Source organism: Bradyrhizobium sp. 76 (assembly GCF_023073025.1).
In the GTDB taxonomy this organism is placed as follows: domain Bacteria; phylum Pseudomonadota; class Alphaproteobacteria; order Rhizobiales; family Xanthobacteraceae; genus Bradyrhizobium.
This window is the reverse complement of record NZ_JADPIS010000149.1, coordinates 171,596-402,281: the sequence shown is the minus strand read 5'-3', so window position 1 is coordinate 402,281 and position 230,686 is coordinate 171,596. Positions and strand designations below refer to the sequence as shown.

Genomic DNA, 230,686 nt, shown 5'->3' with positions numbered 1-230,686 from the left:
GGCGCTGCTCGGCCGGCAGGCCGGCTGCGGCAAGGCCGATGACGACGGCATTGTCGCCGGCGAGCACGAGGTCGATCAGGACGACCTGAAGCAGCGCGGTCAGCGCTTCGGTGGTGATGAATTCAGTCATGATTGGTCATTTTTCGGTGCGGCAGGATCGAGCCATTGTGGCTTCTTCCGCTCGACCCAATCCAAAACCTTGCCGCGCGAGGATCGCAGTGCGGGAACGTCTTCTGCGAGCAAAGCGAGGCCGAGCGGGAGCATCCAGATTCCGAGCACCGGCAGGAACGAGAGCACGCCGCCGACAATAAGCAGCGCGCCCGAGGGGATTCTCACCCAGCGGCTGGACGGCTTGAGCAGATAGGTGACGGTGTCACCCATGCGTGGCGGGAGGCGACGGACGAGCTTGTCGAGGCGCGGGTCGCCGCCGGCCATCTGGCCGGTAGCACCCGCAGTCCCTGTCTTATCTTCGTCCGAAACTACGCTCATGCTTACTCCTCGGCGGCGATGCGTTGTTCGGCCCGCACTGCACCCGGCGCCACCTGCTTTGCGCGCGGCAGCACCAGCGTCAGCAGGCGCAACAGCTTGATCGCCTGCACTTCGTGGGGATGCACGTCCTCGTCGGCGGCCGCGACGCGCTCCGACAGTTCCATCAAATGAGCCGACAGCGGCAGGTCCGAAACCGGACGCAAATTCTCGATCACCACATTGGCGAAATCCGGCTCCTCGAGTCGTTCGGCAAGCTCGTCGAACATGGCGTAGAGCCGGTCCTCCGATATGTGCGGCGCCAGCTTGCGATCCCGGATGAAACGGACGACCTCGTCGCGTTCGACCGGCGAAACTTGGCGGTCGGCAACCGCAACCAGCGCGCCGACGATCACCAGCGCCACCGCAGCCTGCTCGTTCAGGCTGGACGGCTCGGTGATCTCGATTTCGATCGGATTGGAATGCTTGGCGTCGGACATCGTTGCTCCCTTATCTTGCGAAATGACCGCACGGAGCTGCGATGGGGACGATTGGGTCGGAGAGACTCTCAAGAAGGCCCGACGATCGGCCGATCCATCGCATTCGCGCGGGACAGGTCATCCGACATCACGAGGTTTGCCGACAGCGTCGGCGTCCTCGCCAGAGGGGCCCGGATTCTTGTTCCTTCCACACATAAAGATGGGACTGTCGGAATCAAGGCGACGCGACTGCGACCAGCCGCCGCATCGGGTTCCGTGTGTTACTCCACCCGCTCGACAAGATGCGCCCGCGAGGGCGAGGGCTCGAACCTGTCGCCGAAATACTGCGTCTCGTGCGCCACCAGGCCGTCGCGGAATTCCATGATGCTCACCACGTAAGACGGCACCCCGTCATAGGTCAGCACGAATTCGCTCACCCAGAGATCGTTACCGCCGACGATTCGCCGAACCGTGAAGCGCTTCTTGTTCGGTTGCACGAACCGGCTCTGCTGGATGTTGCTGCGACCGCGGATGCGCTCGCCGGATTGCGGATAGTCGAGCACCGCGTCCCCGCGATAGATGTCGTGCTCGGCCTCGAAATCGTTCGCATCCGAAGCGTCCCAATGCCGCTGGAGCGCGGCCAGCTTGCCCTGATCATCCATCGTGGCCTCCCGTTGTCCCGATTGCGTTGGCGTTACGGCATCTCAGATTGGCCTCAGGGCCGCCGGTGGCAAGGCTTGCTCGCAACCTCTAACAACGACTAACGAGCCAAAAACGCCCTCTTGCTGCAAGGATGACGGCAGAACCGCGCAGCCAGATCGGGAACAATGGCACGTCTGCTTTCAATCAATGTCGGCCTGCCGCGCGACGTCGCCTGGCAGGGTCGGACCGTCCACACCGGCATCTGGAAGGCGCAGGTCACAGGCCCGCGCAGGGTGCGCCGGCTCAACATCGATGGCGACGGCCAGGGCGATACGGCCGGTCATGGCGGCGAACATCGTGCCGTATTCGTCTATCAGGACGAATCCTATCGGCACTGGCAGGAGCATCTCGGTCGATCGAACCTCGTTCATGGCCAGTTCGGCGAGAACTTTACGGTCGAGGGCCTCGCCGACACCAACGTGTGCATCGGAGACCGCTACAGGATCGGCTCTGCCCTGTTCGAAGTGACGCAGCCGCGCGTCACCTGCTACCGGCTCGGCATTCGGATGGACGAGCCGGACATGGCCGCGCTGCTGGTCAGGCACGGGCGGCCCGGATTCTATTTCCGTGTGCTCGAGGAAGGCGACGTCGAAGCCGGTGACGAGATCAAACAGATCGCTGTGGGACCCGAGCGCATGAGCGTGTTCGAGGTCAATGCGCTGCTTTACCTGCCGCCTCATCCGCGCGAACGCCTGGAGCGCGCGCTGCAGATTCCCGCGCTGAGCCGCGGGTGGCAGCGTTCATTCGCGGCGCTGCTCGAGCAGCAGAAGGACAACAAGATCGCGGGAAACGCCGGACTTGGGCCGGCGGCGAGCCCTCCTCCGGCCTGGCGCGGATTCCGCTCATTTCGCGTGGCGCGCAAGATCGCCGAAAGCGGCAACGTGACGTCGCTGATCCTCGAACCCGCCGACGGACATCCCGTGGCGGCCGCCCTGCCCGGTCAATTCGTCGTCATCAGGCTCGAACCTTCCGCTGCGCAGGCGATGACGCGCAGCTATTCGCTGTCGAGCGGCGCCGATGCCGCGTCCTATCGCATCAGCGTCAAGCGCGAAGCGCACGGCGCCGCCAGCCGCTACATCGCCGACGAGCTGGTGGACGGCGCTGCCGTGCAGCTCGGTGCGCCACGCGGCAGTTTCACGCTCCGGCAAGATGCGCGTCCCGTCGTCCTGCTGAGCGCCGGCATCGGCGTCACTCCGGTACTCGCAATGCTCCACGCCCTCGCCGCCGAAGGGACGACGCGGGACGTGTGGTGGCTGCACGGCACCCGCAACGGCCGCGAACATGCATTCGCCGCCGAGGCGCGCGAGTTGCTAGGTGGGCTCTCTCGTCACCATAGCCACGTCTGCTACAGCGCGCCTGACCCGGACGATCGTCTCAATGTGGCGTTCGATACAGCCGGACATCTCGACGGACGCCTGCTCCAGACCCTGAGCGTGCCGCGTGACGGCGATTTCTATCTGTGCGGACCGGCAGCTTTCATGAGCGATCTGAAAGCTGGCCTCGCAACGCTGGGCATCGCACCGGATCGCATCCACACCGAATTGTTCGGCGCCGGACCATCCTTGACGCCCGGCATAGCGTCCTCCCCGCAGAAGCGAGCGCACTCGCCGGTTGGCGCTCCTGGCCCCGGCCCGATGGTTTCGTTCGCCCGCAGCGGCCTCAACGTGTGCTGGGGACCGGCCTACGCCAGTCTGCTGGAATTGGCCGAAGCTTGCGACGTCCCCGTGCGCTGGTCGTGCCGGACCGGCGTCTGCCATAATTGCGAGAGCGGATTGATCGCGGGGACGGTCGACTATGCGCCGGATCCGCTCGATCCGCCGGCGGACGGCAATGTCCTGATCTGCTGCTCACGGCCCCGAAACGACGTCGTGATTGATCTGTAAAACTGGGAGAGCGTAATGCGACCTGACATGATACCGGGAGTAACTTTCCCTGATTACGAGCTCAGCGACCACACCGGCAAACATCGAAAGCTCTCCGAGCTGCAGGCGGGCGATCCGATGGTGCTCGTGCTCGGCCGCGGTGGATTTTGTCCCAAGGATCGCCGCCAGGCCGAAGGCTTGCTGCAACTCCATCGCGAAATGGAGGTGGGCTATTGCCGGATGGTCACGATCACGACCGACAATATCACCCAGACCAGTGAATATCGCAGCGGCGTCGGAGCGCACTGGCCCTTCCTCTCGGATTCGCGGCGCCTCGTTCAGAAAGATCTCGACATCGCCGAATACACCGACCCCGTCCATAATCCGATGATTCCGCACGTGGTCGTGCTCGAGCCCGGCCTTGTCATTCACAAGATCTATAACGGCTACTGGTTCTTCGGCCGTCCAACCGTCGAAGAACTCCGCCAGGACCTCAGGGCAGTCGGCATGAAGTGCCGGCCGGATTGGGACATCGCGGCGCCCGGCCTCAGGGCACTGTGGGACCAGGGCCGCAAGGAGCATTTTCATCCCTACGGCAAGGCTTACGTCGAAACTCTCGGCGAACGGGACTAGAACCACATTCCGACATCGTCCGCTCGGGCGAATGCCGGCTTGGAATGTGGATGATCCAGATGAAGACCAATCCTGCTCTCCGTGCCGACCGCATGGGCGCGCGCCAGATCTACGAGGCCTTGAGAGATCAGATCCTGGCGCGGGTGTACGGGATCGACGGGTTGCTGCCGTCCTCGCGCGCGCTGGCCGGCGAAATGGGCGTGGCACGCTCGACCGTCACGATCGCCTACGAACAGCTCGCCGCCGAGGGCTTCATCGAGACACGCCATGGCGCGCGGCCGCGGGTGGCCCGCGCCGTAGTCGAGCGGGGACACGCGCGCATCGTGTCGCGAGCGGCGGCGCGGAAGGTGCGGCTGTCGGCCTTCGGGGACCGATTGCTTCAAGACCCGCCGCGCTGGACCGAGCCGCCGCGCGGGCTTGTCGCGAACTTCCGCTATGGCGAGCTCGCGCCGTCGGATTTCCCGGTAGTGGCCTGGAAGAAGGCCGTGACTGCCGCGATGGCGCGCAAGCCCGAGCGGCTGGCCTATGACGATCCCTGCGGCGCGCTGCGGCTGCGGACCGCACTCCAAGGCTATCTCTGGCGGTCGCGCAGCGTCCGCTGCGAGGTCGATCAGATCGTCGTCGTCAACGGCTCGCAGCAGGGCCTCGACATCTGCGCGCGCCTGCTGCTCGACGCCGGCGAGCGCTTCGTGATGGAGGATCCCGGCTACCAGATGGCGCGGCACACCTTTGCGGCGACGGGCGCCGAGACGATCCCGATCCCGGTCGACGCGGATGGACTGGAGACCACGCGGCTCGACGGCGTCGAAGCCCGCCTCGCCTATGTCACGCCGTCGCACCAATATCCGCTCGGCGGCGTCATGCCGATCGGACGCCGGCACCAATTGCTCGCCTGGGCCAGGGCAAACGACGCCTACGTGATCGAGGACGATTACGACAGCGAGTATCGCTACGACACCAAGCCGATCCCGCCCCTGCACGCGCTGGCAGGCGGCGGCAATGTGATCTATCTCGGCACCGTCTCCAAGACGCTCTCGCCGACCTTGCGGATCGGCTATCTTGTTGTGCCCGCCGCCCTGCGATCCCTGTTCGCCGCGGCCAAGCAGATCATGGACAGGCACACGCCGCTGATCGAGCAGGACGCTCTCGCGTCGATGCTCGAAAGCGGCGCCTATGACAGCCACATCAGGCGCGTGCGCCGGCGCAACGCCGAACGCCAGCGAGCGCTGCTCGACGCGCTTCGCCGCCGGTTCGGGGATCGCGTCCGGATCGAGGGCACTGCCGCCGGCCTGCACATCGTGGCGTGGTTCGACGACCTGCCGCAGAAGCGAGAGGACGCGTTGATCAAGGAGGCCCATTCCAAGGGCGTCGGCATCTATCCCGTCTCGGCACTGTTCGTCGGACCTCGCCGACCGCGCAAGACAGTCGGCCTCGTCATGGGCTATTCGGCACTGGAGGTCGCACAAATCGAGCGCGGCTGCAGGCTTCTTGCACAGGCCGTCGCCGAACTGGACTGATCAAATAGACGATAACTGGCAGTTTCTTACAGGCCAGATTCCGGCTATCTCCAGACCAACATCGGAGATAGACCATGTACATCCCTCCCGCCTTCAAGGACGACATCGAGAGCATCCGGGCGACCATTCACGGCGCCCGCCTCGCCAGCCTGGTCACGGCCACCAGCGAAGGCCCCGTCGCCACGCCGCTGCCGCTCTTTCTCGACGAGGGCGAAGGCGAGCATGGCGTGCTGTACGGACATGTGGCGAAAGCCAATTCGCAATGGAAACTGCCGCCGATCGGAGAGGCGCTGGCGATCTTTGGCGGTCCCGACGCCTATGTGACGCCGTCCTGGTATGCGACCAAGCAGGAAACCGAAAAGGTCGTGCCGACCTGGAACTACGTCGCCGTGCATGCCTACGGCCCAGTCGAATTCTTTCAAGACCCCGAGCGCCTGCTCGACGTCGTGACGCGGCTCACGAACAGGCATGAAGGATCGCGTGCCAAGCCTTGGGCCGTTACGGATGCCCCTGCCGATTTTATCGCCGCGCAGTTGCGCGGAATCGTCGGCGTGCGCATTCCCGTCGTGCGGTTCGAAGGCAAGCGCAAGATGAGCCAGAACCGTCCCGAGGCCGATCGCGTCGGCGTCGCACAAGGTCTCGCAGCGAGCGAGAACGCGGATGATCGCGAAGTTGCGCCATTGATTCCGGTTCCGGTGTAGTGGCCACTTGGTTCCCGACACTCGCTGTCGGGAACCATCGTCCTGTCAGGTTCGTTGATACATTTCAGCAAGCATCTCCTGACAGGATTCCCATGTGTCGCTGGATCGCATACCGGGGCGAGACCACGTCTTTCGAACCCTACGTCACCGAGCCCGAGCATTCGCTGATCGCGCAAAGCATCCGCTCGCTCCAGTCGACCGCCGGCTCGAATGGCGACGGCTTTGGTCTCGGCTGGTACGGCGAGCATCCGGAGCCTGGTCTTTATCGTGAAACACGCCCGGCCTGGTCGGACGAGAATCTCCGCTACCTCTGCCGCCATTTGCGCTCGCATCTGTTCTTCGCTCATGTGCGCGCCGCCACCGGCACGGCAGTGACGCGGCAGAACTGCCATCCCTTTGCCTGCGGCCAGTGGATGTTCATGCACAACGGCTTCGTCGGCAGCTGGAATCGCCTGCGGCGCAAGGTCGAGGCGCTGATCCCCGATGCCTACTACCCCTCGCGGACAGGCACGACCGATTCAGAAGCCGTGTTTCTCGCCATGATGGGCGCGGGACTCGATGCCGATCCGCTCGGCGCAACGCATCGCGTGCTGCGAGCCCTCGTCGGCCTCGTCAACGAAGGCGAGCTTCGTGAGCGGCTCCGCTTCACCAGCGCCATCGCCAACGGCCGGGATCTCTATGCCTTCCGGGTCGCCGTCAACGATGCCGCCAACACGCTGTATTTCCGCGAGGCCGGCGGCCAGGTCATCGTGGTGTCCGAGCCGTTCGACAAGGAAACGGATTGGACGGAAGTGCCCCCGAATCACGCGCTGGTCGCACGTGCGTCCGAAAGCGCGAAAATTGTTCCGTTCGACCTTGCAATTTCCGGTGGGGCCGACGCGGAACCCGCCCCTGTCAGAAGGATTATCGCCCGCAGGTAAATACCTTGGCCGGGTGGCACAATGACATTTGCATCAGACGTTTTGAAACTGCTGCGGCTCGATTCCTCGGAAGACAAGCAGCACCTCGTCATTCGCTCCGCCGGCGGACGCGGCAAGGCCGCGGAATATTCGTTCGGCATCGAGGAGGAATACTTCCTCGCCGATCGGCGCAGCCTTGAGGTCGCGATCCAGACCCCGAATGAGCTTTTCGAATCTGCGAACTGGTCCACCGGCGGCCAGGCGATGCGGGAGATGTTGCAGTCGCAGCTCGAGGTCGCCACCAACGTTCATGTCGACGTCGCCGACGCGCGCGAAGAGCTTCGCTTCCTGCGTCGCGAAGTCGCAAACGTCGCGGCACAATACGGTTTCGTGACCATGGCCTGCGGCACGCATCCGACCGCGGTCTGGCGCATGTCGCAGCCGAGCCCGAAGCCGCGCTACGAGGAGATGATCGAGGATCTGCGCAGCATCGGCCACCGCAACCTGATGTGCGGCATGCATGTGCACGTCCAGTTGCCAGATCCCGAGAAGCGCATGGCAGTGATGCGAGCGATGCTGCCGCATCTGCCGTTGTTCATCGCCCTGTCGGCCTCCTCGCCGTTCTGGAATTCACACAAGACCGGGCTGAAGGGCTATCGGCTCGCCGCCTATTCCGAGCTGCCGCGCACCGGCCTGCCAGAATTGTTCGAGAGCAGGCAGGATTACGACGAATATATCGGCGCGTTGCAGCGCTCCGGCGTGATCCCCGATGAAAGCCACATCTGGTGGGCCATGCGCCCCTCCATGAAGCACCCGACCCTCGAACTGCGTGCGCCCGATACCTGCACCTTCGTCGACGACGCCGTTGCCATTGCCTCGCTCTATCGCTGCCTGACCCGCTATCTCTACCTGCGGCCTCACCTCTCGAAGGAGGTCACCGCGGTCGAACGCGCGATCGCGGTGGAGAACAAATGGCGCGCCCAGCGTTACGGCACCGATTGCATCTTTGCCTCCAAGGACGGGCCGGTCGAGATCTCCGAGCTGCTCTCCCGGGTGATCGAGGACATCGCCGAAGACGCCGCCGCGCTGAACTGCGCCGCCGAGGTCGAACACTGTCGTACCATCGTCGAACGTGGCAGCTCGGCTGAATTCCAGCTTCGCGCCTTCCGCGACAATGCGGAGGACATCGCCGCGGTGTCGCGCTGGATCGCAGACGCGACGACCTCGGGAACGAGCACCCCGGCCGCCGGCGTTCCCGCGCCCTCATAGCGCCCGCGCAAGCTTCGGGAGCAACGATGTCGCTTCTGAATCCGGAAGGTCGCGGAGAGAACCATGAATCGCGTCAAATGTTGCGCCAGCTGTGGCCATGGCCTCATTCCGATGCTCTCGGCCAAAGGTCGCGCGGAGCTCAGCTGCCTGTGGTGCGAGCTCATCGAGGCGCGTGCAGTGGACATGGCGAAATGGGCTGACAGCCCGTACGGCAAGCCCGAGCGGACCCTCCGTCGATCTTTCGAATGAACGGCTTCAGACATCCGGCCGCCGACTTCTCCTGATCGGCGCGGCTGCACGTCCGCGCCAGAATGCCGACAAATTAGACAAGACACGTCTCGTCGCGAGGTTTGCAGACCGGGCGAACATGGCTATGCAGGCGGGTCCAGCGTGTCATCTAACCTCAGGTGCAACCTCGATTTTTCTTCGGGTGGCGGCGAGGCACAAAGCCTCCGTGCCGCGCGGCGCCTCGACTGGCCCAAAATTCGCAAGGCAGCATCAGGCCTGATCCCTGCTCTCGCGTTGGAGCAGCAAGAAGCGTGCGCCGAGAGACAGGGTGAGCGGTCTAGAATCGGAGAATGCCATGAACGTGCATGCCGCCGGCGATCTCAAAATCACCGGCCTCACCCGCCCGGACGGTGCCCCCCTTCGCCTCAACGCTCAGGAGTTTGTGGCGATCGACCGCGACCGGAATGCAAAGTTCGAGGCGACGTACCGGCCCCAAGCCCTCTACAATCGCGCCAACGAGGGCTTTCACACCAACAACGAAACTTTCCTGCTGCACGAAGTCGCGACCAATCTGCCGATCTATCTGCCCGACACCGGTCCCACAGATTTCCACCTTCATCTGCCGCCGGGCGGCTTTCAGCTCGTGCTGGTCACCTCGGGCGCGTTCACCTTCGATTACGACGGGCGCTTCTACAATGTCGGCCCCGGCGCGGTGATGCTGCAAAGCGCGATCGTGCACCGCCAGCTGTTCTACACCTGGTCGGGACTGTCGACCGAAGAGAATTTGAAGACGCCACAAACGGTGGTGCCGGATCCAATTTCCATGGGCTATTCCGGCAAATTCCTCGAAGCCTTCATCACCGATCCGACGACCTTTCCAAACCCGACCATTGTCGGCCCGGATCAGATCAACGAAGACGAGACGCCGCGTGTGGCCTGGAGCCACTCTCTCCATGATCGCCCTGCGGACGCAGGTTTTTGGCTCCAGGACCCGCTGGCGCTGGATGCCCTGTTCAAACCGCTCACCGACAGCGCGGTCAAATCATCCATGCCGGTCTATGTGCGCGATATCGGGATCGAAGTCCCGAGCGGACATCTCGTCACCGGCCACATCATCGCAACCGATCCGCGCGGCCAATCGCTCTTGCCCAAGAGCGCGTCGGCAGCAGCCAACACTACATGTTTCGCCAAGGGCGAGGTCGTGATCTACCGCGTCATCCGCGGCACGGCCGAATTCAAGAACAAGACTGGTGAGACCTTTGAGCTCACGGCCGGCGATGTGGTGACAGCGGGCAAGAACGCCACAAGTCTCGTCGGCGTGGGTGAGAACACGCAGGTCCTTCGGCTCGGCCTCCTCAAAGGCATGAACGACCTCCGCAGCTGGACGCCGACGCAACGCGACGAGATCGACGGCCTCGCCGGTCAGATCATCACACAGAAGGACATCCGTCCCCTGCGCACCGAGGGCAAGCCAGTCGGTTACCTCTATGGCTGAGCGGAGTTACTCCGCCGCCTGGCGGACGTGGCGTGCGGTCGGTGTGCGCATGGTGACGAGCTCTTCGGCCGCGCTCGGATGCAGCGCGATCGTCGTATCGAAATCGGCCTTGGTCGCCTTCATCTTCACCGCAATCGCGACCGCCTGCGTGATTTCGGCCGCGGCATCGCCGACGATGTGACAGCCGAGCACGCGATCGGAGGCGCCGTCGACGACGAGCTTCATCAGCACGCGGGTATCGCGGCCTGACATCGTCGCCTTGATGGGGCGGAACGTGGTCTTGTAAATGTCGACATGGCTGAATTGCGCGCGCGCCTCGGTCTCGGTGAGGCCGACGGTGCCGACCTCCGGCTGCGAGAACACGGCGGTCGGGATGTTGGCGTGATCCACCTGCACCTCGCGCTTGCCGAACACGGTGTCGGCGAACGCGTGGCCCTCGCGGATCGCGACCGGCGTCAGGTTGAAGCGATGAGTGACGTCGCCGATCGCATAGATGCTGTCGACCGAGCTCTTCGAGAAATGGTCGACCGCGATGCCGCCGTTCCGCGGGTTGATGGCGACGCCGGCCTTCTCCAGGCCGAGATTGGCGACGGCGGGATGGCGGCCGATCGCGAACATCACCTGGTCGGAGGCGAGGCTCGATCCGTTAGACAGATGCGTGGTGAATTCCTCGCCATGGCGATCGACCTTCGCCACCGTGCAGCCGGTGAGGATGGTGATGCCCTGCTTCTCCATCTCGGCGCGGACGTGGCCGCGAACGTCCTCATCGAAGCCGCGAAGAATGTTGTCGCCGCGATAGATGACTGTGACGTCGGAGCCGAAGCCGGCGAAGATGCCGGCGAATTCCAGCGCAATGTAGCCGCCGCCCTGGATCACGATCCGCTTCGGCAGCTTGGTCAGGTGAAACGCCTCGTTGGAGGAGATCACGTGCTCGATGCCGGGAATCGGAGCGCCGTGATTGGGCGCGCCGCCGGTGGCGATCAAAATGTATTTTGCGGTGATCTTCTTGTCGTTCTCGAGCAGGCGGACAGTGTGCTTGTCCTCGATCACCGCGCGGCTCTTGACGATTTGCGCGCCCGACTTCTCGACATTGGCGGTATAAGCCGCCTCCAGACGCGCGATCTCCTTGTCCTTGTTGGCGATCAGCGTAGGCCAGTCGAAGGTCGCAGGCGGAACGGTCCAGCCAAAACCGGCGGCGTCCTCGATCTCATGGCGGAAATGCGAGCCAATGACGAACAGCTTCTTCGGCACGCAGCCGCGGATCACGCAGGTCCCGCCCATGCGGTACTCTTCCGCGATCATCACGCGGGCGCCGTAACCAGCCGCGATGCGGGCGGCACGCACGCCGCCCGAACCGCCACCGATGACAAAGAGGTCGACGTCGAATTCAGCCATTGTCCACTCCGACCTCTTCAGAACATGATCCGGATTCTGATCAGATAGGGACTGTCAGATTTCCTTGCCACGCTTGCGCATCTCGGCGCGGAAGTTGCCCATCACGGTCTCGGAGAAGTTCTGGGCCCAGGAGTTCATGAAGGCCATGCTCAGCCCGATGGCGCGCGGCTCGGCCTCGATCAGCTTCTTGCCCAGCGGCGACTTGTAGAAAGTGACGAGATCCTTCAGCTCCTGCTCGGTGAACTCGCTGGCATAGACCTGCGCCATGCCATCGCCGATTTCGCTTTCGCGGCCCTTGAGCTGCTGGGCTACGATCTGGGCGACCTCGGTGAGGTCCTTCTGGTAGTTGAGGTTCTGCTGGATCAGCGCGATCTTGGTCTTATCGACCAGGCCGGGCACGGCGTTGGCGTACATCGCACTGGCGTTCTTGATCGTCAGGATCTCCTTGGCCGCCGCCACGGCGGCCGGCGACGATTTCGGCGCCGCTGCCTGCTGGGCCCCGGCCGGGGCGACCGAGAGGGCCAGTCCCACAGCGAGGGTCACGACCGGCAACAATTTCAAAACGCTCTTCATTCCTAGTCTCCTTTCGGCTTTCGCCGTTCAATCACGCGAATTCCCTCGCCACCGGCCAAAACAGCCGAACTGGCCAAGCCAATGAACAAACCATGCTCGACGACGCCGGGGATCGCGCTCAACGCCGTGGCGAGGCGGGCGGGATCCTCAATCTTTTCGAGCTGGGCATCGACGATCCAGTGGCCGCCATCGGTGACGAAAACGTGGCCGTCCTTGCCCTTGCGGACCGCCATCTGCCCGGAAACGCCGCATTCCGCAAACGCCTTCTCGATCGCGCGTCGCGTTGCGCCGAGCCCGAACGGAATGACTTCGATCGGTAGCGGAAAGCGGCCGAGTGTCGGCACCCATTTGGTGTCGTCGGCAATCACGATCATGCGATCCGAGGCGGCCGCCACGATCTTCTCGCGCAACAGCGCGCCGCCGCCGCCCTTGATCAGATTGAGTTCTGTGTCGATCTCGTCGGCGCCGTCGACGGTGATGTCGAGATGGTCGATCTCGTCCAGCGTGGTCAGCGGCACGCCGCAGCGAATTGCATCGAGGCGCGTCGCCTCGGAGGTCGGCACGCCGATCACTTTCAGTCCGGTGCGGACCCGCTCGCCGAGCAGTTCGACGAAATGTTTTGCGGTCGAGCCGGTGCCGAGCCCGAGCTGCATGCCGTCTCGGACGTCCTCGAGGGCGCGCGCCGCAGCCTGCCGCTTCAACTGGTCCATGTTCACGTTTGCGCCGTCCCTGAATTACGAGAGTGCTGCCCGATAGGCTTGCGGCGGCCTGTGTAGCCTCGTTTTCCCTCGGAGAACAGGGTCTGGGGGAACAGGCCTCCGGGCCCACCTTATAAGGTGATCTTATGGCTTCGGCCCTTGCGCGGGCGGGGCCGGGCCGGTAGCGCTGGGCCATGATCCCCTCCCACACCATCGTCTTCGATCTCGACGGCACGCTTGTGGATACGGCGCCCGACCTGATCACCGCGCTCAATTACGTGCTCGACCGCGAAGGGCTGCCGCCCGTGCCGATGGCCTCGGCCCGCAACATGATCGGCGCCGGCGCCCGCAAGCTGATCGAGCGGGGGCTGGAAGCCGAGGGCCGCAGCGTCACGGTTGCCGACATGGACCGGATGACGGCCGATTTCATCGCCTATTACGCCGACAATATCGCCGTCGAATCCCGGCCCTTCGAGGGGCTGGAGGCCGCGCTCGACCATTTTGCGGCCCAGGGCCATCGCCTCGCCGTCTGCACCAACAAGCTGGAATGGCTGTCGAAGCGCCTGCTGGACCAGCTCGACCTGAGCCGGCGCTTCGCGGCGATCTGCGGCGCTGACACTTTTGGCGTGCAGAAGCCCGATCCGACCATTTTCCGGGAAACGGTGGCGCGGGCCGGCGGGGAGGTCAAAGCAAGCATCATGGTCGGCGATGCCGGACCCGATGTCGGCGTGGCCCGGCGCGCCGGAGTTCCCGTGATCGGGGTCAGCTTCGGCTATACGGACGTGCCGATCGCCGAGCTGAAGCCGGACCGGCTGATCCATCACATGCGCGACCTTCCGGCCGCCGCCAGCAGCCTGATGACTGCGCAGGAAGCTCTCAAGTAGCTGAGATATCTTGATTATTTCGCAGAATCCCGCGTTAACCATCTACTAACTATGCGCGGCCGGCCGGTTGCTTGGTTCGAACGACGCTCCTAACTTCGCCCGGGGATGTGGCGGTTCGTCGCACTAGGTGGATGTCATGCGTCGTGTCATCTCGTTTGCGTTAGCTGGAGTAAGCGTCATCGGGGCAACAAGTCTTGCCGGCTGCTCCTCAATGTCTTCGACTTCCTGGGACATGTTCAAATCGGCCCCGCCGACCGTTCAGGTCCGGCTCGAATCCAATCCCCCGGGCGCTGACGCCACGACCTCACTGGGTGCAGGCTGCAAGACCCCCTGCTCCGTCTCGGTTCCCGCCCCCGAGGTCCCCTTCACGGTCGCTTTCGCGCTGCCGAAATACCAGCCGGTGAGCGTGCCGGTGAATGTCATCAGGAATCCCGGCGACTTCACCACCCCAGCCTCGGTCACCACCGACCCCAACCCGATTTTCGCGGAGCTCCAGCCGGCCGTTCCGCCGAAACCGGTCCGCAAGCCGCACCGGCCGAAGAGGCCGAAACCGGTGGCGCCCGCCGCTGCCCCGGCTGCTGCCGCACCGGCCGCGGGCTCGCCGTTCCCCGATCCGAACACCGGCAATCGCTGACCTCCGTCATCCCCCCAATTGTCTCTGACGCGTTCGATGCTTAGATTGCTTCCAGGACGCCGCTGAAGCAAAACTGCTCGCGTTGCCGCAAGTGACAAGGCATTTGGTATGAACGGACTTTCCGCGAGCCCCCGCGCCGCGCTGTCGAGCGCGATGACCGATCCGTTCGGACGGACCATCTCGTATTTGCGCGTCTCCGTCACCGACCGCTGCGACCTGCGCTGCTTCTACTGCATGTCGGAAGACATGACGTTCCTGCCCAAGGCGGACCTGCTGACGCTGGAGGAACTCGACCGGCTCTGCTCGGCCTTCATCGCCAAGGGCGTGAAGAAGCTGCGGCTCACCGGCGGCGAACCGCTGGTCCGCCGCAACGTGATGACGCTGGTGCGCTCGCTGTCGCGGCATCTCAAGAGCGGCGCGCTGAGCGAGCTGACGCTGACCACCAACGGCACCCAGCTTGCGAAATACGCCAGCGAGCTCGCCGATTGCGGCGTCCGCCGCATCAACGTCTCGCTCGACACGCTCGACCCGCAGAAGTTTCGCGAGATCACCCGGTGGGGCGAGATCGACAAGGTGCTGGAGGGCATCGAGGCGGCGCGCGCTGCGGGCCTCGCGGTCAAGATCAACGCCGTTGCGCTGAAGAACCTCAACGAGGACGAACTTCCCGACCTGATGCGCTGGGCCCACGGCAAGAGCATGGGGCTGACGCTGATCGAGGTCATGCCGATGGGCGAGATCGGATCGGGACGGATCGACCAATACCTGCCGCTGTCGCTGGTGCGCGCGCGCCTCGCCCAGCAGTTCACGCTGACGGATCTGGCCGAGAGCACCGGCGGGCCGGCGCGCTATGTCAGCGTCGCCGAGACCGGCGGCAAGCTCGGCTTCATCACCCCGATGACTCATAATTTCTGCGAATCCTGCAATCGCGTGCGCGTCACCTGCACGGGAACGTTGCACACCTGCCTCGGCCACGAGGATGCCTCCGATTTGCGCAAACCTTTGCGTGCATCGGACGACGATTCGCTGCTTGCGGATGCGATCGACCGCGCCATTGGGCTCAAGCCCAAGGGCCACGACTTCATCATCGACCGCCGCCACGACCGCCCCAGCGTCAGCAGGCACATGAGCGTCACCGGCGGCTAGCATCGGCTGGCCGGCCGCGGCTTATTCCCCTTAACTATCAACAAACTTCCGATTGACTGGCGGCAAACTCGCTGGTTTGGTGCGGCTGCCTCATGCCTGCGCGGCGAGACAAGCCAACGCGCCACTCGGCGCAGTCAAGACGGCCGGGGCAAATCGGGGAGGACCAATCTTGCAAGCGCTCCTGAAGCTGAGCAATGGAATTGACGCGTTCACACGTTGGACCGGCAAGCGTTTGGCTTGGCTGATCCTGCTCGCAGTGATCATCTCGGCGCTGAACGCGATCATTCGGAAGACGTTGGACACGTCCTCCAACTCGTGGCTCGAGCTGCAATGGGTGCTTTTCAGCATCGTGTTCCTGCTGTGCGCGTCCTGGACGCTGCTCGACAACGAGCACATCCGGATCGACATCTTCAACAGCATGATGCCGAAGCGGGTTCGCAACATCATCGACATCATCGGGCACATCTTCTTCCTAATACCGCTGACCGTTGTCATGATCGTCACCGGGGTACCGTTCTTCCTGCGCTCACTCCAGATCAACGAGCAATCCGGCAATGCGGGCGGCCTGCCGCAATGGCCGGCCAAGTCGCTGATCATGGTCGGCTTCGCCCTCCTGCTCGTTCAAGGCATCTCCGAGCTGATCAAGCGAATCGCGATCATGCGCGGCATGATCCCGGACCCACACGAGTCGCAGGTGTCCGCACTGGAGGCCGAGGTCGAGCACCTCGTCGAAGCGATCGAAAAGAAGTAGCCGTTGGCGACGGTTTAGGGGGAAGTCATGACCGCGTTTATTATCGCCAATCTGGCGCCCATCATGTTCGCGACGCTCGTCGTCGTGCTGCTGCTCGGCTATCCGGCGGCATTTTCGCTCGGCGCCGTCGGCCTGTTCTTCGCCATCATCGGCGTCGAGCTCGGACAATTCCACCCGGACTTTCTCCAGGCCCTGCCGGAGCGCGTCTACGGCGTGATGAACAACGACACGCTGCTCGCCATTCCCTTCTTCACCTTCATGGGACTGGTGCTCGAGCGCTCCGGCATGGCGGAGGATCTGCTCGACACCATCGGTCAGTTGTTCGGCACCATCCGCGGCGGCCTCGCCTACGCGGTGGTGTTCGTCGGTGCCCTGCTCGCGGCGACGACCGGCGTCGTGGCGGCTTCGGTGATCTCGATGGGCCTGATCTCACTGCCGATCATGCTGCGGTACGGCTATGACCGCCGCGTGGCGACCGGCATCATCGCGGCCTCCGGCACGCTGGCGCAGATCATCCCACCCTCGCTCGTTCTGATCGTGATGGCCGACCAGCTCGGCAAGTCGGTCGGCGACATGTACGAGGGCGCGTTTATTCCGGGCTTGGTGCTCGCGGCCCTCTACGCGGGGTACGCGTTCCTCGTGACCTTGATTTTCCCGAACGCCGCTCCGGGCCTGCCGAAGGAAGCCATCGGCTTCCGCGAGGAAAGCGGTGACCGCGGCCTGAGGTCGCTGGGCGTGCTGTTCCTGGCGAGCTGCGTGTTTGGCTGGTTCATGATGCGGAATTCGGAGACTCACGGCGCCGACTTCGTCGTGCTCAGCATGTTCTTCGGCATCCTCTTCGCCTTCTTCGTCGCGATCGCGAACTGGGCCATCGACAAGCTCACGGGCTTCCGTTTCCTCTCGAAGATGGCGCAACAGACCACCTTCGTGATGGTGCCGCCGCTGTTCCTGATCTTCCTGGTGCTGGGCACGATCTTCATCGGTGTCGCGACGCCCACCGAAGGCGGTGCGATGGGCGCAGCCGGCGCCCTCATTCTCGGTGCCATGAAACGTCGGCTAACCTGGGACCTCGTTCGTCAGGCGGTCGAATCGACGGCAAAGCTCTCCGCCTTCGTCGTCTTCATCCTGGTCGGGGCACGCGTATTCTCGCTCACCTTCTACGGCGTCAGTGGCCACGTCTGGGTCGAGCACCTGCTGACCTCCCTACCCGGCGGCCAGGTTGGCTTCCTGATCTTCGTCAACGCGTTCGTGTTCGTGCTGGCGTTCTTCCTCGACTTCTTCGAGCTCGCCTTCATCGTGATCCCGCTGCTCGGGCCCGCGGCGGAGCATCTCGGTATCGACCTGATCTGGTTCGGCGTCATTCTCGGCGTCAACATGCAGACGTCGTTCATGCACCCGCCGTTCGGATTTGCGCTGTTCTATTTGCGCTCGGTCGCGCCAAAGGAACGTTATACCGATCGCGTCACCGGCAAACGCATGGAGCCGGTCACGACAGGACAGATCTATTGGGGCGCGGTTCCGTTCGTCGTCATCCAGCTCATCATGGTGCTGCTGGTGATCACGTTCCCGTCGATGGTGATGCACTACAAGGGCGTGCAGTCCACAGTCGATCCCAACAGCATCAAGATCGACATTCCCCAGATCGATCTGCCGCCGCTCGACTTCGGCCAGCCGAAGCAATAGCGCCCGGCCCGCCGCAAAAAAGAAAACCCGGAGCTTTCGCTCCGGGTTTTTTTCGTTTAGGCGGATCGCTCCCGGCGATCAGCTCTGCGAATTGCGCGCCATGAAGTTGTCATAGCCGACTTCGGCGACCTGGAACCACTGATATCCGTTGTTCGAGAACGCGGTCAGCGATTCGTAGACCTTCTTGAAGTCCGGGTTGGTGGCCGAGACTTCGGTGTGCAGTTCCTTTGATGCCTTGAAGCAGGCCTGCATGACCTCGGGCGAGAACGGATGCAGCTTGGCGCCGGCCGCGAGCAGGCGCCGCAGCGCCGGCGGATTGGCCTGGTCATACTTCGCCATCATCCAGTTGTTGGCGTAGTGCCCTGCCTGCTCGAGGATGCTCTGATAGTGCTTCGGCAGCGCATTCCACTTGTCCTGGTTGACAAAGGCCAGAAGCATGGGCCCGCCTTCCCACCAGCCCGGGAAGTAATAATGCGGCGCGACTTTCACGAAGCCGAGCTTCTCGTCGTCATACGGTCCGACCCATTCCGCGGCGTCGATGGTGCCCTTCTCCAGCGCCGGATAAATGTCGCCTCCGGCGATCTGCTGCGGCACCGCGCCGAGTTTGGCCATCACTTTTCCGGCGAAGCCGCCGATGCGGAATTTCAACCCGCTGAAGTCCTGGGGCGTCTTGACCTCCTTGCGGAACCAGCCACCCATCTGACAGCCGGTGTTGCCGGCAAGCAGCGAGACGACGTTGTACTTCTTGTAGAACTCGTTGAGGATCTCCCTGCCGCCGCCCAGTGTGTACCAGGCCTGGTTGATGCGCATGTTCGGTCCGAACGGCACCGACGATCCGAAGGTGAAGGTCGGGTCCTTGCCAAAATAATAGTAGGACGCGGTGTGGCCGATTTCGCAGGTGCCGTTCTGCACGGCATCGAGCACCTGGAGGCCCGGCACGATCTCGCCGCCGGCAAATGTCTGAATCTGGAATTTGTTGTCGGTCGCTTCCGCGACCATCTTGGCCATCATCTCGGCACCGCCATAGAGCGTATCGAGTGATTTCGGCCAGCTCGTCGGCATGCGCCATTTGATCTCGGGCGTCGTCTGCGCGATCGCTGGAGCGGCGAGCGTCGCGACACCCGCCGCACCAAGCCCGGTGACCTTGATGAAATCTCGTCTTTTCATGATTTCCTACCCTGATGGATTGTGACGGTGAGCCTTCTTGCCGAGGCTTGGAGGCCAGCATGGAACATGTGTCGTCCGATTTCCATCCCTCACGATGTGAGGGACGAAAATGCTAGCTCCCGCACCCTCCGATTCTACGACTTTAGGCTTAGGCGGCGAGCGGCCCTGCCTCTCGACATCATGTCCGCCTCGGCCCGGCATGACGGCTGCGCCGGGCGCGTGACAAGCGCCGGAAACACGGGCATACCGCGCCATCCCCCAACCCAAGGCCGCCACGCATGCCTCGATCGCACCCTGCTCCATCGCTCGTTGGTCCCTTGATCGCGTCGCTCTGGCTGGCCTGTGCTGCAATGCCGGCCCATGCCGAGCCCGGCGCGAATGTCATGGCCGACGTCCATGCGCTGGCGCAAAAGGAGCAGCAGCCGCTGCTCGACACGCTGCGCGATCTCGTCAGCATCGAATCCGGCAGCAAGGATGTCGAAGGCCTGAACCAGATCGCCGAGCGCGTTGCCGGCCAGCTCGAGCAGCTCGGCGGCACGGTGCAAATCCTGCAACCCACAGACGTCTATCGCCTCGACGACACACCCGAGAAGATCGGCCCGGCCGTACACGCCGTATTCAAGGGCACAGGCAGCAAGAAGATCATGCTGATCGCCCACATGGACACCGTGTACCTGAAGGGCATGCTGAAGGATCAACCGTTCCGCATCGACGGCGACAAGGCCTACGGCCTCGGCATTGCCGACGACAAGCAGGGCGTCGCGCTCATTCTCCACACCGTTGCGTTGCTGCAGAAGCTGAGCTTCCGGGATTACGGCACGCTCACGGTGCTCACCAACGGCGACGAGGAGATCTCCTCACCGGGCTGGCGCAGCACCATCACCAGGTTCGCCTCGGATCAGGACGTGGTGTTCTCGTTTGAAGGCGGCGGCACCGACGGCACGCTGCGGCTGGCCACCAGCGGCATCGGCTCGGCCTATCTCACGGTGCAGGGCAAGTCCTCGCATGCGGGCTCACGGCCCGAGGGCGGCGTCAACGCGCTGTACGAACTCTCGCACCAGCTGCTGCAGATGAAGGACCTGTCCAAACCAGAGCAGGGCCTGAAACTGAACTGGACGGTCTCCAAGGCCGGCACCAACCGCAACGTCATCCCGGCGGAGGCCACGGCCCAGGCCGACGCACGTGCACTCAAGGTCGCCGATTTCGACGACCTCGAGAAGACACTTCAGCAGAAGATCAAAAATCACCTGCTGCCCGATTCCAAGGTCGCGCTGAAATTCGAGGTGCGCCGTCCGCCGCTTGAGGCCAACGACGCCTCACGTCGCGTCGCGGCCCACGGCAAGACGATCTATGGGGAGCTCGGACTGCCCCTCAAGGTCGACGAGAAGGCGACCGGCGGCGGCACCGACGCGGCGTTTGCCGCACTCAAGACCAGCGCAGCCGTCGTGGAGGGCATGGGTCTGTCGGGCTTCGGCGCGCATTCCAACGATGCCGAATATGTGCAGCTCAACAGCATCGTGCCGCGTCTTTATCTGACCACGCGCATGATCATGGATTTGTCCACCCGCAAGCTGAAATAGCCGTCGCTTTCGCCTTCTCCCCTCATGTCCGCCGAAGCCTTGGCGAAGGCGCGGATGCGGGAGAAGGTGGCGCGTCAGTGCCGCACCGCGTTCAAATCAACGTCGCCGACTTCTCCGCCAGCCTGAACCGCAGCGTGAACTGCGCGCCGCCCCCCGGAAGATTCTCCACCGCAACCGTCGCCGCGTGATCATCCGCTACGGCGCGCACGATCGAGAGCCCGAGGCCGGCGCCGTCGCTGCGCTGGCGGTCGGCGCGCCAGAAGCGAAGGAAGATCAATTCGCGCTCGGCTTCCGCAATTCCCGGTCCGCAATCGCGCACGCGCACCGCACCATCCTCGCTTACATCGACATCGACCGACGTGTCCTTTGCCGTGAACTTGATGGCGTTTTCGGCGAGATTGAAGATCGCGCGCTGGAGCATCACGGAATTGCCGTGGATCAGCACCGGCGCCTCGGTGCCCCTCAGCGCGATGTCCTTGTGCTGCGCGATCGCGAGCGGCGCGATCGAACCGACCACCTCGGCGCAGACCGCGCGCAAATCCGCGGTCTCGCCGGGATCGAGCACCAGCGTGTCGAGCTCGGCGATCTCCAGCAGCTGCGCGACGATGCGGCTCATGCCCTCGATGTCGGCATGCAGCGCCTGCCGTGCAGCGCCGTCGCCGAGCGTCTCGATTCGCGTACGCAGGATCGCGAGCGGCGTGCGCAATTGATGCGCGGCGTCGGCGGTGAACTGCCGTTGCACCCGAAAGCCGTCCTCGAGGCGGTCGAGCGCCTGGTTGACGGCGGTGACGAGCGGCATGATCTCGCGCGGGATCTGCTCCGTCGGCAGGCGGATGTCGGTGCGCGCCGGACCGATATTGCTTGCCTCCTCGGAGGCCTTCCACAGCGGCGCGACAGCGCGGCGAAAGATGATGATGTCGATGGCGAGCAGGACCAGCAGGATCGGAATGGTGATCCACCCGACCCGCCGGAAGAAGTTCGACACGATGTCGTCGATGATGACGTCGCGGTGCGCGAGGTCCTCCGCGACGCGAATGCGTATCACCTTGCCGTCTATGGTGCGGGTGACGCCAGCGCCGGAAATCGTCTCGGAGAGCGGCGGTGGCGCGACCGTGGCAGTGCCGGTCTTGCGACGCGACGAGAACAGCAGATGTCCCTCGGCATCGCGAATGTCGTACTGGTAGCGGCCATAGGCTTCCGAATATAGGCCCTTGAGACTGTCCGGCAGGTTGAACGTCAGCAGCCCGTCGGGCTGGACGACGATGCGCTCGGCCAACACCTCGGCCTGGGCGCGCATGGCGTCGCGGTGCAGCTGGTCGATCTCGGAGTTGAGCAGCCAGAACAGCACCAGCGGCAGGAAGATCGCGACCACCGCGACCGCCACGATGTGCAGGAACACGATGCGCCAGATCAGCGATTTGAATGTGGGCGACCTCGCATGGATCCCGGCGCGGAATCCGGCCTGAGATCCGATCCGGGCCACGCTATTTCTCCTCGGCCATGAGATAGCCGACGCCACGGATGGTGTGGATCACGACCTTGGCGCCGTGCTCGGCGAGCTGCTTGCGCAGCCGCGAGACGTAGACCTCGACCGCGTTGGAGGCGACCTCGCCGTCGAGGCCGAAGATGTGGTCCTCGACGTTCTTCTTCGGCACCACCCGCCCCTGCCGGCGCAGCAGGATCTCGAGCACCGAGGTCTCGCGCGCGGAGATGATGCGCGGCTGGTCGTCGACGAAGATCTGGCGGCTTTCGGTGTCATAGACAAGGTTGGCGAGGCGCAGCGAGCGGCCGAGCAACTGGCCCGGACGGCGCAGGATCGCCTCCAGCCGCGCCACCAGCTCCTCCATCGCGAAAGGTTTTGCGAGATAGTCGTCGGCGCCGCTGCGCAGGCCGCTGACGCGGTCCTGCAAGCCGCCGCGCGCGGTCAGCACCAGCACCGGCAACGGCTCCATCTGCCGGCGCAGCTCGCGCAGCACCGACAGGCCATCGCCGTCGGGCAGTCCGAGGTCCAGGATCATCGCGGCATAGCTGACGCTGCTGACCGCCTCGCGCGCTTCGGCGACGCTGCCGACGATGTCGCTCTCATAGCCGGCCGCCGACAGCCCGCCGGCAACGAGCCGCGACAGCTCGGCATTGTCTTCGACGATCAGAAGGCGCATCGCATTTTCCCGCGGGATGTTCCGGTGCAAGCACGGCTCGCGCCGCATCTACGACCTCTTCCACCATCCGCACGATTTCGGCCAGAACACAAGCGAGCCCGGTTTCGCTTTTAACTTTGTCAGGTTGGTGTAAGCTAGTCGGGCCGGTGCCCATATGGCCGCGCATGTCGGCTGCTGGGCTGCAGGCAAGGAATCCGCGGCTCGATCAAACGTTACCGCTTCTGGCCCATTCTGACATCAAGCGGCCCACGGCTATTCGCCGGAACGCGAACCCTTTCATGCTTCCGATCCGCCGGTCGCCCTAGGCTTTTTGGATAACGATGAGGCTGTTCTCAAAGAGGAGGAAGCTGCAATGCGTGAACCAGACCTTGAAAAGCTGAACGCGCTGGTGGGAAAGCTGGTCGGCGACCTCGGCATCGCGCTTGGCGGCGCCAGCATACTGCTCGGCGATCGCCTCGGACTCTACAAGGCGATGGCGGATGGTGCCATGATCACTCCGTCCGAGCTTGCGAAGAAGACCGGACTGCATGAGCGTTACGTGCGCGAATGGCTGTCCGGACAGGCCGCCTCCGGATACATCGACTACCATCCGGAAAAAAATGCGTTCTCACTCTCGGCGGAGCAAGCCATGGCGTTCGCCGAAGAGGGGTCGCCAGCCTTCTTTGCAGGCGCATTCGATGTCGTGCAATCCACCTATCTCGACGAACCCAAAGTCGCCGAAGCGTTTCGAACCGGGAAAGGCGTTGGTTGGCACGAGCATTCGAAGTGTCTTTTCTCCGGCACCGAACGCTTCTTCAGGCCGGGCTATAACGCCAATCTGGCTTCGAACTGGATTCCGACGCTCGAAGGCGTCGAAGCGAAACTGAAAGCCGGCGCCAGGGTAGCCGACGTCGGATGCGGCCACGGCGCCTCTACGATTGTGATGGCGCAGGCCTACCCCAATTCAGAGTTCTTCGGGTTCGATTACCATAAGCCTTCGATTGAACGCGCCAAGGTCCTGGCACAAGAAGCGGGCGTTGGAGACCGCATCACGTTCGCGCAGGCCAGTGCCAAGGATTTTCCAGCCAAAGACTATGATCTGGTGGCGTTCTTCGATTGCCTGCATGACATGGGCGATCCCGTGGGTGCAGGCAAGCATGTCAAGGAAACGCTAGCCAAGGATGGGGCTTGGATGATCGTCGAGCCGTTTGCTCATGACAATCTCAAGGACAATCTCAACCCGGTCGGATGCGTCTACTATCACGCCTCGACATTCATTTGTACGCCGGCATCACTGTCTCAGGAAGTGGGCTTGGGGCTCGGCGCACAGGCCGGTGAAAGCAGATTGCGTCAAGTGGCGACTGAAGCGGGCTTCAAGCGCTTCCGCCGCGCCACCGAGACGCCGTTCAACATGATCTTCGAAGTGCGTCCTTGACCGATCCGGCCGTTGCCTCGGTCCTGCAAGCCGCCGCGCGCTAATGGACAGATGCCCCGGCGTCGCCGCGCGCGCTAGCAACTTCTAAGTCGGTATCGCATTGGTCCGTGCCCTGACGAACTGAGGAGCTTGCCGGTGATAACGATTCCAGAACTGACGTCCCAGGCGCTCGGTGCGTTCCTGATCTCGGAGACAAGAGGCCGCTTCGGCTCGTCGCATGCCAACTTACCGGAATTGCTCCCCTACGCGGCAAAGCTTGCCCTGGAATGTATCGGCAACAGCGATGCATTATACCACAATGTCGAGCACACGTTGTTGGTCACGCTGGTCGGGCACGACATTCTGATCGGCCGCTCCCTCCTGAGGCCGACGACGGCGACCGACTATGCTCACTTCATCCTGGCCTGTCTGATTCACGACATCGGCTACGTTCGGGGAATAATCCATGGAGACCAAGAGGGAGCCTATGTCGTTGATGGTACCGGCCGAACGGTGGAGTTGCCGATCGGCTCCTCCGATGCAGCGCTTGCACCCTATCACGTGGACCGCTCGAAATTGTTCGCCGCGGAGCGTCTCGACGCCGTCGACCAGATCGACGCCGCTCGCGTTGCCAGGGCCATCGAGTATACCCGTTTTCCCTATACGGACGAACCAACGAGCGAACTCAAGGATGACTTGGACGAGGAGGAAGGTTTGCTGCTCCGCGCCGCTGATCTGATTGGTCAGCTCGGCGATCCGAACTACATGAAAAAGTCAAATGCGCTCTTCTATGAATTTGAGGAGATCGGGCTCAACAAATCGCTCGGATACGCCACGCCCGCGGATGTGGTGTACAAATACCCTCAATTCTACTGGACCAAGGTTGCACCCCAAATCCAGGCTGCCATCCGCTGCTTGAATGTAACCTCGAGCGGACGGCAATGGATCAGCAGCCTGTATGGCAATGTCCTACGCGCTGAGCGAGAAGTCAGACTGTCTGGTCCACAGCTATAGATCGGCGTTCTAAACCGTGGTTTTCGGCAAAGAGGCCGGCGCGGCCTGAGGGGGCGCCGTTATCGGCTACTCGCGCCCCGTATTGCACGCGCGAGTCTGCACCAACGCCAGAGGCCGTTCGCCGGAACCTCGCGCCGGCTCGGACGTCTGCTTTTCATCGAGGAACCAAACACCCCGCATCCCCGTTTGCCTCGGCTGCAACATTTCTCACTTGCATGAGGCGTCGTGCAGACCACCGAAGGTAATGCACATGCGGGTTGCACGACGAACACGTTCCCCCTCGCTTCTGTCCGACTGCCTGGCCGCCCTCACGCGACATCCGGGCGCCACCGCATTTGCTGCCGCAGGTACTCTCATCGCGGCTACCGCAATCATAAACCGGCGGCTCGCGAACAAAGCGCAACGCGATAATCCTCCGCAGGGGCGGTTCATCGACGTCGAGGGGGTCCGCCTGCACTATTTGGAACGCGGCAGGGGCAAGCCGCTGGTCTTGTTTCACGGCAATGGCAGCATGGTCCAGGATTTCGACGCGAGTGGATTGATCGATCTCGCGGCCGAGAACTACAGGGTCATGGTGTTCGATCGTCCCGGTTTTGGGCATAGCTCGCGGCCGAGGCACGTCGTCTGGACCCCGGATGCCCAAGCGGACCTGTTCAAGAAGGCGCTCGATCAGTTGGGGGTCTCTCAAGCGATTGTCCTTGGCCATTCGTGGGGAGCGTCGGTTGCGGTTGCGCTGGCGACAAGACATCCCTCGTTCGTGCAGGCTCTCGTGCTGGCCTCGGGCTATTATTTCCCGACTCCCCGCGCGGACAGCGCCGCGTCGGTGCTGTCCGCCCTACCAGTGGTCGGGGACGTCATCAGCTCCACGATTTCGCCGCTAGCCGGTCGGATGATGTGGCCCGCGATGTTGCGCAAGCTGTTTGGCCCCCGGCCGGTCCCGAACAAGTTCGCGGGCTTTCCGAAAGAAATGGCGCTCCGCCCATCACAGATGCGGGCCACAGCGGCTGAAGCGACGATGTTGATCCCCGCCGCATTCTCAGGTTCGAAGACTTATGCAGAGCTCAAGATGCCGACGATCATTATCGCAGGCCAGGACGATCGTCTGATCGATATCAAGCAGTCGGTCAGGCTGCACGGCGAGGTCAAGCAGAGCAAATTGCGCCGGATCGACGGAGCGGGACACATGATTCATTATTCCGCAACCGCTGACGTGATGGCAGCCATCGACGAAGCTGCTGCCGAGGCCGTGTTGATCCATGGAAAAGAGGGTCCGGGCGTACAACAGCCCCGAGAGACTACCGGCGCCTGACGGGCAGATTGTTGGCGAGAAAGCGGCGGCACGGAATTTCCGAATAAGATGCCGAGCGCCCCGAAGGACGTGATGACCCGGCATAGCGCCAACGGTTCGTGGCGATGCCCATCGGTTCGTAGATGTGTTCAATCGGCACCAGCTCAAATTGCTGAATGAAGGTTCGCGAAGCAATGCGTAGTCGCAGACGAACAGCGCCACTTATGGCCGTCGGCGAGCCTCATGGCTCGTTTGAGGATCGCTTCTGAGCCAACTCGGGCACGGGACCACACTTCAACCTGCCCTCCCGGTCGAACCGAGACCTTTTCTACGGGGTATGGTATCTGTCGATCGCCCGTCGGCAGAGATGCCGATCTGGTCGGATCAGCAGGAAAGCAAAGCGCGATGTTTCCTAGCCAGGTGACGATGCCGTTGTGGCACGAAAAGCACCTTCGGGCTGCCACTCGCGCGGCCGGTGTCGCTCTATGGTCCTGGAACGTTGATACCGACGCCATCACCATGGATGAACCCGCGTACGACCTCTGGGAGGTGTCCAAGGACGAGCAGAACATTACGTTCGAAATACTCTCCAAGAGTATCCACCCGGCCGATCTTGAGAGGGTCAGATCAGCATTTGCGGCTACTCGCGCAGTCGTGGGCTCTTACGAGATCGATTTTCGTATTCTAACCGGAAGCGATATTCGTTGGATTTCCGCTCGGGGCCAAGGCGACGACGCCGACATAGCGGATCGAACTATGTTCGGTATTTTCCTGGATGTCACCCAACGGAAGCAAGCTGAGGAAGCCAACGAGCTACTGGCGGGCGAGATGAGCCACCGGCTGAAAAACCTTCTCACCGTCGCAACGGCGCTGACTCAAATCAGCTCACGCTCGGCAGCATCAAAAGAAGATATGGCCCAGGAGCTGACCAGCCGCCTGATCGCTCTTGGACGTGCTCAGGACCTCGTTCGCCCGGTACCAGGACAAAACAGAGGGGGGACGCTGCTTGGAGACCTCATCTCCGTTCTGCTTGCGCCGTACGACGAGGAGGGAGCCAGTGTTCGTATTCGCGTCTCGGTCCCCAAGATGAACGTGGGAGAGGCTTCCAGCACAGCACTCGCCTTGGTGATGCACGAACTGGCAACCAACTCTGCGAAATACGGTGCGCTGTCGCTTTCGAGTGGCACCTTGGACGTATCGTGCAACGCCCACGAGGACGAGGTGTTGGTCAAGTGGACGGAGCGGGGTGGTCCCCCTGTTGTCGCTCCAACAAAGCTCGAAGGCTTCGGAAGCCAGTTGGTGCACCGAAGTATGGCCGCCCAGCTTGGCGGGGCTATAAGTTTTGACTGGTCGGAAGAGGGTGTGGTGATCATCCTGCGCATGAGCAAAGACCGCCTTGCGAATTGATGCTCAGCTGATTTCCCGCGCCCACTCCTGTCACCCGTCTGCGATTGATGCGATTGTAAAAATGGTCGCCGGCCGGAAGCGGCGTCTTCAGCAAGTCGCCGCCGAAGAGCTCGTGAATCAATAGCGAAGTGACGTTGCATTGTCCTGCCGCCGGATGCTCGCCGTCCATTGTCTGGCGGTTGCCAACGACCAGCCCTTGCGCAGCGCGCTTTGAACCTCATCGGGATCGAAGCTCATCGTCACCCAGGCTGACCACCGAGGCGCCAATTTCGGATTATACGATAATGCCTTTCTGCCACTGTTTTGCCCGACGAGTCAAACGGTCTCGCTGAAGCAGTCGCTTCGTACGCCTGACCCACCCCGCTTTTGGCTCCCAAAATGCCAAGTTGCCATCGACCGCGCGATGCCCGGGCCTGCCTGCCATTAACTCCATCGCATCAAGCTGTTGGCTGCACTCGCAGCGCCTTGTCCTCTCGCCCCTCGTCTACTGTGCATGGGGTTGTTTTTCAGATTTTTTGCTGGACGCCCCGCCCCTACCGCGGCGACAACGCCGCTCCGCGGTGTCGTCCCAAAGAAAAAGCCCGGCCTCGCGAACGAGACCGGGCGTGTCGTCTTGCGACTTGCTCGAAGATCAGCCGCGGGTGCGCGAGCGGATCATGAAGCTGTCGTAGGTGTATTCGGCGACCTGCCACCACAGATATTCGTCGGAGCGGTAGGCCTGCATGGCGTCGATCGACTTCTTGAAGTCGGGATTCTTGGCCGAGATCTCGCCCCACAATTCGTTGGTCGCCTTGAGACAGGCTTCCAGAACCTCATTGGTGAACGGGCGAAGCTGCGTTCCGCCGGCGACCAGACGCTTCAGGGCGCCGGGGTTCACCATGTCGTAACGCGCGGCCATCCAAGTGTTGGTGTTGACGGTCGCGTTGGTGAGGATCGCCTGGTAGTTCTTCGGCAGTTCGTTCCACTTGTCGATGTTGGCGAAGGCGTGAACGGTCGGACCGCCTTCCCAGAAGCCCGGGTAGTAGTAGTACTTGGCGACCTTGGCGAAGCCGAGCTTCTCGTCATCGTAGGGGCCGACCCATTCGGCCGCGTCGATGGTGCCCTTCTCCAGCGACGGATAGATGTCGCCGCCGGCGAGCTGCTGCGGCACCACGCCGACCTTCTGCAGCACCTGGCCGGCAATGCCGCCGATGCGCATCTTGAGGCCCGAGAGGTCGGCAACGGTCTTGATCTCCTTGCGGAACCAGCCGCCCATCTGGGTGCCGGTGTTGCCGCAGGGGAAGCCCATCACGTTCGACTTCTTGAAGAACTCGTTGGCGAGCTCGTTGCCGCCGCCCTGGTAGAGCCAGGAATTCTGCTGGCGTGCGTTCAGGCCGAAAGGCACCGACGCGAAGATCGCGAAGGTCGGGTCTTTGCCGACGTAGTAATACGACACCGTGTGGCACATCTCGACGGTGCCTTTCTGGGTCGCATCCAGCGCCTGCAGGCCCGGGACGATTTCACCCGCCTGGAAGACTTGGATCTGAAACTTGTTGTCGGTCATCTCGGCGACATACTTCGCCATCTGCTCGGCACCGCCATAGATGGTGTCGAGCGACTTCGGGAAGCTCGACGTCAGGCGCCACTTGATCTCGGGCGAGGACTGCGCGATCGCCGGCGAGGCCACCGCTGCGGTCGCCGCCGCACCGGCTGCCGACACTTTCAGGAAATCACGACGCTTCATCTTCAGTCTCTCCTTGTTGGGGCGTTTCCCCTAACTTCCTCTTTGCTGCCGCTCATTCCGGCGACGCGTTCTTTGGCCGCGTCGAACCGAAGGGGCTTGACTGCCGTGGGCCTTTAACACGGAAGCCCCGCTTTCGAAACGCGACATTGGCATGACAGGGCTCTACGAAAGTCGCATGTCCCCGGGTATTGGTTTGAAGGGATTGCTTGGATCCGCTCAGGCCGCGGCGATGACGCCCTTGAGCTGGTCCCGCACCTGTCCCGCGATGGCGCGGTAGATCGCCGCATGGGGACCGTCCGGCTCGCTGTCCACGACGGGCGTGCCGGCGTCCGAGGTGGCGCGAATCGCCATGTGCAGGGGAATCTCGCCCAGGAACGGTACCCCGAGCTTCTCGGCCTCGTGGCGCGCGCCGCCATGGCCGAAAATGTCGGATTTCGTGCCGCATTGCGGGCACTGGAAATAGCTCATGTTTTCGACGATGCCGAGCACGGGCACGTTGACCTTCTTGAACATCGCAAGCCCCCGTCTTGCGTCGATCAGGGACAGGTCCTGCGGGGTCGAGACGATCACGGCGCCCTTCAAGGGGACGTTCTGCGCCAGGGTGAGCTGGGCATCACCGGTGCCTGGCGGCATGTCGACGACGAGGACGTCGAGCTGGCCCCATGCGACGTCGCGCAGCATCTGCGTCACCGCCGACATCACCATCGGCCCGCGCCAGATCATCGCGGTCTCTTCCTCAACCAGGAAGCCGATCGACATGATCGCCAGGCCAAAGCGCTTGAGCGGAATCATCTTGCGCTCGCCATCCAGCTCCGGCTTCTCATGCAGGCCCGTCAGCCGCGGCACCGAGGGGCCGTAGATGTCGGCATCGAGCAGCCCGACCTTGAGGCCGAGATCGCGCAGGCCCAACGCAAGATTGAGCGCGGTGGTGGACTTGCCGACGCCGCCCTTGCCCGAGGCGACCGCGATGACGGCCGCGACGCCCGGAATCTCGGACTGCCGCGCCATCGGCGATTGGGCGCCGCCCTGCGGCGGCGGCTTGTGGGCGTGGACCGGCTGCACGCCCGGCGTGCCGCGACTGGGCGTTGGCGGCGGCGGTGGTGCCGCGCCCGCCTTCCGCTCCGCCGTGAGCGCCACCATGACGGTGGTGACGCCGGGAATGGCGCGCACAGCGGCCTCGGCCTCGGCCCGGACGGATTCCCAGGCGCGCGCCTCGGCGGCATCGACATTGATCGAGAAGAACACCTTGCCATCGGCCGCGCTGATCGCGCTCAGCACGTTGGCATTGGTGAGGGCGACCCCGCGGGGCGACTTGATCCTGGCGAGGCTGTCGAGAACCTGTTGCTGCGTCACGCTCAAAGCGCATCTCCTAGAATTCAAGATGCCCCATTAGAGCGGAAACGCCCAAAAGGCTACTGCCTGCCGATATCGTCAGCCATCTCGGCGGGCGCCGCGCCCTGCTCCAAGGCAGCCTCGTAATTCAGCTCGATCATGACCCCGTTGGGGTCATGGACGAAGATCTGCCAGAGTTCGCCGCCGGGCACTTGGCGGGAGTCGAACTTCATCCCCTTTGAGGCCAGCCGCTGCTTCATGCCGTCAAACCCGCGGCTGGCGAAGGCGACGTGGTGGACAACGCCGGAATCCGGCTTTTGTGGCTCGGCAGTCGGAGAAATATCGACGAGGTGCACCACCGGCTTACCCTCGCTGTACATCCAGGCGCCGGGAAAGGCGAAATTCGGCCGGGCGCCCTTTTCCAGGCCCAGCACGTCCTCGTAGAAGCGGACGGTCTCGGCCAGATTCCGGGTCCGGATATTGAAATGATCGAGCACGCCCACGCTTACGCCGCCCATGCCTTCGCTCCCTTTTTTTGAAGTCCTTAGGTCCGCCATCCTAGCACAAGCGGGGGCCAAACGAACCCGTTGCCCTCCGGCCTCAAGGGTTTATGGTGCGGCCGATCTGCCGCAATGGCGGAACCGGGCGGCCCTCGCCCGGCAAGAACCGTAAAACCCAAACTACGGACAAGGTACCACAGATGGCTAAAGTCGCTTTCCTCGGTCTCGGCGTGATGGGCTTCCCCATGGCCGGACACCTCGTGAAAAAAGGGGGCCATGAGGTCACCGTCTACAACCGCACCGCGGCCAAGGCGAAGGAGTGGGCGGACAAGTTCGGCGGCAAGACCGCCGCGACCCCGAAGGCTGCAGCCGAGGACCAGGACTTCGTGATGTGCTGCGTCGGCAACGACAACGATCTGCGCGCAGTCACGATCGGTGCCGACGGCGCGTTTGCCGGCATGAAGAAGGGTGCGACCTTCGTCGACCACACCACGGCGTCCGCCGAGGTCGCGCGTGAGCTCGATGCTGCCGCCACCAAGGCCGGCTTCAAATTCATCGACGCACCCGTGTCCGGCGGGCAGGCCGGCGCCGAGAACGGCGTGCTGACGGTGATGTGCGGCGGCGCGCAGGACGCCTATGCGGGTGCCGAGCCGATCATCACAGGCGCCTATGCGCGGATGTGCAAATTGCTGGGGCCGGCCGGCTCCGGCCAGCTGACCAAAATGGTCAACCAGATCTGCATCGCCGGCCTCGTCCAGGGCCTCTCCGAGGGTGTTCACTTCGCCAAGAAGAGTGGCCTCGACGTCGCCGCCGTGATCGAAACCATCTCCAAGGGGGCCGCGCAGTCCTGGCAGATGGAGAACCGCTACAAGACCATGAACGAGGACAAATACGATTTCGGCTTCGCGGTCGAATGGATGCGCAAGGATCTCTCGATCTCGCTGGCCGAAGCCCGCCGCAATGGCGCCAATTTGCCGGTGACCGCGCTGGTCGACCAGTTCTACGCGGAGGTCGAGAAGATGGGCGGCAAGCGCTGGGATACGTCGAGCCTGCTCGCGCGCCTTAATCGCTGACCTCTGACGAAGTGATCCTGCCTTGCTGATCGCACTCGCCGCAATCTTCGTCCTCGCCTATGCGGCGATCGCGCTTGAGCATCCGATCGGGGTGAACAAGAGTGCGTCTGCGCTACTCGGCGCCGGCGTGCTCTGGACAATCTATGCGCTCGCGACCGGTGACCACACGCTGGTCGGCCGTCAGCTTGATGAGTCCGTCGCCGCCACCGCGCAGATCGTGTTCTTCCTGGTTGGCGCGATGACGATCGTCGAAGTGATCGACGCCCATGACGGATTCGAGGTCATCACCTCCCGCATCAGCACGACCAGCCAGGTCCGTCTGATATGGCTGATTGGCTTCGTGACCTTCTTCCTCAGCGCAATCCTCGACAATCTGACCACCACCATCGTCATGGTCTCGCTGATCCAGCGGTTGATCGCCAAGCGCGACGACCGGCTGCTGTTCGCCTCCCTCATCGTCATCGCCGCAAATGCCGGTGGTGCATGGACCGTGATCGGCGACGTCACCACGACCATGCTGTGGATCGGCGGACAAATTTCGCCCCTGAAAATCATGGGCGCGGTGTTCCTGCCCTCCCTGCTGAACCTGCTGGTGCCGCTCGCATTCATCAGCTTTTCGCTCAAGGGCAAGACCATCGCACCGCCGCCGAAAGAGGACGGATTGCAGGGCGTCGATCCGTTCGAGCGCAACGTGATGTTCTATCTCGGACTCGGCGTACTGATCGCGGTGCCTGCCTTCAAGACGGTCACGCACCTGCCGCCCTTCATGGGCGTCCTGCTCGGGCTTGGCGTCGTGTGGCTGGTGGGCGAGATCGTTCATCGCGACAAGGATGAGCATGTCCGTGGTCCGCTCACGCTGGCGAATGCGCTGACGCGGATCGACATGGGCTCGATCGTGTTCTTCCTCGGCATCTTGCTCGCGGTCGCCTGCCTCGAACATGCCGGCTTGCTCTCCATGCTGGCCAAATGGCTGGACACCGCGATCGGCCGACAGGACATCATCGTGATCGTGCTCGGGCTGCTTAGCGCCGTCATCGACAACGTGCCGCTGGTCGCCGCGACCATGGGCATGTACGACCTGGCGCATTATCCACCCGACAGCTTCCTCTGGGAGTTCATCGCCTATTGCGCCGGCACCGGCGGTTCGATCCTGATCATCGGCTCGGCCGCGGGCGTCGCCGCCATGGGGCTCGAGCGCATCGAGTTCCTCTGGTACGCCCGTCGCATCGCCCTCCCGGCGCTCGCCGGCTATCTGGCGGGAGCCGTGGTGTACATCGCGCAGCACGCGGCGCTGCATTGAGCGGCTCACGTCGGATCCAAAATTAACGCCGGGTTAACGTAATTCTTTAGCTCCTTAAGTCACCTCTTAAGGATTTCTTGCCAGAGATAGACAATGCAGAAGGCCCGTCCCGCGCGGGCAGGAATTGTTGTTGTGCGATGAGTAAACCCGCTGAAAAGCCCGAGGTTGTGCAGCTTCCGGCCGAGCCGGTGAGCGTGCCGTCGGCGAGCCATCGCCGGGCTGCGGCACAGCGGGTGCGCGAGGCGCGCGACAAGTTAACGTCGACCAGTGGAACCCGGCCGGCTTTCGACGCAGAGATGCTGCGCCATTACGCCCAGACCCGGCTGTCGGCCTCCTATGTCGTGATGCTGCTTGTGGTCGCGACGGGCGTGTTGTTTGGGCTGTGGATGCAGCCGATCCCGGCGGCGGCCTGGACCGCCGGCATGCTGTGCATCCATGCTGCGATGATCCGCAGCTGCCACCGCTTCCTGGCCGAACCCGCCTCGCCCGCAGCAACGCGCGCATGGCAGACGCGTTTCGTCGTGCTCGACCTGCTCTATGGCCTTTGCTGGATGGCGATCCTAATCCATCCCGTGCTCGACATGATCACGGAATCGCTGATGATGTTCCTGATGCTGCTGGTGATCGCAGTATCGAGCATGCTGGCCGCCAATCTGCCGATCGCCGCCCTCGCCGCCACTGCACCGGTCGCGGTCGCGATGGCGCTGAGCTTCGTGATGACGGGCTCGCTGGACAATTACATCCTGGCCGCGCTCGCCCTCGCCGCCGAAGGCTATTTCGTGCTGCTGGCCCACCGCCTGCACTCTTCGACCTTCGCCACGCTCGAGGCGCGCGCCGAGAAGGACGCGCTGATCGGTGAGCTCGAACAGGCCAAGGCGATCTCGGACGAGGCGCGCCACCGCGCCGAATCCGCCAACGTCGCCAAGTCGCGCTTTCTCGCTCAGATGAGCCACGAATTGCGGACGCCACTCAATGCGATCCTCGGCTTTTCCGAGGTGATGAAGAGCGAGATTTTCGGCGCGCATGCCGTGCCGGTCTACAAGGAGTACTCGGCGGACATCCATAATTCCGGCGTCCACCTGCTCAACCTCATCAACGAGATCCTCGATCTGTCGCGGATCGAGGCCGGCCGCTACGAGCTCAACGAGGAAGCGGTCTCGCTGGTCGGCATTGTCGCCGACTGCCATCATCTGATGAAGCTGCGCGCCTCGAGCCGTGGTATCACCATCCACGAGGTGTTCGAGCAGGCGATGCCGCGACTGTGGGCCGACGAGCGCGCGATCCGCCAGGTCGTGCTCAATCTGCTCTCCAACTCGATCAAGTTCACTCCGCAGGGCGGCGAGATCTGGCTCAAGGCCGGCTGGACGGCCTCAGGCGGACAATATCTCTCGGTGAAGGATACCGGCTCCGGAATCCCCGAGGACGAGATCCCGGTCGTGCTGGCCTCGTTCGGCCAAGGCTCTAACTCGATCAAGTCGGCCGAACAGGGCGCCGGTCTCGGCCTGCCGATCGCCAAGAATCTGGTCGACCTGCATGGCGGTACGTTCACGCTGAAATCGAAGCTGCGCATCGGCACCGAAGTGATCGTCACCTTCCCGCCCGAGCGCGTGATGAGCGCGCTGGCGCCGATGTCGGATGATTCTCCGCCGCTCCAGCCCGAGAGTTCCGCGGTAGCGGACGAGAAGCGCCGGCCCCGTCGCAAGCCGATCATGAGCGCAGGTACGGGCTCGTAACGAGATGCTTGCAGACATGCCCGACCATCCGCCACTATGTCCGAATGAGCAAAGAAACGCCGTGCGTGGCCGTCTGCATGATCGATCCCAAGACCAGGCTGTGCTTCGGCTGCGGACGCACGTTGCCGGAGATCGCGCGCTGGCACGCCATGGAGAGCGCGGAACGGCTCGCGGTCATGGCGCTGTTGCCGGCGCGCATGAATCAGGCTGGACTTGCGCCCATCGCGGGATCGCCGGAACGCACCTGACCGGCCTGAGCGCATCGGGAGGTGCGCAATGATCCGATTCCTGCTCGTTCTCACCATGCTCGCCTGCACGGCAGGTGCCGTCGTCGCCTATGGCGATTCCGACCAGATCGCGCGCGCGAGCAGCAAGGTCTCGCATATCTTTCGCGCGCAGACCGCAGCGCCCGCCCCCGCCGTGCAGATCCCGCGCGGCCAGGGCGGCGAATTCGCGCTGCGCGCGAAGATCAACGGCGTGGCCGCACCGATGGTCATCGACACCGGCGCGACTTCGGTAGTGCTTACCTGGGAAACCGCGAAAGCGATCGGGCTGCCGCTCGAGATGCTCGAATACGACGTCGATCTCGAAACCGCGGGCGGTCACACCAAGGCGGCCCGCCTCACGATCGACCGCCTCTCCGTCGGTCACCTCGTCGAGAAATCGGTGCCGGCCCTCGTCGTGCAGCGCGGGCAGATGAAGACCAACCTGCTCGGCATGAGCTTCCTGGACCGCCTGGAGAGCTGGGGCGTGCGCGCCGACAAGCTGATGCTCACCGGTTATCCGGAGCTCCAGACCAGTCAACGCCGCTCGCGCCTGGCAGTCGACTAGACTTTTGCAATCCGGCTCGCCATGTGCCTCGGCTAGGCTGCCGCCTCCGCCGGCGCGCGGGCACCGACACGCGCAATCGCATCGCGCAGCACCTCGAGGCCGGCGCCCGGCTTCACCCCCTGCTCGGCAAGATGGCGGCGGAAGGCGCGCGCGCCGGGCACGGCATGGAATGCGCCGACGAAATGCCTCGTCATGGAGTGCAGCCGCGTGCCGCGCGCGAGCTGTCGTTCGATGTAGGGCATCATCGCTTCGAGCGCATCCTGCATCGAGGCATGCGGCGCCGCCTCGCCGAAAATGTCGGTATCGATCGAGAGCAGCCGCCACGGCTCCTGATAGGCGGCTCGTCCAAGCATCGCGCCGTCAACGTGATCGAGATGTGCTCTTGCCTCGTCGATGCCGGGGATGCCGCCGTTGATGATGACAGGCATATCGGCCATCGCTCGCTTGAGGCGATAGACGCGATCATAGTCGAGCGGCGGGATGTCGCGATTTTCCTTCGGTGACAAACCGCTGAGCCATGCTTTCCGGGCATGCACGATCAACGCATCGCAGCCGGAGGCAACGACCGCGCGCGCAAGGTTGTCGAGCGCGACTTCCGGATCCTGGTCGTCGATACCGATGCGGCACTTCACGGTGACGGGCACGGCAACCGCACCCTTCATCGCCTCGACACACCTCGCCACGAGATCGGGCTCTGCCATGAGGCAAGCGCCGAAACGGCCGTCCTTCACGCGGTCGGATGGACAGCCGACATTGAGGTTGATCTCGTCATAACCGAACTCCTCGCCGATCCGCGCCGCCAGCGCCAGCTCGCGCGGATCCGACCCGCCGAGCTGAAGCGCGACCGGGTGCTCCACCAGGTCGAACCCAAGCAACCGCTCCCGGTCACCATGAATGATGGCACCAGTGGTCAGCATCTCCGTATAGAGCAGCGCCCGCCGCGTCAGGTGACGGTGGAACACCCGGCAATGCCGGTCGGTCCAGTCCATCATGGGCGCCACAGAAAAGCGATAGCCTTGATATTCCAAGTAGTTATCCTATCCTTCCAACGGACTGGAGCAGGAACATTTGCACACGTGTGCACTCCAAATTAGCCCAAATTGCACACGTTTGTACCGCGTTTGATCTCCCGGTGCACACGTCGCGCACACGAAATCGGGGTGGAGTGCACACGCAATGCCGACCTTTACGAAGCTCACAGGTCGGCAGCTGGCGCGTTCAAGTCAGGAGGAAGAACGAGTACGTCGCAAACACCTTCGTCCGGCGGCGTGATGCGGAAGAGTGGGTACTGGATGTCGCGAGCGTTCAATCGACCGCGGCACCCCGATCCGACGCTCCCGGCCTTTTGAGCAGCCTCGAATATTTCCGATTTGATCGCGCTGCACCTCGACGATCTTGCGCAGGCCATGCGCCAAGCCGAGATCTGCCGGATCGAATGGTCCGATGTCGATATGACGAAGCGAACTGTCACCATTCGCGACCGCAACGATCCCAGGTGCAAGGACGGAAACCATCAAATCGTCCCTCTCCTAAATTCGACAGGCTATGATGCGTGGCAGATCATGCTGGAGCAACGCATTCTGACGCGCGGTCTGGGGCGCGTATTTCCTTACCACTCGAAGTCCGTCGGGGCCGCCTTCCGCAGATCTTGCAACGCGATCGATATCGAGGATTTTTGCTTTCACAATTTGCGTCACAGCAGTCGCTATGGTGACGGGCCGTAAGGATTGGCGAATGTTGCGACGCTATGCAAACCTCAAGCCCGAGGATCTGCACAAGATGCAGAAAGCCGCTCAGCCGTCGCTGGAGCAGTTCCTGGTAACGCTGACAGCAAGCTAGGGTGACTACCCCCTGCTCGCTCGCGGGGCCCGACTATCTGTCTTCGCCGCTCCGCCGACGGAAGGGATCGGCGACATCGTCGTGGCCGCTGCTGCTGCTGCTGAAGAACATCAGGGCCATCAGCCCGCAGCCGATAACCAGCGAGAAGAAAGCTCCGAGCCCAAGCGCGCTCCAGCCATGCTTGCCCATTTCGACCCCACTGCTGGCTCCCCAGATCGAGACAGCCCAAACGCCGGTCAGGATCAACATGGCTCCGAGAGCAACCAACAGCGCGATCTGGCCGGCACTGATGTTCTTCATGGCTGTTTCCGCTGTGTGTGTAACGATGGTCAACGGCGAAGAGCGAGGAGGCGTTCCTGAACAATGCCAACCCTGAGTGGCTCTTCTGAGTTCGGTGCCGGAACGCGCCGGGCGCTGATTCGCGAAGCTTACCGCGAGTGACTTGCTTCACGGCAGCAACCTCCGTCGGAGGCAATCCGGTCCATGGAATCCAATCAAAAAACACGCCACATCCGGGCGCGACGCCTCGGACGGCGCGCCCACATCGCAGAGGCGGCGATGTTCGATCTGACTTAACGCGACGGCTTATTCGGACACAGCGAGAACGGTCAGGCCCCTGGTGCGCCTGTGGGGCGTCTCGAAGTCGATCCGCTGCCCCGGCGATAGGCCGATCAAGGCCGCTCCAACAGGCGTCAGGACCGAGATCCGATTGAGCTCGATGTTTGCCTCATGCGGATAGACCAGCACGACCTCTCGGCTCGCACCCGTCTCGTCGTCGCGATAAGTCACTTTCGACCCCATCCTGATCACGCCTCGCAAGTTGTTCTCGTCCGTCACCGTGGCACGTTCCATCTCTCGAGCCAGAAAATGGGCCACTCGCGGAAACAGATCCATGCTCGAATTGGCCAAGGAACTGAGGCGCCGTGATTCGTCCTCAGTGATCTTGATCGGTGGCAACGCCGGCTGTTCTCGCCGGCTCTCAGCTTCGAAATTGCGCATTGGTCGCTCCTATGCTGCAGTAGGTCCGGGGTCGTCATCGAACGGGTTGCCTGACCGCCTCGTCCCTCTCCGGAAGAGTGGGACGACCTTTGAATCCGATGGGGTCAGGCTTTGGACCCTGACGACATTCAGGCGTCCGGCGATGAAGTACGGCATCTGGTCGCCGACCTGCAGTCCGATCAAAGCTGTACCCAGCGGGGTCAACACCGAAATGCAGGCGGGATCCGACCAGCACTCCTCGGGCCAGACCAGTTGCACGGTGCGACGCGGAACGCCCCAATTCGTGCAATGGGTGACCCATGATCCGATCGTCACGAAAGGACGGACGTTGTCCGCTTCGTCCGGGACGATATCGGCGCGGTTGATTTCGCCCATGAGGAATATCCCGTCCAAATCTCCTTTTTGGACGGCGAGGCGGGCGAGCTGTTCGAGCCGCGGATAATCTGATGAGGTCAGTGCGATTTTTGGAAGAGGCAGCACGGCGCACTCCTTCTGCTTCAAGACGACCTATCGAGTGGAGGTCACGAAAGCTGGAAAAGAGCCCGGACGGCGCGAACACCGTCCGGCTAACCGCCTGCTTGGAGGCGGCCGGCGTGAAGAGCAAAACGCGCGGTGCGCGCATCAATGTCGATGACATAAGCCATGATGCTCTTACTATAGTAGTTCATGACCCTGGAAACATTGCGACGAAACCGCACAGCACCTGTGCACACGAAGTATCGAGAGGGGACAAAGGAGCGCCATTGAAGTGAGAGAGTCGAACAATCACGCGGGTCTACCAGCTGCGCAAGAACGTGCGTCGATGATCACATCGCGTGAGATGCCCAGGCTGACGTTGCTGCAGGCGATCGCTCTTGTCGCACCGGTAGGCCCGGGTGGCGGTTTGACGTGAATGTGAGCCGTAGTTCTACAGAACCATTGTTATAGTCTGCGTCGATCGCTTGCACCTGCGATGGAACACCGAACGGGCGCCATGACATACGATACTGCTCCGAGGTCAGCCCAGCTGAGGACACCGAGCCGGTCGAGATGAGTGGCTGGCGGGTGATCGCGTTCTGCGGATTCTAGGCGTTGCTCGGCGCTCTCGCGACCGTCGTTGCCGCCGCGACTGGCACCCTTCCACACTGGATCTGAACAGCTCAATTGCGGAGCCAGTGTCCGCCAGAATGGCGGTTTCCGGGCCAAACCATCACAATGGCGCCAAATCTAGCAGTGGAGATATCGATCCGCCTCGGCTAAGCAATTGGGGATCAGCGAAAGCATCTCTCCACCTCGCAGCCTGGGGCAATGAACGCAAATGTTCCTGCTTGCCGTTCTCGTCCTTCCTTTCGCAGGAAGCTTTATTGCGGCACTCTTGCGGGTCAACGCACGCAACGCTGAGGCATGGCTCGCTGGAGCGGTTGCACTTACAGCTTTTTGCCTCATCGGCGCGGCTTATCCGAACGTGACGAATGGCGGCGTTGTCGGGTGGCGAACGGACTGGGTCGCTGAACTTGGACTCGCGTTTGTGCTGAGGCTTGACGGGTTCGCATGGGCCTTTGCCATGCTGATCACCGGCATCGGCTTTCTGGTGGTGCTGTATGCCCGCTACTACATGTCACCCAGTGATCCCGTTCCGCGGTTCTTCTCCCTGCTGCTCGCCTTCATGGGAGCAATGCTGGGAATCGTGCTCTCCGGCAACCTGCTCCAACTGGTTTTTTTCTGGGAGCTGACCAGTCTCTTTTCATTCCTGCTGATCAGTTACTGGCACCACAACGCGGCGGCGAGAGACGGCGCGCGGATGGCGCTGGTGATCACGTCGACGGGTGGGCTTTGCCTCTTCGCCGGCGTGCTGCTGATCGGGCACATCGTCGGCAGCTATGACCTGGAGCAGGTGCTGGCTTCCGGAAACGCGATCCGTTCGCACGCGCTTTATGTCCCCGCACTCGTTCTGATCCTTCTCGGCGCTCTCACAAAAAGCGCCCAATTCCCGTTTCATTTCTGGCTGCCGCACGCGATGGCCGCTCCAACTCCCGTTTCCGCTTATCTCCATTCGGCAACAATGGTGAAGGCCGGAGTGTTCCTTCTGGTGCGGCTCTGGCCGGCAATGGGTGGAACGAATGAATGGCTGTGGCTGGTCGGCTCGATCGGCCTGATCACGTTTTTTCTCGGCGCGTTTCTCGCCGTGTTCCAGCAGGATCTGAAAGGGCTATTGGCCTATTCGACGATCAGCCATCTCGGACTGATCACCCTTTTGACCGGACTCGATACCCCATTCGGGCAGATCGCGGCGATTTTCCATATCATGAACCACGCGACCTTTAAGGCATCGCTGTTCATGGCGGCCGGCATCATCGATCACGAAGCCGGCACGCGCGACATCCGCCGCCTTAGCGGGCTATGGGCCTTCATGCCGATTACGGCGACGCTGGCCATGGTGGCTGCCGCGGCAATGGCGGGAGTGCCGTTGCTGAACGGTTTTCTGTCGAAGGAAATGTTTTTTGCCGAGACGATCGAGGTCCATGACAATTCCCTCGTCGATCAGGCGCTGCCGTACATCGTCACTCTCGCCAGCACGTTCACGGTTGCCTATTCGCTGCGCTTCATTCGCGACGTGTTCTTCGGCCCGGCTCCAACCGGCTTGCCACGCGTTCCACATGAGCCGCCGCTGTTGATGCGACTTCCGGCCGAACTGCTCGTGCTGGCATGCCTCATCGTCGGCGTCGCGCCGGCTCTCACTGTGGCGCCGATCCTCGATACGGCTGCCCGGGCTGTTCTCGGCTCCGCGATGCCGGAGTACAGCCTTCGTCTCTGGCACGGAATTACGCCTGAACTTCTGATGAGCATCGTAGCGATGGCCGGCGGTTTGGGCGTCTACGTCATGCTGCGGTCCTACCTGCTCTCGCATGAGGGACCGCCCTTGCTCGGTCGCATCAATGGCAAGCGGATATTTGACTGGGTGTTGGTGACATTGTCCTGGCGGCTTGCACGATGGCTCGCCACAAATCTCGGCACGAGGCGTCTCCAACCACAATTGAGACTGTTGGCTGGCGTGGCGTTCGTCGCTGCCCTGCTGCCCCTCTACGCCCGCGGCCTCTCGCTGACGGGACCGTCAGAGAGGGAATTCGACCTCGTCTTTGGATTACTCTGGGTGGTCGGCGTTGGTTGCGCGGTGGGGACCGCGGTCCAGGCCAAATTTCATCGGGTGGTGGCGCTGATACTGCTCGGGACCGCGGGTCTCGTCACCTGCGTCAGCTTCGTCTGGTTGTCCGCTCCCGACGTCGCGCTGACGCAGATCGTCGTTGAGACGGTTACGACGGTTCTCCTGTTGCTCGGCTTGCGGTGGCTGCCGAAACGCGTTGCGCGACCAGGCCCGGCCGAGGCGCCCGACAGCATTCGGTGGCACCGCGTTCGCGACTTCTCCATCGCGCTCCTCGCCGGGCTCGGTTTGGCCACCCTTGCGCTGGCAGCCATGCAGCTCCCGGACAATCACAGCATTTCGCGATACTTCGTGGAAAACGCATACACGAAGGGGGGCGGAACTAACGTGGTCAACGTCATCCTGGTGGATTTTCGCGGGTTCGATACGCTCGGCGAGATCACGGTGCTTGCGGTCGTCGCGCTGACCGTCTTTGCGCTTTTGCGCCGTTTCCGCCCGGCCCCCGAAAGCATTCCCGTTCCCGAACAGCAGCATGTCCAGAATGCCCACGACGAGGCTCATCCCGATCGACAGAAGGGCGACACTGCCAAGGACACGCTGGCTACTGCGGCATTGATGATGGGCTTGCTGTTTCCCGTGATCGGCGTCGTGGCCATCTTCCTTCTCTTGCGCGGGCACGACCTTCCAGGCGGCGGCTTCGTCGCCGGCATCGCAATGGCAACGGCGTTCATCCTGCAGTATATGGCCCGCGGCACGGTGTGGGTGGAAGCTCGTCTTCACGTCATGCCGGTGCGTTGGATGGGTTTCGGCCTCTTGCTGGCAGGATTTGCGGGAGCTGCCGCCTGCGTTTTCGGACACCCCTTCCTGACCTCGTACTTTGCATATGCCGAACTGCCTCTGCTCGGTCGCGTCCCCACGGCCAGCGCTCTTCTTTTCGATATCGGTGTGTTCTCGCTCGTCGTCGGCGCCACGGTCTTGATGCTCATCGCAATCGCGCATCAATCGCTGCGTCGCTATGGCGTGCCGCTCCAGGCGGGGCAACGCGCGCCCGATGAGCGAGCGAAAGAGGAGTTGGTGTAATGGAGCTTAGCCTGGCCATCGGCATAGGTGCGCTTACGGCGTCCGGAGTGTGGCTGATCCTCAGGCCGCGCACGTTTCAAGTCATCATCGGGCTTTCGTTGCTCTCTTACGCCGTCAATCTCTTCATCGTGGCCATGGGACGGGTGCGAACGGGAGCGCCGGTGCTGATCGCAAAGGAGATCGGGGATCCAACGAAACATGCTGACCCGCTACCACAGGCGCTCGTACTGACTGCAATCGTCATCAGTTTTGCGACGACCGCGTTGTTCCTTGTCGTTCTCCTCGCGTCGCGCGGCCTGGCTCGCACCGATCACGTCGACGGTCAGGAGCCCGAGGCGTGAGCGGAATTGCAAATCTGGTCGTTGCGCCCATCGTCCTGCCCCTGCTTGCCGGCGCAGGCATGCTGCTCTTGAATGGAGAGCGGCACCGCAACATCGTGGCTGCGGTCAACGTCGCCGCAACGGTTGCACTCGTTTGTGTCGCGGTGATCTTGCTCGGAATGTCTAATTCGGGTCACCCCGAAATCAGGGAAGTCTATCGCCTGGGCGATTGGCCTGCTCCGTTCGGAATTGTCCTCGTTCTCGATCGGCTCTCCGCGCTCATGCTGCTCCTGACCAGCATCCTGGCGCTGGCGTCAGTTGTGTTCTCTCTTGCCCGTTGGCACCGGACAGGCGCGCATTTCCATCCGCTCTTTCAGTTTCTGTTGATGGGCCTCAACGGTGCCTTCCTGACCGGCGATCTCTTCAACCTGTTTGTCTTCTTCGAGTTGTTGCTGGCCGCTTCGTACGGACTTCTGCTGCATGGTTCCGGTCTCGCACGGGTGAAGGCTGGGTTGCACTACATCGTCGTGAATCTGGTCGCGTCGCTATTGTTCCTGATCGGGGTTAGCCTGATCTATGGCGTCACCGGGACGCTCAATATGGCGGACCTCTCGGCGCGGATACCTGCAATCGCCGCGGAGAGCCGCGGTTTGCTCGAAGCAGGCGCCGGCATGCTGGCGGTGGCCTTCCTGCTCAAGGCCGGCATGTGGCCCCTGTGTTTCTGGCTGCCGACGGCCTACGCAGCCGCGAGTCCACCGGTGGCGTCGATCTTTGCGATCATGACCAAGGTCGGCGTATATATCATCCTGCGTCTATCGCTGTTGCTTTTCGGTGGGGGCAGCGGCGCGTCAGCGGGCTTCGGCAGTGACTGGCTGTTATGGGGTGGGTTGGCGACGATCGCCTTCGGAGCAATCGGCACATTGGCATCCCAGGACACCGCCCGTCTCGGCGGCTTTTCGGTGCTCGTATCCTCCGGAACCGTGCTGGCGGCCACGGGGACCGGGCAAGTCAGTGTCACCGGTGGAGCGCTGTTTTACCTGGTCAGCTCGACCCTCGGCATCAGCGCGTTCTTCCTTCTGGCCGAACTCATCGAGCGCGGCCGCGAACCCGGAGCTGACGTGATCGCCGTCACGCGAGAAGCTTACGGAGAAGACGACGATGCGGACCATACCGAAGAGGAAGTCGGCACGGCCATTGTGGCCACGATGGGGTTGCTCGGCGTCGCCTTCATCGGGTGCGCACTGGTCATCGCCGGGCTTCCGCCGCTGTCGGGTTTCATAGCCAAATTCGCACTGCTGACGGCGGCGCTTCATCCTTCAGGCATGCATCCGGGCGGTGCCGTTCCTGGCAGTGGGTGGGCGCTCTTGTTGACGCTCCTCGTGTCCAGTTTTGCGGCGTTGGTCGCGCTGACCCGAGCAGGTATACGCTCCTTGTGGGCGTCGCCAGATCGCACCGTGCCGCGTGTGCGCTTGATCGAGATGGCGCCCATCATGTTCCTGTTGATCATTTGCGCGGCCCAGACAGTGCTCGCCGGTCCGGTGATGCGCTTCATGCAGGCAACGGCGCAATCGCTGCACGCGCCGGCGGGCTACATCAGCGACGTCCTGGAGATCAGCGCCCAAGGCAGCCGAAAGGCGGGCGGCAAATGACGCGATTCCTGCCCTTTCCGCGGATGAGCTTCTGTCTGCTCGCATTGTGGCTACTGCTCAATCAGGCAGTCACCGTCGGACATGTCCTCCTCGGTTGTGTGATCGCGCTCGTCGGCGGGCGGTTTCTCACCGTGCTGGAGTTACCAAGCACGCGCGTCAGGCGACCCGGCGTCCTCCTACGCCTGTTGGGATTGGTGGCGATCGATATCATCCGCTCCAACTTGGCGGTTGGCCGGATCATTCTCGGTTTTGGACGTCGACAGCGAAAATCCGCGTTCGTGAACATTCCGCTCGATATGCGCAATCCCTACGGACTGGCCATGTTGGCTTGCATCATCACCTCGACGCCCGGAACGCTGTGGGTGAATTTCGATGCAGAGAAGGGTCTGCTAATGATCCATGTTCTGGATCTGGTCGACGAAGCCGAGTGGATCCGGACGATCAAGCAGCGCTACGAACGCCATTTGATGGAGATATTCGAATGAGCCAGCTCGTCCCGATCTACGCGCTTTCCGCCGCGCAGGTACTCCTGGTGTTGGCTATCGGATGTGGCGCGGTTCGCATCCTTCGCGGGCCGCGAGCACAGGATCGCGTTTTGGGCTTCGACACGTCGTCCGTGAACGCGATGTTGTTGCTTCTGACGTTCGGGATTCGATCCGGCGCAACGCTCTATTTCGAGGCGGCTCTGGCCATGGCCCTCTTCGGATTCGTGGGTACGGTCGCGCTGGCGAAGTTTCTGCTGCGCGGCGAGGTGATCGAATGAACGGCATCGAACACCTGCCGCCCTGGGCTGCTGCTCTCACGGCACTTCTCGTTTTTGCTGGCGCCGTCGTCACACTGGTCGGTTCGCTCGGCCTTTTGCGGTTCGGCACATTCTATGAGCGGGTCCACGCGCCGACGCTCGGGACAACGCTGGGCACTGTATTCATTGCAGCTGCTTCAATCGTTTGCTTTTCGGTACTTCAGAGCCGGCCCGTGCTGCACGAAATCCTGATCATCGGGCTGGGCCTCGTAACCACGCCTATTGCATTGACCGTATTGGTCGGTGCAGCGCGATTTCGCGATACCGCCGAACAGAGTGCGCAGGTTCGCGAACCAGAGGGCAATTAGTGCGAGACGCGCGATTTCTTGCGGCAGGTTCCTTGACCAGCGAGTCGGTCAATCCAGGCTAAATGTCGCATTGGATTCCTGCATCGCATGCCCACCTCTAAGTACATGATGCGTGATGCTGAGTAGTAGGCGAGTTCGCCGAAGTCTTTGCATGTTGGCCGCCTGATCATAGGCAATCAGCCCCGAACTCAGTCCATGCCGCGTTCGCGACGGCTGGAAGCTCGGTGCCCGGCAGAGCAATGCACATGCCGCACGCAAGCGAGCCGCACCGCAAACAGAGGCAGTGATGACTACAACGCTACGACGCCGGATTTATAGGACTCAGCTGCAGATCCGCCGGTAACCCGGACGATTCACATCGTCCGGGACGGTACCTTATTAGTTCTGCAACCAAAGCCAGGAGCTTCTTATGTCGGTGTTCTTCGCGCTGCTCGTCCTGACCTCATGGGTCATGTTCATCTGGATTTCAGATCCCGATGGCTTCCGCGAGGCATTCGCTCGCCGCCGAGTGCCAATTCCTCACGATCCTAAAAGGTGACCTTGGGAGGTTCACCTCCCGTCACCGCATACAATAGTTGCGTATGAGGGAGAAAGATATTGTACTCCGCAGCTCGCGGTGCGCGATGTCTGTTCCTTGTCGGCTCCAGATCGCCGGTCCAGGCCAAATTGCTGGATCAGACGACTGGAGCCGCCCGCAGCAGCATCAAAGGCCCTTCGCAACAGAACCCAGTTGCCGCGCTGGTCGACTTGGCAAGCCATCGTTCTCGCGGCCGTTCGCAATCATAAGGAGTCTGACATGAACATCGTCGCCGCGACAGATTTCTCGACGCGGTCCAATCGCGCTCTGCGGCAGGCCGGCCTCCTGGTGCGCTCCCCTGATGCAAAACTGCACGTTGTTCATGTCGTCGACGAGGATCAGCCAACGGAATTGGTCCGCATCGAAGAGCGTGAGGCGCAGCGGACGCTGGTTGAGCAGATCGCGGCCATGCCGGAGTTGCAAAACATTCATTGCTATCCGATCGTGGTCAAGGGCCAGCCCTTTGATGGCATACTGCGAACGGCTGCAGCGGTCGACGCGGATCTGGTTGTAATGGGAGCCCATCGTAAGCAGTTTCTGCGCGATATCTTCACAGGCACCACAATCGAGCGTGTAATTCGTGGAGGCAAGTATCCGGTCTTGATGGTGAACAACGAGGCCCAGCGGCAGTACGAGCGCGTTTTAGTCCCGACGGATCTGTCAAATACATCGGCTGATGCGATCCGAATCGGCCTGTCCGCCGGATTTATTAGAGACGACCGGACATCGCTGCTTCACGCCTTCTCGGCAATGGGAAAAGCACGCCTGAAGACCACTGGTGCGGACCCCTCCATCGTCAGCGGATACGTGGAGAACGAGCGCGAACGAGCAATGGAGGAGCTGAGTAAGTTTCTGGTTGCGAATGGCTTTGACACTCGACCCTGGTCGCTGCGGGTCACCGAGGGTGTGCCGACGCAAGTTATCGCTCGCGCTGTTGCAGAGGAGCAGCCAGACTTGCTCTTGATGGGTACGCACGGCCGGACGGGACTGTTTCGAACATTCATCGGCAGCGTAACGGAGGAAACTCTGCGGTCCGTCGATGTGGACGTTCTGGCTGTGCCTCCTTTGAGCCATTAGGTTCAGATATCCGAATCGGCGAGCTCCTCCCTGTAAAGCCGGCGAAGGCGGATGCGCGCAGTGACGCTTGTGGTCGTGGGGCCGGCTTGATAGCGGCGGAGCCGATCAACATCAAACGAACGCTGCGTCTAAAGAAGGGGTCTCTATTCTAGGATTGATTTGACAAGCGAGGAAGCAGGTCTTGCAGGCGCTGCGCTACCCTATTTCTTGGACCTTGCAGGTACGTTCGTCTTCGCCTTGAGCGGAGCAATCGCTGGCGTCAAGCGCAAGCTGGACCTGTTCGGTGTGCTTGTGCTGTCGTTCGTGGCAGCGAACACGGGCGGGATCACTCGCGATATCCTGATTGGGGCGGTTCCGCCGGGCGCAATTGGCGACTGGCGTTACCTCGCCGTATCGCCGACCGCCGGCGGGATCACGTTCTTCTTTCCCTCCGCAGTGGTGCGCCGTTCCAGCGCTGTACTAGTATTCGACGCCGGGGGGTTGCAATTCGTTCGCGTGATCCGACGACGTAGGCAGCGGCTGAGCACAGGGCTCGGCGCACAAGGTCAACCTGACGGCGCGCGTACCGGTCCTGGCGAGTAAGAGTTTCGACATCATCGTGAGTACAGCCAGGTTGGAATTAACACCGTTAATGGTGCGGTTCGGCATAAAGCGCTCACCGTTAAGTGGGGTCGTTGCCGCTCAGAAACTGCGTCACGACCTCGATCTGGTCGTCAGCGATCAGGGCCGGCGCATGGCCGCAATCCGCAATGGTGTGGACGCGGACGTTGCGATTGCGCCGCACCATGTCCTTGAGGACCCCTTCGGAAAGCAAATCCGATTGCTGCCCGCGCATCACAAGAATGGGACGTCGATCGCGTCCCAGTATTTCCAGAGATCGACGCTGTAGTGCCAAGGATTTCGAAAGGCATGGGCGATATTCGGATCGCACAGCGGCCTGAAGCAGCGCCCCTCCGCGCTCCAGATCACACTATGCGTCGTCAGATGCCGCCAGTGCGCATCCTCCAATCGCCCGAAAGGCGCCAGAACCCGCCGGTAGTAGCCTTCGGCCTGTTCGATCGTCTCAAAGGATCTTGGCGCATCGTTGAGATTGGCGCCGAGGCGAAGCAATCCAGTCCAGGGCAGATAGGGTCCGATATCGTTGATGACGATGCGACGGACCGGACTGCCCGGAAGGGCGGCCAGCACCATCCCGATCAGGCCACCGAGCGACGTGCCGACCCAGTCGATCTCCGTTGCACCGAGGCCCGCCATCAGCACTGTCATATCGCTGCAATATTGCGGCAACGCGTAGTCGCTGCTCTCCTCCAGCCGCTCGCTTTGTCCCCGGCCCGGCAAATCCGGGCAAATGACACGCCGGCCTGCGCTGGCGAGAACTGCAGCGAGATGATCGAAGTCCCGGCCGTTTCTCGTCAACCCGTGGACACAGAGCACCGGCCGCACCGCGGACGCCGGCCCCCAATCGGTGAATGCGATGCGATGAAAGCTGCGCCGGGTCAGCCCCCGCACCGATCCGGTGCGGTCGGGCGCCATCTGCCGTCCTTCAGGCCAATCCGCGGGGCGCACCTCGGTGGATTTCAGCCGCATCGGTCTATTCGACAAACCGGTGGGCGTCGGCCGAGGTTTCGAAGATATGCGGCGCGACGTCGCGGCGGGCCAGCGCGTCGCCGAGCTTCAGGCGCATGAATGCGCTGGTCGTGTAGCGCGAGGCATGATCGTAGCAGGTCCGCTCGACCTCGGCGGCCATTGAAAACCATTTCTCCGCCATGTCGGGAGCGATGTAAGACGAATCGTAATTGACGACTGCGGAAAACCGGCGTCCGACACGATGGAAGAGCTCGAGGATCGACGCCCGGATTACCTCGACGTCGGCATCTCTATGGACCCGATAGCCGTCGAGCCCGAGGAATAGTGTGTTGCGATCAGCATCGTACGACAGCCGCTCCGCCAGAGGCCTGTTGAGCAGCCGGTCGTCGAGCTGCATCAGCGCTTCGCTGAACAGCGAAACATCCATGGATTTTGGCGCTTGGATGATGGGGCGAAAGCCCATCAGCGCGAGAATGTCGCGCTCCATGTCGACACCCGGCGCGATCTCCGTTAGTTCGAGACCTTCCTGGGTAAGCTTGAACACGCATCGCTCGGTCACATAGAGAACCGGCTGCCTGTTGGTTGCGGCAAGCTTGCCCGAAAACGTGATCTGATCGACCTTGTCGATGAATTTCGATGATTTTCCTTCGCTGAGGATCTTGAGCTCGCGATCGACGACCGATGTCTTGAGGCCGCCAGTGGTGAAGGTGCCTGCGAAGATCAGCCGGCGCGCGTTCTGGGATATGTTGATGAAGCCGCCGGCGCCGGCCAGGCGGCCATTGAACAGGCTGACGTTGACGTCGCCGCGGCCATTGACCTGAGCCATGCCGAGACAGGCCAGATCGAGCCCGCCGCCGTCGTAGAAATCGAACATCTGGTTCTGGTCGATGATCGATTCTGCATTGATCGAAGCACCGAAATCGAGGCCGCCTTGCGGAATACCGCCGATGATGCCGGGCTCGGCAGTCAGCGTCACAAAGTCGAATAGCTTTTCTTCAGCAGCAACTGACGCAACGCCCTCGGGCATGCCAATGCCGAGATTGACCACGCCGCCCATCGGCAATTCCAGGGCGCAGCGGCGCGCAATGATCTTGCGGTTATCCAGCGCCATCGGAACATTGCGGTCGGCCGGCGCACGCAATTCACCCGAGAATGCTCCGTTGTAGCCGGTGGCATAGGTCTGGACATGGTTTTCGGGCTGCGCAACGACGACGCAGTCGATCAAGACGCTCGGAATTTTGACGTGACGCGGATTGAGCGAACCGGACGCGGCGATGCGCTCCACCTGCGCGATGACGAACCCCTTGCAATTCTTGGCGGCCGTTGCCAGCGCCAGATTGTCGAGGGTCAACGCCTCTTTCTCCATCGAGATGTTGCCGTTGTGGTCGGCGGTGGTACCTCTGATGATCGCAACGTTGATCGGAAATGCCTTGTAGAAGAGCCATTGTTCGCCGTCGATTTCGATCAGCCGCACCAGCTCTTCGGTGGTCCGCGCATTCAGCTTTCCGCCGCCATTGGCCGGATCGACGAAAGTGCCGAGCCCGACCTTGGAGAGAAGCCCGGCCTTGCGCCCCGCAATTTCGCGAAACAGATGCGATACGCATCCGAGCGGCAAATTATAGGCCTCGACGTGATTGTCGACCGCCATCTGGGCGAGCTTCGGAACCAGGCCGAAATGTCCACCAACCAGGCGTTTGATCAGCCCGGGATGCGCCAGGCGGTTGAGGCCGCGATCTGCGCCGTCCCCCGGCGCCGCCGCGAACACCAGCGAAAGGTCCCGCGGCCCTCCGGTCTGCACGAAGCGCCGTTCCAGCGCCTTGATGATCTCGTCGGGCGTTCCCACGCCGACGAAGCCGGACGAGGCGACGGTATCACCGGAACGGATGATGGCCACCGCCTCGGCGGCGTCGACAATCTTGTTGCGCATCAGGCTTCACTTCCCGAATTGGCGTCGCGGGCGACCAGCCAGTCGGCAATGCTCTGGCTCAGCTTGCCCTGCGACTTGCTGGAGACGAACAGGCTGACATGGCCGCCGGGCAGCGGAATTTCAGTGTAATCCGTGCTGCCGATCTTCGCTCCGAGCGCGCGCGAGCAGTCCGGCGGAATGATATGGTCATCCAGCGCAAAAACATTCAACACGGGAGCCGTGATCGACTTCAGATCGACCCGACGGCCGGACAGTTCAAAGCTGCCATCGACCAGGCGGTTCTCCTGGTAGAGATCCTTCAGCCACTGCTTCGCCGCTTCGCCAGGATGATGCGGACGGTCCGCGAGCCACTTTTCCATACGGAGGAAATTCATGAACTTCGCCTCGTCATCGACGACGTCGATGAGATCGACATTGTACTTCGTCAGTGAACGCATCGGCGTCATCATCGAGAATACCGAGCTCATGAACTCGCCCGGCAGCACGCCATAGGTATCGACCAGCTGGTCGATGTCATCAGGATCGAGGCTGCGGGTCCAGAGGTTGAGGAAGCCGTGGTGCGCGGCCTTGTCCTTGACGTCGGCATGGAAGTCGATCGGGGTGATGGTGATGACGAGATTTTTCACCTTTTCCGGATGCAGAGCAGCGTAACACGTCGTAAAGACGCCGCCTTCGCAGATGCCGAGTAGCGTGATCTTGTCATGGCCGGTTTCCTGCGCGATGCGGTCGACTGCGGCATCGATGTAGTCATCGACGTAATCATCGATTTTCAGCCATCGCTCGGTTCGGCCCGGCTGGCCCCAGTCGATCAGCCAGAGATCGAGCCCTTTCGAGAGCAGGCTGCGCACCAGCGAACGATCGGGCTGTAAATCAGCCATGGTATACCGCCCGATCAGTCCGTAGGCCAACAGGACGGGCGTCTTCGCGGTCGCGTCCGCCATCGGCTCATAATGGAACAGCTCGACCTTGTCGCGGCGCATGACCAGATGCTTCGGCGTCGTGCCGATGGCGACGTCTTCATCCCGCGTATTGGCGATCAGCTGTGTCGCCTTGAACATTTTCTCGGCGTTGGCCGCCATGTCGCGGGCGAAGCGCGAGGTCTGATTCTCCTGGTCGCTCATCGTGCGCCTTCGCTCTTCTGGTCGTGCATCTGGCGGGTGAGCGTACGGACTTCACGGCGGAGCTCGGTCAATTGCCGCGTCACATCGTCGAAATCCTTGCGAGTCGGCAGGCCCAACATGGCTGACGCCGCTTCAGCCACGTCATCCTGCCGGCTCCGCAATTTGAGTCCCGCCTGGAGTAGCTCCTTCTGAGCTTGCAAAAAGCCGTCGGTGCGCTGGTTACGGATCAGTTCCTCGTTGGAGATTTCGCTCCATTTGGCGAACGCCTCGCGCCACTCCGGATGCGGGGAGCCACCGCTAGCCGTTGCCGACATCGTCTCGTAGAACCGCTTCGACGCTTCAGGCCACGGAGCGGCAGCGACCGCATTGTAGCTCGCAAGCCGCTGACGCATCTCGATCCAGGCGCCAAAGGCCAACGCCATTTTCCGGTCGATGTCCCAGACGTCGGCTAGCCTCGGGCCCTGCGCCATTCGCTCGATCGCTGCCGACAATTCGTTGCCGTCGCCAAAACCACCCGGCTTTTCCGACAAACGCGCCAGCATGAACGGTGCCATCGACCCCGACCACGCCTCGACCATGCGGTTCGAGGATTCGGCCATCGTCTGCCAAAGCTTCGCCCATTCCAGGCCCGGATCGGACTCAGCGGAAGCCGATTTGTCGTTCTCGCTCATGCTGCTCACTCTTTGTGCCCTTCAGGCCGCCGCGCGATTGCCGAACGCCTCGGTGTAGATCGCCAGCGCATCGTCGAAGCTCAATTCCCTGGGATTGTTGACGAGAAGCCGCGTCTGCTTCATCGCGTCCTCGGCGAGCTTCTTCAGGTCGCCCCTCGCAATGCCGACATCGGCCAGCGAGGCCGGCACGTTGCAATCCCGGCAGATCGCCGCAATCGCATCGACGAACAGCCGTGCCCGCTGGCTGACGTTCATCCCCTGCGATTTCGGATCGACGATCGGCGCCAGTTCGGCATAGAGCCCTTCGGCCTCCGGCAAATTGAACCGCAGCACCTGGGTCAGCACCAAAGCGTTTGACAAGCCATGCGGCACATGGAACAGCGCGCCGATCGGATAGGCCAGCGCGTGCACGGCGGCGACGGGCGAATTGGCAAAGGCCATGCCGGCCAGCATCGAACCCAGCAGCATTTGCGACCGCGCTTCGAGATTAGATCCGTCCGCACAGACCGTCCGGACATTCGCCGACAGCAGGGCGAGAGCCTGCCGCGCCAACTGGTCCGACATCGGATTCTTCCGGTGCTTGCTGGTATAGGCTTCGATCGCATGGACCATGGCGTCGATGCCGGTCGCCGCGGTGACATGCGCGGGCAGGCCGAGCGTCAGCTCCGGATCGAGGATCGCCCAGTCAGGGAGCAGGCGGGGCGCAACGACGCCCTTTTTCTCGGTCGTCGGCGTGGTGACGATCGCGATCGGGGTCACCTCCGAGCCCGTTCCGGCCGTTGTCGGCACCAGCAGCAGCGGAAGGCGTTCGCCCTTCGCAAGGCCGACGCCGTAGATATCTTCGAGGCGATCAGGCGTCTTGGCCAGATAGGCCACCAACTTCGCGGTATCGAGCGCGCTGCCGCCGCCGATCGAGGCAACCAGCTCGATGTCCTTGTCACGGCAAAGTGCGACCGCCCGCTCGATGATATGCGACGGCGGATCCGCCTCCACATCTTCGAATATTGTCAGTTCGCAGCCGCCGGCAATCAGGCCAGCCTCGGCGTTTTTGGTGAGGCCGGCATTGCGTACACCCTTGTCGGTCACCAGCAGGACACGTTTTGCCGCGTATCCCGCAACCAACTCCGCCAGCTTTTTCGATGCGCCTGCCTCGAACAGGATGTTGGGCGGCGCCTGGAAGGTAAACGCTTTCATCTGACATCACTCCTGATCTGATCGGACGTTACTGCCGCAAGCGCCGCGGCGAGCTGTTCGGTTACAGCGTCAATCGGTTGCAAACCATCGACGATGTTCAGCAATCCCTGCGACCGGTAGTATTCCGTGACCGGCGCGGTTTGCTCGCGATAAACGTCGAGCCGGGTCTTGAAGACCTCGGGATTATCGTCGCGGCGCACCGGCTCGCCGCGGCTTGCCGCCTCGTCGGCGCGCCCCTTGATGCGCTCGAGCAGTGCATCTTCGTCGACCTCGAGCTCAAGTACCGCGTCGAGCTTGATGCTCCGGGTGGCGAGTTCCCGATCGAGCGCCTCGGCCTGCGCGACCGTGCGCGGGAAACCGTCAAGGATAAAGCCGTTTGCCGCGTCGGAATGATCGATACGATTGGCGATCACCGATACCACGACATCGTCGGGCACAAGTTCACCTCGATCCATGATGTGCTTGACGCGTAATCCCGCAGCCGTGCCTTCCGCGACCGCCTGACGCAGCATGTCGCCGGTCGACAATTGCGGGATCGCAAATCGAGTGACGATCCTCGTCGCCTGCGTGCCCTTGCCTGCGCCTGGCGGCCCCAACAGAACCAGTCTCATATCGTTGCCCATATCTCGGTTTTAGCTCTTTGCCCGCGCGATTGCATCGACGATCAGCCGGCGCGCTTCGGCACTGTCGCCCCATCCGATCACCTTCACCCGCTTCCCCGGCTTCAGATCCTTGTAGTGCTCAAAGAAGTGCTGAATCTGCTCGATCGTGATTTGCGGCATGTCGGCGATCCCGCGGACATGATCGTAGCGCATCGTCAGTTTCGGCATCGGCACGGCGATGATCTTCTCATCCCCGCCGCCATCGTCATCCATCCTGAGCACGCCGATCGGCCGGACATTGATCACAGCGCCAGGAGCGATCGGCCGCGAGTTGGCCACAAGCACGTCGATCGGATCTCCATCGTCTGAAAGCGTGTGCGGCACGAAGCCATAATTTCCGGGATAGCGCATCGGCGTATACAGGAAGCGATCGACGAACAGCGCGCCGGCCGCCTTGTTCATTTCGTATTTGATCGGTTCACCGCCGATCGGAACCTCGATGATGACATTGATGTCTTCCGGGGGATTGTCGCCAATCGAAATCGCGTCGATATTCATTTCGGCGCCGCCTTTTGGCTATGGCGGTTTTTGATCAGATCATCGACCACGGCGGGATCGGCCAGGGTCGAGGTGTCGCCGAGCGCGCCGACTTCGTCCTCGGCGATCTTGCGCAAAATCCGACGCATGATCTTGCCAGAGCGGGTCTTGGGCAGACCCGGCGCAAACTGAATGACGTCAGGTGCGGCGATCGGGCCGATCTCCTTGCGGACCCAGGCCACCAGTTCCTTGCGCAACTGCCCGGATGGCTCCGCGTCGGCCATCAAGGTGACGTAAGCGTAGATGCCCTGCCCCTTGATGTCGTGCGGAAAACCGACAACAGCGGCTTCGGAAACTTTCTGATGGGCCACCAGCGCGCTTTCGACTTCGGCCGTCCCCATGCGATGGCCGGATACGTTGATGACGTCGTCGACGCGGCCGGTGATCCAGTAGTACCCGTCGGCATCGCGGCGGCAGCCGTCGCCAGTGAAATACTTGCCCGGATAGGTCGCGAAGTAGGTCTGCATGAAGCGCTCGTGGTCGCCATAGACCGTGCGCATCTGTCCCGGCCAGGAATCGGCAATGACGAGATTGCCTTCGCACGCACCCGTCAGCACCGCACCATTTGCGTCCACGACCTCCGGCCTCACCCCGAAAAACGGCAGGGTCGCTGAGCCCGGTTTCAAGGCTGTCGCGCCGGGAAGCGGCGAGATCAGGATGCCACCGGTCTCGGTCTGCCACCAGGTGTCGACGATCGGGCAGCGCTGATCTCCGACAACGCGGTAATACCATTCCCAGGCTTCCGGATTGATCGGCTCGCCGACCGAGCCGAGCAACCGCAGCGATGCGCGGCTGGTCTGTTTGACCGGCTCTTCGCCAGCACCCATCAACGAACGGATCGCGGTCGGCGCGGTGTAGAAGATGTTGACCTTGTGTTTGTCGACGACCTGCCAAAAGCGCGATGTCGAGGGATAGTTCGGTATCCCCTCGAACATCAGCGTGGTCGCGCCGTTGGCCAGCGGGCCGTAGACGATGTAGCTGTGGCCGGTGACCCAGCCGACATCGGCTGTGCACCAGTAGATGTCGCCGTCGTGGTAGTCGAACACATATTGGTGCGTCATCGACGCAAAAACGAGATAGCCACCCGTGCTGTGAACGACACCCTTGGGAGCACCGGTTGAACCCGACGTGTAAAGAAGGAATAGCGGGTCCTCCGCGTTCATTTCGACCGGCGTGCAATCGGCCGAGGCCTTTGCCACCTCGTCCGCGTACCAGACGTCGCGGCCGTCGACCCAGTCGATTGCACCGCCGGTGCGCTTGACCACGATCATCGTCTTCACGATGCCGGCCACCTTCTTCACCGCATCGTCGGCATTGACCTTCAGCGGTACTTTGCGGCCGCCACGCAACCCCTCATCGGCGGTGATCACGACTTTGGACTGACAGCCTTCGATACGCCCGGCCAGGGCATCCGGCGAGAACCCGCCGAACACGATGGAATGGACCGCCCCGATCCGCGCGCAGGCGAGCATGGCGTAGGCGGCTTCCGGAATCATGGGCAGGTAGATCGTGACGGTGTCGCCTTTCTTCACACCGTGACTTTTCAGGACATTCGCGAAGCGGCAGACTTGATCGTGCAACTGCGCGTAGGTGATGTGCCTGGATTCGGCGGGATGGTCGCCCTCCCAGATGATCGCGACCTGACCGGCACGCCGGGCAAGATGCCGGTCGATGCAGTTCATCGCCACATTCGTGGTGCCGTCCTCGAACCACTTGATCGAGACCTTGCCGGGCGCGAAGGACGTGTTCTTCACCTTCGTGAACGGCTTGATCCAGTCGATCCGCTTGCCGTGCTCCGCCCAGAAAGCGGCCGGTGTCGATACCGACTGGGCATACATGCTGCCGTACTTCGCAGCGTCGGCATGGGCGCGCCGTGCCCAGCCGGCCGGTACGTCATGGATCAACGTATCTGACTTTTCCGTGCCCACCCTGGAGCCTCCCCGACGCACCGGATGCAATTGCCTTGAGAGGATGTTGCATCGTCCGCGCTCGGACTGCGTCCAGGCAACATCCCGTGATCAAGCGATTTTATTTCGCTTTGAGGCGACTGACCCTACTTTTTCAGGTCGACGGTCGACGGCTGGCTCATCGCACTCGCAAGCTCGCGAAACTGTGCGTTCATTTTTTCCATCTGCTCCTTGAGATGGCTTTGATAAACCGCACCCATTTCCTGCGGGTCCTTGGCATGCAACAGCCGTTGCGCCAGCTCGAAGCCCGAAGCCACATTTTCCTCGGCGAACGCGACCGCCCTTTCGTTCATCTCCTTGGCCGCCGAATAGGTTGAGCGAACGCTGGAATCGGCCTTCTCTCTCAACTTCTGGGATTCGGTTATGTATTTCGACACAGCCTCTTTCGCCTTGTCGAGCGTGGTCTGCGCCATTTCCCGCATCTTCTCGGCCTGCTCGTTGATCTGCTCACTCATTGCACTCTCCATTGCCGGCGTTTGCGATCACGCCAATTTCAGCTCAGCTCATCAATTGACCCTTGCCGACGGCTCACACGATCGGCTCAACGACCTGTTTAAGCTTCTCGCGAAGTTCATCCACCAGCACGCGCGTATTCTCGCTGTAGTCGATCGGCACCACGACGAGGTGCACACCGCCGCCCTTGAACGCGTTTTCGAGTGTCGGAATCAATGAGTCCGTGCTTTCGACGCGCGAGCCTTTCGCGCCGTAACTCTCGGCATATTTGACGAAATCCGGATTGCCGAACGTAAGGCCAAAATCCGGGAAACTATCGACCGCCTGCTTCCAGCGGATCATGCCGTAAGCAGAGTCTTCCAGGATAAGCACGACGAGATTCAATTTAAGGCGAACCGCGGTTTCCATTTCCTGCGAATTCATCATGAAGCCGCCGTCGCCGCAGACCGCGAGCACGCGACGTTCCGGATGCAGCATCGCCGCCATCATGGCGGATGGCAGCCCGGCGCCCATTGTCGCCAGCGCATTGTCCAGCAGCAGCGTGTTCGCCACATAGGTGCGGTAGTTGCGGGCGAACCAGATTTTGTACATTCCGTTGTCGAGCGCGACGATGCCGTCCTCAGGAATGACCTTTCGCACATCATGCACAATGCGTTGCGGGGTCGGCGGCCAGCGATCCTCGGTATTGCGGTCGGTGATCCGCTTCAAAATGCCTTCGCGAAGCCCAAGCAACGCGCCGGCGTTGTGCAGACGACCCTCCACGCGATCCGCTAGCAGTTCCAGGCTGGGCCCTACATCGCCAACCACCTCGCATTGCGGAAAGTAAACCCGCTCCACGTTGGCGGGCGTATAGCTGACGTGGATCACCTGGGGACCCTTCGGCCCCATGATGAACGGCGGCTTCTCGATCGTATCGTGGCCGATCGCGATGATGAGGTCGGCACGATCAACGGCCTCGTGGACGTAGTCACGTTCACTGAGCGCCGCCGTCCCCATATAGAGATTGCCGCCCCCGGGTACGGTCCCCTTACCCATTTGCGTCGTGAAGAACGGAATCTGAGTGCGGCGGACAAAGCCGCCGATGCCCGCCGTGCTCCGCGGCCGGGATGCCGCGGCACCGAGCATGATCAATGGCCGCTTGGCCTTGAGGATCATGTCGGCGGCGCGGTCTAGCGAGGCACGATGGGCGACCGGGATCTCGATCGGATGCTGCGCCACCATCGCGACATCCTCGGATTCTTCGCCGGCGATGTCCTCCGGCAATTCGAGCAGCACCGGACCCGGGCGTTCTTCCATGGCGATCCGGAAGGCATCGCGAACGATCGTCGGAATGCTGGTCGTGCTGACAATCTGGAGCGACAGCTTGGTCAACGGCTTGAAAGCGCTAACCACATCGACAATCTGGAATTTGGCCTGCCGGCTGCTCATGATGCCCTTCTGACCCGTGAGCATGATCATGGGCATGGCGCCGAGCAGCGCGTAGGCGGCGCCAGTCGTCAGGTTCAATGCGCCAGGGCCCAGCGTGGTGATGCACACGCCGGGCTTGCCGGTCAGCCGTCCATAAGTCGCGGCCATGAAGGCCGCACCCTGCTCGTGGCGTGTCAAGATCAGCTTGATCGACGAATTGCGCAGGCTTTCCACGACATCGAGATTCTCTTCACCGGGAACGCCGAAAATTCGGTCGACGCCCTCGTTCTCGAGTGCGGCAACCAATAGATCTGACCCCTTCGGCATTAGCGCGTCTCCTTTTTCAATTCACTTCTCAGCAGACACCGTCACACGCATGGACGAAGCCCGTGCTGTTCGACTCAGATCCGGCCATCGCCTTCGAGATAGCCTCGCGTCCTCGTATCTGGCATCCAGAGCGAGGCAATGAAGGCGACGAAAGCCATCGCCGCGACGTACCAGAAGAATACCGTTTCGTATCCGGACGATTTCAGTGACAACGCAACGTATTCGGCGGTTCCGCCAAACATCGCATTTGCGATGGCGTAAGGAAGCCCGACCCCAAGCGCGCGCACCTCGGGCGGAAACAGCTCGGCCTTCACAACGCCGCTAATCGAGGTGTAGAAACACGCAATCATGAGGCCTACCATGATCAGGCCGAAGACGGCGTAGACGTTGGTCGTGCCGGACAACATCGTCAGCAGCGGCACCGCGGCGAGCGTCGCGCATCCGCTAAACAGAAGCATGTTGTTGCGGCGACCAATCCGGTCCGAGAGTGCACCGAACACCGGTTGCAGCAGCATGAAGGCGATCAGGGCGGCGGTCATGATCGAGCTGACCGTCTTGGCATCCAGCTTGACGCTGTTGACCAGGAACTTCTGCATGTAGGTCGTAAACGTATAGAAAAACAGCGATCCGCCGATCGTGAATGCTAGAACGATCAGGAGAGCGCGCTTGTGACGCCAAAGGCCGGATAGAGAGCCAGCCTCCTTGCGATGCATGGTCTCGGCCGACGCCGTCTCTTGCAAGGAGCGGCGAAGATACAAGGCCACAACGGCTGCGACGGCTCCGAACAGGAACGGAACTCGCCAGCCCCATTCCTTCAATTCGTCGAGCGACAATGTCTGTTGCAGAACCACGACGACGAGGAGCGCGAGAAGTTGCCCGCCGATGAGCGTGACATACTGGAAGGACGAATAGAACCCGCGGTTGCCCTTGCCGGCAATCTCGCTCATATAAGTTGCCGCCGTTCCATATTCTCCGCCGACCGACAGGCCTTGTGCCATGCGCGCAAACAGGAGCAGCGCAGGCGCCGCGGCGCCGATTGTTTGGTAGGTGGGCAGCATCCCGATCATTAGCGATCCGGCGCACATCAGGAGCACAGACAGCACCATCGAATTCTTGCGCCCATGCGCGTCGGCGATCCAGCCGAACAGCCAGCCACCGAGCGGCCGCATGAAGAACCCTACGGCGAAAATGCCGGCCGTCGCCAGCAACTGGCTGGTCTGGTCGCCCGACGGGAAGAACGCGGCCGCGAAGTAGATCGAGGTAAACGCGTAGGCATAGAAGTCATACCACTCGACCAGGTTTCCCGACGAGGCAGCCACGATCGCCTTGATACGTGACAGCTTTTGCGCCGTGCTATCAGCGGGGATTGCCGGGTGCGATGCAGCAATGGCGGTCATTTGCTTACCCTCCCAATCGACGGACGATGCTTTGCGTGAAGTCGCCAGTGGACGCCTTGCCGCCCAGATCGGGCGTGCGAACGCCGTCCTTGCGCAAGACCTGATCAATTGCCGCTCTAAGACGGTTTGCGAGATCAGGCTGATCAATGTGCTCCAGCATCAGCCCGACCGCCAGCAGCAAAGCGAGCGGATTGGCGATTCCCTTGCCGGCGATATCCGGCGCCGAGCCGTGCACAGCCTCGAAGATCGCCGCATCCGGTCCGATGTTGGCACCGGGAGCCATGCCGAGACCGCCGACCAATCCGGCGAGCTGATCGGACAAGATGTCGCCGAACAAATTGGTGGTGACGATGACGTCGAACTGCCAGGGATTCATGACGAGCTGCATTGCCGTGGCATCGACGATGCGATCGTCCATTTTGACCCTGCCCTCGTACTTCTTCGCAACCTCGTGACCGACCTCGAGAAAGATGCCGGTCAGCGCCTTCAGGACGTTGGCCTTGTGAACGACGGTCACCTTCTTGCGACCATTCTTGAGCGCGTAGTCGAAGGCGAATTCGATGATCTTGCGCGATCCTTCGCGGGTGTTGACCCCGGTTGAAATGGCGACCGCGTGCGGATCGTCCCCGATCGGGATGTAGTGTTCGAAAGCGACATAGAGGCCGCCGAGATTCTCTCGCACCAGCACGATATCGATTTCGTCGAATCGTCCTCCGGGAACCATGCTTCGAACCGGCCTCAAATTGGCGTAGAGGCCGAATTCTTCGCGCAGACGAACATTGATCGAGCGGAATCCTCCCCCCACCGGCGTTGTTAGCGGGCCCTTCAGGGCGAGCCGCGTACGTCGGATGCTGTCCAGCGTCGCCTGCGGCAGCGGATCACGGCTTGCCTCGATCGCTGCCAGGCCACCCTGCTGGATGTCCCATTCGAATGGAGAGCCGAGCGCTTCGAGAATGTCGACGGCCGATTTCACGATCTCGGGGCCGATGCCATCGCCTGGAATGAGCGTGGCGGGCCGCTTCGTTTTGGATTGAGCAGGCATTACGATGTCCTCGAAGATGAGAGCCGCGGGGTTTTGTGAATGTCAGACATGCTGCCTTGCACTCAATGTACGGGGCTTGCGGCGGAGGCGGCGGGTAGCGTTTCCTGCTTGCTGATCCAAAGCACCGCGATGATCCCGGCGATTTGAAGCAAAGCCAGCGGTATCAAGGCCACGGGGAAGCTACCCGTCGCCTCCTTGATGACGCCGAGCAGCCACACCGCGCCAGAAGTGCCGATGTGCGACAGGGTATTGATGCCGGCAATTCCGGCCGCAGCAGTTGCCGGAGAGAGTGTCCCAGTCGCCAGGGCCCAGAATGGTCCCTTGATCGAATAATTACCGATCAAGACCACGCTCAGAATAGCAAGCGTCACGGGTAATGAGCTCGTGAGCATGGTCGCAAGCAGCGCCGTTGCGCATAACGCAAGTGGTATTGCGGTGTTTTGGGCATGGGCGTTCGACCTGTCCGAATATCTTCCCCAGAAGATCATCGCGACGGAGGCGATGCCAAATGGGATGGCATTCAGGAAGCCGGTCTCCATGTTGGACATCCCGAACGATTTCACGATCTGAGGCTGCCACAACGACAACGCGTTGCTCGTGGCCGAGCTTCCCGCATAGATCAGACCTAGGATGAGCACATATTTGTTGGTCAGAATTTGCCACAGCGACATGTGGCCGACCTGCTTCGCCATCGATCGCTCGGACTGCAGGCGAGCGTCGAGCCAATTGCGCGCCTCCGGCTCGAGCCACTTTGCATCAGCGGGTTTGTTCGGAAGCCCGAAGAACGAGACCAGGCCGAGCAGGACGGCCGGAATGGCTTCAACGATGAAAAGCCACTGCCAACCACGCAGACCCAGCAAGCCATCCATCGCCAACAACGCGCCGGATATCGGCGACCCCAGAAAGCTCGATAGCGGTATAGCCACCATGAAAACCGCAACGATCCGTGCGCGATAAGCCGCCGGAAACCAGAAGGTCAGATACAGGATCACACCAGGAAAGAACCCGGCCTCCGCTGCACCCAACAAAAAGCGGCTCAGATAAAAAGTAATCGGCCCTACCGCAAAAGCGGAGAGAATACCGACCATCCCCCATGTGATCATAATGCGCGCGATCCAGATCCGCGCGCCGACTTTCTGCATCGCCAGATTGCTGGGGACCTCGAAAATAATGTAGGCGATATAGAACAGCGCCCCGCCCGCCCCGAAGGCAGCCTGCGTCAGGCCCAGATCCTTGTTCATTTGCAGGGCCGCAAACCCGGCATTGACGCGGTCGACGTATGAAATGAAATAGCAAAGCATGAAAAACGGAAGCAGGCGCCATGTAATGCGGCGCATGGTTTCCGCTTCGATCCTCGGTAGCGGCGCGGAAGTCCTTGGCATGGCGTCCTCGTTTCGGGTTGACGATCAGGCAGCCAGTTGGCGTAGGACGTATTGAAGAATTCCGCCGTTGCGGAAATATTCGAGCTCGTCGAGCGTATCGATACGGCAGGTCAAAGGAACGACCATCTTGCTCACGCCATCGGACCCGCGGATCTCGATCGCAAGCTTCTGGCGCGGCACTAGGCCGCTCTCGATTCCGCGCAGGGTCACGATCTCGTCGCCTTTCAATCCGAGCGACCGCCAGGACGTCCCCTCCTCGAACACCAGCGGCATCACGCCCATGCCAACGAGGTTGGACCGGTGAATGCGCTCAAAACTTTCGGCAATAACGGCGCGAATACCAAGAAGGTTGGTGCCCTTGGCCGCCCAATCGCGCGACGAACCGGTGCCGTATTCCTTGCCGGCGAACATCACCAGCGGCACCTTGTCGGCTTGGTAACGCATGGCGGCGTCGTAGATCGACATCCGCTGGCCACTCGGCTGGTGAATGGCATAGCCGCCCTCGACCACCTTGCCGGCTTCGTCCTTCACCATCTGGTTCTTGATGCGGATGTCGGCGAACGTGCCCCGGATCATCGCTTCATGGTTGCCGCGGCGGGTGCCGTACTGATTGAAGTCGACGACGCGGATCTGGTGATCGCGCAGATAGCGCCCGGCAGGGCTGCTCTCCTTGATCGAACCCGCCGGCGAGATGTGATCGGTGGTGATCGAATCCAGGAACAGGCCGAGGATGCGGGCATCGACGATATCCTTCGGCGGCGTCGGCTCTTTGCTCATCCCGACGAAGTAAGGCGGGTTCTGAACGTAAGTCGAAATCGAGTCCCACTCGTAGGTTTGCCCCTCGGTGACGCCGATATTCTTCCAGTTGGTATCGCCGCTGAAGACGTCCGAATAGCGCGCCTTGAACATCTCGCTGCCTATCGTGCGATCGATGCAATCCTGCACATCCTTGCTCGAAGGCCAGATATCCCGCAGATATACCGGCTTTCCGTCGCTGCCCAAGCCGAGCGGCGCCTTCACCAGATCCAATGCCATCGATCCGGCAAGCGCATAGGCGACGACCAGCGGCGGCGACGCCAGATAGTTCGCCCGGACGTCCGGATTGACCCGCCCCTCGAAGTTGCGATTGCCGGACAGAACCGCGACCGCCACGAGGTTGTTGCCCGAGATGGTGTCGGAGATTTCTTGCTGGAGCGGGCCGGAATTGCCGATGCAGGTCGTGCAGCCGAAACCGACCAGATTGAAGCCGAGCCTGTCGAGATCGGCTTGAAGACCCGATTTCCTGAAGTACTCTTCGACGATCTGCGAACCCGGCGCGAGCGAGGTCTTGACCCACGGCTTTGTCTTCAGCCCTTTGGCGACGGCATTGCGCGCCAGCAATCCTGCCGCGAGCATGACGCTGGGGTTCGAGGTGTTCGTGCATGACGTGATGGCGGCGATCACCACGTCGCCGTTACCGAGATCGAAGTTTTCGCCTTCGACACGATGCCGATTGCCGGTCTGCGCGATTTGCCGGAACTCCTGATCCATGGCGCCGAGGAAGGCACTTTTCGCGGCATCGAGCGTCACGCGATCCTGTGGCCGCTTTGGTCCGGCGATCGACGGCACGACATCGGTCATGTCGAGTTGCAGGGTGTCCGTGAACACCGGATCCGGGGTATCGGCGGAGCGCCACATGCCCTGGGCTTCGGCATAGGCCTTGACCAGCGCGACGCGCGCGGGATCACGGCCGGTGGTGGTCAGATAATCGATTGTTCGCTGATCGATCGGGAAGAAGCCGCAGGTCGCGCCATATTCCGGCGCCATATTCGCGATGGTCGCACGGTTCGCCACCGTCATGTCGTCGAGCCCCGGGCCGTAGAACTCGACGAATTTTCCGACCACACCGCGCTTGCGCAGCATCTGCGTCACCGTCAACACGAGATCGGTCGCCGTGACGCCCTCCTTGAGCCGGCCGGTGAGCTTGAAACCGACGACTTGCGGCAGCAGCATCGAAATTTGCTGGCCGAGCATAACAGCCTCGGCCTCGATTCCGCCGACGCCCCATCCGAGCACGGCCAGGCCGTTGACCATCGTGGTGTGGGAATCCGTGCCGACGAGCGTATCGGGATAGGCCAGGTCATTCCCGCCGTCTTCAGCCCGGCCGATCCAGATCGTCTGAGCCAAGTATTCCAGATTGACCTGATGGCAGATACCGGCCCCCGGAGGGACCACCCGGAAATTCGAAAATGCGCCCTGTCCCCATTTCAGAAAGCGATATCGCTCACCGTTGCGCTGGTATTCGAGCTCGACGTTCCTGGCCAGTGCCTGACCATTGCCGAAAGCATCGACGATGACGGAGTGATCGATGACGAGATCCACAGGTACCAGCGGATTGATCTTTTGTGGATCGCCGCCGAGGGATTTCATAGCGTCCCGCATCGCGGCAAGATCGACCACGGCCGGAACGCCGGTGAAATCCTGCATCAGCACCCGGGCCGGCCTGAAGGCGATTTCCTTCTCGGCCGAGCCCTTGTCTTGGCTCCACAGCGCGGCATGCTCGATATCAGCCTTGCTCGTGCTGCGGCCGTCTTCGTTGCGCAGCATGTTCTCGATGATGACTTTCAGGGAGAATGGCAGTCTCGAGACGCTGGGAAGGCCATTCTTTTCCGCCGCGGCAAGCGAATAGTAGGCGTAGGTCTTTGCACCGACGACAAGTGTCTGGCGTGCGCCGAAGCTGTTGAGATACTGCTTCACAATCGAGTCCCCCTTCGCTGGAATCGTCCGCCTCCCGCAGATCTGAAGCCGGTCTATTTCTCCGATGCTGCAAAGGGATCGAGACCCGCTTTTTTCAGGGCCGGAGCGGCTGCAGCTGAAGCGAGGAAGGCAATGAGAGCCCGTCCGGCTTCCGGCTGACTGGCACTGGAGGTTATGCCTGCAGAAAAGATCGTGATTTTCTGGACGTCTGGCGGGAGCGGCCCGACAAGGTCGGCTCCAGCGATCGGCAGAAGTTCACTGATCTGCTGAAAGCCGAGTTCGGCGTCACCGCGTGCAACAACACTCGCGACCGGCTCCGCGGGAATCATTTTGGCTTTGTCCTTCATCTCGGCGGCAATCCCGAGACGCTTGAACAGCTCGGTGCCTACATAGACGCCGCTGGCGCTATCGGAGTATGCAACTGACTTCGCGTTCAACAGTGCCTGCTTCAATGCGTCAGGCGTACCGATATCAGGCTTTGGAGTCCCGGCGCGTACAGCGATCCCGATCGGCGAGCGTACTAGGTCGACGCGGCTGGTTCTGAGCGCCCTGCCCTGCTCGATCATCTCGCCAAGCGCATCGCCGACCATGATGAGCACGTCCGCCGCCTCGCCGCGCGCCAGTCGCACGGGGATGGCGTTCTCCGTCGTTCCCATCGAAGGGCCATAGGCCGTGACAACCGTGTTACCCGTCGCGCGTTCGAATTGCGGTACGAGTTCCTTGTAAGGTGTCGCCAAGCCTCCCGAGATCATGACCCTGACCTCAGACGCCCCGGCTAGTCCCGCCGCGGCCGTCAAAACAATCAGCAAGCTCAGCGCAACTAGCCTGCGCACGACGATAGTCACGCTCATCGGCAATTTCCTTCGATGCAATTATTCGGGGACTGTGCTTGCTCGATGATGGTCGACGTCATCGAGCACTTTGGTGGTCACGTCCCTATCACCGTCTCGGCCGAACTGGCCCCGGATAGCGCGCGTCGTTCCTGCGGCTTGTAAACGAGGTACGTCCCGGCCAGACCACAGAGTGCTGCCGCGCTCATCCAATATCCCGGCGACGCATTGTCACCAGTGGCAGCGATCAGCCAGGTGCAGATCGCTGCCGTAAACCCGCCGAACGTCGTTGCCAGACTATATGCGAGGGAGAATCCCGACGTTCGTACACCCACCGGCATGACTTCGGTCAATGCGACGATCATCGCGCCGTTGTAGCTGGCGTAGATGAAAGACAACCAAAGCAGGACCGTCAACATTTTCGGGAACGTCGGGCCTGCGGCCAACCAGGAAAGCGCGGGATACGCAGTCAGAAATGCCAAAGTCGAAAAGGCGATGAGGATCGGCCGACGACCAATCCGATCGGACAACGAGCCCATGATGGGAAGCCAGATGAAGTTCGATATTCCCACGCAAATCGTCACGATTAGGCCATCGGCCGCGGTCAGCTTGAGGACCGATTTGCCGAATGTCGGCGTGTAGACGGTAATGAGGTAGAAAGACACCGTGGTCATGATCACCATCATCATCCCGGCAAGAACAATTCTCCAATTTGCGAGGATGGAGCGATAGATCTCGCGGGGTGTTGGATGATGCTTCCGCGCCAGGAATTCATCGGTTTCCTGAAGCGAGCGTCGAATGAAGAATACGAAAGGAACGATCAGGCAGCCGATGAAGAACGGAATGCGCCAACCCCAATCGTCAAGTTGCGCCGGTGCAAGCCATGCATTCAGAGCGAAACCCAGCGAGGCCGAGACGATGATCGCGACCTGTTGACTCGCCGATTGCCAGCTGGCGTAAAAACCCTTCTTTCCCGGCGTGGCCATTTCCGAGAGATAGACGGAAACACCACCAAGCTCGACGCCAGCCGAGAAGCCCTGCAGCAGGCGCCCAATCAAGACGAGAATCGGGGCCAAGATGCCAATGGTTGCGTAACTTGGCACGAACGCGATGAGCACCGTCCCGGCAGCCATGATGGACAATGTAACGATCAGGCCTTGGCGCCGGCCGATCCGATCCACGTAAGCTCCGAGGATGATGGCGCCGAGCGGACGCATCAGAAAGCCTGCGCCAAACGCGACAAAGGTCAGCAGCAGTGACGCGTATTCATTTTCGAGCGGGAAGAATGCCTTGGCGATGTACGATGCGTAGACGCCCGACAGAAAGAAATCGAACATCTCAAGAAAGTTGCCACTGGTGACGCGGAGCACCATGCCAAGCTTCGACTGTCCGGTGGTAGCCGTCATGCCGTCCTCCCTTTTATCGTTTGTGATTCTTTGTCTTGTTCACCCGTCAGGCAGGTGTTGCAAACTTGATCGCGGCTGGATCGACCGATACGCGAGGCGCTATCGTTCAAACTAGGCTGTCTCACCGTATATCAGCTGCCTGTCATCAACCTGTCGCTGATGCACCCTGCAGGAAAATCTGATCGAGGTCGGAGTGAAGACGGTGCGCTTGGCGAGCCGGGAGATATGGGGGGTCTCTCGGATGTTATTCCGTTTGAATTCCAAATCCGTGGATTTCTATCGATCCTGCAACGCGCGGCGCCACTCTTTGAGAAAGCTCGCTCGTTTCGACTGATCGAGATAGGTGAGCAATTCTGCACCAATATGGATTGGTTTGACCGCGTTGCTGCGATCCGCAGGTATGACACCTTCTGCACCGAGGCCGAGGCGCACAGGACCGACCGACCGGGCCAGGAGAAACTTCTGACCGCGTTCCGAAAGCAAGTAATCGAGGAACAGTTTCGCGGATTCTGGGTGCGGCGCGGTGACCGGTATGAAGGCTATGCGCGACATCAACGTGATGTAGTCGGCAGGAAACACTATTCCGATTGAGGCATCTTCCTTGGCCCGTTCGATCGCGTAAGACCCTATCATATTGTAGGCAATCAAATGTTCGCCGGATGAAATTCGATCAAGCACCGTTCCGGTGGTCGAGTAGAGCTTGATACCGGCGCCGCCGAAGGCACGGACCAAATCCCACGTTGTCCTCGTGATTCCGGCATCGCGCGTGATGAACAGGAATCCGGTCCCGCTCTGCTCCGGGTCATAGGTTGCGATCTTGCGCCGATAGGTGTCAGGCTTTCGGCTTAGAAGGCTCTTCAGATCAGCGCGGGATCGGGGAACATCAGACTCCGCAACGAGGTTCTTGTTATAAACAATGACAATCGGTTCCGCCGTGATGGCGTAGGCTTCGTCTTTCCAGATTGCCCAATCCGGGATATGCGCAATTTCCTTCGACACATAGGGTTGGGCATAGCCGTCATTGACGAGCTTGATCTGCAGATCCATCGCGGAGCTCCAGACAATGTCTCCGGGTGCTGCGCTGGAGGTCGAGGGATCCACGACTTGATTGTAGATCTCGTTGGAATTGATCTTTGTATGGACGATCTCGATGTCCGGATGACTTGCCCGGAAATCGGCAAGCAAGTCGGCGACGTCCGCGTCCTGGGTCGTCGATACGATGTTGAGTTGCTCTCGAGCTCCGGCGAGAGCGGATGCTTGCCCCTTGAGAGGGCCGAGCTGCGCCTGCTCCGACTTGGCAGGCCATGCGAGCAAGACTCCAATGCACAAGGCCAAGGCTTTGGCAGCCCCCATCGGGACGTTTCCTCATCGATAATCCGCTTTGCGGACTTCAGTTTGTTCGGGACTGCAGCCACTTCTACAGCAGCGCACAATCCGGCCTCAACTTGAGCTTTCACCATCACGCTTGGCAAGAGGAAAGCTCACGGAAACCCGCAGGCCCCGGCCTTCCGGGCCAGGTGCGAGCACGATTTGAGCCCCGAGACGGTCCGACAACGCTTTCACGATTGCCAGTCCAAGGCCGCTTCCCTCAGGGCCGTTCGCCATCGGAATCCGATAAAAGCGTTCGAAGACACGGGCCAGATGGGCCTCCGGAATTCCCGGACCGGTATCCTCGACTTCAATTCGCGCGGTCGTGGCGTCAACAACCGCGCGAACCAGGACCAACCCGCCGGGTCGGTTGTAGCGGATGGCATTGTCGATCAGGTTTGCCAGCAACTCGCCAATCAGGACGGTATTGCCGGCGATAATCGCGGGACCGTCAAATCGATCGAACTGGACGTCGATATCGCGCGCGAAAGCCTGTGGGGCACGCTCCGACAGGACATTGAAGGCGACCTCGTTCAGGTCAACGTTCTCCGCGGCCGGTTGCGCAATGTTCTGCTCGTCGACCCGAGCCAGTGTCACAAGTTGCCCGAGCAGCCGTTCAAGGCGGTTGATGGCGTTATCGACCTCGTTGAGGGCAGATTGGCCCGCCGGCGTCTCCGACCCCAGGCGTCGCACCAGATCGAGATGCGTCCGCAATATCGCCAATGGCGTTCGCATCTGATGCGAGGCATCGGCGGTGAACCGGCGCACCAGTCCAATGGCCAGATCCAGCCGCTGTAGCAGGGAATTTACCGCGAGCGCCGGTGCTAAAGCTTCCTGCGGCACCCGGGAAAGGTCGAGCGGACTGAGATTTGGACCGCCCTGAATACCGCGCGCATCGATTTCTTGCTTGAGTTCGCCAAGCGGCCTCAGGCCTCGATCGACTGCGTACCAGCCCAGGCAAGCGATGAGGCTAATCAACCCGGCCTCGAGCATCGCCAGTCCGATCAGCATTTCACGTTCGACGACGCGGCGCGCCTGCACCGTTTCGGCCACTGCGACGAGGACCAGCCCTGGCCTGCCGTAGACCTGCCGCGCCTGCGCGCCGATACGAACCGTCTTGCCGCGATACGCACCATCGCGATGGCCGGTTTCGCCAGCCTTCAATCGATCGAAGCCGGCCAATGGAAGATCCTTGTACCCGGTGATCAATTCGCCGAGGTAAGTCACGCTGTAGTAAATGCTATCGTGCGACTGGCTTTCCAGCATGCCGAGCGCAACCTGCGGCAAGTCGACGGTCAGTTCGCCATCTTCCACGCCGACACGTTCGGCGATGGCGAGAACCGACCCATCGAGCAACCGGTCATGGACCGTCTGGACAACGCGCTGGATCAGCAACATACCGCCGATTCCAAGCACGATCGCCAATACAATGGCGGGCGCCACCAGATTGGTGAGGAGCGTTCGCCTCAACGACGGCCGCCAGGTGGCGATCACTATACCTCCAGCAGATACCCTAGCCCACGGACGGTGCGGATCCGCGGCCCGTCGGGACCGAGTTTCTGGCGAACGCGACCAACATAGAGTTCCGCCGCGTTCGGCGCTACCGCCTCGTCGAAGCCAAATACCTCCGCGATCAGACGCTCCTTGGACACGACTTTGCCGGCGCGGGTCATCAGCACTTCCAACACGGCAAACTCGCGCCGTCGCAACTCAAGCGGCCGGCCGCTCAGCGTAATCGTGCCCGCGGCACGGTCGTACGCGAGCGGGCCACAGATCAAGGTCGGATTGGGCAGCCCCTGCCCCCTTCTCACGAGCGCACGGACGCGGGCATCAAACTCGGCGATATCAAACGGCTTGGAGAGGTAATCGTCGGCGCCGAGATCGAGCCCGCTGACCTTGTCGCCGACCGTATAACGGGCAGTCAGAATCATGACCGGAACGGTTGACCCCGCCTGCCGTATCTTGTGCAGGACTCCGAAACCCGACACGTTCGGCAAGTTGATGTCCAGGATGATGAGGCTGTAGGGTTCCAGCAACGCGGTCTGCGCCGCCGAAGCCCCGTCAGACTCGATATCGACGGCGAACCCAGACAGCTTGAGCCGCTCGGCAAGGCCCCGCGCCATGGCGGCATCGTCCTCGACAATCAGAATCCTCACTGAACAAGCCCTTGCGTTCGCACCACCCGTGCCAGGGAGACGTCACCGTGAGGCTAGAAGGACAGTATCGAAAGATCAAATCGGAGCTTCCTCGCGGATACTAGGTCTTGGCGCAGACAGAAATCACTCGCGCGCGGCCTGTATTGCTCCTGACCAGCGATGTCGACACAGTCTTGGCTCCGAACACAAACACATCGAGCGCAAATTCCGCCCTGCTCCCTTTCGAGAGCCCTTTGCGCGATTCAGATCGAGGTCGCTCAAATGGCGTTCGGACTTTCCAGGATTTTTTCAGTCCACGCATCGTGCACACGTCGCTCTCTAACCAATTGGAAAAATTAAACTCTCGCTCCAATCCATGCTGGCCCCTACAGCAACCGAGGCCCAACCAGATCCAATCAGAGACGGTCTCTCCAACTAAGGACAGCAACTGCGATTCGAGGATCACGTCAAGGACGTCGCCTTATGGCGGGCGGCCGGCCAACCTTGTCCGAATTGAGCGGTTAGTTTTGCCGCATGCGAAGGCTGGATACGAACATGTGACCGGTATGATCTTCGGACTTGAGACGGCCATCGCCCCCGCGCACGAGCGGCACAGTTGAGCAGCAACGTGTTGAGCCCGATCAGATCAGGCTCGACCTGCCGCGGCTGAGAATGTCGCCTGCGCCTTTGTCGCCGACGATCCTGCCGTGCTCGTACACCACCCGGCCACGGGCGATCGTCGTTACCGGCCATCCCGTGACGTCGAACCCTTCCCATGGCGTGTAGTCCGAGCCGTGATGCAGATCGGCCTGCCGAATAGGTTTCTTCAATTTGGGGTCCCACAGCACGATATCCGCATCGAAGCCGACACCGATCGAGCCCTTGCGCGGATAGAGGCCGTAGATGCGTGCATGGTTGGTCGCGGTCAGCTCGACGAATTTCTGCAGGCTGATCCGTCCCTTCGACACGCCTTCGGAGAACAGAATCGGCAGCCGGGTCTCGACACCGGGAATGCCGTTCGGCACCCAGCGGAACGAGGTGCGGCCGTTCGGCGTCAGCTTGCCCCTGGGATCGTCGTAACGGAACGGGCAGTGATCGGACGAGAAAATCTGGAACACGCCTGACGTGATGCCTTCCCAGATCGCCTGCTGGCTTTCGGTATCGCGCGGCGGCGGCGAGCAGACGTATTTCGCGCCCGTGATGTCCATGTTCAGGCCCTTCATGTCGTCGGCCGTCAGCGTAATGTATTGCGGGCAGGTCTCGGCATGAACAGGCAATCCGCGCTGCTGGGCCCAGCGCACCTGCTCCATCGCCTCGCGCCCGGAGACATGCACGATCATGATGGGAACGCCGATCACCTCGGCATGACTGATGGCGCGATGCGTGGCTTCGCGCTCGACCGCCTGTGGCCGCGACACGCCGTGATAATACGGCGCGATATGGCCCTCGCGTTCCAGCCTGTTGGTCAGGAAGCGGATGGCGTCGTAGCCTTCGCAATGAACCATCACCAGCGCATCCTCGCGGCGCGCGACCTCGAAGACCTCCAGCAGTTGCCTGTCGCTGAGCACGAGGTCGTCATAGGTCATGAATACCTTGAACGAGGTGTAGCCGTCCTTGACCAAGGCCGGTAGTTCCTGCCCGAGCACGACCGCGGTCGGATCCGAGATGATGAGATGGAACGCCGTGTCGACATAGCACTCGCCTTCGGCAAGCTTGCGGTAGTTCTCGACGCAGGTCCGCAGCGACGTGCCCTTCTCCTGCAGCGCGAACGGGAGGACCATGGTGTTGCCGCCGGCGGCTGCCGAACGGGTCGCTGAGGCGAAGTCGTCGGCCATCACCACGTCGGGACCGGAGGCCTGCGAGATGTGGACATGGCTGTCGATCCCGCCGGGCAGCGCCAGCAGACCTGTTGCGTCGATCTCGCGGGCAGCACCCTCGAGATGATCAGCAATACTGACGATGCGGCCGTCGCGAATGCCGATATCGGCGCGAAACTCGTCGCTAGCCGTCACGATGGTGCCGCCGCGAATGGCGAGATCGAACTGCGTCACAGGAGTCTCCATCACTTGATGACCGCCGATGTCTGGAAGATCCGGCCCCAATCGACAAGAGCCCCGATGTCGCCACCCGCGAGCTCCAGGGTTCGCCATAGCGTAACCGCTACCGAATCGAGCACCGCGACTTTCAATTCCCGTTCGAGCGAGTCCGCCAGCGCGGCGCCGCCGAGGTTGGTGCAGAGGATGACGACAGCATCGGCGCCGTCAGCCGCCACAGCGCGGATCATGCCAGCAAGCGTCGCAGGCGCGACCTCGCCGAACGAGAAATTGTCGCGCAGGCCGAGGTGCCGCTCCGTGTGCGGGGCGATCCCCTCCTCGGCCCAGACGTCACCGATCCGCCGCTGCACGTCATCGGTATAGGGCGATACGAGACCGACGCGCTTGGCGCCGAGCGCACGGGCGGCATCGATGCAGGCAAGCGTCGACGTCGTCGCGGGCACGCCGGTGCGCGCCGTGATTGCCTCGCAAAGGCTCCGGTCTCGGCCGATGCCGAGCCAGCTTGCGGACGTTCCGTTCCAGGCGATGGCATCGACCTTCGCATCGGCCAGCAGGTCCGCCGCCGGAAGCATCACCGAGGCGTCGAACTGGCTCAGCGCCGCAGCATCGAGCGCGATCTCGGTGACCCGGAAGCGTGAAAAATGGGCGGTGACGCCATCAACATCGGCGAGCATCGCCGCGGTAACGGGCTCGAGCACTGAGTTGGAGGACGGCGTGATCATGCCGAGGCGCTTGCGCAGAACTAACATCGATCGCGTCCGCTCCATTTTCGGCGAAGCGCGGTTGCGCTCCTCGGCAGGATCATCCGCATCCCGCGTACCCGCGCAACCCGCAATCTGCATACTGCATGCAATTTGTTCGAAATGCTTTTATTTTGAGCTACATACGTCTTCTATTTGAGCACGGAGTTTGACAGCGATTGACTAGGATTGCGCGCAAGCAGCGAGGCTTGCGTGCAGCAAAAATTCGAGCCGACCCCGGGACGAAAATCGCCCAAACTCAAGCGGATGGGCCTGCATGAGCGCGCCGCCGCACGGATGCGAACGATGATCATTCGCGGCGAGCTGCCGCCGGGATCGCAGACCCAGGAGACCAGGTTGTCGAAGGAGCTGGGCGTATCGCGCACGCCCTTGCGCGAGGCGATGAAGGTGCTGGCGGCCGAGGGATTGATCGAACTGCGCCCCAACCGCAGCCCGCGCATCGCCGACATCGCCGTCGACGGCATCTCGGAATTGTTCGAGGCACTGGCTGGCGTCGAGCGGCTGGCCGCGGAGCTCGCCGCGGAGCGCGCCACGGAGCGCGATCTCGCCCGCCTGCGCACGCTCCAGACCCGCATGGAAGGTCATCATCGCAACGGCAAGCTCGACGAGTACTTCGCCATCAACGGCGAGATCCACAACACCATCGTCCGCATGGCGCGCAACACGCCGCTGCGCGAGGCGCACGAGACGCTGATCTCCCGCGCCGAACGCGCGCGTTATCTCGCGCTCGGCGCCGACCGCCGCTGGAGCAATTCGGTCGACGAGCACGCCGGCATCCTTGCCGCGCTCGAGGCGCGCGATAGCGAAACCGCAGGACGCCTGCTTGGCGCTCATGTCCGGCGCACCGGCACCGCTCTGCTCGAAGTGATCGGCACCTCTCAAGCCAAGCAGACGGCGACGTAATCATGAAGCTGCTGCTGCTCAACCCGAACACCAGCACCGCTGTCACCCAGTTGATGACGGATGTCGGGCAGCGCGCGGCTTCGGCCGGGACCGAGTTGATCCCCTGCACCGCGACCCGCGGCGTCCCCTACATCTCGACGCGCACCGAGGCGCAGATCGGCGGCGCTATCGCATTGGAAATGCTGGCCGAGCAGCACCGCAAGGTCGACGCAGCGATCATCGCCGCCTTCGGCGATCCCGGCCTGTTCGCCGCGCGCGAAACCTTCGACATTCCCGTGGTCGGCATGGCGGAAGCGGCAATGCTGACCGCTTGCATGGCCGGCCGCCGCTTCGCCATCGTCACCTTCGCCCAGGCGCTCGGCCCTTGGTACGAGGAATGCGTCCGCGCCCACGGGCTGTGGGAGCGTTGTGCCGGCATCCGCATGCTCGATACGCCATTCCAGGCGATCTCGGAGGTCGGCACCGAGAAGGAGGATGTGCTGGTAGATCTCGCCCGGCGCGCGATCGTGGAAGACGACGCGGACGTGTTGATTTTTGCGGGTGCGCCGCTCTCGGGCCTCGCCGAGCGCGTCGCCGACCGGATCTCCGTCCCCGTGGTCGATCAAGTCATAGCCTCGGTGAAGCAGGCCGAGGCGCTGGTAGCGCTGCGCCTGCGCAAGGCAACTGCAGGCACGTACCGCCGCCCCGCCGCCAAACCCACCCTTGGCCTTGCCGATGCGCTCGCCGCCCGGCTCGAGCATCGCGACAGCTAGGGGAGCTTCGGCCAGCGATGGGAAAAACCGAGTTCGTTCTCGATGGCACGGCCGAAGGCAAACAGGCGGGATTCGCATCCCGGTGGGGCAATGATCTGGATGCCGAACGGCAGCTCGTTCTCCCCTCGCGGCGCCGGCAGGGTCAGGACCGGGAAACCGACCAGCGACACGATGAAGGTGATGGCGAGATAGTCGATCGGCGTCTCCAGCGCCGCGCCATCGATCGCGGTGACATCGCTGATTTCGTTCGGCCAGGGCAAGACGGACGCCGCCGGCGCCACCAGGAAATCGGCGCGGGTGAACAGCTCGCGAAAGCTGCGGTAGATCGCGGTGCGGCGACGCTCGGCGTTGAGATAATCCTCCGCGGAGAGCTTTGCGCCCGCCTCGATGTTCCAGATCACGGTGGGCGTGAGCTCGACGCGGCGCGTTTTCAACAGCTCGCCATAGCTGTTGGCGATGTGCGCGGCGCGCAGCGTCCGGAATGTCTCGATCGCACCGCCGCAATCGGGCGCGGACGGCACCACATCGGCAGCGGCCGCGAGCGCCTCGCAGGCCGCGGCGAACCGCGCACGGACTTCGCGCGCCACGGGCGCGACACCGAAATCGGGCGTCACTGCGATGCGGGGACGTGCTGCAACCGGCCGGTTGTCATTGACGACGCCCATCGAGAGCGGGTCGTGCACATCGCCTCCCGCACAGATCGACAGCGCAAGTTCGAGATCGTCGACGCCGCGGGCCAGAAAACCGTGGGAGGCCAGCATGTCCCAGCCGAGCGGGCGGCGCGGCGATGGAATGCGGCCGGGCGTCGGCCGGATCGAGGCGACATCGCAGAAGCTCGCAGGTGTGCGCACCGAGCCCCCGAAATCGGTGCCATGGGCCAGCGGCACCATGCCAGCCGCGACCGCGACGGCGGAGCCGCCGGACGATCCACCCGAGGTCAGCGCGGGATCGAAGGGATTGCGGGTCGGTCCGCACAATTTGTTGGTGCAGACCGCACCGAAGCCGAATTCCGGCGTGTTGGTCTTGCCCAAGATGATCGCGCCGGCACGCCGCAGCCGCGCGACCACGAGATCGTCTTCGGCCGGGACGTGATCACGAAACAGAACCGACCCATAGGTGGTCGCGAGCCCGGCCGTGTCCGTGAGGTCCTTGATCCCTACGGGCACGCCGTGCAGTGGGCCGATCGGCGCGGGCGCGGCATCGCAGATTTGCGCGGCACGGCGGGCGCCCTCCGCTCCGACAGTCACAAATGCCGCCAATTGCACGTCTTGGTGCGCAATCCGTTCGAGATGCGCCTCGACAACCTCGCGCGACGACAGCTCGCCCTTCGCAATGGCGCGCGCAAGGGTTGTGGCAGTGAGGTCGCAAACCGATCGATCCGATGTCATCGCCCCACCATGCCAAACCTCGCATCGAAAGGCGAGCGCGGCGGGCACGAGACTTGCTTTCTGCTTTGGGGCAACGGGAGGCAACATCATGGCTGAAGTGCAAGGCGGCCGATCGCTCGTCGTCGACGCCGTCACCCACCGCTATCCGAGCGGCGCGCTCGCCGTCGAGAACATCAATCTCGACATCAAGGGCGGCGAGATCATCGCGCTGCTTGGGCCCTCCGGTTGCGGCAAGACCACCCTGCTGCGGATCATCGCTGGCTTCATCGCACAGACGCAGGGGCGGATTATCGTCGGCGACGACATCGTCGACCCGCTGCCGCCGAACCGTCGCGCGGTCGGCATCGTGTTCCAGAACTACGCACTATTCCCCCATCTCAGCATCGGCGAGAACGTCGCTTATGGGCTTGCCGCGCGCGGCATCGACAAGACGACCCGCCAGCGCGAAGCGCAGCGCCTGCTGGATCTGGTGCAACTGCCGACCATGTCGGAACGGTTGCCACGGCAGCTCTCCGGCGGCCAGCAGCAGCGCGTGGCGCTCGCTCGCGCACTGGCGATCAAGCCGTCGATCCTGCTGCTTGACGAGCCCTTTGCCGCGCTCGACAAGAATTTGCGGCTCGACATGCAGATCGAGGTCAAGCGGCTCCAGCGCGTCTCCGGCATCACCACGGTGATCGTGACCCATGACCAGGAAGAAGCGCTGTCGATGGCCGACCGCGTCGCGGTGCTGAGCCACGGCAAGCTCGAGCAGTTCGGATCGCCATCCGACGTCTATGACCGACCGCAGACGCTGTTCGTGAACACTTTTGTCGGCGCCAGCAACCGCATGCCCGGCGTGGTTGTCTCGGCGGATCGGACGGCAGCAAAAGTCCGTCTCGATGCCGGCGCGGAAATCATCGCGCGTCCCGTCGGCGGCGCTCTCACTGAAGGCGGCCGCGTCACCGTCTGTATCCGCCCCGAGCATCTGCAATTCGTCGGCGACGAGACCGGCTTTGCCGGCGTGGTCGGCATGTCGCTGCCCCTCGGGGCCACGGTCGTGCACGAGGTCACCACCGCCGACGGCTCCGGCGTCAAGGTCTCACAGGCGCGCATCGGCGAGACGCGCACGCTCGAGAGCGGCGTCGCGGTGCGCCTCGCGCCGCTCGCCCCATCGCTCGCCAACGCTTTTCCTGCAACGCTTTAAATTCAGCATTTGTCCAAAGGGAGTTCGACCATGATCATGAACCGCCGAAGCCTGATGACAACCGCACTCACACTCGGTGCCATGAAGGCGTTTCCCGGATTGAGCTATGCCCAGGCCCGCCCGCTAGTGTTTGCGACCTTCACCGGAAGCTGGGAGGAGGCGCACAAGGCCGTGCTGGTGCCGGCGTTCCGCAAGGCCAACGCGGACGCCGCAATGGTGCTCGACCCCATGCTCTCGGTCGACCAGATCGCCAAGGTGAACGCCGCCAAGGCCAATCCGCCGATCGACGTCATGCTGCACGATCCCGGCCCCGCCCTGGTCGCGATCGGCCAGGACCTTGTTGAGCCCTATCCGGTCGAGAAGAGCGCCTATTACAAGGACCTCATCGCCGAGGCACAGGAGCCGATGGGCCCCGCCCCGTTCTTCCAGGTCGTCGGCCTCACCTACAATCCGGAGGCGGTCAAGACGCCGCCGACCTCATGGGCCGATCTGTGGAAGTCCGAGTTCAAGGGCCGCGTCGGCATCACCAATCTTAACTCGACGCTCGGGACCGGCTGGCTGGTCGAGATCGCCAAGATGCGCGGCGGCTCGGAAGCCAATGTCGATCCCGGCTTCAAGGCGATCGAGGAGCTGAAGCCCAATCTCGCCGCGGTCGCGGCCAATCCCGGCGCGCTCGCCACCCTGTTCCAGCAGGGCCAGATCGATATCTCGCCCGGCAATTTCAACGCCATTCAGATCCTGAAAGCGCGCGGCGTGCCGGTCGAGTTCGTGGCCCCGAAGGAGGGCGCCATCGCCTTCAAGACCACGATCCACATCGTCAAGAACTCGCCCAACCGCGAACTCGCTTTCAAGCTGATCGAGGCGTCGTTAACGCCCGAGGTGCAGACCACGCTGATGAACCCGCCCTATCTGATCGTGCCGACCAATTCCAAGGTGACGATGGGCGGCGAGATTGCGCGCGTGCTCGCCAAGGACACCGCCGAGCTGAAGCAGAAATTCGTGTTCCAGGACTGGAAGAAGATCAACGAGCAGCGCTCGGCCTGGATCGAGCGTTTCAACCGCGAGATCAAGATCTAAGAGCTTTAGGGACCCGACGATGGGCGCAGCACCGGCACCACGGGACGTGACCTCCCACGGGATGGGATTGGCAGTGCCGCTGGCGCTGTTCTTCCTGGTCTTCTTCGTGGCGCCGCTGCTGCAACTGCTTTGGCTCTCGCTCCACAACGACGCGGCCGCGCTCCATTGGGGGCTCGGCCAATATTTGCACTTCCTCACCGACCCCTTCAGCCTCAGCGTGCTCGGCTCGACGCTGCTGCTCGGGGCGGAGGTGACAGCCGTCTGCCTCGTGCTCGGCTTTCCCATCGCCTGGCTCTACCAGCGGGTCGGGCCGCGGCTTCAGACCATCATTATCCTGATCGTGCTACTACCGCTCCTGACCAGCGTCGTGGTGCGCACCTTCGCCTGGATCGTCATTCTGGGCCGCCAAGGCATTATCAACGCGACGCTGCAATCGCTTGGCATCATCAATTCGCCCTTGAAGCTGCTCTACACCCAGTTCGGCGTGGTGATCGCGCTGGCGCAAGTGCAGATGCCGCTGATGACGTTGCCGCTGATCACCGCGCTCGGCCGGATCGATTCCAATCTCGACGATGCCTCCTGCTCGCTCGGCGCCGGAAGCTGGCGCACCTTCTTCAAGATCGTGCTGCCGCTGTCGCTGCCCGGCGTGATCGCTGGTTGCACACTGACCTACGCCGCGGCAATCACGGCCTTTATAACCCAGTCGCTGATCGGCGGCGGCCAGATGCTGTTCATGCCGATGTATCTCTATCAGCAGGCCTCGACGCTGCAGAACTGGCCGTTTGCCTCCGCAATCTCGATCATCTTTTTGCTGGCCGTGCTCGCGGTCGTTTCCGTCTTCACCACACTCGGCCGCCTGTCGCGCGGCTATGGAGGTGCGTGATGAGCGGGCGCAAGCGTACTCTGGAGGCGTTCAGTTTCGAGCTGGTCATGAGCCTGATCGCCGTGATCGCGCTGATCATCATCATCGCGCCGTCGCTGGTGGTGTTGATCGTCTCCTTTACCAGCGGCTTCTCGCTGCGTTTTCCGCCGCCGGGCTATTCGCTGCGCTGGTACGCCGAATTGTGGAACGCCTGGCAGCTGCACTTCGCAGCCAAGAACAGCTTCATCGTGGCGCTGTGGGCAACCGGCCTGTCCGTGGTGCTCGGCGTCGCCGCCGCGCTCGCGATTTCGCGCTCGCCGACGCTGTCGGCCCGGCTGCTCGATTCCCTCTTCATGTCGCCGCTGGTGCTGCCGGCGCTGGCCTTCGGCCTTGCCGCGTTGATGCTGTTCTCGCTGGTCGGATTGCCAGTGTCGCCGCTGACATTGGTGATTGGCCACACCGTCGTCTGCGTCCCCTATGTGGTGCGCAACACGATTGCGGCGCTTGCCCAGCTGGAGCCGACCCTGCTGGAGAGCTCGGCCGTGCTGGGCGCTAGCCGCATCTACACGTTCCGGCGCATCGTGCTGCCGCTGATCCGGCCGGGCATCATCGCGGGGGCCTTCATCGCTTTCATGTCGTCGTTCGACAACGTGCCGGTGTCGCTGTTCCTGCGCGATGCCGCCACTGACATGCTGCCGATCCGGATGTGGCAGGACCTCGAGGGCAAGCTCGACGTCACCATCGCCGCGCTGTCGGGCGTGCTGATCATCGCAACCGTAGCGCTGGTCGCGATCATGGAGCGTGTCACGGGACTGTCGCGGCGGCTAACCAACTGATCAAGCGCCGCGGAACAGCGAATAGCCCCAGCGCGTGAATTTCAGCGGTAGATGAAAATGCTCGTCGACATCCTTGATGCGAAAGCGGAACGGCGTCACCGTAAGGAACTCCTCGCGCTCGCCAAAGAACTCGCCGAGATGAAACAGGACCTCGTACTCGCCTGCCGTCACGCCCGCGCCCTGCGCAACGGGATGATCGAGCACGCCGTTGGCACCAAGCCGACCGTCGGCGACGCGCAACGAGTCCGGATCGATCCGCCAGATCTCGACACGCAGACCCTGCGCCGGACGTCCGCTCGCCACATCGACCGCGTGAATGGAAATACCGCCTGCCACAATGTTCCTCCCGTGAGCGCAGCACCATGGTAGACGCAAACACGGCCGTTCGACCAGCGCCGGCATTGCTGCCGGCGCTTGGCGCCATGACCTCACTGCAGGCGCTGGTGGCGCTGGCTCTGTTCGCGCCGGGCGTGGTGGCACCGCGCGCCCAGATCGAAGTCTGGCAGCTCTCGATGTTCTCCTGCGCCGTGTTCGCGGTCGGCATTCCCGCCTCGTTCTGGGGCGGCGGGTTCATCGCCCGCTTGGGCTCGCTGCGGATCGCGAGCCTCTGCGCGGCGGCGATCATCGCCAGCATGGCGCTGGCTTCGCTCGGCTCGACGGCGGCCCTGCTCGCAGCCGGCCTCTGTCTTGGCCTCGCCTTCGGACCGGAGACGCCCGCAAGCGCGGCGCTGCTGGCGCGGCTCGTGACGACCGAGCGGCGCGCGTTCGTGTTCTCGGTTCGCCAGACCGGAAACCAGATCGGCGCCGTCTGCGGCTCGCTGGTTCTGCCCGCGATCGCAATCTCGCTCGGGCCCGCCTGGTGCTATGCCGCCGTGGGCGCCTGTGCGCTGCTGGCGATAGCGTGGTTCGAGCGCTTGCGGCCGGCTTACGCCGCCAAGGTCATTCCACAGCCACAGCTTAGCCTTCGCATGCGGCTGGCATTGGTGACCGCGGATCGACGCATCGGAATGCTGGCGCTGGCCTCGATGCCGTTCAGCGCAATGCAGGTGTCCCTCAATACGGTCTTCGTCACGCTCGGCACCCGCGAACTCGGCCTCAGCCATGTTGAGGCCGGTATGGCGCTCGCCTGCGCCCAGGCCGGCGGGCTGGTCGGCCGGCTCGGCTGGGGCCTCGTCGCAATGCGCCTCAACGCCTCACGCGGAGTTCTCGTCGTCATCGGCCTCGGCATGACTTTCTGCGCCGCGCTGCTGGGTCTCGATGGCGCATCGCTCGGACGGACGGGCCAGTTTGCGATTGCAACTCTGTTCGGCCTGACGGCCTCGGGCTGGAACGGTGTCTTCGTGGCCGAGATCGCCCGCCTCGCGCCGCAGGACAGGATCGGCGAAACCACCGGCGCGGTGCTGACAGCATCCTACGCCGGCCTCTTGGCAGCACCGGCACTGGTGTCGCTCCTGGACGGCGCAGCCAGTCTCGGTGCCGCCTTCTTCGCCTTGGCGTCCCTCGCCCTCTGCGGCACATTGGCACTGATCTGGGGAGGCCATGACAACCCGAAAAAGTAGCGCGTGCGAGATTGCGGCCGACGTCTCCGCCGGACGAACGAGTGCGGTCGAGACCGCCAAGGCCGCGCTTACGCGCATCGAGGCCGCCAAGGCGCTGAACGCGGTGGTGACGACCGCTCCCGCGCGTACGCTTGCCGACGCCACAGCGGTCGATGATCGCTTGCGTGCCGGCGAGGCGATGCCGCTCGCCGGTGTCCCCGTCATCGTCAAAGACAACATCTGGGTCGGCGGCTGGCGCGTGACACAGGGCTCGCGCCTGTTCGCTGAATTCGTCGCGCCGCAGGATGCGCTTGCGATCGAGCGGCTGCGCAAGGCCGGCGCCGTCGTCGTCGGCATCGGCGCAACGTCGGAATTCGCGTGCAAGGGCGTGACCACCTCGCCGCTGTATGGGCCAACGCGGCATCCGCTCGATCCCACGTTGACGCCCGGTGGCTCGTCGGGCGGCCCTGCCGCCGCGGTTGCGGCCGGCCTCGTGCCGCTAGCGATCGGCACCGATGCGGGCGGCTCGAGCCGCAGGCCGCCGGCCCACGTCGGCGTCGCCGGGTTCAAGCCGTCTTATGGCGCGATCCCCTATGGGCCCGGCTTCACCGAACCGTTTTTCGGCCTCTCCGTCATCGCACCGATCGCCGCTGACATTGCCGATATCGCGCTGGCGTTCGAGGCCATGGTCGGCGTCGATCCACGCGACCCGGATTCAGCCCCCATCGCTCAAGAGGCCAAAAACATCGCTGGCCTGCGCATCGCGTTCTCGCCACGCCTTGGGCTCGACGTCGCCGTCGATGACGTTGTCGCTGAAGGGCTCGCTTTCGCCATCGCGCGTCTCTCCGCCGCGGGCCTCGGCATCGCGCAGCGCGATCCCGTCTGGCCGCCGGGCGCGACGGAAGAAGCCATCATGCCGCTTCAGCACGCCGGCCTTGCCGCACTCTATCGTGACGCCTTCCGCGAGGATCCGACCGTCTTCGATCCTGACATCGCCAGGCAGATCGAGCGAGGGATGTCGTGGTCGGGCGCCGACGTTGCCGGTGCGTTGCTGGCAAGTGCCGGGATCGCCAATGCTTTCGCGGCGTTCTTCGCCGAGGTCGATCTGCTGCTGGCGCCCACCGTCCCCTGTGTCGCGTGGCCATTCACCCAGTCCGGACCCGACAGGATCGGTGGCCGCGCGGCGAGCCCGCGCGCGCATGCGGCGTTAACGCCCTTCGTCAATCATGCCCGGCTGCCTGCGATCTCGATACCGTGCGGAACGGACCGGTCCGGACTTCCATTCGGCCTTCAGGTCATCGCCGCGCGCGGACAAGACCGCACGCTGCTTGAAGCAGCGCAAGAGATCGAGGCGATGTTGCGAACATAAGTCCGGCCGTCAGATGTCTCTTCCGAACACGCCGATCCCCCTTATGGGCTTTCAACGGGCGCGGGGACGAGTAAGATGCTGTCTCGTGGTGCCGGAGGCGGAATGAGCCAGCGCAAGTTCATGGGACTTGGCGGCGGTGCGACAGCATCAGGGCCGGGCATTGCGCGAGCGAGCCAGCGATCGGCCAATGCAGCCGCCGAGCCCCCCTACGATGATGAGCAAGAATTCCCATTGATCATCGCGAACATGCCCGCAACCCCTCGCCAAAAGGCCTGGGCGGTGGGTATCGCCGTCTTGCTCATCGTCCTTGCAGCGGCCATCGCGCCGTTCGCCCGGATCCAATTGGGCCAGATCAATGGTTTCGTTCCAGTATTGCAGACCGCGTTGGCCCTGGCCGAATTCATCACGGCAGCCCTGCTGTTTGCTCAATTTTCCATCCAGCCTCAGCGGGCACTTCTCGCACTCGCGAGCGGATACGTTTTCAGCGGATCGTTCGCATTCCTGCAAACGCTCGCCTTTCCGAACGGATACGCTACCGCAGGTGTCATTGGAAATGGACTGGATAGCCCCGCTTGGCTTTACGTGCTTTGGCACACGGCTTTTCCCGCGGCTATCCTGGTGTACGGATTCACAAAGGATCACTCCGCCGCCGGCCGACCAGGCAGACCTGCAATAGCCGCGATCGCACTAGCTTTCGGCTGCATCGCTGCCACCGTGGCAGCACTGACGTGGATGGTGACCGCGAAAGCCGAATTTCTCCCTAGCTTCTACGTGAACGACGTCAGGCATCAGACCCCTCTCGGCAATCAGGTCAACCTGATACTTTTGTTATGGAATCTGACTGCTCTCACTGTTTTGTTTGCGCGCATGCGCACCATTCTTGACCTTTGGCTGATGGTGACTTTGCTCGCCTACTTGCCGAACTTTCTGGTGGCGATCATCGGCAGCTCGGTTCGGTTCACCATCGGTTGGTACGCAGCACGCGGTTTCGTTCTGGTCGGCAGTTGCATGTTGCTGACCGTATTGCTCATCGAAACGATGTTTATCTATTCGCGCCTTGCCAGCGTCATTGCCCTGCAGCGACGCGAACGAGCGAACCGGCTTCTCAGCATCGACGCGGTCACTGGCGCGATCGCCCATGAGCTGAGATCGCCATTGGGGGCCATCTCGCTCAATGCTGCGACAGGGTTGAGTCACTTGCGAGCTGCCTCCCCTGAACTCGACGAACTCGAGAACATCCTCTGTGACATCGAAGCCGACGGCGGTCGGGCCGCTGACATCATATCGAGCATTCGCGAGATGACAATCAAAACGGCGCGCGGCGGCGCTTCGGCAAACGTCGAGGACATCGCGGAGCTTACGCTGAGACTGTTGAAGCACGATCTCCTGGCCAACGGCGTATCAGTGACGACGGAGCTTCAGGGCAACATACCTCCAGTCGCACTGGACGGCACTGAGCTTCAGCAGATTGTCCTGAACCTCTGCAAAAACGCGATTGACGCAATGAGCTCTGTCCCCGCCGACCAACGAGAGCTCCGTCTGAAAACCGCCCTCGATGGTGGCGCAACGGTCCATTTGTCCGTCGAGGACTCCGGCACCGGCATCACACCGCGTCATCAAGAGCGCATCTTCGACCCTTTCTTCACGACGAAGCAAGGCGGTATGGGGTTGGGACTGGCCATCTCCTCCAACTTGGTCGCAAGGTGCGGAGGAAGGTTGAGGCTGGTCAAATCGGACGTCAGGGGCTCCGTTTTCGAGTTGGAGATGCCAATCTCCGCTCCCACTTCGTCGCAATGACACTACGAAACCGTCACATCGTTCCGCCTTTCGCTCACTTCGTAGAGATCATGATCGTGCTGAGGTTGGCGACCGATACGAGGGTGCCAGACGCACTATCTGCGTGCGTCGCTCAGGGTTTTGCACCATCGACCTTCTTCCAGGTCTGGTCCGGATCGAATGCAGTCATGCGGGGAACGAGAACCTCGGTCCGAGGCCCGAGATCCTTCTGGTAGACAATGCCCGCATGGTTGACCAGGAAGGTCATGACGCCGGAATTGCCGTACTCGGCAGGCCAGGCGACCAGCGCAAAACCTCCGATCATCTTCCCCTTAACCACATAGTTGAGCGCGCCGCCTGGCGCGTTCGATCCCTGCCCCTTCAGGATGCGGAAATAGTAGCCATGATAGGGCGCTGCGCCCTCCTCGGCCTTGTAGCCCTCGGCTGAAGCCTGCGCTGCCAGTTCGCCGAGCGGACTCGGATCACTGTCATCGCGCCAGAACAACCCGTCCTTCTTGCCGGCGCTGCTGACGATGCGCTGTGCGTACACACCGGCTCCCTCGCCGCGATCCTTGTCGGCGTATTCGTTCTCGGCATCGACAAAGGCGAGGCTGGTCTGGATGGCGTCGAGCTCATTGCGGCCGATACGCCGATAGAGCACTTCGATGCGGCCTTCGGCGGTATCGAATTCCCAGCCGGTCTTCGTGTTGACGAGCGGGATCGGGAACGGGAAGTCGTCCGGCCCCAACATCAGCATCGCCTTCCTGTTACCCTCCGCCTTGATCGAGTGCTTGGCATCATACATGGAGGTGAAGCGTTTCCGAATGTCGACATCTGCGACCTCGTCACCGGACGAGACAATGTCCTCGGCGGCGTTGCCGAGCACCTTCAGGATGGCCCGGTCCGGCCCGCTTTTGACGGCGGCAGCGAGCGCCGCTGCCGCATCCTCCGGTGTCGGATAGGACTGCTGCGCAAGCGATGGCGAACTCAGGAACGCCAGTGCCAGGATGGCCGGCAAGACCGCACGACGAAACTTCAAACCCATCATGGCATCACCTCAGCAGGAATCCGACCGCCGCTCTCGAGCCAATCGCGATAGGTCCGGAATTTCAGGCCGAGCTTTTCGTAATAGACCCGGAGATAGCCGTCGGCTCCGCGGGTGACGGCTTTCGGCTTCACGTCCTCGACTTCCTGCGCAATGACGCCGACATAGGCCTTGTCGCTGCCGATATAGCTGAAGCGGTAGTAACCAAGCCCGCTTGCGAGATGGCCGAGCAGAACGACGTCGTGCTTCAGCGCGATATCGGAACGCCGATGCTGCCGCCGCCGAGCGGCCCGACGACACGTTCAGCGCGCCGCCGCCGCGTGAGCCGCCACCGCCGCGGTTCGCGGCCTTGGGGCTCCCGCCCTTGGCACCGCCCGCTTTAGGGCCCGCATTCTTTGCGCCGGCCTTCTTGGCACCACTACCCTTGGCCGCGCCATCGCCAGCTTTGGCGCGATCGCCTCCCGCCTTGGCACGATCCCCTGCGCCTTGTCGGTCACCACCTCGATCGCCTGCCCGGTCGCCGGCACGGTCGCCGGCGCGATCTCCTGCGCGATCTCCAGCAGCTGGCCGATCCTGACCCGACTTCAAGACCTGCTGTCCGTCACGACCGCGGAAATCCATCCGATCCGCCGCGCCGGCCTTGAGGTTGCTGTTGCCGAAGCGCTGCTGAACATTTGAATTGTTGTAGCGAACGCCCTGGCGATGCGACGGATTGTGTTGCCAGCCATTTCCGACGTTGGTGGTCCGGTGATTGATATAGACGTTGCGGTTGCCCCAGTTACAGCCGCCGCCCCAATAATTGCCCCAGCGCCCAATGGCCCAGGCGGTGCCGAATGCAAGACCAGCTGCGACCATACCCGCGCCGATATAGGAGGGATAGCCAAAGTAATACGGCGGATATTCGGTGTAAGGCCACGCGCCGTAAACCGTCGCGGGCTCGTAATACGGAACGTACATCGTATCCGGCGCCGCCGGCTCGATCACGATCACCTGCCTGCTTTCCTCGGTCTTGACGCTCACCTTCTGCTGCTTGGTGGTCACCAATTTCTTGTTGTCGAAGGCCTTGGTCCGCAGCCGCTGGACCGCATCCATCACGTCAGGCTGTTGCGCCAGCACGGCGTCGCCCAGCGCCTTGGTCCAGTCGAGCTTGTCGCTCATCATGGTCAAGACCTCGGCGGTCGAGGCCAGCGCCTTGATGCTGTCATCCCACGGCTGCTTCTCGACTTCTGTCTTCAGGGCATCACCCTTCAGAGTCTTGCGTTCTTTCAGCCACCGATCGGCCTGAACGACCTCCAGAGGATAGGTAGATGCCGCCAGCACATTGGCGAGCAGTTCGTCGGGATAGAGCGCGATCGGCGCGACCAGAGCTTCGAGCTGCTCGGGTTTGAGCAATTCGGCAACCGCTGGCGGCTGGCTCGCCGTTTGGGCTTGGCTACCCGAGGCCGCCGAAGTGTCCGCGGTTTGGGCTGCCGCGGCCACGGGCATCGCCAAGAGCAGCGCCATCGCGATCAGAGTCCTACCGCAACGAAGCATCGCGTCCTCCCTTGAACCCTCGTTTGGCCAAGCATCTTGGACGATCAGTGACCTTTATTGATCAAGATCAAGGAACATGGACCTCTCTCGAAGTCCGCGCTATTCATTCTACGGCCGGCCGGACGTTCGATCCGGTCGAGATCCGATGGCGCCGCTCAGGCGCTGGAGCCCGGGAGCGCGGACAGCAAAACCCGGCGATCATGAATCAGGCTCTGAAGGCGATGCGCAGCGACATTCAGGGTCGTGACATCGAGCGCATTCTCGTCCCCTGCCGCAGCTTTGGCGCGCTGAGCGTGGAGCACCCGGTCGATCTCGACCTCGATATCGGACAGTTCGGCCTCCGCATCGGTCCTGCGTATCCGCGCGCCCAGCGCATACAGCGAGTCCAGGCCTCGTTCGTCTTTAGAGGGATCACGCACCTGAAGGAATTTCCAGGCCGCTGCCAATACGGAGATGAGGCCGCCGAAGATCATGGGAGCGAGGAAGATGATGTTCCCCCATTCGTCCAGGAAACTCTGCTGCGTGCCGTTGTAGAACGCCGCAGCGCCGGGATGAACCGGGAGAAACGCGTCCGTATCCGTGCTCGGCGCGGTCATTTGAGAGAGGATCGGCAATTCGCCGAGCAGGTCCCTGCGTGCCTTCATCAGTGCGTCCGCCAGGCTGCCGGCCACCTCAGCGCTGAGCTGCTTTCGCGCGACCACATAAAAGGACACCCGCAATGTGGTCAGATCGTCGCTCGGGACGGGAGGCGAGCCACGCAACGTCCCCTTTGGGACGTCAAAACTTTCGTAGGCGCGCTGCTTTTCCGCAATGGCACCGGCCGCCTCGATGGGCAGGAGGACCGGCGCGGTCTTCGGCGTCTGCAGAAAGAGGCCGCGCAACAGGGCCAGATATTTCTCGGCAAGAGGAACGACGATCAGAATCGCGCGCACCTCCTTGGCGTCGAGGGCCCGCCGCGCGTCTGCCGGTTGGAGATTGCGGAAGGTCACGTTGGCACGCTCCAGGCCATATTCGTCGTTCAGCACTTTGACGATGTTGCGATTTATCTCCCCACCGATCACGCCGACGCTGGCGCGTTTCAACCCGGCGATGTCGGTAATTGCGGAGCCCGGCGGCGCAACCAAGAACACGACGGCATGAGCGAGGACCACGATGGCCTGCGCCTGCGCAAGGTCGCCGACGTCACCGCGGACGACAGCGAGCTCGACCTTTTCCGCCGCAAACTGCTCGGCAGCATCAACCGCGTTGGTCGTTTCCACCAGCTTGAGACGGACTGGGGCGTTCACGGCGGCAAGCCGGCTTGCCAACGCCGACACCAGCCGTGTGGCCTCCCCGTCCAAGGACCCGACCGCGATGGTCAATGTCGTGGGGCTGGAATACCAGCGGTATCCGACCAGGCCGGCCCCAAAAACCAGCACGACGGCGCTGGTGACAATGAGGGAACGAAGCCAGATCGGCATTTTCACTGAGACCATGCGGCTCTCGCAGAGCAGATGACGTTCGCAGACCAGGCGAGCCTATCTCGCTCCGCCCGAAGCAACTTCGCTGCTCGATCAGCAGCGCGGCGAGTCCCGCTCAGTGCCCGCTCAGCACCAGCGTCTTGATCGGCAGCAGCAGCGCCTGGATGCGAAGCAGCATCGCATGCACCAATCCGACGCCGTCGATGACGTGCAGCCCGATCGCCCGGGCGGTGCTGGTCTCCTTCGCGGAGATCTCCTCGTGGTTGCTGGTGTAGGCGTTGACGATGCAGCTGCTGCCCGGCGTGACACCTTCGAGGCCGCCTTTGTAAAGCGGCTCGACATAAGCCAGGATCGTGCCCGGACGCCCGACATTCTGTGCCTCGATCAATTGCTCTCCGCTTCGGAACTGTCCGGCTGCGATGTAATCCTGCACGCTGGTGATCACCATTGGAATGATGACCCACGGCTTCGAGATGCAGGTCGCCTCCGCGACCATGCCGACTTGCAAGACCTGAGCTTCGATCTGGCCAAAGCCGGCCTGCAAGGCGCGCCGGCCGGCGCCGTCCGGAACCAGCACGCCGGCCGGCCGCATCAGCTGATTGACGACATCACCGGTGCGGACCAGGAATTGCTCCACGCGCCCGTCAACACCGGCGCGAACAAAGGTCTTGTCCAGGTCGACCTGGGCTTCCGCCAAGGCCGCCTGGCTGCTCGCCTTTTCAGCGGGCAACAACGTTGAAAGCCGCAACGTCGCTGACGTCTTGGACGCGGTGGCCGCGTCCACACCGGCCTGTCGCTGATTGACCACGACCTGTAGTTTCTCGATATCGCGCTGCGGGACGATACCGGGGTTGCGGCGCTGCAACTCCGTCTTGACGTCCAGCTCGTCCTTGGCCTGCTGAAGGCTGGCCTTGGCTTCCTGGATCTGCGCCTCGGCCTTGACTACATCGTTTTCGGCGCTTGTCATCGCGGCATCGACCTCGGCGATCTTGCGCGTGGCCGTCTCCAAAGCTGCCTTCTGCTTCGCACCGTCGAGCCTGAAAAGTACGTCACCCTTCTTCACTGCCTCGCTGTAGCCGACATTGACTTCCGCGACGCGGCCGGAGCCTTCTGGCAGGATCGGGACCGTCCGAAAATAGAGCGTCGCCGAAGTGGTGGACGGATGAAAGTAGAAGATCATGGTGATCAGCGACACCGTGAGCATCAAGCAGCCGGTGATGCCCCATCGCAACTCGTACCAGATGGAAAAGAAGGTGATTTCCTTGCCGAACCGTTTGCCCTGGGCATAACGGCGGTAGAGGTAGTCCGGCAGGATGGTCAGGAGGGAGCAGAACATGAGCTCAAACATGGCTGTGCTCCTTCCCCTTGACGGTCGGCTTCTCAACCGGCGGCAAGCTGGGGAGTTCGGGCTCCCGACCCTCACCTGGCGCAGCGTCGGCGATCCTCTCAACCGAGCCCGCGATACTCCGCAACGGCGTGCCAAAATCCGGCAGGTCGATCATCGCGAGCAGGAGGCCGGCCACCCAGAAAATGTGCATGTGCGTGAACAGCGAGATGATACCCAGCACCGCCACGATCTCGAATTGCAGCTTCTGCGACTTGTGCGCCATCCTTTCGGGGAGGCTGTGCAGCTTCCAATAGAGCGTACCGACCCAAAGCACGGTTCCGACCAGGAAGATTCCCATCACCACCATCAACACGTCCGTCCCGCTTCCCGGCGCGAGATAGAACGGCAGATGATGCGGGGCCATCGGATGAAGTTGCTCGCTCAATGGTCGCCTCCACAGAAGGGATCAGGGCAGCTTGCGCGCCGCTTAGCTATCGTGGCGGCGCAAGAGAGAAAATTGCTTGATATGAATCAAAGGTCCGGACAGCGCGAAACATAGCCTAGCCCTGACTCCGCCCCAACAGCAAGCCAGGAGCCCTCAGTCATGGCCGGCCTCGATCACCTGATCCCCGACGCGACGCAAATCCGCAAGGAAGCGGCCCTCAAGGAAGCCGAGAAGGCCGAGCAATATGTTCGCCTCGCCGCCGCGGCCGAAGCCGAGAAACGCGCTTTGATCGAACGGCTGAGCAAACCGTCCGGCAAATCCGAGGAGGAGAAAATCAAGCTCGCCTCCACCATCATCCAGCGCGCGGTTCGCAACGGCCTGACCGAAGTGCAGGTCTATCGCTTCCCGAATACGCTGTGCACCGACAAGGGCCGCGCCATCAACCAGATGGAGGCGGGCTGGGAGAAAACGCTGACGGGAATCCCCAAGGAAATATTTGAACTCTGGACCGAATACCTCAAGCCCCGCGGCTATCGCATCGGCTATCAGATCATCGACTTTCCTGGCGGCGTGCCCGGCGACATCGGCGTCATCATTTCCTGGGGCGATTGATCGCGTTTCGGCCAAAATCGAACCAATGGAACGCGAAGCATGGCAAAAGCCGAGACTGCAGAACGGATGAAGCGCAAGGATTACGAGAAGGAGCTCGAAAAACTCCAGGTCGAGCTTTGCCATCTCCAGGACTGGGTGAGAGCCGAGAAGCTGAAGGTGATCGTCATCTTCGAGGGCCGCGACGCCGCCGGCAAGGGCGGCACCATCAAGGCGCTGACTGAAAAAGTCAGCCCGCGCGTGTTCCGGGTCTGCGCCCTGCCCGCCCCCTCCGATCGGCAAAAATCCCAGCTGTTCCTGCAGCGCTATATCGAGCAATTCCCCGCCGGCGGCGAAATCGTGATCTTCGACCGCAGCTGGTACAACCGCGCCGGCGTCGAATATGTCATGGGCTTCTGCTCGCCGACCGAGCACAAGCGCTTCCTGGAGCTGTGTCCTTTGGTCGAGAAATTCGCCGTTGATGCCGGCATCATCCTGATCAAGCTTTGGCTGGAGGTCGGGATGGAGGAGCAGGAACTCCGCTTCAAGGCCCGGATCGAGGATCCGCTGCGGCAGTGGAAGCTGAGCCCGATGGACACCGAATCTTTCGGGCGCTGGTACGATTACTCGCGGGCGCGGGACATGATGCTCGAGGCGACCGACACGAAACATGCGCCATGGCGGCTGATCCGCTCCGACGACAAGCGGCGTGCACGGCTCAACGTCATCTCGCACATCCTGCGGACGATCCCTTACAAGAAGGTCGCCCGGGCGAAGGTCAAGCTGCCGAAGCGCTCCCACAAGGGGCGCTACAACGATCAGACGAGCCTGCGCGGGATGAAATTCGTCGAGGAACGATATTGAGGAAAATCAGGCCGCACTGGAGCGCGGCCTGATCGTTTCACCTTCACTTCAACCGTATAGTGACCCCGCCGACGGCAGCCGACACCTCAGCGCCAATCTTGGGACCGCTGAGTTGCAGGATCACACCATTGCCGTTCTGTAGCTGAACGGCGCCTGCCCCCGCGGCAACAGCGCCGCCTGCTCCGCCCGCAGCGTAAGAACCTTCAATGGATTGCGGCCCCCTCAGATTCAGGGCGCGGCCGACAAACTTGGTGGTCGACGCCCCGATCGTGAAGCCGACGCTCATGCCCGAGACGGTGAAGGGATATTTGTGGCCCCGGAGCAGCAGAACGCCCTCGCCGCCACCGACACCAACGATGAAACCGCCCTTGGTGAAGACAACGGCCACCTGACCGGTCTCTGCCCGCGAGGGCGTGCTGAAGCCGGCGACGCCTGCCAGCGAGGCGACCAGGGCGGCATAGATAGCGACTTTTCTCATGAGTTTTATTTCCTCTGGTTGTGACGCCGAGCTATTGAGCCAGGATCATCGCGAAGTAGCCGAACACGGTGAGCAGAATGCCGGACACCGCGTAGCCGACCGGGAATCCGATCCAGGGCACGGAGCTCTGGATTTCCACCGCGGCTTCACGGCACGGACCGGAGTGCGACCGCGCACCGGCAACGCCGCCCATCAACACGGCCGGATTAATTTTGAACACGTGATAGCCGATTGCCCAGACGATGAACGGCGGGATCGTGCAGGCAATGAAGCCGGCGACGAAGATCTTCAAGGCAACCGCGCCCGTGAGTTGCGCCAACAGTCCGGCGCCGGCATTGATACCGACGATGGCGACGAAGACCACGAGGCCGAGATCCTCCAGCACGTTGCGCGCCGCGTTCGGCGTATTGCCGAAGAAGCGGAGCCGCGAGACCAGCGACGAGACGATCACGCCGGACAGCAACAATCCACCGGCATTGCCGAGGCCGATCTTGGCGCCGAAGGCTGGAAATTCGATCATCCCGATCAGAAAGCCGATGATCATGCCTGAGGCAAGCGTCAACAGGTCGGTCGAGGTGTTGGTCCGCGCAATACGTCCCCACATCTCACCGAGCTCGCTGACTGCCGACTTGATGCCGACCACCGAGACAATGTCCATCCGCTGCAACTCAGTCTTGAGACCCGCAGGGATCTGTACGCCGCCACGTTCCACCTTGGTGACCTGCAGCTGGCCCGCGATGGCCGTATCGCGGAAGGATTCAAAGGTCCGTCCGGCCATCTCCTTGTTGGTGACGAGGATGTCCGCCTGATCCATGGGAATGCCGAGCGCCTTGGCGTCGGCAACCTCGGGACCGATCAGGCCCATCTTGTCGGTCAGATGTTCGGTCGAGCCGCCGAGCGCGACGACGTCGCCCTTTTGCAGGACGAATTCGGGATCGGCGCCCTGCGGCTCTCCGCCGCGCGCCACGTTGACGATGCGGTATTCGGGATTCATCACACGGAATTTGGCGATGCTCATGCCGACCTGGGCCGGGTTTTCGAGCCGGTAGGCGCGCAGGCCGAACTGCCGGTAACCCGTCAGGCCGCCGCCTTCGAGATCCTTGACGCCGAACTCCTGCTCGTACTGCCTGGCAGCCGCCTTGGCGTCGACGCCCCACCAGCGCGGCAGATACTTGCAGATCAAGATGATGCCGACCGTGCCCCAGATGTAGGTGATGCCGTAGGACAGCGCGATCATGCCCGACGCGTCCTCGGCCTTCATGCCGTCAGGAAGCTTCACGACACCGGAGGTGATGGCTTGCTCGGCCGAACCGATCGCGGCCGACATGGTCTGCGACCCCGCCAGCATGCCGCCGGCAGCCCCGATCGGCAGCGCGAAGAGTTTTGAGCAGATGACGACAAGCGCCAGACCAAGGACGCTCGACACCAGGGCAAGGATACAGAATTTCAGCCCATCGCCCTTCAGGCTGTTGATGAAGGACGGCCCCACGCGCAGGCCGACGCCATACATGAACAGATAGTAGAAGAGGCTCTTGGCAAAGGTGTTGAGCTCAAGCTTCACGCCGTAGGTCGAGGCCCAGACCGAAAGGGCTGCGCCCACTACGATGGCGCCGGCAACCATGCCGAGGCCGTACCCCTTGATGCTGGCCCGGCCGATCCAGACGGCGAGCCCGACGACGAAGAACAGCAACAGAAACGGGTTCTGCTGCAAGAACGTGAAAAACCCTTGCATGTCCGTCCCCTTTATTATGATGCGGCCTTCAGCTTCGGCGCGGCGCCGGGCTTGGGCCGACCGATCTTTGCCAGGGCTTCGGCGCGTACGAGCTTCAGCCCTTCCTTGGCGTCGTAGCCGTGGATTTCCTTCACATCGAGCTTGCGCATGAAGTCGATGGTTTCCTGGGTGATGACCTGCCCCGGCACCATGATCGGGAAGCCAGGCGGATACGGGATCACGAAACTCGCGGAGACGAGGTCCGGCCCGGCCTTGAGGCGACGGTCGATCTCGGAATCGCCGAGCCGGATATATTCGCATCCCGCTGCGTCATAGGCCGAGTAGAAGCCGCTGCGGATGTCGCCCTCGTTGGTCTTGGTGCCGGCATCGCCACGGAAACTGTCGTGAAACTGCGAGAAGTTCGGCAGGTCGGGCACATCGGTCATCAGACTCTTGACCCGCGCCTCGAAGGTCTTCTTCGCATTGGCACCGCCCTGAACCAGCCCGCGGTCGACCTCGCCCGCGATCTCGGCCAGCACCCTCACCAGATGCGCAACATCGCTACGGGTGTTGTTGATGTTGGACTGGAATAGCACCGAATTGCGCGACGTCTTGTTGATCTGGATATTGTAATCATTGGCAAGGATGCCCTTGAACTGCGTGCCGTCGTAGCCGGCGGTGCCGCACACCAAGGTCATGCGGGTCGGATCGAGGCAGAACTCGTCGTCGTCCAGGCTCTTCAGGATGCTCGCCCAATTCATGCCTGTTGCGAGATAGTCGGTGAAGCCGCTCTGGCGATATTGCGCCGGCACCATCGCGTCCGCGCCGAGAATCCGGAAGTATTTCGAGATCAGCGGATTGCCGTTGACCGCCCTGCGGATCGCGAACGCGATTTCGATCGCGTTGGCCACCAGGCCGTAGCCCTCGAGCTCCATCTGGCGACGCGAGACGTCGAGGCTGGCGATGAGCTGCTGGTTCGGGCTGGTCGACGCGTGCGTGAACACCGCCTCCTTGAATTGCTGCTCGACGGTGTGGAATTCGACGTCCTTGACCGACAGCATCGAGCCCTGCCGGATCGCCGACATCGACTTATGGGTCGAGTTGGTCTGGTAGACGCGCAAGCGGATCTGCCGCGGATCGGGAACCAGTCGGGTCTTGAGCAGTACCTCGTCCGACGGAGTCTTGCCGAGCTCGGCCTGCTGCTTCTCGTAAGCCGCGACCGATTTCGGGTCGTGCATCCAGGCCTCGATCTCGTTGGCGGCGCCCATCGCGGTCCGTCGCCGCAGGAACGGCGAGAAGCGCGCGAAGCCGAACCAGGCTTCGTCCCACAGGAAGATCAAATCCGGCTTGATCGCGAGACATTCCTCCATCACCCGGCGGGTGTTGTAGATGTGGCCGTCGAAGGTGCAGTTGGTCAGGTCGAGCATCTTGACGCGGTCCAGCCGGCCATCGGCCCTCGCGTTCAACAGCGCCTGCTTGATGGTCTTCAGCGGCACCGCGCCGTACATCGAATACTCCGTCATCGGGAACGCTTCGACATAGATCGGCTGGGCGCCGGCCAGCACCATGCCGTAGTGGTGCGACTTGTGACAGTTGCGATCGACGATCGCGATGTCGCCCGGCCCAAGCAGCGCCTGCACTGCCATCTTGTTTGAAGTCGAGGTGCCGTTGGTCACGAAGAACACGCGATCGGCGCCGAGCGCTCGCGCCGCCTTGTCCTGTGCTTTCTTGATGGTGCCGGTCGGCTCCAGCAGGCTGTCGAGGCCGCCGGTGGTCGCGCTGCTTTCGGCCAGGAACAGGTTCAAGCCGTAGAACTCGCCCATATCGCGGATCCAGTCCGACCTGAAGACAGACTTGCCGCGAGCGATCGGCAGCGCGTGGAACGTGCCGATCGGGCGTTGCGCGTATTTCTTGAGATTGTCGAAGAATGGCGTATCGAAGCGGTCCTGGATCCCTTCGAGGATAGAGAGATGGAGTTCGAGGAGCTCTTCGATGGAGTAGAATATCCGCCGGACCACATTGGCTTCGGGGTTCCCCGCCATTGCCTCCACGTCGCGATTCGACATCAGATAGATGTCGAGCTCGGGACGGACCCGCTTGATGACGTGCGCGAGCCGGAGCGCGGACGCGTCCGCCTCGTCATTGATGCCGGCGGCGGCGGACATGGTGCGGAGTATCGGCGCGTCGTGACGCGAGCGCAGGCCGAAACCTTCGTTGATGACGACGGCGGCGATATTGGGGTTGAGCATTGTCGCGCAGAAGGCGTCTTCGAGGCTGCCGACGATCACCGGCTCATAGACGAAAGAATCGACCGGACGGCGCAACTTGCGCCATTCGGCAGCGAGAGCCGGCCACTTCTCGGAGGAGATGCCGGTGACGACCAGCGTTTCGAAATAGGGTCGCCGAGCTGCATGTGAGCCGAAAGTCGAGGACACAAGCTCGGGTGCGTCGCCACTGCCGTCGTCCTTGGGATCCCAATCGCCGGCATGTTGGCGGAAGGATCTTGTCATCAGGGCCTGCGTAATCCGCGTCGCAAGACCAAGTGAACCCGCCGCATCCCCGGCCGAGGCCGCTTCGCGCAAAGCGGCCATCAGTTGTAGCCCGGGATACCCGTGAAACTCTTCAATGACGGAGAGATCGGCCAGTGCCGCATCGTACCTGGCGCGATCGCCGGCGCGCGCCCATGCTTTGGCTGCTTCGACCAGATCGCGCCAGTCGTCCGCCCGGCCGCCGGGCCCGGAAATGAACTGATCGATGCGCTTTTCTGCAGCCTTGGCGTCCTTGGACATGTCTCTCTCCGGATCTTTGCGATGTCACGGCTAGGATCGTGGTGCCCGCTCACCTCGGTCTATTGATCCAAGTCAAGGGTCGAGCATCTTGAAGAGGCCTGGAGTAATTTCCGGTGCGACATCGTCCAAAGCGCTGCCGCATGACGGATCGAGGACGATGGTGAGATCGCATCAGAGCCGACCGGCCAATAAGTCGGGCGGATCCTATGGATTGGGATCAGATGATTGTCCGGTCATGCTTTCCCCGAGCACGCTGTCGACCGAACGAAGCCACGCCCCGCTGTCGGTCTTTTCCGCCAGCCCCTCAGCCCGCAGCAGATCGCGCAATTGCGCGTGCGCGCCGACGATGCGGAAGGTGATATTTCGGGAGGCGAGTTCGTCATAGAGATCATGCAACATGCGCGCGCCGGCCAGATCGATGTAGGGTGACGCCGACAGATCGCAGACAACCAGCCTGACGCCGACCGATAGCGGCAAGGTGCCTAACACTGTTTCCAGGATCGTTTCAGCATTGATGTAAAGCAGCGAGGCTTCGGGTCGAAACGCGATGATGCCGACCAATGGCTCGACGCCATCGTGCCTCGCATTGTCGGAGTAACGGCCAGTACCGGGGAGCCGGCCGAGGAACGCGACATTCGGACGCGAGGCCCGCGCCAGCAGCAGAACGATCGACGCAATAGCCGCCAGCAGGACGCCTTGCAATATCCCCAGGAGCAACACGGCCAGCAGCGCAATCGCCGCGGCATGAAAGTCGATGCGGCTGACTTGCCACATTCGCAACAGCGCGCGGATGTCCACCAGCCTGTAGACGGCGGCAAAGACGATCGCCGCAAGCACTGCCTTGGGCAGGTTCGTCAACAACCCCGTGAAGAACAGCAGGCATAGCGCAAGCGTCACCGAGCAGATCACCAGGGCCAGCGGCGTGCGCGCTCCGGCATTGTCGTTGACCGCGGATTGCGACAGCCCGCCGGCCACGGGATAGCCGTGGCCGAAGGCCGTAACGAGGTTCGCCGCGCCCAGCCCCAAAAACTCCTGCCGGACATCGAGCGCATAGCCGTGTTTGGCAGCAAAGCTGCGGGCGGCGGAGACGCCTTCGATATAGGCCAGCAGCACGCATCCCGCAGCCAGCGGGAAGAGCTCGTCGGGCTCCAACAGGCCAAAACTCGGCAACCCGATAGCCGGCAATCCCTCTGGGATTTTCCCGGTGACCGGCACGCCAAGGGACGGAAGGCCAAGCAATGTCGCCACGACAATCGAACCCGCCATGATCGTGAGCCCGACCGGCCTTCCGGGCAGCCGCCGTTCTCCCACCAACAGAAACAAGAGCGCGAGGGCTCCGATCGCCAGAACCAGCCAATTGATGCCGCCGAGCTGACCGGCGAGCTTGATGGCGCGATCGAAAAAATTGTGACCGCCTCCGGCGACGCCGAACAGGCTCGGCAACTGGCTCATCATGATGGTAAGTCCCGCGCCGGCCTTGAAGCCGACCAGGATACTGTCGCTCACCAGGCGGACAAGAACGCTGAGCTTGAACAACCATGCGATCAGGCACAGCAGCGCCACCGCGCATGCGGCCAGGCTTGCGATCTCGGCGTATTTCGCCGCGTCTCCGCCGGACAATGTCCCAACCGTCGCCGCAATCATCAGCGAGATCGCCGAGGTCGGACCGACCGCAAGCTGGCGCGACGACCCGAGCAGCGCATAGCCGATGCCGCCGAGCATGTAGCCGTAGATTCCGATCTGGGGCGGCAGGCCCGCCAGCGTGGCATAGGCAAGTGACACGGGGATCGCATAAGCCGCGAGGGTGATTCCGGCGATCGCGTCCGAACGCAGCCAGGCACTGTGATACCCCGCCAGCCAAGCCGCGGGCGGAAACAGGAAGGGCCGGCGCGATCTACGGTCCGATGAGGTCATGGGCTGGCCTCGTCGTCCGGACTTTCGCAACGCAACAGCACAACCAGGAGCGCGATCACGGGGACACCGAGCGCCAGGTCCGGGATCTGCTTGGTCGCGAAGGCGCCAAGAGCGGCGCCAAGGCCGAACGTGATGCACAAGACAGCAAAAATACCTGGCGGCCGTAGCGAGCCATTCCGGGAGGCCACAGCGAACATGCCTTCAATCGCTTGCCGCATGTTGCCCGTGATCATGACGGAGCTGTAGAGCACGCCCTCAACCCTCGTGAAAACGGCGCTCTGTACGGCGGCGACGAACGAAATCCCAAGCGTTCCCGCGAGATCCGGCAAGCGATTGTGCAGGACTGCGATGATGACGAGCAGCAGAATCTCGAGCAGCGTGCTGATGGCACTGGCGCGCTCGCGCGCCGCCCGACGCAGCCATGACGCGGCGACAATACCGACCGCGAACGCAAGGATCGGTGGGACGAAGTGGAGCGCCTTCGTCCAGTCGCCGACCGAGCCATAAACCCACAGCAGGACGAGATTGGCCGTCTGGGCGTTAGCCATGACGCCGTGGATGATCCACGTATAGGCGTCGAGGTAGCCACCGGTGAAGGCCAGCAACAGCGCGACTGGCAGCGTTTCGTCGCGGCGTATCGACGAAGCAGCGGTGGCATCCATCGTGCTCATGTCCCAACGTCGGGTTCTGAAATCCTGCGCTTGAATAGGGAGCGTCTGGCCGATCGCGAGGGTTGATCTGGATCAAGCATCGCCGGGTATCACCAACCAGATTGGCGCAAATGGCTGGAGGGCCTGCACCATGAGCACGGTCAGATGGATCATCTCCGCCGCTCCGGAAATCTTCCTGCTGCTGTCAGTCGCGCTCGGGACCATTCTTGGCCGCGTCCGGATCCGCGGCTTTTCGATCGGCACCACGGCGTGCACGCTCATCGTTGCCGTCCTGATCGGGCAGCTCGGCACCTTCACGTTTCCTTCCCTGCTCAGGGTCATTCTCTTCAGCCTGTTCGTGTTCACGATCGGCTACCGGTCCGGACCCGAGTTCTTTGCCTCGCTGAGCATCCGGACCCTGGCTCAGGTCGCGCTCGCGCTCGTGCTTGGTGGTACCGGCCTCATCATCGTTCTCGTATTTGCCCATGTGTTCGCGCTCGGTCCCGGCACCGCCTCCGGTCTTGCAGCGGGAGCTCTGACACAGTCGTCGGTCATCGGCACCGCATCTGGCGCGCTAGCCCAGCTTGGACTGGCCAAAGAGGTGCTGCAGCAGCAGGACGCCAATATCGCCGCCGGCTACGCCGTCACCTACGTGCTCGGCTATATCCTCACGCTCCTGTACGTGCCGTTTGTCGCGCCGAAATTGATGGGGATCGATCTGAAAGCGGAAGCTGCAAAGCTCGAGGCGGAGCTTTCGGGTGGCAACCCGCAACAAAATGAGAATCTGCATTATCGAAAATTCCAGGCGCGCGCGTACCGGGTGTCGGCAGCGGCGGGACGGACCGTCGGCGCCGTCGAAGACGAGATCGGCAGCCGCAGCGTGATCGAGCGGATCGTGCGCCAGGGCGCCGATGTCGAGCCGCATCGCGACACCGTCCTTCAAGTGAGCGACGACATCGTCATTGCGGGACGCACCGCCGCCATTGTCGCCGCGAAACCGATTGTTGGCACAGAAATCGACGCCGATGAGATCCTGAAGGCGCTTCCGGGCAACGTGATCGACGTCCTTGTCGACAATCGCAAGCTCCATGGCCGCTCCGTCAAGGACGTGGCCGATCGTGTCGGCGATGCCGCACGAGGCGTGTTCCTCCGAACCTTGACGCGAATGGGACGTGAAGTCCCCTTGAGCGCGGACACCCGCGTCTATGTCGGTGACGTCATGACGCTGGTCGGCAGCACCCGCAACATCGAGCGCGCCGCCTCGTATGTAGGACAGATTCTGCGCTCCGAAGATCGCACCGACATTGCATTCCTTGCCGCAGGCATCGCCGTGGGTCTGCTCGCCGGTCTCGCAAGCGTAAAGATCGGGTCGGTGCCCCTGACGTTGGGAGGTGGCGGCGGCGCCCTGATTGCGGGGCTCTTCTGCGGCTGGCTGCGCTCGCGGCGGCCGACAATGGGCGCAATGCCGCCCGCAGCGCAGCAGACGCTGAGCGATCTCGGCCTTGGCGGCTTCATCGCGGCGATCGGGCTCGGCAACGGCCACGCAGCCTGGGTCGCGATCCAGTCGCAAGGCATGCTGCTGGTCGGCATGGGCCTGGTGGTCACGCTGGTGCCGCTGATCGTGACGACCCTGTTTGCCCATCGCGTGCTCCGCATGAACCCGGTCATCATCTGCGGCGCGCTGGCCGGCGCCATGACCGTCGACGCCGCCGTTACCGGCGCCTGCGAAGTTGCAGAAAGCCAGACGCCCGTGCTCGGGGTCGCCGTGCCTTACGCTGTCGGCAATGTTGTGCTGACCGTGCTTGGACCGATCATCGTGGCCAGCACTTTCGCCAGTTGAAGGAGGCGCGCGTGAATTTGCGGTCAACAGTGACCTACCTGGCGGCGGCATTGAGCATTTCGGCCTGCTTTCTTGCCCCTGTGCGAGCCGACGACAATGTCCAGATCCAGGAAGAGATGTGGGCCCTGCCGCTACCGCTGCCGATGTTCGCCTATGTCGTGCGGCCCGTCGGCGACGGCCCCTTCCCGCTGGCGATCATGAACCACGGCGTTTCGCTCAAGGCCGTCGATCGCAGCTTCTTCCCGCTGGTGGAGTTCCGCGACGCTGCCAAGTGGTTTGCCAAGCGCGGCTACCTCGTGGTGGCACCAGTCGGCACCGGCTACGGCGCAGCCGCGATCGATATTCCCGAGCACGGTCTCTATGGACCGTTCTTCTCCAAGGTCGGAAACTGCACCAATCCGAACTTCCACGACGCCGGGCGTGCGGTGGCGCAGGTCGATCTCTGGATCATCGACTACATGGTGGCCGAGAAACGCGTTCTGCCGATGGACGTGGTCGTCGTCGGACAGTCCGCGGGCGGCTGGGCTTCCATTGCGCTCTCGAGCGCAAACCCACCGCAGGTGAAGGCAATCATCACATTCGCCGCAGGACGCGGCGGGCGCGTCGACGGCAAACCCAACAACAATTGCGCACCGGACAAGCTGGTCGAAGCAACTGCCGATTTCGGCCGAACCTCGCGGGTGCCAATGCTGTGGTTCTATATCGAGAACGACACGTTTTTCGGTCCGGCCTTGTCGAAGCGCATGCATGACGCCTTTACCGCTGCCGGCGGCAGGGCCGAATATCATCTGATGCCGCCCTTTGGCAACGAAGGGCATTTCTTCATCGGCTCGCCCGACACGATCGCGACGTGGTCACCACTGGTCGAAAAATTCCTCAATGCGCAAAAGTAGCCGCAGACGCCGACGCCTGGAGGCGCAATATGATCAACCCTGCTCTCAAGCCGCGACGTAAGCCTACGCGAGCCCATCTGTTGCTTTTGTTCGCAACGGCTATTGCCGCACCCGCTTCGTCCCAGAATGGTGCAGCGCAACAGCATGCGCGCGAGGCAAAACCCACCGAACTCGCGCCTCGCGGACAGCGCGAAGCCAGAGACATCACCTATGGCGACTGGCGGAAGCTTTGCGTCAAGCCCGGCGGTGCGCCGATGCTGTGCCGGACCTCGATCACCGGCAAGTTTGCAACCGGCCAGATGGCGGTGCGCGTGGACCTGATCGAGCGTGACGCCGACCCCACTGCCCGGCTACAAGTGTTTGTCCCGGTCGGGATGTATCTGCAACGGCCTGCCAAGCTGACCGTCGATCAGGGACATTCCCAGTCGTTGCCCTACACCTGGTGCCTGAGCAATGCCTGTATCGCCGCCGACGCCGCCGATCCCAAGTTCGTCAAGGACATGGAAGCCGGCAAGGCGCTGGTGCTCGAGGTCACCGATTCCAATCTTCTGTCTCTGACGACATCGTTGCCGCTGGCACAATTCGCCTCAGCTCACAATGGCGCGCCCGCTCAGACGCTGGAGCAGGATATCGAGGAGTGAGCAACGGCGAGATCAGTTATGCCCGGCGCAGGCGCGTTCAATGGAATCGATGAGTGCGCTTGCCGCGAAGGGCTTGGCCAGATAGGCGGCGCACCCGGACTGAATCGCGGCCACTTGATTCGCTAGGCAGTCGTTGCCGGTAATGTAGATGATGGGGGTCGTGGCACCCTCGCTAGCGAGCCTGCGGCGGAGTGAGATGCCCGACTCTCCGTTCAGATTGATATCCAGAACGATGCAGCACGCCTCGTCGATGCAGCCATAACGAAGCAGCGCGTCGGCGGAATCAAAAGCAACCGCATCAAAGCCGTGCTTCCGAAGCAGCCGCTCCAAGCTTCGGCGCATCGATGAATCATCATCCACGACGTAAATCGACTTACGTGCAAACAATGGACCCGTCTTTCTGATTGGAAACCCGGCACTTGCGTCGCAACGACGCTACGCGGCAATGGTTCCTGCGCTAATCCGACGGCTAACGACGCCGGTATGTAGGCGGTCCAGGCCGAACTATGTCAATAACATTTCATATTGGCCCATCGTACAGGTCTCACCGCAGACCTGACGAAGCGCACGAAAATGGGCCTGCACTACGCCTTTTCCGAATCCAGAAGACCGAGCCGCTCGGCAGCGGACACCAGTTCGGCAAACGACAGTACCTGCATCTTAGTCATCACTTGGTGGCGGTGCGCTTTCACCGTACGTTCGGTCGTTCCAAGCTCATAGGCGATCTGCTTGTTGATTTTACCGCGTACGATCAGGTCGAACACCTGTCGTTCACGCCGCGACAGAGACGTCAAGCGAGAACGCAGCGAATCGAGCTTGCTCTGTTGGCTGCGCACCGCCTCCTGTTGAGCCATCGCGCGCTCAATCGCATCGATCAACTGTTCTGACGATACCGGCTTGGTCAGAAAGTCCTCCGCGCCGGCCTTGATCGCACGGACCGTCGTCGCGGTATCGGCATGTCCGGTCAGGAAGACGATGGGCAGCGGCGACTGGCATTGGAGGAGCGAGGTTTGCAACTCCGGCCCGCTCAGGCCCGGAAGCTGCACATCAAGCAAGATACATCCCGGATGGCTGGACCCTGGCGGATCATCCAGTAGCTGCTGCGCGGACGCGTAGGTCACAACTTCATACCCGGCCAGTTTGAGTCGACGCTGGATCGCCATCCGGAAGGATGCGTCGTCGTCCACGACATAAACGAAGCCGGGCAAGTTTTTCTCCCTCGACGGGTACTTCAAATGCAGAAACCAGACGTGCCGTTAATGCCTGAGCAAAGCAGCCAGATTGGGATGCCACAACCGCGAACGGAGCGTCCGTTTTCGGCATATTGCCGCACCATCTGACAGACACTCTGACGGGTTCTCAATCCAGCGCATCGAACCCTACCTGTACCTTGGTACAATGCACCTACAGACAATGGTTGAAAACCCCACTTATGACCTAAACAACCCTCGCGGGAAGCGGATTTTCGGCGGCTCCTTACTCCCGGCCATGGAAATATCGCGCCACCATCAGTTCGGGAGTTGGCCATGTTCGTTCGCACCGCTGCCGACGCCTCTTCGCCGCTTCATTCGCTCCGGGAGCTCGGGCTAAACACCGAGTCAAATCCAATCATCAGTTTAAACGAATTTACCTATAAGAAGGGCTCGGAAGTCTACGGCGAAAAGGAGGCCGCGGAGTACGTCTATCAGGTGAAGAAGGGTGCTGTGCGAAGCTACAAGCTCCTGTCGGACGGCCGACGCCAAATCGGCGCATTTCATCTTGCGGGCGACATCTTCGGGCTGGAAAACGGCAGCGCGCACAGGTTCACGACGGAAGCGATCGTCGACACCACGGTTCGCCTCGTGAGGCGCCAAAGTCTCGAGCTGGTCGCGCAGGACGACGCCGTGGTGGCTCGCAACCTGCTGAGCATGACCACGACCAACCTTCAGCATGCGGAAGACCACATGCTGCTGCTCGGCCGCAAGACGTCGCTGGAGCGGGTCGCAGCCTTCCTGATCGAGATGGACAAGCGGCTGACGGCGGCCGGGATCATGGCGCTGCCGATGTCGCGGCGTGATATCGCCGACTATCTCGGATTAACGCTGGAAACCGTCTCCCGCGCACTATCGCGGTTGCATGAGCTCGGTATCCTCGGCTTCATCGGAAACACTCAGCGCCAGATCGTGCTGCTGGACAGGCTGAAGCTCGCTAGCCTCGATCTCCAGAACTAGACTGGGGCGCCGCGATCGCCGCAAGATGCTCAACCGTCTTGCGCAGCACCTCGAAAAGAACTGCGGTTGACCAACCAAACATCAGGATGCCGTTCATCGCTGTCATGGGTCCCGTCAGCCGCCACCCCGCGGCGGGCGTGATGTCCCCATAGCCGAGCGTGGTGTAATTCACGAAGGTGAAATATAGCAGATCGCTCCCCGAAGGCGCCGCGCCGACCGTCCCATAGGCGAGCGCCCAAATGAGAACCTCGACAGTGTGCGCAACCATCAAAATGACAGCAGTGGTGACCATCACGGCCATCAGGTGGGACCGGGGCCGCCCCGTGTGCTTCAATCCGGCAGTACGGGCGATGTCGATGGCCGCAACGGTCACCAACGCGTGAATCATGATGTTGATCACGCTGATCAAGGTACCGAGCAGGAATTGGACCGCCATTGCGCACTCCTAGTGCGGACATCGAAGAAGTCGTCCGATGACCCGGCAAGCGCCGATCACCAAAGCTCTCTACGTTTGACTGCGACCCTGATCAAGGAGAACCGATCACGATGCCCCCTTTGATGCTGTCGCGCTGCTGTTCATCAGCAGCGCCAACGTGTGTCTCGCGATCATGAGATCCACGTCGGACGGCACGACGTAAACCGGAATGCGGCTCGCTGAAGATGATATCAGCTGCGATTGCCGCGCGTTCTGCGCCACATCAAGTTTGACACCGAGCCATGCGAGCCGCTCCGCCACGCGCAAACGGATCGACGCGGAGCTTTCGCCGATCCCGGCGGTAAAGACGAACGCATCGAGCCCCTGCAACGCAGCTGAGAGCATACCGGCGTTAAGGCCGACCCAGTGAGCGAAATAGTCGATCGCGAATTTCGCGTTGACATCTTCACTTGCCTCGAGCTGACGGATATCGCCGCTGAGGCCCGAGAGGCCGTTCAGCCCGCAATCCCCGTGGAGAAACTCCTGCACCCTGGACGCCGCCATTCCCTTTTCCGAGATGAGATAGAGCACAACTCCCGCGTCGATCTGCCCTAGTCGCGCTTCCATCGGCAGTCCGTCGATCGCGGTGAAGCCCATGGTGCTCTCGACGCTCCGTCCTCCATGGAGGGCGCACATTGATGCCCCGCTCCCGAGATGCGCGACAATTACGCGTCCCATCGCGATTTCCGGCGCAACCCTCAGCAAGGTCTTCGCGATGTATTCGTAGGAGAGGCCATGAAATCCATAGCGCCGTACGCCCTCGGCATGAAGCCCACGAGGGATCGCGTAGTGATCGGCCACCGCAGCATGGGCTCGATGAAATGCGGTCTCGAAGCAGGCGACCTGCGGCAGCGTTGGGAAGTCAGTCAGGATCGATCGTATGGGCGCCAGATTATGCGGCAGATGAAGCGGCGCCAACGCGGTCATTCCTTCCAGGCGCGCCAGGATCCCATGATCAATCAGGACCGGCCGGTCATGCTCTGCACCGCCGTGAACGACGCGGTGCCCGATAGCAATGGGGCTGATATGAAGCTCATCCCGCAACCAGGCGCCTGCAATGTTCAGTGCGGCCAGAATATCCGGCACTGCGTCGATCGGATAGGCGCGATTGGCAAGCGGATCGCCGCCGGCGCTGCTCGCCTGCAGTCGCGGGCAACGCCCGATCCCGTCGATCCGTCCCTTGATCTGTTGCCGCAGGCTTCCTTCTCCTTCGATCGAATAGATCCGGAACCTGAGGCGGGAAGAGCCGGCATCGATGACAAGGATGGTATCCATGGCACTCACGTCGCACTCGTCGGAGCATGTCGAAGCCTTGCATCAGCACCGGCGGCCACAGCAGCCGGACCAGGCGGGCCAGACATTTCCACCACCACGTTCCGACCTCGTGGTTGTATCGCTTTACCTGAAAGGCTCGGTCGAATTGATATGGGTCAAAGCTCGATCGCCAGTTTCGCCGGCACGGCACGTTCGGTACGAATCCAGGCCACCGTCAGCTCCCAGACCACAGATAGGATGATAGGTCCGATGAAGAGGCCGATGATCCCATGGAAGAGGGTTCCTCCGATCACCCCGATCAGGATCACGAGCGCTGGCGTGGTCAGGCCGCGGCCCATGACAAGTGGTTTCAGGATGTTGTCGAGAACCGAAACGATCACGAAAAACACCGTCAGCAGGAGCGCGATCGGAAATTCCTTGTCGGTCCAGATCCAGATGATGACCGGCAGGATGACAATAGCGCCGCCTATTTGCACGATCGACAACAACAACACAGCAAATGCCAGCAGCCCCGCGCTGGCGATGCCGGCCAGCTTGAATCCGATGCCCGCCAGCAATGCCTGGATGATGGCGACGCCGATCACGCCTTGGGCCACAGCACGGATCGTGGCACCTGCCAGGTCGAGAAAGTGCTCGCTCTGGTCGGGCACGACGCGCGACAGAAAGCTGCGCCCCGCCCCCACGAGCTGAGGTCCATACGGAAACAGCACCCCGGCCACCGCCACCGACAGCAGAAACTTGACCGTACCTACCCCGGCATTGCCTGCAAATCCGAGCAGGGTCGCCGCGAATGGCTTCAGGTAGGGCACCACAGCACGCAAGAGCGATCGGAGATTGGTCGTCGCTTGGTCCCAGAGATCGAAGAGCTGAGGGCCGATGACGGGCCAATCCTTGAGAGGCTGCGGCGGCGAAGGCACGTGCAGTTCGCCAGCCGTCATTTGGGCGGCAAGATCGGTGATCCCGTCGACCGCGCCCATGCCCAGCCAGGTCGCGGGTCCGATCACAACAGCAAGATTGACGAGAGTAAGGATCGTTGCTGCAAGCTTCGGTCGGCCACCGAGAATGTCACTGAGGCGCCGAAACACCGGATTAAGGGCAGCGGCAAGCACGACACTCCACGCCAATATGGGCACGAATGGGCGGACCAGGAGGAGCGCCCAGATGAGCAACAGCCCCAGCAACCCCAGCCGGATGAGAAGCTGGATGATCTCGTCTCCGGAGAATATCTGGCGGAGTGTTTTCACGGACTCGCCTTCTCATGCCGCGCATGCTGAGGCGAACTAGCCCCTGCTCTCGCTCAGCTGGCTTGATCCAGATCAAGCGTCGCGGCTCTCCTACAGCTGAAGTCCGGGCGGGTTCAGCTCACGCTTGGCCTCAAACACTGTAACGATCGCAACATTTCATATGCACGGTCATGCCGCCGGCGCGACGGAATCCCTCCCTCGCCGGTCAGTCGAGATTTCAACGCGGTGGAGGACATTATGAGGTTCATCAAAGGGGCATTGGCAGCATTTCTTACTGTCGCGACCGCCATGATTTCCGTACCCGAAAGCGAAGCAGCGCCTTTGCCCACCAATGTTGGCGCGATGAGAGCCACGCTTGATAACGACGTGATGAAAGTGCGCTACGGAGGCTGGGGTTATCGCGGCGGATGGGGCGGAGGTTACCGCGGAGCGGGATTGGGCTATCGTGGCTTGGGGTATCGCGGCGTCGGATATGGCTACAGAGGTTACGGATCTAGAGGCTACCGTGGCTGGGGCGCCGGCGCAGTGGTCGCGGGGGCGGTCGTCGGTGGCGCGATCGCAAGCTCCGGCTACTATGGTGCATATCCCTACTACGGCGGCGGATACTCCTCTTACGGCGGAGGATACGGCTATGATTATTGTCCGCCCAGTGCCTACAGCGCCTACGGAAGCTATGGCGGTTATGGCGGCTACTACGCGAGGCGGAGCTACTATTCCGGCTGGTAGATTTGCCTCGGATTCTCTCGAGCACACGCGCTCTTGTTGTCGCCGTGGCGCAATGGCAGCGCGAGCGCGATACCTCCATTGATCTGGATCAGCACGCAGGCAGGAGCGCTGATATCGACTTGCGGTTTCGAACAGAGGAGGCGCATCGGACTAGCAGCTGCATTCATGACGACCGAGCTGGTTCTCGCGAGTCCTGAAAGCGCCAACGTCATTATATACTGCCAAAACGTGGACTATCCGGCGCATTGCGTCGCGAGGCCAGGCGTCGTGTTGGGAGTGCGTCCCGTCGCACGCGCTGCCGCACGGGAAGCGGTGCGGCCCGGCACTCCGACCAACCGCGGCGGTCCGGTCGATCGCGCCGACAGGCGCTGACTGGCTTGCGCGGTACGGCCACAAAAATGAGGGCCGACATGACTGCCGGCCCCCTGAAGACGTCAGACCCTGGAGAGCTCAGTACCTTGCGACGACCGGGTTGGCCCCGCCGAAGCGGTAGTTGAAGCGCACGGTGAGCATATCGACGTCCTGGGTGATCCGGTCGTTCACAAAAGCGGCAAGGCGCGGATCGGCGACCGTGAACGAATTATTCCGGTGCCCCATGAACAGATGATCGTATTCGAGCCCCACCGACCAATTCGGGGTGAAGCCGTACTCGAATCCAACACCAATGACGCCACCCCAACGGGTCGCACTTTGCGCGGCGAGTTCGACGCCGGACGCAGTATCAAGGACGCTCAGCCGGTTGTCTGTCACCGCCGCGCCGCCCTTCACGTAGAGCAGTGACGCATTCCAGGCGTAGCCGATCTGGCCGGTGAAGAGGCCGATGGCGCTCGTTTTGGCGCGCGTGGAGAGCGTCGGATCGAACAGGCTGACGCGCTGGTTACTGAGATCCGCCCAATCGCCCTGAGCTTCCAGACCAAACACCCACTGGCTGGCTTGCCAGCGATAACCGAGCTGACCACCGATGACGCCACCGGATCGATCGCGGCAGCCGGAAGCGACGGCGACGCCAGCCGCGTCAAGGAAATCCACGCAGTTGTGGTTCTGCGCCCAGCCACCATTGCCACCGATATAGAACCCCGTCCAATTGTAGATTGGAACGATCGGTGCCGGAGGCGGCGCCTTCACGGCCATATCGGCAGCCATGGCGGGTCCCATGGCCAACGCCACCAGGCCAATTGTTGTCAGCAGAAGTCTTTTCATCATGCTCTCTCCTTGCCGGCCGCTTTTTGATTGCTCGAACGGCGGCTTGTTGCATTGCAATCATCCCCCAACTTCCAGCTGAAACTCTACGGGCGAGGCCGCAAACTCCACGTGCCAAAATGGCAACACTCAAGACATTTCGAACCAGGCTTCGGTCTGCCTCGCCCGCGGAGTCGAACGACTGGCGCCAGTATCCGAATTGGCCGAAAGGCAGCCGTCTGCTCCGAGTCACCTCCAGTCATCCGCATCAACCACCGTGATGGCCCGCCTATTTCTCCGGGTCGCGCTTGGCATCGGGGCCGGTAATCTCGTCGCCTCGGCCTTGCTCGATCCAGGACGGAATGTCGCTCGAGGGAATCAACCGTCGCGGCAAAAAGGGATTGAGCGTGCCTGCGAACACGATCAATCCCTCGTTGAATTTCTCTCGCGCGAAGGTCCGCGCCTCGGCTTCGCTTTCGAATGTACGCGTTTCCCGGGGACTTCGCCGCTTCGGCAAGGTCCCTCGCTTTTGCACCTCGAACGTGACGTACCAGGTCTGCGGCATCCGCCAGCTTCCGGATCGTGATCAGGCGGACATCTGTCGGCGAACAATCACCCGTGAGATCATGTCGACGTCCTAGTTGCGCCGTTCCTCACGACGCACGTTGCGTCCCTCACGCCTTTCCTCGCGGCGCCCGGTACCTCCCAATGCGCCGCTCATGTCGCCGCTCGTGGCGTGCTCCCCGTCTCTCCCGCCGTCGTTCCATTCCGACTGTTTGCGCCAGCGCTTATGTTCCAAACAGGAACTTGCCGGATGCCGCCAGCCCGAGAGCAGCGGCCCACCCCAGCAACGAAAGCGCCTCGCGAAGATGGAGTCGTTCGAACCTTGGCGCTTCACTCATGTCAGTTACTCCCGAGCTTGAGGACGTTTGATTAGGCGAAGGCTCGACGTGCATTCGTTGATCAGTATCAACGGTGGGCGCCCCACTCCGCAGCGACGAACGGAGACGCTCACCAGGCCTGGTTGCCAAACCAGCCGTACTGCGGCGGTCGCGCGAGGAGCCGGATATTTCTTTCGATGTGCCTCCTCTCAATTTTGTTCTGACGCTGCGGCTTCGCGTCAGCCTTTACCGGCGGACGCGCTGGCGGCCGTTCGGCATCGGGTGCTCCAAGCCGAGCAAATGCCTCGCGCACGCGCGTCTGTGGCGGGTCGGCGCCCGGCGGGGCAGCGAACTCGACCTTGGGGACGTCGATCGCCACGATCGTGGGCCGGCTAGTGTCGAGAACGATCCGCTCGGGCACCTTCAAATCAGAGTGGATGCGGATAGTGGCGGATCGCGCCACGCCATCGTGTATAGCGGGCCGGACCGGGACAAAGGCATCCGCAACGAACAGCATCGCGAGCAACGCGCCGCCGACATAGAACAGATAGCGTGAGATGGGCATTGTCGGCGCCATCGCCGCCGCAGATTTTCGTCTGGCAAGCAACGGGCCACGGCGGCAGAATTGGCGAAGCAATGCAACCTGCATGAGCGTGGTTGCCTGAATCGAGCCGCCGCTGCGTCCGCCGCGGCGCGCCCCTGGTGAAGCACTTGCTGAGGCACGGGCGGCGCTCCTAGAGTAGGCACACACATGCTGCAGCAGGCTAATGTTCACTGCGTCCGAACGTGACTTCGCTTGAGCCAGATCAACGAATTGAACTATCGCAACACGCCTCGCGTAGTGTCGCACGGCTTGGTCAGTGTCAGTGACATGCCCCTTGGTACAATGGTCGGAAGGGCAATTGCAGAGAGGTGGAACGCAACGCAGAATTCTCACCGCGTACATCGAGCTTCTGGCAGGGAGGGCCGATGATGAGCCAATTCGAGCTGAGTTCGCGCGCGGCACTTTGCCGGCAGCTTGCAAACCAGGATCCGGCGAACCAAACGGTCTGGATGGCCGAGGCAAGAAGCTGGTCACGGCTGGCCGCGGAGATGCTTCCTGAAGAGCACCGATTGAAAGGCGGCATCACCGCCCGGTTATTCTTCGCCTTCAACAAATTGGTCGCGGCGCAACACGAGCCTACGAACCAACCGGCAGAAATGATGAAGAGCAGATCCAAACGCGTCATGCCGTCTCGGACCTTGTCACCGACGGCCTGACGCTTTCAAGGGAGAAGCGTTCGCACGATTGCACACTTGGCTCGAATGTGGAGAGAGCCGGTGCACCACGTGACAGCATGCTTTCCGATGCGACCCGGCGGGCTGCACTCGACGTCAAAGCATCGTTTTCCAGATTCCCTTAGCGCGATCCGAACCTGACCCGGTAAAATCGAAGACGAAGCAGATGCGATTTGTTGAATCCCTTGATCTAAAGCAAGCCACGGCCCTGGTGCTGCGTTGGTCTTATGACGTTGAAGTTCATTTTTGGAGAAGGTCCATGAACTCAGCGAGCGCAAGGAAGATTGCCGCCGCCATCGCCGTCCTCGTATGCGGCACGACGTTGTCCATCGGCTGAAACGACCAAGGCGGAATTTCGCTGCAGGTCGACAAGGCGCAAGCGGCGACGCGATTGTACGTCACTCCCTATTATCGCGGTCACTACTACACGAATGCGGTCTGCCCTGGTACGCGGTGCGAGCCTATTATTTCGGCGGACCGTGGAGCTACGGCTACAGCGGCTGGACCGACTATGCGGCGCGCAACGGCATCGTTGCGTCCCAGGCTCGTTGGTGAAGGGCGGCGATGGCATCATGTACGGTGTGCCAATAGAGCTCATGATGGCGCGATGGGCGGCGCCCATTAAGCCGCCCGTCGCGCTGATCTGCGCTCAGGAGATCGACGGCTGAGGGGGAGGATATCATGACCTATGTTCTGGTCGTCATCAGCTGGCTCGGCGTCGCGAATGGCGCCGTCATATCGACACAAGAATTTTCAAGCGCAGAGCAGTTGCGAAGCAGCCCGGACGGCGCTGATGGAATACGCGAAAGCGCGCAGCAGCGACAAGACACTGAGGCCGCTCTGCATACAGAAGTAAAAAAGCGGCGAAAAGGGTGACGCATGTACCCGAACCCGACTGAATCGTTCTGGTGTTTCGCCTTCGCTTAACAGCTTCACGATTTCGACGGTTCCTTGATCTTGATCAATGGTCCGAGCGCCAGTCCGTGGAGCGATCCAAATTCACTATCACAGGCGGAGACTATCATGAAGCGTGGTTTGGTCACAAAGCTATCACTCGCGGTTGCCGTGGTCGCCCTCGGTGTGTCCGGCTCGATCGACTGGTCGGCGGAGGAAGGCCTTTCGCTCTCGCTCGGCCGGGCTGAAGCACGAGTCGGGCGGCCCTTGACGCCCGTATCAGTCGCCGGCGTAGCACGGCGCACCACCAGGCGCGCGGTCGTCGGCGGCGCGGCAGTCGGTGCAGCCGCTGTCGGCACGGCATGTGTCCGCGTGCTGGTCAATGGCAGCTACGTCTGCCGCTGATAGCCCTCGTTGCCGGCTCCGAACATCGCATCCTGCCAGATAACTTTTTTCGGCAGGATGTGCGGTTCAGGTTTCGGAGCGCGATTGGCGTTGCCACATACGAGCGGCGATGTACCGACCAAATCCTCGTTGGGCCACTGTAGATTTTTCAGTCTCCCAGCGGCCCTTTGGCGTCCCCGTCGCTCCCTTTCAGCAACTCGTATTTAATCCGCCGCATGCGTGCCTGGGCTTCGAGCGGCTTGCAATAGGCGGTTGACGCTGCGAGCAGATCGATGGTGGCGAGAAATGCATAGCGCGATGCCGTCGGCTTAAGTGCGTCTGGCGCTTCGGGCACGTGCACGCCAAGCGCAATATCGGCGATTGAGGCCAGCCTGCTTTGCGGCTTGGTGATTGCGACGACCAAGGCGCCATATTGCTTGGCGATAGTGGCTGCCTCGATCACTTCGTTCGCCGCACCGGTGGTCGAGATGGCAACGACGACGTCATCCCGCCCGAAAGTCGCGGCGATCATGCGCATCAAGCTCGGATCGGAGGCATGCGAGACGGCGATCCCAAGACGAAAGAACCGGTTCTGAACTTCCGCCGCCGCAAGAGTGGAACCGCCCCCCACCCCGAACGCTGCAAGCTTCGAACAGCGGGAGATCGCTTCGGCAGCCCTCTCGATGTCGTCCTTGCGAAGTCCCTCCTCGGCAGCGGCAATTGCACGACGAATTTCCTGAAACACCGACCGCCAGAGCGCGGGGCGTGCCAGATCGGTCCCGACATGCGGGGGAGGCTCAACGTAAATCCGCCCAACCGCCATTGCTTGAGCCAGCCTCACCTTGAGGTCGCGGACGCCCCGGCAACCGACGGAGCGGCTGAACCGGGTTACCGTCGGCTCGCTGACGCGCGCCCGGCGGGCCAGCTCGGAATTGCTGGCATGAACGGCAAACTCCATATCGGCCAGCAGCACCGTGGCAACGCGCTGCTCCGACGGGCTGAGGCTTGGAGCGCTCTGCCTGATAAGGGAGATGATGTCGCCGGCCACGACATTGTCGTCGCCCGACGGCTTCGAGATCGCTGCACCAACGGCTCTCGCCGGATGATTTCGCTTTGCACGCGCCATTGCCTGCCCTTCCCCAGGTCAGATCCACCTGCGCCCTTGGCGGGAAGCTGCCGTAAGAAACCTTCAGCATCGACCAAACGTATATCGGCATGCCCCATCAAGAATAGCATTTTCCGCTTGATAATTGGCAAATTGTGTATGTAACTTTCAAACAACCAATAGCGTGCCAGCAGCCCAACAGCTGAAAGGCACATCCCCTGCACCGGGAAGCAGGCGGTCAGCAAGGCGGGAGGGCGATCATGAGATACGGTCCAAGTGTCTTGATGCGTGGCGTCGTGGGGCTGGCCACCGCGTCATTCTTGCTTGCAGAGGCCAATGCCGCCACCCTGCTGCGCGAAGCCACCATCGGAGAACCGCCGCCGCTCGATGTCATGCTGACGACAGCAGACGTCGCATCGGTCATCGGCCGCCACATCTTCGAGACCCTGTATGCGCTGGATTCGACCTATACGCCGCGTCCGATGCTGGCCGAGAGCGATCGCACGGACGACGGCGGGCGGACCATCGTCCTCAAGCTCCGCGAAGGTGTCCTCTTCCACAACGGCAAGGAGATGACCGCCAAGGACGTGGCCGCCTCGATGACGCGATGGGGCAGTTTCGGTGCCCGAGGCAAGCTCCTGATGGCGGCGGCTACGTCGGTCGAGGCCACCGGACGGTATGAAGTCACCCTGAAATTGTCCGCGCCGAACGGCGCCTGGAAGGCTCTCATTGCGGACGTCAATGGCGGTCTTGCGATCTATCCGGAAGACATAGCCGCCAAAGCGGGGAACCGGCCGATCGAGCAAAAGGACTATATCGGCACCGGGCCTTACAAGTTCGTGGAGTGGCGGCCGAACCGCTATGTCGAGGTGGAGAGGTTCGACGGCTACAAGCCGGTGAAGGAAAAGAGTGACGGCTTCGCCGGCGCCCGCGTTGCGAGCTTCGACAAGATCCGGTTCATTCCGGTGCCTGACGTCGGAACGCGCGTGAGCGGCGTGCAGGCGGGCGACTACGACTATGCGGAAATGATCTCCGGTGATCTGTACGAGTCCCTGAGCAAAGATCCATCGGTTCAGGTGCAGCGTACCAACGCGCCGATCTTCGGCCTGTTCTTCATGAACTCGAAGCAGGGAATCCTGAAGGACAATTACAAGCTCCGCCGCGCCATCCAGACCGCGCTGGATAAGTCGCAGGCACTGCGCGTCGCCTTCGGTCCCAAAGACCTGTGGAATGGCGAAGGATCGATCTTTCCAAACGGCACACCCTGGTACTCGAGCGAAGGCGTCTCCAATTACAGTGCGCACGACCCGAAGAAGGCCAAGGAGCTCGCAAAGGAGGCGGACTACACGGGGACGCCGATCCGCCTGCTGGTCTCGACGAACTACCAGGCACACTATGACGAAGCCTCCGTCTTCACCCGCCAGCTGGCCGACGCCGGGATCAATGTTCAGATGATGGTCGTCGATTGGGCTACCCTTCTGAAGATGCGCGGCCAGCCGGAACAATGGGACATCTTCGTCACCCACCATTCCTTCGCGCCCGACCCGCTGCTGCTCACGTTCTTGAATGCGAGCTATCCCGGCTGGTGGGACAGCCCCGAGATCGGCTCGCTTCGGGCAGAGTTGATCAACACGACCGATCCAGCCGCGCGCAAGTCGACATGGGACAAGATCCAGTCGCTGATCTATGAGCAGGTACCGGTGATGAAAGTAGGCGATGCCTACACCTATGACATTGCTTCTCCCAAGCTCAAGGGGCTCAACCCAAACGGCCCCGTGTTCTGGAATGTGTCCACGAAATAAGGACGGGCAATGAGGCCGCGAAGACTGTCGAGCGCCGGCGCCGGCGCGCATCGTTGCAGCTGACCAGGCGCTCAATCACATGTGGTCTTACGCATTCAAGCGCGCAGCAACGACGGCGGTGACGCTGCTGGCAGCGTCCATCATCATCTTCGCGTTCATCCATATCGTGCCGGGTGACCCGATTTATGTTCTGCTCGGTGACACCGCGACCCCCGACCAGATCGACGCCTTGCGACACCAGCTCGGTCTCGACCAACCGATTATCCTGCAATATCTCACTTGGGCCGGCCATGTGCTCGAGGGCGACCTCGGGCGGTCGATCTTCTTCCAGGCGCCCGTGCTGTCGGTAATTGCCGATGGCGCCGAGACCAGCACTTTGCTCGCCACCATGACGATGATCTGGGTTGCGGTCATCGGGGTGCCGATCGGCATGATTGCGGCGGTCCGGCACGGCACGTGGCTCGATCAGGGATTGTCCGGCGGGGCGATGCTGATGGCCTCGATACCCACGTTCTGGGTCGGGCTCTATCTGATCCTGATCTTTGCCGCCTGGCTTGGTTGGTTTCCGAGCTCCGGCTATCCGTCGATCTTCGAAGGTGGTGTCGTCAATCTCCGCTATCTCGTCCTCCCAAGCCTGGCGCTTGCGGCTCCGAATGCCGCTTTGATCCTGCGGCTGACGCGCGCCAGCATGCTCGACGTCTCCCGGGAGGACTACGTGCGCACGGCCCGTGCAAAGGGAATTCGGCCGTGGCAGGTCGTGCGTCGCCACATCTGGCGTAATGCACTCCTGGCGGTCGTCTCGGCCTTCGGCTTCACCTTCGCCGCACTACTGTCCGAAGCGGTGGTGACCGAAACCGTGTTTGCCCTGCCCGGTATCGGTCGCCTCGTCGTTCAGTCGATCCTTCGCCGAGACTACCCTGTGATCCAGGGCGTCATCCTGGTCATCGTGGTGGTTTATCTCCTGATCAATCTGATCGTCGATCTGAGCTATCGTCTGCTCGATCCGCGGGTTGAACTTCAATGAGCAGCGACAGCGTGACATTGTGGCTCAAGCCGTTCATCACCCGCCCGATCGCGCTGGCCGGGCTCGGGGTTCTTCTGGCGACTGTGCTCGCCGCGGTCTTCGCACCCTGGCTGTCGCCTTACGATCCGTATGCCATCGATCCCCTGATCCGTCTGACGCCGCCGAACGTGACCCACTGGTTCGGCACCGATCAATTCGGCCGGGATACCCTGTCGCGCACCATTCATTCAGCACGCATGGCGCTTCTGATCGGCTCCGGCGTGGTCGTCTTCGCTCTCGCGACCGGCGTTCCGGCCGGCGTACTTTCCGCTCTGTTTCCGCGGCTGGGGCACCTGCTGATGCGCATGGTCGACGTACTGATGGCTTTCCCGACTCTGCTTCTCGCACTCGGCCTGATTGTCATCTTGAGCCCGAGCGTGGCCACCGTCATTCTGGCCATCGGGATCGGCTACATGACGACGACGACCCGCATCGTCTATGGACTGACACTGCGCTTGCGCGCGGAAACCTACGTCGAGGCGTCTCGCAGCATGGGCGCCGGAGCGGCGTGGCTCATCAGTCGGCACATCTTGCCGAACCTGGTCTCACCACTTCTCGTGCAGGCCAGCTTCGTCTTCGCGTTCGCGCAGCTCGGCGCGGCTTCACTCGACTTCCTGGGCCTCGGCGCCCCGCCGGACATTCCGAGCTGGGGCAATATGCTGGCGGAATCGCGGACCTTCATCACGCGCGCTCCGTGGCTGCTCTTCTTCCCGGGCATGATGATCGTGGCGACGGCATTTTCTCTGAACCTGGTCGGCGATGCATTGCGCGATCGACTCGATCCGCGGTTCCGTCAAGTCTTCGGTGAGAAGGGTTAGGCCGTGCTGACAGTTTGCGACCTTACGGTGTCAGTGGGGCCGGAAACCGCGCCGGTCGACATCGTCGCGGGCGTGTCCTTCGGATTGGCCAAGGGCGAGATCCTCGGTCTCGTCGGCGAGTCCGGTTGTGGAAAGAGCATGACCTCGCTTGCGGTCATGGGATTGCTGCCGCAGCCCGGTCCTCGGGTCCGGGCCGGGCGGGTCCTGTTGGAGGGCTGCGACGTAACGCAGCTGCAGCCCTGGCAACGTGTCGAAGCCGGCCACGGCCGCATGGCAATGATCTTTCAGGAGCCGATGACCTCACTCAACCCGGTCCGTCGGATCGGCGATCAGATCGCCGAAGCCATACGCGTACATGAGGGAATCTCGGGCGCAGCGGCGCTCGTCCGCGCTCGCGAGCTGCTCGAACTGGTCCGCATGCCCGACCCCAAAATGCAGCTGTCCGCGTATCCACATCAGTTGTCGGGAGGCCAACGCCAGCGGGTCATGATCGCGATTGCGCTGGCCTGCAGGCCACAGGTGCTGGTCGCCGATGAACCGACCACCGCGCTGGACGTCACCATACAGGTTCAGATTCTCGGGCTCTTGCGCGAGCTCTGCAATCGGCTAGATATGGCGATATTGTTCATCACCCACGACATGGGAGTCATTGCGCAGCTCGCCGATCGCGTTGCTGTCATGTACGCCGGCCGGATTGTGGAAACCGCGGCAGTCGATGCGCTGTTCGGCGCACCCCGTCATCATTACACCCGCGGACTGATGGATTGCATGCCGTCGCGAAATTCCGGCGCGCGCCGGCTGCCTACAATTTCTGGTCAGCCGCCGCTGCCAGGTTCGGTCGCTGCTGGCTGCGTGTTTGCCTTGCGTTGCGCAGCGGTACGCGATGAGTGCCGCGTGGCGACCCCGCCTCGCCTGGAGGCCTCCCAAGGGCACGAGGTGCTCTGCGCATTTCCACTGGCCGGCGGGGAGCTGCCATGAGCGGCAATGCCATCCTCGACGTCCGGGACATGATGGTCTCGTTCAGTGCCAGGCGAGCCGGTCGGAAATACCGGGTGCAGGCGGTGGATGGTGTATCGCTGTCGCTGGCCGAAGGCGAGGTCCTCGGGATTGTCGGCGAGTCCGGCTGCGGCAAGACCACGCTGGGCCGCACCCTCGTCGGGCTGGTCCAGCCCGACAGCGGCAACATCAAATTGAAGGGAACCGAATTGATCGGAGCCGGCGGCTCCGGCCTCCGTGAGAAGCGTCTAAGTGTTCGAATGGTTTTCCAGGATCCCAATGCATCGCTCAACCCGCGGCGCGCAATTGGAGATTCGGTGGGGGAGGCGGCCGACATCAGCGGCTTCTTCAAGAGCCGCGCCGAGCGAAGCGCGGCCATAGCTGCCACCTTGACGGCCGTCGGGTTGAACCCCTCTTTCGCCGCTCGCTATCCCTACGAGCTGAGTGGCGGGCAGCGGCAGCGGGTCGGAATCGCACGCGCCATTCTTCCCACCCCGTCCATCATCGTTGCCGACGAGCCGGTCTCGGCCCTCGACGTTTCCGTGCAGGCGCAGGTGCTCAATCTGATGATGGATCTGCGTGACCAGTTGGGACTGTCGATGCTCTTCATCTCGCACGACCTTGGCGTGATCGGACAGATCAGCAGCCGCGTTGCTGTCATGTATATGGGCCGGATCGTGGAGCAGGCCGGGACGCGGACGGTCCTCGATTGTCCGCTCCATCCCTATACGCGCGCGTTGGTGGCAGCAATTCCGAAGCCCGATCCATCGAAACGGATCCAGGGTGCGATCGAAATGGGTGAACCGCCAAGTCTCTTCGCGCGACCGCGCGGTTGTGCGTATGCGCCCCGCTGTCCAATGGCCAGCGATCGCTGTCTCGTCGATGTGCCACAACTTCGATCTGTCGGTGCGGACGGTCGGACAATCGCCTGCCACAACGTATAACCAGCGAGTGCCGCGCGCGGCGAAATCACGCAACGCCTACGATTGATTTCTCCTCTATTCGAGCGGCCGCAGTCGCAACCGCCATGCGGCTGGCGGGTGCCAATTCGGGAAGCCTGACGCCTGTTGCACCGCGATGTTAATCGCGACGCAACATTCAAAATGAGACTGCCCGTTAAACCGCCCACGGCTCCGACACGTGCACTGCATCCGAGTTCGGATAGCCTCCCTTTCAAGAACCGTTGGCCTTGTCCGAACGCCGCACCGCGCGGCGGACGCGTCAGGGCGCGGTGAAAAACAGCGACAAAGAACGCCCTGGGAGGAGAGCAATGTTGAAAGGCAGTCTAGGACTGATCGCGTTGAGCAGCCTGTTACTTTCGGGCACCGCCTTCGCACAGGAGAAGATCAAGGTCGGCGTCACCGCGACGCTCGAAGGTACCTACACCGTGCTCGGCGAGGACGGTATCCGCGGCTTCCAGACGGCCCTCAACGTGCTCGGCAAGAAGGTCGGCGACAAGGAACTCGAATTTGTCATCGCCTCGACCGACGCGACGCCGGACTCCGCCGTGCGAGCCGTGCGCAAGCTGATCGAGCAGGACAAGGTACAGATCCTGCTGTCGCCGCTCTCTGGCGACGAAGGCATCGCGGTCAAGAATTTTGCAAAGACCCATCCTGAACTGACCTTCATCAATGCCGCCTCCGGGGCCCAGGAAACGACCTATGTCGATCCGGCCCCGAACTTTTTCCGCTACAACATGGACGGCGCGCAATGGCAGGTGGGCCTCGGCAAATACGCTTATGACCAAAAGAAGTATCGCAAGATCGCGACCGTCGGCGAAGACTACTCCTTCATCTATACGCAAGTGTTCGGCCTCGTGCTCGAGTTCTGCGGTGCTGGCGGACAGGTCACCAACCGGCAATGGGTGCCGCTCGGCACCAAGGACTTTGCCTCGGTTATCGCCGCACTGCCCGACGACGTCGATGCAATCTATCTCGGCCTCGGCGGCGCCGACGCCGTCAACTTCCTGAACCAATACCAGCAGGCCGGCGGCAAGGCGCATCTGATGGGCGGCTCGATCATGATCGACCAGACCATCCTGTCGTCCAAGGGAAACGCCAAGAATGCCCTGATTGGCACGCTGGCCGCGAGCGGCCAGGCCGACACCTGGGAGAACCCGAGTTGGCAGAAGTTCGTGAAGGACTATCAGGACGCGTTCCCGCCCAACAAGCGCTTCCCGAGCCCATCGCTGCTCGCCACCAACTATTATGGCTCGACAATGGCGCTGATCCTGGCGCTGCGCCAGGTCAACGGAGATCTCTCCAACAATCAAGCCAAGTACAAGGAGGCCCTTGCCAAGATCGAACTCGACGCACCCAACGGAAAGATCAAGCTGGACTCCAACCGCCAGGCGATCGGCACCAACTTCGTCACCGAGGTTGTCGACGACGGCAAGGGCGCGCTGTTCTCAAAGGTCGTGAACGTGATCCCGAACGTCAACCAAACGCTCGGCTACGATCCCGCGGTGTTCGCCAAAATCGGTTTACCGAGCCGCACAGTACCGGAATGTAAGAAATACTGACCTAGTCTAGTTCGCGAACGATGACCGGCCGGGGAGAGATTTGCCAGAAGCGCGACACGTGCGCCCTTGCATTCTCTCCCCGGTTGTTGAACGCTACCAAAAAATACAAGAGCTTTTGGGAGGAGAGGCATGAGCCGGGCGCTCGCCGTCTTCCACGGCCGCTTTGGTCGGGCGACGGTCTATCAGTTGAACCGCCCTTTCAACATCCACGCACATCGCGAAGGTCATTTGATCTTCCATGTCGGCGGGCGTTCCGCATGCATCGATGTCAGCGACGGACGCTACGAGCTCACCGAAGGGTCCGTCGTCGCGGTCAATCCGTGGGAGCCGCATAATTTCTTGCCGTCCGATCTCGAAGGCGGCGCCGTTTTCTTCGTGCTCTACGTCAATGCCGAGTGGTTTGCGCCCGATGCGCCCGGCGCCGACCGCCTGCGCTTCGGCCGCACCCAGTTCACGCGGTCCGTTGCGCTGGACAAGCATATCAGGCACGCAGCCGCCCTCGTGTGCGGCGCTCCCTCGCTCAACAGCCTCGATGGCGAGCTGAGAAGCCTGATCGACATCTGTTACGACGAAAGCTGGCAACAGGCGGCGACCGCGCGCGATCCACGCGCAAACGGCTCCGTCACGGATTTTCGCGTTCGCAAATGCATCAAGATGATGTCGGAGAGTCCTGGCGCCGAGATCGAGCTCGACACCATCGCGCGCGAATCCGGCCTGTCGCGGCCGCATTTCTATCGGCTCTTCCGCACCCAGACCGGCGTCACGCCACACCTCTATCTTAACACGCTGATGATGGAGCAGGCACTGGAGGCGCTGGTGGCGAGCGAAGCGCCGATCGCTGATATCGGCTTCGATCTCGGCTTCTCATCGCAGAGCGGATTCACCCGCTTCTTCGCCGCCAATGTCGGCATGGCGCCGACAGATTATCGCCGCGCGGCCAAGGTTTTGCGCGCCTGAGGCCACGCGAAAAGATACTCACGATCAAGCGCCTCCCTTACAGCCGCATTAGGATGCGCCAAACGCGGTCCCGAAACGAGGATCGCGCGCGATAGGGAGCGCACGTGCATGGCAGGGCTTGCGGCCGGCAACGGTCTGCGTGCCCCTTCGCCCCGCTTGCGGGGCGGGAGATGGGGTGACGTGAAGACGGAGCGGCAATCATGACCCGCTTTGTCGAACGCCATCCCACCTGGGCACTGATCGTCATCATCGCGATCGCGTTAGCACTCTGGCTGATTTTCGCGGTCTGGCCGCAGGGCGTTGAAGATGCGTTCGGCCGCAAGCGGGTCTTCCTCAACGCGCTCTTCAACGGCATCACGCTCGGCGGTCTCTATTTCCTCGTCGCCAGCGGTTTTACGCTGATCTTCGGCCTGATGCGCAACGTCAATCTCGCACACGGCTCGCTCTATTTGTTCGGCGGCTATGTCGGCTACGCCATCAGCGCCGCGACCGGCTCATGGGTCCTCAGCTTCATCGTCGCTTTCATCCTGACGGCGCTGGTCGGCGTCCTGCTCCAGGTCCTCGTCTTCCGCCGCATGGAAGGCCAGGACCTGCGCCAGACCATGGTGACGATCGGACTCTCGATCGTATTCGCCGATTTAATGCTGTGGGCTTGTGGCGGCGATTTCTATCAGATCCAGACTCCGAACTGGCTGATCGGACCCGTGGAGCTGCCGCTGGTCACCGCGGTCAAATCCTCAGGCGAGCCGGTCTATCTCCGCTATCCCATGGTCCGACTCGTGATCTTCGCCGCCTCCGTCGTGATCGGCGTGGCGATGTGGCTGGCGCTCAACCGCACGCGCATCGGCATGATCATCCGCGCCGGGGTCGACGATCGCGACATCCTGGCGGCGACCGGAGTGCGGATCCAACTCGTTTTCGTGGTGGTGTTTGCGCTCGGCGCCGGCCTCGCCGGCGTCGCCGGCGTCGTCGGCGGAACGTTCCAGTCGCTCTCGCCCGGCGAGGATATCCGCTTCCTGCTCGCCTCCCTCGTCGTCGTGATCGTCGGCGGCATGGGCTCGATCCCGGGGGCTGCGCTGGGCGCGCTCATCATCGGCCTCGCCGAGCAGCTCGGCTCGGTCTACATCCCAACCTACGCCATCGTCGTGACCTTCCTGATCATGGTTCTGGTGCTGGCAATTCGGCCGCAGGGCCTGTTGGCGAGGCGCTGACATGTCCCTCGCTCACGACGCCCGCGTCCCGGTTCGTCCCACCGCTGCTGTGCAACGCTCCAGATTGCGCGGATGGCCGGAGATCGACAATCCGGCGGCCTGGACCGTCGCGGCCATTCTCCTGATCATGCCCCTGATCGCCAACGGCTTCTTCCTGATCGAGATCTTTGCGACCACGCTGATCCTCGGAACCATGGCGCTGAGTCTGATGTTTCTTGCCGGCTATGGCGGCATGGTCAGCCTGATGCAGCTCACCATCGCGGGTTTCTCCGCCTATATGGTCGCGGTGTTTGGCGTCAGCGGCAACGCCAATATCAGCCTGGGATGGCCGTGGTGGCTTGCGGTCCCGATGGCGCTCGCGCTCGCGACCATCTTCGGCACGCTCGGCGGCGCGCTGGCGGTACGCACCGAGGGCATCTACACCATCATGATCACGCTCGCGATCGGCGCGGCGTTCTATTATTTCACCAACCAGAACTGGGCGATTTTCAACGGCCATACCGGCATCAATACCGTTGCCACGCCGCATTTCTGGGGCGTCAACTGGCGTGCCGACATTCCCTTCTATTATATCGTCCTCGCGGTAGCCGCGCTGTGCTACTTCGCCGTGGACTACATCTCCCGCGCACCGTTCGGCCTCGCGCTGCAAGGCGTACGCGACAATCCCCGCCGCATGGCAGCGCTCGGCTTCAACGTCAATGCGCATCGCGTTGCGGCCTACGCCTTCGCGTCGTTCGTCGCGGCGCTGGCTGGGGTACTCCAGGTCTGGAACTACCGGCAGATTTCGCCGGGATCCGTGAGCGTTGGAGCGTGCATCGATATCCTCATCATCGCGATCGTCGGCGGCATCACGCGCCCCGTCGGACCCTTTATCGGCGCGCTGATCTTCGTGCTGCTGCGCACCTTCGCACTCGACTTCCTGGTCAAGCTGGGGCTCGACGGCAACCGCTTTCGCCTCCTGATCGGCCTCGGTTTCCTCGCGATCGTGTTCTGGTCCTCGGACGGCGTCATCGGGCTCTGGCAGAGCTGGCGGCGCCGCCAACGCTCCGGCGCGGCAAGTTCAAGTGGACGACATGGCCGAGAACTTGGCCGAGACTCTGGCCAAGGATCCACCCAAGGATCCCGCCATGGATAGCGTCGCGCAACGCCTCTCTGTCGTGGGCGCCCGCGCGGCGCTGGAGCTGCGCGGCGTGACGCGTCTGTTCGGCGCGCTCGCGGCGCTCACCGACATCACTATTACCGTCCGCCCCGGCGAACGGCGCGCCGTGCTTGGTTCAAACGGCGCCGGCAAGACCACGCTGTTCAACTGCATCACCGGCGACTTCCCACCCTCTTCCGGCACCATCCGCTTCTTCGGCGAGGACGTCACGCACTTCCCGCCCTATGAGCGCATCCGCCGTGGCCTGCGCCGGACTTACCAGATCTCCGCGCTGTTTCCCGGCCTCACCGTTCAGGACAATGTCTACCTCGCCTGCCGTGGCGTCTCACGCGGGCGCTTCTCGTTTCTCCGCCCCGGTCAGAACGATGCGTTGATGCACGCGGCCGAAAATCTCGTGCAGGCCGTCCATCTCTCGGGCGTGAAGGATCAGCGCGTTGCCGAGCTCGCGCATGGCCAGCAGCGCCAGCTCGAGATTGCACTTGCGCTTGCCGGCGCGCCGCGATTCGTCCTGTTCGATGAACCCGCCGCGGGACTGTCGCCGACCGAGCGTGCCGAGCTGATCGAGATATTGATCTCCCTGCCCGCGCATATCGGTTACATCATCATCGAGCACGACATGGACGTGGCCCTGCGCGTCGTCGAGAGCGTCACGATGATGCACAACGGGCGGATCTTCAAGGAAGGCCGTCCGCAGGAGATCGAGTCCGATCCCGAAGTGCAGGAGCTTTACCTCGGAGGCGGCCATGAGTGAGGTCCGCCGTACCACCGCCGCGCTCGAAGTCCGCGGCCTGGACGTCTATTACGGCCATTCGCACGCGCTGCAGGGCGTGGACCTGACGCTCGAGGCCGGCGTGTTCTCGGTCGTCGGCCGCAACGGCATGGGCAAGACCACGCTATGCAAGGCCATCATGGGGCTGGTGCCGGTCAGCGGCGGCTCGATTCGTATCCGCGGCGATGACATCACCCGGCAGCCGCCCGCCCACATAGCCCGACTCGGCGTCGGCTACGTTCCGCAGGGACGGCGGCTATGGCGTTCGCTCAGTGTCGACGAGCATCTGCAGCTTGCCGCCGGCTTGCGCCGCGGCGCCTGGACGGTCGAGCGCATCTACAAGACGTTTCCGCGGTTGGCCGAGCGCAAGGATCACGGCGGCGGCCAGCTCTCCGGCGGCGAACAACAAATGCTTGCGATCTCCCGCGCGTTGCTCACCAACCCCCGGCTCCTGATCATGGACGAGCCCACCGAGGGGCTCGCGCCGGTCATCGTGGCCCAGGTCGAGGAGATGCTGCTACGGCTTGGCGAGGACGGCGAGATGTCCGTGCTCGTGATCGAGCAGAATATCGGCGTGGCGACGGCCGTGTCGCGTAACGTCGCGATCATGGTCAACGGCCGCGTCAACCGCATCATCGATTCGGTGCGGCTTGCCGCCGATCGCGAACTGCAGCAGCGCCTGCTCGGTGTCGGAATGCACGCCGGACTCGAGCTCGACCTCGACGTTCCGCCGGCGGATACGGAACCGAAGCCTTCTCCGCAGCAGACGCGGCCAGGCGGCGCGATCCGCATCTACATGTCCAACCCGACGCCGCCGACACGCTGGTCGCAACCGGTGCCGATCGCCCGTATCGAGGCCGCGGCCCGCACGTTCTCGACACAGGTGATGCGTCTCGATGAGACGGCACGACGCCGGCGCGAACCGGTCGCGGCACAAACGCAGGGCTCTCCGGTGGTGCTCGTCGTCGGTACGCTCGACACCAAGGGCACCGAGCTCCGCTTCATCCGCGACATCATCGCCGGGACCGGCCTGCGAACCCGCCTGGTCGATGTCTCCACCAGCGGCAGGCACGCGGCCAGCGACGTCTCCGCCCAGGAGATCGCCTTGAACCATGGTCGCGGCGGATCGGCGGTATTCGGACCCGACCGCGGCGCCGCCGTCACCGCGATGGCCGAGGCCTTCGCCAGCTGGCTGCGGCGCCAGAGCAATGTTGCCGGCGTGATTTCGGCCGGCGGCTCGGGCGCAGCGTCACTGGTCGCGCCCGGTATGCGGGCCCTTCCTGTCGGAGTGCCGAAACTTATCATCTCGTCCGTCGCCTCCGGTGACGTCGGGCCCTATGTCGGCCCCGCGGACATCACCATGATGCATTCCGTCGCCGACGTGCAGGGCCTCAACTCCATCTCGCGCGCCGTGCTGGCCAACGGCGCCAACGCGCTGGCTGGCATGGTCAAGGCGCGCCTTGATCAGCATGCAGGAAAGGATCGGAGCGACAGCGGATTGCCGTCGGTCGGCATCACCATGTTTGGTGTCACTACGCCGGCGGTGCAGAAGATCGCGGCCGACTTGCGCGAAGATTTCGAGTGTCTGGTTTTCCACGCCACCGGCGTCGGCGGGCGCTCAATGGAGGCACTCGTCGATTCCGGGCAGCTTGCAGGCGTCATCGACCTCACGACCACGGAGGTCGGGGACCTCCTGATGGGTGGCGTGTTCCCGGCGACCGACGACCGCTTCGGCGCCATCATCCGCAGCCGGGTGCCTTATGTCGGCTCCGCGGGCGCGCTGGACATGGTGAATTTCGGCGCGCCCGAGACCATCCCGGAGCGCTACCGCGGCAGGAAATTCCACGTCCACAACCCGCAGGTTACCTTGATGCGGACCACGGCGGAGGAGAACGAGCGCATGGGGCACTGGATCTCCGATCGACTCAACCGGATGGACGGCCCGGTGCGCTTCTTCCTGCCCGAGGGCGGCGTCTCCGCGCTCGACGCGCGAGGACAGCCGTTCTGGGATCCGGACACCGATGCGGCGCTGTTCCGCACGCTTGAGCGCAACGTGCGGCAGACCGCCAATCGTCAGCTCATCCGCGTTCCCAAGAACATCAATGACCCCGAGTTCGCCTCCACCATTGTCAGCGCGTTCCGAACACTGTTCGGCCGCACTGGGGCGCGCCGGAGACTAGCGAGGTGACCGATGGCCCGGTTTGAACGCGCTGCACTGTTGAAGCGCTTCCGCGACATGGCAAGGCGCGGCGAGCCCATCGTCGGCGGCGGCGCCGGCACCGGCCTTTCGGCCAAATGCGAGGAGGCCGGCGGTGTCGACCTCATCGTCATCTACAATTCCGGCCGCTACCGAATGGCCGGCCGAGGCTCGCTCGCGGGATTGATGGCTTACGGCGACGCCAACGCCATCGTGCTGGAGATGGCCGGCGAAGTGCTGCCCGTCGTGACCAGGACGCCAGTGCTCGCCGGCGTCAATGGGACCGATCCGTTCCGCGACATGGATCTTTTTCTGGACCAATTGAAAGCGCTCGGCTTCGCCGGTGTGCAGAACTTTCCGACCGTCGGCCTTATCGACGGCGTGTTCCGCGCCAATCTCGAAGAGACCGGCATGTCCTATGCGCTCGAGATCGACATGATCGCAAAGGCGCGCGAGAAGGACCTGCTGACGACGCCCTACGTCTTTAGCGAGAAGGAAGCCGCCGCGATGGCGATCGCGGGCGCGGATATCATCGTCTGTCATCTGGGCCTGACGACCGGGGGCACCATCGGCGCGCAGACCGCACTCAAGCTGACGGATTGCCCGGCGCACATCGACACCTGGGCCTCCGCCGCGCTCGGCGTCAATCCAGACATTCTGGTGCTCGCTCATGGCGGACCGATCTCCGATCCGGACGATGCTGATTTCATCATGAGGAACACACGAAATTGCCACGGCTTCTACGGCGCCTCCTCGATGGAGCGGCTGCCGGTCGAACGGGCGCTGACGGATCAGGTTCGCAAATTCAAGGCGATCGGCGCGCGATAACGCCGAAAGGTCGAGGGAGAGAAACATGTCAGGGACTCTGGTCGGTGAATTGATCCTTTGGCTGATCGTCGCCGTCGTGGTGATCGTGGTCGGCGTCTACATCGTGAACTGGCTCTATCACCGCTCGTCCAAGGAGACCTCATTCGTTCGTACCGGCCTGCTCGGCGAGCGCGTTGTGATCAACGGCGGCGCCTTCGTGCTGCCGTTCATCCACGACTACACGCCGGTCAACATGAACGTGCAGCCGATGGGCATCGTGCGCTCGCGGCAGGACGCCGTGATCACCCGTGATCGCATGCGCGTCGACATCGAGGCCGATTTCTATGTCCGAGTCCAGGCGACTCGCGAAGCCGTGTCCATCGCGGCTGCCACGCTCGGCCGCCGTACCATGGAGCCCGAACAGCTCCACGCCCTCCTCGCCGGCAAATTCATCTCGGCCATTCGGTCCGTTGCCTCGGAGATGACCCTCGAGCAGATGCATGAGCAACGCGGAGAGTACGTCGCCCGCCTCAAGGCGAACGCGGCCGAGGCACTTGCCCAGAACGGACTCGAGCTGGAGTCAGTCGCGATCACCGATCTTGACCAGACCGATCTCGAATTCTTCAACCCCTCGAACCGTTTCGACGCCGAAGGTCTGACCCGCCTGATGGAGGATATCGAGGCCAAGCGCAAGCTGCGCAACGACATCGAGCAGGATTCGATGATCAAGATCCGCTCTCGCAACCTGGAGGCCGAGCGGCAGGCGCTCGAGATCGAGCGCGAAAGCGAGACGGCGCGCCTCGAACAGGAGCGTGACATCGAGATGCGCCGCGCCCTGCAACGCACCGAGGTCGCGCGCGAGCGGGCCCTGCGCGAGACCGAAGCGGAGCAGGCGCAGATTTCCGCTCGTGAAACGATCGAGAAGGCGCGAATCGCCAACGACCAGGCGATCGCCGAAGCCCGTATCGCCTCGGAGCGTGAGACCCGCCAGCGGGAGATCGAGCGCACCCGCACCATCGAGGAGAAGGAACTGCTGGCACGGGAAGAAATCGAGAAGGCCCGGATCGCCAACCAGCGCTCGATCGATACCAGCCGCATCGCTTCCGAGCGCGAGGTGCGCCAGCGCGAAATCGAGCGGATGCAGACCGTCGAGGAAGCCGAGATCACCGCCCGCGAGGCGATCGAGAAAGCGCGTATCCAGCAGGACCGCGTCGTGACCGACGCCCGCATCGCCAACGAAGAGGAGACCCGGCGCCGCGAGATCGATCGGACCCGCGCCGTGGACGAAGCCGAGATCGCTGCCCGCGAGACGACGGAAAAGGCCCGCATCGCCCAGACCATGATTGTCAATGTCGAGCGCATCGCATCCGATGAGCGCACCCGTGCGCTGGAGATCCAGCAGGTGCGTAACATCCAGGAAGCCGAGATCGAGGCGCAGCGCGCGGTCGAGGCGGCGCGCATCGCCCGCGAGCACAGGCTCGCTGTCGAGCGCATCGCAGTCGAGCAGAATACGCGGCAGTTGGAGATCGAACGCAACCAGACGCTGGAAGTCGCAGAGGTCACCGCGCGCGAAGCCACGGAAGCTGCCCGCATCACTCAGCAAGAACGCGTGCGCTCCCTGGAGATCGCCCGCAACCGCGCCGTCGAGGAAGCCGACATCGCCTCACGCGAAGCCATCGAAGCCGCCCGGATCGCGCAGGAGAAGTCCGTTGCAGCCGAGCGTATCCAGGCCGAGCGTGACACACGTGCGCTCGAGATCGAGCGCACAGCCGTGCTCGAGGCCGCCGAGCTGAAGCGTCGCGACACCATCGAGCGCCAGCGCATCGGCGTCGATCTCGCGCTAGAAGCCGAGCGCATCACCTCCTCCAGGAAGCGCGAAGTCCTCAACATCGAGCACAAGAAGGCGATCGAGATCGCGGACGAGGACCGCGTCATTGCGCTCTCGACCAAGAAATCCGAGCGCATCGACGCCGACCGCCAGGTCAGGCAGGCCGAGATTGTCGCGCGCAAGGAGATCGAGACCACGGACGTCTCGCGCGAACAAGCGCTGGAGGCGGCGCGAATCGAACGGCGACGTTCGATCGAACAACTCGAAGTCGCCCGTGTCCAGTCGCTTCAGGAAGCCGAGATTGCCGCGCGCGAAGAGGTCGACCGCGCCCGCATTGCCTCCGATCGCGGCCTCGACGAGGCCCGCATCGGCCGCGAGCGCGAGCTGCGCAAGCTTGAAATCAATCGCGAGAAGGAGGTCGAGACCGTTCTGATGGAGAAGGCGATTGCCATTCACCTGAAGTCGCTCGAAGAATCTGCGGCCAAGGCCTCGGCCGAGGAAGCGCGGGTGCATGCCACTGAAGCCACCGAGCGCGTCATTACCGCGCGCGAGAGCGAGATCGCGAAGCGCCGTAAGACCGTGGAGATCCTGATCGCCGAGAAGCAGGCCGAGGAAACGCGAATTGCCGCGGAAGCCGAACGGATCCGCGCTGCAGTCGAGGCCGAGGCGCAGCGTATGCTCAACGAGGCCGAGAACGTGCTGACCGACCAGGCACGCTACTCGCTGTTCCGTAGAAAGCTGCTCGACCGCATCGAGGGTATCGTCCGCGAGAGCGTCAAGCCGATGGAGAAGATCGAGGGCATCCGCATCCTTCAGGTCGATGGCCTCAACGGCAACGGCCATGGTGGCAATGGCGGCCGTAGCGCCACCGACGAGGTGATCGACTCGGCGCTGCGCTACCGCGTCCAGGCGCCGCTGATCGACTCGCTTCTGGCGGACATCGGCGTCGAAGGTGGCAGCCTCGCCAAGATGCCAGGCCTGATCCGGGAAGCTCGCGACATGCAGGGCATCAAGGACTCCGCACGCAAGGGCAGCGACAGTGGCGGTGGCGAGAAGCCAGCTGCTGCGCCCTCGCCCGACGGGGAGCCGCCCCCCGAGCGCAGCCCCCGGAAGAAGAGCTGAGGTGGCACCATGGCCCGGGTCTACGTCTCAACCGTCGTCAACGCACGCAACGATCGCGTCTGGGCGCGGGTACGCGACTTCAACGGTCTGCCGAACTGGCATCCCGCGATTGCGGAAAGCCGCATCGAGGGCGGCGAGCCCTCCGACAAGGTCGGCTGCGTCAGGGATTTTCGCCTGCGCAACGGCGATCGTATCCGGGAAAAGCTGCTTGGCCTGTCCGATTACGACATGTTCTGCACCTATTCGATCCTCGAATCCCCGATGGGGGTCGAGGAATACGTCGCGACGCTTCGGCTGACGCCGGTCACGGATGGCGACCAGACCTTCATGGAATGGACCGCTGAGTTCGACTGCGCACCCGAGCGGGAGGCGGAGCTCGTCGCGAATATCGGCGGCGGCGTGTTCCAGGGCGGCTTCGACGCCCTCAAACGCCAGTTCGGAGGCTGAGCGCCGTGCCGCACATCGTCAAGAGCACGATCCTGGACGCGCCGACCGGCTCCGTGTGGCCCGTACTGCGCGACTTCAACGGGCACGATCGCTGGCATCCGGCGGTTGCGACCTCCACGATCGAGCGCGCGCAGACCTCGGACAAGATCGGCTGCGTCAGGCGCTTCAAGCTGCAGGACGGCTCCGAGCTGCGCGAGCAATTGCTGACGCTGTCGGATCTGGAGCAGACCTTCAGCTATTGCCTGCTCGATACGCCGGTTCCGATGTTCAACTACGTAGCTCACGTCCGCCTGCTGCCCGTGACCGACGGCGACCGTACCTTCTGGCACTGGGAATCCCGCTTCTCGACTCGGCCGGAGGACAAGGACCGGATCACCCACATCGTCGCGGAAGATATCTACCAAGCGGGATTCGACGCGATCCGCCGGCACCTCAAGGAGGCTGTGTCAACATGACTGTGACGGTGAAGACCTTCACGAGCTCGAGCGAGGCCGCCGCCGCGCTATCGTCCGATCGCAACGCGCGCTACCTCGGCGGCGGCACGCTGGTGATGCGCGCACTGAACGAAGGCGACATCTCGGTCTCGACGGTCGTGCGCGCCAATGACCATGCCTTGACGCGCATCGACCCATCCGGCCCGCGGATCACCTTGGGTGCTGGCGTCACTTTCGCCCGGATTCTGGGCGAGCGCGACCTTGCTTTCCTGCACGCTCCCGCCCGCTCGATCGGTGGCCCGGCGGTGCGCAACATGGGTACGGTGGGCGGCAATCTGTTCGCGCCCAGCCCCTATGGCGATTTCACCGTCGCCCTGCTTGCGCTCGATGCCACCGTGGCTCTGCAAGGCGGTTTTGGATCGCGCGACATTCCAATCGAGGAATTTTTGCAGTCGCGCGAAAGGCAGGCGGGCACGCTCGTGCTGTCGGTGTCGTGCACACGACCGACAAACCCAGAGGCTTTCCGCTACCGCAAGATCGCACGGATCAAGCCCAAAGGCGGCTCGGTCATCACGCTCGCCGCACATCTGCCCATCAGTGGCGGACGGATCGCCGGGGCACGCATTGCATTGGGATCGATGGCGCCGACGCAAATACGCGCGCGGGCGGCCGAACGCGCTCTGGAAGGCCGCGCGCTCGATGCCGCGACCGTTGCGGCCGCAGCCTCTGCGGCTGCGGAGGGAACATCGCCGTCCGACAACGCGCTCGGCAGCGCCTGGTATCGCCGCGAGATCGTCGGCGTCCATCTGCGTCGTCTTCTTTTGGGTCAGGAATAGATCGTATGGCCAAGACTGCCCTGCAATTTCGTCACAACGGCAGCGATGTTGCCATTTTCGTCAATGGCGGCACCAACCTGCTCGTCGCGCTTCGCGAATTGATCGGCGACATGACGCCGAAATTCGGCTGCGGCCAGGGCGGCTGCGGCACCTGCAGCGTCCTGATCGACGGCGAGCTCCATCTCTCCTGTCTGACGCTGGCCGAGACCGTCGCCGGCCGCTCCGTCGAGACGCTGGATAGCCTGAAGCAAGGACCCAACCTCCACCCGCTGCAACGCGCCTTTGCCGAGAATTTTGCTGCCCAGTGCGGCTATTGCACGCCGGGCATGCTGATGGCCGCCAAGGCACTACTCGATCACAATCCCTCCCCGAGCCGCGCCGAGATCGTCGAGGCGATCTCCGGCAACATCTGCCGCTGCACCGGCTACGAGCCGATCATCAACGCCATCCTCGCCGCCTCCGGCGGCCGGGTGAGCGCCTGAAGGACCACATCATGCTGGAACTGCGCAAAGATATTTTCGCCGACGAGCGCGACGACAATCTCAAGGAGATCGGCAAGGGCACGCAGCGCCAGGACATGCTCGGCCATGTCACAGGCACATCGAGCTATTTCAACGACCACAAGCTCCAGGGGATGCTGCACCTGAAAGTCGTCCGCGCGATCCATTCGCATGCAAGGATCCGGCGGATCGACACCGCTGACGCCGAGCGCTCAGCCGGCGTGCGCCGGATCATCCGCGGCTCCGACGTACCCCGCAACCTCAATACGCTCTTGAGCCTGATCAATTTCGGCAAGGACGACGAGCCCTCGCTCGCCGTCGACAAGGTCCGCTACAAGGGGGAGCCGATCCTGGCCATCGTCGCCGACAGCGAGCGCGAGGCGTTCGAGGCGATCGCAAAGGTGCGGATCGACTATGAACCGCTGCCAACCGTGTTCGACGTCGAAGATGCGCTGAAGGCCGGCGCGCCCGTCGTCAACGACACCTATCCGAAGAATGCCTTCATTTATCACGACACATATGATCACCAGAAACTCCGCTTCGGCGATGCCGATGCCGCACTCGCGACCGCCGATCACGTGCTCGAGCAGCGCTACCAGATGTCGCCCATCGAGCACGCGCCGACCGAAACCAACGGTTCGATCGCGGCGCCCGACACCAACGGGCGCTATGTCGTCTATACGTCGACGCAGGCGCTGTTCTTTTCGGTCGACACCTGCGCCAAGATCCTCGACGTCCCCTCCAATACCTTTCATTTCATCGGCGGCACCGTCGGTGGCGGCTTTGGCGGCAAGGTGGACACGCTGACCGAACCGTTATGCATCCTCGGTGCGATGCTGACGGGACGTCCCGTGCGCTACGTGTTCGGACGCGAAGAAGAGATGCAATACGGCCCACCACGCGGCGCCGAGCGCATCTACATCAAGGACGGCGTGATGCGCGATGGCCGCGTCGTCGCGCGAAAGATCCGCGCATATTTCGACAGCGGCGCATATACGCGGCTCTCGAGCTATGCAGCGGTGAAATGCGCGGCCCATCTGCCAGGGCCCTACACCATCCCCAACGTCTATGGCGACGTCTACTGCGTCTTCACCAACCGTACGCCGGCAACCGCGATGCGCGGCTTCGGCGTCACCGCAATGGATTTTGCGATCGAGTGCCAGATGGACAAGCTCGCGAACCTCGTCGGCATGGATCCGATGGAGTTCCGCATTCTCAATGCCTATCGCGACGGTGACATGAAGGCGCATCGGCGCGAGGCCAAGAACACGGCGCTGATCGAGTGCGTCCAGGTCGCCGCGGAGAAAGCCAAATGGCCGATCCGCGACGAGTTCAAGCGCACCTCCTCCCGCAAGGACGGTGGCGGCAGTCGCGCCGCCATCCCGCGGACGCCTGCCGACACCCCGGTGAGGACGACCACCCCAGCGCAGCAGCGCACGAGCTATGATCGCCTGCCGACGGCCGCGTCGCGCGAACCGCCGCGCGAGCCCCCACCGCCCGCGCCCTTCCCGCCGCAGCCACCGCGACCGGCATCGCCCTCGCATGGGGCGGGCCGATTCTCATCCGTGTTCGGCACCAGGAGGCGTTGAGATGACCCGACATCGCGGACGCGGCATCGCATCGGTCAATTATCCCATCGGCATGAACCTCGGCGGCGATCCCAGCCAGGCCCTGGTTCACTCCAATCCGAGCGGTAAATTCACCGTGGCGCTATCCTCGATCGATCTCGGCCAAGGCATGAAGTCGGTCACGCGGCAGATCTGCGCAGAGACGCTCGGCGTACCCGTCGAGGACGTCTACGTCGACACCGCCGATTCCGACACCGGCCCGCATTGCATGGGCTCGTTCGCTTCGCGCGGCACCCATCGCGTCGGCAATGCCGTGATGGCGGCGGCGCGCGAGGCGCGCGGCGTGATGATGGAGGCCGCCGCCGAGGAACTCGAGGTCAACGCCGCCGATCTCGAAACCGACGGGCGTGGCAACATCCACGTCAAGGGCGCGCCGCACCGCTCGATCTCCACCAAAGACGTCGCCATCGCCGCGCAGTTCAAGCAAGGCAAGACCATCGCCGGCCGTGGCATCTTTCTCGTTCCTCTGTCCAATGTCGATCCCGAGACCGGCGAGATGTCGCCGGCGACCTGCTACGCCCATGCCTGTCTTGTCGCCGAGGTTGAGGTCGACGACGAGACCGGCGAGGTCACGATGATCCGCATGGACTCTGCCTACGAGCTCGGCCGCGCGCTCAACCCGCGCCTGGTCGAGCAACAGCTCGTTGGCGGCGCCTGGATGGGCGTCAGTCACGCGCTCTACGAGACGCCCGAACCCTATTATCCCGACCCTGTCCACGGCCCTCGCGACTTCGTCGAATATGTCATGCCCGGTCCTGGCGACATCTGCCCCCACGACATCGCCGTGTTGGAACGCCCCGCTCCCGATGGCCCCTTCGGCGCCAAGGGCCCCGGGGAAATGTGCGCAAATCCCGTATTGCCGGCCGTCGCGAATGCCATCTTCAACGCCGTCGGCGTCCGCATCGACGATCTGCCGATTACGCCGGAGAAGGTGCTGCGCGCGATCAGGGCCGAGGGCGGCGCGCGCCCTCAGGCGCGGCGCTGAGGTCTCGATGGCCGTCCGCAGCAACATCGTCGGCATCGACAGCCCCGAGGCACTGGAGAAGGCGCTTCGGGCCGCCTATTACCTCGCCGACGAGGGACTGGCGACCGCCGCCTATCTCGGGCTGGCACTCGGCAAGCCATTGCTGCTCGAGGGTGCGCCGGGCGTCGGGAAGACCGAGGCCGCCAAAGCCATTGCCGCCGTCCTCGGCCGCCGCCTGATCCGCCTGCAATGCTACGAAGGCATCGACGCGTCCGCCGCACTCTACGAATGGAACTATCCGCGCCAGATGCTCGCCATCCGCCAGGCCGGCGATGAGAGCATCGACATCTACGGCGAAACGTTTTTGATCGAGCGACCGATGCTGGCGACGCTGCGCGCGCCTGACTCAACAGTGCTGCTGATCGACGAAATCGACCGCGCCGACCAGGAGTTCGAAGCCTTCCTGCTCGAGTTTCTGTCCGACTTCCAGATCTCGATCCCAGAGCGCGGTACCGTGCGCGCCTCGGAACGGCCGGTTGTCGTCCTCACCTCAAACCGCACGCGGGATCTTCATGAAGCGTTGCGGAGGCGGTGCGTCTATCACTGGATCGACTATCCCTCGGCCGAGCGCGAAGCGCGCATCGTGATGATGCGGGCCTCCAGCGTCGCCGAGGGGACCGCGCGCGCCGTCGTCGCGGCCGTCGAGAAGCTGCGACGCGAGCCGCTCAGCAAGGCGCCCGGGATCGCCGAGGCGGTCGACTGGGCTGAGGCCGCCACGCTGCTGCACAAGGGCGGCGCGCGGTGGCCTGATGCCTTCAGGCGCTCGATCGGCGTTGCCCTGAAAGACGAGGAGGATCTGCACTTCATTTCGCCGCGCCTCGACGCTCTGCTGGCGGAGGCCTCTGCATGAGTACCGAATCCGAACTGCCGCGCGCTGCGCGTGTCTTCATCTCGTTCGTCGGGCTGTTGCGAACGAACAGGTTTGCCGTCGCACCGGAACAGACGACATCGTTCCTCGCCGCGATCCAGTTGCTCGGCCCCCGCAGCCTGGAAGACATTCGGCAGGCAGCCCTCGCGACACTGGCCCCTCCCCCGGAACGTCGCGCAACGTTCGACCGGCTGTTCGATCTGCACTTTCGCGGAAACGAGGCCATCGAGCGCGTCGATGACGGTGAGGACGACGAGACAGTTCGGCTGCAGGAGGAGACCCGTGGAAACGACGAGCCGCTGCTGTCGGACGAGGCCAATGAGTCCGGTCTCGCAGCTGCGCGCGGCGAAGCCCTGGTCGAGCGCCGCTTTGCGCAGCTCTCGACCACCGATGCGCTGCGTCGGCTGTCCCGTGAGGCACCCAGGCGCCTGCCGAAGCGGCGCGGCCATCGCCGCATGCGGGCTCGCAGCGGGCCCTATGCGGATTTGCGCCGCACCTTACGCGACTCCGTTCGCAGCGACGGCGAAATCCTCCGGCTGGGACGTTTGAGGCGGCGGCAACGCCCACGCAAGGTGTTGCTACTGATTGACGTCTCCGGCTCGATGAAGACCCGCACCGAAGAGAATATGAAGTTCGCGCATACGCTGGTCCAGGCGGCGCCCAACGTCGAGGTCTTCACCTTCGGCACGCGGCTGACCCGCATCACCCGGTCGTTGCGTCTCAAGCGGCGCGAGCAAGCGCTCAACGCCGCGGCCTATGCAGTCAGCGACTGGGACGGCGGCACCCGAATCGGCGACGCCCTGCAGGCCTTTCTCGCCGTGCCCCGCTTCGGCGGATACGCGCGGGGCGCCGCCGTGATCATCGTTTCCGACGGCCTTGAGCGGGGCGAACCCGATGCGTTGTGCGATGCGGTCGCGAAACTATCGCGCCGCGCGTGGCGCGTGAGCTGGCTGACGCCGCTCGCGTCTGGTCCCGGCTTTCGCCCGCAGACCGAAGCGCTGGTCGCGATCGAACGCTTCGTCGACGACCTCATCGATGGTGGATCGAGCGCGTCGATCGTCGCGCATGTGCTGGCGCTGGGACAAAGGAGAGTTGCGTGACCGACATCGTCGATGGGCACCATCATATCTGGCGCCAGGCCGACTTGCCCTGGCTGGTGGGTCCGATGCAGCCGCGCATCTTCGGTCCGTACGAGCCGATCCGGCGCGATTACCCGATAGAGGAATATCTCCGCGACCTCGAAGGCAGCGGCATCACCCGCTCGGTCTATGTCCAGACCAACTGGGCCAATGACCGCTACGAGGACGAGGCCGCCTGGGTGCAGCAGACGGCCGAGGAGCACGGCTGGCCGCATGCCATCGTGGCTTACGCCGATTTTTCAGTCGACGACGTGCGTCCACAACTCGACGGCCTGAAGCGCTATGCCCTCGTGCGCGGCGTCCGCATGCAACTTCATTGGCACGAGAACCCGCTTTATCGCTTTGCCGCGCGGCCGGATCTCTGCACCGATCCCGTGATCCAGCGCAACATTGCCCGGCTGGCGGACTATGGCTGGAGCTTTGACCTTCAGGTGTTCACGCCGCAGATGCCGGACGCCGCACACCTTGCGGAAGCCTGCCCGAAGGTGACCTTTATCCTGCAGCACGCTGGCATGCTGGAGGACCTTTCACCCTCAGGCCGCGCCGCGTGGCGCGCCGGGATGGCCCGCCTCGCCGCATGCCCGAACGTCGTGTCGAAACTGTCGGGGCTCGGAACGTTCATCCACGCCAACGACCCCGCGCATATCGCATCCGGCCTGATCGACACGATCGCGATCTTCGGCGCCGAACGCTGCCTGTTCGGTTCGAATTTCCCAATCGAGAAATTGTGGACCAGTTACCGCGAGCTGATCGATGCCTTCCGTGCCGCCGCGGCGCCGCTGCGCGATGATCAGCGCGAAGCCATTTTCAGAACCACTGCCATGCGCGTCTATCGGCTTTGAGGGCTGAGGAAACGAACAAAAACGGATACAGGGAGGGACGGAATGCCGCTGGAGATCAAGATCCTGGACTATGGCGACATCGAGCTGGAATCGAGTTTTCTGGTTCTCGGCCACGACTGCGGCCGGACCCGCCGTGTCCTCACCCTCGGCTTCCTGATCCTCGGCGGCAAATATCCGGTCGTGGTCGACACGGGTTACCGTTCCAACCAGATCATGGAAACGCTGGGGATGCGCGGCCTGCAGTATCACGAGCACATGATCGAGAACCAGCTTGCGCGGCACGGCGTGCGGATGGGCGATGTGCGATTCGTCTGCCACACCCATCTGCATATCGACCACGCCGGCAAGGACGATCTGTTCCCGATGAACACGACCGTCGTCCTCAACCGCCGGGAGCTCGAGTATTCCGTGTCCGGCCTGATGCATCCGCAATATCCAGCGCCGGATATCAAGCATCTGATCGACCGTCTGCACACCAAGAGTGCGCTGCGCTTTCTTGACCTCGAGATCACAGGTCCCATCGAGCTAATGCCGGGCGTCTACTGCGACGCAGCGAATGCGCATACCGAGGGCTCGATGAACATCATCGTCGAAACCGCCGACGGCATCGCCACCATCTGCGGCGACGTGATCTATGATTTCAACGACCAGATCGTGACGCCCTTCAACGAGATCCATGACTGGGAGCCACGCACCACGGGCAACCACGGCACCACCAAGCGGGCCGAGAAGGCCGCCATCAAAAAGCTGCTCAGCAATTCGCGCTATCTGCTGCCGGTCCACGACCGTCCCGCCAAGATCGAGGGCGGCAACGTCGTCGGCAGGCTACACGACCAGGTGCCTGGGCCGATCGTGCAGTCCCTGCCCCAGCGCAACTGGTTTCCGGCCTAGACGCCAGAGGATCGACCGATGACGCACGTCACCTTGCGTTCCGAATTCGAGACCCTGATCGACCCCTACGCGCCAGTCGCGCAGATCGGCACCGGTTTTGACTTCACGGAGGGACCGATCTGGCATCCGGTCGATCATTATCTGCTCTTCTCGGACATGCCGGGCGACGTGCGCCGGCGCTGGGATGCGCGGCGCGGCGTCGCCGAGGTCAAGCGTCCCTCGAACAAATGCAACGGCATGACCTATGACGCCGAGCTCAATTTAATCGTTTGCGAGCACGCGACATCGTCGTTGATCCGCGAGCGGCCGGACGGGCGGCGCGAGGTGCTGGCCTCGCACTTTGGGGGACAGGAGCTCAACAGCCCCAACGACGTCTGCGTGCACTCCTCCGGCGCGATCTATTTCTCGGATCCCTGGTATGGCCGCATGCCGGTCTATGGCGTCGAGCGGCCGAGGCAGCTCGGCTTCCAGGGCGTCTATCGCGTCGTGCCCGGCGCCGACCCGAAGCTCGTAGTGGACCGCAATCTGTTCGACCAGCCGAATGGGCTGTGCTTCTCGCCCGACGAGAAACTGCTCTATGTCAACGACACCGTGCAGGCACTGATCCGCGTATTCGACGTCAACGGCGACGGCTCGCTGTCGAGTGCGCGTGTGTTCGCGAGCAGCATCCGCTCCGAGCTCGAGCCCGGCTTGCCCGACGGCATGAAGTGCGACCAGCACGGTAACGTCTGGGTTACGGCACCCGGCGGGGTCTGGGTGTATTCGCCGCGGAGCGAGCTGCTGGGCAAGCTCCGCCTTCCCGAGCTCGTGGCGAACCTTACCTGGGGCGGTCCGGATTTCCGTACGCTGTACCTGACTTCGACGCACTCGGTCTATGCCATTCCCACCAAGGTCGGACCGCGCCACGAGCCCTATATGAGCGGCAAGCGAGGCGGCGGCACAGCGGCCGCCGGCTCTGCTTCCGCTGCACCCGTCCTTGCCGACGGCGAGATGCAGATCGACCCGCGACGCTGCGCCATGATCATCCAGGATCTCCAGAACGACGTCATCATGGACGGGGGCGCATTCGCCGATTCCGGCGCACCAGGTCACGCGAAGCAGCAGCACATCGTCGAGAATGTCCGCCGCCTGGCTGAAACCGCCCGGGCGCGCGGCGTCGCCATCATTCATGTCTGGTTCGTCGTCGAGCCCGGCGCGCCCGGCGTGACGCTGAATGCGCCGCTGTTCGAGGGTCTCGTCGACAGTAAGGCGATGGTGCGCGGAAGCTGGGGGGCAGCACCGGTGTCAGGTCTCGAGCCGAGGCCCGGTGATTTCGTGGTCGAGAAGGTGCGAATGAGCGCCTGGGAAGGCACGAGGCTCGAAACGATCCTGAAAGCCTCCGGCCGTGACATGATCATCAACACCGGCGCCTGGACCAACATGTCGGTCGAGCACACGGCGCGGACCGGTGCCGACAAGGGCTACTTCATGATCGTTCCTGAGGATTGCTGCTCGACCATGAATGCCGACTGGCACGCTGCCTCGATCAACTTCGCCATGCAGAGTGTCGCCGTCGTGACCAAGGCCGATGCGGTCATCAAAGCGCTGGGATGAGCGGTGGCGAAGCTCCTGCACCTGTCCTGCTCGCCCCGCGACGACTCCTGGTCAAGCGCCGGCGCACGCGTTTTCCTCGACGGCTTTCGCCGAGCTCGGCCCGATTGGGACGTGGACGTCATGGATCTCTGGCGCGAGCGCCTGCCGGAGTTTTCAGGCCCCATTGTCGAAGCCAAATATGCACGGATGAAGGCGCAAGCCTTCAACGACGCGCAGCGGGACAGCTTCGCGGAAGCCGAGCGGATGGCGCTACGCTTAGCGCTCGCCGAGCGGGTGCTGATTTCGACGCCGATGTGGAACTTCAGCATTCCCTATAAGCTCAAGCAATTCTTCGACGTCATCGTCCAGCCCGGGCTCACCTTTCGGTTCGACCCATCCCTTGGATACATCCCGTTGCTGAAAGACCGGCCGACCATCGTCATAATTGCCAGTGGCAGCGATTTCGCCACCGGAATGAACCGCGGGCGCATCGACATGGCAACGCCTTACCTGCGCGAAATTTTGCGTTTTGTCGGTATCAACAATGTCCGTTTCATTCCGATCGGGCCAACCACCGGACCGCAACAGCCCATTGAGGCGGCCCGCGAAAGAGCCCACCAACGTTTGGCCGTAATGGCCGCGAGCTTCTGATGCACCCCGCAGGCCATTCAAAGGTTACGGCAAATTGTCCCGCAGAAAAATGTCGATGCGGATGCGCTCCTGGTCGGGGCTGATGGGCTCACCCGAACAATGCGCGAGCAGGACTCGCGCTGCGGACCGGGCCTCGTGGCCGGGATCCTGGTTGATGATGGCATCGAGGGTGCCACGGACCAGGAAACGCCGCGTGTATTGAGTCAGCTCGTGGGCAATCCAGACCACCTCACGCGCCCGTCCCGAGGCCTCGAGCGCATCGGCGATGCCACGGTTTCCGGCGCCACAGCAGTATATGCCGCGCAGATCTGGCTGGCGCGCGAGCAGTGCCGCAGTGAGCTCCCGCGTCCGCTTGGTGTCATCGCGACCCTCGATCACCGGCAGCGCGAGCAGGTTCGGATACTCGCTGGACAGGATTTGGTGGAAGCCGAACTGCCGCTCAGTGTGATCGCGCAGCGACAACGATCCTGCGATCACGGCCACCGTCCCCTCGCGACCAGTGAGGAACCGTCCCATCAGCGTTGCAGCGGTGCGGCCTGCCGCCGGGTTGTCGATGCCGACATAATGCAGCCGGCGCGAGCTCGGCGCGTCCGACACAAGGGTCACCACAGCGACGCCGCGCGTGGTGAGCTCGTCGATCGCGGCGCGCACCCTGGGATGATCGAGCGCGATGACGGCGACGCCCTGGTACGCGGGCGAGAGATTTTCCAGCGCGGTGGCGAGTACGTCCGGATCGAACACATCGACATGGAGGATATCAATGAAGCCGCGCTGGCCGACGAGCCAGTCCGCGGTGCGCTGGACCTGCTCGGTCAGGTTGGTCATGAAGCTGTTGGTACCGGTCGGCAGCACGAAGGCAAAGCGGAACGTCTGCCCCCGTGCAAGCCGAGCGGCCGCGACGTCGGCTCGATAGCCGAGTTTTGCCACCGCGGCCTCGACCCGCGCCACGGTCTTGGCGCGCACGCCCTCGCGCCGGTTGACGACGCGATCGACCGTGGCGAGCGAAACACCCGCCGTGCGCGCGACGTCTTCAAGCGTAGCGCGAACCACCGACTGGGTCGCAACGGCTGTCATTCGCGCGCCGCCCACAACATGCCACGGGTCATCAACGTCCGGATCTCCGGTACGTCGAGCTCGTAAGCGCGGTGGCCGAGCGAGGAATAGAACACCCTGCCCGCGCCGTATCGCTTCTTCCAGACCACGGGCATCACCACGCCCTCGATCCAGGGCGCGTGCTCGCCGGTGAAGGTCGTCGTCGCCAACACCTCGTTGGCGGGGTCGACATGCATGTAGTATTGCTCGGAACGATGCTCGAAACTCTTCAGGCCCTTCATGATGGGATCATCCGGCTTCGTCAAGTCGACCTTGTAGTCGATGATGTTGCCGGGATGCGCAACCCACTGCCCGCCACACAGGAACTGGTAATCGACGGAATCGCGGAATGCGTCGCCCATGCCGCCATGATGGCCGGCGAGCCCGACGCCGCTGCGGACCGCAGCGCAGAGATTGAGCGCTTCCGCCTTCTCGATTGTCGACATGGTATAGATCGGGATGATCAGCGACAGGTCGTGAATCGCGGGATCGGCGAACGCGGCGGTGGTGGTTTCGATCCGCACCTCGAAGCCTTCCGCCTTCAGCCAACCACGGATCATCGAAGCACAGAGATCGGGATCGTGCCCCGGCCAACCGCCCCATACAATCATTGCCTTGCGCATGTTTCTGTCCTTAGTCGATCTGTCCGGTTTCACGCCCGGCCGGCAGCATCGCCGGCCGCTCGACGCAGCTCTCGATCTTGACGCGTCGCCCTTCGTCGGCAGAGATCTGGAACGCCTCCATCACCTCCAGCACGTGGAACGCGAGCGCGCCGCTGGCACGGTGCGGCCGGTTGTTCAGGATCGCGGAGGCCATGTCCGCGACGCCAATGGAACGGAACTCGCCATCGACATGACCGTGGGTCAGCGGCACCGGCTCCCAGTCGCCGCCGGTCTTGGCGACTTGTACTTCGCCGCCGAAGCGGTTCGGGTCCGGCACGAGCATGCTGCCCTTGTCGCCATAGATCTCGATTGGCGCGTGCCGGTGCTTGGGAACATCAAAGCTCATCGCGATCGAGACGACCGCCCCGCTCTCGAATTCGAGCGTGCCGGCGACATGGGTCGCAACTTCGACCGGGATCAACGTCCCGTTCATCGGCTGGCTGGTGACCAGCCGCTCGGATTTCGGACGCGCGGTCGAGCCCATCACGCTCGCCACGGGGCCGAGCAGCTGCACGAGGTCGGTGATGTAGTACGGGCCCATGTCAAGCATAGGCCCGCCGCCGCGCAAATAGTAGAAACCCGGCGCCGGATGCCAACGCTCGTGGCCGGGGCAGCCGAAGAACGCGCTACCGGCCACGGGCGTGCCTATCGCGCCATCGTCGATCAGCTTGCGCGCGGTCTGATGCCCACCGCCAAGGAACGTATCGGGCGCGCAGCCGACGCGAAGGCTCTTCTGCGCGGCGAGGTCCATCACCTTGCGGGCTTCCGTGACGTTGATGCCGAGCGGCTTCTCGGAATGAACGTGCTTGCCGGCGTTCAGCACCGCGAGGCTGACGTCAGTGTGGGCGAGTGGCACAGTGAGATTGATGACGATCTCGACGTCGTCTCGCTTGAGCAGCTGATCAACCCGCATTGCCGGCAGCCCGAAGGCGGCGCCCTGCCGCTCTGCCGCATCGCTGCGCATATCGGCGAGCGCCTTGATTTCCATGACTGCGAAGCGCTGGGCCGCCTTCAGATAAGCGGTGCTGATATTGCCGCAGCCGATGATGCCGATGCCTACTTTTCTCATTGTGATCTCCGTGAGGTACCGTTCATCCCTTGACCGCACCGGCGGTGAGGCCTGCGACGATGTGTTTCTGCGCCAGAAGAAATAAAATGATCGTCGGCAGGATGGTTAGCGTGATGAAGGCCAGGATCAGATGCCACTCGGACGAATACTCGCCCTGATAAACCATGATGCCGAGCGGCCAGGGATAGAGCGCGTCGGTGTTGAGCATCACCAGCGGCAGCAGATAGGCGTTCCAGCTGTTGACGAAGGTGATGGTACCGACGGTCGCCAGGATCGGCCGCGATAACGGCAACGTTACATAGCGGAAGAATTTGATATAGCTGCAGCCGTCGACCAGCGCGGCCTCCAGCAGTTCGTAGGGGATGTCCTTGAAGAAACGCCGCAGCAGCAGCACGCTCATCGCAAGACTGAAGGCCGCCTGCGGCAGGGCTACCCCGAGATATGTATCGAGCAACCCGAGGTCGCGCACCTTGATGAAGAGCGGCAGCACCGCCGTCGCGGCCGGAAACAGCAGGCCCAGCGTCAGGTAGCTCAGCAGCATCGAGCTGCCGTAGAACCTGATATGGGCGAAGGTGAACGCCGCCATTGAGGCGACGATCAGGGTCAGTGCCACCGTGAGGGTCGAGATGATCAGCGAGTTGCGCAAGAGCTGCCAGTAGCGTGCAGAGAACAGGATATCAGCATAGTTCTGCCACTCCCAGTGACGTGGCAGGCCGAACGGATTGACGCGCAGTTCGCCGAGCGATTTGAAGCCACCGAACAAGGTCGCAAGCAGCGGTACCATTACGATGATGGCAACGACGGCCAGGAACACCAGCTTGAACAGCATTGAGAGCTCGAACGGCGCATGGAAGGTCCTGGCGTTACTCATCGCGCATGAACCATCGCTTGTACGTGAAAGCAAAGGTCACGCAGATCGCAAACAGGATGACCCCGATGGCGCTGCCGTAGCCGACCCGCATGCGCGAGATGCCGTTGTTGTAGAGGAAGCTCACCATCGTGTTCGAGGAGTCCGCTGGCCCGCCGCGCGTCAGGGGCATAACGAGGTCGAACAGCTGCAGCGAACCGACGATAGCGAAGAACACGGAGAGCCTTATCGTCGGATAGAGCAACGGGATGACCACATGTCGCAGGGCTTGCGATCGGGTCGCGCCGTCGATACGCGCCGCCTCGACCAGGCTCTTGTCGAGGCCCTGGAGCGCTGCGATGAACAGCATCATGTGGAAGCCAAAGTACTTCCAGACGATCACGATCAGCACCGCCAGCATGGCCGTATCGGTCGAGGCAAGCAGATGCGGAGGCTCGGCGCCGAAGCTGCGCCAGATCGAAGCCACAAGGCCGTAGTCGCCATCATAGACGAAGCTGAAGATCAGCCCGGTCGCGATCTCCGCCAGGATATAGGGCATGAAGAACAGCATGCGCAGCGCCACTGCCCCGCGAAAGCGCTCGGCGAGCATCAAGGCCAGCGTGAGCGCAAGCGGCAGCTGGATGGAGAGCGAAACAGCGATGATCAGCCCGTTGTTACGCAGCGCGAGCCAGAAGGCGCGGGTCTCGAGCACGAAGCGGTAATTGTCCAAGCCAATCCAGTTGGTCGGCCTGCCGAACCCGTTCCAGTTGAACCCCGAATACCAGGCCGCTTCGCCGATCGGCAGCACAACGAACAACGTGAACAATAGCAGCGCCGGCGGCAGGAACAGGATGAGCACCGTCAGCCTGCCGTCCCAACTCGGGCCACGGACCGTGACCTGGGGCACCATCTCGCCAGCAGCGCCGATCGCCGACACGCTCGCGGTCCGCCGCGCCACCGTCAGTTGCCCTGCTTCCACGCAGTCTCGATCGCCTTGGCAGCCTCTTGCGGGCTCATGCTGCCGCCGGCGATCTCGGCCGTGACGTCGTTGACGACGCGGCCGACCGACGGACCCAGGCTCTGGTCATAAAAGTTCTGGTGGTAGTTCGACTTCGCCAGATTGGCGGCAATCAGCTTCATGAAGCTGTTGTTCAGCCCTGCGTCCGCGCCCTGTACCACCGGGATGATGAAGTTGCCGGCGGCAAGCCGCGTCTGCACCTCTTTGGAGACGAAGTATTTCAGGAAATCGACAGCCTCCTTCGGCGAGCCTTTCGTAATCAGCCAACCGGTGATGCCGCCGAGCGTATCGGTGGGCGCACCCTTGCCGCCGGTCACGACCGGGAAGTCGAACCAGCACATCTTGTCCTCGGTCAATCCGACCTTGTCGGCGGCGAGAGCGCGCTGCAGATGATAGACCGTGCTGATCGCCAGCGTCATCGCCGCCTTGCCGTCCCCGAAATAGCCGACCGCCTGCGGGTTCTTGAAACCCAGGAAGCCATTCTGGAACGGCTGGAGATCCACGAGCTGCTTGAACAGCTCGCCGGATTTCTGGAAGGTTTCCCCGGCAAAGCCGCCGTTCTCGCCGCGCAGCGCCGCATCGAACGCCGCCTTGCCGCCGATGCGCACCGCAAGATGCGTCCAGTAGAAGTGCAGCGGCCATTTGTCGGCGCCGCCGACCACGATCGGGGTCACGCCGGCGGATTTCAACGCCTTCACGGCAGCAAGCAGATCGTCCCAGCTCTTGATCCCGGCAGGATCGACCTTCCCCTTGGCCATCAGCTCCTTGTTGCAGAGGAAGCCGACCTGCGAGAGCGCCGTGGGCAGACCATAAACCCGGCCGTTGCTGGTGAAGGCGGCGAGTGCCGCGGGTGTGAGATTGTCGCTGTAGCCCTTCACAGAATCGGTGATGTCGTCGAGCACGCCGGCCTCGATCTGCGTCTTCAGGACACCGCCGGCCCAACTGTAGATGATATTGGGCCGGTCTTTGGATTGCAGGATGGTCGGCAGCTTGGCCTTGTAGGCCTCGTTCTCGAGGAACTGCATCTCGACCTTGACGCCCGGGTGCGACCCCTCATAGGCACGCGCGACCTCCTCCCAGATTTTGACCTGGGCCGGATTGGCCTCGATGTGCAGCCATTTCACCGTCGTATCGGCCGCAGCGAGTTTCGCACCGAACAGGCATGCGACAACGGCCAGTCCCAGTTTCCCGAGCAGTCTCATCACATTCCTCCCAACGGCTCTTATTCTTGGTGCAATCCTGCCTTCGATTTTTGAGGTACGCAACTGAAATTCTGATCTATGCACCTCACGAAGGAGATCGCTAAGGTGCGCGGGAGAGTCGGGCGGCGCGTCGCGCTGCCCCAACGCAAATCGAGGGATATCCATGGCTGCCGTTTATTCCGACCTCGCCGGCAAGGTCGTTCTCGTCACCGGGGGCGCATCTGGAATTGGCGCTGCGATCGTGCGGCGCTTCGCCCAGCAGAAATCCAATGTCGTGTTCTTCGACATCAAAGTCGACGAGGGCCAATCCCTGGCACGCGAGCTGTCGGATCAAGGTCTTGGCGCGCGTTTCATGCGTGTCGACTTGACCGATATCGCCGCGTTACGTGCCGGCGTTGCGGAGGCGCGCAACATGCACGGCGCGATCAACATCCTCGTCAACAATGCCGCACATGACGAGCGGCACAGCACCGAGGAAATGACACCGGAATATTGGGACAACCGTATCGCGGTCAACTTGAAGCACCAGTTCTTTGCTGCGCAGGCCGTGTTGCCGGACATGAAGGCGGCGAACGCCGGCGCCATCGTCAATTTCGGCTCGGTGTCGTGGATCGCCGGACAGGGCGGCATGGCCGCCTACACCGCCAGCAAATCAGGCGTGATCGGTCTCACGCGCTCTCTGGCGCGCGATTACGGCGCCTACAACATCCGCGTGAACGCAATCGCGCCGGGATGGATCATGACCGAGCGCCAGCTCGATAAATGGATGACGCCACAGGGCGAAGTCGAGCTGATGCAACGACAATGCCTGAAGCGCAAGCTCGTGCCGGACGAGGTCGCGAAGTTCACCATCTTCCTCGCTTCCGACGAGGCCTCCGCCTGCACAGCTCAGCACTACATCGTCGATGGCGGCTGGGTCTGAGGCGGACCAAACCCAGATCGTGCAATCGCTGGCGAACGGCTCGAACCTCGTCAACCAAGCTCCTGCCGAACCTTGGCCGCCGCATCGCACATCGCCTTCAATTTTCCAAACGCGACGACGCGTGGCATGTATTTCATGCCGCAATCGGGCGCGGGAACGAGACGATCGGGCGACACATATTTCAGGCCGTTGCGAATGCGGTCGGCGACGGTATCGACGCTCTCGATCTGGGGGTCTGCGAGGTCGAGCACACCGAGCATGATTTTCTTTGAGGAGAGGTCCTTCAGAACGCCGAGGTCGAGTTTTGGCTGCGCCGCCTCGATCGAGATCTGGTCGGCAGTCGTATCGTCGAGCTCGGCGAGGAACGAATAGCCGGCCGGCTTGTTCGAGCCCGGCACGACCGCCGCATAGCCGAAACAGAGATGCACGACGGTCGGCACTGTGATGCCCTTCAGCGCGCGGTTGATTGCCTTGACGGCGTAGCGCTTGGCAGAATCCGGATTGTTCCGCACCCAGGGCTCGTCGAGCTGGATCACGTCTGCGCCTGCTCTTTGCAGATCGAGCGCCTCGGCATTGACGGCCTCCGCAAGGGCCATCGCGAGCTCTTCGTCGTCCTTGTAGAACTCGTTCTTGGCCTGCTGGCTCATGGTGAACGGACCCGGCAGGGTGATCTTCGCTGCACGATCGGTATTCCTGCGCAGGAACTGCATGTCGTGCAGCTCGACCGGTCCCTTGCGTTTCACGGGGCCGACGACGCGCGGCACCGGGGTCTGGGTGTTACCGGTGCGCGCCACGATCATCGCGGGATTGTCTCCGTCGATCCCGTCGAGCGCCGTGGCGAAGCGGTTGGAATAGCTCTCGCGGCGGATTTCGCCATCGGTCACGATGTCGATGCCGGCGCGCTCCATGTCGCGGATCGCGACGATCGTCGCATCGTCCTGGGCCTCCTCCCGATGTTCCGCTGGCAGCCGCCACATGTCGTGCAGGCGGGTGCGCGGCACCACCTTCGACAGCATGGCGCGATTCACCAGCCATTCCGGTTGCGGATAACTTCCGACCACCGTGGTCGGGAGGATATGCGTTGGCATCGGCATGAGGGTCTCCTTCTTCTTGTTGTCGAGCGCAGCCAATCAAGCCGCGTGCGTCGCCGTGGCCGGCTCTTCGTCCTTGACGGGATTGCGGAGAATCCCGATCCCGGAAATCTCGATTTCCACGACGTCGCCGCCTTTCATCCACAGCGGCGGATTGCGATAAGCGCCGACACCGCCGGTCGTGCCTGTGACGATGACGTCGCCTGGCGCGAGCTCGGTGAAGGTCGAGCAGTAAGCAATCAGCGCCGGCACGTCGAAGACGAGATCGGAGATCGGGGCCTTCTGTACCTCGACGCCGTTGAGCCGGGTAATCAAGGTCTGTTTGCTGACGTCGGTCAATTCGTCGGTCGTGACCATCCAGGGCCCAAAGCCGCCTGTGCCGGCGAAATTCTTGCCGGGCGCGAATTGCGAGGTGTGGCGCTGCCAGTCGCGGATGCTGCCGTCATTGTAGCAGGCATAACCGGCGACATGGCTCAACGCGGCTTCGCGCGAGATGCGGCGGCCGGCCTTGCCGATGACAACCGCCATCTCGCCCTCATAGTCGAATCGCTCGGATTCGAGCGGCCGGATCATCGGCTGGCCATGTCCGACCTGGCTGTTGGCGAAACGGGTGAAGATCATCGGGTGTGGCGGGGTGGGATGGCCGCTCTCGGCGAGATGGGTGGCGTAGTTGACGCCGATGCAGAAGATCTTGTCGGGGTCGGGGACGGTCGGCAGCAGCGTGACGTCCTGCAGCGCGTAGTCGGGCTTCTCGGCCGCAAGCTTTTTCAGTTCGTCGAGCGATCCCTTGGCAAGCAGCGTCTTCAGCGTCGGATATGCCTTGAGACGCTTGCCCGCATCGATGACGCCGTTGTCGGTGACAATGCCAAAGCTCGCGGTGCCGGCGATCGTGAAACTTGCGATTTTCATCAGTCAGACGCTCTCTTCGATGGAGGAAACATAGTCGTTGATCGGAAGTGCGATCGCGCCGTTGCGGATCGGAACGCATTGCGGCGGGAAATCCTGGCGGAAGCGGGCACCGGCCGCCTCGGCGCGGTCGAGGAACCGCTCCAGATGGTCCATCGCCCCGGTCGGAAGATCGTGCAGGACCATCAGCGTCCAGAGTTGCCGGCTGCACTGGACAACGGCGCGCTCGGTCCAGCCGTCGGGATCGTCCCAGTCGCGGGGGATCGCGTTCCAGAGCACACAGCTATGCTTGTGGCGGGTGAGATAGTCGACGACGGATGGCTTCAGCAGCCGCGTATCGAGATTGCCGCCGCCACCGAACGGCCGGAACCAGCGCTGTGGATGGGCGAGATCACCGATCGCGGCCTGTGTGCGGCCAATTTCGCTCTTCGCTGTATCGCGATCCGGCCGCTCACCGAGCGGGACGCTGTGGGTGAAGGTGTGATTGCCGATCCAGTGCCCCTCCCCGTGCGCTCGCATCGCAAGGCCATGCCGCGCGGGATCGGCGAGCTTCTCGCCGATGACGAAGAACGTGGTCTTGATGCCGCGCTCTCCGAGAGTGTCGAGCACGCGCGGCGTCACGTTGGGATCGGGGCCATTGTCGAATGTCAGAGTCAGATCGAACACGCGGAATTTCCTCAGGTCGCCGGCTGCATCGCGCCCGATGCGATGTCATCGTTTGCCTGACCAGCGCGCGTGCCGGTCTGCCAGATCGCCGCCTTGCGCTCGATCCCCCGGATCGCGGCATTGAAGGCGATCGCCATGAACAGCACGAGGAGGACGCCGGCGAACACGTGCGGACTGTCGAGGATCGTGCGGTAGCGCGAGATCAGATAACCGATGCCGGCCGAGGAAATCAGCATCTCCGAGACGACGACGCCAACGATGACCAGCGCGCCTCCCACGCGGAGCCCCGACAGCACGGTCGGAATCGCCGCGGGAATGATGACGCGAACCAGCCGTTGGCTCAGCGTGGCGCCCATGCTGCGTGCCGCGAGCAGGAGCTGAGGGTCGATGGTCTGGATGCCGGCGGCGGTGGCCAGCATTGTTGGCAGGAAACCGTAAATCGAGGCGAAGGCGATCTTGGATTCCGAGCCGATGCCGAGCCACACCGTGAAGACGGGATAGAGGATCACGAGCGGCACTGCATAGAGGCTCGACACTATCGGCATGATCAGGACGCGCGGACCCGGCAGGCTGCCGACGATAGCGCCGAGCAGGATGCCGCCGCCGCAGGCGAAGGCCATGGAGACCATGACTTCGTAGAGCGTCACTGCGAGCGCATGACCGTATTCGGGCGCCTCGGTCCATCCGGCCATCAGCGTCGATGACAGGGACGGCAGGAACAGCTCGGGAATGAGACCGGTGCGCGGCAGCAGCTCCCACAGCGCAATCAGGCCGATCACGATCAGATATCGCAGTGTCTTCGCACTTATCTTCGCAGTCAGCTTGGCGGTCATCTTGGCGCTCATCTCCGCCTCACGCCGATTTGCGGATATGCCGCCAGATGCGGTCGCGCAAGCTGCCGAAGGCATCGCCGCTCAGCATCTCGTAGGTGCGGGGCCGCGGCAGCTGGACCTGGAGATGATCGACGATGCGGCCGGGCCGCGCCGACATCACGATCACCTCGTCGGCAAGATAGACCGCTTCGGTGAGGCTGTGCGTGACGAAGACGACGGTCTTGCCTGTCGCCGCCCAGATGCGCAGCAGCTCGTCACCCATTGTCATGCGGGTCTGCTCGTCGAGCGCAGCAAACGGCTCGTCCATCAGCAGCACCGGCGGGTCCTGCACCAGCCCGCGCGCGATTGAGACGCGTTGCTTCATGCCGCCCGAGAGCTCGTGCGGATGGCGCCTGCCGAATCCGTCGAGGCCGACCAGCGTGAGCGCATCCTGCGCCTTGGCGCGGCGCTCCGCCTTGGGCACGCCACGCAGGGCCAGCGGAAACTCGACATTGTCTTCGGCGGTCAGCCAGGGAAACAGGCTCGCCTCCTGGAAGACCACGCCGACCCTGTCCGGATCGGGCCGCGGAATCGGCGTGCCATTGATCGTGATCGTGCCCGAGGTCTGCTGGCGCAGGCCCGCCATCATCATCAAAAGCGTCGACTTGCCGCAACCGCTCGGGCCGACCAGCACGACGAAGCGACCCGGCTTGATATCGAGCGAAACGTCTTCGAGGGCGACGACGTCCTGGGACCTGGTCTTGAAGACCTGGCCGACATTCTTCACCTCGATCGCGCCGGCGCGCGCGGGAGGCTTCAACGGGGTCACGTTCGCCAATGGCTGCATCGCGTTTCCACCCATCTGACAAGCTCGTTGAAGGTCATGGCGATCGCGGCGACCATTACGACGCCGGCGAGGAGCTGCTTCATCTGGAAGTTCTCGCCCCAGGTCGCGATCTGGTGGCCGATGCCGTCGCGCGAGGCGTACATCTCGGCAAGGATCACGCCGGTGAGGTTGAAGATCATGGAGATCCGCAGGGCCTCCAGCAGCACCGGCAGCATGCTCGGCAGATAGACCCGGAACGCCGTCTGCATCGGAGTTGCGCCATAGGAGCGCGCCACCGTGAGATGCTCGACCTTGACCGACTCCACCGCCGTGGTCGTCGACATGATCACGATGAAGATCGTGGAGAAGAACCCAAACCCGACCTTCTGAGCGAAGCCGACGCCGAAGACGAGGATGAACATCGGCAGGAAGATCGACTTCGGGATGCTGAAGGCGAAGAACAGCAGCGGCTTGGCCACGTCGGCGAAGTAACGGTTCTCCGCAACCAGGAAGCCGATCACGGCACCGAAGGGGACGGCCAGCGCGAACGCAGCCAGCACTTCGGTCGCCGTCACCATCAGGTCTTTCCGCACGGCCGCGCGCTGCAGGAGGTCGCCTAGCGTCGCAAACGTGTCTGACGCCGAGGGCAGCAGGCGCGGATTGACGATGCCGGAGCGCGACAGCAACTCCCATAGCGCCAGGACCGCGATGACGATCGCGATCCGTGCGAGCTTGATGGCGAGAGAGTTCTGCATCGTTACGGCTTGGTTGGAACCGGCTTGAACCTGGTCGAGATCACGTCCTCGACCGGCACGATGTCCTTGAGCCCGCCGAGCTTGGCGAGGTCCAGCGACAGCTGCACGGCCGCGTTCACGTCAGGCGCGCCCATGTCGCCGCTGGTCTCGAGCTTCATGATCGTGTTGTCGTATTCCAGGGCGGCGATCTCGGCCGGCATTTCGTAGAGCTCGGCGATCAGCTTGACGGTCACGTCGCGATTGGCGCGCATGAACGCAACCGCGCCATAGAGGGCGTTCACCGCCTTCTGAACCAGCTGAGGCTTTGCCTCCGCCAATTTGTCGAGCACGATCCAGCCTGCCGTGAGGTTCGGCGGCACCGCCGTGGCGTAATCGAGGATCGACTTGGCCTCGCCCGACTTCGAGATCTGGAAGCTCAGCGGCGAATAGACCACGGCGGCCTCGACGTTGCCTGCCAAGAGGTTCGGCACCAGACCGCCGCCCCCAACCGGGACGCGCGTGAAATCGATTTTCTTGTCCTGGAGTGTCCACAGTGCGAGCAGGTCGGAACCGGAGCCGGCGGCGGTGATTGCGACCTTCTTGCCGTTGAGGCCCTTGACGTCGAGCGTCGACTTGGCCGGGACCATCAACTGCCAGCCGAAATTTCCCATCGCGGCATTGGCCACGATCCGTGACATCACACCCTTCTTGCGTCCCGCGGAGACCAGCGAGGGCGGATCGAGGATGATATCGGCCGCGCCCGCAGCCATGCCTTCGAACGTCTCTGCACCGCTGCGGTAGATCGTGAGCTCGGCCTGGATGCCTTCCTTCTCGAACAATTTCTGCCGCACGGCCGTCTCGGCGATCGTCGTCGGCCAGTAGGTCTTGGTCGGCAGGCCGACGCGGATGGTTTCGGCCGCGGTGGCAGGGCCGGCGAGCACGCCGGCTGCGAAGAGCGACGCCAATAGCGCCTTGCGGCGAGTTAATTTCATGATCTGTTTCCTCCCGGTCTCTGTTTTTCTTTGCCGGATTTTTCCGGATCGTCAGTTCGCGCCGTTCACCTCCGCAATGCGAGGCGCGGCGAGCTCGACAAACTCTTTGGTGATGCCGAAGTGCTTTGCCAATGCGCGAACCGCCGCATCCGCGTCGCGTTTGACGACGGCAGCGACAATCGCCTTGTGTTCAGCCTCGACGTCGCGCGGCTTGCCGACCTCCCTGCGGATCGAGAGGCGGCGATATCGCTCGCTTTGTTCGTGCAGCACGTCGCGGAAGCCGAGCAGCCACGGCGAGCCGCAGGCATTGACCAGTGCACGATGGAAGATGCGATGGCGGACCACCCACTCCTCATAATGCACTGTCGGATCGTCGGGGTAGCGATAGGGAACCGCCTTCAGGTCCGCCCAGGCGGATTTCACGGAGGCAAGCCAGGCATCGTCGCCGCGCCCGATCGAGCGACGGAGCGCAAGGCCCTCGATGTCGATCCGGGTCTGCGTCACGTCGGCGAGATCGGCGAGTGACACCGGGCTCACCCGGAAGCCACGCTGGTCGGACGCCAGCACGAGCCCGTCGGCGACCAGTCGGGAAAGTGCCTCACGTACGGCGGCAAGGCTCACGGAAAACTGCTTGGCGAGGCCGGCGATATGCAGCTTCTGCCCCGGAAGCAGCCGCGTCGCCAGGATGTCGGCGCGCAAGCGCTCGTGCAACGCAGATGTCAGGCTGCGCGGACCATCCCCGGGGCTTCCGGTCATATGAAACTGAAGCGGACCCATGAGTTGAATGATGGCAAGGCAACGCGGAGGGGTCAATAGAAAATCGAAAATCGATTTTTCTGCTTAACGCCCGGGAATGGTACGCCCCTATCCCCGATCAACCATCTCTGGATCCCAAACGGACCATCAACCAGGATCAGCGTAGTCGCGGTTTTCCGCGCCCCTCGTACAAGACTGATTGGCGCGCCGCTACTTTGCCAGGCGGAACTTCCCGCCTTCGACCTTGATCAGGAAGGCCGAGCGCTCATCATAGCCGTTGTGATCGGCCTTGCTCATGTTCGACAGCCCATTGTTGAGATAGATGTTCTGCCCTCGCTCGAGTGCGTCCCGCAGAGCCGCGCGAAATTCGGTTGTGCCAGGCTTTGCTGTCTTCAACGCATCCGGTGCAGCTTTTCCGATCAGCGCGACGACATCCCAGAGGTGAGCAGCGAACATGTTGGGCTTTTGCCCGTTCGCCGCTTCATACGCGGTCACGAACTCCTCCGTCGAGCGACGGAACGGATCTCCTGTGGGAAGATCGGCGGCAATGGTAAAAGCCTCGCCCGCAAATACGGCACCTTCGACGTTCGCGCCACCGAGCTTGATGAACTCCTCACTGGCCACGCCGTGTGTCTGAAATATCTTCCCAGCGTATCCGCGCTCGCGGAGCGCCTGCTGCGGCAAGACCGCCGGAGTTCCTGCGGAAGCAATGAAGACGGCGTCGGGATTGGTCGACATCACCTTGAGCGCCTGACCCGTGACGCTGGTGTCGGCGCGTGCATAGACCTCGTGTGTGGTCACGGTCAGGCCCAACGCGGGCGCGAGGCGGCTCACCTCCTTGTAGTAGCCCTCGCCGTATCCATCAGAAACGCCGATATAGCCGAGCGTCTTCACGCCTGATGTCGCGATATGCTTGAGGATGGCGGCCGCCATGAGGTCATCATTGGGAACGACCTTGAAAGCCCAGGCGCGCTTCTCATCCATCGGTTGGACGATGGCGGTAGCGGCGGCGAGCGACAGCAGCGGCGTCTTTGATTCGAGCGCGACATCCAGCATCGGCATGGTCACCGGGGTCAGAGAGGAACCGACCAGCACGTCGACCTTGTCCTGGATCACCAGCCGGCGCGCGTTCTGGACCCCTTTAGTCGAATCCGACTCGTCGTCCAGGACGATATAGGTCACCTTCTCTCCACCGATCTCTTTCGGAAGAGCGGCAACCGTCTTGAGCTGCGGTTGGCCCAGTGCGGATCCCGGGCCGCTTGCCGAAATCACGATTCCAATTTTGATGTCCGCGTGAGCAGCATGTCCATAAAGGACGCATGCCACAAGAAGCGAGGCTCGCGCGAAACCGATCTTCATGTCCTGTTCCTCCCTGTCCGCTTCGATGACTCCGCCGGCTGCATCAGGCGCCCCGACTCGAGCTTGCAGTGCTCCCCAGGACATGGTCGCCGCTCAAGAGGCATGTCGTCCGACATCCGCGTTTCCTCCGGCGATCCCGAGCAACCGGCCGGGCCATGCTAAGCGGATCGCAGCAACGTGTCTGTCCCTAGCGTTAGGGACAAGTCATCGGTGCCCGAACCGGAATATTGCGGTGGCCGGACGCACAGCCGCGTTCTCGCGCCGCGATTCGCCCGAGCTTTGCCTGGTCGCTCCACCCTCTTGTCCAAGAGGGCGCAGGGAAGGCCGGGTGCCGGCTGGCACCCGCGGTCCGCTGCGCGAAGATGGTGCGCAAGGAAACCGCACAGCAGCATACAGGTGTAGCCAATCACTCGGCCTTCCCTGCGCGATGGTTGGACGGCTTATGCCGTGCTCTCCCGGGAGCCGAGTTCTCTTTGGCCTCCCTCGCCTCACAGAAGTCGCCGACACCGCGCCGGTTGACGCGAATGCCGCATCCGCAAGAGCTTGGCCGTAGCAACGACGGTCAGGACCACACGGTTTTGCCCTACGCACGGCCCGCCATTTCGCCACCGGTTTCGACGGCGTTGTGCACGTTGCCGCCGACCTGATGACGAGACGAAGCCTAGCAGCGCCGCTCGTCGGCACGAAGCCTTGGGCTCACGGAGAGCAATCCGCCCTACCCTTAGCCTCTCGTACCCGAACGCTGCCGCGTCCACCGCAAGCCCGGCTCGCGAACGTGACGACCACAAGATCGCCCCTCAAGGAATGAGCCGGGACAGGTGACACATACGTCAATTCCGAATTTCGGTAAAGTGGAATGTTTTTTTTTGGGAAGGGGTTGACGGGATGGCGGGTGTTTTGCCCGACGGGTCCTGACCCGACACCCTTTCCGCCAAGTAAACGGACCGGAGGCGCGACTTCAACGCGTCGGCGGCATCAGCGCACGCAGGATACCCGGCTTCCAGGACTGACGCTCACTGTCAAACGCCGCGAAGTCGTGATCGAACTGCCAGTAGGCCCATGACCAGCCGAGCCGGTCGGCGCTTCTCGCCACGAATGACAAATATCTCTGCCGGCTGTCGAATGGCGCACGCTCGTACACTCCGAACTCGCCGACATAAACCGGGCGATGCTCTTTGTCCGCCCAGAGGCTCATCTTTCTGAAATCGGCGGCAGCTTTCGCTTCATCCTCCGGGCTGCCCCAATCCAGGGGCCCGATCCGCGAAAACGTCGGAGACCACGGCGCGCCCTGATGGGTGAACCGTATCGGCGCGTAATAATGAAACGTGACGATGAGATGCCTGTCCTCGGCCGGCAGAACCAGCTCGTCGACGGGGATCTCATCGGTGTTGAGAACGGCGGCGATGACCGGCCGTTCGAGATTGGTGCGGCGGATGATGCCGAGACATTCATTGAGGAGCGAATTCCAGCCGGCGGACGTCATCTCTCCACCAGGCTCGTTCAACACCTCGAAGACGAGTGCCGGATATTTGCCGGCATAGCGCTCGGCGATCTGCCGCCAGAACGCCTTGAGCTTCTCGGCGCATTCGGAAACATCGCGCTGGCAAAGATGGGTGTCGTGCTCGTCGACGATGGGAACGAGCTTCCTCGCGAGAATCTCCTCGATGACGGCGTCAAGCCGCCTCAGGACGATCTCGTCCAGGACATTCCCCGGCCCCATGAACTTGAAGCCGAAGAAATTGATCCTGGCATGCGCGAACCCGGCCTTCTTGATAGCGATCAAATTGTCCAGGCGAAATGGCGCGTTTTGGCCGCCTTCCCAAATTCCATCGTAGCCGAGAATGTTGATACCGCGCCCCAGTTTTGGCATGTCACGGGCGGCGGTCTGCGCGGCTCCGTGGACGTGGGAGAACAGCGATGCAAGGAAGAACGCCGCGGCCGCAAGATTGAAGCTTCTCGGCCAACGCGCGCGCATGGCGGTCATACTGCTTCCATTCCTAAAACCTGGAATTCCGTCGGTCGCACCGGCCTGCACGTCGCAAAGAAAAAGCCCACCAGGAGCACGGATGTGAACATCGTCGAACGAAGGAACGTCGTCTCCGTAAAGTTGGTCTGAAAGCTGAGGACGACGAATCCGATGATGAGGGCACAATGCGAGCGGTCGATCGTGCGAGCGGAAATCAGATGGAGGATCTTGTGCGAAAACAGGAGGACGCTCGCGGTAAAGAGCGTATATCCCAGAAATCCGGTTTCCATCAGGATCGCGATGTAGCCGCTGTGATAATTGTCGAGCACCCAGCCGTGGTTCTGTTCGAAATAGTCGTAGATCGACGGGACCGTCCAGAAGCCGTTGATGCCGAAGCCGAGCAGCGGCGCATCGTTGAAATGACTTATCGCGTAGTGCCAGATGAAGGTCCGTTCGGTGAAATCGATACTCGCATCGCCGATATGGATGGCGTCATATCCCGTCGCGTCAAAATACAGGATCAGAAATCCGGCCAGAATGCACATGACGAACGGCAGGAGCGCATAGAGCCTCATGCAGCCGACCGACCACATCGAGGTCACGAGCATGGCGCAGGCGGCCAGGGCGACAGCGCCGGCGCCGCGCGATTCCGACGCGAGGACACAGGTCGATGCCAGCAGGAACACGGCGAGGAAAGCCAGCCACCCCTGCCCCGTCATCTTTCGATAGCAAGCCAAGAACATCAGATACGCGCCGACGAAGCCGAGCGTCTGCTTGGATTCGTAGACGCCCTGCTATTGACCGTTGTGCATCCAGCTGTGGTCGATCCCGATCTCGGGCACGGCCAACGCACAGACAGCCGACGCGGCGACCAATATGAAGAGCCCAAAGGCCGTGGCTTTAACGATCTCGTCCAGGTCGACGCGCGTGACGAGGCAAAATGCACCGAACGTCGTCATCGCAAGTGCCGCGCTCTTCATGATCGCCGCGACGCTCAGGCTGGACCAGAACACCGAGACAATTGCGAAGGCGTAGAATGCGACCAGCGCCGCCATATCGGGGTTGACCTGTAACCGCAGGCGCGGCTGCACGAATGCACTTGCGTAGATCAGGACAGCCCACATCGAAGGGCTATGGCCTGTTGCAGAAAGCTCAGCTCCGCCGGCAGTAGCGCGACGTTGAAGATGCCCATCGATGCGACCACGTTGATGGTGATCGAACAGCTGATCGCGAACCTGACTATCTTCTCAACGCCAACGCTGCGCGTCGTCCAGATCGCGCTCCCGGGTGCTCCGGACTCCACCTCGGTCTGCAGGCTGGCCATGAGATGACCTTCCTTAAGCGCGGTTAATAATTCGCTAGCGCGGGTCGATCTCACGCCGCCAGGCGGCGCCGTAGTGAGAATTAGCGGTTTGGTAACGATGTGAGCCTTGCGCGAAGCATTAATGCAAATCACACGCCGCCGGTGTCTCGCCCGTAACGACCCTGCTATAAAGCGCAGATCCGGCTCGATCGACCGTCCCGAGCTATCCGGTTTCCCTGGTATCATGAACAGACCTAGCAGCACGTTCAACATCGCCATCGAGCAGGGATTCGACTTCCTGTCGCCTGATTACGCGGAGCTGTTCGACAACTCGGCTGCCACCGCGTTCCAGCATCCGCTCTGGCTCGACACCCTCTATACCAGGCTCGCGTCTCATGCAGGCGCAACGCCTCTGGTTGTCGTGGTCCGCCACCGCGCGACGGGCGCCCTTGCGATGGTGCTGCCCTTGCTACGGATCCGGCGCGGCCCGATACGGACCGTCGAATTCGCGGACCTCCGCGTCTCCGACTATCTGGCGCCGGTGTGCAGCCCGCAGGTATTTTCCGAGCTGCTCAAGGACGAGAGTGCTTGCGCAGAAATCAGGTACCTCGTCCGTCCGTTCGATCTGCTCCGAATGACCAAGCTGCCGGACGGACGGCTTCCGATCGAGAACCTCCTGGCTACGCCCCGCCGCGTCGCGATGGACTCCAATGCCTACGCGACCGTCCTTGTCGCCCCGTTCGAGCAATGGCGCGCCAGCGCGATCGACCGTTCCTACCAGAAGGAGCTCGCAAAGAAATCCCGGCAGCTCCAGAAGAAGGGCAATCTGAGTTTTTCATGCTGCGGCGACAGCGCCTCCGTGATTGAGGCGCTGGACGTGATGCGCAAATTCCGCGGTCCGCGCTTTCAGGCGCAAGGCGACGGAGATCTGCTCCAGCGCCCCGAATATTACGGCTTCTATTCCGAGATGGCGCAGCGCGGCCTCGGCTCCTTTGTCCGGCTCTATACCATGAAGATGGATGGCGAGGTGATCGCCGCCGTGCTCGGGCTCTGCCATCAAAGCAGCTTCCTCGTCATCATGGGCGCCTTCGACATTGCGGGATACAAGAGCCAGTCCCTCGGCGCGCTGATGTTCGAGCAGGTCGCGAAGGACTGTATCGAGCGCGGGGATCAGATGCTCGATTTCACCATCGGTGACGAGCCCTACAAGAAATTGTTCGGCGCGCAGCCCTCGCCGATGTGGGCGGTCACGCAGGCCGGCAGCACCGCGGGCGCCATTTCCTTGTTCGCACTGAAACAGGCTCCCTGGCTCAAACTGGCCGCCAAGCGCATGTCGGAGTTCAGGCTCCTGCCGACCCGCACCTCAACGCCCACGCGCTGACCGGCGCGAGGACCCGATGGGTGCGGGCGGCTTTCAGGCGCGTAGCACGCTTCGAACATGCGCGAGCCAGCCTGGCCGCATTTGATCGACCCGGTGGGTGATATTGCGTCGCAGGAAGTGCAGCCGCCGCCGCACGTCCCAGCCGATGTCGTTGCGGGACGTCAGGGCCTGCCGGAAGCGCGCCATCTTCAGCGACTGCTGATCCGCCATGACCTTGTCAGGATCGGAATAGAATTCTGCAATCTTCTCCCGGCTCATGCCCTCGGTCACCAGCCAACGCGGCGCATATTCAGTGCAGAGGCGGTCGACGTCGACCAACAGGCGGGCAACGCCCGTGCCGGCGGCAGGGCAATTGGTTTGGAAGGCATCGCCTATGAGCACGACGCCGGGCTGAAGATGTCCTTCCACGACGGATAGGTCCATCACCCAATTCTGCACCCGGTCGGTCACGTGGAAATCGCTAAGGTAAGGCCGCAATCCTGGCAGCAGGCGCAACACCGTCGCTTCCGGTTCGCGGCGCAGCTCGCGCATAACAGGATCGGCCGGGTCGCGGAACATGAAGAGGTTTGCCCGCATGCCGCCACGTACTGGAAACAGGCTGAGATAATCGATGCCGTCCGCTGTGCGCTCGCCGTAACAGGTCAGCGCCTCGAAATCGAACGGCACATCGTCCCGGCGCGCGATCGTGAATCCAAACGTGACCGAATGGCGCTCGGCCAGCACCCGCCGCTTGATACCGAGCTTGTAGCCGAGTACGCCCGCCATGCCCGTGGCCAGCACGACGAGGCGCGCTGTCATGCGCCTCCCGGACGCGAACTCGATATGCTGGATATCGTCGCTGCAATTGACGGCCGTGACCTCGTCGACGATCAGGCTGGACGGATCAGGCAGTTGACTGCGCGCCATGGCGACGAGATCGGCATAGGCTAGTCCGTAAGCCCGTCCGACGCTGACATCGACTACCTTGCCGTCCCTGATATTAAGCACCTGATCATATCGGCAGGCGACGCTGTCGAGCGCGTCGAGGAAGCCAAGCTTGCGCAACATCTCCAGCTGGTAGCCGCCGATTTTCTCAACCCGGAACTCGTCCGGATGGACCGCGCGCTTGTCGACGAGAGCGACACGATGCCCTGCCCGCGCGAGCACGGCCGCCGCCAGCGAGCCCGCGAGGCCGCCGCCAACGATCGCGATGTCGGCGACGATCGCCGAAGGGCCGGCTGCGGCAATCGGCTCGGGCACATTGCTATCCGCCGTCATGGTCCGGTGCTCCCACGGTCAACGATGATTACCCGTGCAAATCTCTCGCCTGATCTAGCATCGCAGGACCAAACGCGATCATTTCTCGATATCTCGGTTAATGCAGCGGAGACCTGCGCGGCCCCATGAGATCCGGCACGCGCCTTGCTCGGGATGGCCATTCCCGGCGAGCCGGTCCGCATTCCAGCGGCTCATCTCGCCTCATCGGCCGTCGATGCGGCGCTATGCCGCCACGCGATCAGGCTGCAGTTTGCTCTATCTGGGACAATGGGCTCAACGATGTTCCATAGTGAAGCAACAGGCATGGCCGCGACGTCGCCGCGGTCGCGGGATCATGGAGGCCGCTCATTAACACTCGCGGTTTTTCGGCATGCTAGGCTTTTGCAGGTAATCGGAAAAATGTCTCTTCAGGGGAAGTTGCCTCTTAAATTTCCATGATCGAATCCATCGTCCAGTTCATGCGGCGCGACGTGACGCGCGGTGTTGCCGGAACCATCCTTCTCAAGGTTGGTAGCGGCGCGCTTGCGTTCGCGTTGTTCTCGCTTGCGGCACGAACGATGTCGCCCGATGGGTTCGGCATCTTTGCGACCTGGCTTTCGGTGGCCCAGATGGCAGCGGTCGTCGGTCTGGTCGGCCAGGAATCGCTGCTGGTGCGATTTCTGAACGAGTATCGGGTGGGAAATCAGCCCGATCTCACCAAAGGCGTGCTGCTATCGAGCCTGAAGATTTCCTCCGTCGCGATGCTGATCGCGATCGGCGCAATGGCTATCGGCGCGAACATCAAAGGCGCCTCGTGGCTGCTGGTCATCGCGGTGTCGGCCTACACGGCCGTGAATGCGGGGCTGATGCTTGGCAGCCAGATCGCACGCTCGCTGGTCAGCATTCTCATGGGAGAAGGAAACAGGGAGTTCTTCTGGCGCGTCAGCGTCGTGCTGTTCCTGCTCGCAATCATGTTCGGCCATCGCCAGCTCGATCCCGCGGAATTGATCGCCGTGATGACGATTGCCATGTCGGTCGGACTGATTGCACAGATCATCGCGATTGCGCGAACTCTGCCGGATTTCCGCGGCACGGCGGTGAGGTCCGAGACGTCGCGCTGGAGATCGAGCGCGCTTCATTTCTGGGTCGCATCCATCCTCGAAGCCGCGAACCAGTATTTCGACGTCATTCTGGTCTACTGGATGCTGGACCCGACAACCGCCGGAATTTACTTCGCCGCTTCGCGCCTGGCCAACATCTTCGCCATGCTGTCGGCGGCACTGTACAGTTTTGGCGCACGTCGGCTCCCCTCGCTGTACTTCAGCAAGAACCATCAGGACTTCGAGCGAACGTTGCGGCTGATGGCGGAAGTGACCGCGGTGTGCGTGGTCAGCGGACTTCTCCTGATCTGGGTTGGAGGTCCCCATCTGCTCAACCTGTTCGGGCCGCATTTCGCTGCGCAGCACTGGGTCCTGATCGTGCTCGCGATCGGAACGGCGTTCCAGGCGGCGGGCGGTCCTTCTGCGGCGATCTTGCAGCTGACCGGCTATGAGCGCGAGTATGTCCCCGTGATTGCCGGAAACGTAGCGCTGCGGCTGGTCGGATTTCTCGTCCTCATTCCCTGGCTCGGCGTTCTTGGCGCAGCGATCTCGGCCACTGTGTCGCTGGCGCTCGCGACCATCGCCCTCAACATCCTCTGTCGCCGGCGAACCGGGGTCGATCCTTCGATTCTGGGGCTTCTGCGCTTCTCGCCGTCGAAGCCTAGCGCCTACGCGGTCCGTGGCGCGGACTCCGGCGAATAGAGCGTCAGGATACGTCACTTGTGCCGCATGAAGGAGAGCGCATCCGCGGCTTGAGCGCACCAGCGGAATGTGCATCGTTTTCGTATGCTTTAGTGGCCCCGCTCCAACCTGAATATCGATGGTTAATCGACGATTACCCCCGTCCTCTTCACTTGGTTAGGAACCAGCGGAATTCCCTCGCGAACGATGCCCTTGCGTCAGGCCGCGCATTAACTCCGTTTATTGCTAGTCGGTGTCCGCGCGAGGCCTCCATGGTAAGCACGGAGTTAAGAATGCGAAAAATTCGTTTCTCTAGCGGGTCGGGATCCGTGCTCCATTACCAGCCAAACAAGGCGTTGGGCGAGACCACTGCGACAGCACTCGCGCCACCCAACGGTGGCGGACGAAAGCTGCACGTGCTTCTCGTACAGACCCAGGCGGAGAACGCGGGTGCGCAGGAGATCTCGCGCCTGCTTGGCGCCGGGTTGACCGCCCGCGGCTATCGCGTCACCAATCTGTTCTTCTTCCGCAAGTCGGATTCGTTCGATGAGCCGCCCGACACCATCTATTGCGCGACGAGCCGGCCGGGAAATCCGCTGGCGCTGCTGCAAATGCTGTGGACGCTCGGCGGCCATCTCAGGGCCACCAGGCCCGACGCCGTTCTGACCTTTCAGCACTTCGGCAATGTCATCGGCGCCGGTGTGGCGCGCCTGATCTGCCACGTGCCTGTCATCGCCAATCAGGTTTCATCCGCGCTGTCGATGAGCTGGCCGGTCCGCACCGCCGACATCGTCATGGGCAGCCTCGGCTTCTTCGACCGCATCACGCTCAACTCGCAGGACATGCAGCGCGAGTATTCGCGCTACCCCAAAGCTTATCGCGCGCGCATGGTGCACGTGCCGCACGGCTTCGACGACAAGGCGCTCACCCTGACGAAGCAAGCTGCGCGACAGAAATTTAATCTGCCGCCGGAAAGCACCCTGCTCGGCTGCGCAGCAAGATTGCACCCGCACAAGCGGCTCGACGCGGCGATACGGCTGCTGCCGGATCAACCCTCCTGGCACCTCGCACTGGCCGGCCAGGGAGCCGACGAGGCTCGGCTGCGGCAGTTGGCGGACGAGCTGAGAGTATCGGACAGACTGCATCTGCTCGGCGAAATCACCCCGCGCCAGATGGCGGAGTTTCTCGCCGCTCTCGACGTGTTCGTATTTCCGACGCAGGCGGAGACCTTCGGCCTGGCCGCTGTGGAGGCCGCAAACGCCGGCGTTCCCTCGGTCGTCACCGATCTCCCGGTCTTGCGCGAGGTGTTGTCCGTCGAGGGAAAGCCGACAGCGCTGTTCGTCGATGCCGCCGATCATACCAAGCTGTCGGCCGCGGTCTCCAGGCTCCTGACGGACCAAAAACTGAGCGACGAACTGCGGCAAAACGCCAAAGGCCTGAAGCTGCGCTATTCAGTGGACGCCATGGTGGAGGAATACGTTCGAATTCTCGGCCAGGTCATCTGATCGGGACGCATTGAAACGGATCGGCTCGACATGACCATCGAGTTTCGCTGTGAAATTGAGCATGCGCGGCAGTGGATGGGCCGCGACACGCTGTCGGTTGACGGCCGGGATGTACCGGTCCAGATCGCATGGACGGCAACGGCGGAGCCGCGGCCGACCGGTCTCGACATGCTGTTCGAGCTCGAACGTTTGGTGTTGCACAAGGGCAAGCACAGCGGCACCGACAGGCTGAAGATCAGTCCCGAACGAATGCAGGCTCGCGCCGGCACGGCAGACGTCATCGTCGATTTCACCGGTGGCGCGCGGGATCCGAACTGCTCCGCCCGGCAGTATCTCCGCCCGCTGTTCAATGGAGTCGCAGGCGAAAACGCAGCTCTTGCCGCCATTCTCGCCGGCGATCTGCCGGTGATCGAAATCGTCGACGAGGTCGACGGTGCCGTCCTCGATCGCGGCCACCCCTCCGCCGAAATCGCGGCCGGTCTGAGCGGCGGATTGGAAACCGTCATGGCGCGAACCCTGACCATGGTGGCGGCCATCCTGTCGGGACGGCCGCGCATCGTGCCGCTAATGGCACGACCCGCCCGAATTGGTAACGGCCGCCCGCCGGCGGCGTACGTTGCGCGCGGCCTAGCGACATCGATTACCAAGGAGATCTATCGCCTCTGCTGCTATGCCCCGCACTGGCATGTCGGATGGCGCTTCAATGATGGCGCCGGCGTCTGGCAGACCGGAAATCTGTCGGGGTCCCGCTGGAACGTCCTTGCCGATCCCGGAAACCACTTCTACGCCGATCCTTTCCCCATCACCTGGCAGGGGCGAACATTCGTCTTCTTTGAAGACCTCGATCACCGGGTTGGAAAAGGAATCGTTTCGGCAATCGAGTTCGACGATGCCGGTCCCGTCGGAGAGGTTGTGCCCGTGCTGAACGAGCCTTGGCACCTCTCCTATCCGTTCTTGATCGAGGACGATGGCGCGTTGTGGATGATCCCGGAGAGCTCGACCAATGGGGATGTCGCCATCTACAAATGCGTTCGGTTTCCGGACAAATGGGAGCGGCATGCGACGCTGCTTTCGGGCGTCGAGCTGGCCGATGCCACGATCACGCGGCACAACGGTCTGAACTATCTGTTCGGGGCTTGGCGCGACGGCACCGGCGGCTATTCGGATTCGCTGGCGATCTATTACGCCGAGCACCTCATGGGCCCGTGGTTGCCGCATGCCAGCAACCCCGTGCTGATCGATCGCGCGACCACGCGGCCTGCGGGGAATTTCGTCACCATCAATGACAAATTGTGGCGCCCGGTCCAGGACTGTGCCGGCGGATACGGGGCAGCGCTTGCCCTGGCGGAAATCGTCGAACTCTCGCCGACGACGTTCAAGCAGATCATCCGCCACTCTCTTCGGCCAGGGCCAGCATGGCCCGGCAGGAAGTTGCACACCTTGAACCGCTGCGGCCGGCTCGAGGTGATCGACGGATCGCGTGTCCAACCCAAGACCCGCGCCCTCACGAGCAAATTGCCATCGGGCGTCTTGTCGCCGCGGACCAATCCCTTCGCCGCCAGCTAGCGCGGTGGCTGAATTCGAAAATGTCGCTCACTTCGCCGCGTCGATCCAGATCCCCGGCTGCGAATGCTCGCGGATATGGGTGACCAGGAAGTCGGAAAAGACCCTGATCTTGGCGGGCAATCCGGCACGGTTCTGGTAGGCGATGTTCATCGTCAGCAGCGGCAGCTCCCAGTCCATCAAAACCGGGACGAGACGGCCCGCCGCGATGTCGCTTTGCACGATATAGAGCGGCTGGATGAGGATGCCGAGCCCCGCCAGTGCTGCGCCGCGGATGACCTGGCCGTCATTGCTGTCGAGCGTCGGCGTGATGCGGACAGTCTGCGCGCCGTTGCCTTTGCGCAGGCGCAGCGAATAGGGATCGTTGGCGAGATTATAGACCAGCATGTTATGGCGCGCGAGATCGACCGGCTGCTCCGGCTCGCCGCAGCTTGCGAGATAGGACGGCGCAGCAGCGAGCACCCGCCGCATCTGGCCGATGCGGCGGACGATAATGTTCGAATCCGGCTCCTGCTCGCGTGTCCTGATCGCCACGTCGATGCCGGCCTCGATGAAATCGGAGTAGCGGTTGGCGGTGGTGATCTGCATGTTGAGCTTCGGATAGCGCGCGCGGAAGGCCGGCAGCATCGGCGCCAGATAGATCACCGCAAAGGACAGCGAGCTCGTGACCCGCAGCGTGCCTTGCGGCGACAGCGCGCGATCGCTGACGATGTCCTCGGCTTCCGCCAGCTCGCTCAAAACCCGGCTCGAGCGCTCCAGCAGTACCTGCCCCGCCTCCGTCAACCACAGCCGACGGGTGTTGCGCTCGATCAGCCGGACCGCAAGGCGCTCCTCGAGCGCGCTGAGATGGCGGCTCGCGGCAGCATTCGACATGCGCAGGGCTTCGGCAGCTTTGGACATGCTGCCGAGCTCGGCCGTCTTGGCGAACACTTCCAATTGGAGCAGGCGGTCCATTTTTTCGCAAACAGGAAAAGAGACTTGCGATTATTGAGCTTTATTTCCACATCCCGCAAGTCAAAATGGAGAAAACACAAGCAGGATAGCAGGCGAGGAAACAGGGAAATGTCGGGCCGGATCAGGCACATCGTGATGTGGCGGCTGCGCGGGGAGACGCCCGCGGAGCGGGCCGCCGCCCGGGTCAAGGTCAAGACCCTGTTCGAGGGCTTGCGCGGCCGGATCGACGGCCTCACCCATATCGAAGTCGGTCTCGACGTCAGTGATGTCGACTACGCCTGCGACGTCGTTCTGTTCTCCGAATTCACCGACCACGCTGCGCTCCAGGCCTACGCCACCCACCCGGAACATTTGCGCGTGCGCGAGGCGCTGGGCGACTTGCGGATCGGGCGCTTCCAGGTCGATTATCCCATCAAAGAGACCGGCGCATGATCGGTACGTTCACCTTTGAAAACCTGCCCTGCCGCGTCGTGTTCGGCAGCGGAACATTGGCTAGCGCCAAGGCCGAGGTCGAGCGGCTCGGCGGCAAGCGCGCGCTGGTGCTGACGACGCCCCAGCAGGAGGCGCAAGGCAAGAGCTTGGGCGCGGCGCTCGGTTCGCTCTACGCCGGCATTTTTCCGGGCGCGACCATGCACACGCCGGTCGAGGTCACGGAGCGGGCGCTCGCGGCGATGAAGGCGTGCGAGGCCGACTGCGTCATTTCCCTCGGTGGCGGATCCACGACCGGCCTCGGCAAGGCGCTCGCCTTGCGCACAGGAATCAACCAGCTCTGCATTCCCACCACCTATGCCGGCTCCGAGATGACGCCGATCGTCGGCCAGACCGAGAACGGACTTAAGACCACTGTGCGCGATGCCGCCATCCTGCCGGAGACGGTGATCTACGATGTCGACCTCACGTTGACTTTGCCGGCGAGCCTGGCCGCGACATCAGGCATCAACGCGATCGCGCATGCGGTCGAGGCGCTCTACGCGCGCGACACCAATCCCGTCACGTCGCTGATGGCGGAAGACGGCATTCGCGCGTTGGCACGTGCGCTGCCCGCCATCGCCGCGAAGGGCGACGATCGCGAGGCTCGCACCGCAGCGCTCTATGGCGCCTGGCTGTGCGGCGTCTGCCTCGGCACCGTCGGCATGGCGCTGCATCACAAGCTCTGCCACACGCTCGGCGGCACCTTTGACCTGCCGCATGCCGAGACCCACACCATCGTGCTGCCGCACGCGCTGGCCTACAACGCGCCGGCCGTGCCCGACGCGATGGCGCGGATCTCCCGCGCCATCGGCGCCGCCGATGCATCGCAGGGGCTTTTCGAGCTAGCGAAGCGGCTGGGTGCGAAGGTCGCATTGCGCGACATCGGCATGCCCGAAAGCGGCATCGACAAGGCCGCGGATCTCGCGGTCACCAACGCCTATTGGAACCCGCGCCCGCTCGAACGCGACGCCATCCGCGACCTGATCGCGCGCGCCTGGGCCGGTGAGCCGCCTGTCACCGGCAAAGCGGTGGCTTGAAGCGATGCGGCGCACGCTGATCAAATCCGCCACGATCATCAGCATGGATGACACGATCGGCGACTTCGACATCGGCGACGTGCTGATCGAGGGCAGCCGCATCGTTGACGTGCGTCCATCGATCGACGTCGGCGGCAGTGCGGCCGAGACCGAGATCGTGGACGGTACCGGCCGCATCGTCATCCCCGGCCTGATCAACGCCCATATGCACACTTGGCAGACGGGCCTGCGCGGCTATGCCGCCAACTGGACGCTGCTGGAATATTTCCGCCACATGCATGCCGGGCTCGCTACGGTCTTCAGGCCCGAGGACATTTATATCGCGACCTTGGTGGGTGCGCTGAACCAGATCAACCAAGGCACCACGACGCTGGTCGACTGGTGCCACAACAATCCGACGCCCGATCATACCAACGCCGCCGTGCGCGGCCTGATCGAGAGCGGTATTCGCGCGGCCTTCTTCCACGGCTCGCCAAAGCCCGAGCCCAAATCGGGCGAGCCGCATTTCTCGGAGATCCCGCATCCACGCCGTGAGGTCGAGCGACTGCTGGCGGGGCCCCTCGCCGACCGCGACGGCCTGGTCACGCTTGGGCTCGCGATCCTCGGCCCGCATTATTCGACGCTGGACGTCGCCATGCACGATTTCGGCATGGCACGCGAGCTCAAGCTGATCGCATCCATGCATCAGGGCGGCGGTCCCGCCAAGACGCCCGGTGGCTGGGAGAAGCTGATCGAGGCGGGTCTCGTCGGCGCCGGCACCAACATCGTCCATGGCAACGACCTGCCTGACGCACTGCTGGACCGGATGGTCGATCTCGGCGTCTCCTTCTCGGTGACGCCGGAGAACGAGATGATCCAGGGCCACGGCTTTCCAATCACCGGACGGCTGCTCAAGCGCGGCGTGCGGCCGACCATCGGCATCGATCTGGAATCCGTGCTGGCCGGCGACCTCTTCTCCGCCGCGCGCGTTGCGCTCTCGATGCAGCGAGCACTGGACAACGCGGAATCGCGCAAGGCCAGCGGCACCATTCCGGCGACGACCACGATCCCCGTCCGCGAGGCGCTGCGCTGGATCACGACGGAAGGCGCCCGCATGCTCGGTCGCGAAGGCCAGATCGGCTCGCTGACGCCGGGCAAGCTCGCCGACCTCGTCATCATCAATGCCAGCGATCTCAACCTCGTACCTGTGCACGATCCCGTCTCCACCGTGGTGATGCAGACCAGCCTTGCGAATATTGAGGCCGTGATGATCGGCGGCGTGTGGAAGAAGCGGAATGGACGGCTGCTGGCCGACGGCCTGGAGGCGAAGAAGGAACTGCTCCTGCAATCAGGCCGGCGGCTGGTGCACGACATCGAACGACAGGGACATTCCGCCTGATGGCGTCAAGGACAACAACAATGACTGATACGCCAAAGAACATCGCTTTCATCGGGATCGGCAAGATGGGCCTGCCGATGTCGGTGCTCGTCGCCAAGGCTGGTTACGCCGTGACCGCGTTCGACCGTAGTGCCGCACGGCTCGACGAGGCGCGCGCGCAAGGCATTTCGACTGCCGCTTCGCCGGCCGAAGCCGTGGACGGCAAGGCCGCGATCGTCACGTCCCTGCCCGATGACGTGGCCTTGCGCGGCGCATTGCTCGGCCCTACCGGCCTCATCGCCGCGATGGCTGCTGGATCTGTCCTGATCGAGACCAGCACCGTGAGCGTCGACGCCTCCGCAGAGGTCGACGCCGCCGCCCAGGCGCGCGGTGTCCTCTACCTGCGGGCGCCGGTCTCCGGCAACGCCAGCATCGTCCACACCGGCGCGCTGAGCTGCTTCGTCTCGGGCCCGAAGGACGCCTACGAAAAGGCAAAGCCGCTGCTCGCCGCCTTCACCCGCGCCCAGACCTATCTCGGGCCCGGCGAGGAAGCGCGATATGCCAAGCTTGCGGTCAATCTGATGATCGCTGTGTCGGCCGCCATGATGGCGGAGAGCCTGGCGCTGGCGCGCAAGGGCGGCATCGGCTGGCAGGACATTCTGAAAGTTCTCGACGACAGCGCAGTCGCCTCACCGATGGTGAAGTACAAGACCGCGCCGCTGCGCAGCCGCGATTTCGACTCGACCTTCTCCTGCAGGCAGATGGCCAAGGATCTCGACCTGATCCTCGGCGCCGGCCACGCCGTCGGCGTGCCTCTGCAGCTCGCGGCGCAAGTGCGCGAAACCTATGGCTCGCTGGTCGCACAGGGCGACGGCGAGGCCGACTTCATCGCGACCGTCAAGCATCTGGAACGTCTGTCCGGGCTTGGCGAGCCCAAACTCTGATCGCGGAGACATCCATGCGCAATTTCAACGAGAACACGATCACGGACGCAGTGCTGGAGCGGATCGCGGGCGCAACCGATCCGCGCATCAAGCAAGTCAGCGAAGCGCTGGTGCGCCACCTCCATGCCTTCGTCCGCGAGGTGCGACCCACCCAGAAGGAATGGGAATACGGCATCGACTTCCTGATCCGCACCGGCCACATGTGCGACGACAAGCGCCAGGAATTCATCCTGCTGTCGGACGCGCTTGGCGTCTCCATGCTGGTCGACGCCATCAACCATCCGGTGCCGGAAGGCGCGACCGAGACCACGGTGCTCGGTCCGTTCTTCGTGCAGGCGTCGCCCGAGAAAGACAACGGCGCTGACATCTCCGGCCCGATGGAAGGCGATCCGATGCTCGTCACCGGCTCGGTGTCGACCGTCGACGGACGGCCGCTTGCCGGCGCTGTCGTGGACGTCTGGCATTCCGACGATGATGGCTATTACGACGTCCAGCAGCTCGACAAGATCGGCGATCTTGCGATGCGGGCGCGCTTCCACACCGACCAGAATGGCCGCTTCAATTTCTGGTCGATCAAGCCGGCCGCCTATCCGATCCCGCATGACGGTACCGTCGGCGACATGCTGGAGGTCCAGGGCCGCCATCCCTGGCGCCCGGCACACGTGCATTTCATGATCTCGGCGCCCGGCTTCGAGCAACTCGTGACCCACGTGTTCGTCGCCGGCGACCAGTATCTCGACTCCGACGTGGTGTTCGGCGTCAAAGACAGCCTGATCCGCGAATTTGTGCGGTGCCCGCCCGGCCGTGCGCCCGATGGTCGCATGGTGGACAGCGAGTATTTTCACCTCAACTATGATTTCGGCCTGAAGCAGGTCGCTAGCAACGCAAGAGCCGCTTAAGCTGAACATCGCGGACCAGACAAGAGTCCGACAACAAGGCAGACAGGGAGCAAGGATGGGACCGCGGGTCAGCACGAGCATATTGGCCGATCGCCTCATGGGCATGATCGGCCCGCGCGCGAGCGTCGCGCGTGGCGTGCTCGATCAGCATGGGCAGAGCGAGTCGCATTATCGCAACCTGCCGCCCGACATCGTCGTCTTTCCCGAAACCACGCAGGAGGTCGCGGAGATCGTCAAGCTGTGCGCTGGCGCGAATATGCCCATCGTGCCCTTCGGCGCTGGGACCTCGCTCGAAGGCAATGCGGCTGCGGTCGCGGGCGGCGTCTGCTTCGACTTCGCACGCATGAACAAGGTGCTGGCGGTGCACGACAGCGACATGGACGTCGTCGTGCAGCCGGGCATCACCCGAAAGCAGCTCAATGCGGAGCTGCGCGGCACTGGACTTTTCTTTCCGATCGATCCCGGCGCCGACGCCTCGATCGGCGGCATGACGTCCACGCGTGCCTCCGGCACCATGGCGGTGCGCTACGGCACCATGAAGGACAATGTCTTGGCGCTGGAGGTGGTGCTGGCCGACGGCCGCGTGATCCGGACCGCCAGGCGCGCGCGCAAGTCCGCCGCCGGTTACGACCTGACCCGCATGTTCGTCGGCGCCGAGGGCACCCTCGGACTCCTCACCGAGATCACGCTGAAGGTCCATCCCGTGCCGCAGGCGATCTCGGCCGCGGTTTGCAGCTTCGACACCCTGCACGACGCCGTCGACACCGCGATTTCCGTGATCCAGTCCGCGATCCCGGTGGCGCGCATCGAGTTGCTCGACAACGTCATGATGCGCGGTATCAACGCCTATGCGAAGCTCGGCTATCGCGAAGCCCCGACCCTGTTCTTCGAATTCCATGGTTCCGAGACTTCCGTCGCCGAGCAGGCCGAAGCTGCACAGGCCATTGCCGCCGACCATCGTGGTCATGGCTTTGCCTGGGCCAAGGCGCAGGAGGATCGCAGCCGGCTGTGGCACGCCCGCGACAACACGCTCTATGCCGGCCTGGGCCTGCGCCCCGGCGCGCGTGCCGTGATCACCGACGTCTGCGTGCCGATCTCGCGATTGGCGGAATGCCTCACGGATACCCGGCGCGATGCGGACGAGCACGGTTTCACGGCGCCTATCGTCGGCCATGTCGGCGACGGCAATTTCCACATGCTGATCCTGATCGACCCGGCAAGGCCGGAAGAAGTCGAGGGCGCCAAGGCGCTCCAGGCCCGCATGGTCGCTCGCGCGATTGCCATGGACGGCACCTGCACCGGCGAGCACGGCATCGGGCTCGGCAAGATCGACTATCTCACCGATGAGCTCGGCGAGGCCGTCGATGTGATGAAGTCAATCAAGACCGCGCTCGACCCTGACGGACTGATGAATCCCGGAAAGATCTTTGCAGGCGGAGCGCGCGCATGAGCACCGCCGCATTGGCCGTCGAGCCCGCCGCCCCCACGCCGCTGCTGGAGCTGCGCGGTATCAGCAAGGAGTTTCCCGGCGTCAAGGCGCTGGATAACGTGTCCTTTGCCGTCTTCCCCGGCGAAGTCCACATGCTGCTGGGCGAGAACGGCGCCGGCAAGTCGAGCCTGATGAAGGTGCTGTGCGGCGCCTACCGCGCCGATGCCGGCGAGTTCTACTACAAGGGCGAGCCGGTCGCGATCAATTCGGCCGCGGACGCGCAGAAGCTCGGCATCGCCGTGATCTTCCAAGAATTCTCCCTCGTCCCCCATCTCGATATCGCCCAGAACATCTTCCTCGGCCGCGAGCCGAAGGGCCGTATCCCCGGCACCATCGACCGGCGCAGGATTCTGGCCGACGCCGCGCGCGTGCTCGGCACGATCGGCTTCGAGATCGATCCCTCCACCATCGTCGACAAATTGGGGGTGGCGCAGCAGCAGATGGTCGAGATCGCCAAGGCGATCAGCCAGAACGCGCGCATCCTCGTGATGGACGAGCCAACCGCGGCGCTGTCCGATCGCGAGACCGAGCTGCTGTTCGCGCTGATCGCGCGGCTCAAGGCCGACGGCGTCTCCATCGTCTACATCTCGCACCGCATGGCGGAGGTATTCGCGCTCGGAGACCGCATCACCGTGCTGCGCGACGGTCGTCGCATCGACGGTGCTCGCCCGGCCGACGTCACGCCGGACCAACTCGTCCGCATGATGGTCGGTCGTAACGTCGACATGACCTACCCGCGCAATTTTGCCGACAAACCCGGCGACGTTCTGCTCGAGGTCAAGGGCCTGAGCGCCTCCACAGGAATCTCGGACATCAACATCGAGGTGCGCCGCGGCGAGATCGTCGGCCTGTGTGGCCTGGTCGGCTCCGGTCGCAGCGAGGTCGCACGCGCGATCTTTGGCGCCGATCCCGTGACATCAGGCGAGATCGTCTTCGACGGCAAGACTATCTCCGGCGAGCCTGATCTTGCTGCCCGCCGCGGCATTGCGCTGATCCCGGAGAGCCGCAAGAGCGAGGGCCTGGCGCTGCTGCGATCGGTGAGCGACAATCTGGTGGTGTCGGCGCTGCGAAAGCTGTTTCCAAGCGGTCTGTTCGACCAGCGCAGCGCGCATCGCACCGCCGACGGCCTGATCAGACAACTGCGCATTGCGACGCCCAGCGCGCGCCAGATCGTCGGCCTGCTCTCGGGCGGCAATCAGCAGAAGGTCGTGATCGGCAAGTGGCTCGCCGCCGGCTCGAAGCTCTTCATCTTCGACGAGCCGACCCGGGGCATCGACATCGGTGCCAAGGCCGAAATCTTCGCCCTGATCGACCGCCTTGTCGCCGAAGGCGCGGCGGCGCTGATGATCTCGTCCGAACAGGTCGAGATCTGCCACGTCTGCGACCGCGCCTATGTGATGCGCGAGGGGCGCATCGCCGGGCACCTCGCGCGCAATGAGCTGACAGAGGAGAACATCGTGCGACTGGGGATGCATCATGCGTGAGGCCGCGGTCGCCTCTCAACCGAATCCGCTGCAGCGCGTTCCCGGCGTTGCCATCGTGCTGGTGCTGCTGATCGCGCTGTTCAGCACGATCGCGCCCGGCTTTCTGTCGGTTGCCAACCTCTCCAATGTGCTGGTGCAGTCGACGATCCTAACCATGCTCGCGCTGCCGATGACACTGATCATCATGACCGAGGGGCTGGACCTGTCGATGGGCGCGGTGCTGACGCTGACCTCGCTCTGCGTCGCAATCGTCTCGCTCGCAACCCACTCGATGTTGCTGGGCTTAGGTGCCGGACTCCTCGTCGGCACAGCCTTCGGCTTCGCCAATGGCTGGCTGGTCGCCATCGTGGGCATCCCGCCCTTCGTGGCGACGCTCGGTACGCTCGGCATGGCGCAAGGCCTGTCGCTGATCGTCAGCGACGGCCAGAGCGTGGTCGGCATCCCCCACAGTGTGCGCGACATCTATTCGGCGACGCTGCTCGGCGTGCCCGTGCCGATCGTGATGGCGCTGGTGACCTATGCCGCCTTTCACAGCCTGCTCTATCACACCCGCTTCGGCACCTATATCTTTGCGCTCGGCGGCAACCCGGAGGCGCTGCGCTACGCCGGCCTCTCACCGAACAAGCTGCTGATCGCGGTCTATGCAATTGGCGGCGCCATGGCCGGCATCGCCGGCCTGCTGATGACAGCGCGCATGAATTCCGGGCATCCAACCGCGGGCCTCGGTCTCGAATTCGATGCGATCGCGGCCGTCGCCGTCGGCGGCACGTCGTTCGAGCGCGGCAATGGCTGGCTGCTCGGCACGCTGCTCGGCGTGCTCTCGGTCGGCGTGCTGCGCAACGGGCTGAACCTGATCTCGCTGCCCTCCTCGGTGCAGGTCGCGAGCGTCGGCGTCCTCGTCATCGTTGCCCTCTTCCTTGACGGCCTGCGGAGCCGCGCATGACCGACATCAGCAAAGACGCCATTGCGCCGCCCCGCTCGTTCCTGTCGCAGGACGCGATCCAGGTATTCTATCGCCTGCTCGCGGCGCTGCTGATCTGTGCGGTGCTCGCCGTGCTCAGCGATTCCTTCCTGAGCCTCGGCAACATCCTCAATGTGCTCAGGCAGGCGAGCCTGACCTTCTTCATCGCCTCCGGCCTGACCCTGGTGGTGCTGACCGCGGGCCTCGATCTCTCCGTCGGCGCCAATGTCGCGCTGTCCGCCTGCATCGCCGGGACCGTGATCCACAAGACCGGCTCGCCGGCGCTCGGCATCCTCACCGGGCTTGCCTGCGGCGGCCTCGTTGGCCTGCTCAACGGCGTGATGGTCACTGCGCTGCGCATCCCCTCCTTCATCGCCACCTACGGCATGCTCTGGGTGCTGAACGGCCTCACCTATTGGTACATGGCGGGCGAAACCCTTCACGGCTTCCCGGCCGGCTTTCGCCAGATCGGCAGCGGCTATCTGTTCGGCTTGCCGATCCCGGTTTATCTGCTGCTGGTGTTCCTCGGGATTGGAACGTTGTTTGCGCAGCGAACGGTCTGGGGCCAGGAGATCTATGCGATCGGTGCCAATCCGGTCGCGGCACGGCTCTCCGGCATTCCGGTCGCGCGCCGCCTGCTGCTGGTCTACGCGGTCTCGGGCACCATGGCCGGGCTCGCCTCGATCATCTTCCTGTCGCGGCTCAATTCGGCCGAGGCCGACATCGGCGAAAGCCTGACGCTGCCCGCGATCGCCGCCGTGCTGATCGGCGGCACCTCGCTGTTCGGCGGCGTCGGGACTGTGTTCGGCACCTTCATCGGCGCATTGATCCTGACGCTGGTGCTGAACGGCATGAACCTCTTGTCGGTCAGCGCCAACTGGCAGCCGCTGGTCACCGGCATCATCGTCATTCTCGCGGTCTGGCTCGACATGAAGACCCGCCGCCGCGCGCAATGAGTTCTTGAACGACCAACAAGCAAAACGAGGGATGGAGGCAACATGAAACAGACACTGGGTTATTTGGCGCTGCCGCTGCTGATGGCGGCCGCGCTCACCACGCCAGCGCGAGCCGACGGCGAGACCATCGCCGTCTTCACCAAGAACCAGACCAACCCGTTCTTCCAGACGGTGCGGGTCGGCGCGGACAACATGGCGAAGACGCTGAACGCCAAGACGCTGCAATACATCCCGACCAAGCCCGACAGCATTCCCGAGCAGCTCAGCCAGATCGAGGACGTCGTGGTGAAGAAGCCGAGCGCCATCGTCTTCACGCCGGTCGACTACAAGGCGATGGTACCGGGTGTCGAGAAGATCAACGAAGCCAAGATCCCCGTCGTCAACATCACCGATCGTTCCGCCGGCGGCAAATTCCTGTCCTTCGTCGGCGCCGACGATTACAGCCTCGGGCTCGAGACCGCGCGATTCCTGCTCAAGACGTTGGGCGGCAAGGGCAACATCGTCATCATCGAGGGCGTCAAAGGCTCGCTGACCAATGTCGACCGCGTCCGCGGCTTCAACGACGCGCTGAAGGAAAATGCCGGTGCAAAACTGCTGGCCTCGCAGCCCGGCAATTACCAGCGGCTCCAGGCGCTGCAGGTGATGGAGAATCTGATGCAGTCGAACGCGCAGATCGACGGCGTGCTCGCCGCCAACGATGCCATGGCGGTCGGCGCGATCGAAGCGCTCGACGGCGCCAACCGCAAGGCGCAGGTGATCGGCATCAACGGCACCAAGGAAGCGATCGACGCGATCAAGTCCGGCAAGCTGCTCGCGAGCGGCGACTACAACGGATTTTTTCAAGGCTGCCTCGGCACCATGATGGCGATCCGCTCCTTGCGCAACCAGCCTGTCATCGCCGAGATCGTGCTGAAGCCAACCGTCATCACCAAGGACAATTACCAGCCGTTCGACGTGCCGCTGGAGCAACGGAGCTGCCCGACTTTCGAGGAAGCCAGCAAGCTCGGCGGCAAGTAACCAAGCGCAGTCATCACGACAAGCCCGGACGGCCGCAGCCGCGGCCGTCCCAAGAAAACGAGACATAAACGGAGACTATCATGCTGTTCGCCATTCACGCCCTCGACCGCGCCGGCGCGCTGCCGACCCGGCTCGCCAATTACGACGCCCACAAGGCTTTCCTGAGCGACACCTCGCGCTTCGGAGTCAAGATTGTGATGTCGGGGCCGCTGGTCTCCGACGACGGCGCGACCATGATCGGCAGCCTGTTCCTGATCGAGGCAGCGGGCCGTGGCGACGTCGAGGCTTTCAACCGAGCCGATCCGTTTGCGGCGGCCGATATCTGGGAAAAGGTCACGATCACGGGCTTCCTGCGCCGCCAAGGTTGAAGGCGGCTAAACAAAAACGCGAAAACAACCCCATGCACAGTAGAATGAGGTTGTTTTTACACATGAAACTTCGTCGCAAACGTCTTTGACTCGTCGGGCAAAACAGGAGCAGAGTGCCATCCTCACCCGATTGTCGCCCCCAAGCCTCGATCGAAAGGTTTGCCGCCGGCCTAACGGCTAGCCGCTCGCCACCGCTGCACTATCTTCGAGATGACAGGCCACCCACTGCTCGGGTCCAGCCGCGCGCAATGTCGGCTCTTCGCTCCGGCAGCGGTCGAACACGTATGGGCAACGGGTGTGGAAGCGGCACCCGCTCGGCGGATTGATCGGGCTCGGCACGTCTCCCTTGAGGATGATCGGATTGCGCTGGGCCCCCGGCTCGGGCAGCGGCACGGCCGAGAGCAGCGCCTTGGTGTACGGATGCTTTGGCGCGGCGAAGATCTCGTAGCGCGGCGCCACCTCGACGATCTTGCCGAGATACATCACCGCGACGCGATGGGTCATGTGCTCGACGATCGCGAGGTCATGGCTGATGAACAGCAGCGCCAGGCCGAACTCGCGCTGGAGATCCTGCAGCAGATTGACGATCTGTGCCTTGACCGAGACGTCGAGCGCCGAGACGGCCTCGTCGCAGACGATCAGGTCGGGCTCGGCGGCGAGCGCCCGCGCGATGCCGATGCGCTGGCGCTGGCCGCCGGAGAATTCGTGCGGCCTGCGGTTCAGCGCCTCGCGCGGCAGGCGCACGGTATCCATCAGCGCCGTCACGCGGGTCTCGAGATCGATCGCGGATTTGGCGAGGCCGAAATTGCGGATCGGCTCGGCCAGGATATCGCGCACGCGCATGCGCGGATTGAGGCTCGAGAACGGGTCCTGGAACACCACCTGCACGCGGCGGCGCATCTGGCGCATCGTGCTCGGATGGGCGTCGTCGATACGCTGACCGTCGAGGATGACCTGCCCCGCCGTGATGTCGAACAGACGCAGGATCGCACGGCCGACCGTCGATTTGCCGCAGCCGGACTCGCCGACCAGCGAGAGCGTCTCGCCGCGCGCGATCTCGAACGACACGCCGTCCACCGCATAGACCCATTCGGACTTGCGGCTGAACAGGCCCTTTTTGACCGGGAAGTGCTTCTTGAGGTCGTTGACCTGGAGCAGCGGGGGACTCATGCCGCGACCGCTCCCTTGGCCGCATAGTGGCAGGCCGCGACGTGACGTGGCCCCTTCTCTTCGAGCCCCGGCGCGTACTGCCGGCACAGATCGGTCGCGAGCGCGCAACGTCCGGCGAAGACGCAGCCGACGATGGGCTTGCGCAGATCAGGCACCTGCCCGGGGATCTCTGCCAGCCGCCTCGCGGTGCCGGTCAGCGACGAGCCGAGCCGCGGCACTGCACCGAGCAGGCCCTGCGTGTACGGATGACGCGGCGAACGGAACAGGTCCGCCACCGGCGCCTCCTCGACCTTACGGCCGGCATACATGACCATGACGCGCTCGGCGATCTCGGCGACCACGCCGAGATCGTGGGTGATCAGGATGATCGCCGCGCCAACCCGGTGCTTGAGATCCAGCATCAGCTTCAGGATCTGCGCCTGGATCGTCACGTCGAGCGCGGTGGTCGGCTCGTCGGCGATGAGAAGTTTTGGATTGCAGGCCAGTGCAATGGCGATCATGACGCGCTGGCGCATGCCGCCGGAAAGCTGATGCGGATATTCGCGCACGCGGCGCTTCGGCTCGGGAATGCCGACCAGAATCAACATCTCGATCGCGTGTGCCTCCGCGGCCTGCTTGTCCAGGCCCTGGTGGATCATCAGCGTTTCGCGGATTTGACGCCCGACGGTCAGGACCGGGTTGAGGCTGGTCATCGGCTCCTGAAAAATCATTGAGATGTCGTTGCCGCGGATCGCGCGCATCTCGCGATCCGACATTTGCAGCAGGTCCTTGCCCGCGAAACGGATGCTGCCGGCGATCCTGCCCGGCGGTTCCGGGATCAGCCGCATCAGCGACATCGAGGTCACCGACTTGCCGCAGCCGGACTCGCCGACGATGGCGAGCGTCTCGCCCTCGTTGACATGGAACGACACGCCTTCCACCGCGCGGTTGATGCCGCTGGGCGTGCGGAAGTGGGTTTGCAAATTCTCGACTTCGAGCAGTGCCATCGCGATCAGCCCCTCGCCATCAGAGGCTCTTGGCCATGCGGGGATCGAGCGCATCGCGAAGGCCATCGCCGAGCAGGTTGACGGCGAGCACGGTGACGGACAGAAAGGCCGCCGGAAAGAACACGATGTAGGGCTTGACCTGCCACAGCGCCCGCCCCTCCGCCATGATGTTGCCCCAGGACGGAATGGTCGGCGGCGTTCCCGCGCCGATGAAGGACAGGATCGCCTCCGTGATCATCGCGCTGGCGCAAATGTAAGTCGCCTGGATCAGCATCGGCGCCAGCGTGTTGGGCAGGATGTGGCGCAGGATGATCATCGGTGTGCGCGTGCCACAGGCGACCGCCGCATCCACGTAGGGCTGCTCGCGCAGCGACAGCACGACACTACGGACAAGACGGGAAACCCGCGGTATCTCGGCAACGGTAATCGCCAGAATGACGTTGCCGACGCTGCCGCGCGTCAGCGCCATCAGCGCGATCGCCAGCAGGATCGGCGGGATCGACATCAGGCCGTCCATGAAGCGCATCAAGATGCCGTCGGCCCAGCGGATGAAGCCGGAGACGATGCCGATGGCGAGACCGACTGCGGAGGCAAATATCGCAACCGAGAGTCCGACCGTGAGCGAGACGCGCGCGCCGAAGAGCACGCGCGAATAGATGTCGCGGCCGAGCACGTCGCTGCCAAACCAGTAAAGTGCCGACGGCGCGCGAGTGCGCTTGGCCGGCGCAAGTGCGGTCGGATCCACCGTTCCAAGATAAGGCGCAAAGATCGCGATCAGGACGAGGATCAGCAACAACGTGCCGCCGATGGCAACGGTGGGATGGCCGCGCAGCAGCCCGATGAAGCCGCGCCGGATCGTGACCGGCCGGAGGATCTCGGGCAGTTGCGGCGCGAGGACGAAGCCCGCCGGCAGCGCTTGCGGATTGACGGTCGTGTCGGTCAATAGCGGATCCTCGGGTCAACGAGCGTATAAATGACGTCGATCATCAGATTGACGAGGACGTAGACGAAGCTGAACAGCAACACGATGCCCTGGATGACGGGATAATCGCGACGCAGGATCGCGTCGATCGTGAGCCGGCCGAGGCCGGGAATGGCGAACACGCTCTCCGTGACGACCGCGCCGCCGATCAGGAGCGCGATGCCGATCCCGATCACCGTGACGATCGGCACGGCCGCGTTCTTCAGCGCGTGGACGAACAGGATGCCGCCCTGCCCGAGGCCCTTGGCGCGCGCGGTACGGATATAGTCCTGCTGCAACACTTCGAGCATGGTGGCGCGCGTGATACGCGCGATCAGTGCGATGTAGACACAGCCGAGTGCGATCGCGGGCAGGATCAGGTTTTGCAGCCAGGGCCAGACGCCCTGGGCGAGCGGCGTGTAGCCCTGCACGGGAAGCCATTCGAGCTCCAGTGCGAAGATATAGGCGAGGACATAGCCGACGACGAAGACCGGCAGGGAGAAGCCGAACACGGCAAAGGCCATGATGGCCCGGTCGATCAGGCTTCCCGCCTTCCACGCCGCCAGCACGCCGAGCGGCACCGCGACCACGATCGTGAGCAGGAGCGTGACCATCATCAGCGACAGCGTCGGCCCGAGACGCTGCCCGATCATCGTCGAGACCGGCAAATTGGTGAAGATCGAGGTGCCGAGATCGCCGTGCAGAATGCGCCAGACCCAGCTGCCGAACTGGATCAGAAAGGGTCGATCGAGGCCGAGGCTCTGACGGATGCGCTCCACATCCTCCGGACTTGCCTGATCGCCTGCGATCACCACGGCGGGATCCCCCGGCGCGATGTAGAGCAGGCTGAACACGAACAGCGCGACGATCGCCATCACTGGCAAGGTCGAGGCGATACGCCGGAGGATGTAGGAGAGCATCTGGCTTCAGCGCAAGGTCATGCGGATTTCGCCACGCCCCAGAAGAACGGCAGCGGCCCTTTCGTGATGCCGGAGACGTTCTTGCGCCAAGCCGTGTAGCTGAGGAAGAACCCAGTCGGCGCGTAGACGACGTCCTCGAGCGCGACCTTGTTGAGGCGAGCGACCGCGGCCTTCTCCTCGTCGAGGTTCTTGGCCTCGAACCAGGACGTGACCTCCTTCTCGGTGCCGGGGCTGTTGGGCCAGCCGAACCAGGCCTTGTCGCCATTGGCACGGATGGCGGTGTAGGGCGCCGGATTGATGCAGTCCGAACCCGCGTGCCAGGTGTGGAACATGTTCCAGCCGCCCTGTCCGGGCGGTGTCTTCTGTGCGCGGCGGGAGCCGACCGTGCCCCAATCGGTCGCGACGAAGTCGACATTCATACCGAGCTTCTTCAAGAGATCGGCGGTCACATCGCCAAACGCCTTGGTGATCGGCTGGTCCTGCGCCACCAGGCACGTCACCGGCTGGCCGGAGTAGCCGCTCTCGGCGAGCAGCTTCTTGGCAGCGTCGAGATCGCGCTTGCCCTTCAGGACCTCGCCGCCCGCCTCGGTGTAGAGCGGCGTGTCGGGTGTGAAGAAGCCGGGCAACGACTTCCACAGCGAATTGTCGTCGCCGACGAGCGCACGCATATAGTCTTCCTGGCTCATCGCCATCAGCACTGCGCGCCGGGCCCGCACGTCGTTGAAGGGCGGATAGAGGAAGTTCATGCGAAACGAGCCGACATTGCCGAGGGGATCGCCGATGTCGACGCTGATGTTCTTGTTCTTCTTCAGGACCGGGACGAGGTCCGCGATCGGGTTCTCCCACCAGTCGATCTCGCCGTTCTGCAACGCGGCCGCGGCGGTCGCCGGATCGGGCATCACGATCCATTCGACGCGGTCGAGCAGCATCTGCTTGCCGCCGGCGAGCCACGACGCCTTCTCCTGCCGCGGCACATAGTCGGCGAATTTTTCGAACACGGCTTTCGCGCCGGGGACCCATTCGCCCTTGGCGAACTTCATCGGCCCCGAGCCGACATAATCGCCGATCTGCTTGAACGGGTCGGTCTGCGCGATGCGCTCCGGCATGATGAAGGCGCAAGGCGAGTTGTTCTTGCCAAGCGCATAGAGCATCTTCGGGAACGGCTGCTTCAGCACCCATTTGAAGGTGCGGTCGTCGACAGCGGTGAGTTCCTGCTGCAGTGCCTTGAGCATCAGCCCCATCGGGTCGCGTGCCGCCCAGCGCGTCAGGCTCGCAACGACGTCCTTGCTCAGTACCGGCTCGCCGTCGTGGAATTTGAGCCCCGGCCGCAATTTGAACGTCCAGGTGGTGCCATCGTCGGTCACTTCCTCGGACTCGACCATCTGCCGCTGCGGCTGCAGCGCGGAATCGACGCCGTAGAGCGTATCCCAGACCAGCGCGGCGGCATTGCGCACGACATATTGCGTGCCCCAGATCGGGTCGAAATTGGCGAGGTTTGCCTGCGGCACGAAGCGCAGGGTGCGCGCGGAGGCGCCTTGTGCGATCGCCGGGGCCGAGAGGCCGCTCAGTGCCAGACCGCCCGCGCCGGCCAGTCCCTTCAATACGGTCCTGCGATCCATGAAATCCTCCCAATAGTGCCGTGATGCCGGCCATCGTTGGCCAAGAACAGGTGAAACCAGAGCTCATTGGCGTGCAAATGGTATGCCACTAACCGGACCTTCGCCAGCGGGATATCCGCACCATTGGGACCGGTCGAGACCTCAAAGCGCGGCCGCCAGCACTGGCCCGGTCTCGATATGCGGGATCGCCTCGACCAGCTTGCGCGTGTAGTCGGTCTTGGGATTGTCGAACAGCGCCCGGCTCTCGCCCTGCTCCACGATGCCGCCATTGCGCAGCACGATGGTGCGGTCGCAGAGCATGCGCACCACGTTGAGATCATGGCTGACGAACAGCAGCGCGATGTCGTTCTCGCGCCGCAGGCGGTCGAGCAGTTGCAGCACCACCGCCTGCACGGAGACGTCGAGCGCAGCGGTCGGCTCGTCCAGCACCAGGAGCCGCGGCCGGCAGGCGATGGCGCGGGCGATGCCGACGCGCGCCTTCTGGCCGCCGGAGAGCTGATGCGGAAAGCGCGGCAACAGATCCAGCGGCAGCCCCACACGAACGGCGCAGTCTTCCACCCGCTTGCGCAGCGCATCGCCCCCACGCATGCCGTCGAGCCGCATCAGGGGATGGGCGATGCAATCGAAGGCGGTGAAGCGCGGGTTGAGGCTCTCGTTCGGGTCCTGGAACACCATCTGGATGTCTTTGCGGAAGCGCGAGCGATGAAAGTCGCGCGACGCCACGTGGCCGATCGACTGCCCATCGAACACGATCTCGCCCTCGCTCGGATCGATCAGGCGGCAAATCATGCGCGACGTCGTGCTCTTGCCGGAGCCGGATTCGCCGACGAGGCCGACGCTCTCGCCGCCGGCCATCGTCATGGAGAAGTCCGCCACCGCCGCAGCGCCCTCGTCGAAGCGTTTTGCGAGCTTGCGCACTTCCAGCAGCGGCGGAGTCCCGTGAACGGGCTCCTGCCTAGGCCTGCTGACGACAGCCGCATAGCCTTCCCGCTCCTCTTCCGTCACGAGGTCCGCGATCCCGGAGGTCGCGGTCGGCGACGCAGCCACCAGACGCCTGGTATAGGCGTGCTGCGGCGCGCCGAACAGCGTCCTGGGGCTTGCCTCTTCGACGATGCGGCCGCGTTCCATCACCGCGATACGGCGGCAATATCGCGCCGCAAGTCCGAGATCGTGCGTGATCAGGATCGTCGCCATGCCGCGTGCGGCGGCAATCTCCGCCAGGAGGTCCATAACCACCTTCTGCGTGGTGACGTCGAGTCCGGTCGTCGGCTCGTCGGCGATCAAGAGCGCGGGATTGCAGGAGATCGCGATCGCGATCATGACGCGCTGGCACATGCCGCCGGAGAGCTCGTGCGGATAGGCGTTCATCCGCGTCTCGGGGTCGCGGATCTGGACGGCGCGCAACAGCTCCAGCGCTTCCGCGCGGGCGGCGTCCTTCGATATCCGCTTGTGAGTGAGGATCGCGTCCGCGATCTGCAGGCCGATCGCGCGGATCGGATTGAGCGCCGCCCGTGGGTTCTGGAAGATCATCGACATCGCGGCGCCCTGGAGCTGCCGGAGATCGTCACCCCTGAGTTTTGTGACGTCTTGGCCGCGAAACAGGATCTTGCCTGCGGTGACGCGGCCGGCCGCATCGAGCAGCCGCGTCGTGGCAAAACCGGTCACCGACTTGCCCGATCCGCTTTCGCCGACGAGGCCAAGCATCTCGCCGGCTTCGACCGTGAGCGTCACGCCGCGCACGGCCTCCACCATCCCTCGTCGCGTCGAGAATGCGACGTGGAGATCGTCGATCCTGAGCAATTCCTCGCTCATGTGCGCATGCGCGGATCGAGAATGTCCCGCATCCCGTCGCCGAGGAGATTGAAGCACAGTACGGCCATCATCAACGCGAGGCCCGGAAAGGCCACCAGCCACCACCGCCCCGTCGAAATGAAGCGGGCGCCCTCCGCGACCATGATGCCCCATTCCGGCGTCGGCGGCTTGACGCCAAGGCCGATGAAGGACAGGCCGGCGGCGTTCAGGATCGCCCAGCCGAGGTTGAGCGAGATCTGCACCGCCATCGCCGGCAGGATGTTCGGCAGCAGGAAGCGCAGCACCACCGAGAAATGGCTCTCGCCGCAGGAACGCGCCGCCTCCACCCAGCCGACATTGCGGCGGACGTTGACCTCGGCGCGCGCGAAGCGGATGTAGAACGGAAGATTGATGATCGCGGTTGCAATCACGATGTTCTCGATCCGGTTGCCGAGAGCCGCAACCATCGCCATCGCCAGCACAAACAGCGGAAAGGCCATCATAACGTCGACGAAGCGGCCGACCGAACGGTCGAGCCTGCCGCCGGCATAGCCGCAGAAGGAGCCGACGACAGCGCCGATCACGAACGAGATGCCGACCGCCGAGACCGCGATGGCAAGGTCGAGCCGTGCCGCAACGACGAGGCGGCTGAACACGTCGCGCCCGAGCTGGTCGGTGCCGGCGAGATGCGCCGCGCTCGGCGGCTGCAGGGCCTCCGAGACATTGGAGACAATGGGATCATAGGGCACCAGCCACGGTCCGAAGATCGCGACAAGGACGAACAGCAGGACACCGGCCGCGGCGACGCCGGTCAGCGGGTTGCCGCGCAAAATCCAGACCGAATGGCGGAGGGTTGCGCTGGTCATCCGATCGACACCCTGGGATCGGCGATGCCGTAGCAGATATCGACGACCAGATTGACCAGCACAAAGATGCCAGCCATCAGCAGCACAAAACCCTGCACCGGCGCATAGTCGGACGACAGCAGCGCATCGAGCGCATAGGAGGCGACGCCCGGCCAGGAGAATACCTTCTCCACGAGGACGTTCGCGCCAAGCATGGTCGAGAACACGATGCCGGCAATGGTGATGACGGGAAGGATCGCATTGCGCAGCGCATAGGTGACGACGACCTTCTGCCAGGACAATCCGACCGAGCGCGCGGTGCGCACGAAATCGCTGCCGAGCGAGACCAGCATCGAGGCACGGGTGATCCGCGCCAGCGGCGCGATGACGAACAGGGCCATGCTCAGCGCGGGCAGGATCAGCTGCTTGCAGGTCGCCCACCAGCCCTCGATGTCTCCCGCGAGCAGGAAGTCGATCGACAGGAACCCGGTGCGCTGCGGCGGCAGCGAGGTGAAGACGTCGATCCGCCCGGTCGGATCAGGCGCAAGGCCGAGCAGATAGTAGAACACATAGATCAGCAGCAGGCCCGAGACGAAGGTCGGCACGCAGACGCCGAGCGCGCAGAACAGCCGCACGCCGTGATCGACCAGCGATCCCGGTTTCAAGGCTGCGACCACGCCGAGCGGCACCGCCGCAATCAATGCGATCAGCAACGCTGTGAACGTCAGTTCGAGCGAGGCCGGCAGCCGTTCGCGAAGGTCCTTCAGGACCGGCTGCCCCGTCATCATGGAGCGGCCGAGATTGCCGCGGCCGATGTCGGAGAGATAGAACACGAGCTGCTCCGGCACCGACTTGTCGAGCCCCATCTGCTTGCGGATCTGCTCGATCTCCTCCTTGCCGGCGTTGGGCCCCGAGGCGAAGAACACCGCGGGATCTCCGGGGAGGACCCGCATCAGCAGAAAGGTGAAGACCAGCACGCCGAACAACGCCGGCAGCGACGACAGAAGCCGCCTTCCCGCCCGCACCACCGTCGCACCAAAACCGGTCATCACCTTTCAGAGCCCTTGCATGTCGAGATCACTTGCGGCTGACGTCGCGATAGTCGACCTGACGGTGGAATTCGTAGGTGTAGCCCTCGATCGACGAGGCCATCACGGCGTCCTGGTTCGGCTGCCACAGCGGAATCTGAGGCATCTCGCTGAAATGGATCGCATTGAGCTTGCGGCCGGCTTCCTCGTACTTGGCCTTGTCGGGCTCGAAGCGCGCTTCCTGCGCGATGGTCGCCAGCTCCGGATTGTTGATCGAGCTGTAATTCCAGCGCTGATTGCCGGTGTAGAAGTTGCGGTAGAAGTAATCGGTCGAGGGCAGCCAGGCGACGATGCCTTCCGTAAACAAAGGCAGCTTCTTCTCGTTGATCTGCGTCGACATCTGCGCATCCGGCAGCTTCTGGATGTCGACCTTGATCCCGATCTTGGCAAGCGATTCCTTCACGAGAGCCGCCATCGGCTCCGCGGTCGAGGCCTGGCCGACATTGAAGCTGAAGGTGGTCGAGAAACCCTCCGGTAGGCCGGCGGCCTTCAGATACTCCCGCGCCTTGTCGAGATCGGTCTTCACCGGCGCCTGGAACGGATAGATGCCGGTCAGCGGCTTGCCATCCGGCCAAGTCGCACCGAACAGCGGAGCTCCGCGGCCGAACAGGGCAGCCTTGAACATGTCCTCATAGGGCAGCGCGAACGCGACGGCGCGGCGCACGTTGACGTTGTCGAAGGGCGGGATCTGATTGTTCATCGAGACGAAGGTGATCGAATTGTATTGCGGCGTCGAGATCACCTTGAGCTTTCCCTTGGCCTCGAGCGACTGCACGTCGCTGGCCTGGAGATCGACGACGAGATCGGCGTCGCCGCGCTCGACAAGGTTGGCGCGGGTCGCGGGCTCCGGCACGGACTGCACGATCACGCGCTTGAAAAACGCCGGCTTGTCGGGCGAGCCGCGGTTCCAGTCCTCGTTGCGCTTGATGATCACCTGCTCGCCGGGCTTGAAGCTCTCGATCACGTAAGCGCCGCTGCCGGCGGTGTGCTCCTTCAGCCACGCCGTGGCCCAGGGATCTTCCGGGGTCGCATGCTCCTTGGCGACCTTCGAGTTGATGATCAGCGGGTAGACCGTCGCGAGATTCGGCAGCGCGAGCTTGTCCGGTTTCGGCAGCGTCACTTCGATCGTGAGGGGATCGATCACCTTGAACTGGTCGGCCGACGTCAACGATCCCGTCAGCAATTGTGCCTTGCCGAGGATCGGCGCGGTGACGCAGCGATCGAGCGACCACTTGACGTCCTCGGCGGTCACGGGCGAGCCGTCCTGGAACTTGGCATCCTTGCGCAGACGGAACGTCAGCTTCAGTCCGTCCGGACTGACGTCGTAGGATTCGGCGAGCTCGCCGGTAATCTTGTCGAGATCGAACACCCATTTGCCGTTGAGCTGCTTGCGGCCGAACGCGACAAGGCGGTCGTAGGTGCTCATGCTCAGCGCGAAGGATTCGCGCGTCGAGCCCGGGATGTTGGGATCGAGCGTGTTGACGGATGCGCCGGTGACATAGCGCAACGTCTCGGCCCTGGTCTGCGCTTGCGAGGGCGCGGTGGCGACGAGCAACAACGCGGTGGTGGCGAGCACGGAGGATGCCGACCTGAAAGACACAAAACGCATTCGTTTTCCCCAAAAATTTTCGACAAGAACGCCGACAGGACAGGTTAAGAAAGAAGCAAGTTGCGCGCCAGTCTCATGATGCGCTCTTGTGGACGCTTTGTCGCGGCGGCGCATGGACGATCATCGCGATTCTTCCATTTTTCGCGCTGGGCGCGTGACCATAGCCTGCGGCACGTCATAGGCGCGGAGCGAGGCCCAGTGCCGTTCGACATCGGCGCGGAACAGGCCGCGCGTCAGCCCATTGACCAGCTTCGGCACTGCGGTGGTCATCGCGTTGATCGATGATCCCGACGGACCAAAACTCATGGTGGAGGCGATGGCGAAGAGATGGATATTCGAGATCCACGGCGTTTCGCCCGCGACACGTTCGGTGAAGGCGTAATCGTCGGCGAGATAGGGAAAGCGGCCGAGCCGCGCGCTGCGTTCGCTCTCCGGGGGCTCGTAGCGGTCGGCCCAGGTTGCGATATTGCCGGCAAATGTGCGCAGCTCGCCACGTCCGGAAAAATCCATGTCGATGCCGGTGCCGCAGATGACGAAATCCGCTGCGATGACGCCGCGCGGCGTCTGCAATTCGATGCCCTGGCCGGTCTCGCGTGCGGCCTCAAGCGGCGCGGCCTCGTGCAATGTGAAATTGGCATGGCGCGCGCAGCGATCATAGGTCGGCTGCGGAAAGCCTTCGCGCATGTCGAGGATGGTGCGCATGAAGCGCCAGCGCCAGGCATCGTCGAGATCGCTGAGATGGCGGAGGAAGCCGCGAAAAGTCAGCCAGCGATAGGGCTGGATCAGCTGGATCTGTGCCCGACGACACAGCAGATGCACCTCCGCCGCGCCAGCCTCCAGTGCGGTTGCCGCATTGTCGAAGGCAGATGCGCCGGCGCCGATCACGGCGACGCGCTTGCCGCGGAGGTTTTCGAAATCGATATCGTCGGCGGCGGTTGCGACCGAGTCGGCCGGCAGTTCGCGCAGCGGCTCGGGGATCATCCAGTTCCCCATTCCCTCCTGCCCGGTCGCCAGCACGATCTTGCGCGCATGGAGCGTCTCGATACCGCCGCCACGTTTCACGCGTGCGGCGAGCAAATCACCCGCCGCTGGCCGGATTTCCAGAAGCTCGCTCCCGTTGCGCACGGGCAGGCCGATCGTGCGCCGCAACCAAAGCAGATACTCGGCCCAGTGTCCGCGCGGAATCAAGTCGAGTGTCTGCCAGCTCTCCTTGCCGAAACGGGCCTCATGCCAGGACTGGTAGGTCAGGCTCGGGATGTCGAGGTCAGGTCCCGTATAGTCCTTCGGGCTGCGCAGCGTCGGCATGCGGGCATAGGTGAGCCATGGGCCCTCCTTCCCCTCCTCGGCCTTGTCCAGCAGCAGGATGTTGCCGACGCGGGAGCGCATCAGGCCGAAGCCGATGGCGATGCCGGATTGGCCGGCGCCGACAACGAGCACATCCAGCGCCGGCTTGCCGTCCGGCCCCGCCTTCGGTTCGAGCCAGGCGGCACCGGGATGCGCGATCCGCGCGAGATCGGCACGAACGTTCACTTCCAGCTCTGTCAGCGCATCACTCATGCCGCGAGCCAGCCTCCGTCGACCACCATCACGGTGCCGGTCGTAAATGAGGACGCATCGCTGGCAAGGTGCAGCGCGGTCTGCGCGATCTCCTCGGCTTGACCGAATCGTTTCATGGCATGACGGTTGCGGGAGGCTTCGCGCACCTCGTCCGCATTGGCATGTCGGGCAAAGCTGCGGCGAAGCATCGGCGTGTCGATCGCACCCGGCGCAATCGCGTTGACGCGAATGCCGTCGGTCGCGAAGTCCACGGCCATGGTCCGGGTCAGGCTGACGATCGCGCCCTTGGCGGCGATATAGGCGCTGTTGCCCTTGCCGCCGGCAATCGCGAGCTGCGAGGCCAGCGTGATGATCGAACCGCTCTTCTGCCGCTGCATCTGCGGCACGGCCGCCCGCGCCCACAGCCAGGTGCCGCCGACATTGGTGCGGAACACCGCATCCCAGTCGTCCGGGCTCGTTGTCAGCACCGTGCCGCCGCAGGAGAAGCCAGCGGCAGTCATCAGGATGTCGAGCCGACCGTGTCGCGCCATAACCTCTCCGACGACGGTCTCGGCAAAGCTGGCATCGCCGACGTCACCGACATGCGCCGTCGCTCCACCCACCAGGCTCACCGTTTCCTGAAGTCCCACGGCATCGCGATCGACCAGAGCGAGCTGCGCGCCCTCCTCTGCAAACAGCTTCGCGCTGGCGCGGCCGATACCCGAACCCGCGCCCGTAATGATGGCCGTGCGCCCTTGCAGCCGCATCTCAGATCCACTCCTTGTGCTGCGTCAACCAGGCGCTCATCGCAGCCGCCGACTCGGCGCAGCCGCACCTCGCCCGCCAGCCGAATTCATCCGCCATCCGATTCACCGACAGCGGCGCGCGATAGGCCCCATGCAGCTTGATGACGGTTTTCTCGCCGGGCGCCGCGAGCCGGCATTGCAGGCCGGGATGCAACGCTGCATAGGCCTCGCCCCATTGCAGCGCAGGCCAAAGCCCTCCGCGGGAGATGTTGTAGAGCCGGTGACGCGGCCGCTCGGCTTCGATCAGCAGTGCGACGGCCTCGGCCGCATCCGGCGCGTAGATCCAGTCCCGCATGCCCACTTCGGGCATGACCGCCGGCTCGCCGCGAGCGAATGCCGCCAGAATCTGGAACTGGAGGCTTGGCGTGTCGCGTACGGAGCTCGGTCGCTCCCACGGCCCGAACAGGGCGCTCAGCCGTACGCTCAGGAAATCGCCGCCGAAGAGCTCGGCATGACGCGCAACCGATCGCTCCGAGGTGAACTTGCTGATGGCGTAAAACGAGACCGGATCGCAAGGCGTTTCCTCGTCGAGAATCTCGACCCGCGCACCCGTGGCGCCGTAGGCCGATGCCGAGGAGAGATTGACGACCCGGCGCACGCCATGCCGGATCGCGGAGAGCAGGATCGGGATCTGGGCCATCACGTTGATCTCGAGAACGCGCGCGGTCGATGCTCTCTCCAATTCGTCACCGGCGGTGATCGCAGCTCCAAGCACGATCGCATCAACGCCTTCGGCGATGAGGGCGTCGATGGCATCTGCGTCGGTGATATCGCCCTGCACGGCTCTGAGCCGTGCGCCGTAGTCGGCAAGAGACCGCCGCGCGGATGGCGGCAACTCTGCACGGTCATACAGCGTCACGTCATGCCCGCGCGCGAGCAGCGCCTCCGCAACATTGAGGCCGACAAAGCCGGTGCCGCCGAAGATGACGATCTTCATCGCGCGCGATCCACCATCACAGCAGCTTTGCCCCGAAATTCCGCTCCGGATCCATGTCGGCGACGAGCCGTCCCGTCGGCTTGGCCGCCTCGCCCCCGCTGCGTGCCAGGAACTGCCCGCTACCGGGGTTCGCCAGACACTTGTTGCCGTCGATGATCACACGGCCACGCGACAGCACCGACACCGGCCAACCCTTCAGCTTCCGTCCCGCAAACGGCGTGTAGCCGGCGAGGTCGTGCATCATCTCGTCGGCGATCACGGTCTCGCGATCGGGATCCCAGATCGCGATATCGGCATCGGCGCCGACCGCGATCGAGCCCTTGCGCGGATGCAGATTGTAGATCTTGGCCGGCGCCGTCGAAGTCAGCTCCACGAACTTTTCCAGGCCCAGCCGTCCTTTCGACACCATCGCGTCGAACAGCAACGGCAGCCGCAGTTCCAAGCCCGGCAGGCCGTTGGCGACCTGCTTGAAATTGGGATTGGGGCCGGCGCGCAGCTTGCCGGTTTCGTCGTAACGATAAGGCGCGTGATCCGACGAGATGGTCTGGAGATCGCCGAGCGACAGCGCCTGCCACAGCGCCTCCTGGTCGGCATGCGTCCGTGGCGGCGGACTGCACATCCACTTGGCGCCCTCGGCGCCCGGCCTGTCGAGATCGGCGGCGGTCAGGAACAGATATTGCGGACAGGTCTCGGCAAACACCTTCAACCCCTGCCCGCGCGAGTCGCGGATGACCTTGGCGCCCTCGGTGGTCGAGACGTGGAAGATCATGATCGGCTGGTCGATCAGCGCCGCCATGCCGATCAGCCGGGTGAAAGCTTCCGCCTCGGACACGCGCGCGTGGCTGACGGCGTGGTATTTCGGCATGGTGTAACCGCGCGCGAGCAGACGCTTCACCATCCAGGCGATGATGCCGTGGTTTTCGGCGTGGGCGCACAACATCGCGCCGGACTGGCGCGCGGCAAGTAGGATGTCCAGCAGCGGCTCGTCGTCGACCTTGAGCCGGTCGTAGGTCATGAAGATCTTGATCGACGCGTGCCCCTGCTTCACCAGCGCCGGAATGTGCTCCTCGACTGTTTCCCTGGTCGCGTCGGCGATGATCATGTGAAAGGCGTAGTCGATCACGGCGCCCTTCTTGGCGAGGGCGTGATAATCCTCCACCACCTGCGGCAGCTTCATGCCGACATGCTGGGCGGCAAACGGGATCACCGTGGTCGTACCGCCGAAGGCAGCCGAGACGGTCGCGCTCTCGAAGGTGTCGGCGTTCATGATGCCGGCAGCGGACAATTGCTCAATATGGGCGTGGCTGTCGACGCCGCCGGGTAGAACGAGCTTCCCGCGCGCGTCGATCTCGCGCTTTGCCGCCGGAAGCCCACGCCCGATCGCCGCGATGGTCTCGCCGGAGATGGCGACATCGGCTTCAAAGACGTCGGTCGTCGTCGCGACGCGCCCACCGCGAATGATCAGGTCGTAATCGGGTTCAGTCATGAGGCACTCCATGATAGGCTTAGGGCAAGTGATCGAAATTTTGCAGGAAGACCAGCATGTCCCGACCGCGCATTCTCGTCATCAATCCGAACTCCAATCCTGCGGTCACGCAGGGGCTGGAGGACGCGCTGAAGCCGCTCGGTTTCGAGGGCGGGCCGGAACTGGTCTGCCAGACGCTGGCCGAGGGACCGTTCGGCATTGAAAGCCAGGCCGATGTCGATGGCGTCGCCATGCCGCTGCGCCGGCTGGTCGAGGGCGACAACAGCTCGGCTGCCTTTGTCATCGCCTGCTACAGCGATCCCGGGCTTCAGGTCTGTCGCGAAGGCACCGACCGCCCCGTGTTCGGCATCGCCGAATGCGGCGTGCTGACCGCGCTGGCCCGCGCCGAAACCTTTGGCGTCATCGCGATCGCCCAGCGCTCGATCCCGCGTCACATGCGCTATCTCAGGCAGATGGGACTGACCGAACGCCTCGCCGGCGAGCGGCCGCTCAACATGAGCGTCGCGGAAACCGCCTCGGGCGAAGGCACGCTGGCGAAGATGATCGAGGTCGGCCGCGCGCTGCGCGACGAGGACGGAGCTCGCGCCATCGTGATGGGCTGCGCCGGCATGGCGCGCCATCGTCGTCCCCTCGAAGACGCGCTCGGCATTGCCGTGATCGACCCGACACAGGCGGCGGTCACCATGGCGCTGGGTACGGTGCAGTTCTCGAACCACTAGGCGTCCTTCAGCTCTTTGGCGCCCTGCCGCGCGAGCCATTGCGCGTGACTCTCGCGGACAAGCGCGAACGTATCCCGCTGCGTCGTGTAGAGATTGCCGAACATGCGGCCGATCGGCCGGTAGGCGTCGAGGTCGACATACATGTTGGCCTCATCGACGAGGCCCTCGCGGGCATGAATCCGGAGCACTTCGCCGACCAGCAGCTCGCGATCGGGCGAAAAATTCAGCGCGACATGGCGCCGGCATTCCAGCGCAAAGGGCGCCGCGGCGAGGCGCGGCACCTTCACGTCGATTGAGGGAAGGGTCGCGAGGCCTGCCGCAGCGACCTCGCTGTCACCGGACGGAAAATCGACCGCGCAGTCGTTCATCGCCACCGAAAGCGCCTCGTCCACCATGTGAACGACGAACTCGCCGTCGCGATGGATGTTGCGGGTGGTGTCCTTCGGGCTGTGATCCGGCTTGTGCTGAAGCCCGAGCACGATCAGCGCCGGACTTTCCGAGAACACATTGAAGAAGCTGAACGGCGCGGCGTTGACCGCCCCGTTCGCATCGAGCGTCGTCACCAGCGCAATCGGCCGTGGCACCACCACGCCGCAGAGCAGCTTGTAGCGGTCGCGCGGATCGAGTTCGCGCAAGGATATGCCGGATGTGCTTTGGCCAGTCATCGACGTCACGTCTCCGGCGGCGGCACCGCGCCGGTACGGCTGGTGATCAGGCCGTAATGCTCGATGCGGCGGTGCTGCGCGAAATTGAAGATCGTGGTCTTGCCGAAGGTGGTGGCATCGAGGTCGCAAGGGTGGACCAGCAGTTCGTCCTCCTCCGTCTTCGCTTCGGCGACGATTTCGCCATTGGGATCGACGATCAGGCTGCCGCCGAACAGCCGGTGTCCGTCCTCGTTGCCGGCCTTGGCCACCGCGACGACCCAGGTCGCGTTCTGATAGGCGCCGGCCTGCGCCGAGAGGCGGTTGTGGAAAAGGCGTTTCTCGACGCCCTCATCGCTCCTCTCCGCATTCACGGACGGTGTGTTGTAGCCGATCAGCACCATCTCGACGCCTTGCAAGCCCATGACGCGATAGGTCTCGGGCCAGCGCCGGTCGTTGCAGATGGCCATGCCAATGATGCCGCCGAGCTCGCGCCAGACATTGAAGCCGAGATCACCCGGCTCGAAATAGCGCTTCTCCAGATGCTGGTGCGAGCGCTTGGTGTCGTATTCCACATGGCCCGGCAGATGGATCTTTCGATATTTGCCGACGATCTTGCCGGATTTGTCGGTGAGAACAGCAGTGTTGAAATGATGCCCGTCCGGCGTCAGCTCCGCATAGCCGAAATTCATCGCCATCTGGTGCTGCGCCGCGCGCTCGAACAGCGGTTTCGTCGCCGCGTTCGGCATCTCGCGCTCGAACCAATTGTCGAACTCAGCCCGGTCCTCCGCATACCAGCGCGGGAAGAAGGTCGTGAGCGCCAGTTCCGGATAGACGATCAGGTCGGCGCCCTTGCTTTTGGCCTCATCAATCAGCGCGATCATGCGCTTGACCACGGCCTCGCGGCTGTCGGCTTTCTGGATCGGGCCCATCTGGGCGGCGGCAACATTGACGATACGCATCAGCGAATTCCTGGTGATGTCTTGTGTGAAGATAAAGTTTCAATCACGTGCCGGCGCGAGCAGCATAACGCAGCATCGCCCGGACTTTCCAGCCTGTGCCTGCCGATCGGCACAGTGTGCGTTGCACGATCTAACCTCATGTCTGCTCGTCATCCGCAACATCGAGACCGTGGTCGAGTGCATCCAGAAGCTGCCCGGCCTCATGCTCGGAGATCACCAGTGGCGGCGCGAGGAACAGCGAAGTCTGCTCGCCGCTGGTTCCGATCACGGCGCCCGCCTCCAGCGCCCGCTCCGCGACCCGCGAGGCAATCGGCACCTCGGTGGTGTCGGCGTGCCAGGAACGCCAGTCCGGCCCGTGCAGCTCCACGGTCCAGTGCAGCCCCTGCCCCGCCACACGCTGCACGCTTGGATGTTTCTGCGCGATGGCGAGAAGGCGGCGGGTGAAAAGCTTTTCGAGGCCCCTCACGTGCTCCAAAATCTTGTCATCGTTGACGACCTTCAGATAGGCGCTGACGGCAGCCATGCTGATGGGATGCCCGCGCAGCGTGCCGTAATTCTGCCAGCTCGTGCCCTTGAGCCGCTCGACGACGTCCTTCGACACCACCACCGCCGCAACCGCCGCCGCGCCGCCACCGAGCGATTTTCCGAGTGTCACGATGTCAGGACGGCTTGCGGCGCCCTGGAAGGCGAACCAGCGCCCGGCGCGGCCGGCGCCGGTCACCACTTCGTCGGCGATCCAGTAGGAGCCAGCCTGCCGCGCGCACCGCGCCACCTCGTCCTGATAGGCGCCGTCGTAGTAGATGCCGCCTTGGGTGTAGTCGATGATCGTCGCTGCGGTATCCCAAAGCAGGCGCGTGGCATCGGCCAGATATTCGCTGGGGGAAGCATTGTTGGCCGGCGCGCCATAGATCGCGCCCTGCGGCGCCGGCAATATCCGCACCGGCGCCATCGGCGCCGGCAGCTTTGAGCCGCCTGAATGCACCGCAAGGCCGCCATGCCATTGCGGCTGCACCGTCATGCTGCGCGACAGGCCCGTAATGCCGTGATAGGCGCGTTCGCGCGTCGCCAGCGCGGACCGCTGCGTCAACGCCTGGCACAGCGACAGCGCCATGTCATTGGCCTCGCTGCCGCTGATGCAGAATCGCACCGCGCCGACCCAATCCTCTTCGCCTCTGAACGCGGTGGCCATCAAATCGTCAGCGGCCTGCTCACGGCCGACCCAGGTCCACCCCTCGTTCACGACGGGCGTATCCGCGGCGCGGCGGATCGCCTCCACCATCGCGGAATGACGATGTCCGAGGCCGCCGCCGGTGTTGCTGCCGTCGATGAGCTTGCGACCATCTGACAGATGGAAATAAACGCCCTCGCCGCCGACCACGGCCATGGGCGCGCTGTCGCCGGCATTCAGCCCGGTTCGCAACAATCTGCTCATCGCAATCCCTTCATTGCGCAGCCTCGGCACCGTAGCCACCGCCGCCGCACGTCTCGATCGTGACGAGATCGCCTTGCTGCAGCACCAGGTTCGACTTGCCGTCGATCGCGACGTTCGCGCCCTGCCGGATCAGCGAGATGCGGCAGGCCTTGCCGGGTTCGCCGCCCTGCATGCCGAACGGCGCCATCACCATGCGCTCAATGCAGGTGGTCAGATGCATCGACGGCGCCAGGATGCGATAGCTACGAATGACGCCGTCCCCGCCGCGATGGGCGCCCGTGCCGCCGGACTGCCACCGAATGGCCTGCTGCTCGACTTGGATCGCGTAATTCGCCTCGATTACCTCGACCGGCGTATTCGAAGTGTTCGACAGATGCACCCGCGTCGCCGAGATGCCGGCCCGATCGTGCCGCGCGCCCTCGCCACCACCGTGGACCTCGTAGAGCATCTTCCATGAACCATTCTGTCGCGGCTCGGCGAAGAACAGAACGCCCGCCGTGGTCGCCCCACCGGCCGACAGACGTTCGGGAATGGTGTGCTGCATGGCGCGGAAGATCGCATCGACGATGCGCATCGAGGTCTCGTGATTGCCGGCCGCAACCGAGGCATTCCACCCCGGCTCCAGGATCGAGCCCGGGCGCGTGACGATGGTCAGCGGCCGCAACGCGCCCGCGTTCTGGTTCATGTCGCGCCCGCTCATGATGCGCGCGGCATAGGCCACAGCCGAACGCGCCATGAACGGCGTCGTGTTGCAGAAATTCGAGACGCGGTCGCAGCTTCCCGAGAGGTCGAAGGTAGCTTCGTCGCCTGCAATGGTGATCTTGACATGAATGCGCGCGGGCGCGTCATCGACGCCGCCGTCGTCCAGATAATCCTCGCCCTCGTAGACGCCATCAGGCAGATCGCGCAACGCCTCGCGCATCTCGATTTCGGAGAGATCGTGCAGGCGCGACTGCGCCGCCGTGAAGACCGCCTTGCCGTGCTCGCGGCAGAGCTCGACGATGCGCTTCTCACCGGCTTTCGTTGCGGCGATCTGAGCGAGAAGATCGCCCTCGCAGGATTCGGGATCCCGAACATTGGCCTTGAGCAGCTGCACGATCGGCGTATTGACGCCGCTTGCCGTGGCGATCAGAGCCGGCGGAATGCGCATCGCCTCCTGGAAGGTGTCGATGGCTTTCGCAAAATAGCTGCCGGGCCAGGTGCCGCCAATATCGGGCCAATGCGCGAGGCTGACCGCGAACGCGACGATCTCGCCATCGACGAAGACGGGCCGCACGACCTTGACGTCGTTGAGATGATTGCCGCCGAGCGGGCCGACATTGTAGATCAGTGCGTCGCCGTCGTTCAGGCTGTCACGCGGCACCACCTTCAGCAATTCTAGGACCGTATAGGCCATCGCGCCGAGATGGATCGGGATGTCGCGCCCCTGCCCGACCAGGTCGCCGCGGCCGTCCGTGATCGCCGACGACAGGTCACCGGCCTCGCGCAGCAGCGGCGAGCGCGCCGAGCGCGTCATCACCAGGCTCATCTCCTCGGCCGCGGCCGAGAGCCCGTGCCTGATGACCTCGACGACGAACGGATCGAGCTTCATGCGGCCCCCCGCGTCAGGAACAGATTGCCTGGAACATCAGGCCTCGCTTGCCAGCCGGGCGGGACCACCACGGTCGACCATGCGTCTTCAATGATGGCCGGGCCGCTGACGATTTCGGTCAGCGAGGCACGGTCGATGATGCTTGTGGCGATGTCGTGAAAGCCATCGAACGAGCAGATGCGCTCGCCTTTGGAGACCGTTCTGACCGCGATGGCCGGCCGGCTCACGACGGTCGTCGATGGACGGCGCGCCTGCACCCGCACGGACTCGATGACGCAGCTCTCGCCCGTCGCATAGCCGAACAGCTCGTGGTGCCGGGCCAGAAAGTCCTTCTTCAGCCTAACAACGTCGAGCGGTCGCGCGAACGGCACCGGAATGGCGTCGTTCTGCGCCGCGTAGCGCATCAAGGCCACCAGTTCGACCCGAATTTCAGTCGTGGCAACGCCGTTGGCGATGAGCGGCGCCGAGGCATCGTCAATCAGCACCCCGATCCGCTCCGACACGCGGGCGAGGTCGATGCCGTCAAGCGCAGCACGCAAGGTTTGCTGCTGGAGGAAGCTGAAATCGGCAGTGAGACAGCCCAGCGCCGAGAACGCGCTCGATGCACTGGGAACGACGACCTCGGCGATCCCGTAGAGATCGGCAAGGCCCGCGGCATGCATCGGGCCACCACCGCCAAAGGCGAGCAGCGTACAGTCGCGCCCGTCGATACCGCGCTCGACCGTGACGCGGCGGAGCGCACGCGCCATTGTCGCATTCGCGACCTTGATGATGCCGAGCGCGGTTTCGGTCAGGCTCAGCCCCAGAGTGCGCGCGATCGGCGCGATGACATCACTGGCTGCCTTGATATTGATTCCGATCCGGTCGCCGAGCCTGGTTTCGGGATTGAGATAGCCGAGCACGGCATTGGCGTCGGTGATAGTCGGCTCGGTACCGCCGCGGCCGTAGCAGGCCGGTCCCGGCTCGGAGCCGGCGCTTTCCGGTCCGACGGTCAGGCCACCGGGACCATTGCGCACGATCGATCCGCCGCCCGCCCCGATGGAATGAACCGCAAGCATCGGCTGACGCAGCGGCTTGTCACCGAGCATGCGGCCGTCGGTCATCTCGGCCTGGCCATCGACGATCAGGCAGACGTCGGTCGTGGTGCCGCCCATGTCGAACGTCAGCATGCGCGATGTGCCGAGCTGACGCGCGATGCTGACCGATGCCGAGACGCCGGCCGCCGGACCCGACATCGCCATCACCAGCGGCCGCCGCTTCACGGCCGAGATCGGGACCATGGCGCCGGCCGAATGAAACACCTGCAGGCCGGGGCCGATCGGGAGCCGCTGCTCCAGCTCGCTGAGATATTCCACCGCGATCGGCATGGCGGCCGCGTTGAACACGGTTGCCGAAGTCCGCTCGTATTCGCGCGCCTCGGGATTGACCTCGTGCGACAGCGAGACGTGGGCAACGACGCCCTTGAGCCGCTCGCCGAGCATCTTCTCGTGCACCGGATTGGCGTAGGCATGAAGCAGCGCGACCGCGACGCTCTGCACGCCGGTTGTTTTCAGCCACGCCACCAGGCGCTCGATCTCCGCCTCATCCAGCGCCTTCAGTACCTGCCCCTCGTGGTCGAGGCGCTCGGCAAGCCCAAAACATCGTTCCGGCGGCACCAGCGGCGACGATCTCGGCGGGATGTCGAGACGGTAGAGATCGCGGCGGCGATAGCGCGCGATCTCCAGCACGTCGGCAAAGCCCTCGGTCGCCACCAGCGCCACTTTCGGCAAGCGTCCTTCGACGATGGCGTTGGTCACGCGCGTGGTGCCGTGGACGAAGCGCTTGACCTCGCTCTTGCGCAGGCCCACCGCCTCGATCGCCTCCAGCATCGCCTGAACCGGAGCCTGCGGGCGCGACGGCACTTTCGCGATCCGCGCCTCCGCGGGGGAGTGTCGGATTGCGATGATGTCGGTGAAAGTGCCACCGATATCGGTGCCGACTTCCCAGTGATTTTCGTCAGCGCTCATGTGTGAATCAGCTGCGGAAGACATTCGAACCGGACGGCGGGTGGTTCCCGTCCGTCGCGAAATTCAATCCCAAGCCGAGAGCGCTCATCGTCATCCCCTGTCATGCCACCGCTTGCGAGCGTGCGACAGAGCGATGGGCTCGGGATAGGTCAGAGTTGTCGCAACGCACTGGAGCAGCCCGCGACCGGCGCGGCGCGCCAAGGCGCATTTTAGGGCAGCGCTGCCCGCGGGGAGTGCAGGCCAGTGCGGATCGTTCCACGCGAGAAACGTGCGGCGCACCACGGATTTCTCCGCGCAAATCATCAAGTGCGCTGCGCTGCAATTTCATCCCTGGCTAATTTGCAGGCGGCCTGCCGGCGGAAAGGGAGAGCCGACTGCCTATGAGCTATGCAACGCGGTCGCCCCAGCGATGCGACCGCGCCGTGCCCAAACTCAGCGGAAGTTGCCTTTGGTCTCGGGGATCACAACTGCGCCGATCAGGTAGATTACGAACACGCCGACCGCGAAGTATGCCAGCGACATCGGAATTTCCGCCGGGCTGCCGCTCACCAGCGAGACGAAGGTCGGCATCATCCCGCCCAGCGCAAAGCCGATGTTCCAGGACAGGCCCGTGCCGCTCGCGCGCAGTGCGGTCGGGAAACGCTCGTTCAGGAAGATCAGCACCGGTGCGTAGCCGGCATTGCCGATGAAGGCGATGGCGAACGCATAGAGCGTGATCTGCGTCGTATCCTTGGTGGCAGCCAGGTTGAGATAGCAGAGCGGCAACAGCACCGCCGCCAGGACGCCGATCAAAAGAAACGTCTTCTTGCGGCCGATGCGGTCGCTCAGCGCGCCGACCAGCACCGCCGAGAAGAACGCCGACACGCTGGCGCCCATCAGGATCAGCGACGACGTCTGGTTCGGGACGGCGTTGATCACTTTCAGAAAGCTCGGCAGATAGCCCGAGGTCAGGTAATAGCCTGCGCCGCCGCCAAACGTGATCAGCAGGTTGACCAGCAGCACGCCGCGATACTCGCCCGAAAACACGTCCTTGACCGGCGCCTTCGAGACCTTCGCCTGCTTGTTGCCCTGCTGGCGCTTGAGCTCCTTGAAGTACGGCGACTCCTCGAGGTTCCGGAAGATGAACCAACCGAGCAGTGAGCTGAGCAGCCCCGAGAAGAACATGAAGCGCCAGCCCCAGATCGCGAAGGCATCGCCGGGGAAGATCGAGGATGTGATCAGGAAGACGAAGGACGCCAGCAATGCGCCGATACCGGCGCCACCGCCGCCGACCAGACCGGACATCGCACCACGCCAATGCGCCGGCACCGACTCGGTGCCGATGGTGTGGGTGGACGCCACCACGCCGCCGACGAAGACGCCCTGCACCAGGCGCAGGACCAGGAAGATGATCGGCGCGAAAATGCCGATTTGAGCGATGGTCGGCAGCAGGCCGAACGCCGCCGTGCTGATACCGACGCCGACGATGGCGATCAGCATGGCCTGCTTGCGGCCGTACACGTCGGCATAATGCCCGAACACCGCCGAGCCGAGCGGCCGCATCAAGAGCGTCACCGCGAACGAGCCATAGACCGCGGCAAGCGACAACGCCGCATTGCTTGACGGAAAGAACAGCGCGCCGATAACAGGCGCTACGTAGAGCAGAATGAACAAATCGAACAGGTCGAGCGCCCATCCGAGCACAGACGCGATGATCGCGTTGACCATTTGCTTATTATCGGCCGGTGCTCTCGCACCTGCGACCGGCATATCCATCTCAGCCATTTTGTTTTACCTCCCCCGTTTGAATAGCGCCGCGGTTCGCGCCATTGCGAACCGCAGCAGTTCTGTCGCGTATCAACGGCCAGAGAATTTCGGCGGGCGCTTGGCGTTGAAGGCCTCGACACCCTCCTTGAAGTCCTCCGACTGGCGCAAACGGCTGTAGCAATGGCCTTCGAGCTCGATGGCGATGGCAAGCGTCGAATCCTCGGTGTCGTTGAGGAGCTTCTTGGCCGTGCGCTGCGCCAGCGGCGAGAAGGTGCGGAGCTCGTCGACGAGCTTGTCGGTCGCCTTCTCCAGCTCGGCATCCGGCACGCATTCGGTCGCAATGCCCCACTCCAGCGCCTGCTTGGCCGAAATGCGTTTGGAGCGCATCACGATGTCCTTGGTGCGGGTGATGCCGACCATCTTCTGCAGGCGTGCCGAGCCGCCGGAGCCCGGGATCTGGCCGAGCTTCTGCTCCGGCAGCGCATATTGGGTGGTCTCCGAAGCAATACGGAAATCGCACGCGAGCGAGAGCTCGAAGCCGACCCCGAAGCAATAACCGCGGTTGGCGACGATGACGGGCTTGGCGCAACGCGCGGGCGCGGCGATGTTCCAGGCGAGCTTGGAGACGTGCTCGGGGCTCGCCTCCATGAAGCCGCCGATATTTCCGCCGCTGGAGAAATGCTCACCCTCTCCGCGCAGCACGATGATGCGGACCCGCGGATCCTCGTCCAGCGTCTCGAAGGTCAGCCGCAACTGGTCGCGCTGCGGCATCGCCACGACGTTGTAGGGCGGACGCCCCAGGATGATGTCGGCGCGCTCATGCGCCTCGTCGATCTCGACCTTGAATCCGTCGAGCTTGGCGAGCCGGGGATCGGTGAAATTGTAGGGCGTCGGCATGTTGCTTCCTTCTGTTGATACGTGGGATCAGGCGGCGTCCGATGGCGGCAGGCGCTCGGCCTCGTATTCTCCGGCGACGAGCAATCGCCGCAGCAGCTTACCGACCGGCGACTTCGGAATTGAATCGACGAAGACGTAGCGGCGCGGGCGCTTGAAGTTGGCCAGGCCCGATGTGCGGCAGAACTGCTCCAGCTCCACGTCGGAGACCACACGATTGCGCTTGACGAAGGCCGCCACGACCTTGCCCCATTTCTCGTCGGCGACGCCGACCACCGCGACCTCGTCGACGGCGGGATGCAGCGACAGGCAGCTCTCGATCTCGACCGGTGAGACGTTCTCGCCGCCGGTGATGATCATGTCGTCGACGCGGCCGGTGACGAAGAGATCGCCGTCGGGATCGACGAAGCCGGTATCGCCGGTAAAGTACCAGCCCTCGCGCAGCGACTTGGCGTCGGCTTCGGGGCGGCGCCAGTAACTTTCGAAAGCTTCGTCGCCGGCAAGCGTTGCGATGATCTCGCCCTCCTCGCCGTCCGCAGCAAGATCCGCGACCGAGCGCGCGCCGATGCGCACGACTTTGACATGCTGGTTCAGCCCGGCCTTGCCGGCCGAACCGGGCTTTGCAACGGCGTTCTGGTCGATCGTAAACGTGTAAATCTCGGAGCTGCCGTAGTGGTTGACGAACAATTCCGGCCTGAACGCTTCGTTCAGCTTCTTCAGCAGACCATCCGTCATCGACGCGCCGGCAAAGCCGAGCTTGCGGACGCTGGATATGTCGGTCTCGGCAAAGGCCTCGTGATGGACGAGCTCGTGGTAGAGCGTCGGCACCAGATAAAGATTGGTGATCTCTTCCTGCTCGATCAGTGCCAGCGCCTGCCCGCTGTCGTAGCGCGGCAGGCAGATGAAGCGGCCGCCGATCAGTGACATCGCCAGCAGCGAGCGGACGCCCATGGTGTGATAGAGCGGCATCACCCCGAGGGTGCGCTCGCCGCGGCCGTACAGGTTTTGCGCGACATGCGCGATCGCAGCGGCGCGCTCGGCGCGATGCCGGCGCGGCACGCCCTTCGGGCGCGAGGTCGTGCCCGACGTGTAGAGCATGATCGACCAGGCGTCGGCATCGGCTCGCGGCTCGGCGTCGGGCACGTTGTCCCTGATCAGATCGGAAAAGCTGGTCGCCCCGCCCGTCCCGGCATCGACGGACACACGCAGCAGCCGGCCGGCGAGCGCAGAGTCCCGCACCGCGCCGGCAGAAACGTCCTGATAGAAGACCGCGCAGGCCTCGGCGTTCGCGATACAGAAATCAAGCTCGTCGGTCTTGGCCCGCCAGTTGATCGGCGTGATCACCAGGGCCGCGAACTGGCAGGCCCAGTGCAGCGTCGCGGCCTCCCAGCGGTTTTGCAGCAGCGTCACGACGTGATCGCCGGGCTTCAGGCCAAGGCGGTCGAGCGACGCGACGAGCGCCGAGATCTTGCCGTACCACTGCCGATACGTCAGACGAAGATCGCCGTCGACCAGCGCGATGGCTTGGGGATCGCGCGCGGCGCTGGCAATGAAGCTGCTGGCGAGATCAAGCATCTGACGTCTCTGTTTTGGATGAAGCGAGCTGAGCAGCGGCTTCCAGCGCCGCCCGGATGATCGGGGTGTAACCGGTGCAGCGGCACAGATGCCCGCTGAGGAGATCGCGGATGTCCGCTTCGGTCGGCGCCGGATTGCGGCTGAGATAGTGGTCGAGCGACATCAAAATTCCGGGCGTGCAGAATCCGCACTGCAGTGCGTGGTTGCGGCGGAAAGCCTGTTGCAGCACACCGAGCCGGTCGGCCGACGGCGCGAGCCCTTCGACCGTCCTGATCTCGCTGCCCTCGACTTGCGCCGCGAGCGTGAGGCAGGACCGGGTCAGCATGCCGTCCACGACGACGGTGCAGGCGCCGCAGACGCCGTGCTCGCAGCCGACATGGGTTCCGGTCGCGCCTAGCTGATGGCGCAGGAAGTCGGAGAGCAGCATGCGGGGCTCGGCTTCACCCGCAACCGGCTCGCCGTTCAAAGCGAAACGGACGGGGTGGCGGCTATCGGCTTTGAGACGGCTCATTGCAGCACCTCGCCGATCAAATCGCGGCCGATCAGCCGCACGAGGTCGCGGCGATAGCGCGCGGTGGCGTGGACGTCGTCACGGGCGCCGAGCTCGTAGGCGAAGGCGTTGAGGGCATCGTCGAGCGCAGTCCCGTCGAGCCGCGGCCAGTCGCGCGCCGTCGGAACGTCGGCGACGCCGCCGACGGCGAGACGCACGCCCGTCGGCGTCTTCATCGCGGCGCAGGCGACGATGGCGAAATCGCCATGTCGGCGGGCGACCTCACGGAAGGCGAAGCGCGATCCCCCGAAGACCGGCAGCGAGATGCTTTCGATCAGCTCGTCGTCGGCACGGGTGGTCAGCATCATGCCGGCGAAGAACTCCTTGGCTGGCACGCTGCTGCGGCGCTTCGAACTGCGTAGATGGACCTCGCCGCCGAGCGCGACCAGCACGAGCGGCATCTCGGCACTGGGATCGGCATGCGCGAGCGAACCGCAGATGGTGCCGCGGCTGCGGGTCTGCATGTGCCCGACCCAGGGCAGCGCCAAGCCCACCAATGGCAGCGTCCCGGCGAGATGCGGCCAAGCCAGCAGATCGGCCTGGCGCACGCCGGCGCCGATGACGACGGCATCGCCCTTCCGCTCGATCCTGCGGAGCTCGTTCAGGCGCATGATGTCGATCAGCAGCTTCGGCTTGGCGAGCCGCATGTTGAGCATCGCCATCAGCGACTGGCCGCCGGCGAGCACGCGCGCGTCGCCGCCTTCCTGCGCGAGCACGTCGAGAACCTGGCTGGTCGCCTCGGCGCGGAGATAATCGAATGCGGGCGGCTTCATCGGCGCCCCCCGAACAGGCCGGCGAATTTCGCCAGCACCGCGAACAACGAGAAGCCGCCGCCGGCCTTGCGGGCCAACGCAGTGAAGAACTGGCCGATGATCACGCGAGTCGCGCCGTCAAGCAGGCGGCCGCCGATGCTCGCGACCTTGCCGCCGATGGCGGCGTCATAGCTGTAGGTCAGCCTTGTTCCGCCGTCACCGTCAGGGGCGAGCATGACGCGTCCCTCGGCGCTGCCAAAACCGAGCGCGCCGGTGGCACCTCCGCGCAGCGTGACCGCGCGCGGCGGATCGAGATCGAACAGCTCGACGTCGGCGCGATAGCGTCCGGTGACGGGGCCGATGCCGAGCGTGACGTCGGCTCGGAAAAGCGTGTCGGTGACCTTGTCGACGCGCTGGCAGCCCGGAATGACCGATTGCAGCGTCGCGGGATCGAGCAGCATCGCCCAGACCTGCTCGGGCGCGCCGACCACCGACGCCTGCCCCTCGCCCCGCAAGCGCCGGGCACCTGCCCGCACGGGTGAGGCGATCGCGCCGCCCGCGGGAGGCGGCGGCTCCGCGCCGCGCACCAGTTCCGCAAGGCGCGCCGGTACCAGCGGCAAAGTGACATCGGCAATGCCGAGCGCATCCGCGACCGCGTTGGCGAGGCACACCGGTGTCGACATGCAATTGCCTTCGGCAACACCTTTTGCGCCGAGTGGCGTAAATGGCGACGGCGTCTCCATATGGATGATCTCGGGCTCCGGTACCTCGGTGGTGGTCGGCAGCAGGTAGTCGGCGAGCGTTCCCGTCAGAAAGCTGCCGTCCTCGGCGTAGGCATATTCCTCGTAGAGCGCGGCACCCAACGCCTGCGCAAAGCCGCCGCAGATCTGGCCGTTGACCATGCCGGGATGCAGGATGGTGCCGCAATCATGCATGGTGACGTAGCGGTCGATCCGCGTCCCCAGCGTGATGCGGTCGATCTCGACCCCGCAGAAGTCAAAGATGAAACCGTGGCAGAGCGAGGAGTTGATGCGGTCGTCCTCGTCGGGCGGCGTCAGCTCCGGCGGGGTCCAGAACATGGTCTCGCGGATGGTCTGGCCGGCATCGTCGGGCAGCGAGCCCGGCGACCAATGGCTGAGGGCGGCGACGCGCGAGAACGCGATCCGGTTCTCGGGATTGTGTCTCGAGGCGACGAAGCCCCTCGCAAACACGATGTCGGCGGCCTCGACGTTCAGCTGGCTCGCGGCGATGCGCGCGAGACGGCCGGCAACGCGCTCCGCCGCGAGCTTTGCAGTGCCGGCCACCGCCGCAGCGAAGCGGCTGGCGTAATTGCCTGACGCGATCGACCAGGCGTCCTTGGCCGTGTCGATCTCGGTGTTGACGCGAATATCCTTCGGCTCAAGGCCGAAGACGTCGGCGACGACCTGCGACAGCACGGTGCGATGGCCCTGCCCTTGCGGCACTGAGGCGACATGGACGGTGACACTGCCGACCGGATCGAGGCCGACCGTCGCCGTCGCCTGCGCGCCGTTCTTCGGCCCAGCCTTGCGACGCTCAGCCGCCGTCAGCACGGTCGTGATGTAGCCCATGTTGGAGACACTGGGTTCGACGACGGCGGTGAAGCCGATGCCGTAGAGCCCTCCGCGCGCGCGCACTTCGTCACGTTTCGACCTGAGCGCGGCCAGCCTGCCGCCCTCGATCGCACGCGCGACCGCTTCCTGATAGTTGCCGGAATCGAGCAGCGCTCCGGTCGCGGTGCGGTAGGGAAAGGCGCCGGCATCGATCAGATTGCGCTTGATGACATCGAGCGGATCGAGACCGAGGCCGACCGCGATGCGCTGCACCAGCCGCTCCAGTGCGAAATAGACCTGCGGTCCGCCAAAGCCACGGTTGAGGCCGGTCGGCGTCTTGTTGGTGACGACGACGCGGTTACGGATCCTGACGTTGCGGATGTCGTAGGCGCCGGTCATGTTGCCGTGCATGCGGTAGAGCGTCGCCGGCTCGGGCGCGCGCAGATGCGCGCCGCAATCCTCGACCTGGTCCCAGTCCAGTGCGAGGATCTTGCCGTCGACTGCGACCGCCGCCGACAGCGTCGTCGCGCGGTTGGTCGCCGACACCGATGCGGTGAGATGCTCGAGCCGGTCCTCGATCCACTTCACCGGCCGTCCCGTGACGCGGGCTGCAGCCGCAATCAACACGATATAGGGAAACACGCCCTGCTTGACGCCAAAGCTGCCGCCGGAATCCGGCGGCGTGCGCAGCCGCAGCCGGTTGCCGGGCACTTTCAACGCGCGCGCGATCACCGTGTGGATGCTGAACGGGCCCTGGAAATTGGCGAGGACCTCGAAGGCGTCCTCCCCGGCCTCGTGCGAGGCAACGACGCCGTAGGTCTCGATCGGCGTGCAGGAATTGCGAGGATAGCGGATGTCGATGGAGAAGCGATGCGCCGCATCCGCAAAGGCTTTCCCGGGGTCGCCGTAACGGAAGGTGCGGTCGCTGGCGAGATTGCCGGGAAAGCCGTCGTGCAGAACAGGCGCACCGGGCGCAAGCGTCCCGAGTGGATCAACGACCGCCGCACGCGGGCGATATTCGACATTGATGAGTTCGGCCGCATCCTCGGCGCGGGCGCGGTCGGTGGCAACGATCACGGCCACGGGCTCGCCGACATAACGCACGCGGTCGATCGCGATCGGCCAGCACTCGACCGGCGCCTTCACGCCGACGACGAGACTTGTCGTAACCGCCTTGACGTCGCTGCCGATCAGAACCGCAGCAACGCCCGGCAGTCGCCTGGCGGCTTCGATGTCGATCGAAAGGATATCGGCATGCGCGTGCGGCGAGCGCAGGATTGCCGCGTGCAGCGTGCCGGGCTGAACGCCGAGATCGTCGATGAAGCGGCCGCGGCCGCTGAGCAACGCAGCGTCCTCGACGCGCTCGATCGAACGCCCGACCCACGGTCTGTCGCCGCTCTGATCGACTGAATTTGCGGATTTAACCGCAGCCTGCACCATGTCCCGGCATACCTCCCGACGCGTTCTTTGACGCGACGGTGCCAGATGTCAGGACGGGGCATGCGGGGGCCATACCGCCCGCTCTCAAGACTTACCAAATCGTCTCATTCGAAAGCGTGCGACGCAATATCAACCGGCAAGACGCGAGACGTTGCGAAACTCGCGCGGGCTGACGCCGGCATGATCGCGGAAGAAACGCGTGAAATGCGCGGGCTCCGGAAAGCCGAAGCGCTCGCTGAGCTCACCGACCGGCGTCTCCTCGCGCATCACCGCGTCGAGCGCACGCTCCATGCGAACGACGTTGAGATAGAGCTTCGGCGAAACGCCGAGCGAGGTCTCGAACAGGCGGAAGAACTGCGCGCGCGACAGGCCCGCGCCCTTCGCGAACTGGTCGACATTGCCATGTGACTCGTGCATCCGCATCGCATCCATCGCGCGGCGGATCCGCCAGTCGCAGCTCACCGCGCTGATGCCGCGGATCGACGTCGGAAAGCTGCGCCAGGGCGTGAAGCGCTCGATCACGGCAATCATGAGGTCAGACAGTGTCTGCTCGTGGGTGCGCACCGCGTCGGGATTTGCCATCATTTCGGCCGCGAGATGCAGCGTGAGCTGACGGATACGCGGCGACACTTCGCCCGACGGTCGCTCGAAGAAGCCCGGTGCGCCGCTCGCGGCCCATCCCGGCCGGAACTCCTTCAGCCATTTCGGCTCGATATAGAGCGCCATGATGAGGGTACGCGGACGATCGGCGTCGTGCACATAGGCATGCGGCTTCCAGCCGTCGACGAGCACGGCGGCGGTGTCGGTGAGCGGCGTGACCTGATCGCCGACCAGGAACTGGGTGTCGGCGCCCTCGACCTTGAGCAGGACATGGCAATGGTGATGAGCGTGTCGGACCAGCGAACGGTCCATGTCGAGCAGAGCGACCCTGCCGAAAGCGCCATGAGCGATGCGCAGGGCCGTCGACATCAGATCCTTCCTCCCTGCACTGCGCTGCAAAACGATGAGCTTGTTGGCGCGGCACTATAAGCACCACCCGCTTCATATTCCAACGGCGCAAACGGACGCAAGTGGCTCCCGGCCGGTCACCCGCTCAAGTTCGCCCCTTCGCGAGAAGTCGCGCGACCGGGGCGCCTGGTCGGCCTGGAACCAGGTCGCCACCGCTCATTGGTCAGGACCGCAGGCGCCGCCAGCCAATCGCGATCCCAGTGACGGAGAACATCAGTCCCAACGCGCACAGCCCGACAATCAGGGCATCACGCAGGCGCGGACGCGTCAGCAGGACCGGAAAATCCAGCGTGTGCAGCGCGCCGTAGAACCAGCGATAAGCCCGCCGCGACGAATCCAGCCTTTGCAGCAAATTGCCGTCGGCGCCGTCGATGTCGAACCAGAGGTCGCCGCAGGACGAGCGGTAGACCGGGGCGCCCGGGACATTGGACTGCGCGGGATAGTCGTCGTTGTCGGCAAGTACGGACGGTGCGCCGCAGCCGGCCGCGAGGCGCGCGGTCAGCCCCTGGACCTCCTGCCCATCCAGAGATCCCGTTGGTTCATCGCGGGGCGCGTCGCCTGCCTTGATCAAGGTCTGGCCGGCAAGGCCCGTCCGGTCCCGCCGATAGAGAGTGCCGTTGAAGGCAAACCATTCGATCTCGCGGGTCGACGGCGATATAGGCTGCCGATCGAGCGATGCAGCCGCCCCCCAGTTCGGTGAAGCGTTCATCACGCTGGATTCAGCCGAGGTCAATTGCCCACGCGAGAACAGCCGCCCATGATCCATGGAGAGCCAGCCGCTGAAAATCCAGGTCAGTACGAACACCATGGCCGCGAGGCCGATGAGATGATGCAGGGCATGCCAGCCACGATAGGGCGAGCCGATCAGACCGCCTCGAGGTTTGATCCGCGCAAGCCCGAGCACAGCGCCAAGCAAAGCTGCGATCAGGGCCAGCAGCGACAAGGTCCAGACCACCCGATCCCACAGCGACCAATTGCTTCGCAGAACTGTCGGATAGATCCAGTGCAGGACACTTCCGGCGAGATTCCATCCGCGCTCGCGGCGCGTCGTATCCAGGACGATCTCGCCGGTGAGCGAGGAGACATAGACTTCCGTCACGCCGGCGTCACCGAGGGCAACCCGAAACAAGGGCCGGTGGCGGTCAAAGCCGTTCGGCACGCTCCATTGGTCGTAGTACGCGCGTGCGACGATCGCGGCCCGCGCGGCATCCAGCCCGCGGCTGCGGGCGTGATCCCGCGCGATGGCCAGCGCGACGTCGGAAGACGCGACCGACGCGTCGACCCCGTGGGCGGCGAGGACTGCGCCTGCGCGCGATGGCCCCGAAACGACATAGACTGGTCCGTTGCTGCGCTGGATCAGGCGAACGCGCGTCGCATCCGCGATCCCGCTCGCGGCAACAGCATCGGCGACCGCGATCGTCGTCTCACCGCGACCCAGCGGCACGAGGCCGGCAAAGCGTTCCGCTTCCGTCAGGGACGGAAACGGAACGAAGTGCATCACGATCCCTGTCGCGAACCACATCGCGAACAGCAGGCAGAACGCGATCCCGAGCCATCGATGCAGCAGGACGATCGCGCGCATCATCGATCAGCGTCCTACCATTTGAACGCGGCCGAGATCTCATAGGTCCGCGGCGCACCCAGCAGGATCTGGTCTGGATAGAACGGATCGCCCCAGATCGCGTAACGCTTGTCGGCGATGTTGCGCACCCGGAAGGTCAGGCGGGCCTGGTCGACCGCGTTGAACACCGTCTTCGGGATATCGACGAAGGCGTAGACATCGGCCACTGTATAGGCCTTCAGCGTCAAGACATTGGCATCGGTGTTGTAGCGGTCGCCGACATGGCGGCCGATGATGCCGATCTCAACCGCCCAGGGCGCGAAGAAACGGTACGACGCGCCGGCATTGGCGACGACGCGCGGCACGTTCGGCGGCGTATTGCCGGAGAACGAGCCGCCGACGAAATCGTAATCGGCATAGCGGGCGTCGACATAGGCGATGTTGCCCCAGAGGCGCAGCGGCTCGATCGGACGCACCGAGGCGGCAAGCTCGACGCCCTTCGACTCCTGCCGCCCGGCGAGGTTGAGCTGCATGCCGCCTGCCGCCGCATAGACGTTCGTGCGCAAGATGTCATAGGCCGAGAACGACCACTCCGCCCGATTGTCCCAGAACAGGTGCTTGACGCCGGTCTCGTAGGTGCGCGCGGTGGTCAGGTTGAGCGGATCGGTCGGATTGAGCAGAAAGATGTTGTTGGCTGCGATGTCGGCGCCGGTCGCGTATTGGCTGAAAAAGGTCAGGCCCGGAACGGCTTCCCACGTGTAGCCGATACGGCCCGTCGTCGGGACCCAGGATTGCGAGAACGGGAAACCCGCGTTCACGAGCCCGGTCTTGTCGGTCGAGTTGCGGTCGAGCCCGATATGCTCGACGCGGAGGCCGCCGACTAGCGCAAAGGTCCGTGTCAACTTCAACCGGTCCTCGAACGACAGCGCCTCGTCGTCGATCCGCGCGGTCTGCTGCTTAGTCGTGAGCAAGCCGTAATAGCCGCGATCGGGATTGACCAGCGAGACGGAATCATCGGGGAAATTTGCGGCACCCGGCCTCACGAAGTCGAGGTAACTCGACGATAGCGTCGTGACCAGGCGGTTGTCGAAGCCGGCGATGTTGGCATCCCAGATCAAGTCGGTGATGTTGCCGACAAGGCGCTGGCTGTGCGCGACATAGAAGCGCTCGCGATACACCCTGTTCGTCGTGGAATCGAACGCCTCGATCTCATTGTTTAACCAGGTGCGCTCCGCACCATAACCATAGGCCTGGCTTTTCAGCGTCAGGTCAGGCGCAAGCCTCAGCTCGAAGCCACCGCGCAGCCACACCTCCTGCGCCACGTTTCGATTGTCGAGGACGTTGTAGTTGGTGTTGAAAGTGCGGTCGTCGATGGTGACAGCCCCAAGATCAGTCCTGTTGAAGTAATTGCCCGAAACGATTCCCGTCGTCGCATGCGAACCGCTGAAGGCGATCGGCACCAGCGGTGCACCCCAATAGGCTTTCGAACGGTCTTCGCGATACTCGATCGCGCCCCAGATCTTGAGACTGTCGGAGATGCGGTAGTTGAGCTGGCCGGAGACGTCGAGCGTCTTGGTGTTGATGTCGTCGGCAAAACCGTTGAGCGAGGACCGGCTGACGTCGAAGCGATAGTCGAGTCCGTCTACGTTGGTGCTGCCGCCCGACCCGTAATGCGCGCGGAACGAGTTAAGCGAATCCCAGGAAAAATCGGCCTCGTTCCGGATCGCTCCGGTGTGCGGCTGCTTGGTGACGAAGTTGATCGCGCCGCCGGCGGCCCCCTCACCCGAGATCAGCGAGGCCGGGCCTTTGAGGAATTCCACCGCCTCCAGATTGGCCGTATCCATGACCCGCGAAGTCATGTTCTGCGGGCCGATCTTGATGCCGTTGTAGAGCGTGTTGATCTGGCTGTTGGTGAAGCCGCGCATGGAGAACGCCCCGGGCTCGGCCGGATTGTCCCCGGAGGTGACGCCGACGGCACCCTGGGCCACTTCGGAGACGGTGCGATAGCCCTGCTCGCGCATGGTCTCGGCCGAGATCACCTCGACGGTGGCGGGGATCTCTCTCACGGTCAGACCGAGACGCGAGGCGCTTACGGCGATTGCATTGGTGTTGAGCGGCGTTTGCGCCGCTGCGGTCGGCACGACGGGCTTGGGCGCTGCGGATGCAGCCGCCGGCCGGCGCGCAGCTGCGCGGCGTGGGCTCTGCGCGTCCCGGCCGGCCGGCCTGGCCAGCTTGCGGGATTGGGCGGGTGATATCTCGACCGGTGGCAGAGGTTCGCGAGCCTGCTGCGCCAGCGCGGCGGGCAGATCAAGGACGGCAAGGGATGTGAGCGCTGCGGACGCAAGCAGGAATCTGCGCAGTCGGGTGGCATGGACGGAAAACATGGTTCAGACCTCGGTATGACGTCAGTGGCACGTCACAGCGAACCAAGGTCCCATCTTCTGGCTTTGCAGCCTTCCGATGAAGCCGAATGTCTGTACTCCCCGACCGACATCTTCGCGTGTGACCACGGCTGACGGCAGGTCTCCTGGCTCGCGGGTCAGTACCTTGCATCGCCTTCCCGGGACCGAGATACCCAGTGGCTCGTGACGCAAGATTCGCCGCTTACAGTTGCGGGGGCAGCCACGGCATTGGGGACGAAGTCCCCGCACCGCATTCCCTTTTCATCCCCTCTCGGGGAAACCGTCGCGAGCATCTAGGATTACGACCCAGACAGAGTCAATGTGCCTGTTGGCGTTATCGCCACAGCGACCAACTTCCTTGGAGATAAGCATGGAAGGCGAGACCTTCCTCTGGCTGATACGGCATGCGCCCGTCGACGGCGTCAAAGGGACGATTCATGCGGCCGATGCGCCGGCCGATCTCGGCGATCGGGCGCAGCTGGAGGCGCTGCGGCAGCACCTGCCGCGGGACGCCACGAGCTTTGCGAGCCCGTCGCGGCGCACGGTCGAAACGGCGCGCGCGCTGGGGCTAGAACCGATGCAGGTAGGCGAATTCAGCGAGCAGGATTTTGGCGACTGGACCGGCCGTCGGCATGACGAGCTCGCAGCGGCTGGTGACGAGGCCTATGCGCAGTTCTGGAACGATCCGGCGCGCGGACGGCCGCCGGGCGGCGAAAGCTTTGAGGATCAGGTCACGCGCGTCCGGCTGGGTCTCTCCCGGATCGGCACCGGATCGGCCACGCTTGTCGTGCATTCCGGCACGATCCGAGCGGCGCTGTGCATCGCGCTGGATCTGACGCCACAAGCGGCCCTGCGCTTCGTGATCGATCCGCTGTCGCTGACCCGGGTCGACCGGCTCGCGACCGGTTGGCGCGTCGTCTCCGTCAACCAGCGGATGATTTGATCAGGCCGGACGATCAGGCACATTGGCCTGCGCAAAGGTCGCCATGCCGTTGTGGAGCGCGCAGGCAGATCGCACCAGCGGCAGCGCGATGGCCGCGCCCGATCCTTCGCCGAGCCTGAGATCGAGGCTGATCAGCGGTTGCACGTTCAGCGCGCGAAGCACCAGCCGATGGCCCTGCTCCGCGGACTGGTGGGAGGCCAGCAGGAACGACTGGCACGACGGATTGAGGCGCGCAGCCGCCAGCGCCGCCACCGACACGATGAAGCCGTCGATCAACACGGGAATGCGGCGCTGTGCAGCCGCAATGATGGCACCGCAGATCGCCGCGATCTCGAGGCCGCCGACGGCGCACAGTATATTTTCAGGCGAAGCGCCGGCAACGCCATGGCGCGCAATCGCAGCGTCGATCACCCGCGCCTTGTGCGCCCGGCCGGCCGCGTCGACGCCGGTGCCGCTGCCGGCGATCTCCTCGGCGCTCACGCCGAGCAGGCCCGCTGCGATCGCCGCCGATGTCGTGGTGTTGCCGATGCCCATCTCGCCGAAGATCAGAAGATCGGGCCGATTGGCCTCCGCGCGCGCAACCGCACGCTGGCCGGCTTCGAAGGCAAACGCCAGCTCGACAGGTGTGAGCGCGGCTTCGACGCTGAAATCACGCGTGCCGCTGCGCGGCTTGTCGGTCACGATTCCTGCCATCTCCTCCTGCGCCAGCGTGCCGGCGTCGACGACCTCCAGATTAGAGCCTAACTCGCGGGCGAGCACCGAGATCGCGGCGCCGCCGGAGGCAAAATTCGCCAGCATCGCGATGGTCACTTGTTGCGGATAGGCCGAGACGCCTTGCACGACGATGCCGTGATCGCCGGCGAAGACGATGATCGGCACCCGCGCCGCGCGCGGTTGCTCAGTTGCTTGCAGGCCCGCAAGCTCGATGGCGAGCTGCTCGAGCCGGCCGAGCGCGCCGGTCGGTTTTGTCAATTGCGCCTGACGCGCAATCGCTGCCTCGCGATGGACAGCGGAGATGTCGGGACATTGTTGGGTGACCCATTCAGGGAGCATGCTGCCTCGCTTGCCTTACGGCCTGCGCTTGAGGATGTAACTGTCCATGATCCAGCCATGCCGCTCGCGCGCCTCTTGCCGCACGGCGACGATGCGCGGGCCGATCTCGGCCAGCGCGCCGGACATGATGATCTGATCGGGCATGCCGAGATAGGCGCCCCACCAGACATGAAGTCCCGCCGGATCAAGCGACTGGAACGCCGTGCCGCCGTCGAGCATCACCACCACGGTATCGACACCTGCCGGCCAACCGCCATCGCGCAAGCGGCGTCCCGTCGTCACCAGGAATGGCTCGCCGATGTCGTTGAGCGGCATGGCATGCGCCGCGCACAGCGCCTGGATCGAGGTGATGCCGGGCACGACCTCGATCCTTGGTGAGGGATTGAGCCGCCGCGCAATGCGTAGCGAAGAATCATAAAGCGAGGGATCGCCCCAGATCAACAGCGCGACCTTGCCCTCGCCTTCAAGATGGCTGGCGATCGCCTGCGACCAGGTCGCGGCCACGGCATCGTGCCAATCATCCACGCCCTTGCGGTAATCCGCTTCAGCCGCGTCGCGCACAGGAAGATCGAACTCGGCGATGCGCGTCGTTTGATTGGTGAGCACATCCGCGCAGATCGTCCGCCTGAGATCGGCGAGATCGGATTTTGCGGTCCCCTTGCGCGGGATCAGGACGAGATCGGCCGCGTTGATCGCACCGATCGCGGCGCGCGTCAGCTGATCGGGATTGCCGCAACCGATGCCTATCAGGGAGAGCGTGAACATCGCGGTTGCGAAGGGCGGCCATGACGGCCGCCCGTTCGCTTGTCTCTCAGGCCGCGTTATGCAGGCGCGGCGTGACGAGGCCGGGCGCCGTGACGCCGCGCAACGACTTTGCCAGCGCCAGCACGCCGAGATCGGCAAGCGGCTCGATCACAATGACCAGCGCGTAGGACGCCGCAAACGTCGCGATGCTGGCGAGGTTGGTCGCGCCGAAACCGGAGCCATAAAGCGCCCAGAACGCCACCCAGGCGATGACGCCGAACTGATACGTCGTCGAAAGCGCCAGTGCCTGGCGGTACTTCAAATCGACATAGGCGGTGTTGCGCGAAATGATCCGCGTGGCAATCGCCTGGATCGCGAACAGCGGCACCAGCAGCGTGGTTACGTTCATGCCAAATTGCGGCAAATCGGGCGGCTCGAAGAAGATGCCCTGGAACAGCAGGCCGAACGCGAGGCCGAAGGCCGCTGGCGCAGCTCCGAACAGCAGGAACAGGGTCGAGCCGAGGATGAAGTGCACTTCGGAGACGCCGACGGGGAAGTGCGGCAGGATCTCGAAGAAGATGAACACGAGGCCCGTGGTGGCGAGCGTGCGCGCCGCGAACGACGTGATGCCCTGCTCGCGCACGGTCTCAACCGCGAGCTTCAACGCAACGCCGCCGACCGCGATGCCGGTTGCGTAACTCAACACCAGCTTGGCGTCCGACACTAGTCCGGGTTCGATATGCATGGCTCAGATCCTTCTTGCCGTCACACCCGACGGCCTTGGCCTAAAAACGTGCAGGGCCGGTCTCCTGGCTCGCGGTTCACTGGGAGTCTCCGGCCTTCCCGAACCTTGCGGCCCAGTGGCTGATCGAAGTCCCTCACCGCTTACAGTCGCGGGGGCGGCTGGGGTTTTGGGCGCCGCAACTGGGTCCGCCCACCCCCATTCCCGATTATGCTCCAGCGCTTTGCGCCGCGTCGAGCACCATGCCTCTCCTGTGTGCCCCTTTCGCCAGCCGGGCGTCAAGGGGCGAAGGGCGGCCAAGGCCGTCATGACGGATAATCACCCGCCAGCGCGCCGAACAAGATGACGGCCGCCGTGGAGGCCGCCCCGCCGCGCGCAAGCTGCTCGGCAAGCTCCGAAATTGTGGTGCGGACCAGCCGCTCATCGGAACGGCCGAGGGATTCGGCGAACAGCGCCGGCGTGGTTGGGGAGAGCCCGTGCTCGATCAATTTTGCGACAAGCGCCGGAAACGTGCGGCGGCCCATATAGACCACGGTCGTCGCTTCGGGATCGGCCAGCGCCGCCCAGTTGAGGTCTGGCGGCAGCTCACCCGTCACGTCGGCGCCGGTGATGAACTGCACCCGCCGCGAGGTGTGACGCCGGGTCAGCGGAATCCCGGCCTGGGCCGCAGCGACGCAGGCCGTGGTGACACCGGGAATAATCTCATAGCCGATGCCCGCTTCGCGCAGCGTCTCGAGCTCCTCCTCGAGCCGGCCAAAGATGCCGGCATCGCCCGACTTCAATCGCACCACGCGCACGCCGGTAGCAGCATAGTCGACCAGCAGGCGGTTGACGTGGTGCTGCTTGGTCGAGGGCCGCCCCGCCCGCTTTCCGACCGCGACGAGATTGGCGCCGGGCCGGGGCAGATCGAGGATCGCACCCGAAGCAAGATCGTCATAGAGCACGACATCAGCCTCGCGCAGCCGTGCGGCCCCCTTGAGCGTGAGGAGCTCGGGATCGCCGGGGCCGGCGGAAACGAAGGAGACAAAACCGCTCACCGGTCCTCCGCGATCAGATGAAAGAACGTGCCGGTGGCTTGTCCCCGCCGCGAGCCGGTCTCGGCGATGACCGCGCCTGTCGCGTCGTGCACGACCGCCAGCGGCGTGTCGGGCTGCGCGAGGATCGTCGAATAGTGGAATTCATGGCCACGCAGGCGTGCGCCCGCCTGATGACCCGGCATCGGCGCGGCGAGTTCAGCCAAGCGATAGCCGAGATGCATGCGGCGTTTGGCAAAGCTCGTCTCCAGACCGAGCAGGCCCGTCATCTCATGACGAACACCGTCGGCGTCGGTCAAAGCGGTCCCCAGCACCATATAGCCTCCGCATTCGCCGTGCACCGGCCGCGTCTCGGCGAAGGTGCGTAATCCGCTGTGGAAGCGCGCATTGGCCGCGATCTTGCCGGCTTGAAGCTCGGGATAACCGCCAGGCAGCCAGCAGACATCGGCGCCCGGATCAGGGGCTTCATCAGCCAGTGGCGAGAATGTCGATATCTCCGCACCCGCCGCGCGCCACGCTTCCAGCATATGCGGATAGACGAAGGAGAACGCGGCGTCGCGGGCAAGCGCAATGCGCTGGCCGGGCGGCGTCACGTTCACGCCGCTCGCGGCAGGTTGCGGCGACCAGCTGGCAGCCGATTGCAGCACCGCATCGAGATCGACATGCTCGGCGACGAAGCGTGCGGCCTCGTCGATCAGCTTGCCGATCTCCGCCTGCTCCTCGGCCTGCACCAGTCCGAGATGCCGTTTCGGCAGGCTGATCTCGGCATGACGCGGCAGCGCGCCGAACACGGCAATGCCGGCATCCAGCAGCGCACGCCGCACGAGGGCTTCATGGCGCGGGCTGGCAACGCGATTGAGCACGACGCCGGCAAGGCGCACGCCGGGACGATAATCACGAAGGCCTGCGGCGATCGCCGCCGCCGTCTGTGCCTGTCCCGAGGGATCGATCACGAGCAGCACCGGCCAGTCCAGCATCTCTGCAATGTCGGCGGTCGCGCCGGTGCCGCAGACACCGCGCGCGGCGACGCCGTCGAACAGGCCCATCGAACCCTCGGCCAGCACGACATCGGCGTCGGTGCCGCGACTGACGAGATGCGAGATCGTCGCGCGATCCATCGCCCAGCTGTCGAGGTTGACGGAAGCGCGTCCCGTAGCGGCGGCATGAAACGCGGGGTCGATATAGTCGGGGCCGCTCTTGAAGCACTGCACCCGCAATCCGCTGTTGCGCCAGGCGCGGGCAAGCGCCAGCGTCAGCGTCGTCTTGCCGACACCGGAGGCCGGCGCGGAGATGACGAGACCTGCCGCCATCACGACACCTCCGGAAAGCGCGGCTCGGCGCCCACGGGGCGATAGCGGCGGTCGTAATCGGCGGCATAGAGACGGCTCTCGTCGAAATCCGCCGAGCCCAGCGTTTTGCCGACCAGGATCAATGCAGTGCGCTCCATCTCGACGCCTACAGCCGCATCGAGTGTTGCCAGCGTCGCGCGGACGATGCGCTGGTCAGGCCAGCTCGCACGCCAGACGATCGCGACCGGACAATCCGCGCCGTAATGCGGCGTCAGCTCGGCGACGACCTTGTCGAGCAGATGGATCGACAAATGAATTGCGAGTACCGCACCGGTGGCGGCGAAGGCGGCGAGCTTCTCGCCCTCAGGCATCGCACTGGCGCGGCCCGGCGTGCGCGTCAAAACCACGGTCTGGGCAAGGCCGGGCAGCGTCAGTTCGGCCTCCAGCGCAGCTGCGGCAGCCGAGAAAGAGGGAACGCCGGGCGTCACGGTGTAAGGAATATCGAGCGCGCGCAGGCGACGCAGCTGTTCGCCCATCGCCGACCAGATCGAGAGATCGCCGGAATGCAGCCGCGCGACGTCCTTGCCCTCGGCATGCGCGGCAGCGATCTCCGCGATGATCTCATCGAGCGACATCGGCGCGGTATTGACGATGCACGCGCCGGGCGGGCAATGCGCCAGCACGCCCTCCGGCACCAGCGAGCCGGCATAGAGGCAGACCGGACAGACAGCAATCAGATCGCGTCCGCGCAATGTCAGCAAGTCGGGAGCGCCCGGCCCGGCGCCGATGAAATGCACCGTCATGCGCCGTCTCCTTCCGCAATCGCGGCGGTCGCGGTGCGATCCTGCGAGACCGTCCGCGTCGCAATCAATCGCGCGCGAGGACCAGCCGCCGCGAGCGCTGCGGCCTCCGCGACCGATCCCGTCCTGAATTTTTCCGCGACGAGTTTTGACTGCGTTGGCGTGTCGATGCCGGCCAGCATTTCGGCGGCGATCGCCTTGATCGGCACGCCGCATTCGCGCGCAAGCTGCTTCAACACCTCCGCCTCGGCTTTGTCACTCACAGTCGCGATGGCCGCGAGGCCTTCGGAGCCGCCCGCCGCCAGCAGCGCTTCTCGCAGCGAGGCCAGCGTGACATCTTTTTTGAATCCGAGTCCGGCGACTTTCATCGAACCGAACTCCATTGCACCACCGGCCGCGCTGTCTCCCAGGAGCGATAGCGGCCGAGCGGGGCGGCATGTGCAATCTCGACCCGCATCAGTTCGCCGCCGTGGCGCTGGTGCAGCTCGCCAAGCAGCGCCTCCGTCTCCAGCGTCACCGCATGCGCGACAAGCCGCGCGCCCGGCGTGAGTCGCGACCAGATGGCATCGAACATCGCAATGTCGAAGCCGCCGCCGATGAAGACGGCGGCCGGCGCTTCCAGTGCTGTGAGGGCTTCGGGCGCCTTTCCCGTGATGACTGTGATCCGATGTGCCAATCCGAACGCGGCCGCATTGCTGCGGATATTCCCAGCGCGATCCTCGCGCGCCTCGACGGCGATCGTCGTCCCGCCGCAGAGCGCCCACTCGATCGAGATCGAACCCGAGCCGGCGCCGATGTCCCAGAGACGTTCACCGGGACGCGGCGCCAGCGCCAAGAGCGCGAGCGCGCGGACCGGCCGCTTGGTGATCTGGCCGTCATGAACGAAGAGATCGTCCGACAGGCCCGAGCTGCGGGGAAGGCCTTGCGCTCCTCTCGCCTCAACGGCAACCGCGACCAGGTTTCCGGCGACGTCGCCTGCGAAGCTATCGGCGCGATGTTCGTTGATGCTTTCGCGCGGCCCGCCGAGCGCGGCGAGCGTCCAGAATGCCGAAGCGCCCCATCCGCGCTCCGTCAGCCATTTCGCGAGCTCGCCTGCGGCCTTCCCGTCACGTACGAGGCAAATGATGCGCGCACCTCGCGCCAGATGCGGCACGAGACGCTCGAATGGCGCGGCGTGAAGCCCAAGACAGACAACGGATTCGAGGCGCCAGCCCAGCCGTGCGGCGGCGAGCGAAAACGTTGACGGGGCCGAATGCGCGATCCACTCCCCGGCGTCCAGCTTCTCCGCGAGGCTTGCACCCGCGCCGTGCCAGAACGGATCGCCGGAGGCGAGCACCGCCGTCGGGCGGCCGCGACAGCCCAGCACGACATCCGCGTCGAACGGCACCGGCCACGCGCGGCCGCGGCTACCAACATCTACAAGCGCGAGATGACGCTCACCGCCAAAGACAGTTTCCGCCGTGGCCAGCGCCTTTCGGCTTGCCTCGGACAGCCCGGCAAGGCCATCTTCGCCGATACCGATGATGGTCAGCCACGGATCAGCCATGACACGCGCCCTTATTCTGGGCGGAACAGCCGACGCAAGCCTGCTTGCGGCGGAGATCGCGCGCGCAGGTATCGATGCCGTCTATTCCTATGGCGGCCGCACTCGCGCGCCCGCCGACCAGCCGCTGCCGACCCGCAACGGCGGTTTTGGTGGCGTCAGTGGACTTGCCGACTACATTCGCCGTGAAGGCATCACGCATGTGATCGATGCGACGCACCCCTTCGCGGCCGAGATGAGGCGCAACGCGGTCGCGGCATGCGCGGAAACCGGAACGCCGCTGATTGCGCTGGAGCGCGCGCCTTGGACGAGGGTATCCGCCGACAACTGGATCGAGGTCGCAGATGTCAACGCCGCGGTCGCCGCGTTGCCAGACGCGCGGGCAAACGTATTCCTCGCCATCGGCCGCCAGCACATCGCGCCATTCGCAACCAAGCCGCAGCACGTCTATACGCTGCGTTTCGTCGATCCGCCCGAAGGACCCCTGCCCTTCGCCGCAGAATTGATCGTGTCGCGTGGGCCATTCACGCTTGAGGCCGAGCTGGAGATGATGCGCAAACGCAGCATCACCCGGATCGTCGCCCGCAATTCGGGCGGCGACGGCGCGCGCGCCAAGATCGACGCTGCGCGGGTACTCGGCCTGCCGGTGATCATGATCGCACGACCGCAACTGCCGGAAAGATTGCGGGTCGAGGGCGTGGCCGAGATCATGCAATGGCTCGGTCATCGCACCTGCCTCGGCGCATAGACCCAGCGGCCGACGCGGCGTGTCTGCGAGTTGCCCACGATCACCAGCGTGCGCATGTCGGCCATTTCGGGTGTCGCTTCCTTCAGCCTGACGGTCTCGATCTTTTCATCGGCGGCGCTGATCGCGCGCGCGAAGATCACGAGGCGCTCGCCGCAGCCGGCCTCCTTCAGCACCGCAAGCGCGCGGCCAAAACCCTCCGGTCGGCTCGCCGAGCGCGGATTATACATCGCAATGGCAAAGTCGGCTTCCGCGGCGACCCGCAGGCGCTTCTCGATCACCGCCCACGGCTTGAGATTGTCCGAGAGATTGATCGCACAGAAATCATGGCCGAGCGGCGCGCCAACGCGCGCGGCAGCGGCCAGCATCGCAGTGACGCCAGGCAGCACACGGATCGGCAGCTCCAGCCATTGCGGCGCCTGTTCGAGCGCCTCGAACACGGCAGAAGCCATTGCGAAGACGCCGGGGTCGCCGGAGGACACGATAACGACTTGCCCGCCTTCGGCCGCGAGCCGCAGCGCCTCGCTTGCGCGCTGCAGCTCTTCGCGATTGTCGGAAGGATGCAAAGTGAGCCCTGCCCGCGCTGGCACGCGCGCGACATAGGGCGCGTAGCCCAGAATGTCGGTCGCGGCAGCAAGCGCAACGGAGACCTCGGGCGTCACCAGCGCATCGCTGCCCGGCCCGAGGCCCGCGATGGTCAGCGTGCCCGTCATTCGACGGCGTCCGGATGCCGGCCCTTGCCGTGCACGAGCACGATCGCGAAATAGGGGCAGTCGGCGGCATCGATCTCCGCGAGCCGCACCACGCGCTCGCCGGGCATGGTGCCGCGCTCGACCAGCCAGGCGTCGTCCAGCCGTCCGGCGGCAGCGAGCGCGCGGCGGACCTTTGCCAGATTGCGCCCGGTCTTCATGATCACGAGCGCATCGGAATCGCGCATGCGGCGCTCGAGCTCGGCCTCGGCGAGCGTGCCCATGAGCACCGTCGTCACGTCATCACCGAGCGCGATCGGCTGTCCCACGCCATTCCAGCAGCCGACCATGCCGGGAATGCCGGCGATCACCTCGATCTCGACACGGCCTTGCAGGCGCGTGTGCAGATGCATGAAGGAGCCGTAGAAGTAAGGATCGCCCTCGCAGAGCACGACGACGTCGACCGCACGCGCCAGCCGGGCCAGACGTTCCGCCCATTCGTCGTGGAAGCCGGCAAGCAGCTGGACATATTCAGGCGTGTCGAAGGCGATTTCCGTGGTGACCGGATATTCCATCGGATATTCGGTGACGTCGGCCGCCAACATGCCCTCGACAATCCGGCGCGCCTGGCCGGGCCGGCCCTTCTTGCGGAAATAGGCGACATGCCTGGCGCCACGCACCGTCCGGTCCGCGCGCACGCTCATCAAATCGGGATCACCGGGGCCGAGACCGCAGCAAATGATGCGTCCCATCGCTATTCGCTCCGGCTCGCCAGCGCGTTCACGGCGGCGACCGTGATCGCGGAACCGCCGAGGCGGCCCTCGACCGTGAGCGCCGGCACCTTCGGATCGGCCATCAGCGCAGCCTTGGATTCGGCCGCGCCGACAAAGCCGACGGGACAGCCGATGATCGCCGCGGGCCGCGGGCAGCTCCGGTCCTCCAGCATGTTGAGGAGATGAAACAACGCAGTCGGCGCGTTGCCGATCGCCACGATCGCGCCGTCGAGATGCGGCCGCCACAGCTCCAGGGCCGCAGCCGAACGGGTGTTGCGCATGGACTGCGCGAGCGCAGGAACGGTCTCGTCGCCCAGCGTGCAGATGACGGCGTTGGCGGCGGGAAGCCGCGCGCGCGTAATTCCTTCGGAGACCATGCGCGCGTCGCACAGGATCGGTGCGCCCTTCTGCAACGCCGCGCGGGCGGCGACCGCCATGCCTGATGTGAAGCGGATATGCGCTTCGAGGCCGACCATGCCGGCGGCATGGATCATCCGCACCACCACCTGCTCCTCGTCCGGCGTGAAGTGCGCAAGATCAGCTTCAGCCCGGATGGTCGCAAAGGACTGCCGGTAGATTGCTGCGCCGTCGGTCTCGTAAATGTGCGGCATCAGTGCCCTCCCATCAAGATGGAGGGATCTCTGACGATGTCGTCGCGGTTCAGCCCGCGCAGGATGGGCTCATCGCGTGTCGACCCGGCGCGCACGAGATCGAAGCCTGCGCCGGTCGCGACCAGAGTGATGGCGGCCGGACCGGAATGGGCGCAGCCCTTGGCACAGCCGGAGACGTGGAGCCGTGCGGCCGCGCCGATGTTCGGCGCCAGCGCCGCGGCAAGGCCGCGGGTATCGGCATGCGCCTCGCGACAGCGTGGCGCACCGCTGCAAGCGATGACGCGCAGCGCAGGGTCGTAGGCCTCGGTGATGAGACCGGTCGCGCTCGGCATCGCGCGCTTGCCCTCGCTCAAAACCATCCGCCATGGCGTCATGCGCAGCGCATGTCCGCAACCGGCGAACTGGTTGAGCGTCGCATGCGCCATCTGCCCGAAGGCGACGCCGACCATCGCACCTTGCGCATAGAGGCCGGGACGCGCCGCGGCCATGATCGGCGCCGGCTCGGCCTCGCCGCGCAATGCCTCCGGCAGGATTGCGCCAGTGGCAAGATGCGCCGCCATCCGCCCTCGCCCGCCTCTGGCGCCGCCTGAGGTCACGAACCAGTTGGCGAATGCGAGTGTGGTGGTCACG

At 63.4% G+C, this 230,686-nt stretch carries 211 protein-coding genes, 3 pseudogenes and 2 riboswitches (2 of these 216 cut by a window edge); of the genes and pseudogenes, 95 read left to right on the top strand and 119 right to left on the bottom strand.

Annotated elements, in window-relative coordinates; translation table 11 throughout:
• From IVB48_RS37355 to IVB48_RS37340, 4 genes are all read right to left on the bottom strand, one after another.
• On the bottom strand, window positions 1-130 hold the 5' end (the start) of the coding sequence (locus IVB48_RS37355) for a TerC family protein (RefSeq protein WP_247408099.1). Its footprint begins 506 nt before the window's first position; the window shows 130 of its 636 coding nt (coding positions 1-130); the start codon lies at window positions 128-130; the stop codon falls past the left edge of the window.
• Window positions 127-489 carry a hypothetical protein gene (locus tag IVB48_RS37350; RefSeq protein WP_027569423.1) on the bottom strand — a complete coding sequence of 121 codons (363 nt, stop codon included), beginning with the start codon at window positions 487-489 and terminating at the stop codon, window positions 127-129. The genes IVB48_RS37355 and IVB48_RS37350 overlap by 4 nt, the downstream gene beginning before the upstream one ends.
• A 2-nt stretch (window positions 490-491) precedes the next feature.
• Window positions 492-965 carry a tellurite resistance TerB family protein gene (locus IVB48_RS37345; RefSeq protein ID WP_027569422.1) on the bottom strand — a complete coding sequence of 158 codons (474 nt, stop codon included), beginning with the start codon at window positions 963-965 and terminating at the stop codon, window positions 492-494.
• A gap of 260 nt (window positions 966-1,225) precedes the next feature.
• On the bottom strand, window positions 1,226-1,606 hold the full coding sequence (locus tag IVB48_RS37340) for a nuclear transport factor 2 family protein (RefSeq protein WP_027569421.1): 381 nt from the start codon (window positions 1,604-1,606) through the stop codon (window positions 1,226-1,228).
• Between the two features lie 165 nt (window positions 1,607-1,771).
• On the opposite strand from IVB48_RS37340, the gene IVB48_RS37335 reads away from it, so the two are divergent.
• From IVB48_RS37335 to IVB48_RS37305, 7 genes are all read left to right on the top strand, one after another.
• Window positions 1,772-3,529, top strand: a complete 1,758-nt coding sequence (locus IVB48_RS37335; protein ID WP_247408097.1) for an MOSC and FAD-binding oxidoreductase domain-containing protein — start codon at window positions 1,772-1,774, stop codon at window positions 3,527-3,529.
• A 15-nt stretch (window positions 3,530-3,544) separates the two neighbouring features.
• Window positions 3,545-4,141: a redoxin domain-containing protein gene (locus IVB48_RS37330; RefSeq protein WP_247286700.1), complete on the top strand. Its 597-nt coding sequence runs from the start codon at window positions 3,545-3,547 to the stop codon at window positions 4,139-4,141.
• A gap of 50 nt (window positions 4,142-4,191) precedes the next feature.
• Window positions 4,192-5,658 carry a PLP-dependent aminotransferase family protein gene (locus IVB48_RS37325; RefSeq protein WP_247408095.1) on the top strand — a complete coding sequence of 489 codons (1,467 nt, stop codon included), beginning with the start codon at window positions 4,192-4,194 and terminating at the stop codon, window positions 5,656-5,658.
• Window positions 5,659-5,732: 74 nt separating this feature from the next.
• Window positions 5,733-6,359 (top strand): FMN-binding negative transcriptional regulator, encoded by a 627-nt coding sequence (locus tag IVB48_RS37320; RefSeq protein WP_247408094.1) that lies wholly within the window; start codon window positions 5,733-5,735, stop codon window positions 6,357-6,359.
• Window positions 6,360-6,451: 92 nt separating this feature from the next.
• On the top strand, window positions 6,452-7,279 hold the full coding sequence (locus IVB48_RS37315) for a class II glutamine amidotransferase (RefSeq protein ID WP_027569417.1): 828 nt from the start codon (window positions 6,452-6,454) through the stop codon (window positions 7,277-7,279).
• 21 nt (window positions 7,280-7,300) lie between these two features.
• The gene (locus tag IVB48_RS37310; RefSeq protein WP_247408091.1) at window positions 7,301-8,527 is read left to right on the top strand and encodes a carboxylate-amine ligase; all 1,227 of its coding nucleotides are present in this window, start codon (window positions 7,301-7,303) and stop codon (window positions 8,525-8,527) included.
• A gap of 583 nt (window positions 8,528-9,110) precedes the next feature.
• Window positions 9,111-10,250: a hypothetical protein gene (locus IVB48_RS37305; protein ID WP_247408090.1), complete on the top strand. Its 1,140-nt coding sequence runs from the start codon at window positions 9,111-9,113 to the stop codon at window positions 10,248-10,250.
• Between the two features lie 6 nt (window positions 10,251-10,256).
• On the opposite strand, the gene gor is transcribed toward IVB48_RS37305, so the two are convergent.
• The 3 genes from gor to rpiA are packed head-to-tail and all read right to left on the bottom strand — an operon-like array spanning window position 10,257 to window position 12,934.
• Entirely contained in the window at window positions 10,257-11,645 is a 1,389-nt protein-coding gene (gene gor / locus IVB48_RS37300) for a glutathione-disulfide reductase (RefSeq protein WP_247408087.1), read from the bottom strand.
• A 54-nt stretch (window positions 11,646-11,699) separates the two neighbouring features.
• Complete coding sequence (locus IVB48_RS37295; protein ID WP_027569412.1) at window positions 11,700-12,218, bottom strand: DUF2059 domain-containing protein; 519 nt, start codon at window positions 12,216-12,218, stop codon at window positions 11,700-11,702.
• Between the two features lie 2 nt (window positions 12,219-12,220).
• Window positions 12,221-12,934, bottom strand: a complete 714-nt coding sequence (gene rpiA / locus IVB48_RS37290; protein ID WP_247360366.1) for a ribose-5-phosphate isomerase RpiA — start codon at window positions 12,932-12,934, stop codon at window positions 12,221-12,223.
• 176 nt (window positions 12,935-13,110) lie between these two features.
• Between rpiA and IVB48_RS37285 the strand changes: the two genes are divergently transcribed.
• From IVB48_RS37285 to IVB48_RS37265, 5 genes are all read left to right on the top strand, one after another.
• Window positions 13,111-13,800 (top strand): HAD-IA family hydrolase, encoded by a 690-nt coding sequence (locus tag IVB48_RS37285; protein WP_027517257.1) that lies wholly within the window; start codon window positions 13,111-13,113, stop codon window positions 13,798-13,800.
• A 136-nt stretch (window positions 13,801-13,936) separates the two neighbouring features.
• Window positions 13,937-14,434 carry a hypothetical protein gene (locus IVB48_RS37280; RefSeq protein ID WP_247408085.1) on the top strand — a complete coding sequence of 166 codons (498 nt, stop codon included), beginning with the start codon at window positions 13,937-13,939 and terminating at the stop codon, window positions 14,432-14,434.
• A gap of 108 nt (window positions 14,435-14,542) precedes the next feature.
• On the top strand, window positions 14,543-15,577 hold the full coding sequence (gene moaA, locus IVB48_RS37275; RefSeq protein ID WP_247360364.1) for a GTP 3',8-cyclase MoaA: 1,035 nt from the start codon (window positions 14,543-14,545) through the stop codon (window positions 15,575-15,577).
• A 169-nt stretch (window positions 15,578-15,746) separates the two neighbouring features.
• Entirely contained in the window at window positions 15,747-16,328 is a 582-nt protein-coding gene (locus tag IVB48_RS37270) for a TRAP transporter small permease subunit (protein ID WP_247408083.1), read from the top strand.
• 27 nt (window positions 16,329-16,355) lie between these two features.
• The gene (locus IVB48_RS37265) at window positions 16,356-18,011 is read left to right on the top strand and encodes a TRAP transporter large permease subunit (protein ID WP_027569407.1); all 1,656 of its coding nucleotides are present in this window, start codon (window positions 16,356-16,358) and stop codon (window positions 18,009-18,011) included.
• A gap of 78 nt (window positions 18,012-18,089) precedes the next feature.
• Here IVB48_RS37265 and IVB48_RS37260 read toward each other — a convergent pair whose 3' ends face one another.
• Entirely contained in the window at window positions 18,090-19,178 is a 1,089-nt protein-coding gene (locus IVB48_RS37260) for a TRAP transporter substrate-binding protein (protein ID WP_027569406.1), read from the bottom strand.
• A 278-nt stretch (window positions 19,179-19,456) separates the two neighbouring features.
• Here IVB48_RS37260 and IVB48_RS37255 point away from each other — a divergent pair, with 278 nt between their 5' ends.
• Entirely contained in the window at window positions 19,457-20,758 is a 1,302-nt protein-coding gene (locus tag IVB48_RS37255; RefSeq protein ID WP_247408082.1) for a M20/M25/M40 family metallo-hydrolase, read from the top strand.
• A 91-nt stretch (window positions 20,759-20,849) separates the two neighbouring features.
• Here the strand turns inward: IVB48_RS37255 and IVB48_RS37250 are convergent, their stop codons facing one another.
• The gene (locus IVB48_RS37250) at window positions 20,850-22,241 is read right to left on the bottom strand and encodes an ATP-binding protein (protein WP_247408080.1); all 1,392 of its coding nucleotides are present in this window, start codon (window positions 22,239-22,241) and stop codon (window positions 20,850-20,852) included.
• Window position 22,242: 1 nt separating this feature from the next.
• Window positions 22,243-22,917 carry a response regulator transcription factor gene (locus IVB48_RS37245; protein ID WP_027569404.1) on the bottom strand — a complete coding sequence of 225 codons (675 nt, stop codon included), beginning with the start codon at window positions 22,915-22,917 and terminating at the stop codon, window positions 22,243-22,245.
• Between the two features lie 352 nt (window positions 22,918-23,269).
• Between IVB48_RS37245 and IVB48_RS37240 the strand changes: the two genes are divergently transcribed.
• From IVB48_RS37240 to IVB48_RS37225, 4 genes are all read left to right on the top strand, one after another.
• The gene (locus IVB48_RS37240; protein WP_247408078.1) at window positions 23,270-24,331 is read left to right on the top strand and encodes a class I SAM-dependent methyltransferase; all 1,062 of its coding nucleotides are present in this window, start codon (window positions 23,270-23,272) and stop codon (window positions 24,329-24,331) included.
• 135 nt (window positions 24,332-24,466) lie between these two features.
• Window positions 24,467-25,324 carry a metal-dependent phosphohydrolase gene (locus IVB48_RS37235; protein WP_247408076.1) on the top strand — a complete coding sequence of 286 codons (858 nt, stop codon included), beginning with the start codon at window positions 24,467-24,469 and terminating at the stop codon, window positions 25,322-25,324.
• A 250-nt stretch (window positions 25,325-25,574) separates the two neighbouring features.
• Window positions 25,575-26,633 carry an alpha/beta hydrolase gene (locus tag IVB48_RS37230; protein ID WP_027569401.1) on the top strand — a complete coding sequence of 353 codons (1,059 nt, stop codon included), beginning with the start codon at window positions 25,575-25,577 and terminating at the stop codon, window positions 26,631-26,633.
• 384 nt (window positions 26,634-27,017) lie between these two features.
• A complete protein-coding gene (locus tag IVB48_RS37225; RefSeq protein ID WP_027569400.1) occupies window positions 27,018-28,019 on the top strand; it encodes a sensor histidine kinase in 1,002 nt (333 codons plus the stop codon).
• Between the two features lie 46 nt (window positions 28,020-28,065).
• Here IVB48_RS37225 and IVB48_RS37220 read toward each other — a convergent pair.
• The 4 genes and pseudogenes from IVB48_RS37220 to IVB48_RS37205 all read right to left on the bottom strand — a co-directional run.
• Window positions 28,066-28,256 (bottom strand): annotated as a pseudogene (locus IVB48_RS37220) (hypothetical protein); the annotation flags it as partial.
• Between the two features lie 394 nt (window positions 28,257-28,650).
• A complete protein-coding gene (locus IVB48_RS37215) occupies window positions 28,651-29,742 on the bottom strand; it encodes a TRAP transporter substrate-binding protein (protein WP_007592593.1) in 1,092 nt (363 codons plus the stop codon).
• Window positions 29,743-29,958: 216 nt separating this feature from the next.
• On the bottom strand, window positions 29,959-31,101 hold the full coding sequence (locus IVB48_RS37210; RefSeq protein ID WP_247286722.1) for an Mrp/NBP35 family ATP-binding protein: 1,143 nt from the start codon (window positions 31,099-31,101) through the stop codon (window positions 29,959-29,961).
• Window positions 31,102-31,154: 53 nt separating this feature from the next.
• Window positions 31,155-31,592, bottom strand: a complete 438-nt coding sequence (locus IVB48_RS37205) for a VOC family protein (RefSeq protein ID WP_027517244.1) — start codon at window positions 31,590-31,592, stop codon at window positions 31,155-31,157.
• A gap of 182 nt (window positions 31,593-31,774) precedes the next feature.
• On the opposite strand from IVB48_RS37205, the gene IVB48_RS37200 reads away from it, so the two are divergent.
• The 5 genes from IVB48_RS37200 (at window position 31,775) to IVB48_RS37180 (ending at window position 36,511) form a co-directional block, all read left to right on the top strand.
• Complete coding sequence (locus IVB48_RS37200; protein ID WP_247408074.1) at window positions 31,775-32,647, top strand: NAD(P)-dependent oxidoreductase; 873 nt, start codon at window positions 31,775-31,777, stop codon at window positions 32,645-32,647.
• A gap of 22 nt (window positions 32,648-32,669) precedes the next feature.
• Window positions 32,670-33,947: a sodium:proton antiporter NhaD gene (gene nhaD, locus IVB48_RS37195; protein ID WP_247408072.1), complete on the top strand. Its 1,278-nt coding sequence runs from the start codon at window positions 32,670-32,672 to the stop codon at window positions 33,945-33,947.
• A gap of 137 nt (window positions 33,948-34,084) precedes the next feature.
• Entirely contained in the window at window positions 34,085-35,680 is a 1,596-nt protein-coding gene (locus IVB48_RS37190; protein ID WP_027569397.1) for a HAMP domain-containing sensor histidine kinase, read from the top strand.
• 44 nt (window positions 35,681-35,724) lie between these two features.
• Entirely contained in the window at window positions 35,725-35,928 is a 204-nt protein-coding gene (locus tag IVB48_RS37185) for a DUF1289 domain-containing protein (protein WP_027569396.1), read from the top strand.
• Between the two features lie 28 nt (window positions 35,929-35,956).
• On the top strand, window positions 35,957-36,511 hold the full coding sequence (locus tag IVB48_RS37180; RefSeq protein ID WP_027569395.1) for a TIGR02281 family clan AA aspartic protease: 555 nt from the start codon (window positions 35,957-35,959) through the stop codon (window positions 36,509-36,511).
• 32 nt (window positions 36,512-36,543) lie between these two features.
• On the opposite strand, the gene dusA is transcribed toward IVB48_RS37180, so the two are convergent.
• Window positions 36,544-37,539 (bottom strand): tRNA dihydrouridine(20/20a) synthase DusA, encoded by a 996-nt coding sequence (gene dusA / locus IVB48_RS37175; RefSeq protein ID WP_256468944.1) that lies wholly within the window; start codon window positions 37,537-37,539, stop codon window positions 36,544-36,546.
• A 342-nt stretch (window positions 37,540-37,881) separates the two neighbouring features.
• Here dusA and IVB48_RS37170 point away from each other — a divergent pair, with 342 nt between their 5' ends.
• Complete coding sequence (locus IVB48_RS37170; protein WP_247408070.1) at window positions 37,882-38,235, top strand: tyrosine-type recombinase/integrase; 354 nt, start codon at window positions 37,882-37,884, stop codon at window positions 38,233-38,235.
• A 148-nt stretch (window positions 38,236-38,383) separates the two neighbouring features.
• Here IVB48_RS37170 and IVB48_RS37165 read toward each other — a convergent pair whose 3' ends face one another.
• From IVB48_RS37165 to IVB48_RS37155, 3 genes are all read right to left on the bottom strand, one after another.
• Entirely contained in the window at window positions 38,384-38,650 is a 267-nt protein-coding gene (locus IVB48_RS37165; protein ID WP_247408068.1) for a hypothetical protein, read from the bottom strand.
• A gap of 285 nt (window positions 38,651-38,935) precedes the next feature.
• A complete protein-coding gene (gene rnk, locus IVB48_RS37160) occupies window positions 38,936-39,349 on the bottom strand; it encodes a nucleoside diphosphate kinase regulator (protein WP_247408066.1) in 414 nt (137 codons plus the stop codon).
• 9 nt (window positions 39,350-39,358) lie between these two features.
• The gene (locus IVB48_RS37155) at window positions 39,359-39,850 is read right to left on the bottom strand and encodes a GreA/GreB family elongation factor (RefSeq protein WP_247408064.1); all 492 of its coding nucleotides are present in this window, start codon (window positions 39,848-39,850) and stop codon (window positions 39,359-39,361) included.
• A 796-nt stretch (window positions 39,851-40,646) separates the two neighbouring features.
• Between IVB48_RS37155 and IVB48_RS37150 the strand changes: the two genes are divergently transcribed.
• The 9 genes from IVB48_RS37150 to IVB48_RS37115 all read left to right on the top strand — a co-directional run bounded on the left by IVB48_RS37150 (window position 40,647) and on the right by IVB48_RS37115 (window position 48,883).
• A complete protein-coding gene (locus tag IVB48_RS37150) occupies window positions 40,647-43,568 on the top strand; it encodes a monovalent cation/H+ antiporter subunit A (RefSeq protein ID WP_247408062.1) in 2,922 nt (973 codons plus the stop codon).
• Window positions 43,568-43,909, top strand: a complete 342-nt coding sequence (locus IVB48_RS37145; protein ID WP_027569389.1) for a Na+/H+ antiporter subunit C — start codon at window positions 43,568-43,570, stop codon at window positions 43,907-43,909. The genes IVB48_RS37150 and IVB48_RS37145 overlap by 1 nt, the downstream gene beginning before the upstream one ends.
• Window positions 43,906-45,537: a monovalent cation/H+ antiporter subunit D gene (locus tag IVB48_RS37140; RefSeq protein WP_247408059.1), complete on the top strand. Its 1,632-nt coding sequence runs from the start codon at window positions 43,906-43,908 to the stop codon at window positions 45,535-45,537. The genes IVB48_RS37145 and IVB48_RS37140 overlap by 4 nt, the downstream gene beginning before the upstream one ends.
• Complete coding sequence (locus tag IVB48_RS37135; RefSeq protein WP_247408058.1) at window positions 45,534-46,022, top strand: Na+/H+ antiporter subunit E; 489 nt, start codon at window positions 45,534-45,536, stop codon at window positions 46,020-46,022. Before IVB48_RS37140 ends, IVB48_RS37135 begins: the two co-directional genes overlap by 4 nt.
• Complete coding sequence (locus IVB48_RS37130) at window positions 46,019-46,300, top strand: K+/H+ antiporter subunit F (protein ID WP_247408056.1); 282 nt, start codon at window positions 46,019-46,021, stop codon at window positions 46,298-46,300. Before IVB48_RS37135 ends, IVB48_RS37130 begins: the two co-directional genes overlap by 4 nt.
• Window positions 46,297-46,647, top strand: coding sequence for a monovalent cation/H(+) antiporter subunit G (mnhG, locus tag IVB48_RS37125; RefSeq protein ID WP_247408055.1), 351 nt, complete (start codon window positions 46,297-46,299; stop codon window positions 46,645-46,647). Before IVB48_RS37130 ends, mnhG begins: the two co-directional genes overlap by 4 nt.
• A 409-nt stretch (window positions 46,648-47,056) precedes the next feature.
• Window positions 47,057-47,185, top strand: a complete 129-nt coding sequence (locus IVB48_RS41245) for a hypothetical protein (protein ID WP_256468943.1) — start codon at window positions 47,057-47,059, stop codon at window positions 47,183-47,185.
• Window positions 47,186-47,443: 258 nt separating this feature from the next.
• Window positions 47,444-48,301 carry a universal stress protein gene (locus tag IVB48_RS37120; RefSeq protein WP_247408053.1) on the top strand — a complete coding sequence of 286 codons (858 nt, stop codon included), beginning with the start codon at window positions 47,444-47,446 and terminating at the stop codon, window positions 48,299-48,301.
• Window positions 48,302-48,460: 159 nt separating this feature from the next.
• Window positions 48,461-48,883 carry a TRIC cation channel family protein gene (locus IVB48_RS37115; RefSeq protein ID WP_247408052.1) on the top strand — a complete coding sequence of 141 codons (423 nt, stop codon included), beginning with the start codon at window positions 48,461-48,463 and terminating at the stop codon, window positions 48,881-48,883.
• Window positions 48,884-48,962: 79 nt separating this feature from the next.
• On the opposite strand, the gene IVB48_RS37110 is transcribed toward IVB48_RS37115, so the two are convergent.
• The 22 genes from IVB48_RS37110 to IVB48_RS37005 all read right to left on the bottom strand — a co-directional run bounded on the left by IVB48_RS37110 (window position 48,963) and on the right by IVB48_RS37005 (window position 75,253).
• On the bottom strand, window positions 48,963-49,115 hold the full coding sequence (locus tag IVB48_RS37110; RefSeq protein ID WP_247408050.1) for a hypothetical protein: 153 nt from the start codon (window positions 49,113-49,115) through the stop codon (window positions 48,963-48,965).
• A 20-nt stretch (window positions 49,116-49,135) separates the two neighbouring features.
• Window positions 49,136-49,888, bottom strand: a complete 753-nt coding sequence (locus tag IVB48_RS37105; RefSeq protein ID WP_247408048.1) for an alpha/beta fold hydrolase — start codon at window positions 49,886-49,888, stop codon at window positions 49,136-49,138.
• Window positions 49,889-49,892: 4 nt separating this feature from the next.
• Window positions 49,893-51,815, bottom strand: coding sequence for a CoA-transferase (locus tag IVB48_RS37100; protein ID WP_247408047.1), 1,923 nt, complete (start codon window positions 51,813-51,815; stop codon window positions 49,893-49,895).
• Window positions 51,815-52,936, bottom strand: coding sequence for a class III poly(R)-hydroxyalkanoic acid synthase subunit PhaC (gene phaC / locus IVB48_RS37095; protein WP_247408045.1), 1,122 nt, complete (start codon window positions 52,934-52,936; stop codon window positions 51,815-51,817). The genes IVB48_RS37100 and phaC overlap by 1 nt, the downstream gene beginning before the upstream one ends.
• On the bottom strand, window positions 52,933-53,607 hold the full coding sequence (locus tag IVB48_RS37090; protein ID WP_247408043.1) for a poly(R)-hydroxyalkanoic acid synthase subunit PhaE: 675 nt from the start codon (window positions 53,605-53,607) through the stop codon (window positions 52,933-52,935). Before IVB48_RS37090 ends, phaC begins: the two co-directional genes overlap by 4 nt.
• A gap of 21 nt (window positions 53,608-53,628) precedes the next feature.
• Complete coding sequence (locus IVB48_RS37085) at window positions 53,629-54,801, bottom strand: iron-containing alcohol dehydrogenase (RefSeq protein ID WP_247408041.1); 1,173 nt, start codon at window positions 54,799-54,801, stop codon at window positions 53,629-53,631.
• Complete coding sequence (locus IVB48_RS37080) at window positions 54,798-55,412, bottom strand: adenylate kinase (protein WP_247408039.1); 615 nt, start codon at window positions 55,410-55,412, stop codon at window positions 54,798-54,800. The genes IVB48_RS37085 and IVB48_RS37080 overlap by 4 nt, the downstream gene beginning before the upstream one ends.
• A 21-nt stretch (window positions 55,413-55,433) precedes the next feature.
• A complete protein-coding gene (ppa, locus tag IVB48_RS37075) occupies window positions 55,434-55,961 on the bottom strand; it encodes an inorganic diphosphatase (protein ID WP_247408037.1) in 528 nt (175 codons plus the stop codon).
• Window positions 55,958-57,928, bottom strand: a complete 1,971-nt coding sequence (gene acs / locus IVB48_RS37070; protein WP_247408035.1) for an acetate--CoA ligase — start codon at window positions 57,926-57,928, stop codon at window positions 55,958-55,960. Before acs ends, ppa begins: the two co-directional genes overlap by 4 nt.
• 125 nt (window positions 57,929-58,053) lie before the next feature.
• Window positions 58,054-58,422 (bottom strand): phasin family protein, encoded by a 369-nt coding sequence (locus IVB48_RS37065; protein WP_247408033.1) that lies wholly within the window; start codon window positions 58,420-58,422, stop codon window positions 58,054-58,056.
• 73 nt (window positions 58,423-58,495) lie between these two features.
• Window positions 58,496-60,154, bottom strand: coding sequence for an acetolactate synthase large subunit (locus IVB48_RS37060; protein ID WP_247408031.1), 1,659 nt, complete (start codon window positions 60,152-60,154; stop codon window positions 58,496-58,498).
• Window positions 60,155-60,228: 74 nt separating this feature from the next.
• On the bottom strand, window positions 60,229-61,551 hold the full coding sequence (locus tag IVB48_RS37055; RefSeq protein ID WP_035962381.1) for an MFS family transporter: 1,323 nt from the start codon (window positions 61,549-61,551) through the stop codon (window positions 60,229-60,231).
• Between the two features lie 4 nt (window positions 61,552-61,555).
• Window positions 61,556-62,593 carry an isocitrate/isopropylmalate family dehydrogenase gene (locus IVB48_RS37050; protein WP_247408029.1) on the bottom strand — a complete coding sequence of 346 codons (1,038 nt, stop codon included), beginning with the start codon at window positions 62,591-62,593 and terminating at the stop codon, window positions 61,556-61,558.
• Window positions 62,594-62,655: 62 nt separating this feature from the next.
• Window positions 62,656-63,975, bottom strand: coding sequence for an MFS transporter (locus IVB48_RS37045; protein ID WP_247408028.1), 1,320 nt, complete (start codon window positions 63,973-63,975; stop codon window positions 62,656-62,658).
• A 24-nt stretch (window positions 63,976-63,999) separates the two neighbouring features.
• The gene (gene acnA, locus IVB48_RS37040; RefSeq protein ID WP_247408808.1) at window positions 64,000-66,714 is read right to left on the bottom strand and encodes an aconitate hydratase AcnA; all 2,715 of its coding nucleotides are present in this window, start codon (window positions 66,712-66,714) and stop codon (window positions 64,000-64,002) included.
• 50 nt (window positions 66,715-66,764) lie between these two features.
• The gene (locus IVB48_RS37035) at window positions 66,765-67,562 is read right to left on the bottom strand and encodes a substrate-binding domain-containing protein (RefSeq protein WP_247408026.1); all 798 of its coding nucleotides are present in this window, start codon (window positions 67,560-67,562) and stop codon (window positions 66,765-66,767) included.
• A 77-nt stretch (window positions 67,563-67,639) separates the two neighbouring features.
• Entirely contained in the window at window positions 67,640-68,947 is a 1,308-nt protein-coding gene (locus tag IVB48_RS37030) for an MFS transporter (protein ID WP_247408024.1), read from the bottom strand.
• A gap of 276 nt (window positions 68,948-69,223) precedes the next feature.
• Entirely contained in the window at window positions 69,224-70,300 is a 1,077-nt protein-coding gene (locus tag IVB48_RS37025; RefSeq protein WP_247408022.1) for an ABC transporter substrate-binding protein, read from the bottom strand.
• 87 nt (window positions 70,301-70,387) lie between these two features.
• Window positions 70,388-71,809, bottom strand: coding sequence for a sensor histidine kinase (locus IVB48_RS37020; protein WP_247408020.1), 1,422 nt, complete (start codon window positions 71,807-71,809; stop codon window positions 70,388-70,390).
• Window positions 71,809-72,471 carry a response regulator transcription factor gene (locus IVB48_RS37015; RefSeq protein WP_027517213.1) on the bottom strand — a complete coding sequence of 221 codons (663 nt, stop codon included), beginning with the start codon at window positions 72,469-72,471 and terminating at the stop codon, window positions 71,809-71,811. Before IVB48_RS37015 ends, IVB48_RS37020 begins: the two co-directional genes overlap by 1 nt.
• Before the next feature lie 620 nt (window positions 72,472-73,091).
• Entirely contained in the window at window positions 73,092-74,501 is a 1,410-nt protein-coding gene (gene hydA / locus IVB48_RS37010; protein ID WP_247408018.1) for a dihydropyrimidinase, read from the bottom strand.
• An 11-nt stretch (window positions 74,502-74,512) separates the two neighbouring features.
• Window positions 74,513-75,253, bottom strand: a complete 741-nt coding sequence (locus tag IVB48_RS37005; protein ID WP_247408016.1) for an aspartate/glutamate racemase family protein — start codon at window positions 75,251-75,253, stop codon at window positions 74,513-74,515.
• Window positions 75,254-75,457: 204 nt separating this feature from the next.
• Between IVB48_RS37005 and IVB48_RS37000 the strand changes: the two genes are divergently transcribed.
• Complete coding sequence (locus IVB48_RS37000; protein ID WP_247408014.1) at window positions 75,458-76,168, top strand: GntR family transcriptional regulator; 711 nt, start codon at window positions 75,458-75,460, stop codon at window positions 76,166-76,168.
• Window positions 76,169-76,170: 2 nt separating this feature from the next.
• The gene (locus IVB48_RS36995; protein ID WP_027569364.1) at window positions 76,171-76,920 is read left to right on the top strand and encodes an aspartate/glutamate racemase family protein; all 750 of its coding nucleotides are present in this window, start codon (window positions 76,171-76,173) and stop codon (window positions 76,918-76,920) included.
• On the opposite strand, the gene IVB48_RS36990 is transcribed toward IVB48_RS36995, so the two are convergent.
• Window positions 76,917-78,308: an amidase family protein gene (locus IVB48_RS36990; protein ID WP_247408011.1), complete on the bottom strand. Its 1,392-nt coding sequence runs from the start codon at window positions 78,306-78,308 to the stop codon at window positions 76,917-76,919. The two genes, IVB48_RS36995 and IVB48_RS36990, sit on opposite strands and share 4 nt — an antisense overlap.
• An 88-nt stretch (window positions 78,309-78,396) precedes the next feature.
• Between IVB48_RS36990 and IVB48_RS36985 the strand changes: the two genes are divergently transcribed.
• Genes IVB48_RS36985 through IVB48_RS36970 form a run of 4 tightly spaced genes read left to right on the top strand, consistent with a single transcriptional unit; the run spans window position 78,397 to window position 82,266 of the window.
• Window positions 78,397-79,491 carry an ABC transporter ATP-binding protein gene (locus tag IVB48_RS36985; protein ID WP_247408009.1) on the top strand — a complete coding sequence of 365 codons (1,095 nt, stop codon included), beginning with the start codon at window positions 78,397-78,399 and terminating at the stop codon, window positions 79,489-79,491.
• Between the two features lie 30 nt (window positions 79,492-79,521).
• Window positions 79,522-80,568 (top strand): ABC transporter substrate-binding protein, encoded by a 1,047-nt coding sequence (locus tag IVB48_RS36980; protein WP_247408007.1) that lies wholly within the window; start codon window positions 79,522-79,524, stop codon window positions 80,566-80,568.
• Between the two features lie 19 nt (window positions 80,569-80,587).
• Window positions 80,588-81,451, top strand: a complete 864-nt coding sequence (locus IVB48_RS36975; protein WP_247408004.1) for an ABC transporter permease — start codon at window positions 80,588-80,590, stop codon at window positions 81,449-81,451.
• A complete protein-coding gene (locus IVB48_RS36970; protein WP_247408002.1) occupies window positions 81,451-82,266 on the top strand; it encodes an ABC transporter permease in 816 nt (271 codons plus the stop codon). The genes IVB48_RS36975 and IVB48_RS36970 overlap by 1 nt, the downstream gene beginning before the upstream one ends.
• Here the strand turns inward: IVB48_RS36970 and IVB48_RS36965 are convergent, their stop codons facing one another.
• The gene (locus tag IVB48_RS36965) at window positions 82,267-82,602 is read right to left on the bottom strand and encodes a hydroxyisourate hydrolase (protein ID WP_027569358.1); all 336 of its coding nucleotides are present in this window, start codon (window positions 82,600-82,602) and stop codon (window positions 82,267-82,269) included.
• Between the two features lie 26 nt (window positions 82,603-82,628).
• On the opposite strand from IVB48_RS36965, the gene IVB48_RS36960 reads away from it, so the two are divergent.
• The 3 genes from IVB48_RS36960 (at window position 82,629) to IVB48_RS36950 (ending at window position 86,970) form a co-directional block, all read left to right on the top strand.
• On the top strand, window positions 82,629-83,825 hold the full coding sequence (locus IVB48_RS36960) for an MFS transporter (protein ID WP_247408000.1): 1,197 nt from the start codon (window positions 82,629-82,631) through the stop codon (window positions 83,823-83,825).
• The gene (locus tag IVB48_RS36955) at window positions 83,806-85,173 is read left to right on the top strand and encodes an amidase (RefSeq protein ID WP_247407998.1); all 1,368 of its coding nucleotides are present in this window, start codon (window positions 83,806-83,808) and stop codon (window positions 85,171-85,173) included. Before IVB48_RS36960 ends, IVB48_RS36955 begins: the two co-directional genes overlap by 20 nt.
• Before the next feature lie 102 nt (window positions 85,174-85,275).
• Entirely contained in the window at window positions 85,276-86,970 is a 1,695-nt protein-coding gene (locus IVB48_RS36950) for an MASE4 domain-containing protein (protein WP_247407996.1), read from the top strand.
• Between the two features lie 112 nt (window positions 86,971-87,082).
• Here IVB48_RS36950 and IVB48_RS36945 read toward each other — a convergent pair whose 3' ends face one another.
• The 5 genes and pseudogenes from IVB48_RS36945 to IVB48_RS36925 form a co-directional block, all read right to left on the bottom strand.
• Window positions 87,083-87,997: a DUF2950 domain-containing protein gene (locus IVB48_RS36945; RefSeq protein ID WP_247407995.1), complete on the bottom strand. Its 915-nt coding sequence runs from the start codon at window positions 87,995-87,997 to the stop codon at window positions 87,083-87,085.
• Window positions 87,994-89,527: pseudogene (locus IVB48_RS36940) on the bottom strand (DUF3300 domain-containing protein). Before IVB48_RS36940 ends, IVB48_RS36945 begins: the two are co-directional and overlap by 4 nt.
• A 155-nt stretch (window positions 89,528-89,682) precedes the next feature.
• Window positions 89,683-91,002, bottom strand: coding sequence for a TAXI family TRAP transporter solute-binding subunit (locus IVB48_RS36935; protein WP_247407994.1), 1,320 nt, complete (start codon window positions 91,000-91,002; stop codon window positions 89,683-89,685).
• A gap of 100 nt (window positions 91,003-91,102) precedes the next feature.
• A complete protein-coding gene (locus IVB48_RS36930) occupies window positions 91,103-92,335 on the bottom strand; it encodes a biotin/lipoyl-binding protein (RefSeq protein ID WP_247407993.1) in 1,233 nt (410 codons plus the stop codon).
• Window positions 92,328-92,738 (bottom strand): hypothetical protein, encoded by a 411-nt coding sequence (locus IVB48_RS36925; protein WP_247408806.1) that lies wholly within the window; start codon window positions 92,736-92,738, stop codon window positions 92,328-92,330. The genes IVB48_RS36930 and IVB48_RS36925 overlap by 8 nt, the downstream gene beginning before the upstream one ends.
• A 180-nt stretch (window positions 92,739-92,918) precedes the next feature.
• On the opposite strand from IVB48_RS36925, the gene IVB48_RS36920 reads away from it, so the two are divergent.
• Both IVB48_RS36920 and ppk2 read left to right on the top strand, forming a co-directional pair.
• Window positions 92,919-93,371 (top strand): hypothetical protein, encoded by a 453-nt coding sequence (locus IVB48_RS36920; RefSeq protein ID WP_247407992.1) that lies wholly within the window; start codon window positions 92,919-92,921, stop codon window positions 93,369-93,371.
• A gap of 39 nt (window positions 93,372-93,410) precedes the next feature.
• On the top strand, window positions 93,411-94,211 hold the full coding sequence (gene ppk2, locus IVB48_RS36915; RefSeq protein WP_247407991.1) for a polyphosphate kinase 2: 801 nt from the start codon (window positions 93,411-93,413) through the stop codon (window positions 94,209-94,211).
• Window positions 94,212-94,254: 43 nt separating this feature from the next.
• Here the strand turns inward: ppk2 and IVB48_RS36910 are convergent, their stop codons facing one another.
• The 5 genes from IVB48_RS36910 to IVB48_RS36890 all read right to left on the bottom strand — a co-directional run bounded on the left by IVB48_RS36910 (window position 94,255) and on the right by IVB48_RS36890 (window position 101,774).
• Complete coding sequence (locus IVB48_RS36910; protein WP_247407990.1) at window positions 94,255-94,689, bottom strand: hypothetical protein; 435 nt, start codon at window positions 94,687-94,689, stop codon at window positions 94,255-94,257.
• Window positions 94,690-94,720: 31 nt separating this feature from the next.
• Entirely contained in the window at window positions 94,721-96,421 is a 1,701-nt protein-coding gene (locus tag IVB48_RS36905) for a transporter (protein WP_027569346.1), read from the bottom strand.
• A gap of 14 nt (window positions 96,422-96,435) precedes the next feature.
• Window positions 96,436-99,189: a decarboxylase gene (locus IVB48_RS36900; RefSeq protein ID WP_247407989.1), complete on the bottom strand. Its 2,754-nt coding sequence runs from the start codon at window positions 99,187-99,189 to the stop codon at window positions 96,436-96,438.
• Window positions 99,190-99,393: 204 nt separating this feature from the next.
• Window positions 99,394-101,103 (bottom strand): SulP family inorganic anion transporter, encoded by a 1,710-nt coding sequence (locus tag IVB48_RS36895; protein ID WP_247407988.1) that lies wholly within the window; start codon window positions 101,101-101,103, stop codon window positions 99,394-99,396.
• Window positions 101,100-101,774, bottom strand: a complete 675-nt coding sequence (locus IVB48_RS36890) for a YoaK family protein (RefSeq protein ID WP_027569343.1) — start codon at window positions 101,772-101,774, stop codon at window positions 101,100-101,102. The genes IVB48_RS36895 and IVB48_RS36890 overlap by 4 nt, the downstream gene beginning before the upstream one ends.
• 130 nt (window positions 101,775-101,904) lie before the next feature.
• Here IVB48_RS36890 and IVB48_RS36885 point away from each other — a divergent pair, with 130 nt between their 5' ends.
• Genes IVB48_RS36885 through IVB48_RS36875 form a run of 3 tightly spaced genes read left to right on the top strand, consistent with a single transcriptional unit; the run spans window position 101,905 to window position 105,127 of the window.
• Entirely contained in the window at window positions 101,905-103,593 is a 1,689-nt protein-coding gene (locus IVB48_RS36885; RefSeq protein ID WP_247407987.1) for a transporter, read from the top strand.
• Between the two features lie 17 nt (window positions 103,594-103,610).
• Entirely contained in the window at window positions 103,611-104,486 is an 876-nt protein-coding gene (locus IVB48_RS36880; RefSeq protein WP_247408804.1) for a dienelactone hydrolase family protein, read from the top strand.
• A gap of 29 nt (window positions 104,487-104,515) precedes the next feature.
• On the top strand, window positions 104,516-105,127 hold the full coding sequence (locus IVB48_RS36875) for an invasion associated locus B family protein (RefSeq protein ID WP_247407986.1): 612 nt from the start codon (window positions 104,516-104,518) through the stop codon (window positions 105,125-105,127).
• 12 nt (window positions 105,128-105,139) lie between these two features.
• On the opposite strand, the gene IVB48_RS36870 is transcribed toward IVB48_RS36875, so the two are convergent.
• On the bottom strand, window positions 105,140-105,514 hold the full coding sequence (locus tag IVB48_RS36870) for a response regulator (protein WP_247407984.1): 375 nt from the start codon (window positions 105,512-105,514) through the stop codon (window positions 105,140-105,142).
• 197 nt (window positions 105,515-105,711) lie between these two features.
• On the bottom strand, window positions 105,712-106,335 hold the full coding sequence (locus IVB48_RS36865; protein ID WP_027569338.1) for a response regulator: 624 nt from the start codon (window positions 106,333-106,335) through the stop codon (window positions 105,712-105,714).
• A gap of 318 nt (window positions 106,336-106,653) precedes the next feature.
• Between IVB48_RS36865 and IVB48_RS36860 the strand changes: the two genes are divergently transcribed.
• On the top strand, window positions 106,654-107,337 hold the full coding sequence (locus tag IVB48_RS36860; protein WP_027569337.1) for a helix-turn-helix domain-containing protein: 684 nt from the start codon (window positions 106,654-106,656) through the stop codon (window positions 107,335-107,337).
• Here IVB48_RS36860 and IVB48_RS36855 read toward each other — a convergent pair.
• From IVB48_RS36855 to IVB48_RS36845, 3 genes are all read right to left on the bottom strand, one after another.
• Complete coding sequence (locus tag IVB48_RS36855) at window positions 107,315-107,773, bottom strand: potassium channel family protein (protein ID WP_247407982.1); 459 nt, start codon at window positions 107,771-107,773, stop codon at window positions 107,315-107,317. The two genes, IVB48_RS36860 and IVB48_RS36855, sit on opposite strands and share 23 nt — an antisense overlap.
• A gap of 105 nt (window positions 107,774-107,878) precedes the next feature.
• A complete protein-coding gene (locus tag IVB48_RS36850; RefSeq protein ID WP_247407979.1) occupies window positions 107,879-109,087 on the bottom strand; it encodes an acetate kinase in 1,209 nt (402 codons plus the stop codon).
• 155 nt (window positions 109,088-109,242) lie between these two features.
• A complete protein-coding gene (locus IVB48_RS36845; RefSeq protein WP_247407978.1) occupies window positions 109,243-110,331 on the bottom strand; it encodes an AI-2E family transporter in 1,089 nt (362 codons plus the stop codon).
• Window positions 110,332-110,700: 369 nt separating this feature from the next.
• On the opposite strand from IVB48_RS36845, the gene IVB48_RS36840 reads away from it, so the two are divergent.
• Window positions 110,701-111,057 carry a hypothetical protein gene (locus IVB48_RS36840; RefSeq protein WP_247407976.1) on the top strand — a complete coding sequence of 119 codons (357 nt, stop codon included), beginning with the start codon at window positions 110,701-110,703 and terminating at the stop codon, window positions 111,055-111,057.
• Between the two features lie 450 nt (window positions 111,058-111,507).
• On the opposite strand, the gene IVB48_RS36830 is transcribed toward IVB48_RS36840, so the two are convergent.
• The 3 genes from IVB48_RS36830 to IVB48_RS36820 form a co-directional block, all read right to left on the bottom strand.
• Complete coding sequence (locus tag IVB48_RS36830) at window positions 111,508-112,260, bottom strand: outer membrane beta-barrel protein (protein WP_247407974.1); 753 nt, start codon at window positions 112,258-112,260, stop codon at window positions 111,508-111,510.
• A 265-nt stretch (window positions 112,261-112,525) separates the two neighbouring features.
• Window positions 112,526-112,801, bottom strand: a complete 276-nt coding sequence (locus IVB48_RS36825; RefSeq protein ID WP_247407972.1) for a hypothetical protein — start codon at window positions 112,799-112,801, stop codon at window positions 112,526-112,528.
• A 446-nt stretch (window positions 112,802-113,247) separates the two neighbouring features.
• Window positions 113,248-113,766 (bottom strand): hypothetical protein, encoded by a 519-nt coding sequence (locus tag IVB48_RS36820; protein ID WP_247407970.1) that lies wholly within the window; start codon window positions 113,764-113,766, stop codon window positions 113,248-113,250.
• Window positions 113,767-114,086: 320 nt separating this feature from the next.
• Here IVB48_RS36820 and IVB48_RS36815 point away from each other — a divergent pair, with 320 nt between their 5' ends.
• The 3 genes from IVB48_RS36815 (at window position 114,087) to IVB48_RS36805 (ending at window position 115,694) form a co-directional block, all read left to right on the top strand.
• Window positions 114,087-114,377, top strand: coding sequence for a hypothetical protein (locus IVB48_RS36815; RefSeq protein ID WP_247407968.1), 291 nt, complete (start codon window positions 114,087-114,089; stop codon window positions 114,375-114,377).
• Between the two features lie 699 nt (window positions 114,378-115,076).
• Window positions 115,077-115,271 (top strand): hypothetical protein, encoded by a 195-nt coding sequence (locus tag IVB48_RS36810; RefSeq protein WP_247407966.1) that lies wholly within the window; start codon window positions 115,077-115,079, stop codon window positions 115,269-115,271.
• A 147-nt stretch (window positions 115,272-115,418) separates the two neighbouring features.
• A complete protein-coding gene (locus tag IVB48_RS36805; RefSeq protein ID WP_027569328.1) occupies window positions 115,419-115,694 on the top strand; it encodes a hypothetical protein in 276 nt (91 codons plus the stop codon).
• Between the two features lie 148 nt (window positions 115,695-115,842).
• Here the strand turns inward: IVB48_RS36805 and IVB48_RS36800 are convergent, their stop codons facing one another.
• Window positions 115,843-116,799, bottom strand: a complete 957-nt coding sequence (locus IVB48_RS36800; protein ID WP_247407963.1) for a MurR/RpiR family transcriptional regulator — start codon at window positions 116,797-116,799, stop codon at window positions 115,843-115,845.
• Window positions 116,800-117,038: 239 nt separating this feature from the next.
• On the opposite strand from IVB48_RS36800, the gene IVB48_RS36795 reads away from it, so the two are divergent.
• The 25 genes from IVB48_RS36795 to IVB48_RS36675 all read left to right on the top strand — a co-directional run bounded on the left by IVB48_RS36795 (window position 117,039) and on the right by IVB48_RS36675 (window position 144,860).
• Window positions 117,039-118,580, top strand: coding sequence for an ABC transporter substrate-binding protein (locus IVB48_RS36795; protein WP_247407961.1), 1,542 nt, complete (start codon window positions 117,039-117,041; stop codon window positions 118,578-118,580).
• Between the two features lie 79 nt (window positions 118,581-118,659).
• The gene (locus IVB48_RS36790) at window positions 118,660-119,604 is read left to right on the top strand and encodes an ABC transporter permease (RefSeq protein WP_247407959.1); all 945 of its coding nucleotides are present in this window, start codon (window positions 118,660-118,662) and stop codon (window positions 119,602-119,604) included.
• Window positions 119,601-120,461, top strand: coding sequence for an ABC transporter permease (locus IVB48_RS36785; protein WP_247407957.1), 861 nt, complete (start codon window positions 119,601-119,603; stop codon window positions 120,459-120,461). The genes IVB48_RS36790 and IVB48_RS36785 overlap by 4 nt, the downstream gene beginning before the upstream one ends.
• 3 nt (window positions 120,462-120,464) lie before the next feature.
• Window positions 120,465-121,439 carry an ABC transporter ATP-binding protein gene (locus IVB48_RS36780; protein ID WP_247407955.1) on the top strand — a complete coding sequence of 325 codons (975 nt, stop codon included), beginning with the start codon at window positions 120,465-120,467 and terminating at the stop codon, window positions 121,437-121,439.
• Window positions 121,436-122,401: an ABC transporter ATP-binding protein gene (locus IVB48_RS36775; protein WP_247407953.1), complete on the top strand. Its 966-nt coding sequence runs from the start codon at window positions 121,436-121,438 to the stop codon at window positions 122,399-122,401. The genes IVB48_RS36780 and IVB48_RS36775 overlap by 4 nt, the downstream gene beginning before the upstream one ends.
• A gap of 326 nt (window positions 122,402-122,727) precedes the next feature.
• Window positions 122,728-123,978: an ABC transporter substrate-binding protein gene (locus tag IVB48_RS36770; RefSeq protein WP_007593010.1), complete on the top strand. Its 1,251-nt coding sequence runs from the start codon at window positions 122,728-122,730 to the stop codon at window positions 123,976-123,978.
• A 129-nt stretch (window positions 123,979-124,107) separates the two neighbouring features.
• Window positions 124,108-124,935 carry an AraC family transcriptional regulator gene (locus IVB48_RS36765; RefSeq protein WP_027569321.1) on the top strand — a complete coding sequence of 276 codons (828 nt, stop codon included), beginning with the start codon at window positions 124,108-124,110 and terminating at the stop codon, window positions 124,933-124,935.
• Between the two features lie 200 nt (window positions 124,936-125,135).
• Window positions 125,136-126,146 carry a branched-chain amino acid ABC transporter permease gene (locus IVB48_RS36760; protein WP_247407951.1) on the top strand — a complete coding sequence of 337 codons (1,011 nt, stop codon included), beginning with the start codon at window positions 125,136-125,138 and terminating at the stop codon, window positions 126,144-126,146.
• Between the two features lies 1 nt (window position 126,147).
• The gene (locus tag IVB48_RS36755) at window positions 126,148-127,281 is read left to right on the top strand and encodes a branched-chain amino acid ABC transporter permease (RefSeq protein ID WP_027569319.1); all 1,134 of its coding nucleotides are present in this window, start codon (window positions 126,148-126,150) and stop codon (window positions 127,279-127,281) included.
• Window positions 127,274-128,056 carry an ABC transporter ATP-binding protein gene (locus tag IVB48_RS36750; RefSeq protein WP_247407949.1) on the top strand — a complete coding sequence of 261 codons (783 nt, stop codon included), beginning with the start codon at window positions 127,274-127,276 and terminating at the stop codon, window positions 128,054-128,056. Before IVB48_RS36755 ends, IVB48_RS36750 begins: the two co-directional genes overlap by 8 nt.
• Window positions 128,049-130,262 carry an ABC transporter permease gene (locus IVB48_RS36745; protein WP_247407947.1) on the top strand — a complete coding sequence of 738 codons (2,214 nt, stop codon included), beginning with the start codon at window positions 128,049-128,051 and terminating at the stop codon, window positions 130,260-130,262. The genes IVB48_RS36750 and IVB48_RS36745 overlap by 8 nt, the downstream gene beginning before the upstream one ends.
• A 3-nt stretch (window positions 130,263-130,265) precedes the next feature.
• Complete coding sequence (locus tag IVB48_RS36740) at window positions 130,266-131,099, top strand: phosphoenolpyruvate hydrolase family protein (RefSeq protein ID WP_027517172.1); 834 nt, start codon at window positions 130,266-130,268, stop codon at window positions 131,097-131,099.
• A gap of 25 nt (window positions 131,100-131,124) precedes the next feature.
• Window positions 131,125-134,028, top strand: coding sequence for a flotillin family protein (locus tag IVB48_RS36735; protein ID WP_247282345.1), 2,904 nt, complete (start codon window positions 131,125-131,127; stop codon window positions 134,026-134,028).
• Between the two features lie 9 nt (window positions 134,029-134,037).
• Entirely contained in the window at window positions 134,038-134,475 is a 438-nt protein-coding gene (locus IVB48_RS36730; RefSeq protein WP_247407944.1) for an SRPBCC family protein, read from the top strand.
• 5 nt (window positions 134,476-134,480) lie between these two features.
• Complete coding sequence (locus tag IVB48_RS36725; RefSeq protein WP_247407942.1) at window positions 134,481-134,930, top strand: SRPBCC family protein; 450 nt, start codon at window positions 134,481-134,483, stop codon at window positions 134,928-134,930.
• Window positions 134,927-135,745, top strand: coding sequence for an FAD binding domain-containing protein (locus IVB48_RS36720; RefSeq protein WP_247407933.1), 819 nt, complete (start codon window positions 134,927-134,929; stop codon window positions 135,743-135,745). Before IVB48_RS36725 ends, IVB48_RS36720 begins: the two co-directional genes overlap by 4 nt.
• 5 nt (window positions 135,746-135,750) lie before the next feature.
• Window positions 135,751-136,227, top strand: a complete 477-nt coding sequence (locus IVB48_RS36715) for a (2Fe-2S)-binding protein (protein ID WP_247407931.1) — start codon at window positions 135,751-135,753, stop codon at window positions 136,225-136,227.
• Window positions 136,228-136,238: 11 nt separating this feature from the next.
• Window positions 136,239-137,834, top strand: a complete 1,596-nt coding sequence (locus IVB48_RS36710) for a molybdopterin cofactor-binding domain-containing protein (RefSeq protein ID WP_247407929.1) — start codon at window positions 136,239-136,241, stop codon at window positions 137,832-137,834.
• 1 nt (window position 137,835) lies between these two features.
• Window positions 137,836-138,858, top strand: coding sequence for a molybdopterin cofactor-binding domain-containing protein (locus IVB48_RS36705; protein WP_247407927.1), 1,023 nt, complete (start codon window positions 137,836-137,838; stop codon window positions 138,856-138,858).
• 7 nt (window positions 138,859-138,865) lie between these two features.
• Window positions 138,866-139,747 carry a MoxR family ATPase gene (locus IVB48_RS36700; protein WP_027569309.1) on the top strand — a complete coding sequence of 294 codons (882 nt, stop codon included), beginning with the start codon at window positions 138,866-138,868 and terminating at the stop codon, window positions 139,745-139,747.
• Window positions 139,744-140,865, top strand: a complete 1,122-nt coding sequence (locus tag IVB48_RS36695) for a VWA domain-containing protein (RefSeq protein ID WP_247407925.1) — start codon at window positions 139,744-139,746, stop codon at window positions 140,863-140,865. The genes IVB48_RS36700 and IVB48_RS36695 overlap by 4 nt, the downstream gene beginning before the upstream one ends.
• On the top strand, window positions 140,862-141,746 hold the full coding sequence (locus tag IVB48_RS36690; RefSeq protein WP_247407923.1) for an amidohydrolase family protein: 885 nt from the start codon (window positions 140,862-140,864) through the stop codon (window positions 141,744-141,746). Before IVB48_RS36695 ends, IVB48_RS36690 begins: the two co-directional genes overlap by 4 nt.
• A 42-nt stretch (window positions 141,747-141,788) precedes the next feature.
• Entirely contained in the window at window positions 141,789-142,637 is an 849-nt protein-coding gene (locus IVB48_RS36685) for an MBL fold metallo-hydrolase (RefSeq protein ID WP_027569306.1), read from the top strand.
• An 18-nt stretch (window positions 142,638-142,655) separates the two neighbouring features.
• Window positions 142,656-144,230 (top strand): isochorismatase family protein, encoded by a 1,575-nt coding sequence (locus tag IVB48_RS36680; protein WP_247407921.1) that lies wholly within the window; start codon window positions 142,656-142,658, stop codon window positions 144,228-144,230.
• A gap of 3 nt (window positions 144,231-144,233) precedes the next feature.
• Window positions 144,234-144,860, top strand: coding sequence for an NAD(P)H-dependent oxidoreductase (locus IVB48_RS36675; RefSeq protein ID WP_247407919.1), 627 nt, complete (start codon window positions 144,234-144,236; stop codon window positions 144,858-144,860).
• A gap of 24 nt (window positions 144,861-144,884) precedes the next feature.
• Here the strand turns inward: IVB48_RS36675 and IVB48_RS36670 are convergent, their stop codons facing one another.
• Genes IVB48_RS36670 through IVB48_RS36645 form a run of 6 tightly spaced genes read right to left on the bottom strand, consistent with a single transcriptional unit; the run spans window position 144,885 to window position 150,750 of the window.
• Window positions 144,885-145,934, bottom strand: coding sequence for a LacI family DNA-binding transcriptional regulator (locus tag IVB48_RS36670; RefSeq protein WP_247407917.1), 1,050 nt, complete (start codon window positions 145,932-145,934; stop codon window positions 144,885-144,887).
• Entirely contained in the window at window positions 145,931-146,575 is a 645-nt protein-coding gene (locus IVB48_RS36665; RefSeq protein WP_085352425.1) for a ThuA domain-containing protein, read from the bottom strand. Before IVB48_RS36665 ends, IVB48_RS36670 begins: the two co-directional genes overlap by 4 nt.
• Window positions 146,576-146,585: 10 nt before the next feature.
• Window positions 146,586-147,683 (bottom strand): Gfo/Idh/MocA family oxidoreductase, encoded by a 1,098-nt coding sequence (locus tag IVB48_RS36660; protein ID WP_247407915.1) that lies wholly within the window; start codon window positions 147,681-147,683, stop codon window positions 146,586-146,588.
• Between the two features lie 22 nt (window positions 147,684-147,705).
• Window positions 147,706-148,554: a carbohydrate ABC transporter permease gene (locus IVB48_RS36655; protein ID WP_247407913.1), complete on the bottom strand. Its 849-nt coding sequence runs from the start codon at window positions 148,552-148,554 to the stop codon at window positions 147,706-147,708.
• Window positions 148,547-149,440 (bottom strand): sugar ABC transporter permease, encoded by an 894-nt coding sequence (locus tag IVB48_RS36650; protein ID WP_247408802.1) that lies wholly within the window; start codon window positions 149,438-149,440, stop codon window positions 148,547-148,549. The genes IVB48_RS36655 and IVB48_RS36650 overlap by 8 nt, the downstream gene beginning before the upstream one ends.
• 50 nt (window positions 149,441-149,490) lie before the next feature.
• On the bottom strand, window positions 149,491-150,750 hold the full coding sequence (locus IVB48_RS36645; protein WP_247407912.1) for an extracellular solute-binding protein: 1,260 nt from the start codon (window positions 150,748-150,750) through the stop codon (window positions 149,491-149,493).
• A 163-nt stretch (window positions 150,751-150,913) separates the two neighbouring features.
• Here IVB48_RS36645 and IVB48_RS36640 point away from each other — a divergent pair, with 163 nt between their 5' ends.
• Entirely contained in the window at window positions 150,914-151,672 is a 759-nt protein-coding gene (locus IVB48_RS36640; RefSeq protein WP_247407910.1) for an SDR family NAD(P)-dependent oxidoreductase, read from the top strand.
• A 50-nt stretch (window positions 151,673-151,722) separates the two neighbouring features.
• Here IVB48_RS36640 and IVB48_RS36635 read toward each other — a convergent pair whose 3' ends face one another.
• The 11 genes and pseudogenes from IVB48_RS36635 to IVB48_RS41495 form a co-directional block, all read right to left on the bottom strand.
• Entirely contained in the window at window positions 151,723-152,766 is a 1,044-nt protein-coding gene (locus tag IVB48_RS36635) for a 5-methyltetrahydropteroyltriglutamate--homocysteine methyltransferase (RefSeq protein WP_247407908.1), read from the bottom strand.
• Window positions 152,767-152,802: 36 nt separating this feature from the next.
• Window positions 152,803-153,672, bottom strand: a complete 870-nt coding sequence (locus IVB48_RS36630) for a fumarylacetoacetate hydrolase family protein (RefSeq protein WP_247407906.1) — start codon at window positions 153,670-153,672, stop codon at window positions 152,803-152,805.
• 3 nt (window positions 153,673-153,675) lie between these two features.
• A complete protein-coding gene (locus IVB48_RS36625) occupies window positions 153,676-154,335 on the bottom strand; it encodes a polysaccharide deacetylase family protein (RefSeq protein WP_247407905.1) in 660 nt (219 codons plus the stop codon).
• Between the two features lie 11 nt (window positions 154,336-154,346).
• Window positions 154,347-155,180 (bottom strand): ABC transporter permease, encoded by an 834-nt coding sequence (locus IVB48_RS36620; RefSeq protein WP_247407904.1) that lies wholly within the window; start codon window positions 155,178-155,180, stop codon window positions 154,347-154,349.
• Window positions 155,181-155,187: 7 nt separating this feature from the next.
• A complete protein-coding gene (locus IVB48_RS36615; protein WP_247407903.1) occupies window positions 155,188-155,994 on the bottom strand; it encodes an ABC transporter ATP-binding protein in 807 nt (268 codons plus the stop codon).
• Window positions 155,973-156,728 (bottom strand): ABC transporter permease, encoded by a 756-nt coding sequence (locus IVB48_RS36610; RefSeq protein WP_247407902.1) that lies wholly within the window; start codon window positions 156,726-156,728, stop codon window positions 155,973-155,975. Before IVB48_RS36610 ends, IVB48_RS36615 begins: the two co-directional genes overlap by 22 nt.
• A gap of 2 nt (window positions 156,729-156,730) precedes the next feature.
• Complete coding sequence (locus IVB48_RS36605) at window positions 156,731-157,699, bottom strand: ABC transporter substrate-binding protein (RefSeq protein ID WP_247407901.1); 969 nt, start codon at window positions 157,697-157,699, stop codon at window positions 156,731-156,733.
• 51 nt (window positions 157,700-157,750) lie between these two features.
• On the bottom strand, window positions 157,751-158,455 hold the full coding sequence (locus tag IVB48_RS36600) for a GntR family transcriptional regulator (protein ID WP_247407900.1): 705 nt from the start codon (window positions 158,453-158,455) through the stop codon (window positions 157,751-157,753).
• Between the two features lie 210 nt (window positions 158,456-158,665).
• The gene (locus IVB48_RS36595) at window positions 158,666-159,814 is read right to left on the bottom strand and encodes an ABC transporter substrate-binding protein (RefSeq protein WP_027569289.1); all 1,149 of its coding nucleotides are present in this window, start codon (window positions 159,812-159,814) and stop codon (window positions 158,666-158,668) included.
• Between the two features lie 958 nt (window positions 159,815-160,772).
• Complete coding sequence (locus IVB48_RS36590) at window positions 160,773-161,798, bottom strand: cellulase family glycosylhydrolase (protein ID WP_247407899.1); 1,026 nt, start codon at window positions 161,796-161,798, stop codon at window positions 160,773-160,775.
• A pseudogene (locus IVB48_RS41495) lies at window positions 161,795-163,104 on the bottom strand (O-antigen ligase family protein). Before IVB48_RS41495 ends, IVB48_RS36590 begins: the two are co-directional and overlap by 4 nt.
• A 223-nt stretch (window positions 163,105-163,327) precedes the next feature.
• Here IVB48_RS41495 and IVB48_RS36570 point away from each other — a divergent pair.
• Window positions 163,328-164,464 carry a GNAT family N-acetyltransferase gene (locus IVB48_RS36570; protein ID WP_247407891.1) on the top strand — a complete coding sequence of 379 codons (1,137 nt, stop codon included), beginning with the start codon at window positions 163,328-163,330 and terminating at the stop codon, window positions 164,462-164,464.
• 33 nt (window positions 164,465-164,497) lie between these two features.
• Here the strand turns inward: IVB48_RS36570 and IVB48_RS36565 are convergent, their stop codons facing one another.
• Window positions 164,498-165,721, bottom strand: coding sequence for an NAD(P)/FAD-dependent oxidoreductase (locus tag IVB48_RS36565; protein WP_247407888.1), 1,224 nt, complete (start codon window positions 165,719-165,721; stop codon window positions 164,498-164,500).
• A 434-nt stretch (window positions 165,722-166,155) separates the two neighbouring features.
• Here IVB48_RS36565 and IVB48_RS36560 point away from each other — a divergent pair, with 434 nt between their 5' ends.
• The 3 genes from IVB48_RS36560 (at window position 166,156) to IVB48_RS36550 (ending at window position 170,552) form a co-directional block, all read left to right on the top strand.
• On the top strand, window positions 166,156-167,502 hold the full coding sequence (locus tag IVB48_RS36560) for a polysaccharide biosynthesis C-terminal domain-containing protein (protein WP_247407886.1): 1,347 nt from the start codon (window positions 166,156-166,158) through the stop codon (window positions 167,500-167,502).
• A gap of 308 nt (window positions 167,503-167,810) precedes the next feature.
• A complete protein-coding gene (locus IVB48_RS36555; protein ID WP_247408800.1) occupies window positions 167,811-168,986 on the top strand; it encodes a glycosyltransferase family 4 protein in 1,176 nt (391 codons plus the stop codon).
• 30 nt (window positions 168,987-169,016) lie between these two features.
• On the top strand, window positions 169,017-170,552 hold the full coding sequence (locus IVB48_RS36550; protein WP_247407884.1) for a hypothetical protein: 1,536 nt from the start codon (window positions 169,017-169,019) through the stop codon (window positions 170,550-170,552).
• Window positions 170,553-170,579: 27 nt separating this feature from the next.
• On the opposite strand, the gene IVB48_RS36545 is transcribed toward IVB48_RS36550, so the two are convergent.
• Window positions 170,580-171,503 (bottom strand): LysR family transcriptional regulator, encoded by a 924-nt coding sequence (locus tag IVB48_RS36545; protein WP_027569281.1) that lies wholly within the window; start codon window positions 171,501-171,503, stop codon window positions 170,580-170,582.
• 108 nt (window positions 171,504-171,611) lie between these two features.
• Here IVB48_RS36545 and IVB48_RS36540 point away from each other — a divergent pair, with 108 nt between their 5' ends.
• The 11 genes from IVB48_RS36540 to IVB48_RS36490 all read left to right on the top strand — a co-directional run bounded on the left by IVB48_RS36540 (window position 171,612) and on the right by IVB48_RS36490 (window position 182,486).
• Window positions 171,612-171,935: a Dabb family protein gene (locus IVB48_RS36540; protein ID WP_247407882.1), complete on the top strand. Its 324-nt coding sequence runs from the start codon at window positions 171,612-171,614 to the stop codon at window positions 171,933-171,935.
• Window positions 171,932-173,011, top strand: a complete 1,080-nt coding sequence (locus tag IVB48_RS36535) for a maleylacetate reductase (RefSeq protein WP_247407880.1) — start codon at window positions 171,932-171,934, stop codon at window positions 173,009-173,011. Before IVB48_RS36540 ends, IVB48_RS36535 begins: the two co-directional genes overlap by 4 nt.
• Window positions 173,012-173,015: 4 nt before the next feature.
• On the top strand, window positions 173,016-174,389 hold the full coding sequence (locus tag IVB48_RS36530) for an amidohydrolase family protein (RefSeq protein ID WP_247407878.1): 1,374 nt from the start codon (window positions 173,016-173,018) through the stop codon (window positions 174,387-174,389).
• 20 nt (window positions 174,390-174,409) lie between these two features.
• Window positions 174,410-175,312, top strand: coding sequence for an NAD(P)-dependent oxidoreductase (locus IVB48_RS36525; protein WP_247407876.1), 903 nt, complete (start codon window positions 174,410-174,412; stop codon window positions 175,310-175,312).
• A 14-nt stretch (window positions 175,313-175,326) separates the two neighbouring features.
• The gene (locus IVB48_RS36520) at window positions 175,327-176,211 is read left to right on the top strand and encodes an intradiol ring-cleavage dioxygenase (protein ID WP_247407875.1); all 885 of its coding nucleotides are present in this window, start codon (window positions 175,327-175,329) and stop codon (window positions 176,209-176,211) included.
• A 55-nt stretch (window positions 176,212-176,266) separates the two neighbouring features.
• Window positions 176,267-177,661, top strand: coding sequence for an FAD-linked oxidase C-terminal domain-containing protein (locus IVB48_RS36515; RefSeq protein ID WP_247407874.1), 1,395 nt, complete (start codon window positions 176,267-176,269; stop codon window positions 177,659-177,661).
• Window positions 177,658-179,184: a sugar ABC transporter ATP-binding protein gene (locus tag IVB48_RS36510; RefSeq protein WP_247407873.1), complete on the top strand. Its 1,527-nt coding sequence runs from the start codon at window positions 177,658-177,660 to the stop codon at window positions 179,182-179,184. Before IVB48_RS36515 ends, IVB48_RS36510 begins: the two co-directional genes overlap by 4 nt.
• A complete protein-coding gene (locus tag IVB48_RS36505) occupies window positions 179,177-180,127 on the top strand; it encodes an ABC transporter permease (protein ID WP_247407872.1) in 951 nt (316 codons plus the stop codon). The genes IVB48_RS36510 and IVB48_RS36505 overlap by 8 nt, the downstream gene beginning before the upstream one ends.
• Window positions 180,124-181,101 (top strand): ABC transporter permease, encoded by a 978-nt coding sequence (locus IVB48_RS36500; protein ID WP_247407871.1) that lies wholly within the window; start codon window positions 180,124-180,126, stop codon window positions 181,099-181,101. The genes IVB48_RS36505 and IVB48_RS36500 overlap by 4 nt, the downstream gene beginning before the upstream one ends.
• A gap of 42 nt (window positions 181,102-181,143) precedes the next feature.
• Entirely contained in the window at window positions 181,144-182,118 is a 975-nt protein-coding gene (locus tag IVB48_RS36495) for a sugar ABC transporter substrate-binding protein (RefSeq protein ID WP_247407870.1), read from the top strand.
• Window positions 182,119-182,198: 80 nt separating this feature from the next.
• Window positions 182,199-182,486: a YciI family protein gene (locus tag IVB48_RS36490; protein WP_247359720.1), complete on the top strand. Its 288-nt coding sequence runs from the start codon at window positions 182,199-182,201 to the stop codon at window positions 182,484-182,486.
• A gap of 177 nt (window positions 182,487-182,663) precedes the next feature.
• On the opposite strand, the gene IVB48_RS36485 is transcribed toward IVB48_RS36490, so the two are convergent.
• The 13 genes from IVB48_RS36485 to hydA (IVB48_RS36425) all read right to left on the bottom strand — a co-directional run bounded on the left by IVB48_RS36485 (window position 182,664) and on the right by hydA (IVB48_RS36425) (window position 198,240).
• Window positions 182,664-183,656, bottom strand: coding sequence for an oligopeptide/dipeptide ABC transporter ATP-binding protein (locus IVB48_RS36485; protein ID WP_027569270.1), 993 nt, complete (start codon window positions 183,654-183,656; stop codon window positions 182,664-182,666).
• On the bottom strand, window positions 183,653-184,642 hold the full coding sequence (locus IVB48_RS36480; RefSeq protein WP_027517118.1) for an ABC transporter ATP-binding protein: 990 nt from the start codon (window positions 184,640-184,642) through the stop codon (window positions 183,653-183,655). The genes IVB48_RS36485 and IVB48_RS36480 overlap by 4 nt, the downstream gene beginning before the upstream one ends.
• Window positions 184,643-184,661: 19 nt before the next feature.
• Entirely contained in the window at window positions 184,662-185,585 is a 924-nt protein-coding gene (locus IVB48_RS36475; RefSeq protein WP_247407869.1) for an ABC transporter permease, read from the bottom strand.
• Window positions 185,582-186,523: an ABC transporter permease gene (locus IVB48_RS36470; RefSeq protein ID WP_247407868.1), complete on the bottom strand. Its 942-nt coding sequence runs from the start codon at window positions 186,521-186,523 to the stop codon at window positions 185,582-185,584. Before IVB48_RS36470 ends, IVB48_RS36475 begins: the two co-directional genes overlap by 4 nt.
• 17 nt (window positions 186,524-186,540) lie before the next feature.
• Complete coding sequence (locus tag IVB48_RS36465; protein WP_247407866.1) at window positions 186,541-188,142, bottom strand: ABC transporter substrate-binding protein; 1,602 nt, start codon at window positions 188,140-188,142, stop codon at window positions 186,541-186,543.
• A gap of 141 nt (window positions 188,143-188,283) precedes the next feature.
• Entirely contained in the window at window positions 188,284-189,954 is a 1,671-nt protein-coding gene (locus IVB48_RS36460; protein ID WP_247407864.1) for an ABC transporter ATP-binding protein, read from the bottom strand.
• Window positions 189,951-190,799 (bottom strand): ABC transporter permease, encoded by an 849-nt coding sequence (locus IVB48_RS36455; RefSeq protein ID WP_027569265.1) that lies wholly within the window; start codon window positions 190,797-190,799, stop codon window positions 189,951-189,953. Before IVB48_RS36455 ends, IVB48_RS36460 begins: the two co-directional genes overlap by 4 nt.
• The gene (locus IVB48_RS36450; protein WP_197031190.1) at window positions 190,796-191,827 is read right to left on the bottom strand and encodes an ABC transporter permease; all 1,032 of its coding nucleotides are present in this window, start codon (window positions 191,825-191,827) and stop codon (window positions 190,796-190,798) included. The genes IVB48_RS36455 and IVB48_RS36450 overlap by 4 nt, the downstream gene beginning before the upstream one ends.
• 28 nt (window positions 191,828-191,855) lie before the next feature.
• Entirely contained in the window at window positions 191,856-193,475 is a 1,620-nt protein-coding gene (locus tag IVB48_RS36445; RefSeq protein WP_247407862.1) for an ABC transporter substrate-binding protein, read from the bottom strand.
• Between the two features lie 120 nt (window positions 193,476-193,595).
• Window positions 193,596-195,032, bottom strand: a complete 1,437-nt coding sequence (locus tag IVB48_RS36440; RefSeq protein ID WP_247407860.1) for an NAD(P)/FAD-dependent oxidoreductase — start codon at window positions 195,030-195,032, stop codon at window positions 193,596-193,598.
• On the bottom strand, window positions 195,029-195,778 hold the full coding sequence (locus IVB48_RS36435) for an SDR family oxidoreductase (protein ID WP_247407858.1): 750 nt from the start codon (window positions 195,776-195,778) through the stop codon (window positions 195,029-195,031). Before IVB48_RS36435 ends, IVB48_RS36440 begins: the two co-directional genes overlap by 4 nt.
• Window position 195,779: 1 nt before the next feature.
• Complete coding sequence (locus IVB48_RS36430) at window positions 195,780-196,754, bottom strand: NAD(P)-dependent oxidoreductase (protein WP_247407856.1); 975 nt, start codon at window positions 196,752-196,754, stop codon at window positions 195,780-195,782.
• Window positions 196,755-196,770: 16 nt separating this feature from the next.
• A complete protein-coding gene (gene hydA / locus IVB48_RS36425; protein WP_247407854.1) occupies window positions 196,771-198,240 on the bottom strand; it encodes a dihydropyrimidinase in 1,470 nt (489 codons plus the stop codon).
• Between the two features lie 56 nt (window positions 198,241-198,296).
• Here hydA (IVB48_RS36425) and IVB48_RS36420 point away from each other — a divergent pair, with 56 nt between their 5' ends.
• Window positions 198,297-198,959, top strand: a complete 663-nt coding sequence (locus IVB48_RS36420) for an aspartate/glutamate racemase family protein (RefSeq protein WP_247407852.1) — start codon at window positions 198,297-198,299, stop codon at window positions 198,957-198,959.
• Here IVB48_RS36420 and IVB48_RS36415 read toward each other — a convergent pair.
• The 14 genes from IVB48_RS36415 to IVB48_RS36350 all read right to left on the bottom strand — a co-directional run bounded on the left by IVB48_RS36415 (window position 198,956) and on the right by IVB48_RS36350 (window position 219,072).
• Complete coding sequence (locus IVB48_RS36415; RefSeq protein ID WP_247407851.1) at window positions 198,956-199,624, bottom strand: flavin reductase family protein; 669 nt, start codon at window positions 199,622-199,624, stop codon at window positions 198,956-198,958. The two genes, IVB48_RS36420 and IVB48_RS36415, sit on opposite strands and share 4 nt — an antisense overlap.
• Before the next feature lie 5 nt (window positions 199,625-199,629).
• Window positions 199,630-200,562, bottom strand: coding sequence for an N-carbamoyl-D-amino-acid hydrolase (locus IVB48_RS36410; RefSeq protein WP_247407848.1), 933 nt, complete (start codon window positions 200,560-200,562; stop codon window positions 199,630-199,632).
• Between the two features lie 136 nt (window positions 200,563-200,698).
• Window positions 200,699-201,994, bottom strand: a complete 1,296-nt coding sequence (locus IVB48_RS36405) for an aminotransferase class III-fold pyridoxal phosphate-dependent enzyme (RefSeq protein ID WP_247407846.1) — start codon at window positions 201,992-201,994, stop codon at window positions 200,699-200,701.
• Window positions 201,995-202,004: 10 nt separating this feature from the next.
• The gene (locus IVB48_RS36400) at window positions 202,005-203,585 is read right to left on the bottom strand and encodes a hydantoinase B/oxoprolinase family protein (protein ID WP_247407844.1); all 1,581 of its coding nucleotides are present in this window, start codon (window positions 203,583-203,585) and stop codon (window positions 202,005-202,007) included.
• Window positions 203,582-205,591, bottom strand: coding sequence for a hydantoinase/oxoprolinase family protein (locus tag IVB48_RS36395; RefSeq protein WP_247407842.1), 2,010 nt, complete (start codon window positions 205,589-205,591; stop codon window positions 203,582-203,584). The genes IVB48_RS36400 and IVB48_RS36395 overlap by 4 nt, the downstream gene beginning before the upstream one ends.
• Before the next feature lie 432 nt (window positions 205,592-206,023).
• Complete coding sequence (locus tag IVB48_RS36390) at window positions 206,024-207,355, bottom strand: MFS transporter (protein ID WP_247407840.1); 1,332 nt, start codon at window positions 207,353-207,355, stop codon at window positions 206,024-206,026.
• Between the two features lie 72 nt (window positions 207,356-207,427).
• Window positions 207,428-208,234, bottom strand: coding sequence for an enoyl-CoA hydratase-related protein (locus IVB48_RS36385; RefSeq protein ID WP_247407838.1), 807 nt, complete (start codon window positions 208,232-208,234; stop codon window positions 207,428-207,430).
• Window positions 208,235-208,261: 27 nt separating this feature from the next.
• Window positions 208,262-209,806 (bottom strand): AMP-binding protein, encoded by a 1,545-nt coding sequence (locus IVB48_RS36380; protein WP_247407835.1) that lies wholly within the window; start codon window positions 209,804-209,806, stop codon window positions 208,262-208,264.
• Window positions 209,799-210,317 carry a (2Fe-2S)-binding protein gene (locus IVB48_RS36375; RefSeq protein WP_247407834.1) on the bottom strand — a complete coding sequence of 173 codons (519 nt, stop codon included), beginning with the start codon at window positions 210,315-210,317 and terminating at the stop codon, window positions 209,799-209,801. The genes IVB48_RS36380 and IVB48_RS36375 overlap by 8 nt, the downstream gene beginning before the upstream one ends.
• Entirely contained in the window at window positions 210,314-211,129 is an 816-nt protein-coding gene (locus IVB48_RS36370) for an FAD binding domain-containing protein (RefSeq protein ID WP_247407831.1), read from the bottom strand. The genes IVB48_RS36375 and IVB48_RS36370 overlap by 4 nt, the downstream gene beginning before the upstream one ends.
• On the bottom strand, window positions 211,126-214,119 hold the full coding sequence (locus IVB48_RS36365) for a molybdopterin cofactor-binding domain-containing protein (protein WP_247407829.1): 2,994 nt from the start codon (window positions 214,117-214,119) through the stop codon (window positions 211,126-211,128). Before IVB48_RS36365 ends, IVB48_RS36370 begins: the two co-directional genes overlap by 4 nt.
• A gap of 129 nt (window positions 214,120-214,248) precedes the next feature.
• Window positions 214,249-215,088 carry an AraC family transcriptional regulator gene (locus IVB48_RS36360; protein ID WP_247407827.1) on the bottom strand — a complete coding sequence of 280 codons (840 nt, stop codon included), beginning with the start codon at window positions 215,086-215,088 and terminating at the stop codon, window positions 214,249-214,251.
• Between the two features lie 202 nt (window positions 215,089-215,290).
• Window positions 215,291-216,712, bottom strand: coding sequence for a PepSY domain-containing protein (locus IVB48_RS36355; RefSeq protein ID WP_247407824.1), 1,422 nt, complete (start codon window positions 216,710-216,712; stop codon window positions 215,291-215,293).
• Window positions 216,713-216,723: 11 nt separating this feature from the next.
• On the bottom strand, window positions 216,724-219,072 hold the full coding sequence (locus tag IVB48_RS36350) for a TonB-dependent receptor (protein ID WP_247407822.1): 2,349 nt from the start codon (window positions 219,070-219,072) through the stop codon (window positions 216,724-216,726).
• 115 nt (window positions 219,073-219,187) lie between these two features.
• A riboswitch (cobalamin riboswitch) is annotated at window positions 219,188-219,390 on the bottom strand.
• A 70-nt stretch (window positions 219,391-219,460) separates the two neighbouring features.
• Between IVB48_RS36350 and IVB48_RS36345 the strand changes: the two genes are divergently transcribed.
• The gene (locus IVB48_RS36345) at window positions 219,461-220,033 is read left to right on the top strand and encodes a histidine phosphatase family protein (RefSeq protein WP_247407820.1); all 573 of its coding nucleotides are present in this window, start codon (window positions 219,461-219,463) and stop codon (window positions 220,031-220,033) included.
• Here IVB48_RS36345 and cobT read toward each other — a convergent pair whose 3' ends face one another.
• From cobT to cbiE, 8 genes are all read right to left on the bottom strand, one after another.
• The gene (cobT, locus tag IVB48_RS36340; RefSeq protein WP_247407818.1) at window positions 220,034-221,086 is read right to left on the bottom strand and encodes a nicotinate-nucleotide--dimethylbenzimidazole phosphoribosyltransferase; all 1,053 of its coding nucleotides are present in this window, start codon (window positions 221,084-221,086) and stop codon (window positions 220,034-220,036) included.
• 15 nt (window positions 221,087-221,101) lie between these two features.
• A complete protein-coding gene (cobF, locus tag IVB48_RS36335) occupies window positions 221,102-221,851 on the bottom strand; it encodes a precorrin-6A synthase (deacetylating) (RefSeq protein ID WP_247407816.1) in 750 nt (249 codons plus the stop codon).
• Between the two features lie 46 nt (window positions 221,852-221,897).
• Window positions 221,898-222,575 carry an energy-coupling factor ABC transporter permease gene (locus IVB48_RS36330; RefSeq protein WP_247407814.1) on the bottom strand — a complete coding sequence of 226 codons (678 nt, stop codon included), beginning with the start codon at window positions 222,573-222,575 and terminating at the stop codon, window positions 221,898-221,900.
• Window positions 222,576-222,611: 36 nt separating this feature from the next.
• Window positions 222,612-222,832: riboswitch (cobalamin riboswitch) on the bottom strand.
• A gap of 45 nt (window positions 222,833-222,877) precedes the next feature.
• Window positions 222,878-223,609, bottom strand: coding sequence for a uroporphyrinogen-III C-methyltransferase (gene cobA, locus IVB48_RS36325; protein ID WP_247407812.1), 732 nt, complete (start codon window positions 223,607-223,609; stop codon window positions 222,878-222,880).
• The gene (locus IVB48_RS36320; RefSeq protein WP_247407809.1) at window positions 223,606-224,916 is read right to left on the bottom strand and encodes a cobyrinate a,c-diamide synthase; all 1,311 of its coding nucleotides are present in this window, start codon (window positions 224,914-224,916) and stop codon (window positions 223,606-223,608) included. Before IVB48_RS36320 ends, cobA begins: the two co-directional genes overlap by 4 nt.
• Window positions 224,916-225,698: a precorrin-4 C(11)-methyltransferase gene (gene cobM / locus IVB48_RS36315; protein ID WP_247407807.1), complete on the bottom strand. Its 783-nt coding sequence runs from the start codon at window positions 225,696-225,698 to the stop codon at window positions 224,916-224,918. The genes IVB48_RS36320 and cobM overlap by 1 nt, the downstream gene beginning before the upstream one ends.
• Complete coding sequence (locus IVB48_RS36310) at window positions 225,695-226,063, bottom strand: cobalamin biosynthesis protein (RefSeq protein WP_247407805.1); 369 nt, start codon at window positions 226,061-226,063, stop codon at window positions 225,695-225,697. The genes cobM and IVB48_RS36310 overlap by 4 nt, the downstream gene beginning before the upstream one ends.
• Entirely contained in the window at window positions 226,060-227,241 is a 1,182-nt protein-coding gene (cbiE, locus tag IVB48_RS36305; RefSeq protein WP_247407803.1) for a precorrin-6y C5,15-methyltransferase (decarboxylating) subunit CbiE, read from the bottom strand. Before cbiE ends, IVB48_RS36310 begins: the two co-directional genes overlap by 4 nt.
• Here cbiE and IVB48_RS36300 point away from each other — a divergent pair.
• Window positions 227,240-227,986, top strand: coding sequence for a cobalt-precorrin-6A reductase (locus IVB48_RS36300; RefSeq protein ID WP_247407801.1), 747 nt, complete (start codon window positions 227,240-227,242; stop codon window positions 227,984-227,986). The two genes, cbiE and IVB48_RS36300, sit on opposite strands and share 2 nt — an antisense overlap.
• On the opposite strand, the gene cobJ is transcribed toward IVB48_RS36300, so the two are convergent.
• The 4 genes in view from cobJ to cobG are tightly spaced (at most 2 nt apart) and all read right to left on the bottom strand, a layout consistent with a single transcriptional unit that may run on beyond the window.
• Window positions 227,962-228,696: a precorrin-3B C(17)-methyltransferase gene (gene cobJ / locus IVB48_RS36295; RefSeq protein ID WP_247407799.1), complete on the bottom strand. Its 735-nt coding sequence runs from the start codon at window positions 228,694-228,696 to the stop codon at window positions 227,962-227,964. The genes IVB48_RS36300 and cobJ overlap by 25 nt on opposite strands.
• A complete protein-coding gene (locus IVB48_RS36290; protein ID WP_247407797.1) occupies window positions 228,693-229,424 on the bottom strand; it encodes a precorrin-2 C(20)-methyltransferase in 732 nt (243 codons plus the stop codon). Before IVB48_RS36290 ends, cobJ begins: the two co-directional genes overlap by 4 nt.
• A gap of 2 nt (window positions 229,425-229,426) precedes the next feature.
• Complete coding sequence (locus IVB48_RS36285) at window positions 229,427-230,056, bottom strand: precorrin-8X methylmutase (protein WP_247407794.1); 630 nt, start codon at window positions 230,054-230,056, stop codon at window positions 229,427-229,429.
• On the bottom strand, window positions 230,056-230,686 hold the 3' portion of the coding sequence (gene cobG, locus IVB48_RS36280) for a precorrin-3B synthase (RefSeq protein ID WP_247407792.1). The gene runs 533 nt beyond the window's last position; the window shows 631 of its 1,164 coding nt (coding positions 534-1,164); the start codon falls outside the window, past its right edge — the gene reads right to left on this strand; it ends in the stop codon at window positions 230,056-230,058. Before cobG ends, IVB48_RS36285 begins: the two co-directional genes overlap by 1 nt.

Coding starts and splice junctions, on each gene's coding strand:
- IVB48_RS36830 (WP_247407974.1), bottom strand. CDS start 112,260: ATGATGAAAAGACTTCTGCTGACAACAATTGGCCTGGTGGCGTTGGCC.
- IVB48_RS36360 (WP_247407827.1), bottom strand. CDS start 215,088: ATGTCGACGGCCCTGCGCATCGCTCATGGCGCTTTCGGCAGGGTCGCT.
- hydA (WP_247407854.1), bottom strand. CDS start 198,240: ATGACTGAACCCGATTACGACCTGATCATTCGCGGTGGGCGCGTCGCG.
- IVB48_RS36755 (WP_027569319.1), top strand. CDS start 126,148: ATGTCCCTCGCTCACGACGCCCGCGTCCCGGTTCGTCCCACCGCTGCT.
- IVB48_RS36430 (WP_247407856.1), bottom strand. CDS start 196,754: ATGAAGATCGTCATCTTCGGCGGCACCGGCTTTGTCGGCCTCAATGTT.
- IVB48_RS36490 (WP_247359720.1), top strand. CDS start 182,199: ATGCTGTTCGCCATTCACGCCCTCGACCGCGCCGGCGCGCTGCCGACC.
- IVB48_RS36775 (WP_247407953.1), top strand. CDS start 121,436: ATGAGCGGCAATGCCATCCTCGACGTCCGGGACATGATGGTCTCGTTC.
- IVB48_RS37335 (WP_247408097.1), top strand. CDS start 1,772: ATGGCACGTCTGCTTTCAATCAATGTCGGCCTGCCGCGCGACGTCGCC.
- IVB48_RS36570 (WP_247407891.1), top strand. CDS start 163,328: ATGAACAGACCTAGCAGCACGTTCAACATCGCCATCGAGCAGGGATTC.
- IVB48_RS37090 (WP_247408043.1), bottom strand. CDS start 53,607: ATGAGCGAGAACGACAAATCGGCTTCCGCTGAGTCCGATCCGGGCCTG.
- IVB48_RS36450 (WP_197031190.1), bottom strand. CDS start 191,827: ATGACCGGTTTTGGTGCGACGGTGGTGCGGGCGGGAAGGCGGCTTCTG.
- IVB48_RS36790 (WP_247407959.1), top strand. CDS start 118,660: ATGTGGTCTTACGCATTCAAGCGCGCAGCAACGACGGCGGTGACGCTG.
- IVB48_RS36530 (WP_247407878.1), top strand. CDS start 173,016: ATGCGGCGCACGCTGATCAAATCCGCCACGATCATCAGCATGGATGAC.
- IVB48_RS36460 (WP_247407864.1), bottom strand. CDS start 189,954: ATGAGCGAGGAATTGCTCAGGATCGACGATCTCCACGTCGCATTCTCG.
- IVB48_RS36470 (WP_247407868.1), bottom strand. CDS start 186,523: ATGCTCTCCTACATCCTCCGGCGTATCGCCTCGACCTTGCCAGTGATG.
- IVB48_RS36730 (WP_247407944.1), top strand. CDS start 134,038: ATGGCCCGGGTCTACGTCTCAACCGTCGTCAACGCACGCAACGATCGC.
- IVB48_RS36620 (WP_247407904.1), bottom strand. CDS start 155,180: ATGAGCGCCAAGATGACCGCCAAGCTGACTGCGAAGATAAGTGCGAAG.
- IVB48_RS37295 (WP_027569412.1), bottom strand. CDS start 12,218: ATGAAGAGCGTTTTGAAATTGTTGCCGGTCGTGACCCTCGCTGTGGGA.
- IVB48_RS36785 (WP_247407957.1), top strand. CDS start 119,601: ATGAGCAGCGACAGCGTGACATTGTGGCTCAAGCCGTTCATCACCCGC.
- IVB48_RS37135 (WP_247408058.1), top strand. CDS start 45,534: ATGACGCGATTCCTGCCCTTTCCGCGGATGAGCTTCTGTCTGCTCGCA.
- IVB48_RS36445 (WP_247407862.1), bottom strand. CDS start 193,475: ATGCGTTTTGTGTCTTTCAGGTCGGCATCCTCCGTGCTCGCCACCACC.
- IVB48_RS36955 (WP_247407998.1), top strand. CDS start 83,806: ATGACAACCCGAAAAAGTAGCGCGTGCGAGATTGCGGCCGACGTCTCC.
- IVB48_RS36760 (WP_247407951.1), top strand. CDS start 125,136: ATGACCCGCTTTGTCGAACGCCATCCCACCTGGGCACTGATCGTCATC.
- IVB48_RS36765 (WP_027569321.1), top strand. CDS start 124,108: ATGAGCCGGGCGCTCGCCGTCTTCCACGGCCGCTTTGGTCGGGCGACG.
- IVB48_RS36950 (WP_247407996.1), top strand. CDS start 85,276: ATGAGCCAGCGCAAGTTCATGGGACTTGGCGGCGGTGCGACAGCATCA.
- IVB48_RS37345 (WP_027569422.1), bottom strand. CDS start 965: ATGTCCGACGCCAAGCATTCCAATCCGATCGAAATCGAGATCACCGAG.
- IVB48_RS36750 (WP_247407949.1), top strand. CDS start 127,274: ATGGATAGCGTCGCGCAACGCCTCTCTGTCGTGGGCGCCCGCGCGGCG.
- IVB48_RS36535 (WP_247407880.1), top strand. CDS start 171,932: ATGATCGGTACGTTCACCTTTGAAAACCTGCCCTGCCGCGTCGTGTTC.
- IVB48_RS37310 (WP_247408091.1), top strand. CDS start 7,301: ATGACATTTGCATCAGACGTTTTGAAACTGCTGCGGCTCGATTCCTCG.
- IVB48_RS36400 (WP_247407844.1), bottom strand. CDS start 203,585: ATGAAGCTCGATCCGTTCGTCGTCGAGGTCATCAGGCACGGGCTCTCG.
- IVB48_RS36900 (WP_247407989.1), bottom strand. CDS start 99,189: ATGTCCAAGGACGCCAAGGCTGCAGAAAAGCGCATCGATCAGTTCATT.
- IVB48_RS36365 (WP_247407829.1), bottom strand. CDS start 214,119: ATGGTGCAGGCTGCGGTTAAATCCGCAAATTCAGTCGATCAGAGCGGC.
- IVB48_RS36735 (WP_247282345.1), top strand. CDS start 131,125: ATGTCAGGGACTCTGGTCGGTGAATTGATCCTTTGGCTGATCGTCGCC.
- IVB48_RS37180 (WP_027569395.1), top strand. CDS start 35,957: ATGATCCGATTCCTGCTCGTTCTCACCATGCTCGCCTGCACGGCAGGT.
- IVB48_RS36660 (WP_247407915.1), bottom strand. CDS start 147,683: ATGAGAAAAGTAGGCATCGGCATCATCGGCTGCGGCAATATCAGCACC.
- IVB48_RS36320 (WP_247407809.1), bottom strand. CDS start 224,916: ATGGCGGCAGGTCTCGTCATCTCCGCGCCGGCCTCCGGTGTCGGCAAG.
- IVB48_RS37165 (WP_247408068.1), bottom strand. CDS start 38,650: ATGAAGAACATCAGTGCCGGCCAGATCGCGCTGTTGGTTGCTCTCGGA.
- IVB48_RS37215 (WP_007592593.1), bottom strand. CDS start 29,742: ATGAAGCGTCGTGATTTCCTGAAAGTGTCGGCAGCCGGTGCGGCGGCG.
- IVB48_RS37280 (WP_247408085.1), top strand. CDS start 13,937: ATGCGTCGTGTCATCTCGTTTGCGTTAGCTGGAGTAAGCGTCATCGGG.
- IVB48_RS36720 (WP_247407933.1), top strand. CDS start 134,927: ATGACTGTGACGGTGAAGACCTTCACGAGCTCGAGCGAGGCCGCCGCC.
- phaC (WP_247408045.1), bottom strand. CDS start 52,936: ATGAGCGACCAGGAGAATCAGACCTCGCGCTTCGCCCGCGACATGGCG.
- IVB48_RS36705 (WP_247407927.1), top strand. CDS start 137,836: ATGACCCGACATCGCGGACGCGGCATCGCATCGGTCAATTATCCCATC.
- IVB48_RS36485 (WP_027569270.1), bottom strand. CDS start 183,656: ATGAGTCCCCCGCTGCTCCAGGTCAACGACCTCAAGAAGCACTTCCCG.
- IVB48_RS36650 (WP_247408802.1), bottom strand. CDS start 149,440: ATGGTGCCCCAGGTCACGGTCCGTGGCCCGAGTTGGGACGGCAGGCTG.
- IVB48_RS37030 (WP_247408024.1), bottom strand. CDS start 68,947: ATGACGGCTACCACCGGACAGTCGAAGCTTGGCATGGTGCTCCGCGTC.
- IVB48_RS36680 (WP_247407921.1), top strand. CDS start 142,656: ATGACGCACGTCACCTTGCGTTCCGAATTCGAGACCCTGATCGACCCC.
- IVB48_RS36630 (WP_247407906.1), bottom strand. CDS start 153,672: ATGAAAATCGCAAGTTTCACGATCGCCGGCACCGCGAGCTTTGGCATT.
- IVB48_RS36700 (WP_027569309.1), top strand. CDS start 138,866: ATGGCCGTCCGCAGCAACATCGTCGGCATCGACAGCCCCGAGGCACTG.
- IVB48_RS36455 (WP_027569265.1), bottom strand. CDS start 190,799: ATGACCAGCGCAACCCTCCGCCATTCGGTCTGGATTTTGCGCGGCAAC.
- IVB48_RS36825 (WP_247407972.1), bottom strand. CDS start 112,801: ATGCCGCAGACCTGGTACGTCACGTTCGAGGTGCAAAAGCGAGGGACC.
- IVB48_RS36510 (WP_247407873.1), top strand. CDS start 177,658: ATGAGCACCGCCGCATTGGCCGTCGAGCCCGCCGCCCCCACGCCGCTG.
- IVB48_RS37150 (WP_247408062.1), top strand. CDS start 40,647: ATGTTCCTGCTTGCCGTTCTCGTCCTTCCTTTCGCAGGAAGCTTTATT.
- IVB48_RS36920 (WP_247407992.1), top strand. CDS start 92,919: ATGGCCGGCCTCGATCACCTGATCCCCGACGCGACGCAAATCCGCAAG.
- cbiE (WP_247407803.1), bottom strand. CDS start 227,241: ATGGCTGATCCGTGGCTGACCATCATCGGTATCGGCGAAGATGGCCTT.
- IVB48_RS37330 (WP_247286700.1), top strand. CDS start 3,545: ATGCGACCTGACATGATACCGGGAGTAACTTTCCCTGATTACGAGCTC.
- IVB48_RS37105 (WP_247408048.1), bottom strand. CDS start 49,888: ATGCGGCTGAAATCCACCGAGGTGCGCCCCGCGGATTGGCCTGAAGGA.
- IVB48_RS36545 (WP_027569281.1), bottom strand. CDS start 171,503: ATGGACCGCCTGCTCCAATTGGAAGTGTTCGCCAAGACGGCCGAGCTC.
- IVB48_RS37260 (WP_027569406.1), bottom strand. CDS start 19,178: ATGAAAAGACGAGATTTCATCAAGGTCACCGGGCTTGGTGCGGCGGGT.
- IVB48_RS36380 (WP_247407835.1), bottom strand. CDS start 209,806: ATGCTTGATCTCGCCAGCAGCTTCATTGCCAGCGCCGCGCGCGATCCC.
- IVB48_RS36970 (WP_247408002.1), top strand. CDS start 81,451: ATGAGCGGGCGCAAGCGTACTCTGGAGGCGTTCAGTTTCGAGCTGGTC.
- IVB48_RS36440 (WP_247407860.1), bottom strand. CDS start 195,032: ATGAGTGATGCGCTGACAGAGCTGGAAGTGAACGTTCGTGCCGATCTC.
- IVB48_RS36355 (WP_247407824.1), bottom strand. CDS start 216,712: ATGATGCGCGCGATCGTCCTGCTGCATCGATGGCTCGGGATCGCGTTC.
- IVB48_RS36910 (WP_247407990.1), bottom strand. CDS start 94,689: ATGAGAAAAGTCGCTATCTATGCCGCCCTGGTCGCCTCGCTGGCAGGC.
- IVB48_RS36640 (WP_247407910.1), top strand. CDS start 150,914: ATGGCTGCCGTTTATTCCGACCTCGCCGGCAAGGTCGTTCTCGTCACC.
- IVB48_RS36905 (WP_027569346.1), bottom strand. CDS start 96,421: ATGCAAGGGTTTTTCACGTTCTTGCAGCAGAACCCGTTTCTGTTGCTG.
- IVB48_RS41245 (WP_256468943.1), top strand. CDS start 47,057: ATGTCGGTGTTCTTCGCGCTGCTCGTCCTGACCTCATGGGTCATGTTC.
- cobF (WP_247407816.1), bottom strand. CDS start 221,851: ATGTTCACGCTCTCCCTGATAGGCATCGGTTGCGGCAATCCCGATCAG.
- IVB48_RS36860 (WP_027569337.1), top strand. CDS start 106,654: ATGTTCGTTCGCACCGCTGCCGACGCCTCTTCGCCGCTTCATTCGCTC.
- IVB48_RS36885 (WP_247407987.1), top strand. CDS start 101,905: ATGAGCACGGTCAGATGGATCATCTCCGCCGCTCCGGAAATCTTCCTG.
- IVB48_RS37130 (WP_247408056.1), top strand. CDS start 46,019: ATGAGCCAGCTCGTCCCGATCTACGCGCTTTCCGCCGCGCAGGTACTC.
- IVB48_RS36945 (WP_247407995.1), bottom strand. CDS start 87,997: ATGATGGGTTTGAAGTTTCGTCGTGCGGTCTTGCCGGCCATCCTGGCA.
- IVB48_RS36410 (WP_247407848.1), bottom strand. CDS start 200,562: ATGCGTATCGTCAATGTTGCCGCCGCCCAGATGGGCCCGATCCAGAAA.
- IVB48_RS36820 (WP_247407970.1), bottom strand. CDS start 113,766: ATGCAGGTTGCATTGCTTCGCCAATTCTGCCGCCGTGGCCCGTTGCTT.
- IVB48_RS36850 (WP_247407979.1), bottom strand. CDS start 109,087: ATGGATACCATCCTTGTCATCGATGCCGGCTCTTCCCGCCTCAGGTTC.
- IVB48_RS36810 (WP_247407966.1), top strand. CDS start 115,077: ATGACCTATGTTCTGGTCGTCATCAGCTGGCTCGGCGTCGCGAATGGC.
- IVB48_RS37045 (WP_247408028.1), bottom strand. CDS start 63,975: ATGCCAAGGACTTCCGCGCCGCTACCGAGGATCGAAGCGGAAACCATG.
- IVB48_RS36495 (WP_247407870.1), top strand. CDS start 181,144: ATGAAACAGACACTGGGTTATTTGGCGCTGCCGCTGCTGATGGCGGCC.
- cobJ (WP_247407799.1), bottom strand. CDS start 228,696: ATGACGGGCACGCTGACCATCGCGGGCCTCGGGCCGGGCAGCGATGCG.
- IVB48_RS36665 (WP_085352425.1), bottom strand. CDS start 146,575: ATGCGCAAGGCAATGATTGTATGGGGCGGTTGGCCGGGGCACGATCCC.
- IVB48_RS36515 (WP_247407874.1), top strand. CDS start 176,267: ATGGGACCGCGGGTCAGCACGAGCATATTGGCCGATCGCCTCATGGGC.
- cobT (WP_247407818.1), bottom strand. CDS start 221,086: ATGCTCCCTGAATGGGTCACCCAACAATGTCCCGACATCTCCGCTGTC.
- IVB48_RS36695 (WP_247407925.1), top strand. CDS start 139,744: ATGAGTACCGAATCCGAACTGCCGCGCGCTGCGCGTGTCTTCATCTCG.
- IVB48_RS36615 (WP_247407903.1), bottom strand. CDS start 155,994: ATGCAGCCATTGGCGAACGTGACCCCGTTGAAGCCTCCCGCGCGCGCC.
- IVB48_RS37225 (WP_027569400.1), top strand. CDS start 27,018: ATGTTTCCTAGCCAGGTGACGATGCCGTTGTGGCACGAAAAGCACCTT.
- IVB48_RS36795 (WP_247407961.1), top strand. CDS start 117,039: ATGAGATACGGTCCAAGTGTCTTGATGCGTGGCGTCGTGGGGCTGGCC.
- IVB48_RS37315 (WP_027569417.1), top strand. CDS start 6,452: ATGTGTCGCTGGATCGCATACCGGGGCGAGACCACGTCTTTCGAACCC.
- IVB48_RS36960 (WP_247408000.1), top strand. CDS start 82,629: ATGGTAGACGCAAACACGGCCGTTCGACCAGCGCCGGCATTGCTGCCG.
- IVB48_RS37240 (WP_247408078.1), top strand. CDS start 23,270: ATGCGTGAACCAGACCTTGAAAAGCTGAACGCGCTGGTGGGAAAGCTG.
- IVB48_RS37120 (WP_247408053.1), top strand. CDS start 47,444: ATGAACATCGTCGCCGCGACAGATTTCTCGACGCGGTCCAATCGCGCT.
- IVB48_RS36465 (WP_247407866.1), bottom strand. CDS start 188,142: ATGGATCGCAGGACCGTATTGAAGGGACTGGCCGGCGCGGGCGGTCTG.
- IVB48_RS36285 (WP_247407794.1), bottom strand. CDS start 230,056: ATGCCGCACATTTACGAGACCGACGGCGCAGCAATCTACCGGCAGTCC.
- IVB48_RS36685 (WP_027569306.1), top strand. CDS start 141,789: ATGCCGCTGGAGATCAAGATCCTGGACTATGGCGACATCGAGCTGGAA.
- IVB48_RS37245 (WP_027569404.1), bottom strand. CDS start 22,917: ATGCGCCTTCTGATCGTCGAAGACAATGCCGAGCTGTCGCGGCTCGTT.
- IVB48_RS36290 (WP_247407797.1), bottom strand. CDS start 229,424: ATGGGACGCATCATTTGCTGCGGTCTCGGCCCCGGTGATCCCGATTTG.
- IVB48_RS36370 (WP_247407831.1), bottom strand. CDS start 211,129: ATGAAGCCGCCCGCATTCGATTATCTCCGCGCCGAGGCGACCAGCCAG.
- IVB48_RS36930 (WP_247407993.1), bottom strand. CDS start 92,335: ATGTTTGAGCTCATGTTCTGCTCCCTCCTGACCATCCTGCCGGACTAC.
- IVB48_RS36520 (WP_247407875.1), top strand. CDS start 175,327: ATGCGCAATTTCAACGAGAACACGATCACGGACGCAGTGCTGGAGCGG.
- IVB48_RS36815 (WP_247407968.1), top strand. CDS start 114,087: ATGATGAGCCAATTCGAGCTGAGTTCGCGCGCGGCACTTTGCCGGCAG.
- IVB48_RS37085 (WP_247408041.1), bottom strand. CDS start 54,801: ATGAAAGCGTTTACCTTCCAGGCGCCGCCCAACATCCTGTTCGAGGCA.
- IVB48_RS36415 (WP_247407851.1), bottom strand. CDS start 199,624: ATGACTGGCCAAAGCACATCCGGCATATCCTTGCGCGAACTCGATCCG.
- IVB48_RS36550 (WP_247407884.1), top strand. CDS start 169,017: ATGACCATCGAGTTTCGCTGTGAAATTGAGCATGCGCGGCAGTGGATG.
- IVB48_RS37230 (WP_027569401.1), top strand. CDS start 25,575: ATGCGGGTTGCACGACGAACACGTTCCCCCTCGCTTCTGTCCGACTGC.
- IVB48_RS36540 (WP_247407882.1), top strand. CDS start 171,612: ATGTCGGGCCGGATCAGGCACATCGTGATGTGGCGGCTGCGCGGGGAG.
- IVB48_RS36560 (WP_247407886.1), top strand. CDS start 166,156: ATGATCGAATCCATCGTCCAGTTCATGCGGCGCGACGTGACGCGCGGT.
- IVB48_RS36435 (WP_247407858.1), bottom strand. CDS start 195,778: ATGCGGCTGCAAGGGCGCACGGCCATCATTACGGGCGCGGGTTCGGGT.
- IVB48_RS36300 (WP_247407801.1), top strand. CDS start 227,240: ATGACACGCGCCCTTATTCTGGGCGGAACAGCCGACGCAAGCCTGCTT.
- IVB48_RS36855 (WP_247407982.1), bottom strand. CDS start 107,773: ATGGCGGTCCAATTCCTGCTCGGTACCTTGATCAGCGTGATCAACATC.
- IVB48_RS36500 (WP_247407871.1), top strand. CDS start 180,124: ATGACCGACATCAGCAAAGACGCCATTGCGCCGCCCCGCTCGTTCCTG.
- IVB48_RS37200 (WP_247408074.1), top strand. CDS start 31,775: ATGGCTAAAGTCGCTTTCCTCGGTCTCGGCGTGATGGGCTTCCCCATG.
- IVB48_RS37005 (WP_247408016.1), bottom strand. CDS start 75,253: ATGTTAGTTCTGCGCAAGCGCCTCGGCATGATCACGCCGTCCTCCAAC.
- IVB48_RS37060 (WP_247408031.1), bottom strand. CDS start 60,154: ATGCCGAAGGGGTCAGATCTATTGGTTGCCGCACTCGAGAACGAGGGC.
- IVB48_RS36975 (WP_247408004.1), top strand. CDS start 80,588: ATGGGCGCAGCACCGGCACCACGGGACGTGACCTCCCACGGGATGGGA.
- IVB48_RS37320 (WP_247408094.1), top strand. CDS start 5,733: ATGTACATCCCTCCCGCCTTCAAGGACGACATCGAGAGCATCCGGGCG.
- IVB48_RS36350 (WP_247407822.1), bottom strand. CDS start 219,072: ATGTTTTCCGTCCATGCCACCCGACTGCGCAGATTCCTGCTTGCGTCC.
- IVB48_RS37145 (WP_027569389.1), top strand. CDS start 43,568: ATGGAGCTTAGCCTGGCCATCGGCATAGGTGCGCTTACGGCGTCCGGA.
- IVB48_RS36895 (WP_247407988.1), bottom strand. CDS start 101,103: ATGACCTCATCGGACCGTAGATCGCGCCGGCCCTTCCTGTTTCCGCCC.
- IVB48_RS36610 (WP_247407902.1), bottom strand. CDS start 156,728: ATGCAGAACTCTCTCGCCATCAAGCTCGCACGGATCGCGATCGTCATC.
- IVB48_RS36645 (WP_247407912.1), bottom strand. CDS start 150,750: ATGAGACTGCTCGGGAAACTGGGACTGGCCGTTGTCGCATGCCTGTTC.
- IVB48_RS37035 (WP_247408026.1), bottom strand. CDS start 67,562: ATGAGCGTGACTATCGTCGTGCGCAGGCTAGTTGCGCTGAGCTTGCTG.
- IVB48_RS36565 (WP_247407888.1), bottom strand. CDS start 165,721: ATGACGGCGGATAGCAATGTGCCCGAGCCGATTGCCGCAGCCGGCCCT.
- IVB48_RS37080 (WP_247408039.1), bottom strand. CDS start 55,412: ATGAGACTGGTTCTGTTGGGGCCGCCAGGCGCAGGCAAGGGCACGCAG.
- IVB48_RS36595 (WP_027569289.1), bottom strand. CDS start 159,814: ATGAAGATCGGTTTCGCGCGAGCCTCGCTTCTTGTGGCATGCGTCCTT.
- IVB48_RS37065 (WP_247408033.1), bottom strand. CDS start 58,422: ATGAGTGAGCAGATCAACGAGCAGGCCGAGAAGATGCGGGAAATGGCG.
- IVB48_RS37050 (WP_247408029.1), bottom strand. CDS start 62,593: ATGCCTGCTCAATCCAAAACGAAGCGGCCCGCCACGCTCATTCCAGGC.
- IVB48_RS36890 (WP_027569343.1), bottom strand. CDS start 101,774: ATGAGCACGATGGATGCCACCGCTGCTTCGTCGATACGCCGCGACGAA.
- ppk2 (WP_247407991.1), top strand. CDS start 93,411: ATGGCAAAAGCCGAGACTGCAGAACGGATGAAGCGCAAGGATTACGAG.
- IVB48_RS37285 (WP_027517257.1), top strand. CDS start 13,111: ATGATCCCCTCCCACACCATCGTCTTCGATCTCGACGGCACGCTTGTG.
- IVB48_RS36740 (WP_027517172.1), top strand. CDS start 130,266: ATGGCCCGGTTTGAACGCGCTGCACTGTTGAAGCGCTTCCGCGACATG.
- cobM (WP_247407807.1), bottom strand. CDS start 225,698: ATGACGGTGCATTTCATCGGCGCCGGGCCGGGCGCTCCCGACTTGCTG.
- IVB48_RS36875 (WP_247407986.1), top strand. CDS start 104,516: ATGATCAACCCTGCTCTCAAGCCGCGACGTAAGCCTACGCGAGCCCAT.
- IVB48_RS36935 (WP_247407994.1), bottom strand. CDS start 91,002: ATGGTCTCAGTGAAAATGCCGATCTGGCTTCGTTCCCTCATTGTCACC.
- IVB48_RS37190 (WP_027569397.1), top strand. CDS start 34,085: ATGAGTAAACCCGCTGAAAAGCCCGAGGTTGTGCAGCTTCCGGCCGAG.
- IVB48_RS36590 (WP_247407899.1), bottom strand. CDS start 161,798: ATGACCGCCATGCGCGCGCGTTGGCCGAGAAGCTTCAATCTTGCGGCC.
- gor (WP_247408087.1), bottom strand. CDS start 11,645: ATGGCTGAATTCGACGTCGACCTCTTTGTCATCGGTGGCGGTTCGGGC.
- IVB48_RS36925 (WP_247408806.1), bottom strand. CDS start 92,738: ATGGCCCCGCATCATCTGCCGTTCTATCTCGCGCCGGGAAGCGGGACG.
- IVB48_RS36395 (WP_247407842.1), bottom strand. CDS start 205,591: ATGAGCGCTGACGAAAATCACTGGGAAGTCGGCACCGATATCGGTGGC.
- IVB48_RS36375 (WP_247407834.1), bottom strand. CDS start 210,317: ATGAGCCGTCTCAAAGCCGATAGCCGCCACCCCGTCCGTTTCGCTTTG.
- IVB48_RS37305 (WP_247408090.1), top strand. CDS start 9,111: ATGAACGTGCATGCCGCCGGCGATCTCAAAATCACCGGCCTCACCCGC.
- IVB48_RS36405 (WP_247407846.1), bottom strand. CDS start 201,994: ATGAGCAGATTGTTGCGAACCGGGCTGAATGCCGGCGACAGCGCGCCC.
- IVB48_RS37205 (WP_027517244.1), bottom strand. CDS start 31,592: ATGGGCGGCGTAAGCGTGGGCGTGCTCGATCATTTCAATATCCGGACC.
- IVB48_RS36385 (WP_247407838.1), bottom strand. CDS start 208,234: ATGCCGACGCCCTACAATTTCACCGATCCCCGGCTCGCCAAGCTCGAC.
- IVB48_RS36980 (WP_247408007.1), top strand. CDS start 79,522: ATGATCATGAACCGCCGAAGCCTGATGACAACCGCACTCACACTCGGT.
- IVB48_RS36605 (WP_247407901.1), bottom strand. CDS start 157,699: ATGAAATTAACTCGCCGCAAGGCGCTATTGGCGTCGCTCTTCGCAGCC.
- ppa (WP_247408037.1), bottom strand. CDS start 55,961: ATGAATATCGACGCGATTTCGATTGGCGACAATCCCCCGGAAGACATC.
- moaA (WP_247360364.1), top strand. CDS start 14,543: ATGAACGGACTTTCCGCGAGCCCCCGCGCCGCGCTGTCGAGCGCGATG.
- IVB48_RS36840 (WP_247407976.1), top strand. CDS start 110,701: ATGAAAGTGCGCTACGGAGGCTGGGGTTATCGCGGCGGATGGGGCGGA.
- IVB48_RS36805 (WP_027569328.1), top strand. CDS start 115,419: ATGAAGCGTGGTTTGGTCACAAAGCTATCACTCGCGGTTGCCGTGGTC.
- IVB48_RS37325 (WP_247408095.1), top strand. CDS start 4,192: ATGATCCAGATGAAGACCAATCCTGCTCTCCGTGCCGACCGCATGGGC.
- IVB48_RS36655 (WP_247407913.1), bottom strand. CDS start 148,554: ATGAGTAACGCCAGGACCTTCCATGCGCCGTTCGAGCTCTCAATGCTG.
- IVB48_RS36770 (WP_007593010.1), top strand. CDS start 122,728: ATGTTGAAAGGCAGTCTAGGACTGATCGCGTTGAGCAGCCTGTTACTT.
- IVB48_RS36745 (WP_247407947.1), top strand. CDS start 128,049: ATGAGTGAGGTCCGCCGTACCACCGCCGCGCTCGAAGTCCGCGGCCTG.
- IVB48_RS36345 (WP_247407820.1), top strand. CDS start 219,461: ATGGAAGGCGAGACCTTCCTCTGGCTGATACGGCATGCGCCCGTCGAC.
- IVB48_RS36995 (WP_027569364.1), top strand. CDS start 76,171: ATGAAGCTGCTGCTGCTCAACCCGAACACCAGCACCGCTGTCACCCAG.
- IVB48_RS37100 (WP_247408047.1), bottom strand. CDS start 51,815: ATGCGCAACAAGATTGTCGACGCCGCCGAGGCGGTGGCCATCATCCGT.
- IVB48_RS36635 (WP_247407908.1), bottom strand. CDS start 152,766: ATGCCGATGCCAACGCATATCCTCCCGACCACGGTGGTCGGAAGTTAT.
- IVB48_RS37340 (WP_027569421.1), bottom strand. CDS start 1,606: ATGGATGATCAGGGCAAGCTGGCCGCGCTCCAGCGGCATTGGGACGCT.
- IVB48_RS36985 (WP_247408009.1), top strand. CDS start 78,397: ATGGCTGAAGTGCAAGGCGGCCGATCGCTCGTCGTCGACGCCGTCACC.
- IVB48_RS37055 (WP_035962381.1), bottom strand. CDS start 61,551: ATGACCGCCATTGCTGCATCGCACCCGGCAATCCCCGCTGATAGCACG.
- IVB48_RS37265 (WP_027569407.1), top strand. CDS start 16,356: ATGACCGCGTTTATTATCGCCAATCTGGCGCCCATCATGTTCGCGACG.
- IVB48_RS36420 (WP_247407852.1), top strand. CDS start 198,297: ATGTCCCGACCGCGCATTCTCGTCATCAATCCGAACTCCAATCCTGCG.
- IVB48_RS36715 (WP_247407931.1), top strand. CDS start 135,751: ATGGCCAAGACTGCCCTGCAATTTCGTCACAACGGCAGCGATGTTGCC.
- IVB48_RS36800 (WP_247407963.1), bottom strand. CDS start 116,799: ATGGCGCGTGCAAAGCGAAATCATCCGGCGAGAGCCGTTGGTGCAGCG.
- IVB48_RS37255 (WP_247408082.1), top strand. CDS start 19,457: ATGCCTCGATCGCACCCTGCTCCATCGCTCGTTGGTCCCTTGATCGCG.
- IVB48_RS36505 (WP_247407872.1), top strand. CDS start 179,177: ATGCGTGAGGCCGCGGTCGCCTCTCAACCGAATCCGCTGCAGCGCGTT.
- mnhG (WP_247408055.1), top strand. CDS start 46,297: ATGAACGGCATCGAACACCTGCCGCCCTGGGCTGCTGCTCTCACGGCA.
- IVB48_RS36600 (WP_247407900.1), bottom strand. CDS start 158,455: ATGACCGGAAGCCCCGGGGATGGTCCGCGCAGCCTGACATCTGCGTTG.
- IVB48_RS37025 (WP_247408022.1), bottom strand. CDS start 70,300: ATGGGGGCTGCCAAAGCCTTGGCCTTGTGCATTGGAGTCTTGCTCGCA.
- IVB48_RS36390 (WP_247407840.1), bottom strand. CDS start 207,355: ATGGCTGAGATGGATATGCCGGTCGCAGGTGCGAGAGCACCGGCCGAT.
- IVB48_RS36480 (WP_027517118.1), bottom strand. CDS start 184,642: ATGGCACTGCTCGAAGTCGAGAATTTGCAAACCCACTTCCGCACGCCC.
- IVB48_RS36670 (WP_247407917.1), bottom strand. CDS start 145,934: ATGACAGCCGTTGCGACCCAGTCGGTGGTTCGCGCTACGCTTGAAGAC.
- rnk (WP_247408066.1), bottom strand. CDS start 39,349: ATGCGCAATTTCGAAGCTGAGAGCCGGCGAGAACAGCCGGCGTTGCCA.
- IVB48_RS36710 (WP_247407929.1), top strand. CDS start 136,239: ATGCTGGAACTGCGCAAAGATATTTTCGCCGACGAGCGCGACGACAAT.
- IVB48_RS36330 (WP_247407814.1), bottom strand. CDS start 222,575: ATGCATATCGAACCCGGACTAGTGTCGGACGCCAAGCTGGTGTTGAGT.
- IVB48_RS36990 (WP_247408011.1), bottom strand. CDS start 78,308: ATGACATCGGATCGATCGGTTTGCGACCTCACTGCCACAACCCTTGCG.
- IVB48_RS37185 (WP_027569396.1), top strand. CDS start 35,725: ATGAGCAAAGAAACGCCGTGCGTGGCCGTCTGCATGATCGATCCCAAG.
- IVB48_RS37350 (WP_027569423.1), bottom strand. CDS start 489: ATGAGCGTAGTTTCGGACGAAGATAAGACAGGGACTGCGGGTGCTACC.
- IVB48_RS36525 (WP_247407876.1), top strand. CDS start 174,410: ATGACTGATACGCCAAAGAACATCGCTTTCATCGGGATCGGCAAGATG.
- IVB48_RS36310 (WP_247407805.1), bottom strand. CDS start 226,063: ATGAAAGTCGCCGGACTCGGATTCAAAAAAGATGTCACGCTGGCCTCG.